This window comes from Actinomadura sp. DC4 (genome assembly GCF_030406325.1).
In the GTDB taxonomy this organism is placed as follows: domain Bacteria; phylum Actinomycetota; class Actinomycetes; order Streptosporangiales; family Streptosporangiaceae; genus Actinoallomurus.
The window spans coordinates 170,685-398,461 of record NZ_JAUEQY010000004.1; the positions used below are offsets into that span (position 1 = coordinate 170,685).

Below are 227,777 nucleotides of genomic sequence, written 5' to 3' on the forward strand. Positions count from 1 at the left end.
GATGCGGTGCAGCAGCTCCGCGGCCGGCACGAGCTCGCCGGAGTCGACCGTGGCACCGCGGTCGAAGCGGTCGAGCAAGCCGCTGAGGTCGGCCCCGCCCAGCGTGCGCCGCCAGGTGTCGGACGTCGCCCGGCGCAGGAGGTGGGCGAGCACCTCCTCCTCGCGTCCCTCCTCGCTGACCTCGAACTCCACCTTTCCGAGCAGGGTGGACACGACGGTCGGCAGGTCGCAGACGCGCGCCACCGGCAGGTCCTCGCCGGCGACGGCGCCGCGGCGCGTCGCCGAGGCCGCGACGGTCTCGGTGCCCGCGATCGCGAACCGCGCCGACACGCCCGAACGGGTGTCGATGGCCGGCGACTCGCGTACGAGGCGGGTGAACCGGGCGATGACCTCCATCAGGTGGGTCGGCACGGCGGCCGTGACCTGCGCCTCCTGGCCGATCAGCACCAGCTCGTCGTCGAGCTCGAGCGGGTAGTGCGTACGGATCTCGGCGCCGAAGCGGTCCTTCAGCGGCGTGATGATGCGGCCGCGGTTGGTGTAGTCCTCGGGGTTCGCGCTGGCCACGAGCAGGACGTCGAGCGGCAGCCGGAGGGCGTACCCGCGGATCTGGACGTCGCGCTCCTCCAGCACGTTGAGCAGCGACACCTGGATGCGCTCGGCCAGGTCGGGCAGCTCGTTGACGCAGAAGATCCCGCGGTTGGTGCGCGGCACCAGGCCGTAGTGCACGGTCTCGGGGTCGCCGAGCGTACGGCCCTCGGCCACCTTGATCGGGTCGATGTCGCCGATCAGGTCGCCGACGCTGGTGTCGGGCGTGGCGAGCTTCTCGCCGTACCGGTCGTCGCGGTGCTTCCAGCCGACCGGCAGGTCCTCGCCCTGCTCGGCGAGCAGCCGCCGGCAGCGCACGCACACCGGGGCGTACGGGTGGTCGTTGATCTCACAGCCCTCGACCACGGGCGTCCACTCGTCGAGCAGGCCGCCGAGTGTGCGGATCAGGCGGGACTTGCCCTGGCCGCGCTCGCCGAGGAGGACGAGGTCGTGGCCGGCGATCAGGGCGCGCTCCAGATGGGGCAGCACCGTCTCGTCGAATCCCACGATCCCCGGGAAACGGGGCTCACCGGAACGGAGCCGGGAGAGAAGGTTGTTGCGTATCTCGTCTTTGACGGGCCGGTGGACATGACCACTGGCGCGGAGGTCGCGAAGTGTCGTAGGTCGAGTGTTCACAGTCCTCTTATCGCTTCTCGTTCGTGGCCGGCCGAAGGAGCGTGATCGCCTGCCGCCGCGCCGGGCTCGCGTACGGGGCCGGTGATTAGTAAAGGTCCCTGGGGTCGCTCGTGTTCCGTTCGACACTATGCCCGGATTTTCATATCCGCATCCAACGGGGCCGAGCACGACCGGAGGCGCAGGCCGGGCCGGGGTTAGGGCGGGTACATCGGGTAGGTGCAACGTGTGCCGGCCGTCGCCGGACGATGGGGCGGGCGCCGCGGCTGAGAAGGGAATCCCCGACCTGCTGTGGTAGACCGTAAGGAATCGGGCGTGGTGGAGAGGGGACGAGGCAGTGGCACGATTCGGTGACGGCCTGGCCGTCGGCCCCGATCTCATCGCGGCCGCGGACTCCGCCATCGCGCAGGCGCGCCTGCCTCTCGACGGCCCGCCCGACCTCGTCTTCGTCTTCGTCTGCGCGCAGACCCCGGACGCCGTCGAGCGAGCCGCGCGGCGGGCCACGGAGGTCGCCGGCACGCCCAACGTGATCGGCTGCGGCGCCCCCGGCGTGATCGGCGGCAACCACGGCGTCGAGGACTCCAGCGCCGTCAGCGCTTGGGCCGCGCGCCTGCCGGAGGCGCGCATCGACCCGTTCCGGCTGGAGACCCTGAAGTTCCCCGGCGAGGACCCGGAGGCGGCCCAGCGGCTGGCCGTGGTCGGCATGCCGCAGACCAACGACGACGACGTGGTCGCGGTCCTGCTGGCCGACCCCTACACCTTTCCGGTCGACGCGTTCGTCGAGCGGTCCGGCGAGGTCCTGCCGGGCCTGCCGCTGGTCGGCGGCCTGGCCACCGGGCAGGGCGGGCGCGGCACGGCACGCATGTTCGTCGACGGCGAGATCGTCGACTCGGGCGCGGTCGGCGTGCTGCTCGGCGGCTCGGTCATGGCGACCACGCTGGTCAGCCAGGGCGCGCGGCCGGTCGGCCCGTCCATGGTGGTCACGAGGGCCGAGGACAACGTCCTGTACGAACTGGCCGGCTCCCCGGCGCTCACCAAGCTGGAGGAGGTCGTCGCCGACCTGCCCGAGAAGGAGCGCTCGCTGATCGAGAGCGGCCTGCTGATCGGCGTCGCGATGGATGAGTACGCCCATGAGCACGAGCGCGGCGACTTCCTGGTGCGCGGCGTGATCGGCGCCGACCCGGACGCCGGCGCGCTCGCCACCGGCGACGTCATCGAGGTCGGCCGTACGGTCCGGTTCCAGGTGCGCGACGCGGGCGCGGCCGACGAGGACCTCACCCTGATGCTCGGCGACCTCGGCCTCACCCCGGTCGAGGGCGCGCTGCTGTTCTCCTGTACGGGCCGGGGCCGCGCGATGTTCCCCAACTCCGACCACGACGTACGGTTGATGCGCAGCATGCTCGGCACGTCGGGGATCGGCGGGTTCTTCGCCGCCGGCGAGATCGGCCCGGTCGCGGGCCGCAACCACGTACACGGCTTCACCGCGTCGATCCTGGCCTTCGGGCCGGCCGCCGCCGAGAGGGAGGCCTCATGAGATGTGCCACCGGGCCTCCCACCCGTCCGTGATCTGAGGAGCGGCGACAAGCTCGGCGAGGAGAGCGGCAGGCATGGAAGACAACGGCGGTTCACACGGAAACGCCTCCGTCCTCGCGATCGACGTCGGCGGCACCAAGATGGCCGCCGCGCTGGTCGAACCGGGCGGCCGGGTCGGCGCGTACGAGCGCATCGCCACTCCGCCGCCGCCACACGTCGACGCGGACGGGCTGTGGCGCACGCTCCTGGCGTTGGTCGACAAGCTGCCGGTCCAGGAGCTGGCCGGCATCGGGGTGGGCTGCGGCGGCCCCATGTGGTGGCCGTCCGGCGAGGTCTCGCCCCTCAACATGCCGGCGTGGCGGGCGTTCCCGCTGCGGGACCGGCTCAGCGAGCGGTTCCCGGGCCTGCCGGTACGGGTGCACAACGACGCCGTCGCCGTCACGGTCGGCGAGCACTGGCGCGGCGCAGGCCGGGGGCAGCCGAACGTCCTGGGCATGGTCGTCTCGACCGGAGTGGGCGGCGGCCTGATCCTGGGCGACCGGATCATCGACGGGGCGAGCGGCAACGCCGGTCACATCGGGCACGTGATCGTCGACCCGGACGGGCCGCCGTGCGAGTGCGGCGGGCGCGGCTGCCTGGAGGCGATCGCCCGCGGCCCCGGACTGTCGGCCTGGGCCCGTGAGCAAGGGTGGACCGGAGAGACGGGCAAGGAGCTCGCCCATGACGCGGCGCGCGGGCACCCGGTGGCCGTACGCGCCATGAACCGCGCCGGCTGGGCCCTGGGCGTGGCGATCGCGTCCGCGACGCACCTGTGCGACCTCGACGTGGTGGCGGTCGGCGGCGGCCTCTCCCAGGCGGGTCCGCTGCTGTTCCGCCCGCTGGAGGACGCCTTCCGCCTTCACGCCCGGATGGACTTCGCCCGCGAGGTGCGCGTGGTCCCGGCGGCGCTCGGCCAGATGGCCGGCCTGGTCGGCGCGGCGGCCCTCATCTTCGGCGCCGATCGCTACTGGACCGGCGGCTGAGAAGGCCGCGCCCCCGGGCGTGGGAGACTCTCAATCATGAGTGGTCCTGTCGGCATCGATGACATTCGTGCGGCGCGTGAACTGCTGCGGGACGTCACCGTGACCACGCCGATCCTCGAGTCCCGCTCGCTCTCGGCCAAGATCGGCGGCCCTGTTCACCTCAAGTGCGAGAACCTCCAGCGCGCCGGGTCGTTCAAGTCGCGCGGGGCATATGTCCGGATCGCGCGGCTCAGTGACGAGGAGCGCGCCCGCGGCGTGGTCGCGGCCAGCGCCGGCAACCACGCGCAGGGCGTCGCGCTCGCCGCCAAACTGCTCGGCAGCAAGGCGGTCGTCTTCATGCCCGCCGGGGCCCCGCTGCCCAAGGTCGTGGCCACGCGCGCGTACGGCGCCGAGGTCGTGTTCGAGCCCTCCGGGGTGGACGCGTGCCTGGCCGCCGCGACCGCCTACGCGGAGAAGACCGGCGCGGTCTTCATCCACCCGTTCGACCACCCCGACGTGGTGGCGGGCCAGGGCACGGTCGGCCTGGAGATCATCGAGCAGTGCCCCGACGTCCGTACGATCGTGGTCGGGGTCGGCGGCGGCGGGCTGATCTCCGGGATCGCCGCCGCGGTCAAGGCGGTACGCCCGGACGTCCGCGTGGTCGGCGTCCAGGCCGAGCGCGCCGCGGCCTTCCCGCCCTCGCTCGCTGCGGGCCGCCCCATCCTGGTCGAGCCGAGCGCCACGATGGCCGACGGCATCTCCGTGGGCCGTCCGGGCGACCTGACCTTCGAGATGGTCTCCAAGCTGGTCGACTCCGTGGTGACGGTGTCGGAGGAGTCGCTGTCCGAGGCGATGGTCAACTGCCTAGAACGCTCCAAACAGGTCGTCGAGCCGGCCGGTGCGGTCGGCGTCGCGGCGCTGCTCGACCGCCCGCAGGAGTTCGAGGCGCCCGTCGTCACGGTCCTGTCCGGGGGCAACATCGACCCGCTGCTGCTGACCAAGGTTCTTCGGCACGGCCTGGCCCTGGCAGGGCGCTACCTGGTGTTCCGCGCCCGCCTGCGCGACCATCCGGGCGCCCTCGTTGACCTGCTCGGCGAGCTCGCCGAGATGGAGGTCAACGTCCTCGACGTCGTGCACGAGCGGGTCGCGGCCCGCCTCAACGTCGACGAGGCGGAGGTGCTCCTGCATCTGGAGACCCGTGGTCCGGCGCACTGCGACGAGGTGCTCGGCCGGCTGCGTCGTGAGGGTTACACGCTCAGCTTCAACTGACTGTCCGCATAAATGCCCTTATCGGCCGATTGGTCGTGTGGGAATACTCCCTTGAGCGGGGACCTGGCGTCCGGAAGACTTGCGCGATCCCGAGATGTCATAGCCACTTGGTAAACAAGCGGGATGTCGCAATCTTTCCACTGGGGGACGTCGTGTCGGACATGATCGTTGCCGAGGGGCTGGCAAAGCACTACGGAAAGGTCACCGCGCTCGATGGCATCGACCTCCGGGTGCCGGCCGGCACCGTGCTCGGCCTCCTCGGCCCCAACGGAGCCGGCAAGACCACCGCCGTCCGCATCCTCACCACACTGATGCGGCCCGACACGGGCCGCGCCACCGTCGCGGGACACGACGTGCTCGGCGACCCCGCCGCCGTCCGCAAGGTCATCGGACTGTCCGGCCAGTACGCCGCCGTCGACGAGCACCTCACCGGCCGGGAGAACCTCGACATGGTCGGGCGGCTCTACCACCTGGGCGCCAGGGCCGCGCGCGACCGCGCCGGCGCGCTGCTGGAGCAGTTCGACCTGGGCGACGCCGCCGACCGGGTCGCCAAGACCTACTCCGGCGGCATGCGCCGCCGCCTCGACCTCGCCGCCAGCCTCGTGGCGAGGCCGCAGGTCATCTTCCTGGACGAGCCGACCACCGGCCTGGACCCGCGCAGCCGCCTCGGCATGTGGGACATCATCCGCGAGCTGGTACGCGAGGGCACGACCCTGCTGCTGACCACCCAGTACCTCGAAGAGGCCGACGCGCTCGCCAACGAGATCGCCATCATCGACCACGGCAAGGTGATCGCGCAGGGCACGGCCGACGAGCTGAAGGCCCAGGTCGGCGGGGAGCGGGTGGAGCTGATCGTCGCCGACCGGTCCGAGGTGCCCAAGGCCGTCGCCGCGCTGGCCGCCCTCGCCACCGCCGAGCCGGTCGTGGACGAGGACACCCACATGGTGACCGTCCAGGTCGAGGGCGGCACCCGCGCCCTGGCCGACGTCGTACGCGAGCTCGACACCGCCGGCGTCGAGGCGCAGGACCTCGCGTTCCGCCGCCCCACCCTCGATGAAGTGTTCCTGTCCCTGACCGGCCACGCCGCCGAAGAGGAGTCCTCATGAGCCTTCCGTACGCCGTGAGCGACTCGGTGGTGATCACGAGACGCCACCTGAAGCACACCACGCGCATCCCGGAGCTGCTGTTCTTCTCGATCATGCAGCCGATCATCTTCATCCTGCTGTTCACGGTGGTGTTCGCGAACGCCATCAAGGTCCCGGGCATGGACTACAAGAACTTCATGATGCCCGCGATCTTCGTGCAGACCATGGCGTTCGCCACGGCGGGCACGGCCGCGGGGTTCGCCGACGATCTGCAGAAGGGCCTGATCGATCGCTTCAGGTCGCTGCCGATGGCTCGTTCGGCGGTGCTCATCGGGCGGCTGGTGGCCGAGGCCGCGCGCAACACGCTGACCCTCTTCATCATGATCGGCGCCGGTTATGCCGTCGGCTTCCGCTTCCAGGGCGGCTTCCTTCCGGCGGTGGGCGGCATCGTGCTGCTGGTCGCCTTCGCCTTCGCGTTCTCCTCGATCGGCACGGTGATCGGGCTGGGCGTCCGCACGGTCGAGGCGGCCCAGATGGCCGGCATGATCTGGATCTTCCCGCTGACGTTCCTGAGCAACGGTTTCGTGCCGATGGCGAGCCTGCCCGGCTGGCTGCAGAGCGTCGTCCGCTACAGCCCGGTGACGGAGATGAACAACGCGCTGCGCGCCATGTTCTACGGCCACGGGCAGGCGCTCGCCGGGCCCGCGCTGCGGTCCGTTATCTGGATCGCCGCCATCTCGCTGGTCTTCCTCGCCCTCGGCGTCCGCCAGTACAAGAAGGCCGGCGGCTGACCGGAGCTCACCGCGACGGCAGGCTCTCGGGGACCCACGCCGACAGCAGCCGCAGGGCGGTCTGCGAGGGCGAGCCCTCCTCGACGGTGTGAGCGATCAGGACCTGGTCCGGGTCGTCGGGGAGGCGAAGGGCCTCGAAGCCGAGGTCCAGCTCGCCGACCAGCGGGTGCAGGTAGACGTATCGCCCGTGCGTCTTGTCCTTGAGCCGGTGTTCGGCCCACACGTCGCGAAAGTCCGGGCTGCCGGAGGAGAGCTCGTCGACCAGGGCCGCCGTGCTCGGGTCACCGGGGTGGCGACCGGCGTCGAGCCGGAGGTACGCGGTCACGTCTCTGGCCTTGGCGCGCCAGTCGGCGTACAGGGCGCGCGTCCCCTCGTCGAAGAACACCAGGCGGGCCAGGTTCCGCCGCCGCGGCGGCAGCGCCCCGAAGTCGGTGATCAACGCCGTGGCGAGGCGGTTCCAGGCGAGCACGTCGGTGTTCCGGCCGACGATGTAGGCGGGCACGTCGGCCGCCGAGTCCAGCAGGCGGCGCAACCCGGCCCGTACCCGCTGCGGCTCGGGCGTGCCCTCCCCGCGCTCCTGCTCCGGCCGGGGGCGCGCCAGCCGGTAGAGGTGCTCGCGCTCCACGGGGTCCAGGCGCAGGGCGCGCGCGACCGCGTCCAGGACCGCCTCGGAGAAGTGCAGCGTACGGCCCTGCTCCAGCCGGACGTAGTGGTCGACGCTGACCCCGGCCAGCCGGGCGAGCTCCTCTCTGCGCAGCCCGGGAACCCTCCTGCGGCCCCCGTAGTCCGGCAGCCCCAGCTCGGCCGGGCGCAGCCGGGCGCGGCGGGACCGCAGGAAATCGCCCAGCTCCGCACGTCTGTCCAGTGCCATACGGCAAGTATGCCGATCGCCGTCCCCCGTGCCGCCGTCCCAGCCTGGTCATGCCGTGCCCAGGCACGGGCCGCCACTGGGCGGGCCGCCGACGGCGGCCGACAGTGGTGGATCACCGGCCTCCAGATCTCCCAGGGAGTACTCGTCATGACCGCCACGCACCTGCCCGCCGTTCCTCTCGGCGGCACGGGAATGGACATCACCCGCCTCGGCTTCGGTTCCTGGGCGGTGTCGGGAACGGGTTGGCGCTTCGGCTGGGGCGCCACCGACGACGCCGAGTCGATCGCCGCGATCCGGCACGCGGTCGCCTCCGGCGTCAACTGGATCGACACCGCCGCCGCCTATGGGCACGGTCACGCCGAGGAGCTGGTCGGCAAGGCCATCGCCGACCTGCCCGAGGCCGAGCGCCCGTACGTCTTCACCAAGGTCGGGCTGGTGTGGGACCCGGCCGACTCGCAGGTCCTGCCCCGCCGGATCATGAGACCCGCCAGCGTGCGCCGCGAGATCGAGGACTCTCTGCGGCGGCTCGGCGTCGGCCACATCGACCTGTACCAGGTGCACTGGCCGGACACCGGCGAGTCACTGGAGCACGTCGGTGAGGGCACCGGGGCCGTGTCGCCGAACGCCACGCCGCTGGAGGAGTACTGGCAGGTCATGGCCGAGCTGAAGGCCGAGGGGAAGGTCCGCGCGATCGGCCTGTCCAACCATTCGCCCGAGCGGCTCGACGCCGCCGAGCGAGTCGCCCGCGTCGACGTCATCCAGCCGCCGTTCTCGGCGATCAACCGCTCGGCCGCCGCCGAGGTCGCCTGGGCCCGCTCCCACGGCACCGGCGTGATCGTCTACTCCCCGCTGCAGTCCGGGCTGCTCACCGGTGCCTTCTCCGCCGAACGCGTCGCGAGTCTGCCCGCGGACGACTGGCGCTCCGCTCACGACGACTTCACCACGAGGCTGGCCGCCAACCTCGATCTCGCGGACGGCCTGCGGCCCGTCGCCGAGCGGCACGGCGTCACCGTCGCCGAGGTCGCCCTCGCGTGGGTCCTGGCCTGGCCCGGAATCACCGGGGCCATCGTCGGCGCCCGCACGTCCGCCCAGGTCGACGGCTGGATCGGCGCGGACGCCGTGTCCCTGGCCCAGGCCGACCTCGACGAGATCACCGCCGCGATCACCGCCTCGGGGGCGGGCGCCGGCCCCTCGCGGCCGTAGCCCCGCCCGCCGGGAAATCGGCCCGATATCCCGCGTCCGTATCGGCCCTCCAGAAGACCCGGTCCTCCTTCTAACGTGGGCGGATCACCTTGAGGGGGAGACCGATGGACACTGCCGCCGGGCCGACGGACACCGGGTCGCCCTGGCCGTCGGCGGCGGCATGCGCGGTACGGTCTCGGCGGGCATGGCGCCGGCCCTGCACGAGCTGGGTCTGCTGCCGCTCTTCGGCGCCGTGTACGGGGCCTCGGCAGGCGCGATATCGGCCGCCTGGCTGCTGAGCTCGCGCCCGGAGGGCCTGCACGGCTGGGCCGAACCCGCCTTCGCCCGCGCGATGATCCGCAGGCGCAACGTGCTGCTCGGCCGTCCCCTGGTGAACGTCCGGCGACTGGTCGAGGTGCTCTACCGCGGGGACTTCCCGCTCGACTACGCCTCCGTGCTGGCGAGCGCCGTGGAGTTCCACCCGCTCGCGACCGACGTCGTGACGGGCGCGGCGGTCGACCTGCGGAGCCGGGTGAGCGACGAGGCCACCCTGCGCCTCGCGCTGCGGGCCAGCGCGGCGCTGCCGCTGCCGGCCGGCGGCCCGGTCCGTCTCGGCGGGCGCGCCTACTACGACGCCGGGCTCGCCGAGTCGATCCCCTTCCGGCAGACGCTGCGGGACGGGGCGACCCACGTGCTCGTGCTGCGGTCGCGACGGCCGGCGGACCGGGCGCGCGCGGCCGCCCGGCCGTCGCGCGGCGACCGGCTGATCGCGGGTGTCGGCCTGCGCGCGTACTCCCCGGAGCTGAGAGCCACCTTCCTGAGCAGGGACGTCCGGCTGGACCGCGACGACCGCCTGCTGGCCGAGCACGACCTCGACGAGGCCGCCCTGGGCCCGGCGGTCATGTCGGTCCGGCCGTACGACTCCGCTCCCTACATCGGCCGGCTCGAAACGGACGGCGCCCTGCTGCGCGCGGCGTTCGAGGCCGGTCGCGCCGCCCTGACAGACAAAATGGCCGGGCTCGGCATCGCATGACGGCCCGGCCGGTCACCGGCTCCAGCCGCTGGAGCCGGTGACCGGCCGCGTCTCGTCGGCGGGCGCCTCGACCGCGTGGCCCTCGTACTGCGTCGACAGCACGATGTGGGAGTTCAGCTCGCCGTGCTCGCCGATGCGTTCGAGCAGCCCTTCCAGGTGCCGCATGGACGCCACGCGGACGCGGAGCATCGAGCAGGAGCCGCCGCTCAGCTTGTGCACCTCGGTGACCTCGGGAAAGTCTTCGGCGGTCGTGGTCTTGAGCAGGCACCTGCCGAGCGCGCACCGCAGCTGGACGAACGCCGTCAGCGGCAGCCCGGCCTTGGCGACGTCGATCCGCGCGCCGTATCCGGTGATGACGCCCGCCTCCTCCAGCCGCCGCACCCGTTCGGCGACCGCGGGGGAGGAGAGGTTCACGAGCCGGGCGAGCCGGTTGTACGACAGGCGCCCGTCGCGCTGCAGCTCGGTGAGGATGCGCCAGTCGGTCCGATCGAGCGGTCTGTCCATGTGGAAACCCTGGCACTCTTTTACATTCCACACGATAAGCAGCGGGGCGAATAGTCCGTCATTCGGCCATTTCACGGCATGAATCGGTTTTCTAGCGTTAAGGGGTGCATCGAACTTCTGTCTCTCGTGTCATGACCGCCTTGTTCTCGGGCGCGGCGTTGATGAACGCCGCGATGGCGGTGGCGAGTGCGGTCGGCACGATCGCCGCGGGGGACCGCCTCGGTGAGCGCTGGGGCGCCGTTCCGAACACCGCCGGCATCGTGGGCACCGGAATCGGTGCGCTCGTGCTGACCGCCGTGATGGGCCGCCATGGCCGGAAGGCCGGTCTGAACTGCGGATATTTGGCGTCGGCGGGTGGTGGGGCACTGGCGGCCGCAGCGGTCACTGACACGGCCGCCGGTGACATGGGCCTGCTGAGCGCCGGGATGCTGCTGCTCGGCCTTGGCAACGCCGGCGCCCAGCTGTCGCGGTACGCGGCCGCCGACCTGTATCCGGCGGAACGGCGCGGCTTCGCGATCGGCACGGTCGTGTGGGCCGGCGCGATCGGCGCGGTGGGCGGCCCGCTCCTGCTGGGCCCCTCGGGCACGGTCGCGGGCGCCCTCGGCGCGACGCCGCTCACCGGCCCGTACGTCCTTGCCACCGTGGCCGCCCTGGGCGCCGCGGCCGCCCTCGCCACCGTCCGCCGGGATCCGCCGGACTCCGCCGGGGCCGGCCGCACGCCGCGCGACGGGCCGGACGCGACCGCCGCGAGCGGCGGCGTGACCGGGACCGCCGTGCTCGACAGGGCGAGCGGAAAGACGCGGTTGCGGAGTGTGGCACGGGCCTCTGGGGCGCGTACGGCGCTGGCCGTCATGGTCGTCGCGCAGATGGTCATGGTCGCCGTCATGACCGCGGTGCCGCTGGACATGCACATGCACGGTCAGGGACTGGGGGCCGTGGGCACGACGCTCGCCGCGCACACGTTTGGCATGTTCGCGTTCTCGCCGGTCACCGGGTGGTTGCTCGACCGGGCCGGCGCCCGGCTCGTCATGTCCGGTGGGCTGCTCACCCTGGTGGCCGCGACCGCCCTCGCCGCGTCCGGAGGCGGCGCCCCGCTGCGGACCGGGGCGCTCTTCCTACTCGGCTACGGCTGGAACCTCTGCTTCGTCGGCGGCAGCGGTCAGCTCGCCCGCGGGCTTCCTTCCTCCGCGCGGGCGAGCGTCGAAGGCGCGGTGGACGCCGCCGTCTGGAGTATCGCGGCCGCCGCGAGCCTGGCCTCCACGCTGCTGCTGTCGGCAGGCGGGTACGCCGCGCTCGGCTGGGCCGCCTGCGCGCTGATAGCGGTGCCCGCCGTGCTGCTCCTCCGCGCCGGATGACGAGACGGTCTACGCGTGGTCGACGAGTTCCCGTACGCCCGACTCGCGGGCGCAGTGGGCGCAGCAGAAGAAACGGTCGCCCGCCTCGACGCCGTGGCCGACGATGCGGCACTGACAGTGCTCGCAGATCGGCGCCATGCGCTGGATCGCGCACTCGAAGGAGTCGAACACGTGCACGGCGCCCTGCGCGTGGACCTCGAACGACATGCCGTAGTCGTTACCGCAGACCTCGCACATAGCCATAATTCCCCCCAAGGCTCCCCATTAGCCGGTCACCATCAGTGTTCCCCCGGCGACACCGGCTGATGTCGCAGGCCAGGGCACTGAATAAACGAACGTCCCCGGCCGGGGCCGGGGACGTTCGCGGAAGGACCAGACCTCAGAGCTTCGGCTTGCCCTCGGTGTAGAGCCACGTCTGGAACAGGGGGCGCAGGTCCTTGTGGGTGTACCGCTGGGCGAAGGCGGTGAACTCCGCCGTCGTGTCGTTGCCGTAGCGGTGCTGGGCCGGCCACGCCTTGATCAGGTCGAAGAACGCCTTGTCGCCGATGGCCTTGCGCACCTGGTGCAGCGTCATCGCGGCCCGCGTGTAGACCAGGTCGTCGAAGATGTGGTCGCGGCCCGGGTCGGCCACCTTGCCGGTCCAGTCGGTGCCGGCCGAGGCGTACGCGGCGTCGAAGTGCTGCTGCGCGGTCTGGCCGCCGTGCTGCTCGCTGTAGAGCCACTCGGTGTAGGTCGCGAAGCCTTCGTTCAGCCAGATGTGACGCCAGATGTAGGGCGTCACCGAGTCGCCGAACCACTGGTGGCCGAGCTCGTGGGACAGCAGGGTCGCGGAGGGCAGCGCGCCCGCCGTGCGCCGCGCGTACACCGGGCGGGTCTGCGTCTCCAGCGAGTAGCCGACGTTGGGCGCGAGCACGTCGATGCCGCCGGTCGAGGAGAACGGGAAGCGGCCGTAGATGCCCTGCTCCCAGTCGATCACGTCGGCGGTGGCCTTGTTGAAGGCGTCGGCGTCGCCGGTGCCGGGCGCCATCGCCGCCGGGTCGAGCCCGGTGATGTTGCGCAGCCCGGTGGCCGTGTGCGTGTCGCGTACGTCGAAGTGGCCGATCGCCAGCAGGACGAGCTCACTCGCGGTCGGCTGCCGGTCGTCCCAGCGGAACGTCGTTTCGGCCCCGTGCGTGGCGGTCCCGGCGGGCTCTCCGTTGGCCAGCACCTGCAGGCCCTTCGGCACGGTGACGGTGAAGTCGTACGTCGCCTTGTCGTGGGTGGTGTCGTTCACGGGGTACCAGGTCGCCGACCCGAACGGCTGGGACAGCGCGACCGCGCCGTCGTGGGTCGGGATCCAGCCCGAGATGCCGAGCGACGGGTCGTTGATCAGCTGCGGAACGCCGGAGTAGGCGACGTCGACGGTGAACGTCCGGCCCTGTGGCAGGCCGTGTTCCGGCGTGATGACCAGCTCCTGGGCGCCGGTCCGGGTGTAGGCCGCCCGGTGCCCGTCGACGGTGAGCCTGCTGATCTTCAGCGGCCCGAGGAGGTCGAGGTCGAAGCGGGAGAGGTTCTGCGTGGCGCGGGCGGTGATCCTCGCGGTGGCGTCGATGGCCTTGGTGCCCGGGTCGTACTTCAGGCCGAGGGAGTAGTGCTGGGCGTCGTAGCCGCCGTTCCCCATGTCGGGGAAGTAGGGGTCGCCGGCGCCGGGCGCACCAGGGGTGAAGGCACGGTGACCGTTCGCGCTCGCGGTCGCCATGGGGGCGAGCAGACCGATCGCCGCCGCTGCGGCGGCGATCGAAAGGGCTCGCGAGGTGATCCTCGCCATCCGGAACCTTCCCGTCGTGTGAATCGCATGCACGCCTGTTCCGGGCTGAACGGCGCAGGGGAAAGCATGCTCGGCTGACTGCCTGTTTACAAGATCCGCGGCGGTGCGGCGGCGCGCGGACTACCAGTTCACCGGCCGCCCCCGGTCGTACAGCCACACCTGGAAGAGGTGGCGCAGGTCCATGCCGGAGATCCGCTGAGCGAGCGCGACGAACTGCGGTGTCGTCGCGTCGCCGTAGCGGTGCTCGGCCACCCAGGCGCGCAGGATCGCGAAGAAGTGCTGGTCACCGACCTTGCGGCGGAGCGCCTGCAGCGTCATCGCCCCGCGCTCGTACACGGAGCGGCCGAACAGCGCGGAGCGCCCCGGCGCGGCCGGCGCGATGTTCCACAGGTCGGCGCTGTGCTGCTGGGCGTAGCGGCCGTCGAACTCGCGCTGCGGCGTGTCGCCGGAGCCCTCCCGCTCGCCCCACAGCCACTCGGCGTACGTCGCGAACCCCTCGTTGAGCCAGATGTCGCCCCACTGGTGTACCGAGACGCTGTCGCCGAACCACTGGTGCGACAGCTCATGCGCGATCACGGTGGGGACGGCGGCCATGCTCGCGACGTACTCCGGTTTCGTCTGGGTCTCCAGGGCGAACTGCACCGGGGCGTCGTCGACCACTCCGCCGGTCGACTCGAAGGGATAGGGGCCGAACAGCTTGGCCCACGCGTCGGTGACCTTGGCCGTCGTGTCGTAGAAGGAGTTGAGCCCGGCCGGGTCCACGGCCGGGTCGACCGCGACGTAGATGGGGATGCCGCCCGGTGTACGCCCGCTGCGGACCTTGAACCGGCCCACGTCGACCATCGCGAGGTAGGTCGCCATCGGGTCGCGCGCCCGCCAGGTGTAGGTCGTCGTCCTTCCGGACGCGGCCGTGCCGGTCAACTGGCCGTTGGCCACGGCGGTCAGGCCCTTCGGCACCGTCACGCGGAAGCCGAAGGTGGCCTTGTCCTGCGGATGGTCGTTGCCCGGAAACCAGGTGTGCGCGGCGTCCGGCTCGGCGCCGACGAAGGTGCCGTCGCCCGTACGGATCCAGCCGTACCGGCCGAGCTGGCGGTCGTCGACCGCGGCGGGCGTGCCGGAGTAGACGACGGCCACGGTGAAGCGGCCCCTGGCGATCGGTCTCGCCGGGGTGACCACCAGTTTGTCCGGGACGCGGCTGTAGGCGGCGGGCGCGCCGTCGACGGTGACCTTGGACACGGTCAGCCCGGTCAGGTCGAGGTCGAAGCGGGACAGCGCCTGCGTGGCGTCGGCGGTGATCGTCGCGGTCGCGGCCAGCGAGGGCCGGCCGCGCGGGGTGACCCGCAGGTCGAGGTCGTAGTGCTGGACGTCGTAGCCGCCGTTGCCGTCGCCCGGAACGACCGGGTCGCCGAGACCGGCGGCGCCGGCCACCGGACGCTCGGCCGGGCGGGGCGCCGCCGCGGGCGCGCGGACGGACTCCGAGCAACCCGTCAGGGTGGCGAGGAGGAGGACGCTCGCGGCAATCCGGCGGGCACTCACCGGTCAAGAGTGGCTGGTCAGAGGCCCAAACACCAAATGGATCTCTAAAACCGGTGCTCTTTGACGTAGGGATCAGGCATTTCGGGCCTGGCCCGGACGACGATCGTACGGGCGACCTTGTCGTGCAGGGCCTGCCGCCGCTTGTCCCACAGGATCCACGCCACATCGACCAGCCCACCGACCCCACAGGTGGCGACGGTGACGAGGTACTCGAACAGGAGGCGCCAGGCGGCCTGGCCGTAGCTGATCGCGTCGGCGTCGTCGGCGCGTACGACCCGCAGGCTCATCACCCGCTTGCCGAGCGTCCGGCCCCATCGCCCGTGCTGCAGGACGTAGTAGGCGAAGGCCACGACGCCCGCGATGAGGTTGGCCGCGGTCCGGCGGGCGAACCCGCCCTCGTACATCGTGCCGAGGCCGAGAACGGGCGCGGTGAGCAGCCAGGTGACGAGGTAGACGATGAGACCGTCGACGAACGCGGCGATCAGGCGCCGCCAGCGCCCGCCGTACTCCAGGCCCGTCTCGTACCCCGCCGGATCGAGGGAGCGGCCGTACACGGGCCAGGGCCCTGGGCCGTACGGCGTGCCGTCGGCCGGCGCGACCGGGGGCGGCGCCGGCTCGGGACGGAGGCGGCCCGGATCAGGATCGGGAGGTTCGCTCATGCCGCAACGGTGCGCCCGGCGCGACCGGGAGGAGACGCGGCACGCGGCCGGGAGGGGCGTCCTTGGCAACCCGTTGGGACCCGGGTTGCCAAGGACCACGCGTCACAGGTTGCCGCGCAGCTCCTGCTCGCGCTCGATCGCCTCGAACAGGGCCTTGAAGTTCCCCTTGCCGAAGCCGAGCGAGCCGTGCCGCTCGATCAGCTCGAAGAAGACCGTCGGGCGGTCCTGCACCGGCTTGGTGAAGATCTGCAGGAGGTAGCCGTCCTCGTCGCGGTCGACCAGGATGCCGCGGCTCTGCAGCTCCTCGATCGGCACGCGCACCTCGCCGATCCGCTCCCGCAGCTCCGCGTCCTCGTAGTAGGACGCGGGGGTGTTCAGGAACTCCACGCCGGCGGCGCGCATCGCGTCGACGGAGTAGAGGATGTCGTTCGTGGCGAGGGCGATGTGCTGCATGCCGGGCCCGCCGTAGAACTCCAGGTACTCATCGATCTGAGACTTCTTCTTGGCGATCGCGGGCTCGTTCAGCGGGAACTTCACCTTGCCCCGGCCGTCGGCGACCACCTTGGACATGAGCGCGGAGTACTCCGTGGCGATGTCGTCGCCGATGAACTCCTTCATGTTCGTGAAGCCCATAACGCGCTTGTAGAAGTCCACCCACTCGTCCATCCGGCCGAGCTCGACGTTGCCGACACAGTGGTCGATCGCCTGGAAGTAGCGCTTCTTCGCGGGGGTGACGATCGGGTCCGCGGCGATGTATCCGGGCAGGTACGGGCCGGTGTAGGCGGTCCGCTCGACCAGCGAGTGCCGGGTCTCGCCGTACGTGGCGATCGCCGCGATCACGACCGTGCCGTGCTCGTCCTCGACGGCGTGCGGGGTCTCCAGGCCGATCGCGCCCTGGGCGACCGCGTGCTCGTACGCGGCCGTGGCGTCCGGCACCTCGATGGCCAGGTCGATCGCGCCGTCGCCGTGCTCGGCGACGTGGCGGCCGAGGTCGGTCCCGGCGTGCACCGCGCCCTTGAGGACGAACCGCGCGCCACCGGACTCCATGACGTACGCGGCCTCGTCCCGGCTGCCGGTCTCGGGGCCCTTGTACGCGACGCAGCGCATCCCGAAGGCGGTCGAGTAGTAGTGCGCGGCCTGCTTGGCATTGCCCACGGCGAAGACGACGGCGTCCATGCCCTTGACCGGGAAGTCGTCCGCTCCGCGCGGGTCCGCCGCGACGGCGTGCTCGTTGGCTGCGGTCGTCATGGTGCTCCTTGCGCGACAAGTGAATTGACTCCCACAATGTCGATCCTGGGCGCAGGTTGCGCAAGGGAGCTCCGAATGACTGGACAACTTGTACAGTCAGCGGTGGGGTCGTACCTGAAATCTGTACACCCTGCCTACGCCGATCGAGGGGGTCCGGTGATCGACGACATCGACGCTCGGCTGATCGAACTGCTCACCGCCGAGCCGCGGATCGGCGTGCTCGAGTGCTCACGCCGGCTCGGCGTCGCGCGCGGCACGGTGCAGGCACGGCTCGACCGGCTCCAGGAGCGCGGCGTGATCCGGGGGTTCGGCCCCGAGGTCGACCCGGCCGCCCTGGGATACCAGGTCACCGCGTTCGTGACACTGGAGATCCGGCAGGCGGGCGGGCACGACTCGGTGGCGGCACTCCTGGCCGCCGTCCCCGAGGTGATCGAAGTGCATACGATCACCGGCGGGGGCGACATGCTGTGCCGCATCGTCGGACGCGGCAACCAGGACCTGCAACGGGTCATCGACCTGATCGTCGATGTGGAAGGCGTGCGGCGGGCGTCCACCGTGATCGCGCTCGCGACCCCGGTGCACCAGCGGACCCTGCCGTTGGTGCGTGCCGCCGTACGGCAATGAGCGAGGTCAGGTGCCCGCGTAGGGCGTGGCGTCGATGATCTCCACGGCCATGCTCCGGCCGTTGGGCATCGTGTACTTGGCCTTCTCGCCGACCTTCTTGCCGTTGATCGCCGCACCCAGCGGCGACTTGGGGGAGTAGACGTCGATCGGGGCACCGCTCTCTTCGCGCGAGGCCAGGAGGAACGTGACCTCCTCGTCGTCACCGGCGAACTGGACGGTGACGGTCATTCCGGGACCGACCACTCCCTCGGTGCGCGGCGCCTCGCCGACGCGCGCGTTGAGCAGGATCTGCTGAAGTTGGAGGACTCTGCCCTCCTGCTTGCCCTGCTCTTCTTTCGCGGCGTGGTATCCGCCGTTCTCTTTCAGGTCACCTTCGTCGCGGGCGGCCTCGATCTTGGCGGCGATCTCGATCCGGCCATCGCCCGTGAGGTAATCCAGCTCCTGCTTGAGCCGGTCGTACGCCTCCTGCGTAAGCCAGGTGACGTTGGCGTCGCGGGTCTCGGTCACGGGTACTCCTCATCCACGTGAAGTGCGGCCGTAGAACTCTCAAGGCTACCGGCATTCAAACGTGAAGTAGCCAGTGCAAGAGAGCTTTGTGTCGTTATGACGCTCTTGTTTGTTCCCCATAGGAGAGCCGGTATTAACCTGCTCGACACTCCTGGACGTCGACGGCGGTGGGCCGCGCCGACGTCGGCACCTCCTGATGCCGGTCCACGTTCCCCGTTCCGGGCGGAACGACCACCTCGACACGTCCGACTTCCGCGTGAGCGGTGTCGTACGCGATGAGCGCGCAGCGTACGTCGTCGCCCTTGGACTTGGCGATCTCGTAGTGCACGCGCACCGACCGGTCGGCGGCCTGCCACGAGATGATCTGCGGGCTGATGGAGGGGTTGCCGTCCGTGTGCGCCATGATGATCGCCCAGCCGATGGCGCAGATGCCGACGAACACCCCGATGACCGTGTAGGCGAGCCAGTTCCGCCGGTTGCCGGTGGTCATCGTGGTCATGGGAATCTCCGTGCGGGGCGCGGTTGTTCTCAGGGAGAATCAAGTCATGCGGGCGCGGCCGCCGATTCTCTGGAGGCCCGTGCCGGACGAATACGACCTTACGCTCACGGGGAGCCAGAGTTGTCCGAGACCTCGACGTGTCGCGAACCACTGCGCCTGATGGCCGTGCACGCCCACCCGGACGACGAGTCCAGCAAGGGTGCGGCGACCATGGCGCGCTACGCCGCCGAGGGCGTCCAGGTCCTCGTCGTGACCTGCACCGGCGGTGAGCGCGGCGACATCCTCAACCCGGCGATGGACCGGCCGGAGATCAAGGCCGACCTGCCCGCGGTGCGCATGCAGGAGATGGCCGAGGCGCGGCGCATCCTCGGCGTCGACCAGCAGTGGCTCGGCTTCGTCGACTCGGGGCTGCCCGAGGGCGACCCGCTGCCGCCGCTGCCCGAGGGCTGCTTCGGCCTGCAGCCGCTCGAGGTCGCCAGCGAGCCGCTCGTCCGCGCCGTACGGGAGTTCCGCCCGCACGTCGTGCTGACCTACGACGAGAACGGCGGCTATCCGCACCCGGACCACATCATGACCCACAAGGTCTCGGTGGAGGCGTTCGAGGCGGCCGGCGACCCGGACCGCTACCCCGGCACGGGTGCGCCCTGGCAGCCGCTGAAGCTCTACTACCACATGACCTTCCACCACGACCGGTTCATCGCCGAGCACCAGGCCATGCTCGAGGCGGGCCTCGAGTCGCCGTACGTGGAGATGCTCAAGCGCTGGGACGAGCGCCCGGTCAAGTGGGAGATCACCACCAAGGTGCCGTGCGGTGACTACTTCGAGGTACGGGACCAGGCGCTGATCGCGCACGCCACGCAGATCGACCCGAACGGCCCCTTCTTCTCCTGCCCGACCGACCTCAAGCGCAAGGCATGGCCGACCGAGGACTACCATTTGGCTCGTTCGCTGGTCGACACCGAACTCCCGGAGGACGACCTGTTCGCCGGCGTCCACGAGGTCGAGGAGAAGGTGTGTCTGCCATAACGTTTCTCGCGGTCACCGAAGACGAGGTCACCCCTGGCGTCACCGCGTTCCTCGTCGTCGCCGCGCTCGGCGTCACGCTGTTCTTCCTCATCCGCTCGATGAACAAGCGGATCAGCCGCATCCAGGCGCCGCACGAGGAGGACCTGCGCCAGGCCGACTGGGAACGCCGTCAGGCCGAGGCCGTCAAGACCCCGGAGAAGCAGGGGCCCGACGCCGATCAGCGCGAGGGGTAGGCCCAGCGTCTCTCCCGTAGCCGGGCGATCGCCGCTCCGACGAGGATGACGGCGAGGCCCGCGACGGCGTCCGCGATGTAGTGGTTCGCGGTGCCGACCACGACGGTGACCATGAAGACCGGATAGAGGGCGCCGACCACCTGCAGCCAGCGCCAGCGGGCGTTGCGCGCGATCTGCCAGCCGCACCAGGCCGCCCAGCCGACGTGCAGCGACGGCATCGCGGCGAACTCGTTCGTCAGGCCGGCCAGGCCCTTGGGCGCGCTGGCCGCGGCGCCCCACCAACCCCACTCGTGATACTTCGCCAGCGTGTCCACGAAGCCGGGCATCATGCGCGGCGGGGCGGTCGGGAAGAGAGAGAAGCCGATCAGGCCGAGCAGCGTGGCGACCACCAGCGCCGTACGGGCACCGCGGTAGCGCCACGGCCGGGTCCGCCACAGCCAGACCAGCACCACCGGCGTGACGAGGTAGTGCAGCGCGGCGTACGCGTAGGACATGGGCACGCCGAGCGCCGGGCTGGCGGACACGGCGTGGTTGATCGGCACCTCTTCCGAGACGCCTAGAAAACGCTCCAGGCTGAGTACGCGGTGGGCGTTCGTGAACGCCTCGCCGTGCCCCGCCGAGACCAGCAGGCGCACGCCGTCGTACATGAGATACATCACCCCGAGCAGGATCACCTCGCGCCACCAGCGTGGCCGGATCCTGGCATCGGGGACAGGGATAGTCGGAGCTGGTGCGAGCCGGCTCATGCCGGATATGCCCTGGTCACCAATGCGGCCCTCCGCCGGGAGCCCCCCAAGGCCGGGGGGCCGTACCCCACTCGCATTATATATGTGCAATCTACATCTATCCCGACCGCAACAGGTCGGTGTAACCCCGTGGAGCGCGGCGTGTCGCCTTGGCCGAGGCCAGCTCCGATGGCTATGAACGCCCAGGTCTCGAAGTGTGTTCCTCCAGACCTTCGTCAGGGCACTTTCAGATAATCCTCAACTCCGCAGGCCAGGATGGGACCGTGACCGAAGCGCGACTACTCGTGGTCGAGGACGAACCCAACATCCTGGAGCTCCTGTCGGGCAGTCTCCGATACGCCGGATTCGAGGTCGTCACCGCGACCGGCGGCGGCGACGCCGTACAGGTGGCCCTGCAGCGCCGCCCGGACCTCATCGTGCTCGACGTGATGCTGCCCGACATGGACGGCTTCGACGTCATCCGCAGGCTGCGCGGGGGCGGGGCGCACATCCCGGTGCTGTTCCTGACCGCGCGCGACGCCACCCAGGACAAGATCCGCGGACTGACGCTCGGCGGCGACGACTACGTGACCAAGCCGTTCAGCCTGGAGGAGGTCATCGCCCGCATCCGCGCCGTGCTCCGCCGCGCGCAGGGCGGGCCGGCCGAGCCGCCGCCGCGGCTCAGCTTCGCCGACCTCGAGCTGGACGAGGAGAGCCACGAGGTCTGGAGGTCCGGCAAGCCGATCCAGCTCTCGCCCACCGAGTTCAAGCTGTTGCGCTACTTCATGACCAACGCCAACCGCGTGCTGTCCAAGGCGCAGATCCTCGACCACGTCTGGGACTACGACTTCCGCGGAGACACCGGGATCGTGGAGTCCTACGTCTCGGTGCTGCGCCGCAAGCTCGACAAGCTCGGCCCCCGCCTCATCCACACCCTGCGCGGGGTCGGCTACGTACTGCGCCTGCCGCCGGAGCAGTAAATGCCGACCTGGGTGACCCGCCTGTCCGCACGGACCCCGCTGCGGATCAAGCTCATCGCCGCCGTGCTGACGATGGTCGCCCTGGCACTCGTCGCGGTCAGCGTCGCGAGCGTCTCGGCGATGCGCGGCTACCTGCTGGACAAGACGGACCGGCAGCTCACCGGCGCGGCGCGCGTGACGGCCCGGGTGATCAACCAGCCCGGGCCGTTCCAGGCCAAGGTGCCGGTGGCCGGGCAGTACATCTTCCAGGTACGCGACTCGACCGGAAAGCTCGTGACCGGCACGCCGCCGTCGATCTGGCGTGACCCCGTACCCGAGCCCGCCATCCCGCAGGACCCGTCCTGGCTGGCCTCCCACACCGCCGAGGCGGTCACGGTCGACGCGGTGTCCGGCGACGTACGCTGGCGCGTCCACGTCGAGCCGATCGACGGCGGATACGTGATCGTGGGCACGGATCTGCGCGACGTCGCCCGTACGGCCGGCCGTCTCGTCGGCGTCGAGATCGTCGTCGGCAGCATCGTGCTGGTCCTCGTCGCCGGGCTGGGCGTGGCGATCGTCCGCGCCAGCCTGCGGCCCCTGGTCAACATCGAGCACACCGCCGAGGCCATCGCCGCCGGCGACCTGTCCCGCCGGGTGCCGGACGCCGGCGCGGGTACCGAGGTCGGCCGCCTGGGCAACGCGCTGAACGGAATGCTGTCCCAGATCGAGACGGCGTTCCGCGCCCAGTCGGCCTCGGAGGCGACCGCGCGGGAGTCGGAGGGGCGGATGCGGCGCTTCGTCGCCGACGCCAGCCACGAGCTGCGTACGCCGCTGGCGGTGATCCGCGGCTTCGCGGAGTACTACCGGCAGCGTTCGGACGTCCCGCCGGACGAGCTGGACCGGCTGATCGGCCGGGTCGAGGACGAGGCCGCCCGCATGGGGATCCTCGTCGATGACCTGCTGCTGCTGGCCCGGCTCGACCAGCAGCGCCCGCTCGCGCGGCGGCCGGTCGACCTGCTCGCGCTGGCCGCCGACGCCGTACAGGACGCGCGGGTCATGGACGGCGACCGGGACATCGCGCTGTCGGTGCGGAGCGGCTCGGCCTTCATCGTGACCGGCGACGAGGTGCGCCTCCGGCAGGTGATCGGCAACCTCGTGAACAACGCGCTCCGGCACACCCCGGCCGGCACCTCGATCGAGGTGATCGTACGGTCCGGGCTGCTCGGCGAGGCCCCGGCGGCCGTACTGGAGGTCGCGGACAGCGGTCCGGGCATGCCGGCCGAGCAGGCGGAGCGGGTGTTCGAGCGGTTCTACCGCGCGGACCCGGCACGCAGCCGCGGGGGTACGGGACTGGGGCTGGCGATCGTCGCCGGCCTGGTGGAGGCGCACGGCGGCTCGGTGGAGGTGGACACCGCGCCCGGCGAGGGCGCGACCTTCCGCGTCGTCCTGCCGCTGGACCCGGACGCCGTCGAGGCCGACGCCGTCGAGTCCACGCAGTCGTAGTGCCTGTCTGTCAGACACGTTCTAGGACTTGATCGCCTTTAACACAGGCCTTATTGCGGCAACCTTCAGGCGGGTCTCAGGGTGGATCCAGTCCCGCCCGCGATCCTCTGAGTATCACCAAATGAGGGATCTTGGGGAGTGAGCGATGGAGACCCATGACCAGCCAGTCGGCGGGCACTCGGAAGAGCCGCACGGCGAAGCGTCAGTGGAGTCCGAGCGGGGACCCGGCGCCTCCTCGGCGTCGGAGTCGCAGCAGCCGGGACCGCAGGGCCAGCCGGGGTATGTGCAGGCGTGGCCGCCTCCGCAGCCGCGGCAGCCGGTGGACGACGAGACCGGGCCGGGGCAGCACGCGTACGGCCAGCAGGCCTACGGCCAGCCCGGCTACGGGGACCAGCACGTGTACGGCCAGCCGGCCTCCACCGGTTACGGCACCCCGCCGGGACAGCCGTGGTGGACCGGACGGCGCAAGGCGGCCGCGGGCGGCCTGGCGCTGGCCCTGGTCCTCGGCGGCGGCCTGGCCGGCGGCGCCGTGGCCGCGGTGATCGGGAACGACGGCACCACGTACGCGAGCCCGACCGCGGTGAAGCCGGCGTCCAGCAAGTCCGCCACCGGCGTCGCGGCGATCGCCCAGGCCGTACAGCCGAGCACCGTGTCGATCACGGTGACGACCCAGCAGGGCGAGGACGAGGGCACCGGCGTCATCACCCGCTCCGACGGGATGATCCTCACCAACAACCACGTGGTCACGGACGCCTCCCAGGGCGGCCAGATCTCGGTGAAGTTCAACAACGGCAAGAAGGTCTCGGCCGACATCGTCGGCACGGACCCGGCGACCGACCTCGCCGTGATCAAGGCGGCCGGCGTGTCCGGGCTGAAGCCGGTGACGTTCGGCAACAGCGACCAGTTGCAGGTCGGCGACCCGGTGGTCGCGATCGGCAGCCCGCTCGGCCTGGAGGGTTCGGTGACCTCGGGCATCATCAGCGCCCTGCACCGCACGCTCAGCGAGAGCGGCGAGCAGCAACAGCAGCAGCCCGGCATCCCGGGCTTCGGCGGCGGCCAGCAGGGAGGCGGCTCCGGTAGCTCCGGCGGCACGGCCATCGGTGACGCGATCCAGACCGACGCGGCCATCAACCCGGGCAACTCGGGCGGCCCGCTCGTGAACGGCTCCGGCCAGGTGATCGGCATCAACACCGCGATCGCCACCTCGGGCGGCGGCAACGGCAACATCGGCGTCGGCTTCGCCATCCCGATCGACACGGCCAAGCAGGTGGCCGACCAGCTCATCAAGACCGGCAAGGCCACCCACGCCTACCTGGGCGTGACGCTCTCGGACGCGGCCGGCGGCCAGCAGGGCGCGCTGGTGGCGAGCGTGCAGAGCAACACGCCGGCGGCCTCGTCCGGGCTGAAGGAGGGCGACGTCGTGACGGCGGTGGACGGCAAGGCCATCGACGGCGCCGACGCGCTCTCGGCCGCGATCCGCGGCCACAGCCCGGGCGACAAGATCGCCCTGACGTACGTCCGCGGCGGGCAGAAGCACACGACCAACATCACGCTGACCTCGAGCTCAGGCACCTGACCGCCGAGCGAAGAGACGTGCGGCGCCCATGCCGCCCGCGGGGCACCGCCCAGACGGCCCGACCGGCACCCATCCGGCCGGGCCGTCCGCATTCCCGTACCGAACCGGGCCCCCGGCCATCCGTGAGATGCCCGCCCGAACGCCCCGCGGTGGTCACCGGCCCGGCCGCCGGGAGACGTCGAGTGACGTCATGGCCGTAGGCGTCGTGTTAGGCGCGCCGGGTGGCGTCGTAGACGAGTGAGGGCGCCTTCCCGACCCGGCAGCGAGCCGGTCCGGCCGGGCCACGCCGATCACCCCCGGCATGGTCCGACCCTGACCGCGGCCGCCATCCTCACTCCGGCGCGCACCCGGGTATGACAGATCTTCCAAGGCCCGTCCGGCGCGGCCGTCGGCTTCCGGGCGGGGTGTGTCGTCCTGTGGGGGATGCCCTCACCGTGCCCGGGCCAGGGTGAGGGCATCCCCCACAGGACCGAGGGAGTCCGGCGGCGGCACCTCCGCCGGCGCCGGACTCTCCGGATCGGCCCTCAGGTGCCTGGGAACGTGCTGCTCGGGAAGCCGTCCGGGCCGGTGCCCGTCGGCAGGACCACGTGGTCGCCGGCGGTCAGGCCCGAGGTGACGGCGACGTACCGGTCACCGCGTACGCCTATGTGCACCGTCCGGGCGGTCGTTCGGCTTCCGCTGCGGACCAGGACCGTCGCCAGGTCGCCGGAGGGTTTCGGGTGGACGGCGGCGGCCGGGACGTACAGCGTGTCCTCGGCCTGGGCGGTCGCCACCTCTACGGTCGCGCTCATGCCCGTGCGCAGGCCCGGCGGTGGTACGTCGTCCAGGGCGACCATCACGCCGAACAGGGCGCGGCTGCCGCTGGTCGTCGCGGCCGGGTCGACGCGGGCGACCGTGCCACGGTAGGTGTGGCCCGGCAGCATGCCCAGGCCGATCGTGGCGGCCTGGCCGAGTTTGAGCCGGTTCACCTCGCCGAGCGGGAACATCGCCTGGACCTGCAGGTCGTTCAGGTCGCCGAGGGTGACGAACGGGGTACGGCTCTGGCCCGCGACCTGGCCGCCGACCGTACCGTCCACGGCCAGGATCGTGCCGTCGATCGGCGCGGTCAGCTTCGTCGCGGCCAGGGTGCGCACGGCCTCGCGCTCCTTGACCTCGGCCGCGGTGACGCTCGCGGCGGCCAGTTCCACCGAGTTGGCCTTGCAGGCGTTGCCGCCGCCACCCCGGGAACCGCCGCCACCCCGGGAACCGTTACCACCGCCGAGGGCACCACCGCCACCGCCGCCCTGGCCGGGACGTCCCGAGGGACGGCCGGTCGGGGATCGCGTCGGCCGCGGGCTCGTACGCGTCGGCGTCGGGGTGGGCTTCGGCGTCGTCCGGGTGGGCGTCGGGGTGGGCCTCTTGGTCGGCCGCGACGTCGGCTTTGACGTCGGCCGCGACGTCGTGGGGGGCTTCCGCGTGGGGGACGGCGTCGTCCGCGTGGGCCTCGGCGTCGGAGTCCGGCTCGGCGTCGGCCGGGCGGTCGGCGTCCGGCCGTGCACCGCGTTCTCGCTGTATCCGGCCGCCTCGGCGCCGGCACCCCCCGAACCGCCAGAGCCCCCGCCACCGCCGCCCGTGCAGATCCCCTGCTCCGCCTTGTCGTAGGTGTCGTCGGCCGCGGCGACGCCCGCCTTGGCGACCTCGACCTGCGCCTTGGCGTCCGAGTCGTCGATGCGCGCGAGGACCGCGCCGGCGCTCACTTTGTCGCCCGGCGCCACCTCGATCTTCGTCACCGTGCCGGACGTGCCGAAGACCAGGTCGCGTGTGTCGGCGCTCTGTACGTTCCCGGCCGCGCCGGCGGTGGCGGTGACGTCTCCGCGCAGTACGGTCGCCTGCGACACTCCGCGCGCGGGCGAGTCGCCCACGGCGACCAGCCCGCTGGCGAGCACGACGACCGCGCCCGCGGCGAGCCAGGGGGGTTTGCGAACATCGCGCAGAGTCGGCCACTTCACGGGCAAGGATCCTGGTGTGCGAAAGTGACGGCGACCCGAGTCCAGCCTGAGAGTTTCCTGAAGGACGGCTGCCCGGCCGGCCGGGGGGCGTACGGCGGCCAAAGCACGCAGGAACCTTTCAGGGTTGCATCAGGTTCACCCCAGCCGCGTCCACAACGCTGTAGCGGGTGAAAGCCCTACTCCGTCGCCGGCGGCTGTTGATCAACGGCGGCCTGGCCCTCCTTCTCATCGTCGGTGTCGGCGTCGCGTACCTGTCATTGCACGACGACGCCGGTGCGTCCTCTCCCGGTCGCATCGGACGAGTGACCCGCGGCACCGTCGTGTCGTCGGTATCGGCGTCCGGTTCGGTCGCCAGCGCGAACTCCCGTGACCTCGCCTTCGGCACCAGCGGCACCGTGGACTCGATCAAGGTCCATGTCGGCGACAAGGTGAAGAAGGGCAAGGTCCTCGCCACGCTCGACGACGCGAGCGCGCAGGACGGCCTGAAGTCCGCCGAGGCCTCCCTCGCCGCGGCCGAGGCGGGTGACACCTCGACCCCCTCCGGCTACTCCAGCTACATCCAGGCCAAGACCTCCTACGACAGCGCGAAACGCTCGCTCGACGGCACCGTGCTCAAGGCGCCCTTCAGCGGCACGATCGTCGCGGTCAACGGCACGGTCGGCGGCTCCTCCGGCGGATCGAGCAGCAGCTCCGGCTCGTCCGGCAGCAGCGGCTCCAGCGGGGGTACGGGTGCGAGCGGAGGCTCGTCCTCCTCGTCTTCCTCCAGCAGCAGCAGCTCCTCGTCCAGCAGCTCCGGCAGCGGGTTCATCACGATGGCCGACACCGGGAAGCTCCAGATCGAGGGAGAGTTCACCGAGACCGACGTCGCGAAGGTCAAGAAGGGCCAGGCGGCCTCGGTCACCTTCGACGCGATGCAGGGCACCCGGGCGACGGGCAAGGTCACCGCGATCGACCAGACCTCGACGACCACCAACAACGTCGTGCAGTACGGCGTGACGGTGACGCTGACCGACCCGCCCGCGGGCCTGCGCATCGGCGCCACCGCCACCGTCCAGGTGACCACGGCGAGCGCGCAGAACGTCCTGTACGTGCCGACCGCCGCCGTACGCACGGCCGGCGGGCAGAGCACGGTGACCGTCCTGTCGAACGGCAAGCAGACCCCCAAGCAGGTGCAGATCGGCGTCCAGGGCGACCAGGGCACCGAGATCAAGTCCGGACTCAACGAGGGTGACCAGGTCGTGGTCGCCAGCACCGGGACCACGGGCGGCACCGGATTCCCCACCGGCCGGTTCCCCGGCGGCGGCATCGGCGGCGGGGGAATCGGCGGAGGCGGCGGCGGAGCCCGCGGCGGCGCGGGAGGCCGTGGATGACGGTCCTCGACGTTCGTGACGTGACCAAGGTGTACGGCGAGGGCGGTACCGCGGTGCAGGCGCTGCGCGGCGTGTCCATGGCCGTCGAACAGGGCGACTACGTCGCGATCATGGGGGCGTCCGGCTCCGGCAAGTCCACGCTGATGAACATCCTCGGCTGCCTCGACGTGCCCACCTCCGGCCGCTACCTGCTCGACGGCACCGACGTGGGCACGCTGGACGACCGCCGGCTGGCGATCGTGCGCAACCGGAAGATCGGTTTCGTGTTCCAGTCGTTCAACCTGATCCCGCGGATGACCGCGCTGGCCAACGTCGAGCTGCCGCTCGCGTACGGCGGCGTGAAGACCGCCGAACGGCGACGGCGCGCGCTCGCCGCCCTCGACCGGGTCGGGCTCAGCGACCGCGTGGAGCACGAGCCGAACGAGCTGTCCGGCGGTCAGCAGCAGCGCGTCGCCGTCGCACGCGCTCTCGTCACCGCGCCCGCGCTGCTCCTCGCCGACGAACCCACCGGCAACCTGGACACCCGGTCGACCGCCGACGTGCTGGACGTCCTCGACGGGCTCAGCGCGGCCGGCCGGACGATCGTGCTCATCACTCACGAGGACGACGTGGCACGGCACGCCAAACGCGTGGTCCGCCTGGTCGACGGCGACATCGTCGAGGACCGGCGTACGGCACACGTGAACGAGCCGCCGCCTGGGCTGGTGGGGCTGCGATGACCGGGAACGAATCCGACGTAGCGAGCGGAGTGGCGGGTGAGGTACGAGCCCTCCGCGCAGCGAGTGAGGAGCGGTGAGCGACCGATGACCGGGAACGAATCCGACGTAGCGAGCGGAGTGGCGGGTGAGGTACGAGCCCTCCGCGCAGCGAGTGAGGAGCGGTGAGCGACCGATGACACGCGAAGTGCTCAGGTTCGCGCTGCGTGGCCTTGCGGCGAACAAGCTGCGCAGCGGGCTCACGACGCTCGGCATCCTGATCGGCGTCGGCGCGGTGATCCTGCTGGTGGCGGTCGGCAACGGCTCGTCCAAGCAGGTGCAGAAGAACATCGAGCGGCTCGGCACCAACACGCTGACCGTGTCGCCGTCCACGTCGGGCGGCGGCGGGCGCGGCGGCGGTGGTTTCGCGCGGTTGTTGGGTGGCGGAGGCGGTGCGGCCCAGCAGAGCGGGCCGCGTACGCAGGCGCGCGACCTCACCGTCGACGACGCGCGCGCGATGTCCGACGCCTCGGCGGCGCCCTCGGTCAAGAGCGTCTCCCCGGTGGTGAACGCCTCGTCCGCGAACGCGACGTACGCCGGGACCAGCCACGCGATCCAGCAGTTCGTCGGCACGTACCCGGCCTACTTCGAGGCCTCCAACGATCCGGTCGAGCGCGGCACCTACTTCACCGCCGACGACGTGCTGAACGACCGGAAGGTCGTCGTGATCGGCCAGACCGTCGACCAGGACCTGTTCGGCACGGTGGACGCGATCGGCAAGCAGATCGCCGTCAGCGGCGTGAACTTCACCGTCGTCGGCGTGCTCAAGACGAAGGGGTCCTCGGGATTCCAGGACGCCGACGACGTCGCGATCGCGCCGCTGCCGGCCGTACAGGAGAGCCTGACCGGGTACGGGGCGCTCAACCAGATCGTGGTCCAGGCCAAGACGCCCAAGACCGTCGACGCCGCGCAGTCGGAGATCACCGACATTCTCGACCAGCGGCACGGCATCACCGGTACGAACACCGCGGACTTCCAGATCCTCAACCAGGCGACGCTGCAGTCGGCGATCAGCAGTAGCAGCAAGACGTTCACCGTCCTGCTCGGCGCGGTCGCCGCGATCAGCCTGCTGGTCGGTGGAATCGGGATCACCAACATCATGCTGGTGACCGTCACCGAGCGGACCCGCGAGATCGGCATCCGCAAGGCCATCGGCGCGCCGCGAGGCGCCATCCTCGGCCAGTTCCTGGTCGAGGCCACCGTGCTGAGCCTTCTGGGCGGGCTGCTCGGGGTGGCCGCGGGCGTCATCGGCAGTGAGTTCAAGGTCGTGGGCGTCCAGCCGGTCATCGTCCCCAGCTCGATCGCGCTGGCCCTCGGGGTCTCCGTCGCGATCGGCCTTTTCTTCGGCAGCTATCCGGCCAACCGCGCGGCCAAGCTCCGGCCCATCGAAGCCCTCCGCCACGAATAGGAGCAACCGTGACTGGAACCCGGCGCAAGACCACTGATGCGCCACGGGAGGATCTCAACACCTCCGACGTGCCAGAGGAGGACCTGCTGAACACCTCCCCGTTCGCGGGCGACCTGTCCGAGGAGCTCGCGGCCGAACCCCGGCCACGCCGCCGGCCGCCGTCCATCACCGTCATCCTCGGCACCGCGGTACTCCTCATCGCCGGTTTCGTCGGCGGTGTGCAGGCGGACAAGCACTGGGGTGCGAAGAAGTCGTCCGACCCCGCCGCCCTGCTCGGCCAGCTCGCCGCACGGCGAGGCGGCACGGGCGGGGCCGGCGGCCAGGGCGGAGGTTTCGGCGGCGGCCAGGCAGGACGGTTCCCGGGCGGCGCGGGTACGGGCTCGACCGGCCAGGGAGGCGCCGCCGGCGGCGGCACCACGGGCACCGTCAAGCTCGTCGACGGCGACACGATCTACGTGCAGACCCCGAACGGGATCGTCCGGGTGAAGACCGGCAAGTCCACCAAGGTGACGGTCTCGAAGAAGTCGACCGTCAAGTCCCTCAAGGCCGGTGCGCCGGTGGTCGTCCAGGGCACGCCAGGACAGGACGGGACCGTGACGGCCACGAGCGTCCAGGGCGGCTGAGCGCACGTACGGCCGAGCCGGGTGTGGGCACCGGCCCGGCCGTGAGCGGGGGCCGCGCGGGGGAGGGAGAGTCCCGCGCGGCCCCGGGGCCCGCGCGAGGAGAGGACCCGCGTGGGCACGCCGGCCACCGCTACCGTTCGCCGGCCTCCACGCGGGAGGTCAGGACGGCCGCGGCGGCCGAGGGGGTCAGCTCGGGGACGGGCGCGGCGTCATCGAGGGCAGGAGCGGCTTGCAGGTCTTGAGCGCCGCGGCCACCTTCGGGTCCGAGGTGTCGAAGCGGCCGAAGAGCCCGTTGCCCGGACTGCGGCGGGCGCCCGGAGAGCGCTGCGCGCCGGGGGTGCGCCGCGCGCCGGGAGTGGGCGTCGGGAGCTTCACGCCGTGGTCGGACAGGCAGCTGCGGTACGCCTGCAGCTCCTGCATCCCGCGGCCGCCGCCGAAGCCGCCGCTGGGCGCCAGCGACTGGCACGCCTGACGCGCCGCCTGGTTCGCGCCGCCGGCACCACCGCCGCCGAAGAAGCCTCCGCCTCCGGCACCGCCGGACGGGCGCCCGCTGGGCCGCGCGGTCGGGATGTTCACACCGTGCTGCCGCAGACAGTCGGCGTACGCGGCGAAGCCACCCGACGCGCCCGCCGAAGCGGACGGCGAGGCCGAGGCCTTACCGCCGGAGGACCCGCATGCCGCGGAGAAGAGCAGGGCACCGGCCGACGCCAGCAGCACTCCGCCTTGGATGAGTCGCATGCAGCCGGATCGTGCCGGACCATCCTGGAACACGCCTGCGGTGAAGCTGAAAGGTTCCGCAATGCCGGGCGGCGTCCTAGAAGGTGATGTTGCCGTGGATGTCGCGGGCCTGCAGGACGTTGCCGCGTACGTTGCCGGTGACGGTGTTGGTGACGTGCTCGTCCGCGGAGATGGTCTCCTCCGCGGAGGCGATCCAGTGGCGGAGCTGGGCGGCGGCCTGCGGGTCGCGGCCGGAGTCGTCCACCAGCGCCTGGGCCAGGGCTCTGATCGAGTCGGCGTCGCCGGGACGCTCGCCCAGACGCTTCGCGGCCTCGACGGAGGTGCTGCGCCGGCCGAACAGGCGCCGGACCACCGAGGTCAACGACTCCCACAGCTGTTCGCCGGCCTTCTCGCTGGAGCTGTTGAAGATTTTCGTCAGGAGCGAGACCAACGCTGAGACCGAAATCAGATCCACTATCCACACTCCGACCGTGATGAGCCTTCTGCATAGGTTAGTTCGCCCGCCCGGCCGTCGTGAGTGGAATCGCTCCGCGCAATTGCAGAGCGGCCGGGAACAGATCATGTCCCCCCGTCCGACTACGGTGGAAACCGCAAGGTCGCCGAACGGCCGATGACCCCGGAGAGCCGATGAACCGGTTGAAGGACGCCACCAGCCCCTACCTCCTCCAGCATGCCGGGAACCCGGTCCACTGGTTTCCCTGGGGTGACGACGCCTTCGAGGAGGCCAGGCGCCGGGACGTGCCGATTCTGCTGTCCGTCGGCTACAGCGCCTGCCACTGGTGCCACGTCATGGCGCACGAGTCCTTCGAGGACGAGCCCACTGCGGGCCTGATGAACGACCTGTTCGTCAGCGTCAAGGTGGACCGCGAGGAGCGCCCCGACGTCGACGCCGTCTACATGGAGGCCACCCAGGCGATGACCGGCCAGGGCGGCTGGCCGATGACGGTGTTCATGACCCCGTCCGGCGAGCCGTTCTACTGCGGCACCTACTTCCCCCGCGCGCAGTTCCGCCGGCTTCTGCAGGCGATCTCCCAGACCTGGCAGGAGAAGCGCGACGATGTCCTCGCCCAGGGGCAGAAGGTCGTCGGCGCGCTCGCCGGCACCACCTCGCTCCCCGGCGAGGCCGCCCCGTCCGCCGAGGTCCAGGCCGGTGCGGTGCGCACCCTCGCGCAGTCCTTCGACCAGGAGCGCGGCGGGTTCGGCACGGCGCCGAAGTTCCCGCCGTCGATGGCGCTGGAGTTCCTGCTCCGTCACGCCGCGCGCGGCGGCGAGGGGCTGGCGATGGCCGAGCGCACGCTGGAGGCGATGGCGCGCGGCGGCATGTACGACCAGCTCGGCGGCGGGTTCGCCCGCTATTCGGTGGACTCCGGCTGGGTCGTGCCGCACTTCGAGAAGATGCTCTACGACAACGCCCTGCTCGCGCGGGTCTACGCGCACTGGTGGCGGCTCACCGGCGCCCCGGAGGCCCGGCGGGTCGCGCTGGAGACCTGCGACTGGATGCTGCGCGACCTGCGGACGGCACAGGACGGGTTCGCCAGCGCGCTCGACGCCGACAGCGAGACGCCCGAGGGCCACCACGAAGAGGGCGCCTACTACGTCTGGACCCCGGAGCAGCTCGCGGAGGTTCTCGGCGAGGAGGACGGCGCGTGGGCCGCCGAGCGGTTCGAGGTCACCGGCACGTTCGAGCACGGCACCTCGGTGCTGCAGCTCCTGGGCGGGCCGGGCGACGAGGCGCGCTACGAGCGCGTGCGCGCGGCACTGCTGGAGGCGCGTACGCGGCGCGTCCCCCCGGGCCGTGACGACAAGGTGGTCGCCGCCTGGAACGGCCTGGCGATCGCCGCCCTCGCCGAGTGCGGCGCCTACTTCGACCGGCCCGACCTGACCGCCGCGGCCGTCGCCGCCGCGGGGCTGCTGCGCACCGTCCACTGGCGCGACGGGCGGCTGCTGCGCACTTCGCGCGAGGGCGCGGCGGGCGCCAACGCGGGAGTGCTGGAGGACTACGCCGACCTCGCCGAGGGGCTCATCGCGCTGTACGGCGTGACCGGCGACGCCGCGCACACGGATTTCGCCGGCGAGCTGCTCGACGTCGTGCTCGACCGGTTCGCCGACGGCCGGGGCGGGTTCTTCGACACCGCCGACGACGCCGAGCGCCTGTGGAAGCGCCCGCAGGACCCCACCGACAACGCCACGCCCTCCGGCCAGTTCGCCGCGGCGGGCGCCCTGCTGTCCTACGCCGCGCTCACCGGCTCGGCGCGGCACCGCGAGGCCGCCGTCGCCGCGCTCGGGCCCGTGGTCCCGCTCGCCGAGCGGCACGCGCGCTTCGCCGGCTGGGGTCTCGCGGTGGCCGAGGCGCACCTCGCCGGGCCGCTGGAGGTCGCCGTCGCCGGTCCGGCCGAGGACCCGCGCACCCGCGAGCTGCACCGTACGGCGCTGCTGAGCCCGGTGCCCGCCGTCGTCGCGGCCGGCCCGGGAGTCCCGCTCATGGAGGGACGCGTCCCGGTCGACGGCAGGCCGGCGGCGTACGTCTGCCGGGAGTTCGCCTGCCGGCTGCCGGTCACCGACCCCGAGGCGCTCAAGAACGAGCTGACCGGGCACTGACCCGCACTTCGGACAGCCGAACTCGCCATGGCGGTCCCCCCGAAAATGCGGCTCATTGGAATTTCTGTCAACATTGACGACGACCGGTCTTGATCTTTGAGTTACCGCAGTGTTACCTCAAGAGCGGGTGCCTGTACGCGAGACGCGGCCGGGCGGACACGAATGGCTTCTAGGGTGCACGGGTATCTGGACGACCACTGCCCCGTGGGTCATAGTCGTACGCAGCGGGATCGAGGAGGGGTGCTGTGCGCTGGCCGAGCCGCCGCCGCATGTTGCCGACGCTCATCGGCATATCACTGGTCACCACGATCGTCGCCGACGTCGCCGTCGTCGTCGCTCGTGACCAGGGCGGGCATACCGCCGGACCGAGCGCCGACAGCCTCGTCGCCGCCGCGGACACGACCGGCTACACGCCCGGTGCCGTCTCGCCGCTGCAAAAAGCGGTCGTCCCGCACGTCCTCGCGGCGTCCGGGCAGACCATCCCGGCGGCCGACGTCGAGGCCGTCCGCCATCTGAAGGGCGTCAAGTCGGCCGAGGTCGTCGACGCGGCACGCGCGCTCGTCGCCGGCAAGCGCGTCGGCGTGATGGGCGTCGAGCCCTCCACGTTCCGCGCGTACACCCCCGAGGCCAGCGCCAAGTCCGACGCGCTGTGGCGCAACATCTCCGGCGGCGACGTCGCCATCTCCTTCACGATGGGCAAGGACGGCGGCATCCCGCTCGCCTCCTGGACCCAGATCGGCGGCTCGGACCACAAGACGTCCGTACGCGTCGGCGCGTACGCCACGATGGGCATCGGCCAGGTCGACGCGGTCGTCTCGCACGCCACCGCGCAGACCATCGGCATGCCGTCGGGCAACGCACTGCTGGTCAGCGCACCGCACACCGACGTCACCAAGCTGCGCAAGTCGCTCGCCAAGGTGCTGCCGCGAGACGCCAAGACCGCGGCCCTCGAATCGCGCTACGACGGCACGTCCACCCCGGGCGGCACGCCCGCGGGCAACGGCAGGGTGATGACCGCGCCCGAGGTCAACACGGCCATCCGCGCCGCCGAGTCCAAGATCGGCATGCCGTACGTCTGGGGCGGCGAGTCCGACGCCGAGGGCGGCTACGACTGCTCCGGTCTCGTCCAGTGGGCCTTCGCCAAGGCCGGCATCCGCATGCCGCGCACCGCCGACATCCAGGCGTTCACCGGCTGGCGGCTGCCGTACAGCCAGGCCCAGCCGGGCGACCTGCTGACCTGGAAGAACGACCCGACCTTCAACGGCGTCTCGCACATCGCGATCTATCTGGGCAACAACAAGATGGTGGTCGCGCCGCACACCGGCACCGACGTGCAGATCCAGACGGTCTACATGCGCAACTTCTGGGGCGCGATCCGGGTCAACCCGCAGCTCGCCGCCCGCAAGGCCGGCGGCGCCTGAGCCGGCTCACAGCGGGCAGCCGGCGACCAGGAAGTCGATGCCCTCGTCGAGCAGCTCCAGCAGGTCGCCCTGCCCGCCGTCCTCCACCCACCGGGTGAGGGTCGTCTGCCAGACGCTCAGCACGGCGGCGGCGAACCACCGGGTCCGCAGGTCCTCGGGCGGGCGGCCCAGCCGTTCGGCGAAGACCTCGACGACGAGGTCCTGCGTCTCCCGCATGTGGTCGAACTGACGGGCCCGCAGCGCGCTCACCGACAGCATGAGCCGGCTGCGTTCGAGCATCCGCTGCCGCTCATTGGTGAGCATGCCGCCGATGATCTCGTGCAGCATGTTGTGCGCGGCGGCCGCCGGAGACAGCTCCGGCGGCTGCGCGCGCAGCGACGCCACGATGAACGGGTCGTACTCATCGGCGAGGACCGTGTCCTCTTTGGTGGGGTAGTAGCGGAAGAACGTGCTGGGGGAGACCTCCGCGGCCTCGGCGATCTGCTCGACCGTCGTGGCCTCGTACCCCTGCTCGCGGAAGAGCCGGAGCGCGTGCTCCTGGATGGACCGGCGCGTCTTCAGCTTCTTGCGTTCGCGAAGGCCCAGTTTCTCTTCCAGCGGGTGTTCAAGCGGAGGCGTACTCATGCTCTGATTGTCCGTCAGCCACGCCCTGCGCCGCACCCGGGCGCGGAAGCAGGAGCACCGCGATGACTGCGGCGAGCAGCATGATGCCCGCTCCCACGGCGAGCGTGAGGTCCATGCCGTGGACGAACGCCGAGCGCACCGACCGGAGCAGGCCGCCGTCGTGCAGCCGTCCCGCCACCGCGAGGCCGCCGCCGACCTTTTCGCGCGCCGCGCCGGCGGCGGCCGGCGGCAGGCCCGTGACGTCCACCCGGCCGCGGTAGCCCGAGGACAGCAGGCTGCCGAGGACGGCCGCGCCGAACGCCCCGCCGACGAGACGGATCGTCATGAGCACGGCGGAGCCCACGCCGGCGCGTTCGGCGGACAGCGCGCTCATCGCCGCGGTCATCGACGCGGGCAGCACGAACCCCATGCCGAGGCCGGTCACGGTCAGCCAGGCCGCGGCCGTGCCGTATCCGGTGCCGGCGTCGCTGAACGCGCCCCAGACCATGCCGGCGGCCATGACCGCGCTCCCGCCCGCGATGACGGCGGCGCCGCCGTACCTGGCGACGAGGCGCGGGCTCAGCCGCGAGGCGGCCATCAGCCCGCCGATGAGCGGGAGCAGCCGCAGGCCCGAACCGAGCGCGTCGGCACCGAGGACGCCCTGGAAGTACTGCGGGGTGACGAACAGGACGCCGAACAGGGCGAAGGTCAGCAGGGTCGCGGGCAGCGCCCCGCCGGTGAAGTTCCGGTCGCGGAAGAGGCCGAGGTCGATCAGCGGCCGCGCGGCCCGCCGGGTCCAGGCCACGAACGCGGCCAGGAGCACCGCGCCGGCCGCCAGGACGCCCCAGACGCGCGCGTCGCCCCATCCGTACTTGTCCTGCTGGATGGCGCCGTACACGAGCGCGACGAGCCCGGCGGTCGAGAGGAGCAGACCGGCGTAGTCCGGCCGCGGCGCGGTCGCCGAGCGGGACTCGGGGATCAGGACCATGCCGAGCACGAGCGCGAACGCCGAGACCGGGATGTTGATGAAGAAGATCGAGCCCCACCAGAAGTGGTCGAGCAGGTAGCCGCCGATGATGGGGCCGAGCGGCAGGCCGAGGAAGGACGCGGCGGCCCACGCGGCGAGCGCCTTGGCCTGCTCTTCCTTGGGGAAGACCACGAGCATCACCGACATCGCGAGCGGCGTGATGACCGCGGAGCCGATGCCCATGAGCGTGCGGGCCGCGATCAGCGCGCCGGGGCTCGACGCGTACGTGGCCAGTACCGAGGCCAGCAGGAAGACCGCGATGCCGCCGAGCAGCACCTTCTTGCGGCCGTAGCGGTCGCCGAGCAGCCCGCCGGGGATCAGCAGGGTGGCCGAGACGAGCGTGTACGAGGCGACGATCCACTGCAGGGCGCCGGTGCTCGCGTGCAGCTCGGAGGACAGGGTCGGCAGGGCCACGTTGAGCGCGGTCAGGTCGAGGCTGACCGCGAGCAGGATGACGACGAGGGCGCCCAGCACCCACCACCGCCGGGTCCCGAGGGATTCCATGACACTTTCTCCTTTTCGATGGTGGATGTCTTATGACAGTAACTACCAAAAAGGAGAGAGTGTCAACATAGGAGAGTGCTTGGTCCATACGTCGATAGTGTGTAATTATGATTACATGACTACGGATGAAGGACTGGACAAGCTGCGAGGCTGGTTCTCCGGCCGCCTGCCCGAGGACTGGTTCGAGGGAGCGCCCGAGGTCGTGCTCGACCGCGAGGAGATCAGCGTGGTCGGCCGGCTGGCCGAGCCCGAGGTGGCCGAGGGCGCCTCGCCGGCGGAGCGCTCCGGCGCGATCGCCGGGCATGTGCAGCGTTTCCGCGAGGAGACGCGCGAGCGGCGCATCGACATCGCCCGTGAGGCCGAGCACCGGTTCGGCCGCAAGGTCTCCTGGGGTGTCGAGTGCGGCGATGAGACGGCGATGTTCACTCAGCTCTCGGTGCCGGTGATGACACGGTTGCGGCAGTCGGAGCGCAGGGTGCTCGACACGCTGGTGGAGGCGGGTGTGGCGCGCAGCCGCAGCGACGCCCTGGCCTGGTGTGTACGGCTGGTCGGCAAGAACGCCGACGACTGGCTGGGCGAGCTGCGCGACGCGCTCCAGCACGTCGAGCGCGCGCGGGCCGCGGGGCCTCAGGTGTGACGGGGTACGGCCCGTGATCGCTAAAACCTGCCGGTAACGTACGCGAAACAACGCCGAATAATCGCAAGAGGTCTAAACAAAAGGTCTAATCCAAAGGTCTATACCAATGGTGGGAATGGACGTTCGCTAACGCGCCCCGGCCATGTTATAAATCGTTCCTCCGGGTACACTCGGAAAAACCCCTGGTTAATCCGCCGAGGGGGTGTCCCTGCTTGAAGGAGCGATCGTGGCGTACGAAGTGAAGGCCGGTTCCATCGAGTGGAACCCCGGCCCAGCGCGACTGCGTGAACTCACCGAGAAGATGCCGAACTCGTCGGTGACGGAGTTCGGCAACGTCGTCGTGAAGGCACGCGTCGACAGCCGGAGCGCCAAGTCGACCTACATCGTCGAGGACTCGACCAACACCACCAAGCAGACGATCACGCGAACCGAGTACGACCGGGTGGCCGCCGTCCAGGAGGATTACCTCGCCCACGAGGACGTGGTCGTGGTCGACGGCTACATCGGCAGCGACCCGGAGTTCCGCACCCGGGCGCGGCTCGTCATCGAGGCGTCCAACGCCAACGTGGCCGGGATGCAGCGGCAGCTCTACTACCCCGTCGGCGAGGACTACGACCCCGCCACGTGGGACCCGCACACCACGGTCATCTACACGCCGAACCTTCCGATGGAGGGTTACCCGAACGACCGCCTCATCGCCGTCGATCTCAATTCCAACATCACGCGCGTCTTCAATTCGGACTACTTCGGTGAGTCCAAAAAAGGCGGCCTGCGAATGTGGAACAACATCGTCTATGGCCGCGGCGGCCTTTCTTTGCACGCCGGATGCAAGGTGATTCCGACAGGCGGCGAGAACAAGACCGTCCTGATCGTCGGGCTGTCCGGCACGGGGAAGACCACCACCACGTTCACCACTCAGCTCGGCAGCAAACCCGTCCAGGACGACTTCATCGCGCTGATGCCGGAGGGCCGGGTCTACACGACCGAGAACGGCTGCTTCGCCAAGACCTTCGGGCTCGACCCGGAGTTCGAGCCGACGATCTACCGGGCCACGGTCAAGCCGGACGCCTACCTGGAGAACGTCTCCGTCGACGAGGACGGGAAGGTCGACTTCTTCGACACCTCCTACACCAAGAACGGCCGTACGACCTGGCCGTTCAAGTACGTCGACCCGTGGCCGGCCGACCAGGTCGACCCGGCGGAGTTCCTGCTCATCCTCAACCGCAACGAGAACATCGTTCCCGGTGTGGCACGGCTGGACCGCGAGCAGGCGGCGGCGTACTTCATGCTCGGTGAGACCACGGGCACCAGCGCCGGCGGCAAGGACGAGGAGGGCAAGTTCCTCCGCGTCCCCGGCACCAACCCCTTCTTCCCGCGCGACATGGCCGACATGGGCAACCGCATGCTCGAGCTGCTCGACGGCCACGAGATGAAGGTCTTCGTCCTCAACACCGGCCGCGTCGGCGGCGGGGACGGCGACGAGCGCAGCAAGAAGGTCAAGATCCCGCACTCCTCCGCGATCGTGCAGGCCATCGTCGAGGACACCATCGAGTGGGAGCAGGACCCCGACTTCGGTTACGACGTCGCCGCCTCCCTGCCCGGCATCGACGACCCGGAGATCCTGCAGCCCAAGCGCCTCTACGAGCGCCAGGGCCGGCTCTCCGAGTACAACGCGATGGTGGAGCGCATGAAGTCCGAGCGGCGTGAGTACCTCATGTCGTTCCGCGGGCTCGACGAGGCCATCGTCAAGTCCATCCGCTGATCGTCGGGCCTCCCGGCAGTGTCGCCGGGAGGCCGCGTCTGACGTCCGCTCCTCGGGCCCGTCCCCGACCCAGGCTGGTCGGCGCGGGCGCACCGGTCCGAGTCGGCAGCCCGGCGTCGACGCGAGTTCATCCGTAAGGACCCCGCATCGCCCGCCGAGCGCGATAATCGATTGCTGACATAGCGAAAGCGCCGAAATGGGAGAGGGTGCGGCACATGAGCTTGCGGGACCTGGTCTACAAGCTGTACGCACGACGGCTTGAGGCGAGGCTGAGTCCCGACGCGAACCCGCGCCACATCGGCGTCATCCTCGACGGCAACCGCCGGTGGGCGCGCTCGATGGGGATCGCCGACATCAACAAGGGCCACCAGCGCGGTGCCGACAAGATCTCCGAGCTGCTCCAGTGGTCGCAGGACGCGGGCGTCGAGGTCGTCACCCTGTGGCTGCTGTCCACCGACAACCTCACCCGGCCCGCCGCCGAGCTCGAGCCGCTCCTCACGATCATCGAGAACACCGTGGAGGACCTCGCCGAGCAGGGCTGGCAGGTCAAGCCCGTCGGAGCGCTCGACCTCCTGCCCGACAAGACCGCCCGCGTGCTGAAGCACGCCGGAGAAATCACATCTGACGCTCCTGGGCTGATTGTGAACGTCGCGGTTGGGTATGGAGGTAGGCGTGAGATCGCTGATGCGGTGCGCTCACTCCTGCACGAACAAGCGAGCAGGGGCACCAGCATCGAGGAACTCGCCGAGGTCCTCGACGTTGAGCACATTGCCGAGCATCTCTACACTCGCGGCCAGCCCGACCCGGATCTCGTCATCCGCACGTCGGGAGAGCAACGCCTCTCCGGCTTCATGCTCTGGCAGAGCGCCCACTCGGAGTACTACTTCTGCGAGGCCTTCTGGCCTGATTTCCGCAAGGTGGACTTCCTGCGGGCGATTCGCGCCTACGCCGCGAGAAATCGCCGCTACGGCTCCTGAACCCCCTGAGAGGCTTTGCCGAACGACCCGTTACGTCCGGGTTACTTATCGGCGTGCCTCTGTTCCCGGGTGGGTGGACGGCCGTAGCGTCGTACCAGGTCCCCCCGAGGAAAGGACGCCTTCTCAGGCGGTCCGCCTGGGCAGGCGCCCGAAGGAGAACGAGTGGCCAGATCAGCCGCCACCCGGCGCACGTACGTCCTCGACACAAGTGTCCTGCTGGCCGACCCGGGTGCGCTGACCCGGTTCGCCGAGCACGAGGTCGTACTCCCGATCGTCGTGATCACCGAGCTCGAGGCCAAGAGGCACCACCCCGAGCTGGGCTACTTCGCTCGCAACGCCTTGCGGACGCTCGATGACCTTCGGGTCACGCACGGTCGTCTCGACGAGCCACTGCCCATAGGCGAAGAGGGTGGAACGGTCCGGGTCGAGCTCAACCACAGTGACCCGTCGGTGTTGCCGGCCGGGTTCCGGCTCGGTGACAACGACACGCGGATCCTGTCCGTGGCGCTGTCGCTGTCCCAGGAGGGTCATGATGTCGTTCTCGTGTCCAAGGACCTGCCCCTACGGGTGAAGGCCGCCTCGGTCGGGCTGACCGCCGAGGAGTACCGCGCCGAGTCCGTCGTCGAGACCGGGCACACCGGAATGGCCGAGCTGGAGGTCTCGGCCGACCAGCTCGAACTCCTCTACGACGCGGGCCGCCTCGAACTCGAGGAGGCGCGCGACCTGCTGTGCCACACCGGGCTGCGGCTGCTCTCGTCCGGCGGATCGGCCCTGGGCAGGGTCATGCCCGACAAGTCCGTACGCCTCGTACGCGGCGACCGGGAGGTGTTCGGCCTCCACGGACGGTCGGCCGAGCAGCGCATCGCCCTGGACCTGCTCACGGACGAGGACGTCGGCATCATCTCCCTCGGCGGGCGCGCCGGCACCGGAAAGTCCGCGCTGGCCCTGTGCGCCGGTCTGGAGGCCGTGCTCGAACGCCGTCAGCACCGCAAGGTCGTCGTCTTCCGCCCGCTGTACGCCGTCGGCGGCCAGGAGCTGGGATACCTGCCCGGCACCGAGAACGAGAAGATGTCGCCGTGGGGCCAGGCCGTCTACGACACGCTGTCGGCACTCACGACCCCGGAGGTCATCGAGGAGGTCCTCGACCGCGGCATGCTCGAGGTGCTGCCGCTGACCCACATCCGCGGCCGTTCGCTGCACGACTCGTTCGTCATCGTCGACGAGGCCCAGTCCCTCGAACGCGGTGTGCTCCTCACCGTGCTGTCCCGCATCGGCGCGGGTTCACGGGTGGTGCTCACCCACGACATCGCGCAGCGCGACAACCTGCGGGTCGGACGGCACGACGGCGTGGTGGCGGTGGTCGAGAAGCTCAAGGGTCACCCGCTGTTCGCGCACGTGACGCTGACGAGGTCCGAACGCTCGCAGATCGCCGCCCTGGTGACGGACATGCTCGGCGACGTCGGCGCCTGACCCCGATCTCTCTTCGGCCCCCCGGTGCGTGACGCGCCGGGGGGCTCTCGTCACGCACCGGAGCGGCAGGCGATCTTCGTGAGGTCAGTGTGACGAAGCTCACAGTGTAGGCGCTCAACCTTAGAAATGCCTGTTAGCGGGGTGAATTCAACCCTCTGTTCCTAGTGTGGCGTGATTCGACGTGAGATCAGTCACGTCATTCCGGTTGCGGGGTACCCCCTGTCGTCGTGCAGTGTGGGGCGCCGTAAGCACTCCTGTGGGACAGCCCCCAGTCCCGGCGTTCGCCCCCTCGTACGCCGCATCCGGAGGGCCTTCCCACCCAGGGATTCGACCGGCCGCGTCATGCGGGGCTGTGTCGGCTCCGGGGTGAAGACATTCGTGCGTGTGCCCATGTGCGTACGACCTTCGGAAGGACCGCCTTGTACGGAGACCAATTCAGGTCACCCGGACGAGACGATCGACAGGACGGCCCGGACCCCCAGCGGGCACCGTGGGAGACCGGCCCCGCCGCGTCCGCAGGAGACGACGTCAAGGTCGCCGGCGCGCCGAACCCGGTGCCGCCCGGCTTCTACGACGCCGGTGTGTACGAGACCACGGCCTACGACCAGCCGGACCCGTACGAGACCACGGCCTACGACCAGCCCGGCGCGCCCGAGGGCGGCGCTGCGGCCGGCCACGGCATGGGCGGAGCCCCGTACGACACGGCGGCCCCGTACGAGGCCGGCGACCCCTATGAGGCCGGCGCGACGTCGGCCATGCCGCCCTACGGCGGCGGGGACCTGCCTCCGATGGACGCCGACTTCGAGGGCATGCGCCGCAAGCCGAACACCACGAACAAGCGGCTGATCCGGTTCGCCGCGGTCGCCGCGGCGGTCGCGGTCGTCGGTGGCGGAGGCGTCGCCTGGGCGGTCACCGGCGGCAGCTCCGACAGCAAGGCCGCGGCCGGTGCCGACGCCGGCGTGCAGGCCCAGGCCAAGATCCCGGCGCCCGCACCGCTCACCGACGCGCAGCGCAAGGACGCCGCCGACAAGCGGCGCAAGGAGCTCACGAAGCGGGCCTCGCGCGCCGCCCGCAACCAGGACTTGCGAGTGCGGCTCGTCGCCAAGGGCACGCCGCCCCCGACGAAGAAGCCCTCGACGGCCCCCGCCGGCGGTGCGGGCGACCCCGTTCCCTCGGGGACGGCACAGCAGATCGCGCGGTCGCTGCTGCCCAGCTACGGCTGGAGCCCCAGCTCGCAGTTCGGCTGCCTGGTCAACCTGTGGAACAGAGAGAGCGGCTGGAACACCCACGCGGCCAACCCCTCGGGCGCGTACGGGATCCCGCAGGCGAAGCCGGGCTCGAAGATGGCCAGCGCCGGCCCGGACTGGCAGAACAACGCCACCACGCAGATCAAGTGGGGTCTGGGCTACATCAAGGACCGCTACAGCACCCCCTGCGGAGCTTGGGCGCACTCCCAGTCCACGGGCTGGTACTAAGACTTCCCCGATCGATCGCCGCACGCCCTCCTGGGCGTGCGGCCGACGAGAAAGTTGACCGTGGGCGACCCCACCACTCGTAGTCTCTCCTGGCCCAAGGCGGCCGCCATCGTCGCCGGCGTCGGCGTCGCGGCCGGGCTCGCACTGGCCGCACCGGTCCGCGCGGCGTCACCGAGCACCGCCGCCTCGCGGATCGTCCACCACCAGAAGCCGGACGGCACACCGAAGAAGCACGAGCCCGTCAGGCGCCGCTGAACCACTCAGTACCAGCCGGACGTCGAGGCGTGGCCCAGGGCCGCGCACGCGCTGCCGTAGCGCCGTTCGATGTAACCCATGCCCCACCGGATCTGGGTGGCCGGGCTCGTACGCCAGTCCGCCCCCGCGCTGGACATCTTCGAGCCCGGCAGAGCCTGCGGGATGCCGTACGCGCCCGACCCGCGGTTGCGGGCGAGGTGGTGCCAGTTGCTCTCGTGCGTCCACAACCGGTCCAGGCAGTGCCACTGCCGCTCGGACCAGCCGCGCTCCATGAGCAGGGGTACGGCGAGGATCCGGTTCCGTTCGGTGAGCGAGGGCGCGCGTAAGTCGAGCAGCCCGGGATCGCGGTCGGCGTAGGCCCGCCCGGGCGACCACATGCTCAGCGCGACGGCGCAGCCGATGACTCCGCGGACGGCGATCCGGATCAGTTGTCGACGCACAACCGCTCTTCCCTCGGACGGCCGCCGGGCACCCGTGCGTACTCGCGGCTGCGGCGGGCCGCGCCCACCGGCACGACCCGCCGCCACGCCCTGACACGTTCCGTGCCGTACGCGGGCTGACACCGCTCCGGCGCGCTTCCGTACCCGGGCGTTAACGCCTCTTTGCCGCCTCAGAGGCGGGAGATCAGGAACCGGAGCGCGTCATGGCCAGAGTGTTCAGCGCCGCGTCGAGCTGCTCGACCGTCAGCTCGCCGCGTTCGACGAGGCCGCGCTCCAGCACGACCTGGCGGATGGTCTTGCGCTCGGCGAGCGCGTGTTTGGCCACGGCCGCCGCCTCCTCGTAGCCGATGTAGCGCGTGAGCGGCGTGACGATGGACGGGGAGGACTCGGCGTACTCCTCGCAGCGCCGTACGTCGGCCTCGATGCCGTCGACGCACCGGTCGGCGAAGACCCGCGAGACGCCTGCAAGCAGGCGCAGCGACTCCAGGAGGTTGCGCGCCATCATCGGCATCATCACGTTGAGCTCGAAGGTGCCGGCGGCGCCACCGAAGCCGATCGCGGCGTCGTTGCCGATGACCTGCGCGGCGACCTGGCACACCGCCTCGGGGATGACCGGGTTGACCTTGCCGGGCATGATCGAGGAGCCGGGCTGAAGCTCGGGCAGGCGGATCTCGCCGAGGCCGGCGCGCGGGCCGGAGTTCATCAGCCGGAAGTCGTTCGCGATCTTGACGAGGCTCGCCGCGATGGTCCGCAGCACACCGCTGGTCTCCACGAGGGCGTCGCGCGCGCCCTGGGCCTCGAAGTGGTTGCGCGCCTCCCTGAGCGGCAGGCCGGTCTCGCGCGCCAGCTCGGCGATGACACGCCCGGCGAAACCGGGAGGGGTGTTCAGGCCGGTCCCGACGGCGGTGCCGCCGAGCGGCAGCTCGGCCAGCCGGGGCACGGCCGCGTTGAGGCGCTCCACCGCGTACTTGACCTGCGTTGCGTACCCGCCGAACTCCTGGCCGAGCGTGACCGGGGTGGCGTCCATCAAGTGCGTACGGCCGGCCTTGACGACCGGGGCGAACTCGACCGCCTTGCGGTTCAGCGCGCCTTCGAGGTGGCGGAGCGCCGGGACCAGCTCATCGATCACCAGGCCCATGGCGGCGATGTGGATCGAGGTGGGGAACACGTCGTTGGACGACTGCGAGGCGTTGACGTGGTCGTTCGGGTGGACGGGCCGGCCGAGACGCTCCTCGGCCAGTGTCGAGATGACCTCGTTGGCGTTCATGTTGGAGGAGGTGCCGGAGCCGGTCTGGAAGACGTCGACCGGGAAGTGCTCGTCGTACTCTCCGTTCACGACGTCCAGCGCGGCCTTCTCGATCGCGTCCGCCACCGTCTTGTCGAGCACGCCGAGCTCGGCGTTGACGCGGGCGGCGATGGCCTTGACGCGGGCGAGGGCCGCGATCTGCGTGCGCTCCAGGCGCTGCCCGGAGATGGGGAAGTTCTCCACCGCGCGTTGTGTCTGCGCCTGCCACTTGGCCCAGGCGGGGAGGCGTACCTCTCCCATGGAGTCGTGCTCGACCCGGTGGCTCTGTTCGGACATCGGCGTGCCTCCCAGAAATAGCTGTGCGCGGTCATCTTCGACTGTAGGCGTCTGAAAGATCGTCGCCCTGCCGGGGTGTACCCGCGGACTCAGCCGTAGACGCCCGCGAACCAGGCGACCGGACCGCCGCCGGCCGTCGGGCCGGGGTGGACGCGGACGCGGACCCGCGCGGGGGAGGCGCTCGCCGGCAGCCGGAGCGGATGGGGCGTCGCGGCGTTCGCGACACACGTGCCGCGGATGAGCGAGGCCGGGTCGCCCAGCGCGTAGGCGGTGAAGGTCAGGCGGTGCGGCCCGGCCGGGCAGGTCACGACGACCGAGACCCGCGCGGAGCGGCCGTCGCCGCCGGTGAGACGGAGGGTCAGCGCCGAGGTGGCGGGCCAGGTGCCGCCGCCGCGTGCCAGCCGGCTGGCCGGCCGGGCCCCGGGCGTGCCGCCGATCGTCGCGGGCAGCGGGCCCGCCTGCGGCGGCGTGGTCCGCGGCGCGGCGCTGGCCGTGGGCGACGGCGTGTGCGGCGCCTGGTCGCCGGAGTAGCGCGCCGGCGCGCCCTTGACGCCCGTCAGCACGCCGAGGCCGATGGCCAGGGCCAGCACGCCGACCGTGACGACGGGCACCACCACGGCCCGCTCGGCGAGGCGGTCGGCGAGCGTACGGCGTGAACGCTGCCGCGCTTCGGGAGGCGCGGGCGGCCGGGCGAGGAGGGCGAGCAGCCCGGCGGCGCGCTCCGCGTCGAACCGGCGTGCCGGGTCCTTGGTCAGCAGGCCGCCGAGGACCGGGCGCAGCGGGCCGGCGCGTGACGGCTCGGCGGGCTCGCTGGTGACCAGCGCGCTCAGCGTGGCCATCGCGGTCTCGTAGTCGTACGGCGGGCGGCCCTCGACGGCGGCGTAGAGCGTCGCGCCGAGCGACCACAGGTCGGAGGAGGGGGAGGCGGGCTCGCCGCGCGCCACCTCGGGCGCGACGTACGCGGGGGAGCCCATGAACGTGCCCGTCTGGGTCAGCGTCGTGGCGCCCTCGTACGTCGCGATGCCGAAGTCGGTGAGGACCACACGGCCGGAGTCCTCCAGCAGCACGTTGCTCGGTTTCACGTCACGGTGGACGATGCCGGCATCGTGCGCGGCGCGGAGCGCGTCCAGCAACTGCACGCCGATCTCCGCGACGCGCCGCGGGGAGATCGGGCCGTCGTTGACGAAGACGTCCTCCAGCGACCGCGCCGCGACGTACTCCATGATCAGCCAGGGCCGGGAGTCCTCGACGACGACGTCGAAGATGGAGATCAGCCCGGGATGCCGCAGCCTGCCGGCGGCGAGCGCCTCGCGGTCGGTGCGGCGGAGGAGGTTCATCCGCTCGCGGTGGCCGAGGCTCGGCGGAAGGTGCATCTCCTTGACCGCGACCTCGCGGTCCTCGTGCTCGTCGTAGGCCCACCAGACCACTCCCATGCCGCCCCGGCCGATCTGTCTGATGAGCCGGTAGCGGCCGGAGAGCAAGCGATCCCGCAACTCGGCCACGATGCGCAAGATACCTGGGAGATGTTAACTCCGGTATCTCGATCTTTATCGTCCCTTGCATGGGGGATGACCTAATCGCAGGATCGGAGTTTGGGGACCAGAGTCGAAAGAGGTTTCCGGATGGCGACATCTCCGGCGTCCGCGGATGGGGTCCTGCCCTCCGGCGTACGGCCGTTGCGCTCGGGCGACCCCGCCCGTATCGGCGGCCACCGGCTCCTGGGCAGGCTCGGATCCGGCGGGATGGGCGTCGTCTACCTGGGCGAGGACCCGCTCGGCGGGTTCGTGGCGGTCAAGGCCGCGCACGCCGGGGACGAGGAGTCGCGCCTGCGCCTGGCGGCCGAGGCCGCCTGTATCGGCCGGGTGCCCACCGCCTTTACGGCCCGCCTCCTCGCCGACGGCACGGCGCGCACACCGCCGTACATCGTGACGGAGTACGTCGAGGGCCGGTCGCTGGCCGACATCGTTCGTAAGGACGGCCCGCTCCCGCCGGAGCAGCTCCTCGCACTCGCGGCGGGCGTCGCGCGGGCGCTGGCCGCGATCCACGAGGCCGGGGTCGTCCATCGCGACCTCAAGCCGCCGAACGTCCTGATGACCCCCACCGGCCCCCGCCTGATCGACTTCGGCATCGGGCAGGAGGTGGGCGCGGCGGGCGGCCCGACCGAGCCCGGCATGGTCGTCGGCAGCCCGGGATGGATCCCGCCGGAACGCCTCGGCCGGCGGCCCGCGACGCCCGCGTCCGACGTCTTCGGCTGGGGGTGCCTGGTCGCGTACGCCGCGACGGGCCGCAACGCGTTCGGCGAAGGGGACCCCGACGAACTCGCGCACCGGGTCATGCGAGAGCCGCCCGAGCTGGAGGGCGTCGGCGGTCCACTGCGCGACCTGATGGAGGAGTCGCTCGCCAAGGACCCGGCGGCCCGGCCGTCCGCCTCGGAGCTGCTCGGGCTGCTCGGCGTCGGCGGGCCCGCCGGTCCGCGCCGCTCGGGCACGCGGGAGATGCCGGCCGTACGCCGGCGGCGGTGGCCGCCGGCTCCGGCGGGCGCGCTGGCCGCCGCGGCGGTCGCGGTCGCCGCCGTGATCGTCGTCATCGTGGTCGTGGCGGCCGGGGGCCACCACGGCGCGCCCGCCGTCCCGCCTGCGGGCGTGACGCGAGCGACGCCGTCGGGCAATGAGGCCGCCACGCACCGCGCGCCCGTCGCCGCGCACCCGCGCACGGCGCGCTCGACCGTGACGCCGCGCCCGAGGACGGTCACGACGACCCCCGCGAACGGCAAGGGCAAGGGGAACGGCAAGGCCAAGGGGAAGGGAAAGAAGGGCAAGGGCCCCGGCTGAGCGGCCGGATGCCGGCCGTTAGAGCCTGGCAGAAAAGGGAGGCTGCAAAGCCTCGCGTCGGGCGGCCCGGTCCGGGCGTGCGAAGGCGGACACGATGGCGTCGCTGACGGCCTCCAGGTGGCGGGCGCCCCCGTGGCCGGGGATGAGACGGTCGGTCGGGTGAGTGACCACCCGGCCCTGTCTCGAATCCCCGTTCGCAGCGAGCGGCGTCTTGCAAGGCGGAGGAGGGAGTCGGTCTGGTTCGGCCGACGACAACGCGGCGAGGCGTCGTCGCGCAGCCGGATGGCCGGACTTCGAGACAGGCCCTGGCCGCCGGGCAGGGTCCATCCATCCATCCACCCAGACAGGCGTTGCCGCCGTTGTGACCGGACGTCTCCGGGGCACTGAGCCGGCCCATCGGGCGGCTCGCCGCGTCATCTCGGCCCGGGGCCGCCGAGCCGGAAGACCCGGGACCAGCGGATCGGCCGGCCGACGAGACGGTCGCGCTCGCCGTCGCCGGACGGCCGCGTGCTCCCGGTGACCGTGGCGGGCGCCAGGATCCGTACGCCGTCGAGTTCGCCGCCGCGCAGCGGCGTCAGGTAGAAGCGGGGGAGGTCGCGCGCCGTGGTCGAGGCCCCGGCGGCGGGGATGACGGCCGTGCCGGCCGACGGCCGGTCGAGGTACGCCTGGGAGAACCGCCCGGCCGGGCGGAGTCCGCGGATCGGGACGTGCCGGGGCCACCGGCCGCCCGGGAGGCTCAGGCCGAGCGGATCCAGGGACTCGGTGTGCGGCAGGTCGCGTACCCCCGGTGCCGGTGATCCTCCGCGTCGCGTGCCCAGGATGAACCGGTACGCGATCGGCCGGTACGCGGGAACCCGCCCAGGCGGCCGGCGGAGCAGGGTGCGGACCGAGCGGTCCCGGTCCGTCATGGCGAGGGAGTCGCCGAGCAGACCACGCGCCGTCGCCGGGCCGGACCGGTGCCGGAGGACCTGCCGGACGGTGATCTCGTCCTGGCAGGCCTGCCCGAACGCGGGCCAGTGCGCGGCGACGCGGTCGTCGAGGGCCGGCTCTCCCCGCTCGGCGAGCAGGTGCACCTCGTCCGCCATGACCTTCCCGTCCTGCGGCACGCGGAGCCGGGCGGCGGCTCCCCGCGCGCGGACGAGCTCCAGCGCCGGCGGTCACGCGGTCTCGATGGCCGAGGCGAGGAGGCCGACGGCCTCGGTGAGGCGGTGCTCGGTGAGGCGCGCGTAGCCGACGACGATCGCGGGCGGGCCCGGGTGCCGTACGCGCATGGGGGTGACGCCCTCGATCGCGACGCCGAGCTCGGCGGCTCGCGTGACCACACGCGTCTCCTCGCAGGCCTCCGGCAGCTCGGCGTACGCGTGCAGGCCGGCCGACACGCCGTGTATACGTACGGCGGGCAGCCGGGCGCGGAGGGCCGCCACGAAGGCGTCGCGCCGGGCCCGGTACTTGCGTCGCATCAGGCGCAGGTGCCGCGCGTGGTCGCCGCCGGCGATCAGGTGGGCCAGGACGTGCTGGTCGAGCACTGACGAGCCGAGGTCGTGCAGGGCACGCGCCGCGCGCAGGCGTACGGCCAGCCACGGCGGCGCGACCGCCCAGCCAAGCCGCAGCGCGGGGGACAGCGCCTTGCTCACCGACCCGGCGAGCACCACCCGCTCGGGCGCGAGTCCCTGCAGGCAGCCGACCGGATCGCGGTCGTAGCGGAACTCCCCGTCGTAGTCGTCCTCAATGATCAGCGCGTCGACCGCGCGCGCCCATTCGACGAGGGCGGCGCGGCGGCGGGGCGACAGCACCACCCCGGTCGGGAACTGGTGCGCCGGCGTGACCAGGACCGCCCGCGCCCCCGTACGGGCGAGCGCGCCGACGTCGATGCCCTCCTCGTCCACGGGCACGCCGGCCATCTCGACTCCGGTGGCCCGGATCATCGGGATCTGGTGATGGCCCAGCGGGTCCTCGACCGCGAGCACGCGGTGTCCCTCCTCGATGAGGATCCTGGGGACGACCGCGAGCATCTGGGCGACTCCCGCCGTGATCACGATCTCGTCCGGGTCGGTCACGGCGGCCCGTACGCGGGCCAGGTGGCCGGCCAGCGCGGTCCGCAGCGCCGGCACGCCGGCCGGGTCCGGGTAGTTCAGTGCGGAGTGGGGGAGTTCGCGCAGGACGTCGCGCACCGCAGCGGTCCAGCGTTCGCGGGGGAATGAGGCCAGGTCCGGCTTGCCGGGCCGCAGGTCGTAGACGATGCCGGGCGGGTCGGCCGGGCCCGCGTCCGTCCCCGCGGCGAACCGCAGCGCGCGCCGGTGGGCCTCGCTGGTCGGCTCCGGCGCCCGTACGGCGGGAAAGGGCGCGACGCGGGTGCCGTCGCCCTGCCGGGACAGGATGAACCCCTCGGCGACGAGCTGCTCGTACGCGGTGACGACCACGCCACGGGACACCTCGAGGTCACCGGCCAGGTCGCGGCTGGAGGGCAGCCGGTCGCCCGGTGAGAGGCGGCCGTCCCGTACGGCGGCGCGGAGCTCGTCGGCGAGCTGGCCGGCCAGCCGCCCGGCGGCGCGGTCCAGCGTCACGTGCAGATCCATGAGGAGTCCTCGGGTAATGGTCCTCTGTCTTCGGCCCGCAATGGTCTTCGTGCTAGGGCCATTGGCCTCATAGCGTCTCAGCCCATGGGGCAGACCACCAGTATCCGGGGCATCGTTCAGGCCGCCGTGACCATGACGATCGTCGGCACGCTCACCGCGGTGTCCGCCACGATCTCCGACTTCCCGGTGTACGGCGGGCAGGCCGTGCGGTACGCCGTGGCGGCGGTGATCCTGCTGACCGTGGTGCGCCTGCGGGCGAAGCCGCGGCGGGAGAAGACGGCGCGCTGGGAGTGGCCGCTCATCACGCTGCTCGCGGCGACGGGTCTCGCGGGGTTCAACGTCTGCATCGTCGAGGGCACCAGGTACACGAGCCCGGCCACGATCGGGACCGTCGTCGGCTCCGTGCCGATCGTGCTCGCGATCGCCGCGCCGCTGATGGCCGGCCGGCGGCCCGCGCCGCGCATCGTCGGGGCGGCGTTCGTCGTCACGGCCGGGGCGAGCGTGGCGAACGGCCTGGGCGGCGGGAGCCTGCCCGGGTTCCTGCTGGCGCTCGGCGCGCTGGCCGGCGAGGTGTGCTTCTCGCTGCTGGCCCTCCCGCTGCTGCCGCGGCTCGGCGCGATCCGGGTATCGGCCTACTCGGTCACGGCGTCGGTGCCGATGCTCCTCGTCACGGGCCTGTTCGTGGACGGCGGCGACGTGCTGCGCGTGCCCAGCCTCAGTGAGGCGGCCGGGCTCGCGTACCTCTCGCTCGTGGTCACGGCGGGTGCGTTCCTCTTCTGGTACGACGCGCTGGGCCGGATCGGCGCGGACCGTGCCGGGCTGTTCGCCGGGCTGATCCCGGTCAGCGCGGTGCTGACCACGATGGCGCTCGGCCTGCGTACGCCGGGCACGGCGGAACTCACCGGCGCCCTGCTGGTCGGGCTCGGTGTGGTCGTCGGGCTCACGCGGTCAGCGGATCGGCCACTCGCGGTTGCTGCCCCGGCGGACCATGACGATCCAGCCCACGACGAAGCCGGTGACGATCAGCACGCCGACCACGAGCATCACCACATAGATGGCCGCGGCGTTGCCAAAGACACCGCTGATCAGAACATTTGACGTAAACGGCATAATTCCCCCCGTTTCCGTCATACCCCTGCCATCTGTGCGGCAAGACCCCGGCCTGCGTGCGACCTGTCGCCGTTCTAGTCTGGTGATCGACCTGCACCGTGCCGCCAGCGAGGACCTCATGCCCGAATTCGCCTTCACCGAGCTGCTCCCCCAGGGCGCCGACGACACCGACTACCGTCTGCTCACCAGCGACGGGATCAGCGAGCTCGGCGCCGGAGACCGTACGTTCCTCCAGGTGGAGCCGGAGGTGCTGCGGCTGCTCACCGAGACGGCGATCCACGACATCTCCCACCTCCTGCGCCCCGCGCACCTCGCGCAGCTCCGGCGGATCCTCGACGACCCGGAGTCCTCGCCGAACGACCGCTTCGTCGCCCTCGACCTGCTCAAGAACGCCAACATCGCGGCGGCCGGCGTCCTGCCCATGTGCCAGGACACCGGCACCGCGATCGTCATGGGCAAGCGAGGGCAGCTCGTCCTCACCGACGGGGACGACGAGCGGCACATCGCCCACGGCGTCTACGACGCGTACACGCGGCTCAACCTGCGCTACTCCCAGCTCGCGCCGCTGAACATGTGGGAGGAGAAGAACACCGGCAGCAACCTGCCCGCCCAGATCGAGCTGTACGCCGCGCCCGGCGACGCGTACAAGTTGCTCTTCATGGCCAAGGGCGGCGGCAGCGCCAACAAGTCGTTCCTGTACCAGGAGACCAAGGCGGTCCTGAACCCGAAGCGGATGCTGACCTTCCTGGAGGAGAAGATCCGGTCGCTGGGCACCGCGGCCTGCCCGCCGTACCACCTGGCCATCGTCGTCGGCGGCACGAGCGCGGAGTTCGCGCTGAAGACGGCGAAGTACGCCTCGGCGCACTACCTGGACAACCTGCCCTCGTCCGGCTCGCCGGCCGGGCACGGCTTCCGCGACCTCGCGCTGGAGCAGGAGGTCTTCGAACTGACCCAGCAGCTCGGCATCGGCGCGCAGTTCGGCGGCAAGTACTTCTGCCACGACGTACGAGTGATCCGCCTGCCCCGGCACGGCGCGTCCTGTCCGGTGGCGATCGCGGTGTCGTGCAGCGCCGACCGGCAGGCCCTGGCGAAGATCACCCGGGACGGTGTCTTCCTGGAGCAGCTGGAGCCGGACCCGGCGCGCTATCTGCCCGAGACCACCGATGACGACCTCTCGGGGGACGTCGTACGGGTCGATCTCAACCAGCCGATGTCGGAGATCCGCGCTGCTCTCGGCCGCTATCCGGTCAAGACGCGGCTGTCGCTGTCGGGGCCGCTCGTCGTGGCTCGCGACATCGCCCACGCGAAGATCAAGGAGCGTCTGGACGCGGGGGAGGAGATGCCGTCCTACCTTCGCGACCACGCGGTGTACTACGCGGGACCGGCCAAGACGCCGGAAGGCTACGCGAGCGGGTCCTTCGGCCCGACGACGGCGGGGCGGATGGACTCCTACGTCGAGCAGTTCCAGGCGGCCGGTGGGTCGTTCGTGATGCTGGCGAAGGGGAACCGCAGCAAGCAGGTCACCGACGCGTGCAATGCGCACGGCGGCTTCTATCTCGGCTCGATCGGCGGCCCGGCGGCACGGCTGGCCCAGGACTGCATCAAGAAGGTCGACGTGCTGGAGTACGCCGAGCTCGGTATGGAGGCGGTCTGGAAGATCGAGGTCGAGGACTTCCCCGCCTTCATCGTGGTCGACGACAAGGGCAACGACTTCTTCGCCGACACGACCGGCCCTCTGCTGAGCATCGGCCGTCGCTAGGGGTCCTCGCTCAGCCGGTGGCGGCGACGCAGAACTCGTTGCCCTCGGGGTCGGCCATCACGATGTGGTGGCCGTCGTGCTCCGCCAGGACGCCGGCGCCCGCCTGCCGCAGGCGGTCGGACTCCGCTCTGATGCGGGCCCAGCGCTCCTCGGGACTGCCGTGGCCGGGTACGCGGATGTCGAGGTGCAGCCGGTTCTTCGCGGTCTTGGGCTCGGGGACCGTGAGGATCGAGAGCCGGGGACCGGCGCCGCCGGGGTCGCAGAGCCACGCGGCATCGTCCACGGAGTCGTCTTCTGGCAGGTCGAACTGGGCGAACCACTCCTCGCGGGTCGCGAACGGGGCGGGCGGGGGCTCGTCGACGTAGCCGAGCGCCGTTTTCCAGAACTCGGCGAGGAGACGCGGGTCCGCGCAGTCGAGGGTGAGATCGATGGTGGTTCGCATGCCCGGACCGTACACCGCGCCTCTGACATTCTCACGGGTTGAGGGTTCTGGCGTCTTTTCGCAGGTCTCGTCGATGAAAGTCTCACTGGGAGGTTCAATGAGACGCTTGAACGCATGACAGAAGACGAGATCATCGCTTTCGTACGGACTCTGCCCGGGGCCGCCGTCATCACCGCGGACGCCGGGAGCGGCGCGCCGGAGGTCGCCTGGGGCGACTCGTTCTTCTACTACGACCCGGACGGCGACTCCCCGCGCCGGATGCCGTTCGCCACGCTCGTGACCAAGGACTACGACGGCTTCGACGAGGACTCTCGGCTCGGCCGGCCCGGGGTGTTCCGGCTGAACGTGGGCGTCGGCCGTAAGCGCTTCGAGGAACTGATCGGCCATCCGCCCGCCGTCCCCGCGGGAGACGTGGACCACACCGCGCTCGACCGGCTGATCCCGCATCCGGCGTACGCGACGCAGGCCTGGGTCGCCATCCTCAACCCGGGAGAGCGGACCGCCGGGCTGGCCCGGTCACTGCTCGCGGAGGCAGGTACCCGAGCGGCCCGCACACGTCTCAGCGGAGAGGGTGGCGGCTGATGAGCTGGCGGACGATGACGCCCCGCTGGATCTCGTTGGTGCCCTCGCCGACGATCATCAGCGGGGCGTCGCGGAAGTAGCGCTCGACGTCGAACTCCGTCGAATAACCCGAGGCGCCGTGGATGCGGACGGCGTTCAGGGCGATGTCCATGGCCGCCTCCGAGGCGTACAGCTTGGCCATGCCGGCCTCCATGTCGCAGCGTTCGCCCGCGTCGAGGAGGTCGGCGGCGTCCAGGGTCAGCAGGCGGGCGGCGCGGAGCTTGGTGGCCATGTCGGCCAGGTAGTTGCCGATCGACTGGTGGCGCCAGATCGGCTCGCCGAACGCCTCGCGTTCCTGGGCATAGCGCAGGGAGTCCTCCAGCGCGGCGCGGCCCACGCCTAGCGCCCTCGCGGCCACCTGGATGCGGCCGACCTCCAGGCCGCGCATCATCTGGGCGAACCCGCGGCCCTCCTCCTCGCCCAGGGCCGAGCCCAGCGGCGTCTCATACCCGTCGAAGACGACCTCGCAGGTCTCGACGCCCTTGTAGCCGAGTTTGCCCAGGTCGCGCGAGACGGTCAGGCCGGGGCCGGGCTCGACGAGCAGGACGCTGATGCCCCGGTGCCGCGGGCTCGCCTGCGGATCGGTCTTGCACAGCAGGGCGATCAGACCGGCGCGACGCGCGTTGGTGATCCACATCTTGGCACCGGCGACGACGTAGCGGTCGCCGTCGCGGCGGGCCGTGGTGGTGATCGCCTGCAGGTCCGAGCCGCCGGCGGGTTCGGTGAGGGCCATCGCCGCGCGGAGTTCGCCGGTGGCCATGCGGGGGAGGTAGCGGTCCTTCTGCGCCTCGGTGCCGAACGTCGCGATCAGGTACGCCACGACGGAGTGGCCGCCCATCGCGCCGGCCAGGCTCATCCAGCCGCGCGCCAGTTCCTCGGTGACGAGGGCGTAGCAGCGTTTGGAGACGCTCACCTCGCCGTACGGTTCCGGGACGGCCAGGCCGAAGACGCCGAGCTCCTTCATGCGGTCGATGAGCTCTTCGGGGTAGGTGTTCGCGTGCTCCAGATCGCGTGCGGCCGGGCGGACCTCCCGGTCGACGAACTCCGCGACGACCTCGACGATCGCCTTTTCCTCATCGCTCAGCACGGTCATGGTGACCTCCCAGACTCCCAGTATGTTCGCGATCGTGGGTGCGGTCGTCCCGCGTCCGGGTCATCCGCGCGTAGTGCGTCGACTACGCTCCCGGATACTCCGTGCGTGACCGGCGTGCTGTCGCTGGGGCGTGTGGGTCGGTTGATCCCGGGTAATACGGCCACGACGATGGAGGAATGTAATGAGTCTGGATGAAGCAGCACGCCAGCTCGAGCTGGCCAAACACGATACTCAAGTCGCCTTCGACTGCATCGGTCTCGGTGAGATCGAGCGTGCTCATACCCACACGATCACGGCAAGGGCGGCGGCCGACGCGGCCGAGGTCGCCCTGCGAATCGCACTGAACGATCTTTCCCCCGAAGAGGCCGAAGTGGCGGGCGAGAAGGCCATGGCGCGTCTCGAGGAGGAAGAGGGCTCTCGCCACTGAGTGGCGAGGGGCCGCCCGCTCCCGGGCCCGGGTACCACCCGGACCGCGACCTCAGGCGACGGGCCGCTCGGCGACGGGCGTGTCCGGAGTCGCTCCGGCCACGGGGGCGGGCTCGAAGCCCTTGGCCGACCCGAGGATCACCAGTGTGAGCGCGGCGCCGGCCGCGTAGGCGATCCAGAGGTTCGAGGCGACGGCGCCGGCGATGACCGCGCCGAGCACGAAGCCGACATAGTTGAAGACGTTGACCCGGGCGACGGCGATCCCGAGCCCGGTCGGGTCGAGCTTCCCGGCCGCCGAGAACGACGTCGGCACCACGACGGCCAACCCCAGCCCCGCGACCGCGAACCCGGCGATCGCCACGGCCGGCCCGGGCGCGAACGCGGCGGCCAGCAGGCCGAGCCCGCCGATCACCGAGCCGACCGCGACGACCCGCGCCGCCCCGTACGCCCGTACGACCAAGTCGGCGCCGGTACGGCTGAGCATCATGCAGACCTGGTACGCGACGTAGGCCAGCGGCGCGATCGCCCCGGAGGCGTCCAAGTCGTCCTTCAGGTATTTGGCGCTGTAGCTCGACGTGGCCGAGTCCGCGATGTACATGCAGGTCACAGCCACACCGATGATGACGATCGGCCGCCAGGGCACCCGCTTGGCGGCCTCCTTGAGCTGCTCGCCGCTCGGCCCGGTGCTCTCCATCTCGCGGGGGTACAGCAGCCGCCCGGTCCACAGGGATACCGCGATGCCGAGCACGGCCGGGATCGCGAACCCGATGCCCAGGCCCATGTCGATCCGATTGGCCAGGGCGATCCAGAGACCGGCGATGATGCCCGCGGCGCTCCAGACGGCGTGGAACCCGGTCAGCAGGCTCTTGGAGTAGAGCGTCTCGGCCGTGACCGCCTGGGCGTTCATCGAGGCGTCCACCGCGCCGACGAACAGCCCGAACAGCGCCGTCGACGCGTACAGCGCCACGTTGCCCGGTGCGACGCCGATCGCGATGATCGACAACAGCACGAACGGCTGGGCGATCCGCAGCACGGGACCGCTCCCGTACCTCGGCATCAGCCCGCCGGAGAGCACACTGCCCACCCCGGCCACCACGGGCACGGCGAGCAGGACGAGGGCGAGCGTGCCGTCGGTGAGGTGGTGCGCCTTCTGGATCTCCGGAATCCGGGTCACCAGCGCGGCGAACGACAACCCCTGCACTCCGAACGCCGCATACGCCGACCGGCGCCCACGCCGCGTCCGTTCATCGATCCCTGCCGCCACGGCGTCCTCCGGAAACATGAAAGAGGTTCGCGTCAGCGTAGAGATCAGGTTGGCGCAGGTCAATAGGCGCGCGGCCGCGCGTGGAAGTGTGCCGACGCAAGCCTGTGGATGCCTCAGTCGATCAGGCGGCGGCGCATTCCGCGGAGGGCGAGCCACCACGCAAGGGCGATGAACAGCAGAAGCGCCCCCACATGGCCCAGGTCGGCCAGCGGGTGGAAGCCGAACACCGCATGTCGTACCAGCTGGACACAGTGGTACAGCGGATTGAGGTGCGCGAGCGTCTGGGCCCACCGGGGCAGGCCGTCGAGCGGGAAGAACGTGCCCGCGACCAGGAACAGCGGTGCCAGCACGCCGCTGATGATGTAGTCGAAGCTGTTGATCGAGGGCACCACCGTCGACGCCCACACCCCGAACAGCGCGAAGCCCGCGGCCGTGAGCACGGTGAACAGCGGCACGGCGAACACGCCCGGACCCGGCCGCAGGCCGAAGACCAGGGACACCAGGATCGGCGAGCAGGAGTAGGCGCCGCTCTTGACCGCGATCCAGGAGGTCTCGCCCGCCACCACCTCGTGCACGTCCACCGGCGCGGCCAGCACCGCGTCGTAGGAGTGCTGGTAGGTGCGCCGGATGAAGGTGTTGAACATCCCCGGGAAGATGGACGTGAACAGCGTCGCCGTGGCCACCACGCCCGTACCCACGAAGTCGACGTAGCGGTAGCCGGCGACGTGCCCGACCAGCGCGCCGAAGCCGAAGCCGAACGCCAGCAGGTAGATCGTCGGCTCGACCAGCGAGGCGAAGGACGACGACGCCCAGCAGCGGCGGAACAGTGCCAGCTCACGTCGCCACACCCCCCGTATGGGCGCCCACTCGAACGCGCGAAGACGGTCAGTCAACGGTCTCTCCGGTGAGGACGACGAAGACATCTTCGAGGTTGGCGGCCCGGCGCAGGACCCGGTCGCCGTCGGCGAGGTGGTCCGCGAGCGAGGGCGGGATGTGCTCGGCGCGCAGCACGGACACGGTCGGACCGGTGCGCCGCGTCGGCAGGCCCGCGCGGCGGGCCAGGTCCTCGACCTCGGCCAGGCGTTCGGGCGAGCCCTCGTGCTCCTCGACGCGGTCGCCCGCGTGGGAGGCGATCAGCTCGGTGGGACTGCCGTTCGCGATCACGCGGCCGCGCGACATCAGGGCGCACGTGTCGGCGAGCCGCTCGGCCTCCTCGATGTAGTGCGTGGACATCAGCACCGTCACCCCGGCCGTGCGCAGCCCGGCGATCAGTCCCCACAGGTCCGCGCGCACCTGCGGGTCCAGGCCGACCGTCGGCTCGTCCAGCAGCACGAGACGCGGGGAGTGCACGAGCCCCCGCGCGACCAGCAGCCGGCGCCGCATGCCGCCGGACAGGCCGTCGGTACGGGCGTTCGCCCGCCCGGTGAGGTGGGCGATCTCCAGGGCGCGGTCGACGGCGGCGCGCAGGCCGGCGCGCGGCACGCGGTAGAGGTGGGCGAAGACCTCGAGATTCTGCCGTACGGTCAGCTCCTCGTCGAGGTTGTCGGTCTGCGGGACGACGCCCATCAGTGCGCGTGCCTGCTTGGCCTCGCGGGGGATCTCGTGGCCGAGCACCGAGATCGTCCCCGAGTCGGCGCGGGACTGGGCGGTGAGCAGGCGCATCGTGGTGGACTTGCCCGCCCCGTTGGGGCCGAGCAGGCCGAGGCAGACGCCGTCGGGCACCTCCAGGTTCAGCCCGTCGACCGCCGCGATCGCCGTGCCGTCGCGGTCGGTGTACCGCTTGACGACGTCGCGCAACAGGATGGCCATGAGGTTCACGTTAGGGATGGACCACGACAGTCCGCCAACGAATATCGTCGTGGCGTGGACCTTCCGTGGAAAGCCGGCCGGGATCATCCGTCGCCGCATGAGCTGCGTGCCTCCGACGCCGACCGGGAGAACGTCGTCCGGCTGCTGCGCGACGCGCACGGCGACGGCCGGATCACCCTTGTGGAGCACGGGGAGCGGGTCGAGCAGGCGTACGCAGCCCGTACGCTGGGCGAGCTCGCCGGGCTGACCGGCGACCTGCTGCCGGCCGACGAGCAGCCGATCCGGCTCGATCCGGGGCCGTTGCACGCGCTGTTCGGGACCGTACGCCGCGACGGGCGGTGGGTGGTTCCCGCCCGGTTCCCGGTGGCGGCGGTGTTCGGCACGCTGGAGATCGACCTGCGCGAGGCGCTGCTCCAGCGGCGGCACGTGGTCGTCAACGCCAGCGTCCTCGGCGGCCGGCTCCGGCTTGTCGTCCCCGAGGGCGTACGGGTGGAGTTCACCGGGCGCTCGATGGCGGGCGCGCAGGCGCTGCGGCTGCGACAGGCGGCGGGCGCCGACGGACCGCTCATCGAGGTGCGCGGGACGGTCGTCCTGGGTTCGGTGAGCGCGCGCTCTCCGAAGCGCCCGCGCCGCCCACGGCTGCGCCGAGGCCGGGCCGGCTGAGCCCTCCCGATGACGGCCGTGTAAACGGAGCAGCAGGTCACGCGGCCGATTCAATAACGGTTGAGACTCCTCGTCGCGCATCCCCTTGAACTGGTACGGACCAGCTCCTATCGTTCAGTGCCATGCGCGAATCTGCTCGGTGAGCAGTCGAATCGTGCATAACCTTTCATGCCTTGAAAGGAGGCGACGGCGCGAGCCGCGCTACAGCTGTGCCTCGCCAAGCGGTCGCTCGGAGGTGTTGAGCCGAGGGTCGGGTCGGGGGGTTTGGCGAACCCTAATCAGACAAATGACCGGGGACGTCGCGCGCACCCGCGCGCCCCGAAGCCTCAGCAAAGAAGGCGGGGACAGGTGAAACGGCATCTCACCGGCGTCATCGCCGCGGGTCTCACGGTGACCCTCGGCATGACCGGATGCAGCAAGGGCAGTTCGTCCAGCGGTGGCGGCGACAACAAGACGATCAAGTTCGTCGCCGCGATCTACGACGACAACACCAAGGGTTACTGGGACGACCTGATCAAGAGCTTTGAAGCCGCGAACAAGGGCTACAAGGTCAACCTTGAGATGGTCGACTGGACCCAGATGGACGCCAAGGTCAAGACCTACGTCCAGACCAAGCAGACCCCGGACATCCTCAACTACAACGCCTTCTCCGACTTCGCTCGCGACGGCCTGACCTACCCGGCCTCCGAGGTCGTGTCGCCGCAGGTCCTCAGTGACTTCACGCCGACGTTCACGGAGCAGACGAAGTACAACGGCACGCAGTACGCCCTGCCGTTCATCGCCAGCGCCCGGCTCCTCTTCTTCAACAAGGACCTGTTCAAGAAGGCCGGCATCACCGACCCGCCCAGCACCTGGGCCGAGGTGAAGACCGACGCGCAGAAGATCAAGGCCAAGGGCGCCGTCGGGTACGGCCTGCCGCTGGGCCCGGAGGAATCGCAGGCGGAGTTCTACTCCTGGGCGATGAACGACGGCGGTGGCTGGGTCGACGCGTCCGGCAAGTGGGCGATCAACCAGCCGGCCAACATCGACACGCTCAACTTCCTGCGTGACCTGACCAAGTCGGGCCTGACCCAGCCGAACCCGGAGACCACCGACCGTAAGACGGTGTTCAACCAGTTCGCCCAGGGCAAGGTCGGCATGGGCATCAACGGCCCGTTCACCCGCGCCGGCTTCATCGACCCGGTGAACAAGAACCTGAACTACGGCATCGCGCCGCTGCCCAGCAAGGACGGCTCGGTCCACAACACGCTCGGCGTGGTCGACGTCCTCAACGCGTTCAAGAACGGCGGCAAGAACAAGGACGCCGTCACCAAGTTCATGAACTACTTCTACCAGCAGCAGAACTACGCCAAGTTCCTCAAGCTGGAGAACTTCCTGCCGACCACGAAGTCGGCCGGGAACGCGCTCAGCAGCGACCCGTACTACAAGCAGTTCGTGGACGCCCTGCCGCAGGCCAAGTTCGCGCCGACGAGCAACCCGGCGTGGTCGGCCGTGGCCGGCGCGGTGAAGCAGAGCATGGGCACCGCGGTCGCCGGATCGACCCCGAAGAAGGTCCTCGACGACATCCAGAAGACGGCCGAGAAGAACGGCTGACGTGCACGACGCCAAGATCAGGGAACGCGGTGCCGGGGCGGTCGCCCCGGCACCGCGGGCTCGCGGGCGCCGCCGCCGCGGCCGCGAACTCCTCCATGCCCTGCCCTGGATCGGCCCCGCGGTGGTACTCATCTCGGTCGTCGTGCTGTGGCCGGTCGTCGAGATGGTCCGGACGTCGTTCCTCAAGATCAGCTCGTCGGGGCTGACCCTCGGCAGCCAGGGCGGCAAGAACTACTCCGACCTGTTCGCCGAGGACGACCTCGTCGGCATCCTGATCCGTACGGTGCTCTGGGTGGCCGCGGTCGTCATCGTCACGATGGTGGTCTCGCTGGCGCTCGCCCAGCTCCTCAACGCCCGGTTCCCCGGGCGGCGCGTGGTGCGCTGGGCCGTGATCGTGCCGTGGGCCGCCTCGGTGCTGATGACCGCGCTGGTCTGGAAGTGGATGCTCGACAACTACTTCGGCGTGGTCAACCGGGTGCTCCTGGACCTGCACGTCCTGCACGAACCGGTGAACTGGCTCTCCCATCCGGACCAGGCGATGATGTGGATGATGTGGGTGGCGGTGTTCGTCTCGCTGCCGTTCGCCTCGTTCGTCATCCTGGCCGGGCTGCAGACGATCCCGGGCGAGGTGTACGAGGCGGCGCGCGTCGACGGCGCCGGCACCTTCCGCACCTACTTCCGGATCACGCTGCCGATGCTGCGGCCGGCCCTGCTGATCGCGTCGATCATCAACGTGATCAACGTCTTCAACTCCTTCCCGATCATCTGGGCGATGACCCAGGGCGGCCCGGGGCACGCGACCGACACGACCACGACCTTCATGTACAAGATCGCGTTCTTCGACCAGGACGTCGGTGAGTCGGCCGCCATGGCGGTGGTCAACTTCGTGCTGATCCTGGTCATGGTGCTGTTCTACCTGCGCGCCTCGCGCTGGCGGGAGGAAGTCCGATGACGGCGACCACGGTCCGGGCCAAGCCCGGAGCCCGGTCCAGGTCCGTGTCCTTCCGCAAGGTGATCCTGACCGGCGTGGGCTGGCTGGTCGGGCTGGCGTTCGTCGCGCCGTACCTCGAGATGCTCGTGACGGCGCTGAAGCCCGAGAACGAGCTGATGCGGTCCTCCTACCTGCCGACGAAGTGGGAGTGGTCCAACTTCGTCAACGTGTGGAAGGCCGCGCCGATCTGGCAGAACATGAAGGTGTCGCTGATCGTGGCCGGCGCGGCCACGCTGGTGACCCTCCTGTGCGCGCTGCCCGCGGCGTACTACAGCGCCCGCAACCGGTTCTGGGGCCGCAACGGGTTCCTGCTGCTCATCCTCGTCACGCAGATGTTCGCCCCGACCGCGCTGGTCATCGGCATCTACCGCGAGATGGTGGCGCTCAACCTGACCGACACGCTGCTGGCGCTGATCCTGGTCAACGCGGCGTTCAACCTGCCGTTCTGCGTCTGGATCCTGCACGGCTACTTCGCGAGCATCCCGAAGGAGCTGGAGGAGGCGGCGTTCCTCGACGGTGCGGGCAAGATCAAGGCGCTCACCCGGGTGACGCTGCCGATCTCGCTGCCCGGCCTGGTGACGGCGGTCGTCTACACGTTCATCGGCGCGTGGAACGAGTACATCGTGGCGCTCACCGTCACGTCCTCGCCGAACCGCCAGCCGCTGACCGTGGCGATCCCGTCGTTCGTCACGCAGTACCAGGAGCACTGGCAGTACCTCTTCGCGACGTCGCTGATCGCGATCGTGCCGGTCGTCATCCTGTTCGTCTTCATCGAGCGCTACCTCATCGGCGGCCTCACCGCCGGAGGCGTGAAGTAGCCGCCGGACAAGAGGCGCGCAAGCCCATGATTCGGTAGGTTTCCCGCCAGACGAGACGTGATCCTTCCGGCCGTTCAAGGCCGGAAGGGACGCGGGGAGCGACGGGGAGAGCGCGTGAACGCTCAGCCGGACAGACCGGACGGACCAGACGAGGGGCCGCACGACGACGTGCCGCCGGCGACGGAGACGTGGGTGCCGCCGGAGCCGCCGGCCGCCGGAGCGCACGCCGCCTGGCTGCCGCCGGGAGCGCGGCCCGGTGAGCCGTACGACCAGGCCCAGGGCTCCTACGGCCCGCCCCCGTACGGTCAGCCGTACGGGGCGCCGCCCGGTTGGCAGCAGCAGCCGCCGCCCGGATGGCAGCAGCCGTACGGGCCGCCGCCCCGCAGGCCGGGGATCTCGCGGCGGGCGAAGATCATCGTGGCCGGCGCCGTCGTCCTGTACATCCTGATCTTCATCGGCCAGATGGTGGTCGCGTACCTGCGCGTCCGTTAGCCGGCGGAGTCGAAGTTGATGGCGGAGTAGGCGCGCAGCTTCGAGAGCCGGTGCTCGCTGTCGATCTGCCGGATCGTGCCGCTGCGGGACCGCATGACGAGGGAGTTCGTGAACGCGATGCCCCGGTGGTAGCGCACGCCGCCGGTGAGCTCGCCGTCGGTGATGCCGGTCGCCGCGAAGAACACGTCGTCGGAGGTGACCAGGTCATCGGTGGTGAGAACGCGGGACAGGTCGTGGCCCGCGTCGATCGCCTTCTGCCGCTCCGCGTCGTCCTTCGGCCAGAGCCGTCCCTGCAGCATGCCGCCGAGCGACTTGATCGCGCACGCCGCGATGATGCCCTCGGGGGTGCCGCCGATGCCGAGCATCAGGTCGATGCCGGTGTTCTCCCGCGCGGCCATGATCGCGCCCGCCACGTCGCCGTCGGTGATGAACTTGATCCGCGCGCCCGCCTCGCGGACCTCTTTCACGATCTGCTCGTGCCGCGGCCGGTCGAGGATGACCACCGTGACGTCCTCGGCCGAGGAGCCCTTCGCCCGCGCCACGGCGCGGATGTTGTCGCCGACGGGCGCGTCGATGTTCACCACGCCGGCGGCCTCCGGCCCGGTGGCCAGCTTCTCCATGTAGAAGACGGCCGACGGGTCGTACATCGTGCCGCGCGGGCTCACCGCGATCACCGCGATCGCGTTGCTCATGCCCAGCGCGGCCAGCCGCGTGCCGTCGATGGGGTCGACCGCGACGTCGCAGTCGGCGCCCTGGCCATCGCCCACCTGCTCGCCGTTGAAGAGCATCGGGGCCTTGTCCTTCTCGCCCTCGCCGATCACGACGACGCCGTTCATCGACACCGTGTTGATGAGCTGGCGCATGGCGTTCACCGCCGCGCCGTCGGCGCCGTTCTTGTCCCCGCGCCCCACCCAGCGGGCCGCGGCCATCGCCGCCGCCTCGGTCACGCGTACGAGTTCGAGGGCGAGGTTGCGGTCCGGCGCGTCCGACTCGGTGGCCAGCGGGGTCGCTGCGGGGTTCTGTTCGGTCATCGGATGCGCGGCGGGCCGCCGGCCGGCGGGCCGGACACCACGCCGCTCCCTCCTCGTCGTGTCATCGTCAGGTCGATGGTGGTCGATGGCGCGCCCGCGGTCATAACCGCGGGCACTGCAGACATGCCCGTTTTGTAGGGAACCTTGCCTGCGAGAAACCCCACTTCGCCTGATCGGGGGGTCGGATCGTAGCGCAGCCGGGAAACGCCGATTCCCCGGTCCCAGGCGCGGTAGATGCGCACACTCGTAAATTCACAGCAGACAAGGCGTAATCTAGGGCCGTAATGAGCAGCGAAATCAAGCGGCGAGCGGAGTGCCCGGCGCCGCGCGACCGGCGGCCCGCGCGGCGAGTGCCGTGCGCGTCTCCGGCACGGCGAGGAGCCCGCAGTTGAGCATCGAACACCTCCAGCGCACCTCTGACCGGGGCGCCGCCACCCGCAGTGCGCTGCTGGCCGCGGCGCGCGAAGTCTTCTCGGTGTCCGGGTTCGCGCAGGCCGCGGTGACCGACATCGTGGCCAAGGCGGGTGCCAGCGTCGGCAGCCTCTACCACCACTTCAGCGGCAAGGCCGACCTCTACCTCACGCTCTTCGAGGAGTTCCAGACCCGCCAGCAGGAGCGCACCCGAGAGGCCGTCCACCTGGCCCGCGACCAGGGCGAGGCCGACCCGATGCGCCTGTTCATCGCGGGCGCCCGTGCCTACCTCGACGGATGCCTCGCCGAGCCCGACCTGGCCCGGCTGTTCCTGTCCGGCGACGGCCCGCCCGGGTTCGACCGAGCACTGCGCGACCGCCTCCGTACGTGGGCGCGGCGCAACGCCGCGCTCTTCCACACCGGCGAGGGCGGCGAGGTCGACGAGGCGCTCGTCGTCGTGCTGACCGGCGCGATGTCCGGCGCGGTCTCGGAGGTGTCGCTGTCCGAGGACGAGTCGGCCTCGCGACGGCTCGCCGACGACGTCCTGAGCATCATCTCCCGCATGGAGAGCGCACGTGAGCGACGCCCCTGACACGGCGACCGCCACCCGGGAGAAGGAAGGACCGTACGTCGTCTCGCCGTCGGTCTACAAGCGCCTCATGTCGGGCCTGCCCGGCTTCAGCATGGCCCTCCTGTCCTGCCTGGTGGTGGTCGGCCTGGTGATCCTGATCACCCCTCGCCGCAACGACAACGCCATGCCGCGCGTCGACTACCAGAGCGACCTCGCGGGCCTGCGCGCCGTCGCGCCGTACACCGCGCTGGCGCCCGAGGGCCTGTCCCCGCAGTGGTACCCCACGAGCACCCGGCTCGACGGCCACGCGGGCGGGCCGGTCTCCTGGCACCTCGGCTTCAACACGCCGCAGAAGGAGTACGCCGCGCTCGAGGAGAGCAACGAGACCCCCGAGGGCCCCGGCAACTTCGTCGACCGGATGACGAGCCAGGGCCACGCCGACGGCACCGCACAGATCGCCGGCGCCACCTGGGACCGGACGTTCCGCCCGGACAAGAAGCAGCGGTCGCTCGTCCGCCGGCTGCCCGGCCTGACCCTCGTGATCACCGGCACCGCCTCGTACGAGGAGCTCGCGGTCCTCGCGGGCGCCCTCAAGGCACAACCCAAGCCGGCGGCCACCCCCACCTAGATCGTTGATTGGTTCTTCAACGTTCAGATGATCGCTTCGATGCGCCGGCGTAGCCCGGGTTCGGCAGCCGTTCATGCCAGGTCGGGACCGCACGCGCCAGACCCCGCGCGACCTGGGACATGAGCTGTCCCTAGAAAGGCGCGCTTTCCGTGGTCTCGGCGGCGCCGGGCTCCGTGCGCTCGGCCATGGCCGCGGCGAGCTTGGCGCGGGCGCCTTCGAGCCATTCCTCGCAGATGCCGGCGAGCCGCTCGCCGCGCTGCCAGAGCGTGAGCGACTCCTCGAGCGTCAGACCGCCGCTCTCCAGCCGCCGTACGACGTCGGTCAGCTCGTCACGCGCCTGCTCGTAGGAAAGCTCAGGTTTCTCCTCCGTCACGCCCCCAACCCTACGGGCAGGCGGACGCCCACGCGCTCATCTGGACCGCCCTCAAGCCTTTCACGCGCCCTGCGGTCTCCCGGGCTCCTACGAGGGCGCGCGTTGCTCTTCGGCGATCTCAGCGCCGCGTGGGCGACCTCAGGAGCTGAGGTTGCCGATGATGATGAGGAACAACAGGAAAGTGACCAGGGCCGGGTAGACGTACGCGCCGGGGCGGTGGAACACCGGCGCTCCCGGGTCGAGCGGACGCTGCCCCCGGCCGTCCATGCGCGGCTGCGGGGCGGGCAGGTTCGCGACCTTGCCGCGGGCGGAGACGTTCATGAGGATGAAGAACGGGGTCAAGATGATCGCCCCGACGCTGCACCAGCCGCCGGTCAGGGTCTTGGTCGTCTGCCGGCGGAAGGTGTGCATGCCGCAGTCGCGGCAGTACGGGCCGGGCGCGGTCCAGATCGTGTGCATGATGACGGCGCCCACGACCGCGCGGAAGGTCGCCGGGGCGGCCGGGCCGTTCCCGCAGATGCGGCAGCTGACCTGGCCCTGCTGCGGCTGGTGGCCGGCCTGCTGCTGCGGAGCGTGGTACTGCTGCTGGTAGCCCTGCTGCGGCGCGCCCTGATACGGCTGCTGCTGATAGGGCTGTTGCTGGTAGGGCTGCTGGTACTGCTGCTGCGGGTACGGCTGCTGGTTCTGGTACGGCGGGTACGGCTGTTGCTGGTGGGGGCCGGGGTAGGGCTGCTGGTACTGCGGCTGAGTCACGGGGGAGTCCTTCGGCGGCCGGGGCGTCCGGCGGCTGCGGGCCGGCGGAGCAGGGTGCCGGAAAACCCTATCCATATCGACCGAAAAGCGATCGGCGTATCAAATTTTTGTGAAGTGAGGCGGCGCTCACACCGACGGTCAGACGGTGTCCACCCGCACCGTGATCCGGCCGTCCGGGAACCGGACCAGCAGCTCGTCGTCCTTCTTCACGTCGGCGGCGGCCCGTACGACGGACTCGTCGGGGCGCTGGATCACCGCGTAGCCGCGCTCCAGGGTCGCGGCGGGGGAGAGCGCCACGAGCCGCCCGCGGGTGTGCGCGAGGTTGTCGCCGGCCCGGTCGAGAGCCGAGGCCAGACACCGCCGGGCGCGGTCGCGCAGCGTGCCGACCGCCTCGGCCTGCCGCTCGATCTCGCGGACCGGATCGGCCAGCGCGGGCCGCGAGCGTGCCCCCGCCAGCCACTGCACCTCGCGCTCGACGCGGCCGGACAGGCAGCGCCGCCCCCGGTCGCGGAGCTGCCGGACGAGGGTGAGCTGCTCCCGTACGTCGGGCACGGTCTTCTTGGCGGCGTCGGTCGGCGTCGAGGCGCGTACGTCGGCGACGTAGTCGAGCAGAGGCGTGTCCTGCTCGTGGCCGATCGCGGAGACGACCGGCGTGCGCGCGGCGGCCACGGCGCGTACGAGGGCCTCGTCGGAGAAGGCCAGCAGGTCCTCCAGCGACCCACCGCCGCGGGCGATGATGATCACATCGACGTCGCGGTCGGCGTCGAGCCGGGAGAGCGCGTCGATGACCTCGCCCGCCGCGTAGGTGCCCTGTACGGCGGTGTTCTCGACCTTGAAGCGGACGGCGGGCCAGCGGCGGCGGGCGTTGTCCAGCACGTCGCGCTCGGCGGCGGAGTCGCGGCCGCAGATCAGCCCGATGGTGCCGGGCAGGAACGGCAGCGGCCGCTTGCGCTCGGCGTTGAACACCCCTTCGGAGGCGAGCAGCTGCTTGAGCCGCTCCAGCCGCGCCAGCAGCTCACCGACGCCGACCGGCCTGATCTCCAGCGCCGAGAGCGCGAACGAGCCCCGGTTGATGTAGAAGTCCGGCTTGGCGTGCACGACCACGCGCGCCCCGTCGATCACGGCGGGACCGCCGGCGTCGCACACCGCGCGCGGGCACACGACGCGTACGGAGACGTTGGCGACCGGGTCGCGCAGGGTGAAGTAGACCGTGCCCGCGCGGCGGTTCAGCTCGGTGATCTGCCCCTCGACCCAGATCCGGCCGAGCTTGGAGATCCAGCCGCCGATGAGCTGTAGAACCGTACGGACCGGAGTCGGCGACTCCGGCGAGGTCTCCAGGGCCATCCCCGCAGCCTAGGGGATGGGGCCACTGGGAAAACCCGGACGGCCTGTTCTGGCGAGCCGGACTGGACCGAGCGTGTGGTACACCCCACACTCCGTAGTTAGCCCAGCTAAAAGGGGGCTCTGTTAACGTGGAATGAGGAAAGGTCATGTCCGATCCCCGCGTGCTCGCCGAGCGTTTCAACCGGCAGATCCGCGACATCGTGCTCATGCTTCGTCGCGCGAGTGCCGCGCAGTCCATCACGACACAGCAGATGTTCGTGATGGGCTCACTTGAGGGCGGCTCGCGTCGGATGTCCGACCTGGCGGCCGAACACGGGGTCCGGCTGCCGACGATGACACGTCAGATCGGGCGCCTCGCGCGCGACGGTCTCGTCAAACGCGGACGCGACAGTGAAGACGCGCGAGTGGTCACCGCCGAGCTCACGGACGTAGGGCGCATACGCCTCCTCCGTGGCCGCGAACAGCGGATCACCTTCCTCGCGGGACGCATGGCGCTGCTGAACGACGCCGAGCGCGCCTCGATCGAGGCCGCGCTGCCCGCGCTGGAGAAGCTCTTCGCCGATTCGTGACCTTCCCAGGGCGATCTAACGAGGGGGACGGATTCGTGTGCGGAATTACGGGATGGGTGGACTACGAGCGTGACCTGACCGGCGAACGCCGTACGGCGCTGGACATGACGCGGACGATGCGGCTGCGCGGCCCGGACGACGAGGGCCTCTGGATCGACCCGCACGTCGCGCTGGGCCACCGGCGGCTGGCCGTCATCGATGTCGAGGGCGGCGTCCAGCCGATGAGCGAGGGCCCGGCGACCATCGTCTACAGCGGCGAGGTCTACAACTTCCGCGAGCTGCGTGAGGAACTGGTGTCCCACGGGCACCGGTTCCGTACGCGCAGCGACACCGAGGTGGTCCTGCAGGCCTACCTCCGCTGGGGCGCCGGCCTGGTGGACCGGCTCAACGGGATGTTCGCCTTCGCCGTCTGGGACCGGCGAACCGAGGAGCTCCTCCTGGCCCGCGACCGCATGGGCATCAAGCCCCTCTACTACGCGCCCATGCCACACGGCGTGCTGTTCGGCTCCGAGCCCAAGGCGATCCTCGCCAACCCCGGCTTCACCGCCCGCGTGGACGAGGACGGCCTGTGCGAGGTGCTGACCATGTCCAAGACGCCCGGCCACGCGATCTTCCTCGGCATGCGCGAGGTCGTGCCCGGTCACACCGTGCGCGTCTCCCGCGAGGGCATCACCGACCGGGAGTACTGGGCGCTGACCGCCCAGGAGCACACCGACGACGTCCAGACCACCGTCCGGCACGTACGCGAGCTGCTCGACGACATCGTGGAGCGCCAGCTGATCTCCGACGTGCCGCTGTGCACCCTGCTGTCCGGCGGGCTGGACTCCAGCGCGCTGACCGCCCTCGCCGACCTCGCCCTCGGGCCCGAGAGCGTACGGTCCTTCGCGGTCGACTTCGTGGACGAGACCGGCGGGTTCATCCCGGACGAGCTGCGGTCCACCTCGGACACCCCGTACGTCCACGACGTGGCCAAGCACGTCGGCTCGCTGCACACCGACGTCGTGCTGCGCACCGACCAGCTCGCCTCGCCGCGGATCATGGACAGCGTGCTGCGGGCCCGCGACCTGCCGGGGATGGGCGACATGGACGCCTCGCTGTACCTGTTGTTCGAGGAGATCAGAAGGCACTCCACCGTCGCGCTGTCGGGAGAGTCGGCCGACGAGGTCTTCGGCGGCTACCCGTGGTTCCATGACCCGGACATCGTGAACACCCCCACCTTCCCGTGGGCCATGACCTCGTTCGCCAACGGCCGCGACCTGCTCGACCCGGACCTGAACGCGCGGGTGGAGGCCTACCAGGACCGCCGGTACCACGAGGCCCTGGAGGAGGTGCCGTATCTGCCCGGCGTGAGCGCGCTGGAGCGGCGGATGCGGGAGATCTGTTACCTCCACCTCACCCGCATGGTCCGCGTCCTGCTGGACCGCAAGGACCGGCTGAGCATGGCCGTCGGCCTCGAGGTACGCGTGCCGTACTGCGACCACCGCCTCGTGGAGTACGTCTTCAACACGCCCTGGGCGTACAAGACCTACGACGGGCGGGAGAAGAGCCTCCTGCGCGGGGCCGTCGCCGACGCGCTACCGGGGTCGGTCGTCCAGCGCGTCAAGAGCCCGTACCCGGCGACGCAGAACGCCAGCTACGAGAAGGCGATCAGAGAGCGGCTCGGCGAGATCGTCGCCGACCCGGCAGCGCCGATCCGGCCCTACCTCGACCCGGCCGCGGTCGAGGTCGCGCTGCGGCGGCCGATCGGGCACGCCAGCCTCCAGCGCGACCGCATCGGGCTTGAACGCGCGGTGTCCCTCAACGACTGGCTGACGGCCTATCGACCGGCCTCTGTCTAGCCAGGGCCTGTCTCGAAGTCCCGCTGTCCTACTGCGCGACGCCCAGGCGGCGCCTCGCCGCGTTGTCGTCGGTCGCCGGCCAGCACCAGGCCGACTCCTCCTCCGCCTTGCGACGCGCCGCCTGGACACCGCTCGCCACGAACGGAGACCTCGAGACAGGCTTTAGCGCTCACTCCTCAGCTTGGCGATGCGGTTCTCGTACATGCGCAGGAAGTCGGCGCGTGCGGCGTGCGCGCGTTCGTAGTCGCGCAGCTCGCCGACCTGCCGGGCGTCGAGGCCGCGCAGCCGGGCGCGTACGGAGGCCAGGGTCGCCTCGTCGTATCCCGACACGGGCAGGTCCTTGGCGGACGGTGCCGCCGGGGCCTTCGCCGCGGCCGCCGGCTTGGGCTTGGCGGCGGGCTTCGGCTTGGCCGGCGCGGCCTCCTTGGCGGCGGGCTTCGGCTTCGGTTTCGGGGCCGGTTTCGGCTTCGGCGCCTTCGTGGTCGTCGTCGCGGTCGCGGCGGGCTTCGGCCGGGTCTCGGCGGAGGGCCGTGACGGCGGCGCGGTGGCCGGCTTGGGCGGCGAGGCGGGACGTGTCGTCGCGGCGGGCCTGGGCGCGGGCCTGCTCGCGGGCTTCGCCGCCGCGGGCTTGGGCTTGCCGACGGAGATCTCCGAGTCGGTGGTGGCGCGGCTCGCCGGGGGCTCCTCGGCCTTGCCGTTGCCCGCGACCTTTCCGACGACCATGCCGGTGAGGTTCTCGGCGTCGTCTTTCAGGCGGCCTAGGACGGGCCCCAGCCCGGACTCGCGCGCCTCGCGGTAGTCCTTGCGGACACGGTCGGTCAGCAGGAGAGCCCGCCCGACACCCATGACCGCCAGCCGGGCAGCATGGATGGGGAGCTCGCTGACGGTGTCCCTGACATGTTCTTTCAGGCGGCGTGGCGTTCGTGTCATCGTTTGTTTCTGCTCCCTCCAGCCCTTTACAAACGGACTGGTCGGTACCCTACGGTCCTGTCCACGAACACTCTGCCCTACCGTGGCGCGGCGTTCACGCCCCGTGGCCGGGTTTCACGCACGCGAATCGGCGGTGTCGTGAGCGCGCCTACGATGGGACCCATGACTCGTCGCGTTCTCCTGGCCAAGCCGCGTGGGTACTGCGCGGGTGTCGATCGAGCCGTACAGACGGTGGAGCTGGCGCTGGAACGCTATGGCGCCCCCATCTACGTGCGCAAACAGATCGTCCACAACGTCCATGTGGTCAAGACCCTCGAGGAGCGGGGCGCCGTCTTCGTCGACGAGACCGAAGAGGTGCCCGAGGGCGCCATCGTCGTCTTCTCCGCCCACGGTGTGGCCCCGGTCGTGCACGACGAGGCAAAGAGCCTCAGCCTGCGTACGATCGACGCCACCTGCCCGCTGGTCACCAAAGTGCACAAGGAGGCCAAGCGCTTCGCCTCCTCCGACTACGACATCCTCCTCATCGGCCACGAGGGCCACGAAGAGGTCGTCGGCACCAGCGGTGAGGCCCCCGAGCACGTCCAGCTCGTCGACGGGCCGGGCGACGTGGCGAACATCACGGTCCGCGACCCGGAGAAGGTCGTGTGGCTGTCCCAGACCACGCTGTCGGTGGACGAGACCACTGCCACGGTCGACGCGCTGCGCGCCCGCTTCCCCAAGCTGCTCGACCCGCCCTCGGACGACATCTGCTACGCCACCCAGAACCGCCAGGTCGCGGTGAAGGAGATCGCCGCGGAGTCGCAGCTCGTGATCGTGGTCGGCTCGCGCAACTCCTCCAACTCCGTACGCCTCGTCGAGGTCGCCAAGGACCACGGCGCCGACGCGTCGTACCTCATCGACTACGCCGAGCAGATCGAGCCGTCCTGGCTCGACGGCGTGACGACGGTCGGTGTGACGAGCGGTGCCTCGGTGCCGGAGGAGCTCGTCGCGGGCGTTCTGGCGCGCCTCGCCGAGCACGGGTTCGACGAGGTCGAGGAGGTCGAGTCGGTGCGCGAGCGCATGGTCTTCGCCCTGCCGCACGAGCTCCGCCGCGACCTGCGCGCCGTCTGACCTCTCAGTCGGCGGCGTGCCGGCCGGGTGTCTCGTCCCAGCGGACCGGGTCGTCGTCCTCGTCCTTGCGGCCGAGCAGGGACGTGCGGCCGCGGAACGGATGGTCGGCGGCGATCCCGGCGCTCAGCTCCCGGAGGTTGGCGGGCAGGCCGCGCGGCACCGCGATCACCACCACGAGCACCGCGCCGGCGAACAGCCACGGCATGCCGGAGGTCAGCGTCGTGACCAGGGTGAGCAGCACGCTCACCAGGAACGACCGCTCTCCGAACGAGCCCACGACCGCCGACAGCAGCGACACCCCGAAGAAGATCAGCGGCGGGCTGACCACGAGCGTCAGCAGGTCCGTACGGCGGGTCGCCAGCACCGCGAGCAGGCAGCCGAGGACGAACAGGAAGCCCTGGGCGGAGTGCAGGCCGAACAGGCCGCCGCCGATCGCGCCCACCAGCGTCGCGCTGAGCACGACGACAACGCCGCCCCGGCCGGTCAGAGTGACCGCCGGGCCGGCGGCGCGTGGGCGCCGTGACGCCCCCGTCGTGGAAGTGGACGCCGTCTTGGGGCCTCCACGCGTGTCCGTTGCCACCAGCCGTCCCAGAGTCGAGCGTGCCTGACCGTACGGTAACCCGCTCCAGGGGGTCACGTCCCGCGACACGACGTTACCGTCGTCAAGGAAGCAGGCGGATCTGGCGGTTCTCGTCGGCGTCGTCGGCGAGTTCGGCCGCCGAGAGCGAGCGGGCCGGCTCTCCCACCTGCTGCGGCGGGTCCAGCTCCGCGTCGGTGACCCCGAGCTCGTTCAGCCGCCGCGCGGTGACGAGGACGCGGCTCTCCAGAGAGCCGACCGTACGGTTGTAGGACACGACGGCGTTCGTGAGCGACTTGCCGAGCTGGTCGACGTGACGGCCCAGCGTGCCGAGGCGCTCGTACAGCTCGCGGCCGAGCTCGAACACCGCGCGGGCGTTCTCCGACAGCGCCTCCTGCTGCCAGGCGTAGTGCGCGGTGCGCAGCATCGTGATGAGCGTCGTGGGCGTGGCGATGTGCACGCGGCGGCGCATCGCGTACTCCAGGAGCTCCGGGTCGCGGTCGAGGGCGGGCGCCAGGAACGCCTCTCCCGGAACGAACAGCACCACGAACTCCGGGGTGGGGCTGAAGGAGCGCCAGTACGCCTTGGCGGCGAGCCGGTCGACGTGCTCGCGCAGGTGCCGGGCGTGCGCGTCGAGCCGTCCCTTCCACACGGCGGCCTCGTCGGTGCCGGCCGCCTCCAGGTACGCGGCGAGCGACACCTTGGAGTCCACGACGATGTTCTTGCCGCCCGCGAGGCGTACGACGAGGTCGGGGCGCTGGCCGCCCGGTGCCGTCGCCTGCTCGTCGAAGTCGCAGTGGCGGGTCATCCCGGAGATCTCCACCACGCGCCGGAGCTGCAGTTCGCCCCACCGGCCGCGCGCCTCGGGCCGCTGCAGGGCGCGTACGAGGGTGTGGGTCTCGTGGCGGAGCTGGTCGGAGCTCTGGCGGACGAACTCGACCTGCTTGGCGAGCATCGCGTGCGACTCGCGCCGGCCCGTCTCGACCTCGCGCAGCTGCTCCTCGACGCGCCCGAGAGTGTCCTTGAGCGGCGCGATGCGCTTGTCGAGCTCTCCGGCGGCCTCGGCGTTCGCGGTGGCCAGGCGGGTGCCGGCCAGCTCCAGGAAACGCTGGTTGCTGGCGTCGAGGGCCTGGGCGGACAGCGACTGGAAGCGCTCGGTGAGGCGTTCCTCGACGTAGGCGACCTTCTCCTCGGCCGCCTTCGCGCGCGCCGTGATCATCGCCGTACGGCTCCGCGCCCATGCCACCCCCGCGACGGCACCGACGACGAGACCGACGACCAAGCCGAGAAGAACGTCCATTACCGCATCGTGACAAAGCGAACGCGCCGATGCCGGGACGACGCGCGGGCCATGCCCGACGCGAATCGTTGGGGGACTCCTGCACACCCGAGAATTAGGGTGTCCCCATGCAGCGGCCGCGGCGTCCCGGGAAGCTCACCGCAGTGGCGCTCGTCGCGCTCGTGATCGTCGTCGCGGGCACCGGCGTGCTGGCGTACATCTCACGGACCGGCCCGGCGTACCGGACGCCGGTGGCGTGCTCGCTGCTCACTCAGGCGCAGGTCGACGCGTACGTGCCCGGTGCGGTGCCGGGCGACGACGGTGACGGGTACTACTGCCCGTGGGCCGCGACGGGCGGTACGGGCCGGCTGACGGTGGCGGTGGAGGTCCTCCCCGGCGAGCGGCCGCGCGTCGGGGCGGCGGAGAGCCGGTACGGCGTCCGGCGGCGGCAGGCCGGCACGACGGTCAGAAAACTGTCGCTCGGCGACGAGTCGTTCATGGCGTGCGTCTCGCAGGGCTGCCGGTCCTGCACGCGGGTGAGCAATGTCGTGTTCACCCTGGAGCTGCGGGGCGGCGCGCGTGACCCCGCCTCCTCGGTGCGGGCGCTCACGGCGCAGGCGGTCCGGCACATGCGCGGGCTCCGCGGATGACGGCCCGGGTGCTCCGGGGCCGTAGACTCGCCGTCCGTGAGCTTGTCCATCGGAATCGTCGGTCTGCCCAACGTCGGCAAGTCGACGCTCTTCAACGCGCTGACCAAGAACACCGCTCTCGCGGCGAACTACCCGTTCGCCACGATCGAGCCGAACGTCGGCGTGGTCGGATTGCCCGACCCGCGCCTCGACGAGCTCGCGCGGCTGTACGACTCCGCCAAGATCGTGCCGGCGACCATGCAGTTCGTCGACATCGCCGGCATCGTGAAGGGCGCCTCGGAGGGGCAGGGGCTGGGCAACCAGTTCCTCGCCAACATCCGGGAGACCGACGCGATCTGCCAGGTCATCCGAGTGTTCGACGACCCGGACGTGACGCACGTCGACGGTGACGTGGCGCCCCTGCGCGACATCGAGACGATCAACACCGAGCTGATCCTCGCCGACCTCCAGACGCTGGAGAAGGCCCTGCCGCGCCTCGACAAGGAGGCACGGACGACCAAGGACAAGGACCGGCTCGCGGTGGTCGAGGCCGCCCAGGCGGCGCAGAAGGTCCTCAACGAGGGCACGACGCTCTACGCCTCCGGCCACGACCTGGGCGTCCTGCGTGAGCTGCACCTGCTCACCGCCAAGCCGTTCCTCTACGTCTTCAACGTCGACGAGGACGAACTGGGCGATGAGGACCTGCGCGGGCGGATGCAGGCGCTCGTCGCGCCGGCCGAGGCGATCTTCCTGGACGCCAAGATCGAGTCGGAGCTGATCGAGCTGCCCGACGACGAGGCGCTGGAGCTGCTGCAGTCGACCGGCCAGCAGGAGCCCGGGCTCCTGCAGCTCGTACGGGTCGGGTTCGACACGCTGGGCCTGCAGACGTTCCTCACCGCGGGGCCGAAGGAGTCGCGGGCGTGGACGATCCCGAAGGGCGCGAGCGCTCCGGAGGCCGCCGGCGTCATCCACACCGACTTCCGCACCGGGTTCATCAAGGCCGAGATTGTTTCGTATGACGATCTCATCGCGGAACGCTCGGTAGCCGCCGCCCGATCCGCCGGGAAGGCCCGGATGGAGGGCAAAGAGTACGTCATGCAAGATGGCGACGTTGTGGAGTTCCGCTTCAACGTGTAGCGCGGAGAGATGAACCTCGCCTTCCGGTAATACCGCTCGTCACTCGGAGTTATCCACAGCCGCGTGCCGGGGCTGTGCATCCCCGTTGAACCCTGGAACAATTGACCGCCGTGGTTAGGGTGGTAAATCAAACACCAGTAGATGGATAACACGGCGCGCCGATCCGGCTGGGCAGGCGCGAGCGGAGGGACGATGGCTCGCAGGTCGTCCGGCGTCGTAGACGCCGGTACCCCCGGTTACCCGCCGGGCGGTTTCGGGCCCGCCGACCCCTGGGACGCACCAGAGGAGAAGGGGCGGCGCGGCAAGGGCCGCCGTGGGTCCGGCGGCGGTGGTCGTGGCGACCGCGGCGGCTGGGGAGGTTCCGGCGGACGGTGGTGGATCTACGTCGGCCGCGTCATCCTCTGGGCTTTCCTCATCGTCGTGCTGGTCAACGGCGTGCGGGCGCCGTTCGAGCGGTTCACCGAGAAGTCGGCGACGCCGACGACGCCGACCTCGGGAAAGCCGGCCTTTCCCGCGGAGCAGGCGTCCTCATATGCGCTTTCGTTCGCCGACGTCTACCTCAACTACGATCCGGCTGTGGCGGCGGACCGGGAGAAACAGCTCGCGCAATTCATCGCGCCCGGAGTCGACCCGCAGCTGGGCTGGGGCAACGCCGGAAAGTCGGTGCTGCGATCGGCCCAGGTCTTCTCGGTCGACGCGCAGGATGTCAACCGGGCCGTCGTGACGCTTCTGGTCCAGGCGAACGACCGGCTGTTCCAGTTGGCCGTGCCGGTCTACGCCAAGGACGGCGCGCTGGCGATATCGGGCCGGCCCGCGGCGCTCCCGGCGCCGCCGAGGGCGGCGCTGCCGTCCGCCAACCAGGACCGTGACTCGGCGCTCGAAACCGAGTTGCAGGAGCCCCTCACGGGCTTCTTCAAGGCCTACGGGAGCGGCGACACGTCCTCGCTCCAGCGCTACTCCGACCCGCCCGTGACGGGCCTCGGCAACGCCTACGCCCTGAGCGCGCTGAAGGAGATCAACGCGCCGCAGGGCAACGCGAACTCGCGGACGGTCAATGCGACCGTGGTCTGGCAGGTCTCGCCTGTTCAGAACAAAGCCTCGGGCGGCACGCTCGAGCAGACCTACCAGCTCACCATGGTCAAGAAAGATGGCAATTGGTACGTAACGGACATTCGAGGTTCAACGCTTCCGGCCGCGTCATGACGTGGCGCCGGCCTCATTCGAGCACTGAGATCCACTCCCTGACCGAGGAAGGCTAGGTCGATGATTCAGCATATGTTGGCGATGCTCCCGCAGCACGTGAGCGCGGAGCCCGCCAATGGCCTGAACACCGATGATCTCGCGAAATGGCTTCGACAGATCTTCGGACCGCTGTTCCTGGTCATCGTCTCGATTGTCGCGATCTTCTTTCTCTTCACGAGAGAGATCACGCGATTTGTGCAGTTCATTATTCTTGCTATCGGAATCGGAGTGATCTTCTACGTTCCGAATATCATCGAGACGACGGCCAAGGCCATTGCCAAGGCACTAGGAGTAAGCATTACCTGATTGGTCCGGGTGCCGTGCTGTTCTGAATATGGCCGGTCTCAGTTAGGGGAGTGGGGCCCGCGTGGATCTGCCCACGTACACCAATATCTGGCGCATCGAGAAGCGGCTCTACAAGCTTTATGATCTCAACTTGCCGATGCCGCTGCCGTTGGTACAGATCGGCGTCTTCGTCGGCATCTTCCTGCCCTGGATCATTCTGCTCCAGATAGCTCAGGTGCCGTTCCACGCGCCCTGGCACGTGGTCTACATCGTGCCGCCGGGCGTGCTGACGTGGCTGGCCACCCGGCCGGTCATCGAGGGCAAGCGGCTCACCGAGCTGATGATCTCCCAGATCCGCTACCTCACCGAGGCCAAGACCTGGGCGCGGCTGACGCCGATGCGCGAGCCGGACGAGGTCGCGATCGTCGGCCGCGTGTGGCTGCGCCGCCGCGGCGTGTCCGGGCGGGTGCACGCCGGGCGCAGGCGCTCGCGCGGGGCACAGCCGTCCGTGGCGGCCGCCACCCAGGCCGACCAGAGCGCACCGCCGCTGCACGGGGCCGAGGCTCCGGTCCGGCCCGCGGCGGCACAGCCGGTGCGTGAGCCGTCTTCGGCGCGCCGTCCGGCCGCTCAGCCGGCGCGCGCGCAGCAGCGGCCGAGCCTGCGGCCGACGCCGCACGAGGGCACGGCCACGGTGTCGCCGTCGTCCGCCGGTTCGCCGGCGCGGCGCCCCGGCGAGCGGCGGGCCGCGCCCCGGCCGGGCTCGGGCGACCCCTGGGCGGCACGCGCGGACGACCCGCGCGTGACCCGCACCGACCACCCGCGCGTCCCGCCTCCTGTGGAGGACCCGAAGCCGGCCCGGACCGGCTCCGAAGAGCCGCAGGTCACGCGTGCCGAGACCGACGACCCGCGCGTGACACGACCCGAGACGGTCCGCCGGGACACGTTCCCGCCCGCGCCGCAGCGCGTCCACGGCTTCCCGGTCCCGACGCCCCCGCCCGCCGAGGGCTCCCCGGACGCGGACGGCACGGACCAGCCGGAACGCCCTGCGGCACGCGCGCCGGAGACCGACCGCCCGGCGGCCGGCCCCGGCGCCCCGCACCGCCCGGTGCGCCCGCGCAGCGCGTCCCACGAACCCGAGCGCCCGGCCACACCGACCGGACCGCAGCGGGTGACCCCGTTCGTCACTCCGGCGCCGTCCGGCAGGACCGGCACGCCCCCGGCACCGGGACTGCCGGGCCGGCCGGGCACGCCGGAGAGCCCCGACCTGGAACGCTTCGACACCCCGCCCCGGGCCGACCGCCCGGGCGACACCTCCGAGCCCACGCCTACGGGCGAGCGCCCGGACCTCGGCCGCTCCGCCACCCCGGCGGGCTCGGGCGATGTCTCCGAGCCCGGCAGGCCCACACTCGAACCGTCCGGCACGCCTGCGGTGACGGCGCGCCCTGGCGAGACCTCCGAGTCCGGTTCGCCCACCTCACCTGGCGAGCGCCGTTCCGGCGCACCGGTGGGGCCGGGCGAGGTCTCCGGGTCCGGTACGTCCACGCCGTCCGGCGAACGTCCCGGAAGCGATGCCGAGCGCTCCGGCGCGTCGACGCGCTCGGGCGAGACGCCCGGGTCCGACGCCTCTACGCCGTCCGGCGAGCGTCTTGGAAGCGATGCCGAGCGGTCCGGCGCGGCGGCGCGCCCGAGTGAGACGTCCGGCTCGCCTGCGCCTTCTGGCGGGCGTCCCGAGTCGGGGCGTTCGGGCGGTCCTGTTGGAGCCGGCGAGGTTTCCGGCTCCGGCACGTCGTCCGGTGAACGTCCGGGAGGCCACGGGTCGAGGGCGGCCGCGGATTCCGAGCGGTCCGGCGCGCCCGCGCTGCCGGCGCGCTCGGGCGAGACGTCCGGGTCCGGTGCTTCTACGCCTTCTGGCGGGCGTCCAGAGCTGGGACGTTCCGGCGGGCCTGCGGGGTCGGACGAGGCTTCCGAGTCCGGCATGTCCGTGCCTGCCGGCGAGCGTACGGACGGTTCCGGATCGAGCGAGGTCTTCGGGTCTGGGCGGTCCGGTGCGCATGTGCCACCGGCCCGGCCGGGTGAGCCGGCGAGTTCGAGCCGGTCCGAGGACTCCGCCGAGTCGCCGGAGGAGTCTCCGGCCTCTTCGGACGAGTCGCCTACACCCTCGTCCGCACCGGGTGCTCCGGGTGGGCGGCACGCGGCGCCCGGCCGGCGTTCTCCGGACTCCTCCGCCGGGGACGAGCAGGCCACCCGCGGGACGGGCGAGAAGACCCCGGACGCCGAGCAGGAGGACGACCGGCCGAGCGCCCAGGTCATCCGGCTCGTGCCGGGAGGCAAGCACGCCAAGCCCGGCGGCCGTGGCCCGGTCCCGCTCGAGCCGTCCGGCCAGGACAAGGAGCCGTCGAGCGCCGACCAGAGCCGGGAGGAGTCGCGTACGGCGGCCCGGCCGGACTCCGGCGAGGAACACGAGGAACACGAGGAGCCGCGGACGGCGTCGGCGGAGAGCGCCGAGGGCACGCCGAGCGACGAGGACGTGATCGCCTCCGCCCGTACCGACCAGATCGTCTGGCCCTCCAGAGGACGCCGGGCGGCGGAGTCGCGCGACGCCGACGACGCGCGGGAGAAGCCCTCGCCACAGGGCCCGCCGCCGGGGCCGTTCGCCCGGCCCGGCGGTCAGGTGCGCGGCAGGTCGCACGGCGAGGCTCCGGCCCCGCGCGAGACGCGGCCGACGGCACCGCACCCGAGCGCGCCACGGCCGTCCGTACCGAAGCCGGGCCAGGAACCCGCCGCGCAGGAGACTCCGCAGCAGCCCCCGCAGAGTCCCGCCGCGGGCCCGGGGCAGCGCCTGGAGCCTCCGCAGCCCGGCACACCGCGGCCCGGCACGCCGCCGAAGGCGCCCATGCCCCGGCTCACGCCGCCCCCGCAGGTTCCCCTTCCGACGGCGGCCGCCGCGCCACCGCCGCCGGCGCCCGCACGGCCGGTCACGCCTCCCGCGCGGCCCGGAGCGCCGCGCGGATGGGACCCGAACGCCGCGCCGTCGGAGTCGCCCGCCCGCGGCGTCCGATCGGGGCCGGCCTCACCCGTACGGCCCGGTCCGCTGCCCCAGGCCGGCGACCAGGACGACCGCGACGACGACGGCCGCGGCCTCCGGCGGATCTTCTCCGGCGGCGGCAGCGGCGAGGGCGACTACGAGCAGCGGGTGCGCACGGCGTTCGACGGCGCGCGCCGGGTCGTCGTACTCGGCTGCACCGGCGGCGCCGGGCAGACGGTGACCGGGCTCATGCTGGGCCACACGTTCGCCCAGCACCGCGGGGACCGGATCGTGGCGGTCGACGTCAACCCCGGTCCCGGTGCCATGGCGCGGCGCACCCGCACCGAGACCCGCGAGACGCTCACCTCGCTCATCACGCACGCCGAGCAGGTGACCGGCTACCAGATGATGCGCCGCTACACCTCCGTCTCCAAGTCGGGGCTTGAGGTCGTCGCCGCGGGGAAGAACCCCGTCCAGGCTCTCGACGATCGCGACTACGCGCTCGCGATGCGCACGCTCGACCGCTTCTACGCCGTCACGCTGCTGGACGCCGCCGCCGCGGTCGTCGCGCGCGTGCTCCCGTACGCCGACCAGATCGTGCTGGTGGCGCCGGCGAGTTCTGACGCACCCCGGGCGGTGGCGATGACCTTCGAGTGGCTCGACGGACACGGCTACGAGGAGCTCCGCTCCAAAGCGGTCACTGTGATCAACGGGGTGAGCCGCCGCAGCATGGAGGACGTCGAACAGGCCGAGTCCGTGGCGCGAGGCCGCTGCCGCGCGCTCGTGCGCATTCCGTGGGATGACCACCTCAGCCTCGACCGGGCACCTCGCAACGAGCTGCGCACACTGCGCTCGTCCACTCGCAAGGCCTACATTGCGCTCGGCGGCGTCGTCGCCGGAGGCCTCGTCCAAATCCCCGACCGCTACGCACAGCAGGAGTTCTCCCGATGAGCCGACCCGTGGGCCGCGAGCGCGGTGGATCGCTTAGGTATGGGGCGGTCCCGTGTGCCCCCGGCACAATGATCGAGGAGCGGGGAGGCCACCGATGAGCAGGCCGTCCAAGGTTCGCAGCAGACTGGCCGTACGTTATTTCGACGACCGGATCCTGCTCACCGACAACGCGGCGTGGGCCTACTTCCGGCTGCCGACGGTGTCGTATGAGTTCACCACGGGCGAGGAGCGCGAGGCGCTCGCCACCAACATCACGATCGCGATGGCCGGCATCCGCATGCAGGACGCCGAGATCCACCTGCGGATCGCGCACCGCACCTACCCTGCGGCCGAGTGGGCGCTGGCCCTGGACCAGACCTCCGACGGCGGCCCGGGCTGGCGTGACTACCTCGAGGAGATGTACGCCCACGTCTGGTCGAAGGACTTTTGGACCAAGGAGGTCTACCTCGGCGTGCGCCTCGGCCCTCGTGGTGTCGGCGCGCAGCTGTCCGGGGGAGCCTTCCGCCAGATGTTCGGCCTGTACAAGCGCAGCGAGGAGGCGCTCGGGCTGCACGACGACGCGATCCCCGAGAAGGAGATCGCGCGCTGGACCGAGCAGGCCGAGCGGCTCGGCCGCGCGCTGACCGGCAGTGCCCTGTACGCCCGGCACGCCACCTCGACGGAGGTCGCGTGGCTGTTCCAGCACGCCGCGAGCGGGGCGCTCACCGACCCGCCGCCGTCGGCCACGCCACGCCGCACGTGGGGCGCCGGCGAGATCGAGACGCTGGTCGAGGGCTCGATCGTCAACGGCCGCTCGAACCTGCGCATGGAACAGCCCGACGGCGCCTCGTACGCCGCCTACCTGTCGTTCGCGCGGTTCCCGGACCTGATGCCGTTCCCGGACGGCGAGCCGTGGCTGCACTTCGCCGACGCGCTGCCGTTCCCGGTCGAGGTGTCGGCGCGGATGAAGCTCGTCCCGCCGGCCAAGGCGTCCAAGGACGTCTCGCGCAAGCTCGCGCACGCCCGCGACATGGACCAGCACATCCGCGAGGCCGGCGCGGAGGCCCCGATCGCGCTCGCCGAGCAGATCGACGCGGCGCGGATGCTCGAGCACGGCATCACCAAGGAGCGGCTGCCGTTCGTGTACGGCTGGCACCGGCTGATCGTGTCCGCGCCGACCGAGGAGCTGCTCCAGCAGCGCGTCGACGCCGTCGTCGAGCACTACCGCGACCTCGGCATCGACATCGTCTGCTCGACCGGCGACCAGTTCTCGCTGTTCTGCGAGTCGCTGCCCGGCGACCGGATCCGGGTCAACGCCTACGCCCAGCGCCAGCCGCTGCGGACGATCGCCGGCGGCATGCCCACCGCGACGGTCGACCTCGGCGACCGGCTCGACGAGACCTCCGCCGGCTGGGTCGGCCCGTACATCGGGGAGACCCTCGGGCGGGCCCGTTCGATCGTCCACTTCGACCCGCTCGTAGCCGCCGCGCGCAACCGCCCGACCGCGGTCGCGATCACCGGCGAGCCCGGCGGTGGCAAGACGACGCTGGCTCTGCTGCTGATCTACCAGATGGCGCTGCGCGGGGTCACGATCGCCGCGATCGACCCCAAGGGCGACGCCGAGTCCCTGGTCGAGCTGTTGCGCAGGCGCGGGCGGCGGGCCCGTGTCCTGCCGCTCGGCTCCGCGGCCCCGGGTCTGCTCGACCCGTTCAGCTTCGGCGACGACCTGGCGACCAAGAAGACGATGGCCACCGAGACGCTCCGGCTGCTCCTGCCGCGCATGTCGGAGGAGCGCGAGTCCGCGATGATCCAGGCCGTGGGCGCGGTGGCCAACCAGCCGCAGCCCTCCCTCGGCAAGGTCGTCGACTACCTGGAGGCCACGAGCGACCCGGCCTCGAAGAACCTCGGCGCCGTGCTGCGCTCGATGTCGGAGATGAGCCTCGCCCGGCTCTGCTTCGACCCCTCCGGCGGCGAGCGCATCGACACCGCGGGCTGGACCACGGTGTTCACCCTCGGCGGCCTGACCCTGCCCGACGTCGCGATCCCGCGTGAGGACTACTCCTACGAGCAGCGGTTGTCGGTCGCGCTGATGTACCTCGTGTCGCAGTTCGCGCGGCGGCTGATGCACGGGCTGGACCGGCACCTGCCGAAGGCCATCTTCCTGGACGAGGCCTGGGCGATCACGCAGACGCCGGAGGGCGCCAAGCTGATCCCCGAGGTGTCCCGTATGGGACGTTCGCGGAACACCGCCCTGATTCTGGTGTCACAGAATGCCGGCGACCTTTTGAATGAACAGGTGACGAACTGCCTGTCATCGGTCTGGTCGTTCCGTTCGACGGAACGAAACGAGGTCGGCAACGTGATGGCCCTGCTCGGGGTGGAGAACTCCGACGAGCACAAGGCCGTCCTCCGCAACCTCGGCAACGGCGAGTGCATCTTCCGCGACCTCGACGGCCGCGCCGGGCGCATCGGCGTCGACCTCGTCTCCGACGAGCTGCTTCGCTGGCTCGACACCAACCCGACCCGTGCCAAGCCCGGAGAGGCCGCCGCGGGGGCGGCCCCGAACGGCCGCGGCGACGACGGGCCCCCCGGCCCGCAGAACGCTTCGCACGACCCGGCGACCGAAGTCACCCAGGAGGTTCCGCGATGAGGGTGCCCCCCACCCGCCGTCGGCGAAAGGTCGCGGAACGAGGCAGACCGGGAGGGAAGCGCAGGTCGATAATCATCCTCCTGCTGATGGCGGTCTTCGTGCTCAGCCCCCTGGGCGTCGCGAGCGCCGATCCGCCTATCAACACCAACCCCAACGACGCCTGCTCGCCGGCCGACCATCCCTCCCCTGAGGAGTACGGCTCCGGCATCGACGGCATGGTCAAGCCCCCCGACTACCCGAGCGTGGAGCTGCAGAAGGCGAAGCCGGACAAGCTCACCTACTACGACCGCTACGGCACCGAGGGCCAGTCGTGGCACGCCGTCGACATGGGCTGCTCGGACGCCATGGCGATGGTGGGCAACTCGATCTCCAACGTGGTCTTCACGCTCGCCAAGGCGTTCGACCGTACGACGATCACCATCTACCAGGCGGCGGCCTCGGAGTCGCTGCTCGGCTGGTTGAAGAAGACCGTCGACGGGGTCATCCACGGCATGGGCAACACCTTCGGCGCGAAGTACTGGTCGTGGGTGGTCATCCTCGGTGCGCTGTGGCTCGCCTGGTGGGGCCTGATCCGGCGAAGAGCGAGCCGCGTGGCCGAGGGCACCATCTGGATGGTCCTCGCGATGGTCGCGCTCGTCTGGCTGATCGGCAGACCCAGCGACTTCACGACGCTCGGCACGAAAGTGTCCAACGGCGCGACGACGGCGTTCAACGCCGCGCTGCCGCAGAGCAACGCCAACGCCTCGGCGTGCATCCCGGGCGGGCCCGGCGCGCAACAGGCCGTGCAGGACGACTCGGTGACCCGCAACGCCAACGGCCTGTGGGTGACGCTCGTCTGCAAGCCGTGGCTGATGGGCGAGTTCGGCACCGACGACGCGAAGAGCAAGGTCGTCCAGGAGAACGGCGCCAAGCTGCTGTCGGCCCAGGCGGTCGACCTCACCGAGGCCTACTCCGGCGCGAAGCCGAACGTCGACCAGAAGGCGGACGACTACAAGGCCGTCACCAAGAACATCAAGAACAACTATCCCGGCGTCTATCCGCTGTTCCAGGGCAAGAACTGGACGTCACGGCTCGCGGTGTCCTTCGGGGCGTTGCTCGCCGCGCTCGTCGCCGGGCTGCTCGTCCTCATCATCGCGGTCATGCTGATGGTGTTGAAGATCTCGTTCCTGCTGCTCCTGGTGGCCGGGCCTATCTTCCTGGGCATCGGCATCCATCCGGGCATCGGCCGGGTCATCGCGGTGCGCTGGTTCGAGCTGTTGCTCTCCACACTGCTGAAACAGGCGGCCCTGATCGGGGTGCTCGCTCTACTGCTGTGGTGTTACGGCCTGGTGATGGCCGAGAGCCTGCCGTGGGGGCTGCAGATCCTGCTCATCTCACTGGTCACGCTCGCGGCGTTCATCTACCGCAAGCCGTTCCAGCACCTGTTCGCCGCCGTCGGCTACTCGGCCGTCGGTTCGCGGAAGAGCGAGGAACACGTCGAGCGCGCCGTCCGTGAGACGCGCAAGCGCAGCACGGCGGTGGCCGCGGCGGCGGTGCCGGGTACCGCCGGCTACCGGTTCGGCCGGTGGGCCAAGCGGGAGGCCGGTCCCACGGCGACCGCGCCGAGCCTCGTCATGGTCGACGACGCACGCGACGCCGACATCGGCCGCGACCAGGCCGGCGCCGGCGGTGCGGCGGTCGGGTCCGAGCGGCGCGGACGTGCCTCGCAGCTCGCGGCCAAGGCGGCCGGCACCCCACGCGGAAGCGCGCCGCCGCTCAACCTGTCCCCGCGCTCCCAGCCCCCGGCGACACCGTCCGGCGGCAAGGTGAACGGCGGGACCGCCGTCGGCCCGCGCTCCGGCCGGTCCGGATCCGCCCCACCGCGCGAACCCGCGGCGCCCAGCGGCGGCGGCAACCGGCCGCCCGCGGCGCCGGTCGGCCCGAGCTGGGGCACCGGCGGCCGAGGTGGCGGGCAGAGTTCCGGAGGCGGGACACCGCCACGCCGTCAGGGCGGCGAGAACGGCGGCCGCGGCTGGTTCGGCGGTGGCAACGGCAGGGACGGCGCGTCCTCCGGCGGCGGGTCCGGCGGCGGGCGGGGCTGGCTCGGCGGCGGGTCCGGCGGGCGTACGGCGCCGCGCGGCGACTCGGGCGGCCCGAGCACGCCCAAGAGCGCACCGGGCCGCGGCACTCCCAAACGAGATCCCGCGGCGGCCGGTTCGGGCCAGAGCGACACCGGCGGCGACGGAGGCGGCCGGCAGGCGCCGCCGTTGTGGTCCGGCAAGTCTCGCGAGGACGCCCCGGCGATGCCGTTCTGGCTGCGCCCGGTGAAGAGCGACGACGGCGAAGAGTGAGTGGTCGATGGATCTGACGGATCGCCAGCGCAAGCTCCTGTTCGCGGGGCTGGTCGTCGTGTTGGCCGCCGCCGGTGTCTTCCTCACGATCGGAAGTGGAAGCCACCGGCACACTCGGAGCGTACGCGCGAGCACGCCGACCTCGGCCGCGCCGGCGCCGACGAGCAGCGCTCCGGCGGTGAGCGGGCCGACGCCGTCGCCGGAGTCGTACGACATCTACTCGATGCTGCCCTTCTCCCAGAAGGACTTCACCACCGCGGCGGACGTCGCCCGGCGCTTCACCGTGGCGTACGGGACGTACCGGTTCGACGAGGACCCGAAGGCCTACGTCGACCGGATGCGCCCCATGGTCACGCCCGACCTCGCCACCCAGCTGGACCAGGGCGCGGCGGCGCCCGGCGTGCTGGCACAGCGGAAGCAGGACCAGGAGGTCTCCACGTCCGACGCCACGCTGGACTCGCTCCGCGACATGGCAAAGGACCAGCTCATCTTTCTCGCCACCGGAAAGCAGCACGTCACCAAAGGAGGCAAGACCAGCGAGACCAGCCAGCAGTACGCCGTCACCATGACGCGGTCCGGCGGCGGCTGGGTGGTGTTCGCGTTCGCACCGGCAGACGTAGGTGATAAGTGAGAGGCATCAGATGAAGCTTTGCCGGCATCGCGGCATCGACTTCGGGGGGCGTGGCGTTGGCCGTCGGATTATCTCCCTCAACCGTCTCGCAAGGACCGACCACGGCGCGGTCCGGCTACCGATCATCATCATCGCGGGAGCCGCTTCACTGTTCATGATGAGCCTGGTGGCGATCCCGCTGTTCTTCGGCGCGAACCAGCTCTACCAGGGCGCGGGCAGCGGCGGTGACTGCACGGACACCTCCAGTGCGGGCACGCAGCCGCAGCAGTCGGGCGAGGCCAGCGGCATCCCGTCCAACTACCTCGCGATCTACAAGAAGGCCGGTCAGCAGTACGGCATCCCCTGGAACGTCCTGGCCGGCATCGGATGGGTGGAGACCCACCACGGCCAGCTCAACGCGGCCGGAGTGACCAGCGGCGAGAACTTCGCGCACGCCGGCGGCCCCATGCAGTTCATCCCCGGCACCTGGGCGAGCTTCGGAGTGGACGGCAACAACGACGGGAAGAAGGACCGCTACGACCCCGCGGACGCCATTCCCGCCGCCGCCCGCTATCTGAAGCACAGCGGCGCGCCGACCCACATGCGCACCGCCATCTTCGCCTACAACCACCTGGTCTCGTACGTGAACAACGTCCTGTCGACGGCGCAGAAGTACGCGAGCGGCAGCTTCGACGTGGTGCAGGCCAACGGCCCGGCATGCGTCGACATGAACGGCGCCCCCGCCGCCCCGAACGCCGTCGTCGCGAAGGTCATCACGTTCGCGAAGGCACAGCTCGGCAAGCCGTACGTCTACGGAGCCGTCGGCCCGAACAGCTTCGACTGCTCCGGCCTGACCAGCGCGGCGTACCGCAGCGCCGGCGTCACCATCCCCCGGCTGTCCGATGCCCAGTACTGGTGGGGCGCGTCGGTGCCCAGGGGCAAGGAACTGCCCGGTGACCTGGTCTACTTCGACTACAAACACGGCCACAGCGGGCCTGGCCATGTCGGCATCGTCTACAACCCGCAGAAGGGCATGATGATCGTCGCGCCGCACACGGGCGACGTGGTGAAGCTGCAGAACTACAAGACCTATCCCGGCGGGGCGGTCGGCTTCACCCGGCCGACCGCGCACAACGGTCACAACGGCCCGACGAAGCGGCTCTGAGGATCGAGGCCGGCGCGGACGAGGGGTTCCCGCGCCGGCCCGATTCTTCCGCGGGCCTTCTCACCGGTTCGTCGTCTCGGCCGGCCGGCGGCGAAGCCGCCCGGTGTCGGGCGGCGGTGCGTTACGGTGCGGCGGACCGGGTCACCGGCTAGTGAGAGGGACGGTGTGCCATGCCCAGCCTTGTCGTAGGCGCGGCGATCATCGCCGACGGGCGGCTGCTGGCCGCGCAGCGGGCGATGCCGCCCGAGCTCGCGGGCGGCTGGGAGTTTCCCGGCGGCAAGGTCGAGCCCGGGGAGACCGACGAAGAGGCGCTCGCCCGTGAATGCAGAGAAGAGCTCGGGGTCGACGTCACCGTGGGCCGGCAGGTGGGCGAGGATTGGCCGCTCCACAACGGTTACGTCATGCACGTCTGGACCGCCACGATCGCGAACGGCGAGCCGGCCGCGCTCGAGCACTCCGACCTGCGCTGGCTGAGCGAGGGCGAGCTGCTCGACGTGCCCTGGCTGCCGGCCGACCTCCGCGTGATCGAGGCGCTCCGCGTCCACCTGAAGGAGTCCTGATGATCGTTGCCTTCTCCGTGACCCCGCTGGGCGTCGGCGAGTCGGTGGGGGAGTACGTCGCCGAGGCCGTACGCGTCGTACGGGAGAGCGGGCTGCCCAACCGTACCGACGCGATGTTCACCAGCGTCGAGGGCGAGTGGGACGAGGTGATGGACGTCGTACGCCGTGCCGTCGACGCGGTCGCGGCCCGGGCTCCGCGGGTCAGCCTGGTCCTCAAGGCCGACGTCCGCGCGGACGTCACGGACGGGCTGACCGGCAAGGTCGAGACGATCGAGCGCCACCTCGGCGCCTGAGGCCGGCAGGAGGTACGGCCGACGCGGCGGGCCGGGACTCAGCGGCCGGGACGGCGAACGCGGGGCGCCCCGGTGAATGCTCCGGCCAGGATCGGGACGCCCCGCACACTCGTTCGACGCTAGGCCGGGGCGATCGGTTGCCGTTGAAAGCCGGAAGATCGGGGCACTTGCCCCAGACCTGCCGCGAGGCGACCAAGGAGCCTTGGTTCGCCAAGTAGACTAGATAGCGCCGCGCGGATTCCGCGGCGACTCCCAGACCCACGAAGCGAGACCCGTACGCATGCCCACCGCCATTCGGGACGATCTCCGGAACGTCGCCATCGTCGCCCACGTCGACCACGGCAAGACGACCCTCGTCGACGCCATGCTCTGGCAGTCCGGTGCATTCCGCGAGAACCAGGACGTCAACGAGCGGGTCATGGACTCGGGTGACCTGGAGCGCGAGAAGGGCATCACGATTCTCGCGAAGAACACCGCCGTGCTGCACGGCGGTATGACCATCAACATCATCGACACGCCCGGCCACGCCGACTTCGGCGGCGAGGTCGAGCGCGGCCTGTCGATGGTCGACGGCGTCGTGCTGCTCGTCGACGCCTCCGAGGGGCCGCTGCCGCAGACGCGCTTCGTGCTCCGCAAGGCGCTCGCCGCGAAGCTGCCGGTCATCCTCGTCGTCAACAAGGTCGACCGGCCCGACGCGCGCATCGCCGAGGTGGTCGACGAGACGTACGAGCTGTTCCTCGACCTCGACGCCACCGAGGAGCAGATCGACTTCCCGATCGTGTTCGCCTCGGCCAGGGCCGGCCGGGCGAGCCTCAACAAGCCCGACAACGGCGGCCTGCCGGACAGCGAGGATCTCGAACCGCTGTTCCAGGTCATCCGGGAGACCATCCCCGCGCCGTCGTACGACCCGGACACGCCGCTTCAGGCGCACGTGACCAACCTGGACGCCAGCTCCTACCTCGGCCGGATCGCGCTCTGCCGCGTGCACTCCGGAGTGATCAAGAAGGGCCAGCAGGTCTCCTGGTGCAAGCACGACGGCACCATCGAACGGGTCAAGATCACTGAGCTGCTGATGACCGAGGCGCTGGAGCGCAAGCCCGCCGAGCAGGCAGGGCCGGGCGACATCATCGCCATCGCCGGCATCCCGGACATCATGATCGGCGACACCCTCGCCGACGCCGAGGACCCACGCCCGCTGCCGTTCATCACGGTCGACGAGCCGGCCATCGCGATGCTGCTCGGCACCAACACCGGGCCGCTCGCGGGCCGGGAGAAGGGCACCAAGGTCACCGCCCGTCTGGTCAAGGACCGGCTGGACCGCGAGCTGGTCGGCAACGTGTCGATCCGCGTGCTGCCCACCGAGCGGCCCGACTCCTGGGAGGTGCAGGGGCGTGGCGAGCTGGCGCTGGCCATTCTCGTGGAGACCATGCGCCGTGAGGGCTACGAGCTCACCATCGGCAAGCCCCGCGTTGTCACCAAGGAGATCGACGGCAAGGTGCACGAGCCGGTGGAGCGCCTCACCGTCGACGCGCCCGAGGAGTACCTCGGCGCGATCACCCAGCTCCTGGCCGTACGCAAGGGCCGGATGGAGCAGATGACCAACCACGGCACGGGATGGATCCGGATGGAGTTCCTGGTCCCGGCCCGCGGCTTGATCGGCTTCCGCACCGAGTTCCTGACCGAGACCCGCGGCACCGGCATCGCGCACCAGGTGTTCGAGGGGTACGAGCCGTGGTTCGGCGAGCTGCGCACCCGGCCGACCGGCTCCCTGATCTCCGACCGGGCCGGCGCCGCCACCGCGTACGCCATGTTCAACCTGCAGGAGCGCGGCACGATGTTCGTCGCGCCGACCACCGAGGTGTACGAAGGCATGATCATCGGCGAGAACTCCCGCGCCGACGACATGGACGTCAACATCACCAAGGAGAAGCAGAAGACCAACGTGCGGTCCTCCACCGCCGAGGCCTTCGAGCGGCTGACCCCGCCGCGCGCACTCAGCCTCGAGGCGGCATTGGAGTTCGTCGCCGACGACGAGTGCGTGGAGCTGACCCCGGGCGCGATCCGGCTGCGCAAGGTGGTCCTCAACTCCAAGGAGCGCGAGCGGTCCCGCGCCCGCGGCAAGCGCGACCAGGGCTGAGCCGTACGGCTCAGCGCCCACGCCGCACGAACGCCGCCGCCGCCGACTCCAGGCGCGACGGCTGAGGGGAACGGCTCGGCGCCCGCATCGGCGCGCTGCCGGAGGGTGTGCGCGAACCCTCCGCACAGCCGGGGGGAACGGCTCGGTGTCCGCGCCGGCGCGTAGGTCGCTGCCGGCGGGTGTGCGGAGCCGCTCCGGGCGCGATGCCGCCGCGCAGCTGAAGAGGAACGCCTCGGCGGTCGTTCCGGGCAGTCGAGGGGAGCGGCTCAGCGGTCGCGTTCGCGTCGGCGGGCGCGCGGTTGCTGGCGCGTACGGCGTGGCTGGGCGACCGGCAGGCGCTGCTCCCCCGGCTCGACGCGCCAGCGTACGTCGGCGTGGATGCCGGCGGCGTCCAGGCGGGCGCGTGCGGCCTCGAACGACGCGCACCACTGCTCCTCGCGTTCGACGTCGAGGCGGCGCTGGTCGGCGCTCTCACCGGGTTCGGTGCGCAGCAGCGCCATGCGTACCTGCCGTGCGTCCTCGACCCGTATCTTGATCGCGTGCTGGGTCCAGTCGCCCCTGGTCAGCACGGCCTCTCCGTCGTTGGCGGTGAGGGTCTCGAAGCCCTCGTCCACCTCATAACCCAGCTCCTCGAAGGCCTCCTGGATCGCCGCCGTGACGTAGCGGTGCTCGGCCTCGCGCTGCAGGTCGGCGACCAGCCGGACGGCCTCGGCGCGCAGGTCCGCGTCGAACGGCCGGGTGCCGTCGGCGATCTCGCCGAGCCGGGCGCGTACGGTCTCGGCGTCGGGGTGGGCGGCAAGCTCGCGGAGGAACCGCGCCGCAGCGGCCCGGTCGTCGCGTCCGCCGCGCGCCCGTTCGTTCGCCTTCTGGATGCGGATGCGCACCTCGGTGAGGCGGCTCTCGGCCTCGCCCTGCGTGGTCGCGGCGGCGGCCTGCTCGGCGGCCTCGGTGACGGCCCGCCGGTCGTCGTCGGTGATGTCGGGCAGCAGCCGGGCGAGGACCCGCGCCATCGTCGTCGCGAGCGCGGACGGCGGGGTGGCGGCCGGGTCCTGCGGGGTCGCCTGCAGCGACTCCGGCGCGGCGAAGATGCGATCCGTCGCGTCCGAGGCGATGACCGTGGCGAGCGACTCTTCGGCCGCGACGAGCGTCGTGTCGGTCTCGGTGCACCAGGCGACGAGCTCCTCGGCGGTCTGCTCGGTCGGCTCGAGGGGCGTGGGCAGCGCGAGCTCGGCGTGGTGACGCCGGGCGGAGGAGGCGAGCGCGGCGATGCGGGCGTTGCGGTCGAGCACCTCGGCGATCGCCTGCTCGTGCCGCTGGATCTCCTGGAGCCGCCGGGCGCGGATCTCGGCGCGTTCTTCGGCCAGCCCGGCGAGCACACCGGTGCCCGCGGCGGCCAGCCCGGCCGCGCCGCCGAGCACGCGGATGAGGCCCAGGCTCGCGATGACCGCCGCGTCCAGGGCGATGTCCGCTTCGACGCCGCTGCTCACAGTCGTCCCCCCATGGCCTGTTCTTTCGCGCGCGTGCGTTCGTGCCGCCAGCGCTGCATGCGTATCCCGGTCATCACGACGTGGGCGATCGACGCGGCGACAAGGATCGCCAGCCACAGCAGCCAGGCGATCGAGATCAGTGTGGCGACGACGACCAGCAGCAGGACCAGCGGGACGATCGCGACGATGAGCATGACGCCGCAGCCGGCCGGGCCGCGGCGCCGGGTGGTGCCGGAGAGCGTCCGGCCCATACCCGAGATGCCCTTCTTGGCGCCGCCGAGCCCCTTGGCGATCCAGGACCACGGGCCGAGCGGAAGGTAGTCGGCGCCCTGGCCGTACGCGAGGAACAGCTCGCACGCGACGCCGACGAGCCAGGCGACGACGGCGGCGACGACGAGCAGCGTCGTGGGGGCGCCGACCGCGCCGACCCCGCCGAGGCTGTCGCGCTGGGCGGCGTTGCGCAGCTGGGCGAGCAGCCAGCCGCCGCCGGTCCACACGAGCAGCAGCGGCAGCGTCCACAGCGCGGCGCGGATCATCGCCGCCGGGCGGCCGGCGAGCCGTCGCTTCTCCAGGTCGTTCCAGTGGCGCGTGCCCTCGGCCGCGCGGCGCTCGCTCTCCTGCCGGTGGCGGGCGGCGCCCTCGATCTCCAGCACCGCGTCGGGCACGGCCCGTACGAGGGCGAAACAGCGCAGCGGGTCGTCGCCCGCCTGGTCGGACAGCCAGCCGAACCACGACACCGGCTCGTGCACGCGCTCACGGGCCCGTACGGCGGCCGAGCGCAGCGCCTCCTCGGTCTCGGCCGGCCGGCCGGCCAGCGCGAGCAGGGTCGTGAGGACGATGGGAGGCTCGTCCAGGCCGGGCGCGCCCGCGTCGGGGAACCGGCCGGCGGTGCGGGGGAGCTGCCCGCGCAGCCAGTGGGCGAGGCGGTTCCAGGACGCGGCGAGTCCGTGCCAGCGGTCGTTGATCGCGGGGAGTTCGTCGCCGCCGGCGAAACCGGCGAACTCGGGGAGCAGGTGGAACTCCCACAGCTCTCGTACGGCGCGGGACGCCGTGATGCGGTCGGGGTGGCGCGGGTCGTCGACCGCGCCGGCGAGCGCCGGCAGGTCTTCGGGGAGCAGGCGGAGGCCGAGGTAGTACGGCTCGAGTGTGGGGTCGAGCCAGCGCAGCAGGTGGAGCAGCTTGATGTTGGGCGGCCGGTCGCCGGTCAGGGACTGGTCGATCAGCCGGATCCGGCCCTCGGAGTCGTCCTCGAAGCCGTTGAGCCACTCGCGCAGCGCCTGCCAGGCCTCGCTCGGCCCGACCGGCGTGAACATGGTGCCGAAGAAGTAGCGTGCGGCCTTTTCCCAGTCGGTGACCAGGGCGCGGGCGAACTGACCGCGGTCGGTGTAGCTCTGCCCGCCGAAAGCGAGCGCGCCGCGTGCCGCGCCGCCGGAGAACGCGGAGGTACGGGGCGGATCGGGCTCGGCGACCGCGGGGCTCTCCCCAGCGAGCCAGCGCTCGACCTCGCCGCCGGTCCAGCGCCGGCGCGGGTCACGGGTGAGCAGGCCGCGGCAGAGCAGCCGCATGCGCGGGTCGGCGATGTCGTCGCAGTCGATGGTGCGGGTGGCGAGGTGGTCGACGACGGCGGTCTCGCTCATGCCCGCGAAGGGCGTACGGCCGGTGAGCAGCTCGCGCACGATGATCCCGAGCGACCACCAGTCGCGCGCGGGGGAGACCTGGCCGGACAGCGACTCCGGCGCGGCGTACGCGAGCGTGCGCGAGGACGAGGCGAACACCACGCTCTGCTCGATCACCCGGCTCAGCCCGAAGTCGGTGATGGCCAGCCGGATCGGCGTCGTACCGCGGACGAGGACGTTCTCGGGCTTGAGGTCGCGGTGCACGATGCCCGCACGGTGCAGCCGCCCGAGGCCGGCGGCGAGCTGGCTCACGACCTCGGTGAGCAGCGCGGGCGCCAGCCGCGCCCCGAGGACGCGCAGGTTGCCGGCCTCGATGTACTCGATGACCTCGTAGTCGCGGCCCTCGGCGTGGCCGGTCTCCTGGATGCGTACGACGTGCGGCGAGGCGAGCGCCGGGAGCTTCTCCCAGACCGAGCGGTCCGCGGTGAAGCCGCGCCGGAAGATCTTGACGACGAGCTCGGCGCCGTCGGCGTCGCGTACGTGGAGGAGGTCGGACTCGGCGCCCTGGGTGGGCAGCTCGCCGAGCAGGGTGAAGCGGTCGGCGAGCTCGTCGGGGAGGCGTACGAGGGAGGGAGAGGGCGGGCCCTGGTCGCGCCGGGTGGCGTCCGGCGAGCCGTCGTCGCGGCGCGTCCCGAACTCGTCGCGCCGCGTCTCGGACGGCCGCTCGATGTCCGCCACTACCCGTCCCTCGCCACGTCCGCCGTTGCCTCCGCGAGCCTAACGCGCCCGCGCGCGCCCCGGACAGGGATCAGCGCTCCTCCCGCTCCCGCAGTGCCTTCAGATGCTCGGTAATCTTGAACTGGTTGATGATGAACTCGAGGAACATGCGGGTCGAGAGCAGACCGGACACCCAGACGATCGGCGTCGCGACGAGTGTGGCGAGCGCCAGGGGCTTGTTCCAGACCGAGAAGCTCCAGACGAAGAGCAACATGACGAGCGCGACCAGCGAATAGACCACGATCGCCATCATGTAGGACGCCTTGATCATCTTCGTCGTGACCATGTGGTCGAAGTTGACGTCGAGGAGCGCGCCGAAAAAGCCCGTTTTATCCTTCGGGCCGCGCGCGGGAGGCTGCTGCTGGGGCGTGTCGTAGCCGGGCGGCGGGCCCTGCCAGCCGCCGGGAGGCTGCTGCTGCGGCGGGCCTTGGTAGTAGTGCGGCTCACCTTGGTAGGGCGGTTCGCCCTGGTAGGGCGGCTCGCTCTGATAAGGCGGCGGACCGCCTGGGTACGACGTCGGGGGCTCGCCCTGCCGGGGTGGCGGGGGACGGCGCCCGGGATCGTCGTGGGGGTTGGACATCTCGGTCTCCTCGGCTGCCACTGTCAAAGGCTAGACCGATGAGGGCGTGAGTTCACCGGACCATGCCGATCGGGTTCGGTATCGGGGGCGAAAACCCTGGTCATCGTCGTTGGACACGGGTCCATCGGGCTCCCGGACGTTGCAAATCGCGATGAATGGTCATTTCGAAGGCGCCTGCCGGATATGGATGAACGGTAAATGCGGCGGCCATGGGACCGGATATCCGCCGAGGCTGACTTTGTCGGGGCGGTGTGACAACATCGTTGGCGTCTTACGGCAAGGGGAGGTTGTCGTGGCCGACGGGGACATCCGGTTATTGCGGCAGCGGTTGCAGGCTGCCGTCACCCGGATTCAACGGCTTTCCGACGATTACTGGCACACTCTGGACTCGACCTGCGGGGCGATGGAGGACGACGCCTGGATGGGCCCGGCCGGCCGGCGGTTCGGCTCCGCGGTGCGGGCGGACCGCGGTGAGCTGCAGGGCGAGCTCGCAAAGGCCGTACGCCTGGCGCGGGACGAGCTCGCCGGGCTGCCCAAGAGCCCATGAGCGGCGACCCGGCGTTCGTCGGCGTCCGGCAGCCCACCTTCGACGCGATGGTGGGCCGGCACACGCGGGCCGCGGCGCAGATCGACCAACTCGCCCAGGCCCTGTGGGCCGAGCTGAATAGGGTGCAACTCGACACTTCCCCGGCCATTCGCCTCCGCGCAATGGCGGGCCGCCTGCGCGCACAGGCCACCGACCTTCAGCGGCGGCAGCGCCTGGTGCACGAAATGGAACGCCAGAAGATCGATTTCACTTTTCGCGCGGGCGGCGGCACTTTCTGGGAGCTCCCCGACCGGCTGGGCGCGATCCAGGCCCGGGTCGACGGCGCCGAGGCCGCCGACCTGGCCGGAAAGGCCGCGGCGGGCGACCGTACGGCGCTCAGCCGGCTGATGGCCTTCGCCGCGGAGGCGGGCGATCCGCACTTCGCGAAGGCGTTGCTCCAGGGCCTGGGCCCGGACGGGATCATCACGCTGCCGGCCGCCCTCGCGCAGCGGCTGCGCCGGGACATGGACGGCCGCGACCCGTCGCTCGGCACCGACGAGGCGGGCGTCCAGAGTGCACTGAGGTTGCTGAGCAAGGCGCTGGCGGTGGGCACGGACCCGTCGGGCGAGGGATACCTCGGCGACGCGTACCTGGACCGGCTCAAGGCGCAGGGCCGGGCCGAGCATCGGCTCCCGGCCGACACCTACGCCGGCTACCAGTCCCTGGCGACCCTCCTCGACCTGAGCGAGGGCCACCCCCCGTTCTCCGCACGCTTCATGCGGGTCGTCGGCAGCGACATGATCGCCTACGACCGCGAGCACCGGCCGAGCCACCCGCCGCCGAGCACGCCTCCGCCGTTCGCACCCCCGTACGTCCCCGGCTTGCCGCGCGCACGCCCCGAAGACGGCTCGGCACCGATCCCCGACCTGACCGGCCTGCTGCACCTGGGCTGGGCGCTGACCCCGGCCGGAGACCGCGCGACCGCGGAGCCCCCGGCAAGGGGACGCACGGACTTCTTGAACGGACTGCTGCACGCGGCCGGGTTGAGCAAGGCGAGCGCCCAGGCCCTGCTGTCCCAAACGGCGGAGGGGCAGAAGAACTCCGACCTGGAATACCTGCTCCACGAACGCCGCGCCCGGTGGGCCTACACCGACCACGGCACACGCCTCGGCCAGACCATGAAGGCCGCTATGTCGGGCCACGACGCGACGTCGCAACACCTGTTCAAGGAGACGAGCGAACTCCTCGGCCGCGACACCCGCCGCTACTTCACCTATGACAAGGACCACCACCTCAAATTCACCAACACCGACGGCCACGCCGACGACCTCTCCGGCCTTCGCCCGAGCCTGGGAGACATCCTGTGCTCCCATCTCAAGGACGTGGCGGGCGCCCTATTCGGTGACGTGATCGGCGGCGGCGCACCCAGAGGACACCCGTCCCCTCGTGACATCGACGCGCTTCTGGCCGAGGCCGGTCAGAACGATGACGCGTTCACCGCCCTGGTGAAGAGCGGGATCGGTCGGGCTCGGGTGCAGCTCGATCAGCAATATTCCGGCGGCCAGGGCGTCGATGCCGTTTTGATCGCTCAGGGCGGCCTACTCGGTCATCTCCTGGCGATGAGGCGTGAGGTTCTCATCGCTCGCGGCGCCACGGTCGATACGGCGAATCAGCAGGTCAAGGAGTTGATAGGCAAAGGCATCGGATTGGTCCCGGTCCCTTACGCCAAGCTGTTCAGCGGGGTGCCTGCAAGCCTGTACAAGGAACTGGCCGACAATCAGTACGGCAAGGTAGGCGATTGGTTGTTCAGCCAGACGCGGCAGGACGGCGGGTCCGCGGACGAGGATGCTGCGGCGGCAACGGACGAGCAGGCAGTACGAAGACTCCTTCGGCAGATGTCCCTGTCCGCCGCCATCGACCACTTCAATGACTCTGGCGGCCGGGCGCTGGGCGAGCCCTTCGCCGACGAAAAGGGCCATATCCTTCCATGGGACCGGTGGGCCGACGACTCGCGCGCCCAATCTCGCTTCATCGACTGGTGCGAAGAAAACAACTTCGCTGCCCCGCGGATGAGCCAGACGCTTGAGACGGTCATAAGCAACAGCCACGATGACGCCGTCAACAGTTTCAATGGTGCGGGTAAGACGCCATGAAGCATGCTGCGATGGTGGCCACCGTCCTGGCGTTCGTGACGATGATGAGCGCCTGTGCATCCGGTGGCCATGAGAAACGACCGTCCGCTTCACCCTCGTTGCCCTCCCCGGCGCGCGGTGACCTGAGACCGGTAACCGACTCGGTGCCGTACTGGTGTGACCTGGTTCCCAGACGTGCACTGGCTCGGGTCGTCGGTGTTTCGTCGGGCTTATCCGAGATTCGCGATGCGGAGGCGAGCAAGGACAGCTCGTTGTGCGGGGTGAAGGACGGCGAGAGGTACGGCCCGCTGGGTGTCCAGTGGGACATCGAGGGCGGCCAGAACGAGATCGGGGAATGGGCGAAGGAGATCGCGCCCGATCACCCGGTTCGGCTGCCCGTGGAGCTCGGGTCCGGTTTCACCGTCTATACCCATCGTGAGACTCGGCTTCCGTATTTTGCCGCCTCGACATTCCGCTGTGGTTCTCGTGATGCCTGGATCGAAATCTTTCTGCGTGGGGTGTCTCCCGGCAGGAACGCCACCAAGGATCTGGTCGGCCTCATGCGGATCGCGCAGAAGAGGTTCGTCAAGGTTCATCGGTGCCGGCCGGATGGGTGATCACATGGCCAGGGCCTGGGTGGGGGTGAGGCGGGCGGCTCGGCGGGCCGGGTAGAGGCCGGCGGCGGCGCCTACCGCTACCGCGGCCAGGACTCCGCCCGTCAAGGCTTCCACCGGCAGGACCAGAGGCCAGCCTCGGTACGCGGCGTACGTCAGGCTTGCCGTCAAGCCCAGCAGCACTCCCGCCAGGCCGCCAAGCAGTGACAATGCCACCGATTCCGTGAGGAACTGCAGGCGGATCTGGCGTCTCGTCGCGCCCAGAGCCCGGCGTAGGCCGATCTCCTGGCGGCGTTCCAGGACCGAGATGACCATGATGTTGGCCACGCCCACGCCGCCGACCAGCAGGGCTACGGCGCCCAGGCCGAGGAACAGCGTGTTGAAAGCGGACTTGGCGGCCAGCTGGGCGGTCAGGGCGTCCGACGGGCGGCTGACCTTCACCTGGTCCGGGTTCTGCGGGTTGATCGTGGCGGCCAGGACGTCCGCCACCGAGGAGACGGTCGCGTCGGTCGAACGTTCGTAGAGGGTCGTCGGGTGGCCGTCGAAGCCCAGCTTCGCGGCGGCCTCCCAGCCGATCAGAGCCGAACGGTCGATCTCCGGGGCCAGGCGTAGCGAGTCCAGAATGCCCACGACCGTGAACCAGCGGCCCGCTATGTAGACGCCCTGGCCCGCCCGGTCGATCCCCAGGCGTTCGGCGGCGACCGCGCCCAGGACCACGGAGGGGTAGCGGGACGTCGCGGCGTCCAGGTACGCGCCGGAGCGTACCGTTCCGTCCAGCGTCTTGAGCAGGTCCGGCCTCGCAGCGGAGACCGCGAGGCCGCCGTTCTCCTCCTGGTCGATCTTGTCGGTGCGCCGTACGGTCGCGTTCGGTACGGTGCCGACGGCCGAGACCGAGGTGACGCCCGGGATTCTTCCGGCCATTCCGACCGCTTCGGTGGGCAGTTCGGAGTCGTCGCCGAACAGCGTCTGGCCTGGGCCCGCCGTCAGCAGGTTGGTGCCGAGCTGGTGGATCTCCGCCAGCAGGCCCGCGCGGCTCACCGCGCTGATGCCCAGGACCGCGACCATCGCCGCGATGCCGATCGCGATGCCCAGAGCGGACAGCGTGGCGCGCATCGGACGGGCTCGCAGGCCGCTCAGGCCCGCCTTGGCCAGGTCACCCGACCGCGACCGGGACGGTGTGGGCAACGCGGCGCCGGCCGTCATGTCTCCGCGAGAAACGATCGAAGTCATGGCCGTACCTCCGCGTTTTCGCAGGTGGACGGCGGGAGCGGTCGTACGTTGGCGGGGCGCGCGAAAGCGGGCGAAGTCAGCAGGTTCATGGCCGTACCTCCGTCTTCCCGGAGGTGGACGGCGAGAGCGGCCGCAGGTGGGCCGTGCGGGGGCAGGGCGGTCATGGGCGGGCCTCCGGAGTGCCGGTGTCGGAGCGGATCTGGCCGTCGAGGATCTCCACCTGTCTCGGCATGGCCGCGGCGAGCTCCGCGTTGTGGGTGATCATCGCGATGGTGCTGCCGTCGCGGTGGAGGTCGGTGAGGATCTCGACGATGCCCGCGCTCGACGCCGAGTCCAGGTTTCCCGTCGGCTCGTCGGCCAGCAGCAGCGCCGGCTCTCCCGCGATCGCGCGGGCGACCGCCACCCGCTGGCGTTCGCCGCCGGACAGTTCGTTCGGGCGGTGGGTCAGGCGGTGGCCCAGGCCGACGCGTTCCAGTGCCGTACGGGCGACCGCCCTTCGCCGGCGGGGCGGTGTTCCGTCGTACAGCAGCGCCGTCGCGACGTTGTCCAGTGCCGACAGGTGTTCGGTCAGGTAAAAGCGCTGGAACACGAAACCGATCCAGTGCGCGCGCACGGCCGACAGGCGCGCGTCCGGCAGGGACGCCACATCGTGGCCCAGTAGCCGTACGCGGCCCGAGCTCGGCCGGTCCAGTGTGCCCATCAGGTGCATCAGCGTCGACTTTCCCGAGCCGGACGGGCCGACGATGGCGACCATCTCGCCGCGGCGGATGGTCAGGGACACGCCGCGCAGCGCCCGTACGCCGCCCGGATACTCCTTCGACGCCGTCTCCAGCGCCACCACGGTCTCACCGCTCATGTGCGCGGCACCTCGACCTTCATCCCCGCCGCGAGGCCCGCGCCGGACACCTCGACCCTTCCGCCCGAGAAGACGCCGAGCTCGACGAAAACCTGATGGCGACCGGCGGCGGTCACGACCTCCACCACGTACTTCCCGGCAGGTGTGGCGAGCAGGGCCTGTACCGGGACCGCCAGGACGTTCTCACGCGTCTCGCTCGTGAAGCCGACCGTGACCGGAGCACCGTCGAGGCGGCCGGCGTCGGAGGCGCGGTTGAGCTTGACGGTGACGGGGATGGTCGCGCTGTCCGTGTCGTCGCCGGGCTGCGTGTCGTCGCCTGAGGAGCCGGCGCTCGCGACCGTGCCGATCGAGGTGATGTGGCCTGTCGCGGATCGGCCACCGGGCAGCTCCACGTGCACCTTGGCGCCCTTGACGGCCAGCTCCTGCTGGTCGACCGGCAGGTCCACGGTGACCTCACGTGTGGCGCCCGTGGCGCTCAGCAGCCGTCCGCCGGCCGGGGTGCCGAGGGTGCCGGACACCTTTGTGACCCGGATCGCGCCCGGCTGCATCACCACGTCGCCCGGCGCGACCACCCCCGTCTCGGACACGCCGAGGTCGTCCTGCCAGTCGCGTATCGCCGCGGCGGTGGCGGCGGTGAAGTCGGAGTCGACCGTCATGCCATCGCCGTAGCCGAGCGCGTGCAGGTTGCGCTCCAGCTCCCGTACGTCCGCGCCGGACGAGACGCCGGACCGCAGCGAGCGCCACAGCGGCGTCGACCCGTAGAACAGCGGCACACTGTGCCCGTCCACCCCGTACACGCGATGGCCGCGGCGGATCGTCGTGCCCTCATCCGGCAGCCAGGTGAGACGCCCGTGCCCGCCACCCGCGACCGTGTAGGTCCCGGAGTAGCCGAGCGTGCCGTCCACGTCGGTCTGGTCGGACAGGTCCGTACGGATGACGTCGGCGGTGGCGGTGGCCGGACCGGCCGGCGCCGACTCGCCCGAGCCGCCGGTCAGCGCGACCGCGGCCCCGGCCGCGACGATGGCGGCCACCGCCAGGCCGGCCACCACATAGCGGCGTACGGGCCGGCGCGACGGCGCGGCCGGGGCCTCGGCGACCCGGTCCTCCTCACGTACGCTCATCGCTCAGCCGCCGTTCGCGGGCGAGCGGACGGCGCCGCTGGGCTTGGGGACCAGCTTGTCGCACGCCTCGATGGCCTTCTGGACCTTCGTGTCGCCGCGGGTGACATGGAGCTGGATGCCCTTCCCCGGCTGGGGGTCGGCGACGTCGACGCCGTGCTGCCGCAGGCACTGCGCCGTCTTGAGCATCTGGTCGTGTGCCTTCGGGTCGTCGGGGTCGAGGGCGCCCTTCGGCCGGTACTGCTGGCACGCCTTCATCGCGGCGTTCATCTGGGTCTCGTTGAGCCTGGTCTTCATCCGGACGCCGGGGTCGCCCGGCTTGGGGTCGCTCACCTCGACGCCGTGCTGCCGCATGCACGCGGCGAACTTCACCGCCGTGTCCTGCGCGTTCGCCGAAGCCGAGGCCGATGCCGCCGCGCTCCCGCCGTGCGACCCGCCGCAGCCCGCCAGCGCGAACAGCGCGAGGACGGGCACGTACCTGAGTTTTCTCATGATGCTCCTTGCCGGTTCCGTTGCCGGCCATGTCTACGCATCCGGGGGTTTCGCGGCGGTGACCGCGATCGTTAACCACCCCCTTACGGGGCGTCCCGTAGCAAGGGGGTCATGCGGGTACTGGTCGCCGAAGACGAACGGGCGCTGGCGGAGCTGATCGCCGAGGGGCTGCGCCGCCACGCCATGGCGGTGGACGTCGCCTACGACGGCGCGGCGGCACTCGAACGCGTCGCCGTCAACGACTACGACGTGCTCGTCCTGGACCGCGACCTGCCGGAGGTGCACGGCGACGACGTGTGCCGGGCCCTCGCCGAGAGCGGCGCGGACGTGCGGATCCTCATGCTCACCGCGTCCGGCGCCGTGCACGAGCGGGTCCAGGGTCTCGACCTCGGCGCGGACGACTACCTGCCCAAGCCGTTCGAGTACGCCGAGCTGCTCGCCCGGGTGCGTGCCCTCGGACGCCGCAGCCGCCCGCCGCTGCCGCCCGTCCTGCGGCGGTCCGGCGTCGTGGTCGACGCGCCGCGCCGCCAGGCGTTCCGCGACGGCCGTTACCTGCCGCTGTCCCGGAAGGAGTACGCCGTGCTGGAGGTGCTCATGCGCGCGCAGGGCTCGATCGTCAGCACCGAGGAACTCCTGGAACGCGCCTGGGACGAGAACACCGACCCGTTCACCACCGTCGTCAAGGTCACCGTCAGCAAGCTGCGCGGCAAGCTCGGTGATCCGCCCGTCATCATGACCGTGCCCGGCAGCGGGTACCGGCTGTGAGGCGCCTGCGCCCGCCCGCGACCGTGCGCGTACGGCTGACGGCCCTGTACGGAGGGCTGTTCCTGGCCGCGACGACCGCCGTGCTCGTCACCGTGAACCTCCTCCTCAAGCGGGTGCTGGACCGCAAGGTGATGATGTACGCCATCTCGGTGAAGAACACTCCCGCGCAGCCCTGCGATCCTCCGCCGGACCCCGCCCTGCTGGTCCAGCGGCGGCTGAACGAACTACCGGAGGGTTCGCCCGCGCGTACCGCCGCGACCCTGCGCTCCTCGGTGCTGGACTACCAGTGGGGGGTGACCCTCATCGCGGTGGCGGTGCTCGCCTGTGTCGCCGTCTTCGCCGGATGGTGGCTGGCCGGACGGGTGCTGCGGCCGCTGCACCGCATCACCGCGACGGCACGGCGGCTGTCGCTGGCCAACCTGGACGAGCGGATCGCCCTCGCCGGCCCACGCGACGAGCTCAAGGAGCTCGCCGACACCTTCGACGCCATGCTCGAACGGCTGGAACGGGCGGTCGAGAGCCAGCGCAGGTTCGTCGCCAACGCCTCGCACGAGCTGCGCACCCCGCTGGCGATCCAGCGCGCGGCGATCCAGATCGGGCTCGCCGACACCTCCCCGGAGCAGGTCGAACGCATGCGCGCGGAGCTGCTGGAGGCGAACCGCCGGACCGAGCGGCTGATCGACGGACTGCTCACGCTGGCCCGCGGCGAGCGCGGCCTGGACGCGCGCGAGCCCGTACGGCTGGACGAGATCGCGGAGGAGGCCGTGGCGGCGTCGCGGCCGGAGGCCGAGCGGGCCGGCGTCATGATCCGGCCGGTGATCGAACCGCTCACCGTCGCCGGCGACGCCGTCCTGCTGACCCAGCTCACCACGAACCTGCTGCACAACGCGATCCGCTACAACCACGAGGGCGGCGTGGTGGACGTCGGCGTCTCACCGGAGCGGGGCCTGACCGTACGCAACAGCGGCCCGGCGGTCCCCGCCGCGAGCGTGCCGGAGCTGTTCGAGCCGTTCCGGCGCCTGCGGACGAGGACGGGACGGTCCGACGGCGCCGGGCTCGGCCTGTCGATCGTCGCCGCGATCGCCCACGCGCACGATGCGTCCGTCGTCGCCGTGCCCAACCCGGGAGGCGGCCTGGACGTCGCCGTACGGCTGCCGGCCCTCCTCCCGGCCCTGGTCGAATAAGCAGAACGCCCGGCGGGAGATCCCGCCGGGCGTTCTGGAGAAGAACCCTCAGGCCTTCGGGGTCTCCTGGCCTCGCTTCACCACGCCGATCTTGGAACCGAGCCAGACCAGCGGGTCGTAGCGGCGCCCGACCACGCGCTCCTTCATCGGGATCAGCGCGTTGTCAGTGATCTTGATGTGCTCCGGGCAGACCTCGGTGCAGCACTTGGTGATGTTGCAGTAGCCCAGGCCGAACTCCTCCTGGGCGATCTGCCGCCGGTCGGCCACGTCGGCGGGGTGCATCTCCAGCTCGGCCGTGCGCATGAGGAAGCGCGGGCCGGCGAAGTGCTCCTTGTTCTCCTCGTGGTCGCGGATGACGTGGCAGGTGTTGTTGCACAGGAAGCACTCGATGCACTTGCGGAACTCCTGGCTCCGCTCCACGTCGACCTGCTGCATGCGGAACTCGCCAGGCTTCACGTCGCCGCCGTCGAAGGACGGGACCTCACGCGCCTTCTCGTAGTTGTACGAGACGTCGGTGACCAGGTCGCGGATGACCGGGAAGGTGCGCATCGGCGTGACGGTGACCGTCTCGTCCTCTTCGAAGGTCGACATCCGCGTCATGCACATCAGCCGGGGCTTGCCGTTGACCTCGGCCGAACACGAGCCGCACTTGCCGGCCTTGCAGTTCCAGCGGACGGCCAGGTCCGGCGCCTCGGTCGCCTGCAGGCGGTGGATCGCGTCGAGGACGACCTCGCCCTCGTTGACCTCGACGTCGTAGTCCTTGAGCTCGCCCTCGCCGCCGTCGCCGCGCCAGACCTTGAACTTCGCCTTGTAGCCCATGTCAGTTCTCCTCAGAGGGGAGCTCGCCCTCGGTCAGGTACTTCTTCAGCTCGTCGAGTTCGAAGAGCCCGATGAGGTCCTCCCTCATCGGCTCCATGTCCTGCCGCTTGAGCTCGACGGAGCCGTCGCCCAGGTTGCAGACGAGGTTGAGCTTGCGCCACTCGGGCGACATCTGCGGGTAGTCGTCGCGGGTGTGGCCGCCACGGCTCTCCTGGCGCTCCAGCGCCGCCTTCGCGACGCACTCGGAGACGATCACCATGTTGCGCAGGTCCAGGGCGAGGTGCCAGCCCGGGTGGTAGCCCCGGCCGCCCTCGACCGAGACGTTGTTCACCCGCTCGCGCAGCTTGCCGAGCGCCTCGATGGCCTGCTCCAGCTCGCCCTCGCGGCGGATGATGCCGACGAGGTCGTTCATCGTCTGCTGGAGCTCCTGGTGGACCGCGTAGGGGTTCTCGCCGCCCTCGCGCCCGTACGGCTCCAGGGCCTCGGCCATCGCGGCCTCGACCTCGGCCTCGGGCACCTCGACGGTGACCGACGAGGAGTACTCCGAGGCGCCCAGGCCGGCCCGCCGCCCGAAGACGAGCAGGTCGGACAGGGAGTTGCCGCCGAGGCGGTTGGAGCCGTGCATGCCACCGGAGACCTCGCCGGCCGCGAACAGGCCGGGCACGAGCGCCGCGCCGGTGTCCGGGTCGACCTCGACGCCGCCCATGACGTAGTGGCAGGTCGGGCCGACCTCCATGGGCTCGGCCGTGATGTCGACGTCGGCCAGCTCCTTGAACTGGTGGTGCATCGACGGCAGCCGCTTGATGACCTGCTCGGGCTTGAGCCGGGAGGCGATGTCGAGGAAGACGCCGCCGTGCGGTGAGCCGCGGCCGGCCTTGACCTCGGAGTTGATCGCGCGGGCGACCTCGTCACGCGGCAGCAGCTCCGGCGGGCGCCGGTTGTTGTCCGCGTCCTCGTACCAGCGGTCGCCCTCTTCCTCGGTCGTCGCGTACTTGTCCTTGAAGACGTCCGGGATGTAGTCGAACATGAAGCGCTTGCCGTCGGAGTTCTTCAGCACGCCGCCGTCGCCGCGTACGGACTCGGTGACGAGGATGCCCTTGACCGACGGCGGCCAGACCATGCCGGTCGGGTGGAACTGCACGAACTCCATGTTGATCAGCGACGCGCCGGCGAGCAGCGCGAGGGCGTGCCCGTCGCCGGTGTACTCCCAGGAGTTGGAGGTCACCTTGAAGGACTTGCCGATGCCGCCGGTGGCGAGCACGATCGCCGGGGCCTCGAAGACCACGAACTTGCCGGTCTCGCGGATGTAGCCGAACGCGCCGCAGATCTTGCCCTCGGCGTCCTTCAGCAGGCGGGTCACGGTCGTCTCGGCGAAGACCCGCAGCCGCGCGTCGTAGTCGCCGAACTCCCGGTGGTCCTCCTGCTGAAGGGAGACGATCTTCTGCTGGCAGGTGCGGATCAGCTCCAGGCCGGTACGGTCGCCGACGTGCGCCAGGCGGGGGTACTCGTGCCCGCCGAAGTTGCGCTGGCTGATCTTGCCTTCCTTGGTGCGGTCGAACAGCGCGCCCCAGGCCTCCAGCTCCCAGATGCGCTCCGGGGCCTCCTTGGCGTGCAGCTCGGCCATGCGCCAGTTGTTCAGGAACTTGCCGCCGCGCATGGTGTCGCGGAAGTGGACCTGCCAGTTGTCGTTGGCGTTGACGTTGCCCATCGCGGCCGCGGCGCCGCCCTCGGCCATGACCGTGTGGGCCTTGCCGAACAGCGACTTGGAGATGATCGCGGTCTTCTTGCCCTGCAGCCGTGCCTCGATCGCCGCGCGCAGCCCGGCGCCGCCGGCGCCGATGACCACGACGTCGTACTGCAGCCTTTCGATTTCAGTCACTTGTGGTGGTCCTTAGTTGAAGATCCGCAGGTCGGAGAAGGCGTGGCCCGAGACGAGCGCGACGTACGCGTCGGTCAGCGCCAGCGTGCCGAGCGTGATGAGCGCGAACTGCCCGTGCCGGGTGTTGAGCTTGCTGACCTGCGTCCAGAGCCAGTAGCGGACCGGGTGCTTGGAGAAGTTCTTCATCCGCCCGCCCACGACGTGCCGGCAGGAGTGGCAGGACAGGGTGTAGCCCCACAGCAGGATGACGTTGACCCACAGGATGATCGTGCCGAGCCCGATGCCGAAGCCGCCGTCCGCGCCGTGGAACGCCTTGATCGCATCCCAGGTGTTGACGAGGGAGATCAGGCCGGCGATCACCCAGAAGTAGCGGTGCGCGTTCTGCAGGATCAGCGGGAAACGGGTCTCACCGGAGTAGGCGCCGGGCGTCTTGCGCGCCGGGCTCTTGTCCGGGACCGCGCAGGCCGACGGCGTCAGCCAGAACGCCCGGTAGTAGGACTTCCGGTAGTAGTAGCAGGTGAGCCGGAATCCCAGCAGGAACGGCAGCGAGATGAGCGCGTACGGGATGAAGAACGGCAGGTGGGCAGGTACGAACGTGCCGAAGTCCGCAGAACCGGGCTTGCACGCGTCGCTGACGCATGGAGAGTAGAACGGCGTCAGATAGTGGTATTTGTCCACCCAGTAGTAGTTGCCCATCATCGAGCGCACGGTCGCGTAGATGACCCAGGCCGCGAAGATGACGAACGTCACGAGCGGGCTGAGCCAGTAGCGGTCCTTGCGTAGGGTGCGCGCCGGGATCTGGGCCCGATCCTTGGACGGCGCGTCCACCGTTGTCTGCGTCATGCGGGAGTCTCCATCGAAGGCACACCACCTGGGAGGGCTGGCGGTGCTCGAGCCTCTCCTCTGATCAGGGGCGCTCATACGTTATTAGGGAGTTGTCACAGCCGCGATACGAGGCGCGATCAGCCTGTGTGAATCTCCCCACTTACTGGCCAGTAGCTCGGCCTGTATCCACTTTTGGGGCGAATGTCGGGCTGTAACCGTCAGTGTCCGTTCCCGAGGACGAGAGTGCAAGGCGATGGTCACTCCCTCGCCGCATCGCCCCACAGGCCGCTCGCGCCTCACTACGATTTCGCCTGCAACCGATACGTCTGTGACGGGAGTGCCGATGCGGGGCCGGAGTCACTTCGGGCCGGGGGCGTACGTCGTCCGCTACGCGTGGTGGGGACCGGCCGTGCCCGCCGTCCTCGGCGCCGCCATCATCACCGGGTTCGTGCTCGGCGTGACCGCCCATCCGCCGGCGCTGGACTGGCGTCCCGGCCACCACCTGAACCCCTGGGGCTGGACGAAGTACGGCGCGCAGTGGCTGATGCCGCTCGCCGGCCTCGGGCTGCTGGTGTTCGCCGGCGTCGGCCTGCGCCGTGTGGTCAAGCGGAGGGTGGCCTTCGCGGTCGCCCGCAGGGGCGTGTACTGGTGCCCGTCCGGCAAGCCCGCGAAGGCCGAGTGGTTCGCCTGGGACGAGGTCACCGCGATCGAGTTCCACTCGGCCGAGGGCGGCTCCGGGGGACGCGGCGCGGTCGCGCTGCGTGGGTACGCCCCGGACCCCGACGACCGCCCGCGCCTGGTCTCCACGCGCCTCGGCGGCTGGCGGATCGCCCCGCGCCGCCTCGGCCGCGCCCTGCGGGAGTTCGCGCCCGACGTGGAGGTCATCTCACGCTGAGCCGGTGCGGTGGACGCCCGGCGGGAGGTCGCCGCGGGCCTCCGCGTCAGTGAGGAAGCCGAGCAGTGTCTCGTGGAACGCCTGCGCGGCGTGCGTCGGATGGACGTCCTTGCGGTGGGCCAGCGCGACCGTACGCTGCAGGCCCGGCGGTGCGAGCGGGGTGCCGACCAGGCCCGGCCGCCCGGACAGCACCATCGAGGGCACCAGGGCCACGCCCAGCCCCGCCTCGACGAAGCGCAGCACCGCGTCCATCTCGCCGCCCTCCACCGCGAAGGTCGGCTCGAACCCCGCCTGCCGGCACGCCGCCAGCGTCGCCTCGCGCAGGTCGTACCCGCTGCGGAACATCACCAGCGGCTGGTGCCGCAGGTCCTCGATCCGCACGTACGGGCGTTTCGGCGGGTCCGCGCTCGGCGAGACGACGACGAGCTCCTCCCGCAGGATCGGCGCGGTCTCCAGCGCCGGGTCCGTGCTCTGCAGCGGCAGGATGATCAGAGCCAGGTCCAGGTGCCCGCGCGCCAGGTCGCGTACGAGGTCGCGTGAGCCGCCCTCCTCCACGCGCAGCTCGATGCCCGGATAGCGGCGGCGGAAGCGCGCCAGGGCGTCGGCGAGCAGGCCCGCGAACAGCGACGGGGTCGCGCCGAGCCGTACGCGGCCACGGCGCAGGCCGGTGAGGTCCTGCACCTCGCGCCGCGCGGTCTCCACGTCGGCGAGGATGCGCCGCGCGAGCGGCAGCAGCGCCTCGCCGGCCGGGGTCAGCGTGATGTTGCCGCGCGCCCGGCTGAACAGCGGCGCGCCGAGGTCGGACTCCAGCGTCTTGATCTGCTTGGACAGGGACGGCTGGGCGACACGCAGGGTCTCCGCGGCGCGTGTGAAGTGCCTCACCTCCGCGACGGCGACGAAGTACGAGAGTTGCTGTAGCTGCACTCTCCATAGCGTACGGCTATCGAAACGAGCGTCATCATGTCTTGGACGTACTAACGGAACCGGACATACGGTCCGCAATGTGTCGCCTCGCTCCAGCACTGTGACCGCGCCCCGCCCCGCAGCGGCGGCGCCACCCCGTCGCCTGTACGGCTCGTCGGTCGGTAAGAAGGCCGTCATGGCGGTGACCGGGGCGATCCTCGTCCTCTACCTCGTCGCCCACATGATCGGCAATCTCAAGATCTTCCTGGGCCGCGCCGACTTCGACCACTACGCGCACTGGCTGCGCACCATCGGCGAGCCCGCGCTCCCGCACCGGGTCTTCCTGACGATCACCGAGGCGGTGCTGACCGTCGCCGTCGTCCTGCACATGTGGTCGGCGGTCTCACTCGCCCGGCGGGCGCGCAAGGCGCGGCCGGTCCGGTACGCGGCGCGGCCGGCGGCGCACGAGAACCGGTACGCCACGCACGTCATGCGCTACGGCGGGGTCGTCATCCTGCTGTTCGTCATCTGGCACCTGCTGGACCTGACCTTCGGCGCGGTCAACCCCGAGGGCGGCGGCGCGGAGCCGTACGACAAGGTCGTCGCGGACTTCGCCCCCTCCCACTGGTACGTCACGGTGTTCTATGTCGTCGCCGTGGTCATGGTCGGGCTCCATCTGAGGCACGGGATCTGGAGCGCCTTCCAGACGCTCGGCTGGGGCCGGTCGCGCCGCTACCGCGCCCTGCGGCTGTTCGCCGACACGGTGGCCGCCCTCCTCGTACTCGGCTTCGTGTCGGTACCCGTTTTCGTGACGATCGGAGTGGTCTCGTGAGTGAGCCCGACGCAGTGAGCGGAGTGAACGGCCGACGGAGGAGGCCGTTCGCGGAGCGAATGAGGGGGGCGAGCGAACAGTGAACCCGCATCTGTTCACCGAGGGGGAGCCGATCCGCGATGAGCGGGCGCCGGACGGGCCGATCGCGGAACGCTGGGACGAGCGGCGCTTCGGCGGCCGGCTGGTCAACCCGGCGAACCGCCGCAAGCTGTCGGTCATCGTCGTCGGCACCGGCCTGGCCGGCGGTTCGGCCGCCGCGACGCTCGGCGAGCTCGGCTACCAGGTCAGGTCGTTCTGCTACCAGGACAGCCCACGCCGCGCGCACAGCATCGCCGCGCAGGGCGGCATCAACGCCGCCAAGAACTACCGGGGTGACGGCGACAGCGTCCACCGGCTCTTCTACGACACCGTCAAGGGCGGCGACTACCGCTCACGCGAGTCGAACGTCTACCGCCTCGCCCAGGTCAGCGTCGAGATCATCGACCAGTGCGTGGCCCAGGGCGTGCCGTTCGCCCGGGAGTACGGCGGCCTGCTCGACACGCGTTCGTTCGGCGGCGTCCAGGTCTCCCGTACGTTCTACGCGCGCGGCCAGACCGGGCAGCAGCTGCTGCTCGGCGCGTACCAGGCGCTGGAGCGGCAGGTCGCGGCCGGCACCGTGGAGATGTTCACCCGGCACGAGATGCTCGAACTGATCGTCGTCGACGGCGTCGCACGCGGCATCGTCGCCCGCGACATGGTCACCGGCGAGATCGAGACGCATACCGCCGACGCCGTCGTGCTGGCCTCCGGCGGGTACGGCAACGTCTACTTCCTGTCCACGAACGCCAAGGGCTGCAACGTCACGGCGACCTGGCGGGCGCACCGCAAGGGCGCGCTGTTCGCCAACCCCTGCTACACCCAGATCCACCCGACCTGCATCCCGCAGAGCGGCGAGCACCAGTCGAAGCTGACGTTGATGTCGGAGTCGCTGCGCAACGACGGGCGCGTGTGGGTGCCGGCGTCCCGCGGCGACGGCCGCGCGCCCGGCGAGATCCCCGAGGACGAGCGCGACTACTACCTGGAGCGTCTCTACCCCTCGTTCGGCAACCTCGTGCCGCGCGACATCGCCTCCCGCGCCGCCAAGAACGTCTGCGACGAGGGCCGCGGCGTGGGCCCCGGCGGGCTCGGCGTCTACCTCGACTTCGCCGACGCGATCGGGCGGCTCGGCCGCGGGGCCGTCGCGGACAAGTACGGGAACCTGTTCGAGATGTACGAGCGCATTACCGGCGAGGACCCCTTCGAGGTGCCGATGCGCATCTACCCGGCGGTGCACTACACGATGGGCGGCCTGTGGGTCGACTACGACCTGCGGTCCACGATCCCGGGCCTGTTCGTGATCGGCGAGGCGAACTTCTCCGACCACGGCGCCAACCGGCTGGGCGCGTCCGCGCTGATGCAGGGCCTGGCCGACGGCTACTTCGTACTGCCGAACACCATCAGCGACTACCTCGCCGACGGACCGTTCGAGAAGATCGGCGACGACCATGAGGCGGTCGTGGCGGCCCGTGCGGCGGTCGGGGAGCGCATCGAGCGGCTGCTGTCGATCGACGGCGACCGTACGCCGGACTCCTTCCACCGCGAGCTCGGCGCGCTCATGTGGGAGTACTGCGGCATGGAGCGTACGGACGAGGGCCTGCGCAAGGCGCTGGACCGCATCCGCGAGCTGCGCGCGGAGTTCTGGAGCGGCGTCAAGGTGCCGGGGGAGAACGAGGAGCTCAACCAGGCGCTGGAGAAGGCGGGCCGGATCGCGGACTTCTTCGAGCTGGCCGAGCTGATGTGCGTCGACGCGCTGCACCGCACGGAGTCCTGCGGCGGCCACTTCCGCGCCGAGTCCCAGACGCCCGAGGGTGAGGCGCTGCGCGACGACGAGAACTTCGCCTACGTCGCGGCCTGGGAGTACACCGGCACCGGCGAGGCCCCGGTCCTCCACAAGGAGAACCTGGAGTACGAGAACGTGAAGATGGTCCAGAGGTCCTACAAGTGAGCGAACCCCGACGCGGTGCGCGGAGCGAATGAGGAGGGTGAGCGAACCATGGGCATGAGACTGACACTGAAGATCTGGCGGCAGAGGGACGCGGGCGACAAGGGGCGGATGGTCCCGTACGAGCTGGACGACGTCTCGCCGGACATGTCCTTCCTCGAGATGCTCGACGTGCTCAACGAGCGGCTGATCCTGGAGGGTGAGGACCCGGTCGCGTTCGACCACGACTGCCGTGAGGGCATCTGCGGCATGTGCTCGCTCGTCATCGACGGCGCCCCGCACGGCCCGCAGCAGGCCACGACCACCTGTCAGCTGCACATGCGCCACTTCGAGGACGGCGACGTCATCACGATCGAGCCGTGGCGCGCCGCGGCGTTCCCGGTCATCCGGGACCTCGTCGTGGACCGCTCGGCGTTCGACCGGATCATCCAGGCCGGCGGCTACGTCAGCGCGCCGACCGGCTCGGCGCCCGACGCGGCCGCCGTCCTCGTGCCCCAGGCGGACGCGCACGACGCCTTCGACGCGGCCACCTGCATCGGCTGCGGCGCGTGCGTCGCGGCCTGCCCGAACGCCTCGGCGATGCTGTTCACCGCCGCGAAGGTCACCCACCTCGGCCTGCTGCCGCAGGGGCAACCCGAGCGGTCCGGCCGGGTGACCTCGATGGTCGCCCAGATGGACGCCGAGGGCTTCGGCGGCTGCACCAACACCGGAGAGTGCACCGCGGTGTGCCCCAAGGGCATCCCGCTCGAGACCATCTCCCGGCTCAACGCCGACCTGCTCAAGGCCGCCGCCAGGCGCTGAAGAACCTCACGGCCCGGGAGAAGGGAACGTCCCCCCCTTCTCCCGGGCCGTGATCTTTCACGTCCGGAGCGACCTGGATGACGTGCCGCCCACCCCGCGCCGGCCGAATCTTCGGTACCTTCTCCCCGCTGACACCGGGTGGTAGGAATGTTTCGATCTCGACACGTTTTCGGGAAACAACTACCGTCACTTGTCGCGCTTTGGCCAAGGTAGCTCCCATCTGTGCGGCTTATGGAGGCTTGATGAAGGTCAAGGGGATGCTCGCCGGCGTCGTCGCCGTCACGATGGCGGCGTCGGTCTCGGCATGTGGTGGCGGTGGCGGATCCGACAGCAAGACGAAGACCTTCACGTTCGCGAACATCGAGCCGGAACATCTGATCCCGGGCAACACGAACGACGCGTATGGTCTCAACGTCGAGAACGCCCTCTTCGACACGCTGATGACGCTCGACGCGAACGGCAAGCCGATACCCCAGGACGCGGCGTCGGTGGAGTCGGCCGACCAGCGGGTCTGGACGATCAAGGTCAAGCCGGGGCTGACGTTCCACAACGGCGAGCCGGTCACCGCGCAGAGCTTCGCCGACGCCTGGAACGCCACGGCCGACGCGACGAACGCCTGGGGCAACAACTACTACCTCGGCACGATCGACGGCTACGACGACCTCAACCCCGACAGCGGCAAGCCCAAGACGCACACGCTCAAGGGCCTGAAGGTCATCGACCAGCAGACCCTGCAGGTGACGCTGAAGCAGCCGTTCAGCCAGTTCCCGTACGTGCTGTCGTTCATCGGCACCGCCCCGATGCCCAAGGCCGCGTTCACCGACCTCAAGGCGTACGAGCAGAAGCCGATCGGCAACGGGCCGTTCATGATGGACGGCTCGTGGGAGCACAACCGGCAGATCAAGACGAAGGCCTACCCCGGCTACAAGGGTCCCCGCCCGGCCAAGTCGGCCGGCGTGGTGTTCAAGACCTACGCGAGCCGTGACGCCGCCTACACCGACCTGCGGGCCGGCAACGTCGACATCGACACGCAGATCCCGGCCGCCAAGGTGCCCGAGGCCAAGCGCCTGCTCGCCAAGCGCTTCCTGAGCGTGCCCAGCGGCACGATGGACTTCCTTGAGTTCCCGCTCTACGACCCGGCTTATCAGAACCCGGACCTGCGCAAGGCGATCTCGATGGCGATCGACCGGCAGGCCATCGTGAACGCGGTCTACAACGGGACCTTCAAGCCGACCGGCTCGCTGCTCGCGCCGATCGTGCCCGGCTACCGCGCCACCGCGTGCGGCGAGGCGTGCACCTACAACCCGCAGGCCGCCAAGCAGCTGTTCGACCAGGCCGGCGGCTTCAAGGGCACGATGCACCTGATGTTCTCCAACGCCGACCCGACGTACGAGCAGTGGATGACCGACGTCGCCAACCAGCTCAAGCAGAACCTCGGCATCGCGAACATCACGTTCGACAAGGTCCAGGCCTCGGACTACATCGGCAAGCTGATCGACCACAAGGGCACCGGGCCGTACCGCAGCAACTGGACGATGGACTACCCGAGCCCGGAGGACTACCTGACGCCGCGGTGCAGCAAGCCCAGCCGCAGCGGGTACGACGGCACGGCGTGCGAGGCTCTCATCATGAAGGCCAACGCCGCCAAGACCCCGCAGGAAGCCCAGCAGTACTACCAGCAGGCCGAGAACCTCGTGCTGAAGGACATGCCGACCACCCCGCTGTGGAACTGGCAGGACCAGGCCGGCTACTCCAGTCACATCGGCGGCGTGCACGCCGACCCGTACGTGACCACGCTCGTCCACCTCGACCAGGTGACGGTCAAATAGCGTGTGGCGCTATGTCGTACGGCGCCTGCTGCAGATGGTGCCGGTTCTGATCGGGACGACGCTCCTGATCTACCTCGCGGTGTTCGCGCTGCCCGGGGACCCGATCCGGGCCCTGGGCGGCGACAAGCCGATGCCGCCGGCCGTGTACGCGTCGCTGCGACACCACTACCACCTCGACGAGCCGCTCATCGTGCAGTACGGCCACTACCTCTGGGGCCTGGTGCACGGCGACTTCGGGGAGACGCTCAACGGCCAGTCCGTCGCGGACGTGATGAAGACGGACTGGTCGGTCACGGCGCGGCTCGCCATCACCGCGTGGGTCTTCGAACTGGTCGCCGGCATCACGCTCGGCGTCTGGGCGGGCCGCCGCAAGGGCGGCGTCGTCGACACGCTGGTGCTGAGCGGCACGACGCTCGTCATCGCGGTGCCGACCTTCGTCCTGGCCTACTGCGCGCAGCTGATCTTCGGGCTGAAGCTCGGATGGTTCCCGACGGCCGGCATCGACGACGGCTGGCCGTACAGCTATCTGCTGCCCGGCATCGTGCTGGGCTCGGCGAGCCTGGCCTACATCGCGCGGCTGACCCGTACGAGCCTCGTGGAGAACTTCCGCGCGGACTACGTGCGCACGGCGGTGGCCAAGGGCCTGCCTCGACGGCGCGTGCTCGTACGGCACACGCTGCGCAACTCCCTCATCCCGGTGATCACCTACCTGGGCGTCGACCTCGGCTCGCTGATGGCCGGGGCGATCGTGATCGAGGGCATCTTCAACCTGCCCGGCATCGGCGGGCAGATTTTCACCGCCATCCAGATCAAGGACGGCCCCACGGTGGTGGGCATCGCGACGCTGCTCGTGCTCGTCTACCTGTTCGCCAACCTCGTGGTGGACATCCTGTACGGCGTCCTCGACCCCAGGATTCGCTATGAGTGAGACGACCGAGGTCGCGGCGACGGCGCAGACCGGGGCGGTGGTCAGCGGCGGGTCCGCCTCGCTCTGGGGCGACGCGTGGCGCGACCTGTGCCGCCGCGTGACGTTCTGGGTCGCGGTGGTGATCCTGGCGTTCATGGGGCTGCTCGCGGCCTTCCCGTCGCTGTTCACGAGCGTCGGCCCGAACGGCGGCTGCGACGTACGGCAGGCCAAGCTGCGGCCGAAGTCGTGGAACCCGTTCGCGGGCGGCGACCACCCGTTCGGCACCGACACCCACGGCTGCGACTACTGGGCGCAGATCGTGCACGGCACCCGCGCGCCGATCATCGTCGGCTTCCTGGTGACCGGCATCGCGCTGGTCCTCGCCATCACGCTCGGCTCGCTGTCGGGTTACTACGGGCGGCTGCTGGACGCGTTCCTCTCGCGCCTCACCGACGTCTTCTTCGGCCTGCCGCTGCTGCTCGGCGCGCTCGTCATCTTGACCGCGTTCCCCTCGCACGGGGTGTTCACCGAGTCGTTCGTGCTCGGCCTGCTGTGGTGGCCGACGATGACCCGGCTCATGCGCGGCCAGGTGCTGTCCGTACGCGACGCCGACTACGTCCAGGCGGCGCGCCTGCTCGGCGCCCGCGACCTGCGGATCGTGGTCCGCCATATCCTGCCGAACGCGGTCGCGCCGGTGTTCGTCTACGCGATGCTCAACGTCGGCGTGGTGATCGGGTACGAGGCGACGCTCGACTATCTCGGCGTCGGCCTTCAGTACCCCACGGTCTCGTGGGGGCTGCAGCTCAGCCAGGCGCAGGAGATCTTCACCGACTACCCCTACCTGCTGATCTATCCGGCCGTGTTCCTGACCGCGACGGTGCTGAGCTTCCTGCTGCTCGGCGACGCCGTACGCGACGCCCTCGACCCCAAGCTCAGGTGAGCGAAGAGATGAGCCCTCTGCTCGAGGTCGAGGACCTGCACGTGGAGTTTCGCGCGCGCGGGTCGGCGGTCAAGGCCGTGAACGGGCTGTCGTACACGCTGGAGGAGGGCGAGACGCTCGCCATCCTCGGTGAGTCCGGGTCCGGCAAGAGCGTGGCCGCGCAGGCCGTCATGGGCATCCTCGACATGCCGCCGGCGCGGATCGCGGGCGGCTCGGTGCGCTTCCGCGGCACCGAGCTGCTCGGCCTGCCCGAGAAGAAGCGGCGGACCTACCGCGGCGCGAAGATCGCGATGATCTTCCAGGACGCGCTGTCCTCGCTGAACCCGGTCCACCGGGTCGGCGACCAGATCGCCGAGATGCTCATCGTGCACCGCGGGGCGTCGCGCCGCGAGGCACGCGCGCGGTCGGTCGAGCTGATGGACCGCGTGCGGATCCCGTCGGCGGCCGAGCGGGTGAACGACTTCCCGCACCAGTTCTCCGGCGGCATGCGGCAGCGCGTGATGATCGCCATGGCGCTGGCGCTCGAACCCGACGTGCTGATCGCCGACGAGCCCACCACGGCGCTCGACATCACCGTGCAGGCGCAGATCATGAAGCTCCTGGCGGAGCTGCAGGCCGAGATGGCGATGGGCCTCATCCTGATCACCCACGACCTCGGCGTGGTGGCCGACGTGGCCGACCGCATCGCGCTGATGTACGCCGGACGCGTCGTGGAGGAGGCCGCGGTCGAGGACCTGTACGCGCGGCCCGCGCACCCCTACGCCGAGGGGCTGCTCCTCTCGGTGCCGCGCATCGACGTACGCGGACGGGAGCTGACCCCGATCAAGGGCGCGCCGCCGAACCTCGCCGCCATCCCCGCAGGATGTCCCTTCCATCCCCGCTGCCCCCGTGCCAGGGACCGGTGTTCGACAGAGGTTCCCGAGCTACGGGCCGTCGAGGGTGCCTCCGACCGGTCCGGAGCCCGGTCCGAGGCACCCTCGACCGGGCACCGGAGCGCGTGCCACTACGCCGAGGAGGTCTCCGGTGGCCGATGAGATCCTCTCCGTACGGGATGTGACCAAGCACTTCCCGCTGACCCAGGGCGTGCTGTTCCGGCACGAGATCGGGCAGGTCAAGGCGGTCGACGGAGTGTCCTTCGAGCTGCGCAAGGGGGAGACGCTCGGCCTGGTCGGGGAGTCCGGCTGCGGCAAGAGCACCCTCGCCCGGATCCTCATGGGCGCCGAGCGGCCGACCTCCGGCAGCGTGCGCTTCGAGGACCGCGACGTGTTCGCCCTATCGCGGCCGGAGCTGCGCGCGCTGCGCCGCCGGATGCAGCTCGTCATGCAGGACCCGTACACCTCGCTCAACCCGCGGATGACCGTCGGCGACATCGTCGGTGAGCCGTTCGCGGTGCACGGCGACCCCGAGGGCGGACGCCGCAAGCGCGTACGGGAGCTGCTGGAGATCGTCGGGCTCGACCCGGACCACGTGAACCGCTACCCGCACCAGTTCTCCGGCGGCCAGCGGCAGCGGATCGGCATCGCGCGCGCCCTCGCGCTCCGGCCGGACGTGATCATCTGCGACGAGCCGGTCTCCGCGCTCGACGTCTCGGTCCAGGCCCAGGTCATGAACCTCCTCGCCGACCTGCAGCGGGAGTTCGGGCTGTCCTACGTCTTCATCGCCCACGACCTCGCCGTCGTACGCCACATCTCCGACCGCGTCGCGGTGATGTACCTCGGCAAGATCGTCGAGACCGGCGACGAGGAGCAGATCTACGACCACCCCACGCACCCGTACACGCAGGCGCTGCTGTCCGCGGTCCCGGTGCCGGACCCGACCAAGCGCACCGGGCAGATCGTCCTGGAGGGCGACGTGCCGAGCCCGACGAACCCGCCGTCCGGGTGCCGGTTCCGTACGCGCTGCTGGAAGGCCGAGGAGATCTGCGCCACCGAGGAGCCCGCGCTGGAGGCCCGGCCCGGCCGCTCGGCGCACCCGAGCGCGTGCCACTTCGCCGGCGAGTCGGATCGCTCCTGAGAAAAAGGGTTCGCGGCTGATCAAAGCGCATGGGTAACGTCGGGAGGTCCACTTCTTCCCGGTCCAGGGGATCCTCATGCGCTCGCTTCCCGTACCCGACCCTGGCACGCCCGATCGCCGCTCGCCGACGCGTTTCCTGCTGTGGGTGGCCCGTGTCCAGGCCGCCGGCATGGCCGGCGGCGCCGCGTGGGGCGTGCTCTGGATGGTCACCCAGGCCCTGATGCCGGCCACGATCGGCCGCGCCATCGACGCGGGCATCACGGTGAGGAACACCGACGCGCTGCTCCTCTGGTCCGGCGTGCTGCTGGGGCTCGGCGCGGTGCAGGCGGTCGCCGGCGTGATGCGGCACCGGTTCGCGGTCGCCAACTGGCTGGGCGCGGCCTTCCGCACCGTCCAGGTGACGACCCGCCACGCGGCGCACCTGGGCGCGACGCTGCCCAAACGCCTCGCGACCGGAGAGGTCGTCAGCGTGGGCATCGCGGACGTGTCCCAGATCGGCAACGCGATGGACATCACGGCGCGGGGCGCCGGCGCGGTCGTGGCGATCATCCTGGTCGGCGCGATCCTGCTGTTCACCTCGGTGCCGCTCGGCCTGGTCGTCCTGGTCGGCGTGCCGCTGATGGCGGCCATCGTGGCGCCGATGCTGCGGCCGCTGCACCGGAGCCAGAAGCACCAGCGCGACCTGCAGGGCGAGCTGACCACGCGGTCCACCGACATCGTGTCCGGGCTGCGCGTGCTGCGCGGCATCGGCGGCGAGCAGGTGTTCGCCGGCCGCTACCGCGAGGAGTCGCAGGCGGTGCGCGCCGCCGGGGTGCGGGTCGCCCGTAGCGACTCCCTCCTGGAGGGCGCCCAGGTGCTGCTGCCCGGCCTGCTGGTCGCGCTGGTCACCTGGATCGGCGCGCGGTTCGCGCTGTCCGGCCAGATCACGATCGGCCAGCTCGTGTCCTTCTACGGCTACTCGGTGTTCCTGGTCGAGCCGATGCGGACCCTCACCGAGGCCGCCGACAAGATCACCAAGGCGCACGTCGCGGCGCGCCGGGTCATCCGGATCCTGGCGACCGAGCCGGAGCTGCCCGACGAGGGCCGGCTCACCGAGGCCGCCGGCGACCTGGTGGACGAGGCCTCCGGCCTGACCGTGCGCCCGGGACGCCTCACCGCCGTGGCGGCGGCCTCGCCGGAGGACGCCCAGGCGATCGCCGACCGGCTGGGCCGGTTCGCCGACGGCGCGGTGACCTGGGGCGGTGTGCCCGTACGCGACCTGCGGCTGCCGGCGATGCGCGAGGCCGTCCTGGTCTCCGACCCCGGTGCGCGGCTGTTCTCCGGGCGGCTGCGCGAGGAGCTCGGCGAGGGCGGCTCGCTGGACGAGGCGCTGCACGCGGCGTGCGCCACCGACATCGTCGAGGAGCTGCCGGAGGGCCTGGACGCCGAGGTGGCCGAGGGCGGCCGGGAGTTCTCCGGCGGGCAGCAGCAGCGGCTCAAGCTCGCCCGCGCGCTGGTCGCCGACCCGCAGGTGCTGATCCTGGTCGAGCCGACCTCGGCAGTGGACGCGCACACCGAGGCGCGCATCGCGGGCCGGCTCGCCGGCTTCCGCCGCGGGCGTACGACGGTCGTGTGCACGACCAGCCCGCTGGTCCTGGACTGGGCCGATGAGGTGGCGTTCGTGGAGTCGGGGCGGGTGACGGCGGCGGGCTCGCACCGCGACCTGCTCGCCACCGCCCCACGCTACGCCGCGACCGTGACACGAGAGGAGGAGGCGTGAGCGATACACGCGAGACGCCGCCCGAACAGGCCGCGTCGGCGAACGAGGGGATCCTTCCCATCGCGACGCCCGCCCAGGTGCGGGAGTACGCACGGCGGCTGACCCTGGCCTACCCGCGTCAGCTCGGCCTCGCGCTGGGCCTGCACGCGCTCGCGGCCGTCGCCGGGCTGGCCGCGCCGTGGCTGCTCGGCGACCTCGTCGAGGACGTGCGCCGGGGGACCTCCCACTGGACGGTCGACCGGATCGCGCTCGCCATCGCGGTGTTCGTGATCGCGCAGGGCGTGCTGCTGAGGTTCGCCGTGTACGCCTCGGCGCGGCTGGGCGAGAAGGTCCTCGCCCGGCTGCGCGAGGAGTTCGTGGACCGGGTGCTGGAGCTGCCGCTGTCCACGGTCGAGCGGGCCGGGACCGGCGACCTGATCACCCGGACCTCGCGCGACGTCGACATCCTGTCGCGCAGCGTCCGGTACGCCGTGCCTGAGACGCTGATCGCCGTCGTGACCGGCGTCTTCGCGATCGGCGCGCTCGTGCTCGTCGGGCCGCTGACCGCGCTGCCCTGCCTGATCGGCGTGCCGCTGCTGTGGAGCGGCACGCGGTGGTACCTCCGGCGGGCCCGCGACGGCTACCTGTGGGAGAACGCGGCGTGGGGCTCGGTCACGGCCGGGCTCACCGAGACGGTCGAGGGCGCACGGACGATCGAGGCCCTGCGGCTGGAGGAGCGCCGCGTCGCGCGGACGGACGCCGACATCTCCGGCGCGTGGGCGGCCGAGCGCTACACGCTGGGCCTGAGGACGCTGTGGTTCCCGATGGTCGAGATCGGCTACGTCCTTCCGGTGGTGGCGACGCTGCTGCTGGGCGGCCTGTTCTACACCTGGGGGCTCGCCTCGCTGGCGCAGGTCACCGCCGCGACGCTCTACGTCCAGCAGCTCATCGACCCGCTCGACCGGCTGCTGTCGTGGATCGATGAGCTCCAGCTCGGCGGAGCGTCGCTGGCACGGCTGCTGGGCGTCTCCGAGGCGCGTCTGGACCGGGCGCCCGCGGTGGCGCGCCCGTCCGACGAGCGCATCACGGTGGACGGCGTCCGGTACGCCTACCGGCCGGGCCACGACGTGCTGCACGGCGTGGACCTGCGGCTTCGGCAGGGAGAGCGGCTCGCCATGGTCGGCCCCAGCGGCGCCGGCAAGTCCACGCTCGGCCGCCTCATCGCCGGGATCCTCCGGCCGCGTGCGGGCACGCTCGCGGTCGGCGGCGTTCCGGTGGCGGACCTGCCGCTGGAGGACCTGCGCGGGCATGTGGCGCTCGTCACCCAGGAGCACCACGTGTTCAAGGGAACGGTCCGCGACAACCTGGTGATGGCCAGCCCGGACGCGCCGCCCGCCGAGGTCGAGGCGGCGCTGGCGGCGGTCGAGGCCGGCTGGGTGTTCGAGCTGCCGGAGGGCCTGGACACCCAGGTCGGCACCGGCGGCCTGGCGCTGTCGCCGGCGCAGGCGCAGCAGCTCGCGCTGGCCCGGCTCGTGCTGGCCGACCCGCACACGCTGGTGCTGGACGAGGCGACCTCGCTGCTCGACCCGCGGGCGGCGCGGCATCTCGAACGCACGCTGTCGGCGGTTCTCGAAGGCCGTACGGTCGTGGCGATCGCGCACCGCCTGCACACGGCGCACGACGCGGACCGGGTCGCGGTGGTCGAGAACGGCCGGATCGCCGAGCTCGGCAGCCACGACGAGCTCATCGCCGAGGACGGCTCCTACGCCGCGCTCTGGCGGTCGTGGCACGGCGGGCCGACGGAGAAGAGCGTGGTCACGAACGAGTCGGGCTGAGCAGCGGGCGCAGCAAGGTGCCGACCTCGCGGAGGATGAGGGCGGCGCACGCGTGGTAGCCCTCACTCGGCCCGCCGTACGGGTCCGGGACGTCGTCCACGCCCACCCAGGGCAGGTCCGTACGCCGCCGGGCGGCCGACCGGACCAGCGCCCGCGCGCGAGCGGCGGCGTCCCCTGAGGGCGCCGCCGCCCCGCCGGCCGACCGGGCGAACTCCCGGAGCGCGAACGTCCGGTCCCGCGCCTCCGGGCTGCCCGTCAGGATCGCCTGGCGGTGCCCCTCCTCCATCGTGAGGACGAGGTCGGCGGCGGCGACGATCGCCGGGGTCAGCAGCCGCCCGCGGTGCCCGTCGTCCTCGATGCCCAGGGCCCGCAGCGCCGCCGCCGACCCCGGAGCGATCGGGCTGCCCTCGTGCCCGTACACCCCGGCGCTCTCGACCACGACGCCGTCCGCCCCGCCGGCCCGCAGGCCGTGCCGGAGCATCGCCTCGGCCATCGGCGACCGGCAGATGTTGGCCGTGCACACCACGACGATCCGGAAATCCCCCATACCGGGCAGCGTCTCCTAAAGGGCCTTCTTGAGGAAGTCGACCTGCAGGAGCATGAGGTTCTCCGCGACGACCTCCTGCGCCGCGATGTGCGTGACGCCCGACAGCGGCAGCACGCTGTGCGGAAGGCCGGCCGAGAGCAGCGCCGAGGAGAACCGCAGCGTGTGCGCCACCACGACGTTGTCGTCGGCCAGCCCGTGGATGACCATCAGCGGCCGCATCGCGCCCGGATCGACCTCGGCGGCGGCGCGGATCAGGCTCGCCCGGTCGTACGGCTCCGGGTCCTCGGACGGGTCGCCGAGGTAACGCTCGGTGTAGTGGGTGTCGTACAGCGTCCAGTCGGTGACCGGGGCGCCCGCCACCGCGGCGTGGAACACGTCGGGACGGCGCAGCACCGCCAGCGCCGCGAGGTAGCCGCCGAAGGACCAGCCGCGGATCGCCACGCGCGACAGGTCGAGCGGGAAGTGCTCGGCCGCGGCGTGCAGGGCGGCCACCTGGTCCTCCAGCACCGGACCGACCACGTCGCGGTGGATCGCGCGCTCCCAGGCCGGGCCGCGGGCCGGGGTGCCGCGCCCGTCGGCGACGACGACGGCGAAACCCTGGTCGGCGAGCCACTGCGACTCGGCGAAGGCGCGCCGTGTGGCGAGCACGCGCTGCGCGTGCGGGCCGCCGTACGGATCCATGAGGACGGGCAGCGGCTCGTCGCCGGTGTAGCCGGCGGGCAACAGCACGGCGGTGCGGATCTCCCGCTCGCCGGCCCGGATCAGGTTGACGTTCACCTCGACGGCGGGCGTCTCGGCGTGCGAGACGATCTCTCCGAGGGCCTTGCCGGCCCGCAGGACCGTCGTCCGGTTGCCGAACCGGTCGAGCCGGCCGCCGGTGATCACGGTCGTGCCGCCCCTGCGCCGCCCGCCGAACACGCCGCTGCCCTCGCTCAGCCGGGTGAGGCCGCTGCCGTCGTAGGCCCACACGTGGACCTCGGTGGGCTCGTCGGAGGCGGTGAACAGGACCGTGTCGCCGTCCACGTCGAGCACGGAGCGCACCTGGAGCCCGCCCGGGGTCACCGGCTCGCCGTCGACGAGCAGCCGCCGCGCCACGTCGTCCTCCGACACCCACACGAGGTCGCCGCTCGCGGTGCGGGCCGGGACGCCGGGGACGATGTCGAGCCAGACGTCGTCGGTGTCCTCACGGACGAGGTCGGTACGCCCGGTGGCCGGGTCGGCGGACAGGATCCGCATGATCTTCTGGTCGCGGGTCTGCACGACGAGCAGGACGCCGCCCGCGCCCCAGCTCACATCGACGAGGTACGGGAAGGTCTCGCGGTCCCACTCGATCGGCTGCCGTCCGCCGTCGAGGCGCAGCACGACCAGCGAGACGTCGGCGTTGGGCGTGCCCGCGGCGGGGTAGGCGACCTCCACCGGCGTCCGCTCCGGGTTGGCGGGGTCGGCGATGTGCCAGCGGCGTACCGGGGACTCGTCGACGCGGGCGGCGATCACCGCCTCGCCGTCCGGGGCCCACCAGAAGCCCCGCATGCGCTGCATCTCCTCCGCGGCGACGAACTCCGCCAGCCCGTAGGAGACCTGGTCATCCTCCGGCTCGGCCAGCGCGCGGTCCGCGCCGGACTCCACCTCGATCACGCGCAGGGCGCGGCCGGAGACGTACGCGACACGCCGTCCCGCAGGGTCCGGGCGCGGGCCGAAGACGGGCGTGGCGGCCTCCAGCGCCCGTGCGCCGGACTCGAGGTCGGTGACGAAGAGCCGCCCGGACAGCGCGAAGACGGCCATCGTCTGCTCGGCGTCGGTGGCGTACGCGGTGATGCCGCCGGCCTGCTCGCGGGCGCGCTCCCGCCGGGCCCTCTCCTCGGCCGGCAGGTCCTCCTCGCCCGGTACGTCGAGGGTGCGCGGGTCGACGACGAGACGTTCCTCGCCGGTCGAGCCGTCGCCGACGTCGAGCGTCCACAGGCACGTGACCGGATCGGTGCCGTGTCGTGACCGCAGGAAGACGACCCGGGCGCCGTCGGACGACACGAGGAAACCGCGTGGAGCGCCGAGGGTGAATCGCCGGGTTAGAGCGCTCTGCCGTGGGAAACTGATCGCCATGCCTCCGATCCTGCCAGCCGGACACGGCCGCCGTGTAGACGGCCGCCGCTTGGATCGAACGGCTACGGTTGCAGTTGCAGTGAACCGACGACTTCCCCCACAGGAGCATTGATGCCGGACGGCCGTCCGCTGAAGCCGGGCGACCCGGCTCGGCTGGGCTCGTACACCTTGATCGCACGACTGGGAGAAGGCGGCCAGGGGGTCGTCTACCTCGGCGAGTCCGAGTCGGGGGACCAGGTCGCGGTCAAGCTGCTCCGGGCCGACCTCGCCGACGACGACACCGCGCGGAGCCGCTTCCTGCGCGAGCTCGAGGCGGTCAAGCGGGTCGCGCGCTTCTGCACGGCGCAGGTGCTCGACGCCGACGTCGACGGCGACCGGCCCTACATCGTGAGCGAATACGTCCCCGGCCCGTCGCTGGCCCAGCTCGTCTCGTCCGAGTCACCGCGGTCCGGCGCCGACCTGGAGCGGCTGGCCATCGGCACGGTGACGGCGCTGGTCGCCATCCACCAGGCGGGCATCGTGCACCGCGACTTCAAGCCGCAGAACGTCCTGATCGGCCCGGACGGCCCGCGCGTGATCGACTTCGGCATCGCGCGGGCGCTCGACGCCGCCGCCACGATGACCAACTCGGCCATCGGGACGCCCGCCTACATGTCGCCCGAGCAGCTCACCGCCAAGGAGCTGACGCCCGCGGCGGACATCTTCTCCTGGGCCTCGACGATGGTCTACGCGGCCACCGGTCAGTCGCCGTTCGGGCAGGACACCGTCATGGCGGTGATCCACCGGATCATGAACGAGCCGCCGGACCTCGGCCCGATCGAGGAGCCGCTGCGCGGCATCGTCGCCGACTGCCTGGCCAAGGAGCCGGCGCAGCGCCCGCAGACCCAGGCGCTCCTGATGCGCCTGCTCGGCGAGGAGGGCCTCACGCCCGCCGGGCCGGCGAGCGCCGACCCGCAGACCGCGATCATGGATCAGGGCGCGGCGTTCGCCGGCACGGCGGCGGCGGCGTCCTCGGCGTCCTCGGCGTCCTCGGCGTCCTCGGCGTCGTCTGTGGTCCCGCCGACCGCGCCGGTCTCCTACGTCCCGCCGACCTCGCCGACGCTGCCGCCGGTCGCGACCCAGCCGGGCATCGGCGGATCCGGCCGTACGCTGTCGACCCGCGCGGCCGTGGCGGCCCTGGCCGGGCTGGTGGTCGCGGTCGGGGTGATCGCGATGGTCGTCTGGGCCGCGTCGAGCGGCAGCGGCCATAAGCCCGGGGGCACCGTGCAGACGCCCGGCCCCTCCAGCGCGCCCGCGACCTCCGTCGAGCCCAACCAGCCGCTCTCGCCGACCCATCGTCAGCAGGGCGGCTCGGCCCCGCCGGAGAGCGACGAGCCGGAGCCCTCGACGTCGCCGCCGGCCACCCACCCGACGGGGCACACCTCCGAACCGGATGATGAGACGACGCCGCCGGACGACGGCGACACCTCCGAGCCCGGCGACGGCGGAGCCAGCGTCAACCCGGGCAGTGGCGATGGCGGCGATGGCAGGACTCAGCCGGCCGCGCACGCGACCTGACAGGGAGATGAATGCCTGACCTGCGAATGCTGCTCGTGCACGCGCATCCGGACGACGAGTCGATCGAGACCGGCGCCACGATGGCCAAGTACGCGGCCGAGGGCGCGTACGTCTGCCTGGTGACGTGCACCCGCGGCGAGGAGGGTGAGGTGATCCCGCCGGATCTTCAGCACCTGACCGGAGACGCGCTGGGCGAGCACCGCACCGGCGAGCTGGCGCGGGCCTGCGCCGCCCTGGGCGTGGCGGACCAGCGCTATCTCGGCGGCGCGGGGCGCTGGCGCGACTCCGGGATGATGGGCGAGCCCGCCAACAACGACCCGCGCTGCTTCTGGCGGGCCGACCTCGACGAGGCGACCGCCGAGCTGGTGCGGATCGTCCGCGAGGTGCGCCCGCAGGTCATCGTGACCTACGACGACAACGGCTTCTACGGCCACCCCGACCACATCCAGGCCCACCGGGTGGCCCGGCGCGCCTTCGACCGGTCCGCCGACCCCTCCTACGGCGAGGGCGAGCCGTGGGCCCCGTCGCGGCTCTACGCCACCGCGATCCCGCTGTCCACGCTGGCGGCGGAGGTGGGCCGCGGCCCGTTCGAGCGGGTGCGGTCGGTACGGGAGTACGGCTTCGGGGTGCCGGACGAGCAGGTCACCACCCGCATCGACATCGCGCCCTACCTCCCGGCGAAGGTGGCCGCGATGCGCTCGCACGCCACCCAGATCACCATGGCGCCGCCCTACTACGCGCTCTCCAACGACGTGGGACTGCCGATCTTCGACGCCGAGTACTACACGCTCCTGGCGGGAGAGCCCGGCGTACCGGGGGATGACGGACGCGAGACCGGTCTCTTCCACCCGGTAGCCTGACCGGCTGTGGAACAGACGACGGGCCCGTACCCTCCCCAGCCCCCGCCCGAGCCCACCCCGGAGCCGGCCTTCCTGATCGGCCTCGCCTACGGGGTGCTCGCCGTGCTGGGCGTCGTGCTGGGCGTGATCGGGTCGTTCGAGTTCTCGTGGGGCTTCGGCGACGTCCCGGTGGCGGCGATCCTGCTGTCGGCGGTCAACCTCGCCGCCTTCCGCGCGGCCGGCTGGGCGATGGAGAGCAAGCTCGGCGCGGTCGTCCCGGCCCTGCTGTGGATGATCATCTTGGTCGTGCTGTCGAGCCGGCGGCCCGAGGGCGATCTCGTCGTCACCGGTACGGCGGCGGGCTATGTCTACATGTTCGGCGGGGCGGCCGCCGCCCTGGTCGCGATCGGCTGGACCCGATCCGCCCGCCCGTGGATGCTCAGCGGCGCGCCGAGGGCACCGGAGGCCCGATAACCGACCGGCCGGTAACATCCGGGTGACAGGCCCTTCGCCGGGCGCTTCGAGGCGGTCTGAGGGGGACGATCCGATGTCCGCGGGCGTCGACCCCGGCGAATACCGTCGCGTGGCCGGGCGATTCGCCACCGGCATCACCGTCGTGACGGCCGTCCTGGACGGCACCGCCCACGCGATGACGGTCAACGCCTTCACGTCCGTCTCGCTGGACCCGCTCCTCGTGCTCTTCTGCCCCGAGAAGATCGCGCGCTTCCATGACGTCGTGACCGGCGCCGGCGCCTGGGCCGTCTCGGTGCTCGGCGAGGAAGCCGAGGAGACCTCACGGTGGTTCGCGACGCGCGGGCGGGAGATCGACGGCCGGCTGAACGGCCGGCCGTCCCACCCGGGCCCCCGCACCGGAGCGCCCATCCTCGACGAGGCCATCGCGGCCCTCGAGTGCCGTACGCACGCGGTCCACGACGGCGGGGACCACAGCATCGTCGTCGGCGAGGTGCTCGGCGTCAGCAGCCCGGACCCCGATGGCAGCCCCCTGTTGTACTACGACGGGAGCTACCACCGGGTCCATCCGCGCTGAGGTGTCAGCCGGCGGTCGCCTCGACCGTCTCGGCGGGCCGCGGCTCGCCGGCCCGTACGTACTTCTTCATCACCAGGCACGACAGAGCGGCCACCACGACGACCACGATCGGCAGGGCCATGGTCGGCTTCATCGCGGTGACGAAACCGTGGTCGAACACCGCCTTGCCCGCCTTGGCGATCTGGGCGGCGGCGGACTCCGGCAGGTTCCCCGGCACGTTGCGGGGAGCGCCGCTCTGCCCGGCGCCGACCTCGATGCCGCTCTTGCCGGCGTTCTTGAAGCCCGCGATGAACGGCGCACGGGCCTGGGCCGGGAGCGCCCCGGACCGTACGGTCGCCTCGTGCCGGAGGGAGCTCGCGAGCTGATTCTGCAGGATGGCGCCCATCGCGGCGCTGCCGACGACCGAGCCGATCTGGCGGATCGTGTTGTAGACGCCGGAGGCGGCCCCGGCCATCCGCGGCTCGATGCCGCGCATCGCCTCCGTGGCCATCGGCGCGAACACGCAGCCGACGCCGACGCCGGCCACGATGAGGGCCGGCCAGAAGGCGGGCCAGTCGGTCGTCGGCTCGGCGATCAGGACGATCCAGGCCATGCCGATCGCGTACAGCGTCAGGCCGCCCATCAGGATGAACTTGCCGCCGATCCGGTCGGAGAGCCGGCCCGCGACCGGGGCGACGAACATCGAGATCACCGACATCGGCGCCATCACCAGACCGGCCTTGAGCGCGCTGTATCCAAGGACCGACTGCAGGTAGATGGTCAGCGGCAGGAACATGCCGATCATGCCGACCGAGACGGCGGCGGCGATGAAGTTGAGGATCGTGTAGTTGCGGTCGCGGAAGAGGGAGAAGGGCACGAGCGGCTCGTTGCCCTGCTGGGTGCGCTGCTGGAACAGGAAGATCACGAGGAGGACGATCGACGCGGCGCCCAGGGCCCAGATCCAGGCGTTCCACTCGTACCGCTGGCCCTCGGTGAGCGCGAAGCTGAGGCAGAACAGCGCGGCGGTGGCGATGAGCACCCCGCCCAGGTCGAGCCGGTGCTGCCGCTCCTGCTTCACGGACGGGATGACGGTGACAGCCGCGACGAGGACGATCACGCCGATCGGCAGGTTGACGAAGAAGATCCATCGCCAGTCGAAGGTGCTGACGAGGAAGCCGCCGAGCGTCGGCCCGGCGATCGTGGCCACGCCGGCGACCGCGCCCCAGATGCCGAGCGCCGTTCCGCGCCGCTGCGGCGGGAACGTCGCCACGATGATCGCCATGGTCTGCGGCATCAGCATCGCCGCGCCCAGGCCCTGGACGCACCGCGCCGCGATGAGCTCGGCGGCGTTCTGTGAGATGCCGCACAACAGGCTCGCGACCGTGAAGGCGGCGACGCCGAAGATGAAGATGTTGCGCTGGCCGCGTACGTCACCGAGGCGGCCGGCGGTGATGAGGAGCACGGCGAGGATGAGCACATAGGCGTTGATCACCCAGAGGATCTCGTCCAGCGACGCGTGCAGTTGGTCGATCATGCTGGGCATCGCGATGTTGACGATGGTCAGATCCAGCAGGGTCATGAAGAACCCGAGGCTGAGCGTGAGCAGGATCGCCCACTGATTGCCGTGCCACTTTCTCATTGCTTCTCCCCGTCTCCGCCGTAAGGCGGCCGCCAGTCGAGCCGGCGGTCTTTGATGTCCTCGCTCAGCGCTCGCACGAAATCCAGCTCCGAACGCAGGCGGGAGTTCAGGAATTCCACCTCGATGACCTGCACCCGCGGGAGTCCCTGCTTGATCAGGCTCTCCACGACCGTGTCGTGCGCGGCCAGCTTCGCCTCCAGGGCGACGGTGCGCCGGTCGAGCAGCGACGCGGCCTCCGCCGGGGGCAGCATCGCGACGAAGGACAGCGCCATGCCGAAGCAGGGGTACTCCTGGATCGGGCGCATCAGGAACTCCCGGAGCCGCGAGAGCGCCTCGTCCCGGCCGGTCTCGGTGATCGCGTAGACGGTGCGTTCGGGCCGTCGCCCCTCGCGGCTGGTCTCCACCGGCTCGATCAGTCCCTGCTCGGTGAGCCGGGCGACCGCGTGGTAGAGCGATCCGTGGGTGACCTTCACGACCTCGTCGATGGCGAACTCGCGGATCCGCTGCTGCATTTCGTACGGGTGCATCTGCTCGTCGGAGAGCAGGCGCAGCACCGCCATCTGCAGCGGGGTGAGTGGTCGTGACATAGGCGGTGTTCTCTAGTCGGTGCTCAATAGTCCACGTGGACTATAAGCCTCCGGGCCGGACACTCGCAATCCGATTGATCGCGCGGCCGAAGAAGGCCCGGACCGGTGGGGTCCGGGCCTTCCGCGTGCTTTTCTCAGAGCTCGGCGAGGACCGCCTCGAGGTGGTCGACCGCGTCGTCGAGGTCGGACTTGTCGATCACGAGCGGCGGCGCGAGCCGGAGCGTCGTCTCGTGGGTCTCCTTGGCGAGCACGCCGCGGTCCATCAGCTTCTCGCTGACCGGCCGCGCCTTGCCGTTGAGCTCGACCCCGGCCCACAGGCCGCGCCCGCGCACCTCGCGGACCTTCTCGGCCGGCAGCGCGCCGAGACGTGCGTGCAGATGGGCGCCGAGCGTACGGGACCGTTCCTGGAACTCCCCGGTCTTGAGGATCGCGATGACCTCACGCGCGATCGCGCACGCTAGCGGGTTGCCGCCGAACGTCGAGCCGTGCTGGCCCGGCTTGAAGACGCCGAGGACCTCCTGGTCCGCGACGACGGCGGAGATCGGCATGATGCCGCCGCCGAGCGCCTTGCCCAGGATGTAGACGTCCGGGACGACGTTCTCGTGCTCGACCGCGAACGTCGTGCCCGTACGGCCGAGCCCGGACTGGATCTCGTCGGCGAGCATCAGCGCGCCCGCCTCGGTGCAGATCTCGCGCACGGCCGTGAGGAACCCGCTCGGGGGCACGTTGACGCCCGCCTCGCCCTGGATCGGCTCGACCAGCACGCCCACCGTGTTCGCGTCCACGGCCGCGCGCAGCGCCTCCACGTCGCCGTACGGGACGGTGCGGAAGCCCGGCGTGAACGGCCCGTAGGAGTTACGGGCGTCCGGGTCGGTGGAGAAGCTGACGATCGTCGTCGTACGGCCGTGGAAGTTGCCCTCGAAGGTGACGATGTTCGCCTCGTCGGCGGGCACGCCCTTGACCTCGTAACCCCACTTGCGCGCGGTCTTGAGCGCCGTCTCGACGGCCTCGGCGCCGCTGTTCATCGGCAGGACCATGTCCTTGCCGGCGAGGTCGGCCAGCTCGGCGACGAACGGCCCGAACTGGTCGTGGTCGAACGCCCGGCTGACCAGGGTGACCCGGTCGAGCTGGCGCCTCGCCGCCTCGATCAGCCGCGGGTTCCGGTGCCCGAAGTTGACCGCGGAGTAGGCGGCGAGCATGTCGAGGTAACGGCGGCCTTCGACGTCGGTCACCCAGGCGCCTTCGGCCTCGGCGATGACGATCGGCAACGGATGGTAGTTGTGGGCACTGTGCAGCTCCGACAACGCGCGGAGATCGTTTGTGTTCAACGGCGGCTCCTTCGTCGACTCGCGGGGTCTCCGCGAGTGTCCGTTCATCCAGGTTAGAGGGTATTTACGGCCTGAGTTCAAGGGTGCAGCACTTGGGGCCGCCGCCCGCCTTGCGAAGCTCGGTCATCTCGACCGGCATGACGTCGTAGCCACGCTCCGTGAGCCTGTCCCGAAGATCCGTCGCGTCGTGCGGGATGACCACGTGGCGCCCGTCGCTGACCGCGTTGAGGCCGAAGGCGAGCGCGTCCCGCTCGGTGGCCTCGATCAGCTCGGGGAACAGCGTCTTGAGTTTGAGGAGCCCGTCCTCGTCGAAGGCGCCCGGATAGTAGGCCGCGGTGAAGGAGTCGATCACGCACAGCGCGGTGTCGAGGTGGTAGAAGCGCGGGTCGACCAGCGCGACGCTGACCACGGGCAGGCCGAAGGCGTCGTGGAGCTCGTTGTGGGCTCTCGGGTCGGTACGGAACCCGTGCCCGGCCACGATCGCCCGGTAGGCGTAGACATAGTCGCCCTCGCCCTCGTTGACGTGGGTCGGGGCCGTGTAACGGCGGTAGCCGTGGTCCTCGAACCAGTCGCGGTGGGCGTCGGTCTCCCGCGCGCGCTCGGGGTGCCGGAAGCGGGCGCCCATCACCATGCCGCCCACCACGGTCGCGCCGTTGGCGGCGAAGACCATGTCGGGCAGGTCGGCTCTCGGCTCCAGCAGGTGGACGGTGTGGCCGAGTGCGACGTACGTCGCGCGCAGCCGCTCCCACTCGGCCATGGCGCGGTCGCGGTCCACCGGCGTGGCCGGGTCCATCCACGTGTTGATCGCGTATGCGACGTCGAAATGGGTCGGCGGGCACATGAGGTAGGTGCGTGCCGGCCGGCCTGACGCGATGCCCGCGGTGTCGCGGGCAAGGGTCTGCATCGTCATTGACTCTCCTGGCAATGCGTCGTGCCTGTTGGGGTTCGTTGAGGCACCACGTGAAGCGTAGAGTCGGCACAGGCGGCGAACCAATGATGTTTTTGGACGCGAGAGGGGCTAATCGTTGCGTCTTGACGATCTGGATCGGCGAATCGTTGCGTGCCTCCTCGAAGACGCCCGTTTGTCGTTCTCGCAGATCGGCGGGCAGATCGGGCTTTCGGCCCCGGCGGTCAAACGGCGCGTCGACCGCATGCGCCAGGACGGCGTGATCACCGGGTACGCGGCCGTGGTCGACCCGGCGGCGCTGGGGTGGACCACGGAGGCGTTCGTGGAGCTGTTCTGCACCGGCCGTACGTCTCCGGACGAGATCTACGCGAGCATCCGGCGGCATCCGGAGGTCGTGGCCGCGTACACCGTGACGGGGGAGGCCAACGCCCTGGTCCACCTGCGGGCGCACGACATCAAGGGCCTGGAGGAGGCGCTGGAGCGGCTGCGCAACGAACCGAACATCGTGCAGACGAAGACCTCGATCGTCTTGTCCCGGCTCCTGGGCCGCCCGACCGACGGCCCGGACGCCTGACTAGAGTTTCGGCGTGAACTTCGCGACGGCTGACCTAGTGGACGAATTCGGCGGCGAACTGGTCGGATGCTCGACGCAGTTCCGCTCGTACGGGGGGCGTGAGCGTTTCTGCGGCCGGGTGGAGACGGTGCGGTGCCACGGGGACAACGCCCTCCTGCGGAGCGTGCTGGCGACGCCCGGCTCGGGCCGCGTCCTGGTCGTGGACGGCTCGGGCTCGCTGCGTACGGCGCTGATGGGCGACATGATCGCGGCCTCGGCGGTCGAGCAGGGCTGGTCGGGCGTGGTGATCAACGGCGCGGTGCGCGACGTGGCGGCGCTGCGGACCTTGGACCTCGGGGTCAAGGCGCTGGGCTCGAACCCGCGCCGGAGCGCCAAGGAGGGCGCCGGCGAGACGGGCGTGCCGGTGTCCTTCGGCGAGGCGGAGATCCGGCCGGGCATGTGGCTCTACAGCGACGAGGACGGCATCGTCCTCGCCGCCCGCGATCTTCTCTAGGTCCCGCGCGGGTTCTAGCCCGGCCGTGACTCGGTCTGCACCTCGCCGACGGCCAGGGTGGTGTTGGTGGTCATCGCCATGGTCGGGTCCGCGAATGTGCCCTGCGCGGCGTCGCAGTCACCGGCGCACGTCCAGTAGACGCTCCAGGTGACGGTGACCGAGATCGCGTACTTTCCGTCCGGCTGGCCGGCCGAGGAGCGCTTGTAGGTGTAGCCGCAGCCGTTTCCGGTGGCGCTGCCGGCGGTCCCGCACACGACCGTGCCCTCGCCCATGTTCCACGTGACGTCCTTCGGGGTGGCGACGGCGGTCACGACCTGGCCGGGCACTGTCGCCGCGGCCGTCTCGCGGGCGAAGTCCCCTGGAGCCACCCAGAGCCCCGTCCTCAGGTCGACGTAGGTCTTCCCGTCAGGCGAGGTGTGGACGTGCGGAGCGGGCAGCGCGAGCTGGTTCTCGGCGTTGTAGGCGACGTCGATCGTCGGGACCCGCTGAACCGGCGCGGCGGCGGCGCCGGCGCCGATCGCGTTGCAGTTGACGGCTCCGGGGCACGGCATGGGCGCGGCCTTGCCGCCGCCCCCACCACCACCCCCGCCGCCGCCCTTGGGCGCCGGGCGGCCGGGGATCGTCCGGCCGGTGGCCGCGCACACGTGGCCGGTAGGGCCGCAGGCCGAGGCGGATGTCGCGTCGAGTGCCAGGATCGCGCCGCCGGCGAGGACCACGGTCACGATGGCCGAAGAGAACCTGGTCAGCATTTTCCGCCCTCTGTCGCTTCGGAGATCTTCCAGATGCCGCTGGAGTAGCGCATGGTCGCCTGGTATTCGGAGTCGCCGCCGCGCCAGGTGCCCATGCGCCTGCCGGTCTTGGCGTCGAACTTGTACGAGCCGAGGGTTTTCAGGCAGTCGAGGATGACGACGGTCGCGCCGTCGGTCGACTTGCCCTGGACGTGCGGGTTGATGGCGTTGTGAAAGCGCCAGATCAGCCCGTCGGCGCGGACGGAGGCGATGTCCTTGGCCACTGTCGCCAGGAGCGGATCCATGGCGACCGGGTTGAGCACGCTCGCGTCGTTGGTGCGGTAGGCCTTCTCGTAGGCGAGCTGATAGGCGCGATAGGCGGCGAGCGCCGATTGCGGCGCCTTGGGCGCGGGGGTGCCGACGCCCGGGTTGCCGTCGACGGCGTCCACGCCGCCGGCCGAGGAGCCCGGGGGACCGGCTGACGAGCCGTCGGCCGGGGCCCTGCCGCTGGGGTGGAAGCCGCCACCCTCGGTGCGGCCGCCGCAGGCCGCCAGCAAGCCCATCAGCAGGAACGTGCCGACGCACTTACGGAATCGCATGGTCAATTCTCGCTGGCATCGGGGCAAAATTACCTGTTGAGCTTACTGAGACCGTAGGGGTAAGAAAAGACCTTTGGCAGAACCCGGAAAACGGTCCAAACCTATTTCGTATTAGAGGCGTCCGACGAGAGCGACCAGGTCAAGCCCGAGGATCATGTCGAGCATGATCATTGTTTCGAACCGGGCGCCGGGGGGAACATCGGCGTCCTCGGCGAGCCGGGAAAGCACGGGAAAGACGGCCGGGGTGTTCAGATCGTCGTCCAGGGCCTCGACGGCCTCTTTGACATAGTCCCGCCGCACCGGCCGGCCCGGCGCCTCCGCCCATCCGGCCGCCTGCCGGCGCAGCGCGGTCAGCGACGCGTCGGCCTCGGCAAGATCCTGTTCGCCGAGGCGCACGTCGGACCGGTAGTGCCGGCGCAGGAGCGCGAGCCGTACGGCCAGCGGGTCGATCCCGTCGGTCTCGGCCATCTCGAAGCGGCCGACCGTCTCTCCGACGTGCACGTCGGCCTCGCCGTCGGAGAGCTCGGCGGGCCGTACGTTGAGGGCCTCGGCACCCTCGACGGGCGTCCAGACGCCGATCGCGCGGAGCCGGTGGTGCCCGACGACCCGGCGGATCAGGTCGGCGACGAGCAGCGGCCGCAGCTCACCGGAGCACGAGATGCGCACGACACCGGCGCGCGTCGTGGGGATCTCCTCGACGCTCCGGGTCTTTCCGTCGTACAGCCTCAACACACCATGACCCTACCCAGACCGTTCAGCGTACGGCGGCGAAGCGGAGCCTTACATAGTCGGCCATCCAGCCCGACTCCCGGCGCAGGGCGGGGGCGGCGAGCTCGTTGACCTTGTCCAGGACCGGCCCGGCGACCTCGGGGAGCAGCTCGGCGATCAGCTCCGGCGCGTACAGGCGGACCCAGTCGGCGGCACCGTCGGGACACTCGGCGAGACGCGTCGGCCGGTCGAAGAACTCCATGAGCCGTACGGTGAAGCCCGCCTCCTCCAGCCGCGCGGCGTACTGGCCGGGGGTGGGGAAGTACCAGGGCAACTCGGGCTTGGGCAGGCCGAAGACGCGCCAGGCGGTCTGGACGGCCGTGATCAGGTCGGCGCAGTTGCCCGCGCCGCCCATCTCCGCGACGAACCGCCCTCCGGGCCGCAGTGCCTCCCGTACGCGGGAGATCACCGCGGAGGGGTCGCGCGTCATCCAGTGCAGGGCGGAGTTGGACACGACGGCGTCGTACTGGTCGCCGGTGGTGAAGTCGTGCGCGTCCCCGACGGCGAAGGACAGGTTCGGGTGCTCCGAGCGCGCGGTGTTCACCATCTCGACAGAGCCGTCGATCCCGAGCACGTCCGCGCCGCGCGCGGCGATCTCCACGGTCATCCCACCGGTGCCACAGCCGAGATCGATGATGCGCTCGTCCGGTTTGGGATCGAGCAGATCGATCAGCGGCGCACCGTGCGCGGACACGTAGCCGAACGCTGTGTCGTACGTCGCCACGGCCCATTGCATGGCGGAAACATATCCGACAAAGCCAGTAGGTGCCGTTACGTCTCGCATCGTGGATCGCCGAAAGTGACTCCTGTCACTGGTGTTTCGCCTGGTGGATCTTGGTCGGTGTGGGCCGCGCGACGTTATCCACAGCCTGCGCACGCGACCTTTCGCGCCCCACCCCCACCACGTCAGGCTGTCGTCAACACCGTCCCCCGGGAAGGCCTTCAGATGATCGACATCTCCGTGCCGGAGACCGTCACGACGCCCTTCGTCGTCGCCACCGCGCAGCCCCCGCACGACCCCGCTCAAGTGGCACGCGCCCGGACACGCCACCCGTTAGCCGCCGACCTCCTCCGCACGCCGCTGGTCCGCGTCCGCACGCTGCCGGCCGGCGAGTCGGGCTACGCCGACCTGATCGAGGGCGCGGCGTGGGCGCGGCCGGAGGACCGCCGCCTGCTGCCCAAGCTCACCCACCACGTCGTCGTCATGGGCCACATCCCGCCGGTCTCCCAGCCCGACCACGGCCAGGCGACCCGGGCGATCGCCCGGGTGGTCGCCGAGGCGTGCGAGGGCGTGGTCTACGACGCCTGGTCGCACCAGGTGCTGCCGCACGACTTCCGCTACGGCGCGGAGCACCCGGAGTTCTGCCTGGCCGACGAGTGGCTGGCCACCTTCATCTCCGGAGGAGACTCGACGGGCGGCCTGCACCTGACGACCGCGGGCCTGCATCGCTTCGCCCTGCCCGAGTTGGAGGCGCGAAAGGTCCCGCTCGGCAACGTCTTCGCCGCGGTGACGCTGCTGCGGTGCCTGGCGGTCACGCTCCTGCACGAGCACTGGGACTGGCTCGCCTGCAACCCGGGCGCCCGGTCGCGCCGGCTCCAGCGGCACGCGTGGGTCGAGGGCCGCGACGTCTGGCGCTACTGGGCGGCCGAGCCCCGAGAAACGTCCGGCGGGCGGGTGCGGGTCCGCCTCGTGCGCTCGCCCCAGGACGGCCCGCAGACGCTTCCGTACGTCGCCGTCGGCCCGCCGGCCGACTTCGCCGCCCCGGTCCGCGAATGGTGGAACGACGTCGTCGATCTCGCCATGCCCTACGTCCCGGAGGCCCCGCGGCGGACGGCCGCCTGAGCCGGCTCATCGATCTTTGAGGAGAGGGTCATGTCCCATCTCGTGCTGTCCGTCCCGGAGACGGTGACCTCGCACTACGTGATCGCCACCAACGATCCACTCGACGACCCGCGCGCGGCCGTGCCGTGGCGGGTGGCCGAGGAGTTCCGCCCCGCCGCCGTGGAGGCGCTGAAGACGCCGAGGCTGGGCGTCTTCACGATCGCCGCCGACGAGGCGACGTGGCGCCTGGACGGCCTGCTGGCCTCCGACGACGACCGCCGTCGCGTCCGGGAGTCCTCACACCAGATCCTGGTCGTCCACCGCGCCCCGACGGCGGCCCAGCCCCGGGGCGAGCAGACCGCCCGCGCGGTGGCCCGAGCCATCGCCGACGCCTGCGCCGGCACCCTGATCGACCCGCAGGCCCGCCAGGTCGTCCTGCGCGACGGCCTGGCCCGGCTGGAGCGCGGCTGGTTCCGGATGGGCGACCAGTGGTTCGGAACGCGGTACGAGTTCGAGGGCGGCACCGCCCGCCCACGCCACGACGGCGACCTGCGGGCGATGGAGACGTGCTCGTGCCTCCGCCTGACCTTGCTGGGCCTGCGCCGCTTCGGCCTGCCGGACCTGGTGATCGACCAGGTCGCCTGCGCCCACGACCTGGCCGCCCTCAACCTGCTGCGCTCCCTGGCCTGCCGCCTGCTCACCGACCAGTGGCAGTGGGCCCGCCACCACCCGGGCAAGGCGACCCGCCCGGTCCACGACCACCCGAAAATCGACCCGGAGGACTTCTGGAACTTCTGGGCCGCCACCCCGTTCGTCGACAGCCACCCGATAACGACCCGCCTGATCCCGATCTCCCGCACAACGCTGAAGGTCGCCCCACCGTCCGACTACCCGGGCACCCGAGCCACCTGGGCCCGCGAGGTCCTGGTCCCCTCGATGCCCCCACTGGTCGGCTGCCCGGCCGACGAAGACTCCCCACACCTCCACCCCGCCGAAAGCGAGGCCTGACCAAGCCCAACCGGAGCCCGCGCGGGGGAGCCCGGACTCCCGCGCCCAGCCGGAACCCGTGCCGGGGAAGCCCGGACAGCCCGGGCTCGGGCCGGGGAGAGAACGAGAGGGGCCGCTTAGGGAGGTGCGACAGCCCTGCTGGGGCAGCCGCGGCCGCCCGGGGTCCGGCCCGGGCGGGGAGAACGAGAGGGAGACGCTTAGGGAGGTGTGAGCCCTGCTGGAGGCCTGACCGCGCGGGTCCAGTCCGGACCTGGCCCGGAGGAGAGAACGAGAGCGGCCGTCTGAGGAGATGCGACAACGCACCGCCGCTGGACCACGTGGGGCGCTCCGGCCGCCCGGCAGACGCGCGTTGGTTTACGGGCGCTGCTGACCGGTCTGTGGACGCGGGCCGGTTTCCGGACGCGGGCGGGTTTGTGGACGCGGGCCGGTTTCCGGACGCCGGGCCGGCCTGCGGCGTAGGCCGGTTTCCGGGCGCCGTGTCAGGCGCATGACGCTCCTCCCGCCGCCGGGCCAGCTCCTCCACCGCGCTCGGTAGCGGTTGGAGGTCGGTGTATGCGGCACGCCGCCCCGCTGGTCTGGTCTGGTCTGGTCTGGTCTGGTCTGCGGACGCGGGGCGGGTTTCCGGGTGGGAGCTGGTCTGCGACGCGGGGCGGGTTTCCGGGCGGGCGCTGGCCCGCGGACGCCGGGTCGCTCTCCGGACGTCGACCAGTCCGCGGACACCGGGTCGGTCGGCGGCCTCCGGACGTAGATGCCGCCCCACCGTCCCACCACCGCGCCTGCCGGGCTGACCGCGCCTGAGGGGGCGGTGGGAAGAGCCGGCGAGCCTGCAGCCGGCCTTCCGCGAGGCTGAGGCGGCGAGGGCTGCCCCAGCGCTGCCGATGTCCCGGGGCCTCGCAGAGGACACACGCGCGCCCCGGGCCTGGCCGAGGGGAGACCGAGAGGAGACGCCTGGGGAGACGCGACAACACGCCACCGCTGGACCACGTGACCGGTCTGGTCGGTCTGCGGCGGCCGGGCTTGTCCTGAGGGTGGTATGCGCCGGTCAGTGCTGCGTCTGTCGGCCGTGAGCCGCCTGAGCGATGCTTCGCGGGCCATTCCGGCGCCCTCGTTGATGGCGCCTTCCCGGTGCGATGCGCGCGTTCCCGCGATCGTTGGAGCCCGCTCAGGAGGCGATTGGCCGGGTGCGTTCTAGAATTCGGTTCACCCACCTTCCCCGTCCGCAGGGAGCAGAAGTGTCGTTCACCGAGATCGAGTACTCCGTCGCCGACCGGATCGCCACGATCACGCTCGACCGTCCGGAACGGCTCAACGCGTTCACGCTCGTTATGCGCGGGGAGCTCATCGAGGCGTTCGACCGCGCCGACGCCGATGACGAGGTTCGGGCCGTCGTCGTCACCGGTCGGGGGCGGGCGTTCTGTGCCGGTGCCGATCTGGAGCGCGGGGCCGGGACGTTCGACCATGAGGCTTCCAAGCACGTGCTCGGCGATCGGGAGGTCTTCGAGGACGGTTCGCCCCGGGACGGGGGAGGTACGGTCGCGCTGCGGATCGCGCGGTCGCTCAAACCGGTCATCGGGGCGATCAACGGTCCCGCGGTCGGTGTCGGGATCACGATGACGCTGCCCATGGACGTCCGGCTGGCCGCCGACAGCGCGCGCTTCGGGTTCGTGTTCGCGCGGCGGGGGATCGTCACCGAGGCGGCCTCGAGCTGGTTCCTGCCTCGGCTGGTCGGCATCTCCCAGGCGATGGAATGGGCCGCGACCGGCCGGGTCTTCAACGCCGACGAGGCACTGCGCGGTCGTCTCGTATCCCGCCTCTATCCGGCGGAGGCCCTCCTAGACGCGGCATACGAACTCGCGGGCGAGATCGCGGCCAACACCTCCTCTGTGGCGGTCGCGGCGATCCGCCGCCTCATGTGGTCGGGGCTCGGCTCGCCCACGCCCTGGGACGCTCACCGGGCCGACTCGGCTCTGATGCGGATCCTCGGCGCGGCCCCGGACGCCGCCGAAGGAGTCACGGCTTTTCTGGAGAAGCGCCCAGCCGGCTTCCCGATGAAGATGAGCCAAGATCTTCCCGCCGAAGTACCCCTCTGGCCGGAAGACCAGGGCGGGATCATCTAACCTGCCCGGTGCCGTATCGGGCTCGGCCGTCACGCCCCTCGACGCCACCCAGGCCGGCCAAACGGCCTGTGGCCCACCCCATGGCCCTCGACGCCGCGGCGACGACACCGAAGTCGTACCCGCCAGGCGACAAGGCCCGGGCGCCGGCGAGCCTGCGGGGTTCTGCCGCACGCTCGGTCGAGGGTCCGCGGCGTACCGGCCTCGGCCGTCAGACACCCGGGCTTGGCAGACCGGGCCGACCCGACGGTGAGGCCATGTCTGCCCACCAGGGCGAAGAAGGCCCGTCAGCCCCGGATAGAGGGCTTCGGTCAGGTGTTCAGGCGCCCGAGTCGGGGGAGGATCTCCGGCGCGGTGGTGGGGGAGGTACGACCTTGCCCGCGACCAGGTCGGCTTCGGCGACCGCCACCACGGAGTCGTCCCGGCGACGTACCTTTAGCACCCCATCAGCCCATGCCTGTAGGTTTCCGACAACATCGCTGTACGCTCCGTTAGGCAGCCGTCGGCGGAGCGACACGCGTCGCCCGACGTCGGAGGGGGATACGGCTACGACGTACCGAGCGGAAAATTGCGGTGCGATGTGACGCCCCCCATGTCGAAACGTGTGACTGATAACGGCAATACTAGGCAAGGAACCGCTGCGAGCCGTGGCGACGGCCACAGACGTTGAGGAGTACGACGTGACCTACGTCATCGCGCAGCCTTGCGTGGACGTGCTCGACAAGGCATGCATCGAAGAGTGCCCCGTCGACTGCATCTACGAGGGCAAGCGCATGCTCTACATTCATCCGGACGAGTGCGTCGACTGTGGCGCATGTGAGCCGGTGTGCCCGGTCGAGGCGATCTTCTATGAAGATGACACGCCCGATCAGTGGAAGGACTTCTACAAGGCCAACGTGGAGTTCTTCGACGAACTGGGCTCACCGGGCGGGGCGTCCAAGGTCGGCAAGATCGACAAGGACCACCCGGTCGTGTCGGTGCTGCCGCCTCAGGGCGACGAGGCCTGAGGACCGGATGAACGAGCGCGCCGTCTGTCTCTCGTAGGCGGGCGGCGCGCGTCAGCTGGGAGACGCATGATCAAGACGTTGCCGGACTTCCCGTGGGACCTGCTGGCCCCGTACAAGACACAGGCACAGCACCACCCGGACGGCATCGTCGATCTGTCGATCGGCACGCCGGTCGACCCCACGCCCCAGCTCGTACGCAGGGCGCTGGCCGATGCCGCCGACGCGCCCGGCTATCCCGCGACGTACGGCACTCCCGAGGTCCGTGACGCCGCCGCCGGCTGGCTGAGCAGGCGACTCGGGGTCGTGGCCGATCCGGCGGCCGTCCTTCCGGTGATCGGCACCAAAGAGCTCGTCGCGTGGCTGCCGACGCTGCTCGGCGCCGGGCCCGGCGACACCGTCGCCATCCCCGGCCTCGCCTACCCGACGTACGACGTCGGCGCGCGTATCGCCGGTGCGACCTCCCAGGCCGTCGACGGCCTGCTGACGCTCGGCCCGCAGACGCCGAAGATCGTTTGGATCAACTCGCCGTCCAACCCGACCGGTCAGGTGCTGCCCGCCGAGCACCTGCGCAAGGTCGTCGACTGGGCTCGTGAGCGCGGCGTGATCCTCATCAGCGACGAGTGCTACGCCGAACTCGGCTGGGAGGCCCAGCCCGTCTCCGTACTCCACCCGGACGTGTGCGGCGAAGATCACACCGGTCTTCTCGCCGTGCATTCGCTGTCCAAGCGGTCGAACCTCGCCGGCTACCGCGCCGGTTTCGTCGCCGGGGACCCACGGCTGGTCAAAGAGCTGCTCGAGGTCCGCAAGCACGCCGGGATGATCGTGCCCGCGCCGATCCAGGCCGCGATGGCGGCGGCGCTCGGCGACGACGAGCACGTCGAGGAGCAGCGGGCCCGCTACGCTCGCCGCCGCGACGCCCTGCGCACCGCCTTCGAGGCCTGCGGTTTCCGCGTCGACCACTCCGAGGGCGGCCTCTACCTCTGGCTGACCCGCGACGAGCCGTGCTGGGACACCGTTAAGACCCTGGCCGAACTGGGCATCCTCGTAGCACCGGGGGAGTTCTACGGCACACGCGGCGCGCAGCACGTACGCGCGGCGTTCACCGCGACGGACGAACGGGTCGCCGCCGCCGCGGCGCGCCTCATGGCCTGACCGGCCGATCCGGCCGTACGCGGACTGTGCGGCTCCGCCGCCATGGTGTTACATGGAACCGAATAAGGTTCTACTTACACCCGTCCGAGGAGCCAGGCGATGCAGCGCGAGATCTTCAGCGAGGAACACGAGGCCTTCCGCGACACCGTGCGGTCCTTCATCGCCAAGGAGGTCGCGCCGTTCCACGAGCAGTGGGAGAAGGACGGTGTCGTCTCCCGCGACGTGTGGCTGGCCGCGGGGCGGCAGGGGCTGCTCGGCATCGACATCGACGAGGAGTACGGCGGCGGCGGGGAGACCGACTACCGCTACTACGTCGTCATGAACGAGGAACTCGCCCGCGCGGGCGTCCACGGCCCGGGCTTCGCGGTGCACAACGACATCAACGGCGGATACCTCGGCCGCCTCGCCACCGACGAGCAGAAGCGCCGCTGGCTGCCCGGCTACTGCTCCGGTGAGATCATCACGGCCATCGCGATGACCGAGCCGTCCGCAGGCTCCGACCTGCAGGGCATCAAGACCACCGCGGTCAAGGACGGCGACGACTACGTCCTCAACGGGCAGAAGACGTTCATCACCAACGGCATCCTGTCCGACCTCGTCATCGTCGTCGCCAAGACCGACCCGGAGGCCGGCCACAAGGGCATCAGCCTGCTGGTCGTCGAGCGCGGGATGATCGGCTTCGAGCGCGGCCGCAACCTGGACAAGATCGGCCTGCACGCGCAGGACACCGCCGAACTCTACTTCGACAACGTACGGGTCCCCAAGGAGAACCTCCTCGGTGAGGAGGGCGAGGGCTTCATCTACCTCATGCAGAACCTCCCGCGCGAGCGCGTGACCATCGGCGTCACCTCCCTGGCCGGCGCGGAGAAGGCGTTCGAGGAGACCGTGGAGTACTGCCGCAACCGCGAGGCGTTCGGCCGGGCGATCGGGCGGTTCCAGCACAACCGGTTCACCCTCGCGGAGATGAAGACCGAGCTCACGATCGCCCGGTCGTTCACGGACCGCTGCGTGTCGGAGCACGTCGAGAACCGCCTCGGCACCGAGGAGGCCTCGATGCTCAAGTGGTGGAACACCGAGCTGTGCAACCGCGTCATCGACCGCTGCCTGCAACTTCACGGCGGGTACGGCTACATGACGGAGTACCCGATCGCCAAGGCCTACCTCGACGCCCGCATCCAGACGATCTTCGGCGGTACGACCGAGATCATGAAGGAGATCATCGGCCGGAGCCTCGACGTCTGAGGCTCGTACGGCCGCTTGGTCGATCGACGTCAGAATCCGTACGGCGTCGTTTCCGGTGCTCTTCGGGCACCATGTCTCCGAATGGCTTGGCAGGGGTGTATCCGCTGGCCACGGCATCGGCGTACGGCATCGTGCGGTGGCGTGCCGGGTGGGCGCGTTTAGGGATGCATCCCCAGGGCATCGGGGGTCTCGACGTGAGATACAGAGCTGAGATGGCCGAGAGAAACGCGCCCGCCGGGTGCGGAGGCCGTGATGCGGGCGGTGCTTCTCCTACCCCGACGAAGTGGCCGCCCGATAGCAGGACGGAAACGACGATCGTCCGGAAAAGGAGCCATTGATGACCGCCAACGGAAACGACCTGCCACGGGACGCGGCCGCGCAGGCGCGTGAGGACGTCGCGAGCGGCACCGAGACGCTGTCGGGCAAGGCCGACGACGTCAAGGAGCGCGCGAAGGCCAAGGCGGCCCAGACCAAGGAGGCCGTGGCCGGGCAGACCGACCAGGCCGTGAAGGCCGCGCAGGACAAGGTCACGCAGGCCAAGGACAAGGTCACCGACCTGGCCTCCCGCGCGCGGGAGAGCGACGCGTCCGCCGCCGCCTCGAACCCGGCGGTCCGGACCGGGGCCGCCGCCACCGGGGTGGCCGCCGTCCTCGTCGCATGGATGCTCCGCCGCCGGGCCCGCCGGAACTCCAACCCCTGGCACGCCGCCGCGCGTACGGCCAAGTCCCAGATCAAGAGCACCCGCCGTCAGGCGAAGTCGGGCCTGAAGTCGGCGCGTAAGCAGTCGCGTGCCCAGGCCGCGGCCCAGATCGCCGCGGCGAAGGCCAAGGCGAGCAAGGCCAGGTCCAAGGCGAAGTCCTGGGGCTGATCGGCCTCCGTGACGCCACGGAACGACCCCAGCGAACGAGAACAGGCCCGTCCCGCCGACTCGGCGAGACGGGCCTCGTCCGTGCCGGCCCGCCCCGACCGGAGGACAGCGCCTCCACGGGCGACCGGCCCTGCTGTTAGGGCCCGGCTCTCCACGGCGGACGCCGATCGCACACGGACGGGGTCAGGCGGGGAGGAAGTCGTCCAGGGCGGCGGTGACCAGGTCGGGCGTCTCCAGGCTCTGCATGTGCGGGGCGCCGGGAAGCTCCCGGTAACGCGCGCCCGGGATGCGGGTGGCGATCTCGGACATGATCGCCGGCGTGGTCGAGGCGTCCTGGTCGCCGGCGAGGACGAGTACCGGCAGGTCCAGCCGGGCGAGGCCGTCCTGCACGTCGAAATTGCGGAACGCCCGCCACGCTCCGGACCAGTCCGCCGTATCCCCCCGCAGCACGCACTCGCGGGCGTAGCGGACTCCCCAGCCGTTCGAAGCCAGTGCCGCCGGCGTGAACCAGCGGGTCAGTGACGGCACCACCTGGGCGGCCATGCCCTCCTCCTCGGCGGCCACGGCCCGGCCCTCGAACCCGTCGGACGGACGGTCCGTCGTCGCCAGCAGTGACAGCGAGGCGAACCGCTCCGGGGCGCCGACCGCCGCGGCCTGCGCGATGCCGCCGCCGTACGACAGGCCCACCACGTGCGCCTGTTCCAGGCCGAGCGCGTCGAGTACGCCCAGCAGGTCGGCGCCGGTGTCGGTCATCGCCGCGGGGACGGGCGCGCCGGCCGCCGAGCCGTGGCCGCGGACGTCGTACGCGAACACACGTCGTCCCGCCGCCAGGCCCGGCAGGACCAGGTCCCACATCCGCCGGTCGAGGCCGAGGGCGTGGATCAGGACCACGGCGGGCCCGCTGTCGCCGTACCCCGCGACAGTCGTCGAGTGGTCACGGAGGTCGACCCGCTGCGTGGCGGCCGGCCTCGGCACGCCCGCGCCGGCGAGCACCTCGTCGACCACCGTCAGGGCGTTGAGCGCCCGGGGGAAACCCGCGTACCCCGCGACGTGCTCGCACAGGGCCCGCAGCTCCGACGGCGCGACGCCCGCCCGCAGCGCGGCCTTCGCGTGCACGGTCAGCTGGGGTTCGGCGCCGCCGAGGGCGGACAGCATGGCGACCGTGGCGACCTCGCGCGTCGCGCGGGCGAGGTCGCTCTCGGCGAGTGTTCCGCCGAAGCCTCCCTCGACCACGGCGTCGTACATCCCCGGCGAACGCAGGCGTACCTCGCGCAGGGCCTCTTCGGGCGGCGAGCCGATCAGCGCCTCGAACTCGCGCCGGCCACGTTCATGACGGTCCATGCCGTTTTCCCTCCAGAAAGCGATGCCGGACCGGGCGTCCCGGAGGAGAGGACGAGGGAGCGGCGCCCCAGAGCGCGCCTCCGGAGCTCCGCTCCAAGATCATTATCTGCGGCTCGTCTCCGGGGTGTCAACGCGCGTTGGCCCGCGCCCCGGTACGTCAGCGGACCGTGATGTGGTCCGCGGGAGCCTTCTTGTCCTTGGTCCAGCCGCTGTGCCCGTCACTGACCCGCCAGTGCCGCCCGGCGTAACGCACCTCGTGCAGGCCGTACGGCTGCGCGTGCGCGACGAGCCAGGCCGCCATCGTCCAGCCGGCGCGGGTGCTGGGCGCGGTCAGGTCGCCTGCGTCGGTGCGCTTGAGCGTCGTACGGAGCTCGGCCAGCGCCCCGCGCGGGTCTGAGTGCTTCTTGCGCTTGTTCGGCGGATACCAGCAGCGTACGGAGGCGACCGTACGGCCCGTGAACGCCTCGGCGAGCGTCTTGGCGTCCTGTTCGTGCTGGGCGTACGCACTGCCGTCCGCGCTGTGCTGGACCTTCTGCGCGGCCTCGTGCACCGGCAGGCCGGTGTAGTCCTTCACCTTGACGAGCGCGCCGAAGAATCGGGTGGTGGCGTACACCGGGTCCTTGAGCTTCTCGGCCGAGCCCCAGCCCTGCGAGGGCCGCTGCTGGAACAGGCCGACCGAGTCGCGGTCGCCGCTCTCCAGGTTGCGCAGGTGCGACTCCTGCAGCGCGGTGGCGTACGCGATGACCGTGGCGCGTTCGGGCAGCTTGCGGCGGAGCGCGACCGCGGCGATGGTCGAGGCGTTGGCGGCCTGGTCGAGGTCGAGCGGCATCACGTCGGTGCCCGAGCGCGCCTCGCAGCTGGTGCCGTGGAGGTAGGGACGGAAATGGAGATAGAGCGCGACGGCGCCACCCGCGATGACCAGCGCGGTGACCAACGCGACCGCGGCGAGCCGCAGCCGCCCTCCATCCTTACGACTCACGCGAACGACCGTACCGGCTCGGCGCGTCCGATGCGCAGCCGCCGAGGTCCGCGCGCCGCTCGCGCGGGGAGGCGGGGGGTCCCCCTCGGGGAGCGGGGGGTGAGGGGGACCCCTCACCTCTGGCGGGGGCCGGTGGGCTACGCCGGCGTCAGGGGTGCTCGTGGGCGCCGACGGCGGGACCGTGGTCGCCGCTGCGGCCGGGGCCGGGAAGGTCGGTCCGGACGTACGGGGTCGCGCGCTCGGCGGTGAGCGATGATCCGAGCGCGGTCGCGACGTCGTTGCGGAGCTGGGGCAGCTTCGCGTAGAGGGCGTCGCCGGGGCACTGGGTCGAGACGTAGTCGCGGTGGCCGACGATCGAGGCGTGCGGGTCGAGGCCGTAGTCGTCACAGAGCCAGGCGAGGGTCTTGACCAGCGCGTTCCACAGGGCCGTCGGCGGCAGGACGCTCGTGTACGTGCCCTCGTTCTCGATGCCGAGGGTGTGGCCGTTGTTGTTGGCGGTCTGGGCGCCCATGACGTTGGCGCCCTTGCCGATGGCCTCCAGCGAGCGGTTGCGGCCCTCCATCACGTAGCCGCCGCGGCTGATGGTGAGCTGCTGGCCGGTGTCGGACCAGCCGTTGGTGTCCATGTGCAGGTCCTGGCAGTCACGCGACAGCTGGAAGGCGTGGCTCAGGGAGTAGTCGGTGGAGTTGGGGAAGGCCATGTGGTGCACGACGAGATGGTCGGGCGCCGCGATGATCTCCGCCGTGGCCGTGGGAGGCCGGGCGCCCCACTCGGCCCGGGTGTAGACGTGCGGTGCGGAGGCGGCGCGCACCGGGCGTGAGCGGGTGAGATCGGCCGCTCCGATCAAGGCGGCACCACCCGCGACGGCGGCCGCGCGCGCCATGAAGGCACGGCGGTCGAAGGAGGACATGTCGGGCATGGCGGGGGACTCCCTGCGCTTGAGCTGTTTCCGCTCCCGACTAGGTAAATATCCTACGCAGTAACTTAGAGAAAGGTGGAAAAGTCTCCTAACAAAGCACCTTCCTGTTGGCACTTGGCGCAGTCAGTACAGGTCAGTGGTGTGGTCAAATGGCCATCCCCATAAGGGCGACTGGCCGGATGCGGGCACGGATCGGCGTAGGCTGAGGGCTCATGCGCCTTGATCTGACCCAGGACGTCGCGACCCTGACCCGGGCGATCGTCGACATCGAATCCGTGAGCGGAAACGAGAAGGCCCTCGCCGACGCGATCGAGGAGGCGCTGCGCGCGCTGCCCCACCTGACCGTCGAGCGCGACGGCGACACGGTGATCGCACGGACGTCGCAGGACCGGAGCGAGCGCGTCGTGATCGCCGGCCACATCGACACGGTCCCGGTCAACGACAACCTCCCCTCGCGGGTCGAGGGCGACCGGCTGTACGGCTGCGGCACCGGTGACATGAAGGCCGGCGTCGCCGTCCAGCTCAAGCTCGCCACGCTCCCGGAGACCAACCGCGACGTCACGTACTTCTTCTACGAGTGCGAGGAGATCGAGGAGTCGCGCAACGGGCTCAAGCGCATCGGTGAGACCCGGCCCGAGCTGCTCGAAGCCGACTTCGCGATCCTCATGGAGCCCTCGGGCGGCATCGTCGAGGGCGGCTGCCAGGGCACGATCCGGGTGGAGATCAGAGTGCCCGGCGAGCGGGCGCACAGCGCGCGGTCCTGGATGGGCTCGAACGCCATCCACAACGCCGGGGCGGTGCTCGACATCCTGCGCGCGTACGAGCCGCGGCGGCCCGTCGTGGACGGCCTGGAGTTCCACGAGGGCCTCAACGCGGTCTTCATCAGCGGTGGTGTGGCCGGCAACGTCATCCCGGACGAGTGCGTCGTGACCCTCAACCACCGGTTCGCGCCGGACCGGTCGATGGAGGACGCGGAGAAGCACCTGCGCGAGGTCTTCGACGGCTACGAGGTGACCGTGACCGACGGTGCCCCCGGGGCCCGGCCCGGCCTCACGCACCCGGCCGCCGCGGCTTTCGTGGCGGCGGTCGGCGGGGTGGCCGCCGCGCGGGCCAAGCTGGGCTGGACCGACGTCGCGCGGTTCTCCGCGCTCGGCATCCCCGCGGTCAACTTCGGGCCGGGCGAGCCGAGCCTGGCGCACACCCGCGAGGAGTACGTCGAGATCCCGAGGATCTACGCGGGCGAGGAGCGCATGCGCGCCTGGCTCACGGAGTGATTTGACTTCGAGCGCACTCTAAGGGCAAGAGTGGACCCATGACGCAGGCAGTGACCGAGGCATTCACGATCGCGGAGGCGGCCGAGCGTACGGGCGTCTCCACGCACACCCTCCGCTACTACGAGCGCATCGGCGCGCTGCGCGAGCCTCCCGGACGCGCGCCCAGCGGCCACCGCCGCTACACCGAACGCGACCTGGACTGGATCGGCATCCTGACCCGCCTGCGCTCCACGGGCATGCCGATCGCCACCCTGCTCCGCTACGCCGAGCTGGCCAGGGAGGGCACCACGTCCGCCGGCGAGCGCAAGGCGCTCCTGCTGAAGCACCGCGCCGAGGTGGCGGCCCGCGTCGAGCAGCTCCGCGAGGACCTCGCGGTGATCGACTACAAGATCAAGGTCTACGACGACCTCGAACGCGAGCGCCTGGGACTCTGAGTCTCCGGCGGGCGGGCGGGGCGGTGACCGTTCGTCCACCGGCGGATGGCGTACACATGGCGCGTTCGGGAGCGGAGGCAAACCGGTTGCGCCGCTGGTTACGGTATGGGCATGCAATCTGATCAGACAAAGCGTAGGAGGCGGCAGGGCCCGGTCACGCTTCGCGGCAAGGCGATCCCCTCGACCACGACCGATCAGCGGCTCCTCGACTCCCGTGGGCCGTCGGACTGGGTGCACACCGACCCCTGGCGTGTGCTGCGCATCCAGGCGGAGTTCGTCGAAGGGTTCGGGCTGCTGGCCGACCTGCCACACGCGGTGAGCATCTTCGGCTCCGCGCGTACCAAGCGGGACAACGAGGAGTACGCCCTGGCCGAGCGGATCGGCGCGTCGCTGACCGAGGCCGGATACACCGTGATCACGGGCGGCGGCCCGGGGATCATGGAGGCGGCGAACCGCGGGGCGGTCGACGCCGGAGGCGTCTCCGTCGGGCTCGGCATCGAGCTGCCCTTCGAGCAGAGCCTGAACGACTATGTCGACGTCGGCATCGAGTTCCGCTACTTCTTCGTCCGCAAGACCATGTTCGTGAAGTACTCCCAGGCCTTCGTCGTACTGCCGGGCGGTTTCGGCACCCTCGACGAGCTGTTCGAGGCGATCACGCTCGTCCAGACGAAGAAGATCACCAGGTTCCCGATCGTGCTGGTCGGCACCGAGTTCTGGGGCGGCCTGCTCGACTGGGTCAAGAACCAGATGCTGCCCGCCGGCAAGATCTCCAAGGAGGACCTCGACCTCGTCCACCTCACCGACGACCCGAACGAGGTCGTGGAGATCGTCAAGCGCGCTCACGAGACGCACGAACGTCTCCTGGAGGAGCACGCGGCCCAGCAGGAACTCGCCCGCGAGGGAGGGAACGGCTCCTGATGCGCATCTGCGTCTTCTGTTCCTCCAGCGGCCGGATCGACCGACGCTACCTCGACCTCGCCGAGGAGGCCGGCACCGAGCTCGCCCGCCGCGGGCACACTCTCGTCAGCGGCGGCGCCACCGTCTCGTGCATGGGCGCCGTCGCACGCGCCGCACGCGAGGGCGGCGCGCAGACCGTCGGGGTCATCCCCAGGGCACTGGTCGACATCGAGATCGCGGACGACGACGCCGAACTGATCGTCACCGACGACATGCGCTCGCGCAAAGCCGAGATGGATCGCCGGTCCGACGCGTTCCTCGTGCTGCCGGGCGGCCTCGGCACGCTGGAAGAACTCTTCGAGATCTGGACCTCACGCGTCCTCGGCATGCACGAGAAGCCGATCGCGATCCTCGACCCGTACGGCCTGTACGAGCCCTTGGGCGGCCTGATGAAGCACCTCCTGGAGGAGGGCTTCGCCCGGCCGCACATCTTCGACGCGGTCGGCTGGACCGGCTCGGTCACGGAGGCCTTCGACCACCTGGAGCGGTCCCCGGTCCGCATGGAGCCTACGCCGGAGGACTACCTCGAGTCCGAGCCCTAAGCCCCGGGTACAGGGCCCGGTGGGTGCGCGGGAGGGCTGTTCCGGTGGGCTTTTGCCCGGCCGCGTGTTCTGGACGCGGCCGGCCGGACCCGCGGGGCTGCTGCGGGTCTGAGTGCCAAGGCGAGTGGCGCCCGGCGGACGCGGGGGCCGGCGGAGCCGGGCGCTACGGCCGTGGCGGGCCGTTCAGGCGGGGTTTGAGGTGACGGTGTCGCGGACGGTGTGGAGGATGGGGGCGCGGGATCGGTTGTGACGGCCGGTTCTGGTGTGTTTCGTCCGTCCGCGCGTTCTGGGCGGGGTCGGTGAGGGTCGCTGTGGGTCACGGGCCTGCGGCGGGCTCAGGCGAGGCCGCGGCGTGCGACGGCAGGGGTGCGGGAGCCGTTGATCGAAGCGACCATGTCGAGTACCTGGCGGGTGCCGTGGACGTCGTGGGTGCGGAAGACGCGGGCACCGAGCCAGGCGTGTACCGCCATGACCGCCTGTTCCGGCTCGTCGGTCAGAGCCGCCAGGCCCGCGTCGGCGAGGCGTGCGGTCCCGACGAGGTCGGCGGAGGCGACGAGGAGGCCGTCCGGTCGTACGCCCGTCGCCCGCTCGGGCGACGAGCACGCCAGCGCCGCGCCGGTGGAGGCGGCGACCTCGGCGAACGCGTCGCCCACGATGAGGTCCGCCCCCGCCCGTACACAGGCCCCGGCCTGTGCGGCGGTGTCCGGTTCGACGGCGATCGGCGTTCCCGGGTGCCCGGCGCGGACCCGGAGCACCGTCGCCGGGTCGGATGCGACGAGTGCGATGTCGGCGCCGTCGTCCACCCCGTCCGCCATGATGGCGAACGCGCCGGGGCCGAACGTGCGGGTGGCCAGACGCAGCTCCATACCGCCGATCGTGACACACCCCCGTCCGGCGACCCCGACACCCCCTCTGACGCGCGGTCCGCGATCTCCGGTGCGCAGTTGTGGCACGATCGGAGTGGTACAGAGGGGAGCTCGACCTTGCTCGTCACCATCACCGTGGCCCTGGCCGCCGTGGCCGTGCTGGCCGCGATCGTCGTCGTGGCCGTTGGCGGAGGCGGGGAGCTCTCCGCCGAGCACCCCGACCACCCGCCGCTGGCCCTGCCCGGGCGGCGCGCCGTCGGTGGTACCGACGCCGCGCTGCTCCGCCTGCCGCTCGGCCTGTGGGGCTACCACAAGCAGATCACCGACGAGGCGCTCGAACGCTTCGCGTACGAGCTGACCGAGCGCGACACCCGCATCGCCGTCCTCGAGCAGGCGCTCGCCGAGGCGCGCCAGGGCGGGCCCGCGCAGACCGATCCGCGCGCGCTGCCGCGGGGCCGTTACGACGGGCCCGTCACGCGCGAGGACGCGATCGTCACCCGTACGGACCGGACCGGCCCGCGGGCCGCCGCGGATCCGGCGGCGAGGCAGGCGAGCGCCTGGTCGGAGCCCGGGTTCGCCCCGCTGGACGACCCCTGGAAGACGATCACCGACGAACCCCAGGACGACCGCGCGGAGGACGCCCCGGAACCAGCCGCCGGCGAGTGGGCCACCGCCCGTCAGGACGATGAGCGGGCCACCGCCCGTAGCACCGACGACGGGCGGGGCCTGGACCACGCCGACGACGAGTGGGCCACCGCCGGTAACACCGACGACGGGCGGGCCGCCGAGCGTAACGATGGCGGCGAGTGGGCCACCGCCCGTCAGGACGATGAGCGGGCCACCGCCCGTGACAGCGACGACGAGCGGGCCACGGCCCGTGACGCCGACGACGAGCGGGCCGCCGAGCGCAAGGACGACGGCGCGTGAGCCGCGTGGCCGTGCACGCCGCGGTCGACGTCGACGCGACCGCCCAGCAGGTCTGGGACGTGCTCGTCGACTGGCCCAGGCACGGCGAGTGGGTGCCGTTCACCACCGCCGAGGGCGGCGCGGCCGAGGGCGAGCGCGTCGAGGCGTGGACCGGCATCGGCCCGGCGGTCTTCCTCGACACGATGGTCATCGAGGACTGGCGGCCGCCGACACGCGTCACCGTCCGCCACACCGGATGGCCCATCCGCGGCGAGGGCCGGTTCGACCTGCTCGACCTGCCCGGCGGGCGCTGCCGGGTGACCTGGTCCGAGCTCGTCGAACTCCCGCTCGGTGTGGCCGGCCGCCTCGGCTGGATCGGGGCCGGCCCGTTCGTACGTCTCATGCTCCACACGGCGCTCAGGCGTCTCGCTAAACTGTTCGAATGACCGTGACCGGCGCCGACGGGCTGGTGCGCTGCCCGTGGGGCGCGTCAGCGCCCGACTACATCGCCTACCACGACGAGGAGTGGGGGCGGCCCGTACGCGACGACCGCGGCCTCTACGAGCGTCTGTGCCTGGAGGCCTTCCAGTCCGGGCTGTCATGGCTGACGATCCTGCGCAAGCGCCCGGGGTTCCGCCGGGCCTTCGCCGACTTCGACCCGGAGAAGGTCGCCGCGTACGGCCCGGCCGACGTCGAGCGGCTGCTCGCCGACGCCGCCATCGTGCGCAACCGCCGCAAGATCGACGCGACGATCGCGAACGCCCAGGCGGCGCTCGACCTGCCCGGCGGCCTCGCCGCCCTCGTCTGGCGCTACGCCGACCCCGGCGCTCCGGCGCCCAAGACGGCCGCTGACGTGCCCGCCACGACCCCCGGCTCCAAGGCGCTGGCCAAGGAACTCAAGGGCCATGGCTTCCGGCACGTCGGCCCTACGACCGTCTATGCCCTGATGCAGGCGTGCGGCCTGGTCGATGACCATCTGCAGGGATGCCATCGCCGCGGCGCCTACTGATCGGTCACCGCTGAGAGACCGTCCAGGCGCTCGCCCGGCTCAGCGGCCGCTGTCCCGTTCTCCTGTGATTCCGTGGTGGAAGCGCCGCGCCTGAATTGGCGTTGCGGTCCATACTCAGAGCGATTTCGACGCAGTTCTCGCCCGCGTGACCGCTGTGGCTGCTCTTACGCCAGCGGGCGTTCACCTCGTGAACCGTAGTGTCGTATCGGTTTCGGACTTCTTGCCGCAGTCGCCATTTTCATGGCCGCCGTCGTCGCCGTGACGACGGGTCGCGGAGTGGGTCGTGCTCACGTTTCCTCTCCCCAATCGGCTCGATGCGTCTCATCGGCCTCACGACATGGTTTTTGGGCAGCCCGAAAACGCGAACTGGTGTTCGCGCCTCACTTGTGCCGCCCGTTCGCGTGTTTCTCCGCCCGCGCGGTATTCGCGGAGGCCATGTCTTACCTTCGGCGAAGCGTCCGGCGGAGAATTCCCAACGTGCAGCGTACGCATCACTCGATGAAAGGACGAATTATCCTCATTGGTATCGAAAATGCGCTGCGTCCTAAAAGGTGTGCGAGCCGTTTCCACTATTACGTTTGATCGCGGGCTCGCCTACTGATCACCGCCTCGTTCGAGAACGGACGCGGATGGAGTTCCGCGCGGTGCGGCATCGGTACGCGGGCGGCTGCAGACCGACCGCGGACCGGTCCGGCACGAGCGCCGGAATCCTCCGGTGCTCGTGCCGGCCTTACCTATAACGGTCGCCGCAGGCGCTCTCCGAATTGGCCGCAAGCGGCCGGACGCATGGTCTAGGCGAGCCTTCGTAGAGTGCCGGGCGTAATGGGGTGGACCTGTTCGGGTATGTCGTTGAAGCGGACGTGCGCCTTCCCGTGGCCGACCTTGACGACCACGCCCCGGCCGAAGCCGAGTTCCATCGGCCCGTCGAAGCCGGCTCCGGCCCGTACGGTGTCGCCGATGCGCAGGCTTTCTCCGGTGCAGTCAACGATACTCTCGGCGCGCCGTCCCCTGATGGCGCCGGTCGCCGGTCCGCGGGTGAGCCCGACGCCGGCGCCGGCGGCGATTGCCAGCACGAGGAGGACCACCACTCCGGCGGGCGGGCCGTCCACCGCCGAGAGGGCCGCGATGGCGGCGGCGAGTGCGCCGGCGGCCATCACCGCAGTTCGTGCTGCCATGGGTGGGAAGGGTAATCGGGGTCGGGCCGCGGACACTTTGATGTGTCCGATTGAGGCCGCCGTGACAACCTCTCGCCGTCTCGCGCATCGCCTAGCCGCAAATGCGAGCAAACGGCGGCAAAGTGGTCGCCTTACCTGCCTTCGAAGACAGGTTGCTCCTTCTGCAGGAACGCCTTGGTGGCGTTCGCATGGTCCGCGGTGTCCGCGCAGGCCTTCTGCAGCTCCGCTTCCTTGGCCAGCGCGCCGGCCAGGTCGGCCGCCGCCGCGTGCTCCAGGGCCGCCTTGACCGCCCCGTACGCCTGGGTCGGGCCCGCGGCGAGCCGTACGGCCAGCTCCCGCGCCGTCGCGTCGAGCTCCTCCGGGGGCACCACGCGGTTCACGAGGCCGAGCTCCAGCGCCTCGGCCGCGCGTACGGGCTCGGCGAGCAGCAGGAGCTCCAGCGCCTTGGCGCGGCCGACCAGACGCTGCAGCGTCCACGACATGCCGCTGTCCGGCGCGAGTGCGATCTTGGTGAAGGCGGTGGCGAATGACGCCTTCTCCGAGGCGATCCGCAGGTCACAGGCCAGGGCGAACGCGAAGCCCGCGCCCGCCGCCGTGCCGTTGACCGCCGCGACGACCGGCTTGGGCATGCGGGTCAGGCCCAGCACGATCGGGCCGTAGTGGTCCTCCAGCGTGCCGGCGAGGCCGAGGCCCCGCTCCAGGTTGGCGGCGTGCTCGCGCAGGTCCTGCCCGACGCAGAACGCGCGGCCGGAGCCGGTCAGGACCACGGCGCGTACGGCGGCGTCGTCGCGCGCCCGCTCCACCGCCTCGCGCAGCTCCGTCTTCGTCGCGGCGGTCAGCGGGTTCATCGCGTCCGGGCGGGCGAATGTGATCGTTGCCACACCGTTCGCCACGTCGTACTGCACGCTCGTCGGCACCGTCAGGCTCCTAAGGTCGGTCACTGTGCGTCGGCGGTTGACCATCGAGGCAACGATCGACGAACCGGGAGGCCGCAGGCAAGAGCCGCGTCGCCTCCGCGTCGAAGAAACGGGCGGCCTTGGCCCCCGGCCAGTCGTCCGGCAGCAGCATCGCGGGCAGCCCGGGGTCGCGGAACAGGAACTTGCGCCACTCGTGCACCAGGTGGCTCCGCACGGCGAACGCCTGCTCGTCGGCGGGTTCGCGGCAGGTGGCCAGGAGCTCCTCGGCCTCGCCGAGCCAGCGTTCGTACGCCCTGGCCAGCCCGTCCAGGTCCCACGCCCGCGCCACCAGGCCGCGCGCGTCGCCGTCGTAGCTGGAGGAGAACCGCTCCGCGCGTACGCCCTCGGCCTCGAACAGGGCCTCCAGCTCACCGGAGGCCCGCGGGCTGATCCACGTCGTGTCGTCGAGCGCGGCGTACCCGAGGTAGCCGAGCCCGGCCCGCAGCCGCTCGCGCCGCGCCCGGTCGGGAATATGCTGGATAACGAGCAGATGCCAGTGTCCGTCCCATGCGTCAGGAGCGTCCCGGTAGATCCGCCGTCCGGCCTCGTCGAGGCGCCGTACGGCCTTGGTGGTCAACGCGTACCCGCGGCCCTGAGGCAGCCGCACCGGTGACAGCCAACCCTGCCGGACCATGCGCGACACCGCCGTACGGGCGGCCGGAGCGGCGATGTCCAGGGCGGCCAGCAACCGTACGAGAGAGGCGATCGGTGCGCTTCTCCCACGCGTCCGGAGGTGGTCGCCGTAGAGGTCGAAGAGGGCGGAGCGGGCATTCATAGAACTCCAGTCTGACGATCACCGAGCTGATCGTTACCACTTAGCGTCCCGAAAACGGGATAATGGTCCACCACAGTTGACGTTGATGCGGCAGGCGGGTCAGCGGCCAAGGAAGCCCGGCGGCCCCACGCGGCCCTAGGCAGGAAGGGGATGCACGCATGGCGGCGATGAAGCCGCGGACAGGCGATGGTCCGCTCGAAGTTACCAAGGAGGGGCGCGGAATCGTCATGCGTGTCCCGCTCGAAGGTGGCGGGCGGCTCGTTGTCGAACTGTCGGCAGATGAGGCAGGCGAGCTCGGGGACGCTTTGAAGGGTGTCGTCGGCTAGGACGCCGCGCCCGCCATCGGCGGGACCGTTCCGGCCGACGTGAATATCGAGCGAGGCCCCGGCGGATGCCGGGGCCTCGCTGCTCATTGAGAGAGGGAACGTGCCACTACAGACGCAGCTCCGCGCGTTCGACGAGACGATCCGGAACGCGGCGGGGTCGGCCGAGGCGGTCGCGGTCCCCGTACGGCCCGGCCCCGAGGTGGACCCCGCGTACGCGGACGGCCTCGCGGGCATGTTCGCGCTCGGCGCGGCGGACCTCCTCGCGCACGAGGAGGCCAAGGGAGAGCCGGGAGAGGTCGTACGCGCGCCGTTCCGCATGGGCGACGGCATCACCGAGCTGTTGCTGTTCGGCGTGGGCGACGGCTCACCGGCCGCGCTCCGCAAGGCGGGCGCCACCCTCGCACGGCAGGTCAGAGGCCGGGGCGCGGTCGTCGTCGGCGGCCCGTCCTCCTCCGATGACGAGGCTCTCGCGGCCTTCGCGGAGGGACTGCTGCTCGCCTCCTACGACTTCCGCGTCGGCGGACCGGCCAAGCGGCCCGGCGCCGAGTCGATCAGCGTCGTCAACGTGTCCTCCGCCGCGCTCGATCGCGGCGCCGCGATCGCCCGCGCGGTGACCCTGGCGCGCGACCTCACCAACACGACGTCGCTGGACAAGACCCCGCAGTGGCTGGCCGACCGGGCGTCGGACCTCGCCGGCGAGGCGGGCCTGAGCGTCCGCGTACGCGACGAGGGCGTGCTGGCCACCGAGGGCTTCGGCGGGCTCGTCGCCGTCGGCTCCGGCTCCGCGCGGCCGCCCCGGCTGATCGAGCTGACCTACGCGCCGGACGGCGCCGACCGGCACATCGTGCTCGTCGGCAAGGGCATCACGTTCGACTCCGGCGGGTTGTCGCTGAAGTCCAACGAGGGCATGAAGACGATGAAGACCGACATGGCGGGCGGCGCCGTCGTGATCGCGGTTCTGGGCGCCCTGCGCGCGCTCGGCGTGTCGGCCAAGGTCACCGGGCTGGTCGCGGCGGCGGAGAACATGCCGTCGGGCTCGGCGATGCGCCCCGGCGACGTCATCCGCCACTACGGCGGCACGACCTCGGAGGTCCTCAACACCGACGCCGAGGGGCGGCTGGTCCTCGCCGACGCGCTCGCGTACGCCGACGCGGAGCTCGACGCGAGCGCGGTGGTCGACATCGCGACGCTCACCGGCGCGGCCAAGGTGGCGCTCGGCACGCGCCACGGCGCGCTGTACGCCACGGACGAGACGCTCGCCGGGGATCTGATCGGCGCGGGGAAGTCGAGCGGCGAGGCCCTCTGGCGGATGCCGCTGGTCGACGACTACCGCGCCGCCATCGACTCCGACATCGCGGACGTCGCCAACGCGGGCCGCGGCGGCTTCGGCGCGGGGTCGATCACGGCCGCGCTGTTCCTGCGGGAGTTCGCGGGCGAGCGCCCGTGGGCCCACCTCGACGTGGCCGGCCCGGCGCGCGCAGCCTCCGACGACGGCGAGATCACCAAGGGAGCCACGGGCTTCGGCGTACGCCTCCTGCTCCGCTGGCTCACCTCCGCCTAGGGCGCTCGCGCAGGTCCGTGGCGGGCAGGGCGCGGCGGCGGATCTCGGCGAGGATCTCCTCCACGCCGGGGTCCCAGCCGGGCGAGATCGGAATCGACCAGTGGGCCGTCGGCACGCCCGGCAGGTCACCGGAGGACAACGCCAGCAGCTCCGCGCTCGGCGGCGGGCCCAGCCGATCGGCGCCGTCGCTCGTGGGCAGGAACGCCAGGTGGTCCTCCAGCGCCCGGCGGCCGCGCGGGACCGGAGTGCTCCACAGCACCACCGCGGCCAGGTCCGTCCAGCCCAGCGAACGGTCGCGGGCACGAGGCCACGGCCACGGCGCCGGCAGGCGTACGCCCCGGTCGTCGAGTTCGAGCACCGGCCGGCGTGCCAGCAGGCGCCCGGCCGTCGCGGTCAGTCCGGCGGCGCACAGCACGATCCCGGCCACGCCGACCAGCAGGTAGAGGACCGCGCCGATGCCCGGCAGGGCCGGCACGGCGGTCGCCGCGAAGACGGCCGAGAAGACGAGCAGCACGAAGGCGCACCCCACCGGCCGTACGTCACCCGCGACGGGCCGCCGGAGTACTCTCATTCACCCTTGACCGCGGCGAGGAGCCCGTCCCCGACCGGCAGGAGCATCGGCGTCAGCCGGTCGTCGTCGCGTACGAGGCGGCCGAGCTCGCGCACCGCGACGGTGTCGGGCGTGCGGTTGGTGGGGTCGGCGACCGTGTCGCCGCACAGCGCGTTGTCGAAGGCCACCACGCCGCCGGGCCGCAGCAGCCGCAACGCCTCGGCGAGGTAGTCGGGGTACTCCTGCTTGAGCGCGTCGCAGAACACCAGGTCGTACGCGCCGTCGGTGAGCCGCGGCAGCACGTCGAGCGCGCGGCCCGTGATGAGCCGGGCGCGCGAGGTCGGGAAGCCGGCCTCGGCGTACGCCTCGCGGGCCAGCCGCTGGTTCTCCGGCTCGACGTCGACGCTCGTCAGCACGCCGCCCTTCTGCATGCCGCGCAGCAGCCAGATGCCCGACACGCCGCACCCGGAGCCGACCTCGACGACCGTGCGGGCGCTGATGGCGGTCGCGAGGAACCGAAGAGCGGCACCGGCGCCCGGCCCGATGGGCATGGCTCCGACGTCCTCTCCCCGCTGCCGGGCGTCGCGCAGCGCCTCGTCCTCAGGGAGGTATTGCTCAACGTAGGCCAGAGTGGCCTTCACCGCGTCGATGACTCCTCCTTGGGGCCGCATGAGCCTGCGAGGTCAAAGACTACTGCGGTGGGGGAACTCCACCGCCTACCGTCACGTTCTTCAGTGGGGCCACGGCAGCCGGTAGGCGGAAAGGAAGAAACGGGGCAGTATGGCGGTGGCAGAACTCTTGCGTGAGAGGGGAGAGACGGTGCGGGACGCCGGCATCGCCTGGACACCCCCGACGTGGGACGAGATCGTCCGCGAACACTCCACCCGCGTCTACCGCCTGGCCTTCCGTCTCACGGGCAACCCGCACGACGCCGAGGACCTCACGCAGGAGGTCTTCGTCCGCGTGTTCCGGTCGCTGGCCAACTACCAGCCCGGCACCTTCGAGGGCTGGCTGCACCGCATCACCACCAACCTCTTCCTCGACCAGGCGCGCCGCCGTCAGCGCATCCGGTTCGAGGGCCTGGCCGACGACGCCGCCGAGCGGCTCCATGGCCACGAGCCCACGCCCGCGCAGGCCTACGACGACAAGAAGCTCGACGCCGACGTGCAGGCGGCGCTCGACGGCCTGGCGCCGGACTACCGCGCGGTCGTCGTGCTCTGCGACATCGAGGGCCTGTCCTATGAGGAGATCGCGGCGACCGTCGGGGTGAAGCTCGGCACCGTCCGCAGCCGCATCCACCGCGGCAGGGCGCAACTGCGCGCCGCGCTCGAACACCGCGGCCCCCGCCGGCGCACCGCGGCAGGTCCCACAGAGGCCACGGGGGAGGCCGTATGACCGAAGCGAGCGACACCGCGGCGAAGAAGGCCATGACCGAGCGGAGCAAGCGATCCGGCGAGTACGGCATGGGGTCGACGAAGGAGGTTCCATGACCCATCTCGGAGAACGTCTCACCGCCCTCGTCGACGGCGAGCTGGGTCACGACGAGCGCGACCGCGCCCTCAACCACCTCGCCGCCTGCGACGAGTGCCGGGCCGAAGCCGACGCGCTGCGCACGCTCAAGCGGCGCCTTCGCGCCATGGGCGACGCGCTGCCGGCCGAGAGCCTCCTCGAACGCCTTACGGCGATGGGAGAGCCGGGCGGCCCGCTGCCCCCGGTCGTCCGCCGCCTGCCCGGCCACACCCGCGTACCGGCCGCCACACGACCGCGCGACACCCGTCCCGCACGGCGTGCCGCCACGTCACGCCGCCGCATGCCGCGCGGCCGTTATCTGCTCGCCGGGGCCGCGACCCTGGCCGTACTCGGCGTCGGCTCCGCCGCCTTCGCCGCGGGCTCGGAGCCGCGCTCACTGCCGCGTGTGGCGCCGTCGATCGAGCAGTTCGCCGTCGAGCACGCGCTGACCTCGGGCGACGTCCCCCTCACCGACCCCAAGCCGGCAGAGAAGACCAGCGATAGCCCGTGACGGAACGGACCTCACGCAACTCGTGGATGGCGGGCGGCATCGCCGCCGCGCTCCTCATGCTCTGGTTCGTGACGACGGGCGACACGGCGAGCGGCGCGCGGCTGCGGTCCGACCCCGAGGCGCTGCGGCTGCTCCGCAACGCCGAGAGCGCCGCCCGCACGACCTCCTACGAGGGCACGCAGTTCATCACCGCGTGGAGCCGCAGCGGGATGGCGACCACGTCGCTGGTCAAGGTGGAGCACGTCCCCGGCGACGGCACCCGCATGCGGGTGCAGAGCACGACCGCGGACCAGGGCGGCCAGATGTTCGAGGCCGACGACTCCCAGCACACCGGCGGGCTCACCGGCTACACGCCGAAGATGCTCGACCTCCTCGCGCGCAACTACGCGGTGGTCCGCGCCGGGCAGGGCGAGGTGTCCGGCCGTCCCACCTCGGTGATCGAGGCGCGGCGCGCCGACGGCACCGCGGCCGGCCGGTTCCACATCGACCGGGAGACCGGGCTGATGCTCCGGCGCGAGCTGCTCGACCAGCAGGGCCGCGAGGTCAACCTCACGTTCTTCACCGAGATCCGGCCGTCGGTGCCCAAGGCGCGGGTCGTGGCCGCGGTGGCGCCGCGTACGGTCGAGATGCCCTGGGCGCACCAGCTCGCCGGCGCCGACCTCGGCTCGCTGCGCTATCACGGCTGGCCCGTGCAGTCCGGCCTGCCCGACCGGCTCAGCCTGTACGACGCCCGGCAGCTCGACGGCGACGGCCCGGTCGTGCACCTCAGCTACTCCGACGGCCTGTCGGTGGTGTCGGTCTTCGTGCAGCGCGGCACGCTCGACGCGAGCAGCGTCGCGCACTGGCGCAAGGCGACCCGCGGCGGCCGTACGGTCTACCTCCGCGACACGGTGCAGCAGCGCGCGATGTGGGCCAGCCGGGGCTATGTCTTCACGGTTCTGGCCGACGCCCCGCCGCCCGTGGTGGACAACGCGGTGGCCGCGCTGCCCCACGGCGGCACCGGATTCTGGGAACGTCTGGGACGGGGGATGAATCGTCTTACGTCCTGGGCCAACCCATTTGACTGATCTGCAAAGATCCCGTTGGCTGGGATGCTCAGATCGACTCGTCCATGGGGGATGGAGCGTGAACCGACGGTTTTCACCGTCAAGGTCGCTTATGCTCGCCACATACCTGGTGCGCCATTGTGGGGGCGACGACGACAGGTTCATGCGCGGTCCGCAAGGAGTCAGGCAATGACGGAAGACAGCCGCGCGCCCGGGGGTCCACCGCAGGACGACCGGCGCACGCGAGAGCCGGAGACGGGCTACGCCGGGGCGTCTCAGGACCAGCCCTTCGCCTCCGGTCCGCCGCCGGGCATGGCGCCGCCTGACAACGGCTCGTCATCGCCGTACGCCACGCCGCCCGACAACGGGTCGGCCTCGCCGTACGGCCCCCGATCCGACGCGCCGCCGCGGCCCGCCTTCACGCCGCACCAGCACTACGAGCAGCAGTACGGCCAGCGGCAGCAGCAACCGCAGCAGCGTCCCGCGTACACGGGCTGGAACACCCAGCCGCCCCCGCACCAGCAGACGGCCGCCGGCGGCTATCCCGGAGGACCGGGCCCCAACTGGGCGCCCGTGCCCTCTCCGGAGCCGAGACAGCGCCGTGGCCCCTCCACCGGCGTGTTCCTCATCGTCGCCGTCGTGGTCGCCCTGCTGGCCGGCGCGCTCGGCGCGGGCATCGGCGTCATGGCGAGTGGTGACAAGACCGGCAGCGTCGACCTCGGCGGCGGCGCCAACTCCACGGGCAGCAAGAACCGCGACCCGGGCTCCATCGCCGGCATCGCCCAGCGCCTGGTTCCCAGCGTTGTGATGATCAAGGTCTCGAACGGCACCGAGGGCGGCGCCGGCACCGGCTTCATCGTGCACGGCGGCTACATCGTGACCAACAACCACGTGGTCGCCCCGGCCGTCAACGGCGGCAACATGCAGGTCGTCTTCAACGACGGCAAGACCACCACCGCCACCATCGTCGGGCACGACCCGACCTCCGACATCGCGGTGATCAAGCCCGGCACCCTCGGCGGCCGCAAGTCGCTCACGCTCGGCAACTCCGACGACCTCGCGGTCGGCGACCCCGTGATCGCCATCGGCTCGCCGCTCGGCCTGGCCGGCACCGTCACGACGGGCATCGTCAGCGCGCTCAACCGGCCGGTCAGCACCAGCGGGGAGGGCGGCGAGTCCGCCTTCATCAACGCGGTGCAGACCGACGCGGCGATCAACCCCGGCAACTCCGGAGGCCCGCTCGTCGACGCCAAGGGCCAGGTCATCGGGGTCAACTCCGCGATCGCCACGCTCGGCAGCCAGACGCTCGGCAGCGACAAGCAGCAGAGCGGCAGCATCGGCCTCGGCTTCGCGATCCCGAGCAACCAGGTCAAGCGGGTCGCCGAACAGCTGATCAGCGGCGGCAAGGCCACCCACCCGATCATCGGCGCCTGCCTCGACATGTCCTACCAGGGCGGCGGCGCCCGGATCGCCACGGACGGCTCCCAGTCGACCTGCAAGGGCGGCACGATCGTGGCGGGCGGCCCGGCGCAGAAGGCCGGCCTGAAGGCCGGCGACATCATCACCTCCTTCGACGGCAAGACGATCACCGGGTCGGACGAGCTGATCATGGCCATCCGCGCCAAGGCCCCGGGCCAGCGCGTGCAGATCGCCTACACGCGGGGCGCGCAGCACGCGACGACCGTGCTCACACTGGGCGCGGGCAACTGACGCGCCCGCCTCCCCGGCGACGGGTGAGGCGGAGCGCGGTTAAGCTGGCATCGGCGGCCTCGGTGAACGGGGCCGCGGGCCACCAGTGGAGGATCGGGTGTTCGACGTAGGACTCGGTGAGGCACTGCTCCTCGTCGTGCTTGCCCTGGTCATCTTCGGTCCCGACCAGTTGCCGAAGGTCGCCTCCCAGGCGGGGCGGGCGCTGCGGCAGCTACGGACGATGGCCAACAGCGCCAAGGAGGATCTGCGCGACGGCCTGGGCCCGGAGTTCGCCGACTTCGACGTCGCCGACCTCAATCCGCGCCGGTTCGTCCGCAAGCACCTGCTCGACGACATGGACGACTTCGACGAGCCGTCGGTCATGACGGAGGATCCGCTGCTGCCCTTCGGCGAGCGCCCGCCGTACGATACCGAGGCGACCTGAGCCTCACCGGCTCGTCGCGGGCGGGCGGTACACCCGGATCCAGTCGACCTGCATCGTGATCTTGTCCGGCGTGTGCGACGTGCGGCGGAAACCGCTGCGCATCTCGTTGCGCAGATAGAGCTGCATCTGGGACCGCCTCGGGACGAAGGACCCCTTGTACGTCCAGGTCTTCTTGCCGTCGGTCCAGAACGTCACGTGGTCCGGAAGCCAGTCGACGGCCACGGTGTGCCACTTGGTGAAGTCGGTGTGGATGGTGCGCTGGACCTGCCGGTCGTCCGGTCCGTGGTGGATGAACAGGCCCCCGCTGCGGCGGTCGGCGCCGAGGATCTCGGCGAAGTCGATCTCGGCGTACTCCGGGTGGCCCATGGTCAGCGGCCACAGGAACGCGGTGGCGGAGTAGCCGGCGCCCGGGTCGGACCGCAGGCGGGCCTCCCAGCGTCCGTAGGTCTGGGCGAGGTCGGAGATGACGCCCGCGCCCTGGTCCTTGCCGTCGTACAGGCCGCCCACGAGGGTGAGCTGCCCGCCGGAGACGTGGGTGCCGGCGGCGACGCCGCGGTGGGAGGACGCGTCCGGGGCCTGGTAGACCTGCCACTTGCGCGTGTCGAGCCGGGTGCCGCCGAAGTCGTCCGACAGCACGGGCGCGCCCCAGATCTTGGAGTATCCGGCCGGCTTGCCACCCCCGTGACCGCCGTTTCCGCTCTGCGTTACGTGTGAAGAATGACCGCTACATCCGCCTGTGCCGGCCGCGACCGCCAGCGTCACCGCGGCCGCGGCCCCCCGTATGACCCCGTCGAATGCCATACGTCCACGTAATCATGCCGTTGCTCCGCGTCAAGCGGAAACACGCCCTCGCGTTGGTCAACCGCGATTCGGGCTGAGCCCAAGCTGCCGGCCGCGCAGGCTCTTGGCCCGCCCGGAGATCTTGTCGGCGATGCCGCGGAGCTCCTTGGAGGCGGGCGCGTCCGGGTCGTCCAGCACGATCGGGCGGCCCTCGTCGCCGCCCTCGCGCAGGCGTACGTCGATCGGCACCTGACCGAGCAGCGGGACGGAGGTGCCGAGCGTACGGGTGAGCGCGTCGGCCACGGCCTGGCCGCCGCCGGAGCCGAACACGTCGACCGGCTCGCCGCAGTGCGGGCACGGGAAGTAGGACATGTTCTCGATCACGCCGGCGACCGTCTGGTGGGTCTGCGCCGAGATCGCGCCCGCCCGCTCGGCCACCTCGGCGGCGGCCTGCTGCGGCGTGGTCACCACCAGGATCTCCGCCGACGGGAGCAGCTGGGCCACCGAGATGGCGATGTCGCCGGTGCCCGGGGGCAGGTCCATGAGGAGAACGTCGAGGTCGCCCCAGTAGACGTCGGCCAGGAACTGCTGCAGCGCCCGGTGCAGCATGGGCCCGCGCCACACGACCGGGGAGTTGCCCTCGGTGAACATGCCGATCGAGATGACCTTCACGCCGTGAGCGTTGGGCGGCATGATCATCTGCTCGACCTGGGTCGGCCGGCCGGTCACGCCGAGCATGCGCGGCACCGAGTGGCCGTAGATGTCGGCGTCGACCACGCCGACCTTGCGGCCCTGGGCGGCCAGCGCCGCGGCCAGGTTGACCGTCACCGAGGACTTGCCGACGCCGCCCTTGCCGCTCGCCACGGCGTACACGCGGGTCGTGGAGCTGGGCTTGGCGAAGGGGATCTCCTTCGCCGCCTGGCCGCCGCGGAGCTTGGTCTGCAGCGCCTGGCGCTGCTCCTCGCTCATGACGTCGAGGTCCACCTGCACACCCGCGACGCCGGGCAGGCGGGAGACGGCGGCGGTGACGTCACGCGTGATCGTGTCGCGCATCGGGCATCCCGCGACCGTCAGGAACACCCCTACGGTCACGCTGCCCTCGGGCGACACGTCGACGCCCTTGATCATGTCCAGCTCGGTGATGGGACGCCGGATCTCCGGGTCGTTCACCGTAGCGAGCGCCGCGTTCACCTGCTCGATCGTGGGGGAGGCCATGTGCCCATGGTATTGAGCCGACAAGCGCCCGGCGAACTCATGTGCGCCGAGAACGCGGATGTCGCCAAGGTCACCCTTCCCGGCGGCGGTTCTCGAGCTCTTTCAGCAGGTGCTGGAGCTCGTCCCGGATCCAGTCACGGGTGGCGACGTCGGCCATCGCCATGCGCAGGCCGGCCACCTCCCGGGTGAGGTACTCGGTGTCGGAGACGCTGCGCTCGTCCCGCGCGCGGTCGCCCTCGTACTGCACGCGGTCCCGGTCGTCCTGGCGGTTCTGGGCCAGCAGGATCAGCGGGGCCGCGTACGAGGCCTGCAGCGACAGCATGAGGGTCAAGAATATGAAGGGGTACGGGTCGAACCGCCAGCTCACGGGCGCGAGGATGTTCCAGGCGAACCACAGCAGGACGAACACCGTCATGTAGACGAGGAAACGGGCGGTGCCGAGGAAACGCGCGATGCGCTCGGAGAACTGCCCGAACGCCTCGGGGTCGTAGTACAGCCGGGGGACCAGTGCACGACGGATCTCCCGGGGCTGGTCGAGACGCCCCATGCGGCGGTCCCGCACCCGATCGAGGCCGGTGCTCATATCGCCACTTCCTTCTACTGGAGCGGGTCGCCGTTCTCGGCCGCGCGGGCCGCCTCGGCGTCGCGCAGGGCCTCTTCCTCTTCGTCGATCTCCGCGTCGGTCTCCATGACGCTCTCGCGCCAGTCGTCGGGCAGCAGGTGGTCGAGGACGTCGTCGACGGTCACCGCGCCGAGCAGGCGGCCGTTGACGTCCACGATCGGCACGGACACCAGGTTGTAGGTGGCCAGGTAGTTGGAGACCGCCTCGAGGGGGAGCCCGGGCCGCAGCGGGTCGAGCTCGGTGTCGCAGATCGCGCTGACGAGCGTGGGCGGCGGCTCGCGGAGCAACCGCTGGAAGTGGACCGTGCCGAGGTAGCGGCCGGTCGGCGTCTCGTTCGGCGCCCGGCAGACGTACACCTGCGCGGCCAGCGCGGGGTTCAGGTCGGGGTTGCGGATCTGCGCGAGGGCCTCGGCCACGGTCGCGTCCGGCGGGACGATCACCGGTTCGCTGGTCATCATGCCGCCCGCGGTGTTGTCGGCGTAGCTGAGCAGCCGGCGCAGCGGCGCGGCGTCCTCGGGCTGCATCAGCGCCAGCAGCCGCTCCCGCTGCTCCGACGGCAGCTCGCCGAGCAGGTCGGCCGCGTCGTCGGGGCCCATCTCCTCCAGGACGTCCGCGGCGCGGTCCAGCTCGAGCTTGCCGAGGATCTCCACCTGGTCGTCCTCGGGCAGCTCCTCCAGGACGTCGGCCAGGCGCCGGTCGTCGAGGGCCGCGGCCACCTCGGCGCGCCGCTTGGCCGACAGCTCGTGCACGACGTTGGCCAGGTCGGGCGCGCGCATCCGCTCGAACGCCGCGATCAGGCTGGCCGCTCCCTGCCCCTCCTCGGGCATGCCGAGACCGCTGATCGCGGCCCACTCGACCACGAAGGTCTCGCCGCGCCGCCTCCGGAGGCTCAGCCGGGCGCCCGTGCCGCGTCCTCCGCCCGCCCACCGGTGCCCGTGCCCGGACAGGCCGCCGCCCGAACGGTGCACGGCCACCTTGGTGATCAGCCAGTCACGGCTGCGGGTCTGCTCCATGCCGAGGTCGATCACCACGACGTGGTCCCCCGAATCGGCCAGCTCGACCCGGCGGTCGAGCATCTCGCCGAGGGCGAGGGTCTCGGAGCCGCGCTTCTCGAACCGGCGCATGTTGATGCGGCCGTCGAAGATCACGGCGCCGGCGTCGATGTTGGTCACCCGGGTGATCGGCAGGAAGACGAGGCGGTGCGGGGGCACCTCGACCACGAGGCCGAGCACTCTTGGCGGTCGCGGCGGTGGCCGGAGTACGACGACGACGTCGCGCACGCGGCCGATCTGGTCCCCGGCGGGGTCGAACACCGCGATTCCGGCCAAGCGCGCAACGAACACCCGCGATGGCGTTGCGGTCATGCTCGAAGGCTACCGATGCGCGTGCGGTCTCCCGGTCAAGCGTGATCTATACCGCCCCCGCCGGAGGATGACACGATGGAAACAGACCGACGGGGGAGCGCGTGGACGAGCCGAACGACGACACCGGCACGAAGACGTTCGAGGACTGCCGGGGCCTGCTCTTCTCGGTGGCGTACCGCATGCTGGGCACGGTCGCCGACGCCGAGGACGTCGTCCAGGACACCTGGCTGCGCTGGTCCGGCGCCGACCGCGCGATGGTGAAGGACCCCAAGGCCTACCTGGTGCGCATCGTCACCAACACCGCGATCGACCGCCTGCGCTCGGCCCAGGTCCGGCGCGAGTCCTACGTCGGGCCGTGGCTGCCCGAACCGGTCCTCACCGCGCCCGACGTCGCCGAGGACGTCGAGCTGACCGAGTCGGTCTCGCTGGCGATGCTGGTCGTGCTGGAGACGCTGTCGCCGCTCGAACGCGCGGTGTTCGTGCTGCGCGAGGTGTTCGACTTCTCCCACGCCGAGATCGCCACCACCCTCGACCGCTCCGAGGCGAGCGTGCGGCAGGTCGCGCACCGGGCCCGGCAGCACGTCGCGGAGCGGCGGTCGCGCTTCACGGCGGGCCGCGCCGAGCAGCGCCGCGTGACGGAGGAGCTCCTGTCCGCCATGGTCGGCGGCGACCTGGACCGCCTGCTCGCGGTGCTCGCCCCCGACGTCGTGCTGGTCTCGGACGGCGGCGGCAAGCGCACGGCGGCGCGCCGCCCGATCGTGGGCGCGACGCAGGTGGGCCGCTTCATGGCCGGCATTGCGCAGCGCCCCTACGACGGCGTGGAGCAGGAGGACATGACGGTCGAGTTCGTCGACGTCAACGGCGTGCCCGGCGTGGTCATCCGCGGCGGCGGGACGGTGCTCAGCGCGATGGCGGCGGAGGTCTCCGAGGGCCGGATCCACGCGATCCACCTGATCGCCAACCCGGACAAGCTGCAGACCGTCGCCGAGCGCCGTGAGGTGCCGCTCGAACGCTGACGTCAGCGGTCGGAGCGCCGCCGCCGGGCACCGATCATGAAGGGGCCGCGGCCCGTGGTCGTGGCCGGTCCGCCGCCTGGGCGCACGGCAGCGTAGTCGGCGGGCATGCCGCCCGGCGACTCGGGCACCTCGCCGCTCGGCGTGAGGCGGATGATGTACGCCTCCTCCGCCCACCGCTCGATCTGGTGTTCGCCGTCCGGGGCGTTGAGCCGGGCCTTGGCGAGCAGCGGGGCGATCGCGTCCCACTCCTCCGAGCCGGGCTCGACCTGGGCGACGTCGGCGACCCAGGAGACCAGCCGGCCGCCCTTGTCCTTGCTGCGGACCGTCACGGTGACCCGCTCGGCCTCCGGCAGCCCCGGCAGCGGCTGCTCGATGCCGCCGGTGACGACGTAGGCCGCGCCCTCGCCGTCCGGGCCGGTGTGCCAGATGTGCCAGGCCGTACGGGGCTGGGGCAGGCCGGGCAGCGCCAGCCACAGCAAACCCGACTTCTTGGTGGCCTCCTCGACCAGTGCCGCGATGTCCACGCCCGCAGTCTCCCACGCGCACGCGATGGATAGCATCCGGTGCATGCCGATGCGTTCCCGCCGCACCACTCTCGCGGTGCCCGCCAGCAACCCGCGTTTCATCGAGAAGGCGCGCGGGCTGGACAGCGACGAGTTCTTCCTCGACCTGGAGGACGCGGTCGCGCCGCAGGCCAAGGACGAGGCGCGCGCCAACGTCGTGGCCGCGCTCAACGACGGCGACTGGGGCGAGAGGGTCCGCGTCGTGCGGATCAACGACGTGACGACCCCGTTCGCCTACCGCGACGTCATCGAGGTGGTCGAGAACGCCGGCGCGAACCTCGACTGCCTCCTGCTGCCCAAGGTCTCCTCCCCGGACCACGTCGTCTGGCTGGACCTCCTGCTGACCCAGGTCGAGCGCGCGGCCGGCCTGCCGGTCGGCCGCATCGGCGTCGAGGCGCAGATCGAGGACGCGCCGGGCCTCACCCGCGTCGACGAGATCGCGGCCGCCTCACCGCGCCTGGAGGCCCTGGTGTTCGGGCCCGGCGACCTCATGGCCTCGATCAACATGAAGACGCTCGTGGTGGGGGAGCAGCCGCCCGGATACACCGAGGGCGACGCGTACCACTACATCCTCATGCGCATCCTCCTCGCCGCCCGCGCGCACGACCTGCAGGCGATCGACGGGCCCTACTTCAACGTGCGTGACGTGCCCGCCTTCCGCCGGGCCGCCGAGCGTTCCGCGGCGCTCGGCTTCGACGGAAAGTGGGTGCTCCACCCCGCCCAGATCGAGGCGGGCAACGAGGTCTACTCCCCGGCGCAGGACGACTACGACCACGCCGAGTTGATCCTCGACGCCTACGACCACGCCACGCGGGTGCAGGGCCGGGGCGCGGCGATGCTGGGCGAGGAGATGATCGACGAGGCCTCGCGCAAGATGGCGCTGGTCATCGCGGCCAAGGGCCGCGCGGCGGGTCTGCGGCGCACGAAGACCTTCGAGCCGTGACGGTGCCGGTCACCGGGCCCCTTGACGTCTGACCTCGGAAGGGCGACCGTGAGTAACCATGAGTACCGCGCCCACGTGCCCGCGGTGCCGCGGGCCGCTCCAACCGCCCAGCGTCTGGTCGAGCGCGTGGATCTGCAGCGTGCACGGTGAGGTGCCTCCGTTCACGCCCTCCCGCAGGCCCTGCAGAGAGGCCCTGGAGGCCGTACGCTCGCGGGCCCGGGTGCCGGTCTGGGTCCCGTGGCCGTTGCCGCCCGGCTGGCTCGTGACCGGCTTCGCCGAGGCCGGCGACGAGCGGTCCGGGGCGCTGGCCACCGCTGTGGCGCTGTCCGGCCCGTCGCCGGTCGGCGGCCCGGCCGACCTCGTGCTCGTCGCCGAGGAGCCCGGGGTCGGCCTCGGCTCCTCCTACGCCGGCCTGCCCGGACCCGACCCGGGCGACGGGTTCGGCGTCTCGGCGCCCAACGCCAAGGTCGAGATCGACGGCCACCCTGTGTCGATGTGGGCGGCGGACACCCGCACCGCCGCCGCGTACGCGGGCGAGGCGCTCGCGAACTGGCTGTGGGCGATCCTGTGGCCCGACACGGCCGGGCTCCTCATGCTGGAGGGGCTCAGCCTCCGCGACCTGCGGGAGACCGACCCCGATCTGCCGTACGGCGCGCTCTGCCCCCGTCTCGAGGAATGATCGATGCGCATCGACCTGCACGCCCACAGCTCCGTCTCCGACGGCACGCAGCCGCCCGCCGACGTCGTACGCCGGGCCCACGCCGCCGGCGTCGGCGTGCTCGGCCTGACCGACCACGACACGGTCGGCGGGCACGAGGAGGCCGTACGCGCGCTTCCGCCGGGCATGACGCTCGTACGGGGCATGGAGCTCTCGTGCCGGCTGCAGGACCACAGCCTCCACCTGCTGGCCTACCTGTTCGACCCGGATGAGCCGGAGCTGGCGGCCGAGCGCGAGCGCATCCGCGACGACCGCGTGCACCGGGCGCGCGGCATGGTCGAGCGGCTGGGCGAGCTGGGCACCCCGGTCACCTGGGACCTGGTCCGGCGGATCACCGGCGAGTCGGTTCCCGGACGGCCGCACATCGCCCGCGCCATGGTCGAGGCGGGCGTCGTGGCGACCGTGGGAGAGGCGTTCACGCCGGAGTGGATCGGACCGGGCGGGCGCGCGTACGTCGACCGCTACGCCCTGGACCCGGAGCGTGCGGTCCGGCTCGTACGCGGGGCGGGCGGCGTGCCGGTGCTGGCCCATCCGCGTCCGGAGCAGCGCGGCTACACCGTCACCGACGAGGAGATCGCGACCCTCGTACGGGCCGGGCTCGGCGGGATCGAGGTCGACCATCCGGACCATCCCGCCGCCGACCGCGCCGCGCTGCTGGGGCTGGCGGGTGAGCTGGGGCTGTTCGTCACGGGATCGAGCGATGACCACGGCGAGCTGACCGGGCACCGGCTGGGCGTGGAGAGCACGGCGCCGGAGGCGTACGACGCGCTGCGGTCCCAGGCCACGGGCGCGGCTCCGGACGCCGGCCGGTGACGTCACGGACCGGCCGTACGGCCGTGGCCGGGGAAGAAATCCCAGCGTGGCACGATGCTAGGAAGACGGACCGGCGGGGCCGGTCGACAGCGGACGAAAGGGTGGGCGGATGAGCGCGGAACTCTGGACCGCGGTGGACGACTACTTCGACAGGGCGCTCGTGCCCTCCGACCCCGCGCTGGACGCCGCGCTGGAGGCCAGCGCGGAGGCCGGCCTGCCGCGGATCGGCGTCGCGCCCAACCAGGGCAAGATGCTGCAGCTCCTGGCCCGCCTGCAGGGTGCGCGCCGCATCCTGGAGGTCGGCACGCTCGGCGGCTACAGCACGATCTGGCTGGCGCGGGCGCTGCCGCCCGGAGGGCGCCTGATCACGCTGGAGGTCGACCCGAAGCACGCCGAGGTCGCCCGCGCCAACGTCGCGCGCGCCGGCCTCGCCGACGTGGTCGACCTGCGGCTCGGCCCGGCCCTGGAGACGCTGCCCAAGCTCGCCACCGAGGGCGGCGGGCCGTTCGACATGATCTTCATCGACGCCGACAAGCCCAACAACCGCGAGTACTTCGGATGGGCGATCGAGCTGGCCCGGCCCGGCACGCTGATCGTCGTCGACAACGTGGTCCGCTACGGGCAGGTCGTCGACCCGGACGACACCGACCCCGACACCCAGGGCGTGCACCGGCTCAACGAGCTGATCGCCTCCGAGCCCCGCGTCAGCGCCATGGCGATGCAGACCGTGGGACGCAAGGGACACGACGGGTTCGTGATGGCGCTGGTGAACGACGACGTGTGAGCGGGGGCGGACGGGCGGGAAAGGGGCAAACTCCCGGCGCCCGGGTGACGTCCAACGGGTGTGAGCGTCGCCGATCGCCGGTCGCTCTTCCACCGGAGGTCCTGATGCCCGACACTGAGCCCCTGCGGCCGGACGACCCGGCTCGCCTGGGGCCGTACACCCTGACCGGCCGGCTGGGCCGCGGCGGATACGGCGTCGTCTATCTCGCCGAGCCGCCGCACGGCGAGCGGGTGGCGATCAAGCTCCTGCAGACCGCGCTCGCCGAGACGGGCGGCGAGCGCGAGCGGTTCGCCCGCGAGGCGGCGGCGGCCAAGCAGGTGGCGCGGTTCTGCACCGCTCAGGTGCTCGACGCCGACTTCGCCGGCGACCGCCCCTACATCGTCAGCGAGTACGTCCCCGGGCCCTCTCTGCAGGATCTCGTGGCCGAGCGGGGGCCGCTGGAGGGCGGGGCGCTGGACCGGCTCGCCATCGGCACGGCCACGGCGCTGGTCGCCATCCACCAGGCCGGCGTCGTGCACCGCGACTTCAAGCCGCCGAACGTCCTGATGGGACCCGACGGCCCCCGCGTGATCGACTTCGGCATCGCCCGGATGATGGACCGCTCGGCCACGCTCACCGGCCACATGCTCGGCACGCCCGCGTACATGGCGCCGGAGCAGGTCTCCGGCGGGCGGGTCACCCCGGCGGTCGACGTGTTCGCCTGGGGCGCGACGCTGGTCTTCGCGGCGAACGGGATGCCGCCGTTCGGCCGCGACTCGATCGCCGTGCTCGCCCACCGCATCATCCACGAGCCGCCCGAGCTCGGCGCCCTGACCGGGAGCCTGCGCGCGCTGGTCGCCGAGTGCCTGGACAAGGACCCGGCCCGGCGGCCGGACGCGAGCATGCTCCTGATGCGCCTGCTCGGTCACACCACGGTGCCCGTGGAGCGCCAGGCGCAGACGGCGATCCTGGCCGAGGGCGTCACGGCGGCCGTGCCGTCCGGGCGTACGGGGCCGCCGACGCGCCCGGTCACGCCCGCCGGGCTCGCGGAGACGCGCGCCGTCGACGCCCCGCTCACCGCCGCAACGGTCCCGCCGCCGAAGAAGAGCCGGAACGTGTTCTTGGCCGTGGCCGGCCTGGCCGCGGCGCTCGCCCTGGCCGGCACCGTGATCGCGCTGGCGGCGCTCCGTGACGACAAGAAGCAGAACCCCGTACCGGGACCGACCACGACCGTCTACACGAGCGGCACCACCGCGGCGAGCCAGGCGGTCCCGCCGCGGGGCTCGTCGCCCAGGACCGAGCACCAGGCGCCACAGCCGACTCTCACCGTCACGGCGAGCGACTGCGACCTCGGCACCACCGGGACCACCTGCACCGTGACGCTCACAGGCGGCGGCGCGCCGCTCCACTGGACCGCCTCGGTCGGGGAACCCCTCTCCCTCAGCGTGACGAGCGGCTCCCTCGACCCCGGTGAAACGGTCACCGTCACGGTCACCCTTCACCCGGCCACGCCCCGGGCCGACGGCGCCGTGACCGTGACTTTCACCGGTGGAGGCCGCACCCACACGGTGCGGGTGACGTGGGAGGGCGAGCCCGCCGTCGACCCGTCGTCGAGCTGATGTACGCGGTGCCGCGCGCAACGGAGGCCAGGAGTCGGTAGGGTCTGAACCGTGGACGCGCGCATCGACAAAGTGGTGACATCGGGCAAGGTCGCCATCGACGACAACGAGTACGACATCGAGAGCAACACCTACGTCGTAGGTGACGACGACTCGGTGATCGTCATCGACCCCTCTCACGACGCCGAGCCGATCCTCAAGGCGGTCGGCGAACGCGAGGTGATGGCCGTCATCTGCACGGACGGCCGGGCGGGTCACCTGAGCGCCGTTCTCGAGGTGGCCGAGGCCGACGCGGACGACCCGGCGCCGATCGCGCTGCACACCCGTGACCGGCTGCTCTGGCGCCAATACTTCCGTGCCCTCGCGAGCGAGAGCGAGGACGCGGAGTTCATGAAGGACCTCACGCCCGACCTCGACATCGAGGACGGCGGGGTCTTCGAGATCGGCGGCGCGCAGCTCGAGGTCATGCACACGCCCGGCCACACGCCGGGCAGCATCTGCCTCTACAGCGAGCAGCTCGGTGTGCTGTTCTCCGGCGACACCCTGCACAAGGGACGGCCGGGCCGGATCGGGCCGGACTACCCGGAGCTGCAGGAACAGCTCAACTCCATCGGCGCGCTGCTCGGCCCGCTGCCCGCCGAGACCCGGGTCCTGCCTGGTCAGGGCGAGGAGACCACGATCGGCGACGAGGACTCCCAGTGGGAGAGCTGGTCCGTCCTCGCCCAGGAGCCCGACTCCGAGTCCTGAGACGATGGCCGCCGAGCAGCTCGGCTTCGAGGGAATGCCGAAACGGCTCTATCCCTGCACGCCCTCACGGCTCAACACCTGGCTCGACTGCCCGCGCCGCTACCGCATGACCTACCTCGACCGGCCCAAGCCGGAGCGAGGCCCGCCGTGGGCCCACAACAGCGTCGGCGCGAGCGTCCACAACGCGCTCGCCGGCTGGTGGCGGCTGCCGCTCGAGGAGCGTACGGCCGAGACCGCGGGCCGGCTGCTGGAGCGCGGCTGGCTGACCGACGGTTTCCGTGACGCGGCGCAGTCCGCCGAGTGGCGGCGGCGCTCACGCGCGATGGTGGAGACCTACGTCGCGGGCATCGACCCGGCCGACGAGCCGGTCGGCGTCGAGCGCACGGTCTCGATGAAGACCCACCTGATCACCGTGCAGGGCCGCATCGACCGGCTGGACCGCCGCGGCGCCGAGCTGGTCGTGGTGGACTACAAGACCGGCCGCAGGCCCCTCACATCGGACGACGCGCGTTCGTCGCTGGCGCTCGCGCTCTACGCCGCGGCGGCGGGGCGGATGATGCGCGCCGAGTGCCACCTGGTCGAGCTGCACCACCTGCCGACCGGCGAGGTCGCGGTCTGGGAGCACACCGACGAGTCCCTCGACCGCCACCTGCGGAGGGCCGAGCAGATCGCCGAAGAGTGCGGCGACGCCGACGAGTGGTACCGCGAGAAGATCCCGCGCGGCAGCGTCAACGACCGGCCGCATGCGGAGTTCGACGCGAAGTTCCCGCCACGCCCGGGCGTGCTGTGCGCGTGGTGCGACTACTCCCGGCACTGCCCGGAGGGGCGGCAGACCGCTCCCCCCAAGGACCCCTGGGCCTCACTGCCCGACGAGGCCTGACCGCTACACGCCGGCGGGCCAGCGGCGGGGGTCGCGCAGGCCGTACAGGCCCTTGCTCATGTCATAGCCGCCTTCGGCCAGCCGGTGGCGGGCGCCCTCCAGCATGTCCTTCGTCGCCTGCTGGAACGACAGGTCGTGCACGACCTCGGGCAGGGAGTTCATCGTCAGCCGGAACGACCGGAGCGCCGCGGTCACCACGGGCTGCGGCACCTCGGGCAGGATGCCGTACATCCGCCGGGCCCACCTGGGCATCGAGTAGTAACAGAGCGCGCCGAACGGGACGTACGCCGGTTTGCCCGGGCGCAGGAAGCGCATCTCACGCGGCAGCTTCGGCCAGAGCAGGAACCGTACGGCCGAGCGCGCCTCCGGGGTGACCTTCAGCCGCGGGCGCGCCTCGGCGAAGTAGGCCTCCATCTCGGCGACGCTGCCGGGTACGTCCTCCTCGTGCAGCCCGACGTAGGCGGCGCTGCGGCGCTGTTCGGCGAAGTAGCGGTCGGCCTGGCCGTCGGTGAGACGCAGGCCGGCGCGGCGGGCGACCTCCAGGTAGGAGGAGACCTCGGCGCAGTGCACCCACAGCAGGAGTTCGGGGTCGTCGACGTGGTGGACGCGCCCGGTGTCGGGGTCCTTGATGCGCAGGGCCTTGTGGATGCCGCGCACCTTGCGGCCGATCCGGTCGGCCTCCTCGGCGGTGCCCCAGGTCACGACGCCCACGAAGTCGGCGGTGCGCTGCAGCCGGCCGATCGGGTCCTCCTGGAAGGTGGAGTTCTGCCAGACGCCGCGCATCGCGATCGGGTGCAGGGCCTGGAGCATCAGACCGCGTACGCCGCCGATCCACATCGACCGGTCGATGTGGACCTGCCAGGTGACACTCTGGGGGGACTGCACGGTCAGGTCCATGGCGACCATCGTAAGTGCTTCCTTACATGAGACGCGATGTGTCTCTCGTCTCATGTCCGCTCAGGCGCGCTCCGCCTCGTTCCAGAGGGTCGTGAGCGCGCTCGCCGTGGTCTCCGGAGCCTCGACCGCGGGTGAGTGCGACGCGCCCGGGATTACGACTCTCCGCGCGTCCAGGCGCTGGGCCATGAGGGCCTGTTCCGCGGGGGCCCAGGCGTCGTCGTTCTCGCCGTACAGGACGAGTACGGGCAGGCCCACGCCGCCGGCCACCTTGGCGAGCTGGTCGACGCGGTCGGGGCAGGACAGCACCTCGTTGGCCATGCCCATCAGGCCGGCGCCGGAGTTGGCGAACATCCGGCGGCGCAGGAACGCCACGATCTCCGGCGGAACGCCCTTGGCGATCGCGTCCGGCTCCATCCGCGTGGACCACAGGTGTTCGAGGCCGACCTTCGGCAGCGCGGCGAGCATCACGCGCCCCTCGACCTCACGCCCGCCGGTGATCGCCCCGGGGCCAGAGCTCATCAGCGTGAACGACTCGGTCAGCGACGGGTCGGTGATCACGGTCTCGCGGGTCACGAGGCCGCCGAAGGAGTGCCCGACCAGGTGGACGGGGTCGCCGATCGCCTCGATCACCGCGGCGATGTCGGCGCCGAGCTCGGCACAGCTGTAGGCGGAGGCCTCATCCGGCCCTGGAGTCTCGTACTGGCCGCGCATGTCGAGTGCGATCACACGGCGTCCGGCGCCCGCGAGGGTCTGCAGGACGGCGATGAAGTCTTCCTTGCTCCCGGTGAAGCCGGGAACCAGGAGCGCGGGGCCGCGTTCGCAGACCCGGGAGCCCGGCAGCGCCTCCAACGCGGCGAAAGCACCACGCGAAGTCTCGATGTCCGTCCGGCGAACACCGGGGGGCAGAGTAAGAAACCGGGGCGTACTCACTGGCAGGAGCTTACTTGCCGATGGCGAACCGACACCAGCTTAATGATTTTGCCGGTTAAGGCCCCTAGTGAGCCGACGTACGCTTTGGATATGGGAGTCGCCGTGTCAGCGCACAAGGGCGGGTCGGAAGACGCGCCACCGGCCTCATGGGAAGCGTACGAGACCGCCCTCACGACAGGGGCGGAGTACGTCGAGTTCGACATCCGGCGTACCCGCGACGGTGATCTGGTGGTGTTCCACGATCCTCAGGTCGCCGGCCACCCGATCGCGAAACTGACCTACGAAGAGTTGTGCGGCGCGGCCGGGCACCGGGTGCCGATGGTCCGCGACGTGATGAAGCTGATCGCCGGCCGGGCCATCGGCCACCTCGACCTCAAGGAGATCGGGGACGAGCACGAGGTGATCCTCATGGCGCTCGATCTCCTGGGCCCGGGAAACTTCGTCGCCACCACGCTGGAGGACTCCTCCATCCGGCGGATCAAGAAGAGCTTCCCGGAGGTCACGACGGCGCTGTCGCTGGGCCGGGACCTCCGCGAGGTCGGCCGCCTGCTGCGGCTCCCGGCCAGGGCACGCGAGGTGTACCCGCTCGGGAGGATGCGCGCCTGCGGCGCCGACTGGGTGGCCGTCCACCGAAGACTGGCCCGCGCGAACGTCCTGCGCCTGTGCGGACGCTTCGGCATCCCGGCGATGGTGTGGACGGTGAACGGGGAGCCACAGCTGCGCCGGTTCCTGGCCGATCCGAGGGTCACCGTCCTGATCACCGACCGCCCGCGCTACGCCCTCAGCCTGAGAACGTCCCCCGGCCCCGCCTGAGAGGGGTGCCGCCGGGCGCCCTTGGCGTCGCACCGGCGATCGATCTCCGGTTGCGTCGGGACGGTGATGTACGACGTGGCGGCGGGCCCGGGTGTTCGCCGTGGTGGCCGGGGCTGTGGTCTGCGCGATCTGTCGGGTGGGTGGCTGCCGGGCGCTCTACGGGGTGCGTGGGCGTGGCGGTGAGCTGGCGTTCACGCGATGGGTGGAGCCCCGCCTGGGGCGCCGGTCCGCGTGTCAGCCGGCGGTGCCGCAGCTCGTGGGCGCCGCGCCCGGGTGCCTGGGGTGTGGCGGTGGAACTGGCCACCACCTTCACGCGGACCGCTCCGCCCCGCCCGCTCGTCCCGAAGAGCGTCACCCACGGCGCGGGGCCGCGAAACGCCCGTTTCTCACTCTGTTGGGTGCGAGGGGGAAACATGATCGTGGCGGGTCATGGGAGACCTCGTGGTGACGCTGGTGCCTGGTGCCTGGTGCCTGGTGCCTGGTGCCTGGTGCCCGGTGCCCAGTGGCCGGTGCCCGGTGCCCGATGGCCGTTGTCGGTGGCCGTGCCCGGTTCCTGTGCCTGGTGGCCGGTGCCCGGCGTTCGCCTGTCGCCGTACGTGTCGATCTCGCCCTCAGGCGGTCCGCCTCGCCTTACCCCTACCTGGCGTCCCCGCCTAGTGGCTTGGGAGGGCGCGGGCGGTGGTCGTGGGTCTCAGGGCCGCTGGCAGGGGTCGCAGGCGGGTTGCGGGCATGAGTAAGGGGCGCGGTTCGTTACCACGCCCCTTGTCACGTCCGTCAGGCTACCTGCGTGCTCCGCCGCTTCGGGTGCGGCGCCTGCGCCTGGGCTGGGACTGTGCCTGCTCGGCAGGGTGGGTCGGCAACTCGGCGGCTGCCGGGTCGACCGGTGGTGCCATGAACTCAACTACCGGAATGCCGGCCGGGGTCACGGAGGTCGGTGCCTCGCGCCGGGCCGGGGGTACCACCGGTGTCTCGGTGGCCGTAACGACAGCGACGGCGGTCTTGGTCTCGACCGCGTTCTCGGTCTCGACGACGGCGTCGGTCTCGACCGCGCTCTCGGTCTCGACGGCGGAGTCGGTCTCGACGGCGGCGTCGGCCGCACGAGGTGTGCGGCGACGGGCCGGGCGCTTTCGCTCGGCCTTCTCGGGAACATCCTCGGCGGGAACGGCCGGCTCCGGGGCCTCGGCGGCCTCGGTGACGGTCGTGCCGGTCTCGTCCTCGAGTGGCTGCCCGCCACGGGTGCGCTGCCGCGTGCGGCTGCGCGTACGCGGCTTGCGGGCCGGTGGCTCGCTGCGCTGCTGTGAGCGGTTGCGGCCGGTCTCACCGATGTCCTCGACCTCTTCTGCCTCCAGCCCGGCGCGGTCGCGCTGAGCCCTCGGCAGAGTGCCCGTGATGCCCGTCGGGATGTCGAGCGCCTCGTAGAGGTGCTCGGAGGTGGAGTACGTCTCCGCCGGCTCGGCGAAGTCCATGCCGAGCGCCGCGTTGACGAGCTTCCAGCGCTGGAGGTCCTTCCAGTCGACGAGCGTCACCGAGATGCCCTCTTTGCCCGCCCGGCCCGTACGGCCGATGCGGTGCACGTAGGTGTCGGCGGCGTCGGGGCACTCGTAGTTGATGACGTGGGTCACGTCATCGACGTCGAGGCCGCGGGCCGCCACATCCGTGGCGACGAGAACGTCGATCTTTCCGGCGCGGAACGCCCGCAGGGCGCGCTCACGCTGGCCCTGGCCGAGGTCGCCGTGGACGGCCGCAGCGGCGAAACCGCGTTTGACCAGGTCTTCGGCGACACGGTCGCAGGCGCGCTTGGTCTGGCAGAACACCATGGTCAGGCCACGGCCGCGTGCCTGCAGGACGCGGGCGAGCAGCTCGGGCTTGTCCATCTGGTGTGCCTGGAAGACGTGCTGCACGACCTGCGGAGTCGTCTCGGACTCCTCGTGCGACTCGGCCCGTACGTTGGTCGGCCGGGTGAGGTACTTGCGGGACAGCGCGACGATCTCGCCCGGCATGGTCGCCGAGAACAACATCGTCTGCCGCTTCGCGGGCACCCGGTCGACGAGACGCTCGATGTCGGGCAGGAAGCCCAGGTCGAGCATCCGGTCGGCCTCGTCCAGGACGAGCACCGACACCTGCGACAGGTCGAGGTACTTCTGCTTGACCAGGTCCAGCAGACGGCCCGGCGTGCCGACCACGGCCTCCACGCCCTCTTTGAGGGCCTGGATCTGCGGCTCGTACGCACGGCCGCCGTAGACGGCCAGCACGCGGCTGCCGAGTTTGCCGCCGGCGACCACGAGGTCGGCGGTGACCTGGATGGCCAGCTCACGTGTCGGGACGATGACCAGGGCCAGCGGCTTCTTCTTGCCGTGCTCGATGCGCTGCAGCAGCGGGATGCCGAAGGCGAGGGTCTTGCCGGTGCCCGTACGGGCCTGGCCGATGATGTCATGGCCGCTCAGCCCGATGGGCACGGCCAGTGACTGGATCGGGAACGGTTCGATGATGCCCTCGATTTCGAGCGCATCTGCGATTTCGGGGATTACTCCCAGATCATGAAAGGTCGTCAGGGCCTTCAGCCTCCAGAGTGCGGGGTCCGCTCGGCGCCGCGCATGCACCAGGTCGGTGGCGCGGCTGCCCATCTCACGGTCGCAATCTCATGCGCCGTCCGCGACAGGGCCTTGTTGCACCTGCCGGTCGTCGCACACGGTCGCGCACTCGCGCGGGAGGGACCAGCCGTCAAATTGTTCCTACATCAGGAAAGGCGTGACCGGGGGTCGCGCTGCGCAGCGCGCGGTCACATTTCGCCACGCAGTGTAGCGGGGCGGATCGGAAACAGAAAGTCCCCGACGTAAAGCTTCAACACACGTCCGTCCCTTTTCATTCCGGGTGTCCAGTCTGCCGTCGCGAGGGTGATCGTCGGGCATCCGGCCTGGTGGGGCGCGTGCCGGGCCGCCGGGGACCGCTCGTACGGGCGCTCAGAGCCCGGAGACGGCCCTTACGGGCCGTCCGCGCTGGTGAAACAGGCTGTGACATCGCGTTGGCACGTCAATGCTCACAGAGTGATCAGATGGCCGGTTCCGGCCAGGAAATCGGTTCGGTGTGTCGTGCGATGGGCCGGGCGCACCGGCCCGGCCCACGACGACGTGGCGCGCTAGAACACGCGGCGACGGCGTCCGCCGCCGCTGAGGAACGCGACCAGGATCGCGGCGATGACGACCGAGAAGACGAACGCGAGTACGCTCCCGGCGCCGACGGCGCCTGCGATCATTCCGCCCACGACCGCTCCGACGATCCCGACCAGGATCGTCAGAAGCGTCCCGATCGAGTTGCGCCCCGGGATGAGCAGACGGGCGAGGACGCCGATCACGGCGCCGATGAGGATGAACCAGACCACTGTCATCAGCATCTTTGTGACACCTCCTGCCGGCCGCCATCCTTGGACGGCTCGGTTCAGCGGTCGGTATGCCCTCTCATCAACGACCCATTCTTGATCCGGACTAGAAGGTGCCGAAACCCACAGAGGGAACGTCCGTCTCGGCGACCTCCACGTACGCGAGCTTCGAGGAGGGGACGACGACCCGGCCGTTCTTGCTCTTGAGCGTGAAGATGCCGTCCGGGTCGCCCAGCGCGTCCGAGACGGCCTGTTCCACCTCTTCGGCGGACAGGGAGGTCTCCACGACCAGCTCCTTGGGCACGGACTGCACACCGATCCTGACCTGCACGTCATTCCTCCGTGATCAAGTGATGTCCGCCGTACGCGGCTACCGGCGTGACCCAGGCACTATGGCATGACCGCCGGCACGGCGATCAGGTGGTGCGCGGGAAGCCACCGATGCCGCGCCAGGACAGGCGGGCGATGAGGTGCTGGGCCTGGTCCTGGGGGATCGTGCCGCGCTGGGACAGCCAGTAGCGCGCGCTGACCTCGGCCATGCCGACCAGCCCCATGCCCAGCAGGTGCGCCTCGTCACTCGAGACGCCGGTGTCCTCCTGGATGACCAGGGCGATCATCTCGGCGCACTGCTGGTTGGTCTGCTCGACCCGGGCGCGTACGGGGGCGACGTTGCGCAGGTCGGACTCGAAGACCAGGCGGAACGCCTCGCCCTCGCCGGCCACGAAGTCATAGAAGGCCGCCATGGTCCGCTCGACCCGCAGCTTGTTGTCGTCAGTGGAGGCCAGCGCGTCGCGCACCCGCTGCACGAGGCCCTCGGCGTGCTCGTCCAGCAGCGCCAGGTAGAGCTCCAGCTTGCCGGGGAAGTGCTGATAGAGCACCGGCTTGCTGACGCCCGCGCGCTCGGCGATCTCGTCCATCGCCGCGGCGTGGTAGCCCTGTGCGACGAACACCTCCTGCGCCGCGCCCAGCAGCTGACGGCGGCGTGCCATCCTCGGGAGCCTGGTGCCTCGCGGGCGGGCGTCCGGAGTTGCGGTCACGTGGGTTCTCCGATCAGCTGCAGAGCGGCGCGGAACGCGAAAGCGCCTGGTGCCATCATCCTACGGCCGGGTAACACCGGCCCGCGAGCAGTGCTTACCGGTAGTCGTCGTCCTCGTCCAACTGCTCATCGCGTACGGGGGCGTGCTGTTCGACGGTGTCGGCCTCGTTCGCCTCGACCGGCAGGGTCTCGGGCCAGCGGTCGCGGGCGCGGCCGTACTCCTCGGCGACGTCGGCGGCGTCCGCCTCGTCGGGCACCGCCGGCGGCTCGCCGCCGCGTACGGGGCCACGCTGCTCGACCGCGTCGGCCTCCGGGGTCTCGAGCCCCAGCTCGATCTCCTCTTCGGACATGCTCTTCCCTTTCGGCTTTCTCAGAGACGCTCGGCCAGCTCGCGCAGGGCCGGTTCGACGGCCTCGCCGTACGTCGGGAACGCGTGGACCACGTCGGTCAGGATGCTCAGCGGCGTCTCGGCGCGTATCGCCAGCGTCATCTCGCTCATCCACTCCTCAGCGTAGAGCCCGACCGCCGCGGCCCCCACCAGGACACCCCGGGCGCGGTCGGCGTACAGCTCGACCCGGCCGCGGTCGTCGTTCTCGACCGTCGCCCGCGGAAGGTTGGACAGGTCATAGCCCGCCGCGACGAGATCCAGACCGGTCGCCGACACCGGGGAGACGCCGACGGCGTACACCGTGGGCGTCGTGTAGACGGCGCGCGGCACGGCGCGGTAGTCGGCCTCGCGGCGCTTGCCGAGGACGTTGGAGACGACCAGGCGCGACTGGTAGTTGGCCGCGTGCGTGTAGGGCGCCACACCGGTGACGTCGCCGGCCGCCCACACGGTCGTACCGTCCGAGCCGCCGGCCTTGCAGGTGACGTCGACCGCGATGCCGCGCCCGGGGTCGACGTCGATGCCGAGCTGCTCCAGCCCGATGTCGGCGAGGCGCGGCCGGCGGCCGGCCGCGATGAGGATCCGGTCGGCGTCGATTTGGCCGCCGTCGGACAGCTGCAGGCGCAGCCCGGCCTCGGTGCGCTCGGCGCTGGTCGCGCCCACGCCGAGGCGCAGGTCGGCGCCCATACGGCGGAGCGCGTCGGCGAGCATGTCGCCGACGAACGGGGCCTCGGAGGACAGCAGGCGGTCGGCCGACTCGACGAGCGTCACCTGGGAGCCGAACGCGGCGTAGATCTGGCTGAGCTCGCAGCCGACCGGGCCGCCGCCGAGCACGATCAGCCGGCGCGGCAGGTCGGGGCGGGTCAGCGCCTCGTCGCTGGTCCAGGTGGGGACGTCGCCGATGCCCTCGACGTCGGGGGTGACCGGCTCGCTGCCGGTGGAGATCACAAGGTCGGTGTAGCCGTACTCGGTGCCCTCGACCTCCACCGTGCCGGGCCGCGCGACGCGCCCGTGCCCGCGGACGACCGTGACGCCGGCCTCGGCCATCGCGGCGGCCGTGGGCGCGTCGTCCAGATGGCGGGTGACCTCGTCGCGGCGCGCGACGGCGTGTTCCCAGGTCTCGCCCCTGCGGGCCGAGTGCAGCAGCGACTTCGAGGGCATGCACGCGAGGTAGGGGCACTCTCCGCCGACCAGGCGGCGCTCCACGAGCGCGACCGAGCGACCCGCACGCGCCAGGTCGGCGGCGATGTTCTTCCCGGCGCCGCCCCCGAGCACGAGGACGTCGTAGCGCCTGTCCTGTGCGTCCGTCACCTGATCATCCTCCATATCCGCGCGCATCGGCCGCGCGTCAGCCCCATGGGTGCTGTCGGTGATTCCCCAGTCCACATTCGTGGCGCGTGGGATTGTCTCCCACGGACCAATGGTCGCGCACCAGAATGCCGACCTGTGCGTGAGCTGGAAGGTTCATCGAAGTTTCTGGCGCAGCTCCAGCATCGGCGCGAGCAGGTCTCCGTCCCGGTCGACACGGCCGCGGACGTCGTCGGGGCCGAATCGAAGATCGTCGTCTCTCTCGATCTCCTCCCACGTGACCGGCGTGGAGACGTACGGCTCGGCCGCCGCCCGCAGGGAGTAGGGCGCGACCGTGGTCTTGTGCCGGTTGTTCTGGCTCCAGTCGACGAAGACCTTGCCCTTGCGCAGCCGTTTGTCCATGCGGCTGACGACGAGGTCCCGGTGGTCCTTCTCCAGCCGCTGCGCCGCCTCCTTGGCGTACGCGGAGGTGCGTTCGCCGGAGGTCTCCTCGATCGGGACGTACAGGTGCAGGCCCTTGCGGCCGCTCGTCTTGGGAAAGGACTCCAGGCCGTCGCCGTCCAGCAGCTCGCGGAGCAGCGTGGCGACCTCGCGCGCCTCGCCCATGCCGGCGGGCGCGCCGGGGTCGAGGTCGAAGACCATCAGGTCGGGGTCGTGCACCCCGCCGCGCGGCCCGGTACGCCACTGCGGCACGTGGAGTTCGAGGGCGGCCAGATTGGCCGTCCACACGAGAGTGCGCAGGTCGTCGACGATGACGAAGTCGAGCGAGTCGCGGCTGCCGCCGGGCGTGGGCAGGCGCGCGGTGCGTACCCAATCGGGCGTGTGCGAGGGGGCGTTCTTCTCGAAGAAGGACTGCCCGTCGACGCCGTCGGGGTAGCGAAGGCGCGTGGCCGGGCGGCCCCTGAGGTGGGGGAGCAGCGCAGGCGCGATCCGGGCGTAGTAGTCGATGACCTCGCCCTTGGTGAAGCCGTGCCCGGGATAGAGGACCTTGTCGAGGTTGGACAGCGCGAGCCGTGTCCCGTCGACCTCGACCCTCGTCTTGTCGCTCACGTGGCCCACCTCCCCGGCGATGCCGGGTTCAACCCTGTTCGGCCGCGCCTGGCGGTATGCGTGACGCCGGGCGAGCAGGGGCGTCGCCGGATCAACCTGACGGCTCCCGGCGTACCTCCTGCGGGGGGATCTCCGGGCGCAGGCCGCGCCAGGACGCGTGGAGCAGCATGCCGTCCCGCGTCCACCGGGAGAACTCCACCTCGCCGGCGAGCGAGGGGTCCACCCAGGACGCGTGGCGGGCGTGCTCGCGCGGGACCTCGCCCTCGTACGGGCTGTCCGGGCGTTCGAGCGCGACCAGCCGCTTGTGCAGGTCGTCGAGGTCGACGTCGGTGAAGCCGGTGCCGACGTGGCCGACGAAGCGCAGCGACCCGCGGTCGTCGTAGACGCCGAGCAGCAGCGAGCCGACGCCGCCCTCACGCCGCCCCTTGCCGGCCTTCCAGCCGCCGATGACGACGTCCTGCGTACGGAAGTTCTTCACCTTGCGCCAGAAGTCGACCCTGCGGCCCGGCCGGTACGGGGAGTCCAGCCGTTTGGCGATGAGCCCTTCGAGCCCCTGCTCGCGCGTGTAGTCCTGGAGTTCGCGCACCTGCTCGACCTCCCCGCCGTGCAGGTACGGCGGCGCCTCGATGGGGCCGGCCGCCAGCTCCAGCCCGTCGAGCAGCGCGCGCCGCTCCTGGTAGGGCAGGTCGTAGAGCGCGTGGCCGCTCAGGTGGGGGAGGTCGAAGGCGACGTAGTGCACCGGCACCTGGCGGATGAGCCGGGTGTCCGGATGGCTCATGTGCATGCGGTGCTGGAGGCGCTCGAAGCTGGGGCGGCCCTCGCTGTCGAAGGCGACGATCTCCCCGTCGATGACGGCGCTCTGGTCGGGCAGAAGGTCGGCGAGGGCCTGGAGTTCGGGGTAGCGGCTGGTCGCGTCGATGCCGCGCCGGCCGACGGCCCGTACGCGTCCGCCCGCGACGTAGACGAGTGCGCGCACGCCGTCCCACTTGACCTCGAGGGCCCAGCGGGCGACGTCGTCCGGGAGCTCGCCCGTCGTGGCGAGCATCGGCTGGATGTTCTCGGGCATTGGGTCACCCATACGGCGTTTCTGCCCATCTCGCTCGCGGCTGACGCCAGTCGATCGATAGTACGCGGGCCTGCGGTTCCGGATCCGCCAAGCGGGTACTGGCCGTGACGGAGCGGCAACCGTATATTCGAACATACTTCGCAAATCGGAAAGAACTAGCTCGATGGCGCGACGGGTAGGGGAACCTCATGCGCAGCATCTGGAAAGGCGCGATCTCCTTCGGCCTCGTCACGATCCCGGTGAAGCTGTACTCGGCCACCGAGCAGGGTGACGTGGCGTTCCACCAGGTCCATCGCGAAGACGGCGGCCGTATCAAGTTCAAGCGGGTCTGCACGAAGGACGGCGAGGAGGTGCCCTACTCCGACATCGCCAAGGGCTACGAACTCCCGAGCGGGGAGATGGTCGTCCTCACCGACGAGGACTTCGCCAACCTCCCGCTGTCCACGAGCCGCCGCATCGACGTGCTGCTGTTCGCGCCGATGGAGCAGGTCGACCCGATCTACTTCAACAAGACCTACTACCTCGAACCCGAGGCGCAGGGCACCAAGCCGTACGTCCTGCTGCGCGACGCGCTGGAGAGCTCCGGCAAGGTCGCGGTCGTCAAGATCGCGCTGCGGCAGCGAGAGTCGCTCGCCACTCTCCGCGTACGGGACGGCGTGTTCGTGCTCGAGACGATGCTGTGGCCCGACGAGATCCGCGAGCCGGAGTTCACGTTCCTCGACGAGGACGTCGACCTCCGGCCGCAGGAGCTCCAGATGGCCTCCTCGCTGATCGACTCGATGGAGGGCGACTTCGACCCGACGGAGTACAAAGACGCCTACCGCGAGGCCGTACAGGAGATCATCGACGCCAAGGTGGAGGGCAAGGAGATCGTCGCACCGGAGCTCGAAGAAGCCGCTCCGGCAGCGTCCGACCTGCTCAGCGCCTTGCGGGCCAGCGTCGAGGCGGCGAAGAAGGGCCGCTCGGGCGGAGGGTCCGGCGCCAAGCCGAAGAAGGCCCCCACCGGCAAGCCCGCGAAGCCGAGGGCCAAGTCCGGCGGCAAGGCGGGCGACGCCAAGTCCAAGCCGAAGAGCGGCAGCGGCACACGCAAGTCGGCCTGAGGGGACGCATCCCGCCGAAAGAGATCCACCTCACGCGGAATAGACCGCACCCCGTGCCGGTTGTGACGCCCTGTAGGCTTTGTGTTTCGTGTTCAGGCGCATTCCCGCGCCGACGGCCGGCTACGAGTCCGCGATCCCCCGACTTTGCGGATACCTCTCGAGGCGGGCCCTTTCTGAGAGGTTCTTTCTTGACATCAGCTTCATCGACCTTGCCCTCCTTCGCCGAACTCGGCCTTCCGGAGAAGCTGGTCTCCGCACTGGAGCGTCGCGGCATCAGTACGCCGTTCCCGATCCAGGCGGCCTGTCTGCCGGACACCCTCGCCGGGCGCGACGTGCTCGGGCGTGGGCAGACCGGTTCAGGCAAGACACTCGCCTTCGGGCTTCCACTGCTCGCCAGGCTCGCCGGCCGTTCGGCCGCGCCGAAGCGCCCCGCGGCGCTCATCCTGGTCCCCACCCGTGAACTCGCCGCGCAGGTCCAGGACGCTCTGGCCGCTCTCGGCCGCAGTGTCGGCCTGCACGCCAAGACCGTCGTCGGCGGAATGTCGATGACCAAGCAGATCCAGGCACTGCGCCGCGGCGTCGACCTTCTGGTCGCCACGCCGGGCCGGCTCACCGACCTCATCGAGCGCGGCGCCTGCTCGCTCGAGGACGTGCAGATCACCGTCCTCGACGAGGCCGACCACATGTGCGACCTCGGCTTCATGCCGGCCGTGTCCGCACTGCTCGACCAGATCCCCTCCAACGGGCAGCGGATGCTGTTCTCGGCCACGCTCGACGGCGACGTCGACAAGCTGGTCCGCCGCTACCTCCACGACCCGGTGACCCACTCGGTCTCGCCGGCCGCCGCGCCGGTGGAGACCATGGACCACCACCTTTTCGTCGTCGACCGCGCGCAGAAGCACGACGTCATCGCCGAGGTCGCCGGCCGCGAGGGCCGGACGATCATGTTCGTACGGACCAAGCACGGTGTGGACGCGCTGACGAAGCGGCTGGCGCGTGTCGGCGTCCGCGCCGGCGCCCTGCACGGCGGCAAGACCCAGTCGGCCCGCACCCGCACGCTCGCGGACTTCCGTGAGGGCAAGGTCGCGGTGCTGATCGCCACCGACGTGGCGGCACGTGGCATCCATGTCGACGACGTCACCCTCGTGGTGCACGTCGACCCCGCGGCCGACCACAAGGACTACCTCCACCGTGCGGGCCGCACCGCGCGGGCCGGCGAGCGCGGCACCGTCGCGACGCTCGTCGCGCACAACGAGGTCCGCAACGCCGAGCGCATGATGCGCCGGGCCGGCGTACGCGCCCTGCGCTCGCGAGTGACGGTCGGCGACGACACGCTGATCCGCATCACCGGCGCGCAGGCGCCGAGCGGCATCCCGGTCGAGGTCGAGCCCGAGCCGCGTCCCCAGCGCCGCGGCCACCGGCCGGGCGCGGGCCGCGACCGGCGCCCGGGCGGCCAGCGCGGCGAGCGCTACGGCGAGCGCCGTGAGGGCGGCCGTGCGCGCTTCGGCGAGCGGCACGAGGGGCGTCCGGGCGAGGGCCACGACGGCACTCCCCGCCAGCGTCCCGAGGGCCGCTCCGGCGGCCCGCGGCACGACGACCGGCCGAACCGCCGTCCCGAGGGCCGCCGCCCGCGCCGCGAGACCGCGCAGTAACCGATCTTCGCAGGTCAACGTCAGGGCCGCCCACTCTGTGGTGGGCGGCCCTGACTATGTCCAAGATCGGGTCAAGACGGGCGAGGGCACAGATTCGACCCGCGTATTGTTTCCCTCGACATGAGCGCTCCGATTCCGGCCTGGCCTGGCGAACTCATCTCGCTCGGTGACCTCCAGGTCTTCACGCGGACGGCGCCCGCGCGCGAAGCAGGCGCGGAGTCGGCCGTCTTCGTACACGGGCTCGCGGGCTCGGCGGTCAACTGGACCGACCTGATGGGCCTGCTGTCCGGCGAGTTCGCGAGCGACGCACTCGATCTGCCCGGTTTCGGCTACTCACCCCCGCCCCCGGCCCGCGACTACTCGATCGACGCGCACACCCACGCGGTCGTACGGCTGATCGAAAAACGCGCGAACGGCCCCGTGCACCTGTTCGGCAACTCACTCGGCGGCGCGATCGCCACGCGCCTGGCCGGCACCCGCCCGGACCTCGTCCGTACGCTCACGCTCATCTCGCCGGCGCTGCCGGACCTGCGGCCGAGGTACGGCCCGGCGCGCATCCTGGCCGCCACGATGCCCGGCTTCGGGCCGTGGGCGGTGCGCAGGTTCACCCTGCTGTCGGCGGAGCAGCGCGTACAGGGCACGCTCGACATGTGCTTCGCCGACCCGACCTGCGTGCATCCGGACCGGCTCATGGAGTTCGTGGAGGACGTACGCCGCCGCGACGGCCTATCACACAACGCGGAGGCGCTGATCGCCTCCTCCCGCGCCATCGTCAACGCCTACGTACGGCGCTCACTGTGGCGGTACGCCGCGCGGGTCGCCGCGCCGACGCTGCTGATCTACGGCAGGCACGACCGGCTGGTGGACCCGCGGATGGCCTCACGCGCGGCCCGGGTCTTCAAGCACGCACGCGTCCTCGTCCTGCCGGACGTGGGCCACGTCGCGCAGATGGAACGCCCGGAGGTCGTGGCCCGGGAGTTTCGCGCGATGCTCGATGACATCGCGAGGTCCGGAGACACGACCTCCGCGCCGGCCGACCGCCGGCTTACTTCTTGAAGCTTTTCCTGATGTCCTTGCCCATGTCCTTGAGGTGCTCGCCGACCTGCTTGGCGCCACCCTGGACACGGTCGCCACGGCCACGGGCCTCGAGGTCGCGGTCACGGGTCGTCCGGCCTGCCTCTTCCTTCGTACGGCCCTTGGCCATCTGCAGCTTGTTCCTGACCTTGTCTATGAGACTCATCTTGTGCATCTCCTCGCAGAGGTGTATGGGTGCGATGTGCCCGCTATTTAGCGATCTATGCCGATGGAGACCTAGACCACTCGGCGACACCCGCTCCGGCCGGCCCCCGGGAATGACATGCCCTATGGGAGAGTTGTCGCCTGGATAGGACACTGGCTTGGGAGCAAGAGTGTCCGTCCGGAGAATCCCGAGCACGCACAGGAGACACAGTGTCGTTGCCACCCCTGGTCGAGCCCGCGGAGGCGCTGACCGTCGACGAGGTCCGGCGTTATTCGCGCCACCTGATCATCCCGGACGTCGGGATGGCGGGGCAGAAGCGCCTCAAGAACGCCAAGGTGCTGTGCGTGGGCGCCGGCGGTCTGGGCTCGCCCGCCCTGCTGTACCTCGCCGCCGCCGGCGTGGGCACTCTCGGCGTCATCGACTTCGACGTCGTCGACGAGTCGAACCTCCAGCGCCAGGTCATCCACGGCCAGTCCGACATCGGCCGGCCGAAGGCCGAGTCCGCGGCGGCCTCCATTAAGGAGATCAACCCGCTCGTCAAGGTGATCGTCCACAACGAGCCGCTGTCCAATGACAACGTCATGGACATCTTCGCCGGCTACGACCTGATCGTGGACGGCACCGACAACTTCGCCACCCGCTACATGGTGAACGACGCCGCGGTGCTGCTCGGCAAGCCGTACGTCTGGGGCTCGATCTACCGCTTCGACGGCCAGGCGTCGGTCTTCTGGGCCGAGCACGGCCCGTGCTACCGCTGCCTGTACCCCGAGCCGCCGCCGCCCGGGATGGTGCCGTCGTGCGCCGAGGGCGGCGTCCTGGGCGTGCTGTGCGCCTCGATCGGCTCCATCCAGGTCAACGAGGCGATCAAGCTGCTCACCGGCATCGGCGAGCCGCTCGTCGGCCGGCTCATGATCTACGACGCCCTTGAGATGACGTACCGCAGTGTCAAGGTCCGCAAGGACCCCGAGTGCCCGCTGTGCGGCAAGAACCCCACGATCACCGAGCTGGTCGAGGACTACGAGGCCTTCTGCGGCGCGATCTCGGAGGAGGCGGCCGACGCGGCCAAGGACTCCACGATCTCGGCCACCGAGCTGAAGACCCTGCTGGACACGGGCGACATCTTCCTGGTCGACGTCCGCGAGCCCAACGAGTACGAGATCGTCAACATCCCGGGCGCCACGCTCATCCCGAAGGGCGAGTTCCTGTCGGGCGACGCGCTGGAAAAGCTCCCGCAGGACAAGAAGGTCGTGCTCCACTGCAAGTCGGGCGCCCGAAGCGCGGAGTGCCTGGCGATCGTCAAGGACGCGGGCTTCTCCGACGCCGTCCACCTGGGCGGCGGCGTACTGGCCTGGGTCAACCAGATCGACCCGTCCCTCCCGTCTTACTGACCCGACCTCCGCGGCCCGCGCCGGGACGCTGTTCCCGGCGCGGCCCGACCGGACATCGCCGTCGCCAAGCGCAAGCGGTCACCTCGTTATGCCGCTGCGTTGTGGTCGTTGCTGCGCTGTCCGGTGACGGTGCCGTGCGTGTGTCCAGAGCGCGATCCCTCGCGCGTGAGCACTACGGACACGGCGTCACCGACCTGTTCGACTGACCGGCGATCCCGGCCCGGCCGGGGACGGAGGCCACGCCGCGCCAGGACGATCAGTTTCGGGCCAAGATCATCAGGATCGCCAAGTAACCTAGTCGGATATGGCGCAAAGCTCCGGGCCGGGCTGGCCCGCCCTCGGCCCGGCCTCATCCGGGTCGTGGCGAGGACCCGGCGCGGAGCCGCCGGAACCCCCCGAACCCACCCCCTGGCACGCCCGGCGAACCCTGTGGCTCGTCATCGCGATCTGCACCGCGGTCGGCTACCTGGCCGTGGGGGCTCTCGCCACCGGGCGCGTCTACTGGGAGTTCCACCGCAAGCCGACGGCCGGTGAGCTCTACCGTGCCGCCACCGCCGAGGTGCGTGACCGCTGGCGCACCTGGGCGGCCGAGCGGATCTTCCCCACCTCCGTCCCGTACACCTCCGAGCAGGGCGGCGTCGAGCAGGCTCAGCGTGTCGGGATCGCGTCCGGGACCGGCTGCGCGGACGGCGTGGAAGCCGCGTCCGCGGCGATCCTCAAGCGGCACGGCTGCCGTGCTCTGCTGCGCGCCACCTACGTCGACCAGCTCCAGGGCATCGTGATGACCGTCGGCGTCGCCGCGGTGACCGACGAGCGCACCGCGCTGGCCGCCAAGGACGCCCTCATGCCCCCCGCCCCGACCGAGGTGGCCGGCACGCTGCGCGCCCTGGCCTTCCCGCAGACCGTCGCCGGTCGCTTCGACGACGCCGCGCGGCAGTACGCGTCCGCCGGCCAGGCCGGGCCGTACGTCGTGCTCACCGTCGCCGGGCAGACAGACGGGCGGCCCGCGGCGGCCGTACGCAAGAAGCACACCAGCGCCCTCCTGCTCGCCGCCGAGGTCGGCGGCAACATCGCCGACGCGCTCGCGCTGCGCGCCCAGCCCGACTGTTCGCAGAAACGGCAGTGGAAGTGCTGAGAAAGGCCGCCGCGCTGGTCGTGGCGCTCGCGGCGGTGACCGCCCCGGCGGCGATGACGACCACGACCGCCCACGCGGACGACATCCGCGACCGTGAGCAGTGGGTGCTGGACGCCGTCTCGGCGGAGAAGGCCTGGCACGTCACCAAGGGCAAGGGCGTCACGGTGGCCGTCCTGGACACCGGCGTGGACGCCACGCACCCCGACCTGGCCGGCGCGGTCACCACCGGCCCCGACCTCATCCACTCGGTGGCCCCGCACCCCGGCCGTATCCACGGCACCTGGATGTCCTCGTTGATCGCCGGCCGCGGGCACGGCTCGGGCGCCGGGATCATCGGGGTCGCGCCCGAGTCGCACATCCTGTCCGTACGGACCATCGCGGACCCGGACGAGCCCGGTTATCACACGTTCCGTGACCGCCCGGAGTACGAGCGCGGCCTGCCCAAGGCGATCCGGTACGCGGCCGACCACGGCGCCGACGTGATCAACATGTCGCTCGGTGGCCCCAACGCCTCGATGAACGAGCGGGCCGCGGTCGCGTACGCGATCGCGAAGGGGGTCGTCGTGGTGGCCTCGGCCGGCAACGACGGTGACTCCAAGAGCTCCAAGAAGGTGGACCGCAACGGTCTCGTACGGCTGTCCTACCCGGCGGCCTTCCCCGGCGTGATCGGCGTGGCGGCCGTGGCGAAGAACGGCAAGCCGGCCAAGTTCTCCGACCGCAACTCCAGCGTGCTCGTCGCCGCGCCGGGCGCCGGCGTGGTCGGCGCGGGCCCGGGTGACAGCTACTGGGTCGGCGAGGGCACGAGCCAGGCCGGCGCGATCGTGTCCGGCGTGGCCGCCCTCGTACGAGCGAAGTACCCCGACATGTCGCCCGCCCTGGTGGCGCAGGCGATCAGCCGCGGCACCGACCACCGGCCGGCCGACGGGTACGACGAGCTCGTCGGTTTCGGCGAGGTGGACGCCGCCGCCGCGCTGACCGAGGCGGCAAAGCTGCGCGGCTACCAGGACGTCACGGCGGGCAGGGCCGGGCGGTTCGACGACGGCCCGGTCCAGCCGGTGCAGGTCGAACGGCACCCGCCGGGCCTGGTCATCCTGGGAGGCTGGGTCGGCGTCGCGGCGCTGTTCGGCCTCGCCGGCGCGCTGATCTGCACGGCGCTCTTCGTGCGACGGATCCGAGCCCAGCAGGAGACCGGATATGACGGGTGAGCCCACGGAGTTCGCCGAGCGCGTGCTGGAGATCGTCGAGCGCATCCCGCCCGGGCGGGTCATGGCCTACGGCGACATCGCCGAATACCTCGGCGAGGGCGGTCCACGGCAGGTCGGCCGCGTGATGGCGCTGTGGGGCGGCGCGGTGCCGTGGTGGCGGGTGATCCGCTCCGACGGGTCGCTGCCGGTGAGCCACGTCGCCGGCGCGCGCCCGCACTACGCCGCCGAGGGCACCCCGCTGCGCGGCGAGCGCGTCGACATGCGCCGGGCGCGCTGGGACGGCGACCTCACATGACCTCGTGGCCGTACATCTCGCCGAGCGGGTCGGCGAGGAGCTCCAGGCGGGCGCCGTCGGGGTCGCGCAGGTAGATCGAGGAGCCGCTCTCGGTCTGGTACTCCACTCCGGCCGCCTCGAGCCTGCCTCGCAGCCGCTCCCACGTCGCCGGGTCGACGGAGATGGCGACGTGGTGCAGCCCGCCGAGCACCTCCGCGTACGGGCCGAGGTCCAGCCCGGGGAAGTCGAAGAACGCCAGCAGGTTGCCGTTGCCGATGTCGAAGAAGAAGTGGTTCGAGCCCGCGTAGTCGCGGTTCTCGACGATCTCGGTGAGCGGGAACTCCAGCAGGTCCTGGTAGAAGCGGATGGTCCGCTCGACGTCGGAGGACAGTAGCGCCATGTGGTGCAGCCCGCGCGCCGAGCTGGCCGGCCGTACGTCCCGCAGGTGCGCCGTCCGCAGCCGCTCACGTTCCGCCTCGATCACGGTCAGGTCGATCATGGGTCACCTCGTCCCGGAGTTAGTTGAAAACTAAATCATCTCTCCCGCTCAGGTGCAAGGAGTGCCCGTACCTGGGGGATCGAGGCCCGATTCGATGAAGAATCAATCGCAACATTCGTGACATGCGTGCGTCTTGGCCAGCGCAGCCCCGATGATCTGCTGGAATCGTCTGTTGTGTCAGCAGCGTCCTACCGACTCGTGCGGCGCGCCGGACCGGCGCAAGCGCCCCCGCCTGTGCTCGACGAGCACCAGGCGCGGGTCGTCGCGCACGCAGGCGGCCCGCTGCTCGTGCTCGCCGGGCCCGGCACGGGCAAGACCACCACGATCGTCGAGACCGTGGTCGACCGCATCGAGAACCGCGGCGTCGACCCCGAGCGCGTCCTGGTCCTCACCTTCGGCCGCAAGGCGGCCGGCGAGCTGCGGGAGCGCATCACCGGCCGGCTGCACCGCACCACCCGCACGCCGCTGGCGCTCACGTTCCACTCCTACGCGTACGCCCTGCTGAACCGCGAGGCGGCGCTGGGCGGCGAGGAGCCCCCGCGGCTGCTGTCCGGGCCCGAGCACCTGCTGGAGGTACGCCGGCTGCTCCAGGGCGAGGTCGCCGACGGCGCCCGCACCTGGCCTCGGCGCCTGCACGAGACGCTCAGGACGCGCGGGTTCGCCGAGGAGCTGCGCGACTTCGTCCTCCGCGCCGGCGAGCGCGGCCTCGGCCCCGCGGAGCTGGTCAGCCTCGGGCGGGCGGGCGGCCGTGACGACTGGCAGGCCGCCGGACACTTCATGCACCGCTACGACGAGCGCTTCGACATCGACCCGGTCATGGCCTACGACTACGCGGAGCTGATCCGCGCGGCGGCCGGGCTGCTGACCCTGGAGGACGTACGCCGGCGGGAGCACGCGGCGTACGACGTCATCCTCGTCGACGAGTACCAGGACACCGACCCGGCCCAGGAACACCTCCTGCGGGAGCTCGCCGGCGGCGGCGCCGACCTGATCGTGGTCGGCGACCCCGACCAGTCGATCTACGGGTTCCGCGGCGCCGACGTGAGCGGCATCCTGGAGTTCCCGCGCCGGTTCCGCACTCTCACCGGCGACGAGGCCCCGGTCGTCTCGCTACGCACCTGCCGGCGCATGACGCCGGTGCTCCTGGAGGCCTCCCGCCGGGTGGCCGAGCGGCTGCCGATCGGCGGACTGACGAGCGAGCACCGCGACCTGCGTCCCGCCTCCGACGACCACGAGGAGGCCGCGGACGCCGTACGCGTGATCGTGGCCGACAGCGCCAGCCAGGAGTCGGCCCTCGTCGCCGACGAGCTGCGCCGGGCCCACCTGCTGGACAACGTCCCCTGGTCGCGGATGGCCGTGCTGGTCCGCTCGGCCGTGCGCCAGGTGCCGCCGCTGCGCCGCGCTCTGGCCGCCGCGGGCGTGCCCGTGGTCGTGGCCGGCGACGAGGTGCCGCTGGTCAACGAGCCGGGCGCCCGTCCGTTCATCGTGTTGCTGCGCGGCGCGCTGCGGCCCGAGCTGCTCGATGAGGAGGCGGCCGAGGAGCTCGTCCTGGGGCCGGTCGGCGGCGCCGACGCCCTCGGCCTGCGGCGGCTGCGGCGGGCGCTGCGCGACCTCAACTCCCTGCGTGAGGGCGAGCCGGCCGACCGATTGCTCGTACGCGCGCTGAACGACCCGCGCGAGCTGCTCCTGATCCACCCGAAGGTACGCGCGCCGGCCGAGCGGGTGGCCCGGCTCATCGGGCTCGCCCGCGAGGTCACCGAGCGCGGCGGCGACGCCGAGGCCGTCTTGTGGACGGTCTGGCAGGAGAGCGGCCTGGCCGACCGGCTGCTGGAGCAGAGCATCAGAGGCGGGGCGCGCGGCGCGGCGGCCGACCGCGACCTCGACGCGGTCGTCGCGATGTTCGACATGGCCGCGCGGTTCACCGACCGGCTGCCGCAGGCCGGCCCGCAGCTCTTCCTCGACGACCTGGCCTCCCAGGAGATCCCCGGCGACAGCCTGGCCGAGCGGTCGCCCGACGGCGAGGCGGTGCGCATCCTGACCGCGCACCGCTCCAAGGGCCTCGAATGGGACGTCGTCATCGTCTCGGGCGTCCAGGAGGGCGTCTGGCCCGACCTGCGGCTGCGCGGGTCCCTGCTGGGCGGCGAAGAGCTGATCGAGTCGGCGACGGCCACGTCCGGGTCCGACGGGGCGCAGGCGGCGTCGCTGGCGGCCAAGCTGCTGGAGGAGGAGCGGCGGCTGTTCTACGTCGCGGCGACCCGCGCCCGCAGCCGGCTCATCGTCACCGCGGTCGGCGGCGAGGACGCCGAGGAGCGCCCCTCGCGCTTCCTGCGCGAGCTGCGGCCCGACGCCGAACACTCCCAGCTCGACGAGCGCACCCGCTGGCTCTCACTGCGCGCGCTGGTCGCCGACCTGCGCTCGGTGGTGACCGACCCCGAGACGGCGCCGCAGCTGCGGCGCACCGCCGCCGGGCACCTGGCCCGCCTGGCCCGCAGCGGCGTGCAGGGCGCGGACCCGGGGAGCTGGTACGCCCTGACCGCGCTGTCGCAGGAAGGGCCGGCGTTCGCCGAGGACGAGCAGCTGGTCCTGTCGCCCTCGCAGGTGGAGACGTTCTCAAAGTGCGGGTTGCGCTGGCTGCTCGCGGCCAACGTCGGCGCCGAGGACGGCGGCGCGGGCGAGTACGCCACGATGGGCAAGGTGATCCACGCCGTCGCCGAGCTGGTCGGCGGCGACGAGAGCGCGACCGACGCCGACATCGCCAAGCGGCTCGACGAGATCTGGGACGACCTGGACTTCCGCAGCGTCTGGTATTCGGAGAAGCAGCGCGAGCAGGCCGAGAAGATGGTCGCCAAGTTCATGGAGTGGCACAACCGGTCCGAGGCGCGCGAGGTCGTCTCCATCGAGGACTCCTTCGACATCGAGCTCGACCGGGTCCGGATCCGCGGCCGGATCGACCGCGCCGAGCGCGACGACGACGGGCGGGCCTGGATCGTCGACATCAAGACCTCCAGCACCCACGTACGCGACGAGGACCTCGCCCGGCACCCGCAGCTCGGGGTGTACCAGCTCGCCGTCATGCTCGGCGCGTTCGCCGACAAGGGCCTGATCGAGCCCGGGGGAGCGGAGCTGGTCCAGGTCGGCAAGGGCGCCTACACCGCGCGGGTCCGCGTCCAGACCCAGGCCCCGCCGTCGGCCGACGAGGACCCCCAGTGGCCGCGCAGGCTCGTCGACCGCGTCGCCGAGGGCATGTCCAGCCCGCTCTTCGAGGCCAAGCGCGACGACCACTGCCGTACGTGCCCGGTGCAGAGCTGCTGCCCGGCGCACGAGAACGGCGGCCAGGTCACATGACCCACCGGATACGGGCGTGATCGGGCCGCAGGAGCTCGCCCAGCGGCTGGGGGTCCCCGAGCCGACGCCGGACCAGGCCGCGGTCATCCAGGCGCCGCTCGCACCGATGGCGGTGATCGCCGGGGCGGGGTCCGGCAAGAGCGAGACGATGGCCGCCCGCGTCGTCTGGCTCGTCGCGAACGGCTTCGTCCGGCCCGAGCGCGTGCTCGGCCTCACCTTCACCCGCAAGGCCGCGGCCGAGCTGTCGGACCGCGTGCGCCGCCGGCTCGGGCAGCTTCGCGAGCACGAAGACCTCATCGACCCCGCGATCCTCGACGGCGAGCCGACGGTCTCGACCTACCACGCGTACGCCGCGCGTCTGTTCGGCGACCACGCGCTGCGTGCCGCGCTCGAACCCACCATGCGGCTCATCACCCCGGCCGTGGCCTGGCAGATCGCGGCGCGCGTCGTGGACGCCTACGACGGGCCGATGAGCGCCGTCGAGTGGGCGCCCGACACGGTCACCAAGGCGGTCGTCGGCGCGGCCGGCGAGCTGTCCGAGCACCTGCGCACCCCCGACGACGTCCGCCGGATCGGCGCCTGGCTCGACGAGCGCTTCGCCGAGGTGAAGAAGCCGACCAAGACGCACCAGGGCCGGATCATGTCCGCCCAGGCCGTACGCGAGCAGCTCCTGCCGATCGTGGAGGCCTACCAGCGGGCCAAGGCCAAGCGCGAGGTGTTCGACCACGGCGACCAGCTCGCGCTCGCCGCCCGCATCGCCCACGAGCACCGCGAGGTGGGCACGATCGAGCGGTCGCGGTACGGCGTCGTGCTGCTCGACGAATACCAGGACACCAGCCACGCGCAGCTCGTCCTGCTCAAGTCGCTGTTCGGCGGCGGCCACCCGGTGACCGCGGTCGGCGACCCGTGCCAGTCCATCTACGGCTGGCGCGGCGCGAGCGCCGGCAACCTCCTCGGCTTCGCCCGCGACTTCCCCGACGGCGACCGGCCCGCGCCGATGCGGCAGCTCTCGACCAGCTTCCGCAACGGCGAGCGGATCCTCGACGCCGCCGCCCGCATCCAGACCGAGCTGCGGGAGGAGGCCAAGGACGTGCCGCGCCTGTGGCCCGGCGCCGCCCAGCAGGCGCGGGGCCGCATCGAGTGCGCGATGCTGGAGACCGTGGAGGACGAGGCGGAGCGGCTGGCCGCCCGCCTGGCCGCGCTGCTGCGCCAGCCGCGCGAGATCGCCCCCGACGGTGTGGCCTGGGACCACGTCAGCCGGCACGGGCCGGGCGTACAGGCCTCCGACATCGCGATCCTGGCCCGCAAACGCTCGCAGTTCCCGCTGCTCCGGGCCGCGCTGGAGGCCCGCGGCATCCCGGTGGAGGTCGTCGGGCTCGGCGGCCTGCTCACCGTGCCGGAGGTCCAGGACGTCGTCGCCACGCTCAAGGTCGTGCACGACCCCACCGCGGGCGCGTCGCTGGCCCGGCTGCTCACGGGGCCGCGCTGGCGGCTCGGCCCCCGCGACCTCGTGGCGCTCGGCCGCCGGGCCCGGGACCTGGCGCGCGAGGCCGCCCGCGACGTCCACCCCGACGCCGGCGCGCCGCCGGAGCGTACCGACGCCGACCCGCTGCGGCAGGTGGTCGAGGAGCTGCACGACGAGAGCGGCAGCCTCGTCGACGCCCTCGACGACCTCGGCCCCGGGGAGGCCTACAGCGGGGAGGGCCGCGCCCGCCTGGAGCGGCTGCGCGACGAGCTTCGCGTCCTGCGCCGTCACGTCGGCCTCGCGCTACCCGACCTGGTCACCGAGGTGGAGCGCACGCTCGGGCTGGACATCGAGGTCGCGGCCCGTACGGGCCTGGACCCGGTCACGGCCCGCGCCGACCTCGACGCGTTCGTGGACGCGGCGGCGTCCTTCGCCGGAGACGCCGAGGACCCGACGCTGGGCGCCTTCCTCGCCTACCTCAAGGCCGCGGAGTCAGAGGAGTTCGGCCTGGAGGCCGGGCGGGTCGGTGAGACCAACAGCGTGAAGCTGCTGACCGTGCACGCGGCCAAGGGCCTCGAGTGGGAGGTCGTCGCCATCCCGGGGCTGGTCTACCTTCCGACCAGGGACGGCGCGCCCGGCAAGGGCTCGGTGTTCCCGACGAGCCCGCAGAGCTCCTCCCGGTGGACCACCAACGCCCGCACCCTCCCGTACCCCCTGCGCGGCGACCGGGCCGACCTGCCGGAGCTGCCCGGGCTCCAGAAACCGGACATCGAGGCCTTCAACGCCGCGACCGCCGAGCGTGACGTACGCGAGGAGCGCCGCCTGGCGTACGTCGCCGTGACGCGGGCCAAGCACCTGCTCATCACCACCGGCTACCGCTGGGGCATGGGCAGCCGGCCACTCCGGCCGTCGCCGTTCCTGGAGGAGATCCGCGAGGCGTGCGAGGCCGGCGCGGGCGAGGTCGGCTACTGGGCGGAGGAGCCCATCGGCGAGGAGAACCCCCTGCTCGCCGACCAGGAGAGCGCCACCTGGCCGGTGGAGGCGCCCGACGACGAACGGCACGCGGCGCTCGCCGAGGGCGCCCGGATGGTGACCGACGCGATGAGCGGGCGCACCCGCCCGGGCACCGCCTACTCGGCCGTACCCCCCGCCGAGCGCGGGCGCGTGTCCGCCTGGGCCCGCGACGTCGAGCTCCTCCTCGCCGAACGCGACCGCTCGCGCGGCAACGACGGCCTCGCGGTAGAGCTGCCGGCCCACCTGTCGGTGTCCTCGCTCGTCTCCCTGGCCCGCGACCCGGCCGCGCTGGCCCGCCAGATCCGCCGCCCGCTGCCCCGCCCGCCGGCCCCGTACGCGCGGCGCGGCACCGCCTTCCACCGCTGGCTGGAGTCCCGCTGGGGCCAGCAGCGCCTGCTCGACCTGGACGACCTGCCGGGCGCGTCCGACGACGGAGCCGCGTCCGACGGGCAGCTGGAGGCGCTGCAGGAGGCGTTCGAGCGGAGCGCCTGGGCCGACCGGGAGCCGCTGGACGTCGAGGTGCCGTTCGAGACGCTGATCGGCGACCGCCTCATCCGCGGCCGGATGGACGCGGTGTTCCGCAGCGGCGAGGGCTATGAGGTGGTCGACTGGAAGACGGGCCGGCCGCCGTCGGGCGAGGAGGCGCGCGCGGCCGGGGTCCAGCTCGCCGCCTACCGCCTCGCCTGGGCACAGCTCGCGGGCGTCGAGGTCGACCGGGTGAGCGCCGCGTTCCACTATGTCGCGGCCGACGTGACCGTACGCCCGGCCGACCTGCTGGACGAGGCCGGCCTCACCGAACTGCTGAACCTCGTCCCGCAGGCCTGAGGACCGTCCGATCGACGGGCGGGCCGCGATGATGTCTCCCATGGGCGCGAACGGCCGGGGGCGATATCGCCGGTCGCGGTCGCCGGGATACCGATCGCCATCGGGCTGGTGGGGAACCCGGCGACCAGCACCGTGCAGGTGAGGGCGGGATGGTGGGTGCCGCTGACAGGGACGGCGACCGGCCTGCTCGTCGTGGCCGCGGTGCTGAGCCAGGCCCGTCAGCATCGCGCCGCCGATGGCGAGAGGCAGGGAGGGAGCTTCCCGGCCGGGGCGACCCCCTCACCGCCACCGTGGACGGCGGTCGACCAAGGTGACCGTGCCGCAGGCAACCTCCTGGCCGTCCTGCTGCAGCGTTCCGGCAGGCCGGCCGAGGCCGTGCGGATCAGACGCCGTCTCGCCGTCTCGCCGTCGAGCCGGCTCCACTCCCCACACGCAGGCAGAGCGGCAGGTCCGTCGCCCGGCTGCTCGCCGCGCTGGACATCCACGGCGCCGAAGCCGAGTACCTGCCGGCGACGGCGTACCGCGAGCTCGGAGACATCGAGACGACCGATCGGCTGCCGCGGTCGGTGGCGACGCTGCTGGAACGGATGGGACGCGTCGAGGAGGCGGTGGCCGCCATCGACGCGTCCGTGGTGTCCGGTCGCTTCAGGATCTGGCGGCGTTCCAGGCCGGGTTCTGGAGGAAGTAGGTGTCGTAGAGCTCCTGGACCTCCAGCAGGCTCTCGGGTGGCGTCTTTCCGTAGGCGATGCGCTCCAGGTGGCGGAAGTACTCGAACCGCTCGACGCCCGGGGTGATGACGATGAGGATGTCGGCGTCCTCGCCCGGTGCGGCGGCGAAGGCGTGTGCGAGCCCGGGCGGCACGATGACCAGGTCGCCGCGTTCGGCGGTCACGACCTGGTCGCCCGACAGCAGCTGGGCGGTGCCGTCCAGCAGGTAGAACAGCTCGGTGGACTGGGCGTGGTGGTGCGGCTTGGCGCCGTCCGCGCCGTCGGTCAGGCTGACCCGCTGGGTGGACAGCGCGCCGCCGGTGGAGCTGCTGTCGGCCAGCAGGCGGATGGTGGTGGCGGCTCGGCCGATCACTTCCGCGTCGGCGGACCGGACGATGACGGACTCGTCGAACTCAGGCGTGAAGAGGGACATCCGGACTCCTTGAGGGGATCAGAGGGCGAACAGCAGCGCGGCGCTGATGAGCACGACCACGGCGGTGGCGAAGTGGATGCCGAACGCGACCGCCTTCGTGCCGCCGTGGCGCAGGACGATGACGGTGTCGCCGAGGGGCACGAGCGCGACGACGAGCATGTACCAGCCGACGGCGTGGGCGCTCGCGAACGCCAGCAGGGCGAGGCCGAGGACTCCGTAGGTGAGGTCGCGCACGCCCTTGACGCTCAGGTAGGCGGCGTCCCCGTTCTCCTTGGCCGGGACGCCGTAGCCCGCGGCCGCCGAGGAGGGCGCCAGCAGGAACCGGAGGCCGATGACGAGGACGAAGACGACGAGGACGATCGCGAGCCCGTAGGCGATGGGGGTGAGCATGGCCCTCTCCGAGATATCTAGCAGCGCTAGGAACGAGATCGACGTTAGCAGAAGCATCGACACGAACGCTAGCGTTGCTAGGATGAAGGTCATGTCGATCCAACAGCGCCGAGAGCGCGAGCGGGCGGAACGAGAGCGGCTGATCGTCACCGCGGCACGGGAGCTGGCCGAGTCGGAGGGCTGGGACGCGGTGACCACGCGACGGCTGGCCGCCGAGATCGAGTACAGCCAGCCGGTCCTCTACAGCCACTTCACGGGCAAGGACGCCATCATGGCGGCGGTCGCGGTGGAGGGCTTCGCCGACCTCGCCGCCGAGCTGCACGCGGCCCGTACGTCGGAGACCGGCGCGCGGCAGGCCCTCGCCGCCGTCGGCAGGGCCTACTGCGCGTTCGCCGAGCGGCGGCCGGCGCTGTACGACGCGATGTTCACGCTCACCGTCGACCTGCCGTTCGCCACTCCCGAGGCGCCGCCCGCCCTGTGGAAGGCCTTCGGCGAGCTGCTCGAGACCGTTCGGCCGCTCGCGGGAGACGACGACCCGGAGATGCTCACCGAGACCCTGTGGAGCGGGCTGCACGGGCTCCTCACGCTCATGCGCAACGGCAGGCTCCGGCGCGAGCACCACGAGGGGCGGCTCGCGCTGCTGCTCAGCCGGATCTGACCCCGACGTAGTGCACGGACGGCTTCGGGTGCATGAGGAAGTCGTGGTGGGAGATGTTCCAGGCGTACGCCCCGGCCATCGCGAACGCCACCACGTCACCCGTCGCGAGGCGTTCGACCGGCACCTGCCGGGCCAGGACGTCCTTCGGCGTGCAGAGCTGGCCCACCAGCGTCACCGGGCCCGACAGCGACGGCCCCGCGCCCGCGGGGAGCACCGTGAACGGCTGGTCGTGACCCTTGGCCACCGGCGTGCGCAGGTGGTGTGTTCCGCCGCGCAGGACGGCGTAGGACTCCCCGTGGGTCCGTTTCACGTCGAGCACGTCGGTGACGTACCAGCCGCAGTACGCGGTGACCGCACGGCCCGGCTCGATCCGCAGGACCTCGTCCGGCCGCCGCAGCGCCGCCAGCCCGGCGCCGTACGCGGCCCAGTCGAAGCGACGCCCCGGGTCGCGGTAGTCGACGGCCATGCCGCCGCCCAGGTTGACCTCCAGCGGGCCCTCGGACCAGGACCGCGCCCAGCCGAGCACCTGCGCCGCGACCTCCAGCAGCGCCCCCGCCTCCAGGCCGGACGCCAGGTGCGCGTGCATGCCGCGCGGCCGTAGCCACGGCGCCTCCGCGAGCAGGTCCAGGCAGGTCCCGAGGGACTCGGCGTCCATCCCGAACGGCCCGCTCATCCGCAGCGACGCCCCGGCCGCCGCCACCGGCAGGTTGACGCGCAGCAGCACGTCCGCCTCGCGGCGCAGCGCGGCGAGACGCCGCAGCTCGCCCGGCGACTCGACGTGGATCCGGTGCACCGGGGGGCCGGCCGCCGCGGCCAGCTCCTCCTCGGTCTTGCCCGGCCCGCCGAAGGCCACGCGCGCCTTCGGCAGGACCTGCCGTACGTGCGCGAGCTCGCCGCCGGAGGAGACCTCGAATCCGTCGACGTGCGGCGCGAGGGCGGTAAGGATCGGCACCTCGGGGTTGGCCTTGGCCGCGTAGAACAGCTCGGCCGGGACCGCGGCGCGGATCGCCGCGGCGTGCGCGCCGAGCCCGTCCAGGTCATAGACGTACGCGGGGAGCGCGGCGGACAGGGCACGCTCACGTACGGCCTCGGGCGGCGTCACGGCGCAGCCTCCAGGTCGCCGAGCGGGTTGGGCACCGATACGTAGACGGCGTCGCGGTCGGCGTCACGGGCCCAGCGGGTGCGTAGATTGGCCTTTGCCGGCATCGGCACCCCGGCCAGCAGTGCGCGCAGCCGTGCCGCGCCCTCCGGCCCGGACGGCGTCTCCTCGGCGCAGCGGGCGACGTGGTGGCGGGTGAGCCGCCACAGCTCGCGCTCCAGCGGCGGGCACAGGTCGGCGACGGCCGCGGCGACCTCGGCCAGGTGGTTGACGAACAGGCAGTAGACGACGCGGTTCCAGCCCCGCTCCGGCTCGTACGTCATGGCGCGGGCCACCGGCCCGGGCAGGCCGTCCAGGAATGACGCCCAGTGCCCGGACAGCAGTTTGGTCCCCTCCAGGTCGCGGAAGGTCGCCCGGACCGGCATCCCGTCCTCGTCCATCGAGACGAGGACGTTCTGCAGGTGGGGTTCGAGGACGACGCCGTGCTCGAGGTAGGCCCGCAGCACCGGCGGCGCGACGTGCCGGACGTAGGCGTCCCACCAGGCCAGCAGGTGCTCGGGGGAGGAGCCGTGGAGCAGCCGGGCGACCGCGGCGCCGCTGCGGGCGTACGGGTCGGCGATGGCGGCGGAGAGCAGGGGCGTGCCGGGAAGGCCGCGTACGCCGTCGCGCACGATGACCCCGAGCCCCTCGTGCAGCCGCGGGTCCGCCGAGACGGTCCGGTATCCCGGCTCGCCCAGCAGTCCCGCCGACAGCCCGGCGAAGACCGGCCGCAGGGCGCCGGTCAGCGCCACCGCGCCGGGCATCTCGTACCAGGCGTTCTTACGCACGCAGTTGGTGATGCGCACGTCGAGGCTGAACTTCAGGAACCCGTCGGGGACGTACACCGTGCGCACCGAGGACGTCGGCACGGCCTCCGGCCCGTACGGCCCGAGGTCGATGATCGCCTCGGACTCGGGCCGCACCAGGGAGAGCTGCCAGGGATGGGCGGGCAGCACGCGGTAACCGTCGCGCACCGGCGGGCCCAGCCGGTCGAGGAGCGAGACGTCGCCCGCCTCGGCGATCGCGTCCTCGCGTACGGCGAGCCAGTGCAGCGGGAAGCGCCGGCCGGTCTCGGGCGCGTAGCGCGGCCAGTCGGCGCCTTGCCGGGCCTTGGGCGAGGGGTGGAACCGGTGCCCGGCCAGCAGGGCCTGCTCGGAGTCCAGGAAGCGATCGCCGACCGGCTGCCGCCCTTCGCCGATCATGGCCGCGACGACGTCGTGGCTGGCCGTGACCTGCTCGGCGAACTCCGGGTTGGCCTCGCCGGTCGTCAGCTCCAGCTCACCGGCGACCAGCTCGGTCAGCCGCCGCCAGCCGGCCGGGCTCCAGCCGTCGCGCAGCTCCTCCACCGGCGCGGCCAGGCGCGGGGTCATGAGCTGCGGGCGCAGCAGTCGCGCCCGCAGCATCACGCCCGACCGGGGGAGCCGGATGACGAGGTACGGCTCGGCCGGCCAGACCTGCCGTCCCGGCGCGCACAGCTCCCGCACCGCGCAGTTGAGCAGGGCCAGCGCGGTGATCTCACCCGCGTCGGCCCGTGGCCGTGTCTCCGCGGGGGCGAGCGTGGGCGCGGCTTGGGCGAGCGACGTCAATGCGCAGACCTCTTCAGATAGTTCGGCCCCGGCGGGCCGTAGTGCTTGTTGATGTCCTCGGCGCGGGTGCGGTCCTTGCCGACGAGCGTGCCGGCGGTGACCATCGCCTTGGCCGGCAGCCGGTCCGCGTCGAGGGTGCGGGTACGGAGGAAGCCCGAGTCGCCGTGGGCGTCGAGGGCCGCGCCGAGATGGTCGCGGACCAGGCCCAGACCCGTGGCGAGGGGGAGCAGGCCGCGCTCGGCGAGGCCGAAGGCGAGCGCCCCCGCGCACAGGTGCACGGTGATCGTGACGAAGACCCGGGCCAGCGCCTCGGGGTCGCCGGTCAGGAGGCGCCGGTCGGCGAACTCCTCCGGCGCCGGCGCGTGGCCCAGCGCGTCGCCGAGGCGCCGCAGGTCCAGGAGCGCGCCGTCGTTGTCCTTGATCATCAGCCGCAGCGGGTCGCCCGGCACGATGGAGACGTTCTGCTGGTGGGCCTCCAGGGCGATGCCGTACCTCGTGAACAGCGCGACGTTCCAGCCGAACAGCGCGCGAAGGTAGGTCCCGAAGAAGGCGGCCACGTCATCGGTCAGCTCCTCGATGACGTGGTGGCCCGACGGCGTACGGGCCAGCAGGGCGGCGACCGGCACGCCCTCGGCCGGCATCCGGCGCAGGAGGTAGCCGCGGAGCGGGTCGTCGGCGTGGCCCCAGGTCTGCTCGTCGGCCAGGAGCACCGGCGCGCCCTCGCGGTCACGTACGGCACGCAGGACGCGTTCGACCAAGGCGCCGTCGGAGAGTGTGCCGGGCATGATCACGCGGCGGTTGTGCAGGCCCAGGGTGCTGGTGGGCAGCGGCAGCTTGAGGTGTTCGCGCGGGCTCACGGCCACCGTGCGCATGGACAGCGTCGGCCGCACCGTGACGGGCGGCCCGGTCACCGTGGGCAGCAGCCGCGCCGTCAGCGGGTGCACAGGGAAGACGTCGAGCTCGCCTGGCAGGCCCAGGTCGGCGGCCGAGGGCCACCAGCCCGGCCGCTCGCCCTGGATCGTGGAGTGCGGCACCGCGGTCCAGCACAGCCGGAACGACGGGCCGAACTCCGGTGCGTACGCGAGCAGGTCGCGCTCGTCCAGTCCCAGCCGGCACCGGGAGGTCGGGTAGACGGGATGGTCCACGGCCGCGGCGAGCGCCTCGTAGCGCAGGGCGCCCTTGGGCCGCGGCCGTACGGCGTCGTGCAGCCGGAGCGCGCGCAGCGCCTCGCGGCACTCGCGCTCGAAGGCGGCGACGTCGTCGCGCGGGTCGGCCACCGCGCGCACCGCCGCGAGCACCTCGTCCAGGCCGATCTCATCATCCACCGCGAGGTCCTGCAGGAACCCTGCGGCGCTCAGCGCGAGCGTACGCCCGCCGGGCAGCGTGAGCCGGTCGCCGGAGACGCGGCCGGACAGCCCGCCGTAGTCCTCGCGCAGCAGCGCGTCCAGCACGCGTGCGGCGAGGTAGGTCTCGCGTTCCGCGCGCCGTCCGTCCCGTACGGGCGCGGTCACGGCACGATCTCCCACGTGTGCCGGGCGCGGAAGCCGCGGATCGCCGCCTCGACGCCGGCAGCGTCGGAGCCGACCGCCCGGATCATGCCGACGTAGTCGCGGTTCGTCCGGGTCAGCTCGATCGTGTCGCCGGCCGCGCGGACCGGCCAGTAGGCGAGGCGCACACCGCCGGACTCGTACTCCTGGCGCGCGGGCGCGGCGGTCAGCGTGCCGGACCGGTCGGCGATCACCGAGTCGACCGCGGCGTGCCCCGAGGCGGCCGGTACGGGCGGCACCGGCTCGCCGAGGTGGGCGCGCAGCACCCATTCGAAGATCGGCACGCCGAGCAGGTCGGCGAGCAGGAAGTCGCAGTGGTCGCCGATGATCCGGTAGTTGACCTCGATGATCCGGGCGCGGCCCTCGTGCACGACGTACTCGGTGTGGCAGGCGCCGAAGCCGACGCCGAGCGCCGCCAGCCCGGCCAGCACCTCGCCGGCGCAGGGCGGATCCGCCCAGTCCAGGCGCTCCTCGACGAAGTGCGGGGGCACCGAGACCGTGGTGCGGAACCCGCCGAGGACCCGGCCGTCCAGCGTCTCCAGGGTGTGCAGCGTGCCGGGGAGGTACTCCTCGGCGACCAGCGGCTCGGGTCGGCGGGCCCAGATCTCACCGCAGCGGGCGGCCAGCTCGGCCGCGTCGGCCACGAGGAAGACGTCCTCACTGGCCACGCCCTCCCGCGGTTTCACGACCAGAGGGTAGGGCGCGTCCGCGGGCGGCTCCCCGCCGCCGGGCCGGAGTTCGGCGGCGTACACCCCGCCGAGCGCCCGGCGCATGAGCGCCTTGTTCTTGGTGCGCAGCGCCGCCCGCCAGTCCTTGCCGGGCAGGCCGAAGAACTCGGCGGCCAGCGCGGCCGGTGCCTGGAGGTGGTCGCTGTTGGAGAAGATCGCCGCCGGGGCCGGCCCGCGGGCGACGGCCGCGATGATCGACCGGAAGTCGGTGACGTCGCACCGGACGGTCTCCACCGGCCAGGCGCGGTCGGTCAGCAGCGTGACGTCGAGGCCGAGCGCGGCGGCGGCCGGGAGGAACCCGTGCGTCACCGAGTCGGTCTCCTTGCCCGCCACGATGTAGAGCCGCACGAGTCCCCCGCCGATAGGTAAGCCTTACCTAAGCTCTGGCGGGGACAATAGTGGCCCGCCCCACAGGCCTACGCAACCACGGGCGCCGCGCGTGTCTTCGATAACCTGCCAGGCGATGACCAGTGACCTGCCGACCGTGCTGCACGCCGAAGACGTCCGGTTCGTACGCGACCGCCGCGCGTTGCTCGACGAAGTCTCGCTCACCGTCCACGAGGGCGAGCACTGGGCCCTGCTCGGCGCCAACGGCGCGGGCAAGTCCACCCTGCTCAGCCTGCTCGGGGCCTACCAGCACCCGACGACCGGGCGGGTCGAGATCCTCGGCCACCGCCTCGGCCGGGTGGACGTCCGCGAGCTGCGCGCCTGGATCGGGCACGTGAACCCGCACCACCCGCTGCGGTCCGCCCGCACCGTGCACGAGGTCGTGCTCACCGGCGCCACCGGCAGCATCGAGCTGGTGCCGCACTGGAAGCCCGAGCCGGAGGTGACGGACCGCGCCGAGGAGCTCATCGAGCTGCTCGGGCTGGCCTCACACCGCGACGCCCGCTGGCCGACGCTGTCGCACGGCGAGCGCGGCCGTACGCTCATCGCCCGCGCCCTCATGCCGCAGCCGCGCCTGCTGCTCCTCGACGAGCCCGCCACCGGCCTGGACGTCGCGGCCCGTGAGCGGCTGCTGACCTCCATCGACCTGCTGCGGAACGCCCGGCCCGGGCTGACCAGCGTGCTCGTCACCCATCACCTGGAGGAGCTGCCGGCCAGCACCACCCACGCGATCCTGCTCCGGGACGGCCGGGTGCTCGCCTCGGGCGCCGCCGACGACGTCCTCACCACCGAGCTGATCAGCGCGTGCTTCGACCACCCGATCACCATCGAGAAGTCCGGCGGCCGCTGGGCCGCCCGGGCCTCCTGATGGACCTGCGGGCCCGCTGGCCGGGGCCGGAGCCGGTCGGCGCCGACCTCCTGCGCCGCTACGCCGAGCCCCACCGCCGCTACCACACGCTCGACCACCTGGCCGCGGTGCTCGACGGCGTGGACGCGCTGGCGGCGGAGGCCGACGACGTCGAGGCCGTACGGCTGGCGGCCTGGTTCCACGACGCGGTCTATGACCCCGCGCGCGGCGACAACGAGGAGCGCAGCGCCGTGCTCGCCGAGCAGGCGCTCGCCGGCACCGGCCTGCCGGTCGCCGAGGTGGCCCGGCTGGTACGGCTGACCACGACGCACGACCCGCAGGAGGGCGACCGCAACGGCGCCGTCCTGTCGGACGCGGACCTGGCGATCCTGGCCGCCGGCCCCGAGCGCTACGCCGCGTACGCCGCCGCGGTCCGCGAGGAGTACGCCGCGGTGCCGGACGAGGCGTTCCGCGCGGGCCGCGCGGACGTGCTGCGGAGCCTGCTCGGCCTGCCCGCGCTGTTCCGTACGCCGGCCGGCCACGAGCGGTGGGAGGCCGCGGCCCGGCACAACCTCCGGACCGAGCTCATGCTCCTGGAGCGTGCTTCCGGCGGCGCAGCCCCGCCCTGATGAGCCGGGCCACCAGCTCCTGAGAGCCGATGGCCTGCGCTCCCAGAAGCAGGGCGGGTTCGTACAGATCGGCGGGGATGTCGTAGTGGTCGCGTTCGAAGGCGCGCGGCGGCACGCCGAGGCGTTCGGCGAAGTCGTGCAGCTCGGCGAATGAGGTGTCGCTTACCAGATGCGACCACAGCCGTCCGCGGGCGGGCCAGAGGGGGCGGTCGATGAGGATGGTCACCGCATTAGAGTGCCAGAGGTAGTTCCGCCTGCGAGGAAGCGGTTCAATGGACGTACGCGAATACATCGAGGCAGGCGCGAGCGGGTTCTTCGCCGCGCTGAAGGACTGGCTCGCCATCCCGTCGATCTCCGGCGATCCCGATCGCCGCGGCGACGTGCGGCGGTCCGCCGAGTGGCTCCAGGGCCATCTCCGCGAGACCGGGTTCCCGGTCGTGGAGATCTGGGAGACCGGCACCACCGACGACCCGGGGCTGCCCGCGGTGTTCGCCGAGTGGCCCGCCGCCGACCCGGCCGCGCCGACCATCGTCGTCTACGGCCACCACGACGTGCAGCCGGTCGAGCCGCTCGCCGAATGGGAGACCGCGCCGTTCGAGCCGGTGGAGCGGGGCGACCAGCTGATCGGCCGGGGCTCATCCGATGACAAGGGGCAGATCTTCTTCCACACCCTCGGCCTGCGGGCCGGCATGGCGGCGAGCGGCGCCACCGCGCCGCCCGTGACGATCAAGATGCTGGTCGAGGGCGAGGAGGAGTCGGGCTCGCCGCACTTCGCGCGGCTCCTGCGGGACCGCCGGGACCGGCTGACCTGCGACGCCATCGTGATCAGCGACACGACCATGTGGGCCGCGGACGTGCCGTCCATGTGCACCGGCATGCGGGGCCTCACCGAGGCGTCGGTCTCGCTGTACGGCCCGTCGATGGACCTGCACTCCGGCTCCTTCGGCGGCGCGGTGCCCAACCCGCTGCACGCCATGGCCGGGCTCCTGGCCGGCCTGCACGACGGGCGGAACCGCGTCACCCTCAAGGGCTTCTACGACGGGGTCGTGGAGCTGACCGAGGAGGAGCGCGACTCGTTCGCGCGGCTGCCGTTCGACGAGGCGGAGTGGCTGGCGACGGCGGGCGGGAGCCGCGCCGCGTTCGGCGAGGAGGGCTTCACCACCCTCGAACGCGTCTGGGCGCGGCCGACCGCCGAGATCAACGGCATGTGGGGCGGCCACACCGGCCCCGGCGGCAAGACGATCGTGCCGCGCGAGGCGCACGCCAAGGTGTCCTTCCGGCTGGTCGCCGGGCAGGACCCGCGGGCCGTACAGGAGGCGTTCGCCGCCTACGTCGCCGAGAACGCCCCGCCCGGTGTCAAGGCCGAGGTCGCCTTCCCCTCGGGGGACGGCGTACGCCCGTGCTTCTCCCCGATCGACTCGCCCGGGGTGCTGGCCGCCCGGCGCGCGATGGAGCGCGCGTTCGGCAAGGAGGTGCTGTTCACCCGCGAGGGCGGCAGCGGCCCCGAGGCCGATCTCGCCGACATCCTGGAGGCGCCGCTGGTGTTCGTGGCGGTCGGGCTGGACGAGGACCGCATCCACGCGCCGAACGAGAAGGTCGAGAAACCGCTGCTGCTCAAGGGTGCCGAGGTCGCGGCCTACCTCTGGGACGAGTTCGCCGGACAGGGGCGGGCGGAGGCGGGCTCGTGACCGAGACGGCGCTCGGCTGGCTGGCACTCGCCCGCGGCGCGCTCGACCGCGTCGGCGAGCGCCGCCGCGACGACGCCTGGCTTGCCGGGAGGTGGGCCGATCCGCGCAGCCGCGTGCTCGTGATCGATCGGGGAAAGGTGCCGATCCGGCCGGAACCCGCGCTGGTGCTGATCGCCCCGGAGCAGGCGCCCGAGGGTGAGCGCTACCTTCTGGGCGTCGACACCGACGACGTCGCGTACTTCGCGGTCTCGGCTCCGCTGCCCGCGATCGAGGGGACCGAACCGTCGAGTCTGCGGGCGGCCGGCGCGCTGCTCAGCGACCGTGACGCCGGCCTGCTGACCCAGGCGGTGGCCCTGCAGAACTGGCACGACACCCACACGCACTGCCCGCGCTGCGGCGCCCTGACCACTCCGGCCTCCGCCGGCCACACGCGGATCTGCACGGTGGACGGCTCGGAGCACTTTCCCCGTACGGACCCGGCAGTGATCATGCTCGTGCACGACTCGGAGCGGATCCTGCTGGCGCGGAGCGCGAACTGGCCGCCGCGGCGAGTCTCGATCCTCGCCGGGTTCGTCGAGGCGGGTGAGTCCCTGGAGCAGGCCGTCGCCCGTGAGGTCCGCGAGGAGGTCGGGATCGCCGTGGGCGACTGCCGCTACCTCGGCAGCCAGCCGTGGCCGCTGCCGCGCAGCCTCATGCTGGGGTTCTTCGCCCACGCCGAGGACGGCCAGGAGCTGAAGGTGGACGGGGAGGAGATCAAGAGCGCCCGCTGGTACTCCCGCGAGGAGCTGCGCGCCGCCACGGAGACCGGGGAGGTCCTGCTGCCGGGCCGGGTCTCGATCGCGCGCCAGCTCATCGAACGCTGGTACGGCGGCGAGCTGCCCGGTGACTGGTGATGGGCAGCCCGCCGCCGCTGTCGGGGGCAGGGGAGGGGGACTGGCCGTACGGCCTGGACGACGGGGGCCAACGTCGCCAGACCGTACGGCGTTCCTTCGGCCGGGGGCGATCTCCGGTTCTACGGTCCGGGGACCGACCAAAGCGGTTTCGGCTCAGTAGGGCAGGGGCCGGCCTGACGGGGAACGCAGGTCGAGCTCGGGCAGCGTGGTCTCGCGCGGCCGGCCTGCCTTGATACGAATGCGGCGCATAGGATCGGTCCTTACGCTCTTCATGAAGATCTAGGCGGCGAGCGTCAGCGGGCGGGCTCGGTGCGGTGAGACCGCGTGTCCGTCCGGGAACAGCTCACCGGTGTCATCGAAGACCACGACACCGTTGCAGAGCAGGCTCCATCCCTGCTCCGGGTGCGCGGAGATGACGCGTGCGGCGATGTGGTCATCCGCGGTCGCTGTCGGACACTGCGGCCAGTGCTGGCACATGACGTCTTCTCCTCTCACAGCTGGTAATGGGGTTATGCCTTCACACTCGCGCCTACGGCGCTCGGTGTCTGCGCGGCCAGCACCCATCCTGCTGTCCTGCCAGCCGCAGTGCCGACCCCCCAGCTAGCCGGTACGCTCCCGTGCCCGCCGCGTACGGCGCGTCCCTGACCTGCGTTCTTGCGCGGCACCCCGTTACCGCCCGGCCAGCGGGAAAGCTTATATTCCGGTTAGCGGCAATGCGTATCAGCTTTGCGATTCGCCAGACTGGGGCAATGGACATGCGCTGTCTGATCGTCGATGACAATGCCCGTTTTCTCGTGACCGCACGCGGTGTGCTGGAGCGGGACGGGATCACCGTCGTAGGCGTGGCGTCGGACAGTGCGTCGGCTTTCGACCTGGTCGACCGGCTCCGGCCGGATCTCGTGCTCGTCGACGTGTGCCTGGGGGATGAGTCCGGTGTGGACCTCGCCGACCGTCTCACCGAGGCGTCGCTGTCGAAGCCGACCGTGATCTTGATCTCGACCTATCCCGAAGACGACTTCGCGGACATCGTCGCCGGGTGCACGGCCCTCGGCTTCCTGCCGAAGTCCGAGCTCTCCGGCCCGGCGGTCCGCAGGGTCCTCGGGTTCTCCGACGACCGGGCCCCCGTCCGTAATGACCGTATTTGATCACTGATCGTGTCGATCAGCGGTTGTCCAGGAAGGTGATCACGGCGAGGACCCGCCGGTGGTCGTCCTCGGTCTCCGGAAGCTGCATCCGCGCGAGAATGCTGCGCACGTGCTTCTCGACGGTCCCCTCGGTGATCCACAGGCGGTTGGCGATGCCGGCGTTCGAGCGCCCCTCGGCCATCAGGGCGAGCACCTCGCGCTCGCGTTCGGTCAGGCTCTCCAGCGGGTCGTCCTTGTGCCGGGCCGTGAGCAGCTCCTGGACGAGCCCCGGGTCGACGACGGAGCCGCCCTGGGCGATCCGCTCGACCGTCTCGATGAACTCACTCACCTCGGTCACCCGGCTCTTCAGCAGGTAGCCGACGCGCTGGCCGGCGGCGAGCAGCTCCGTGGCCTGGTCGACCTCGACGTGCGCGGACAGCAGGAGGATCCCGATCGAGGGGAACTCCCGGCGTATCACCTGGGCCGCGTCCAGCCCCTCGGTCTCGTAGGCGGGCGGCATCCGGATATCGACGATCGCCACGTCGGGCTGGTGCTCGCGTACGGCGGCGATCAGCTCCTCGCCGTCGCCCGCCTGCCCGACGATCTGAAACCCCGACCGCTCCAGCAGGCTGGCGAGCCCTGCCCGGAGCAGGACGTCGTCCTCCGCCAGGGTGATCCGCGCTCTTCGCTCGACCATCACTCTCCTCCGCACGTAGAGTGATTCCACACCAACCCTAATCTCATTATCGGCCAGTCTCTGCTGGTCGGGGGGGCGAGTAGTGACCGGATGGCTGTCACGCCGCTCGCAACTGAGGGTCGATGCTCCAGGGGGACTGAGCCGGCGGCTGGTCATCGCGAGCGCACTGCTCGCGCTCCTGATGGCCGCGACGTTCTTGATCCTCTTCGGGGCGATCGCCGGGCTGCGCAACGCGGCGGCGCTCACGGGCCGGTCGGAGGAGGTGCTCTCCTCCGCGAACCGGCTCGAACGGCTGATCGTCGATCTTGAAACGGGCGAGCGCGGATACATCATCACCCACGACGAGTCGTTCCTGACGCCCTGGGAGACGGCCCGCGCGATCCTTCCCGACGAGGCGGCGGACTTCCGGCGGCTCGGCGCGGAGATCAACCGTTACCAGGGCCGGCGCGCCGCCCTGATCTCCGAGTCCGTGATGTCCTACCTCCAGGACTACTCGGTACCGCTCGTGGCGAAGGTCCGGGCCCAGAACCCGGGCGTGAAGACCACTCCGGCGGTCGCCGACGGCCAGCGGCGCCTCAACCGCATCCGGGTGGACTTCGACCAGTTCGTGGACGTCCAGCGCCGGCTCGCCTCCGGCTACGAGCAGCGCTCGCTGGAGGCCTCCCGGCGGGCCATGGCGATGGCCGGCGCGGCGGCGATCGGCTCGTTCGTCCTGGTCTTCCTCTTCACCTCCTACCTCACCCGTGCCCTCGTACGCCCGGTGCGCCGGGCGTCGATCATGGCCGGTGACCTGGCCCGAGGCGAGCTGGGCGTCTGCATGCCCGAGACCTCGCTGGGCGAGATCGGCGTGCTCGAACGGGCGTTCAACACCATGGCGCGCTCCCTGCAGCTGAGCCATGCCAAGCTCCGCAGGGTCGCCGACGAGCAGGCGGCGCTCCGGCGCGTGGCCACCCTCGTGGCCCGCGCCGTCTCGCCGCACGAGGTCTTCGAGGCGGTCGCCACCGAGCTCGGCCGGATCCTGGGCGCCGACTTCATCGTGATCATCAGGTTCGAGCCCGACCGGATGGAGACCGTGGTCGGCTCCTGGAAGCCCGAGGAGAACCCCGAGCCCGCGCCGCCCGTCGGCTCCTGCTGGTCGCTGGAGGGCCGGAGCCTGGAGTCCGTGGTGGAGCGGACCGGCCGCCCGGCGCGGATGACCGACTACCAGCACGCCACCAGCGGCATCGGGGTGTGGGCGCGGACGCGGGGTATCCAGTCCGGGGCCGGCAGCCCGGTCGTGGTCGAGGGCCGTCTGTGGGGCGTGATGATCGCCTTCTCCGCGACCGGCGAGCCGCAGCCGGAGGGCATCGAGTCCCGCATGATCGAGTACACCGAGCTCGTCGGCACCGCGATCGCCAACGCCGAGAGCCGGGCCAAGCTCACCGCCGCCCGCGCCCGCCTGGTCGCGGCCTCGGACGAGACCCGCCGACGGATCGAGCGCGATCTTCACGACGGCGCGCAGCAGCGCCTCGTCTCGCTCGGGCTGGAGCTGCGGGCCGCCGAGGCGTCCGTGCCCGACGGGCACGAGGTCGTCCGTGACCGCATCGGCCGTACGGTGACGGGCCTGGCCGGCGTGCTGGAGGACCTGCAGGACATCTCCCGCGGCCTGCACCCGGCGATCCTGTCCAAGGGGGGCCTGCAGCCGGCGATCAAGGCGTTCGCCCGGCGGGCCGCGGTCCCGGTCGAGCTGAACCTGCACGCCGAGCGGCGGCTGGAGGAGCGGCTCGAGGTGGCCGTCTACTACATCGTCGCGGAGGCCGTGACGAACGCGATCAGGCACGCGGACGCCTCGGTCGTACGGATCCGGCTGGACCTCGAGGACGACGGGATCCGCCTGCTGGTCGAGGACGACGGCGTCGGCGGGGCCGCGATCGGCGGCGGCTCGGGGCTCATCGGCCTGAAGGACCGCGTCGAGGCGCTCGGCGGCGTCATCGAGGTCGAGAGTCCCAGCGGCAAAGGCACCTCGATCCACGTGCGGATTCCCCTCTGGGACCGCTGAGCCAGGGGTAGGAGACCGTACGGGGGGACGCGAATGGCCAGGCAGAGCATCGGTGAGCAGTTCGTCGACATCCTCGTGCGCGCGGGGGTCGAGCGGATCTACGGCGTGGTGGGCGACAGCCTCAACCCGGTCACGGACGCGGTCCGCCGTACGCCGGGCATCGACTGGGTCCAGGTGCGCCACGAGGAGTCCGCCGCCTTCGCCGCGGGCGCCGAGGCCCAGGTCACCGGCCGCCTGGCGGCGTGCGCGGGCTCCTGCGGCCCCGGGCACCTCCACCTGATCAACGGCCTGTACGACGCGCACCGCAGCATGGCGCCGGTCATCGCCCTGGCCGCCCACATCCCGAGCAGCGAGATCGGCACCGGGTACTTCCAGGAGACCCACCCCGACCGGCTGTTCGCCGAGTGCAGCCACTACTCGGAGCTCATCTCCAACCCGGAGCAGATGCCCCGGGTGCTGCAGACGGCGATCCAGCACGCGGTCGGCCGGTCCGGCGTCGCCGTGGTCAGCCTGCCCGGCGACGTGGCCGGGCTGGACGCACCCCAGGGCGCCGCCCAGCTGGCGCTGGTCACCCGCCGCCCGGCGATCCGCCCGGCCGATGAGGAGATCGCCTCGCTCACCCGGATGATCGACGACGCGGAGCGGGTCACGCTGTTCTGCGGCAGCGGCACGGCGGGCGCGCACGACGAGGTCATGGCCCTGGCCGAGCGGATCAAGGCCCCGGTCGCCCACGCGCTGCGCGGCAAGGAGTGGATCCAGTACGACAACCCCTTCGACGTCGGCATGTCGGGGCTGCTGGGCTACGGGGCGGCGTACGAGGCGATGCACGAGGCCGACCTGCTCGTGCTGCTGGGCACGGACTTCCCCTACAACAAGTTCCTCCCCGACCGCGTGCCGATCGTCCAGGTCGACGTGCGGCCCGAGCACCTGGGCCGGCGCTGCCGGCTGGACCTGGCCGTGTGGGGCGACGCGCGGGAGACGCTGCAGGCGGTGATCCCGCTCGTACGGGAGAAGACCGGCCGCCGCTTCCTCGACCGCATGCTGAAGAAGCACGCGGACGCGCTGGAGGGCGCGGTGGCCGCCTACACGCGCGACGTCGACCGGCACACGCCGATCCACCCCGAGTACGTCGCCTCGGTGCTGGACGAGGAGGCCGCGGCGGACGCCGTCTTCACCGTCGACACCGGCATGTGCAACGTCTGGGCGGCGCGTTACCTCACGCCGAACGGCCGCCGGCGGGTGATCGGCTCCTTCAGCCACGGCTCGATGGCCAACGCCCTGCCGCAGGCGTTCGGCGCGCAGTTCGCCGGCCGCGGCCGCCAGGTGGTCTCGATGTCCGGCGACGGCGGGTTCTCGATGCTGATGGGCGACCTGCTGTCGGTGGTCCAGTACGACCTGCCGGTGAAGATCGTGGTGTTCGACAACTCCTCGCTCGCCCTGGTGGAGCTGGAGATGATGGTCGAGGGCATGCCGCCGCACGCCACGGGCTACCCCCGCACCGACTACGCCGCCATCGCCCGCGCGGCGGGCGCCTTCGGGGTCCGCGTGGAGGACCCGAAGGACGTGCGCACCGCACTGCGTGACGCGTTCCGGCACGACGGCCCGGCCCTGGTCGACGTGGTGACGGACCCCAACGCCCTGTCCATCCCGCCGCGCATCACCGGCGAGCAGCTCACCGGGTTCGCGCTGTCGGCCAGCAAGATGGTGATCAACGGCGGCGTGGGGCGCATGGTGCAACTGGCCCGCTCGAATCTCCGCAACATCCCCCGCCCCTGATTTCCGGTCCGCCCTTCGTTGCCGGAGTGGTTTCCGTTACTCCTGTGACCGAGCATGGCCAGAAGCCGCCGACTTCCCTGGTTCGTGCGATCGCTGGGTACTTTTCCCTTGACGTCCGGACTCATATGGGCGTAAACAAATGGAAACCAAAGCGAAACGGCGGTGAAAGCAACACGATGTGCGCCGGGGAGAGGAAGCGGGTGAATCCGCTCGGGGTCGGCGTCGCACGAGGTCAAGCCACCGGAGTCGCGGCACGACGTACGGACCGACGGTCCCGGGTCATACGGACGGCACGGACGGTAAGGACGGACAACGCATGATCGTCACGTTGACGCTCAACCCGAGCCTCGACCGGACCATCGAGGTCGACCGCCTCGTACGCGGCACGATGACCCGTGCCACGTCCGCGCGGCTCGACCCGGGCGGCAAGGGAGTGAACGTCTCTCGCGCCCTGCTGGCCAACCAGGTGCCCTCGGTCGCGGTCGTGCCCGTCGGCGGCGCCGACGGCGAGCAGCTCGTACGGCTGCTGGAGGCCGACGGGATCCCGCTCCGCGCGGTCCGCGTCGTCGGCCGCACGCGCTCGAACGTGACCATCGCCGAGCCCGACGGCGTGGTCACCAAGCTGAACGAGCCGGGAGAACCGCTCTCCCGCAAGGAGCTGGACGCGGTCGCCGACGCGGTGCTCGGGGAGACCGAGTCCGCGAGCTGGGTGGTGACCTGCGGCAGCCTTCCGCCCGGTGTACCGGACGGGATCTATGCCCAGATGTGTGAGTTCTTCACCCAGGCGGGCGTCCAGGTCGCGGTCGACGCGAGCGGCCCGGCGCTGCTGGCCGCGGTCGACGCCGCCCCGGTGCTGATCAAGCCCAACCGGGACGAGCTCGCCGAGGCCGTCGGACGGCCGGTCGACAGCGTCGGTGACGCCGTCGAGGCGGCACAGCAGTTGCGTGAACGAGGCGCCGGAAGCGTGCTCGCCAGCCTCGGCGCCGACGGCGCCGTACTGGTCGAGGACGGCGGCGTCACCATCGGTGAGGCGCCGGTCGCCGGGGCGAGGAGCACGGTCGGAGCGGGCGACGCCCTGCTCGCCGGGTTCCTGGCCGCCGGCGCGCGGGGGAGCGAGGCGCTCGCCGAAGGTCTGGCCTGGGGGGCGGCGGCGGTCCGTCTGCCCGCCAGCCGGATGCCGCGGCCGCAGGACATCCGCCGCGACATCGTCCACATCCATTCGCGTCCGGACCTGGGCCGGTCGCTGATCGCCTGATCTGTCCCGGCAGATTCCCAACCCCCAAGGGAGGCCCTTCATGGCCACTCCGTACACGCCAGAAGTCACCGGTGGTGGTGTCAAGGCCACCATCCAGCGAGTCGGCGGTTATCTCGCCGGGATGGTGATGCCCAACATCGGTGCGTTCATCGCCTGGGGTCTCATCACCGCCCTGTTCATCCCGACCGGGTGGCTGCCGAACAAGGAGTTCGGCGCGCTGGTCGACCCGACGATCAATATGTTGCTGCCGATCCTGATCGGTTACACCGGCGGGCGTATGGTGCACGGCCAGCGCGGTGCGGTCGTCGGGGCGGTCGCCACGATCGGGGTCGTGGTCGGCGCGGGGATCCCGATGTTCCTGGGCGCGATGATCATGGGCCCGGCCGCGGCGTACGTGCTCAAGCTGGTCGACGGCTTCATCCAGGAGCGGACCAAGGCCGGCTTCGAGATGCTGGTCGACAACTTCAGCGCCGGCATCATCGGCGCGGCGGCCGCGATCTTCGGCAACTGGGCGATCAAGCCGATCGTCAAGCACGTGACCAGCTGGGCCGGCAGCGGGGTCGAGTGGCTGATCCATCACCACCTGCTCCCGCTGGCGTCGGTGCTGATCGAACCGGCCAAGGTGCTGTTCCTCAACAACGCCGTCAACCACGGCGTGCTGGGCCCGCTGGGCGTGGCCGAGGCGGCCAAGCACGGCAAGTCGATCCTGTTCATGCTGGAGTCCAACCCCGGGCCCGGCCTCGGTGTGCTGGTCGCCTACCTGCTGTTCGGCCCCAAGCGCCTGCGGCCCAGCGTTCCCGCCGCGATCGTGATCCAGTTCCTGGGCGGGATCCACGAGATCTACTTCCCCTACATCCTGATGAAGCCGCGCCTCATCCTCGCGGCGATGGCCGGCGGCGCCGCGGGCATCGGAACGTTCATGATCACCGGTGCGGGCCTGGTCGCCACCCCGGCGCCCGGCAGCATCTTCGCGTACGCCGCAGAAACCCCCCGGGGCGGTTACTTCGGGGTGTTCCTGGGGGTCCTGATCGCCGCCGGAGTCTCCTTCGCGGTCGGCTCGGTCCTGCTCGGCTTCGGCAAGCTGGCCGGTGACGAGGAGGACGAGGCCGAGCTCGAAGCCGAGGCGGCGGCGGCCGGCGAGGAACCGGCCGTGGTGACGGCCGGGGAGGAGCCGGCGGCGACGACGACCCGGACCGACGAGGCGCCGGCCACCGAAACAGCACCCCATGGAGCGTGACCGATGAACGGCAAGGACGTAAAGAAGATCGTCGTGGCCTGTGACGCCGGAATGGGCAGCAGCGTCATGCTGGCCAGTCAGCTGCGCAAGGAGCTCAAGAAGTTCTCGGTCGTGGTGGAGCACACCCCGGTCAACACCATCCCCGAGGACGCGGACATCGTCGTCTGCCACCAGGGCCTCGCCGCGCGCGCCGCGGTCGGCGCGGGCGGCAAGCCGATCGTCAAGTTCCAGGTCTTCATCGGCGACCCCGCCGTGAAGAGCCTCGTCTCCGCGATCAAGAACGGCGGCGAAATCAGTGCCTGAACTCCTTCACCGCGGCGCCGTACGCCTCGACGCGACCGCGACCGGCCGCGACGACGCCATCCGCCAGTGTGGCGAGGCGCTCGTACGGACCGGCGCGGTGGACCCGGCGTACGTCGACACCATGCTCGAACGTGAGCAGTCCGTGTCGACGTACGTCGGGGAGGGCGTCGCGATCCCGCACGGCACGCTTTCCGGCAAGGAATCGGTGCGCCACGACGCGGTCTCCTTCGTCCGTTTCCCCGACGGCGTGAACTGGGGCGACGACCAGCAGGTGGTCCTGTGCATCGGCATCGCCGCGGTCGGCGACGGCCACGTACGGCTGCTGTCCGAGCTCGCCCAGATCCTGCTCGACCCGGAACGCGCCCGCGCTCTCCGCGAGACGACCGACATCGACGAAGTGGTACGGCTGCTGCAGCCGGCCGGAGAAGAGGAACCAGCGTGAAGGTCGCCCGTTTCTACTCACCCGGAGACATCCGTGTCGAGGATGCCCCGGAGCCCTCGCCCGGCCCCGGAGACGTGAAGATCCGGGTGCGCAACTGCTCCACCTGCGGCACGGACGTGAAGATCTCCAAGTTCGGCCACCACCACATCCGGCCGCCCCGGGTGATGGGACACGAGATCGCCGGGGAGGTGGTCGAGCTCGGCGAGGGCGTGACCGGCTGGCAGCCGGGCGACCGCGTGCAGGTCATCGCGGCCATTCCCGACGGCACGTGCGAGGAGTGCCGGCGCGGCCGGATGACCGTGTGCCCGAACCAGGAGTCGATGGGCTACCACTACGACGGCGGCTTCGCCGAGTACACGATCGTGCCGGCCAAGGTGCTCGCCGTCGACGGCCTCAACCGCGTCCCCGACGGGATCGGCTTCGCCGAGGCCTCGGTGGCCGAGCCGCTCGCGTGCGTGCTCAACGGTCAGGAGCTGGCCCGCATCGGCGAGGGCGACGACGTCGTCATCGTCGGCGCCGGCCCGATCGGCTGCCTGCACGTACGCCTGGCGCGCGCCCGCGGCGCGGCCCGCGTCTTCCTGGCCGACCTGAACCCCGACCGGCTGGCCATGTCCGCCGACCGGGTGGAGCCGGACGCCGCGATCCACGGCGCCGACCTGGTCGACCAGGTCATGAAGCTGACCGACGGACGGGGCGCGGACGCGATCGTGACCGCCGCCGCCTCCGGCGCCGCGCAGGAGTCGGCGCTGCAGATGGCGGCCCGCCAGGGCCGGATCAGCTTCTTCGGCGGGCTGCCGAAGGACAACCCGGTGATCGCCTGCGACTCCAACCTCGTGCACTACCGCGAGCTGACGATCGTGGGCGCCAACGGCTCCAGTCCGCAGCACAACAAGCGGGCGCTCGAGCTCATCGCCTCCGGCGCGGTCCCGGTGTCGGACCTGATCACCGAACGCCTGCCGCTGTCCGACGTACTCGACGGCATCGCCATCGTGGCGGCCGGTACCGCGATCAAGGTCACCATCGAACCCTGATGAGGGAGCAAGCATGTCCGAGCGAACAGTAAAGATCGCCTCTCGTACGGGCCTGCACGCCCGGCCCGCGGCGCTGTTCGTCAAGGCCGCCGCCGACCAGGGCGTTCCGGTGAAGATCCGGGTCGGCGACGGCAAGCCCGTACCGGCGGCGAGCATGCTCGCCGTGCTGTCGCTGGGCGCGAAACAGGGCACCGAGGTCGTCCTGGAGGCCGAGGGCCCGGGTTCGGAGGAGGCCCTGGACGCGCTCGCGGAGGTGCTCGCCCGCGATCTGGACGCGGAGGAGTCCAGCGATGCCTGACGTGCTGCGGGGCATCGGGGTCAGCCCCGGCCTCGCGGCCGGCCCCGTCGCGCGGATGAGCCCGCCACCGCCGCTGCCGGACGCGCGCACCGTGACCGATCCCGAGCGGGAGACGGCCACGGCGGCGCACGCCCTGGAGGCGACCGAGGCACGGCTGCGCGAGCGTGCCGCCGCGGCGGCCGGCGAGGCGCACGACATCCTCGACGCGCAGTCGATGATCGCCGGCGACCCCACCCTCCGGGACGGGGTCATCGCCCGGATCAAGGACGGCGCCGACGCCCCGCACGCGCTGCGCGACACCTTCGACGAGCACCGCCGGACGCTCGAAGGGCTGGGCGGAT

General features: G+C 71.4%; 219 protein-coding genes (2 of these 219 cut by a window edge). 129 read left to right on the plus strand and 90 right to left on the minus strand.

The genetic code is table 11. From position 1 onward, the window contains the following. A protein-coding gene (locus tag QWU11_RS08100; protein WP_290104423.1) for a sigma 54-interacting transcriptional regulator crosses the window boundary here: on the minus strand, positions 1–1,221 show its 5' portion. It extends 162 nt beyond the left edge of the window; 1,221 of the gene's 1,383 nt are visible here — the first part of the coding sequence; its start codon is at positions 1,219–1,221; its stop codon lies off the left edge, out of view. A gap of 334 nt (positions 1,222–1,555) precedes the next feature. Here QWU11_RS08100 and QWU11_RS08105 point away from each other — a divergent pair, with 334 nt between their 5' ends. The 5 genes from QWU11_RS08105 to QWU11_RS08125 all read left to right on the plus strand — a co-directional run bounded on the left by QWU11_RS08105 (position 1,556) and on the right by QWU11_RS08125 (position 6,897). Beyond that, positions 1,556–2,752: an FIST N-terminal domain-containing protein gene (locus QWU11_RS08105; protein ID WP_290104424.1), complete on the plus strand. Its 1,197-nt coding sequence runs from the start codon at positions 1,556–1,558 to the stop codon at positions 2,750–2,752. A 73-nt stretch (positions 2,753–2,825) separates the two neighbouring features. Next, a complete protein-coding gene (locus tag QWU11_RS08110; RefSeq protein ID WP_290104425.1) occupies positions 2,826–3,773 on the plus strand; it encodes an ROK family protein in 948 nt (315 codons plus the stop codon). Between the two features lie 36 nt (positions 3,774–3,809). Beyond that, positions 3,810–5,021: a threonine ammonia-lyase gene (gene ilvA, locus QWU11_RS08115; RefSeq protein ID WP_290104426.1), complete on the plus strand. Its 1,212-nt coding sequence runs from the start codon at positions 3,810–3,812 to the stop codon at positions 5,019–5,021. Positions 5,022–5,182: 161 nt separating this feature from the next. Then, positions 5,183–6,127, plus strand: a complete 945-nt coding sequence (locus QWU11_RS08120; protein WP_290104427.1) for an ATP-binding cassette domain-containing protein — start codon at positions 5,183–5,185, stop codon at positions 6,125–6,127. Then, positions 6,124–6,897, plus strand: coding sequence for an ABC transporter permease (locus QWU11_RS08125; RefSeq protein ID WP_290104428.1), 774 nt, complete (start codon positions 6,124–6,126; stop codon positions 6,895–6,897). The genes QWU11_RS08120 and QWU11_RS08125 overlap by 4 nt, the downstream gene beginning before the upstream one ends. Before the next feature lie 7 nt (positions 6,898–6,904). Here QWU11_RS08125 and QWU11_RS08130 read toward each other — a convergent pair whose 3' ends face one another. Beyond that, entirely contained in the window at positions 6,905–7,768 is an 864-nt protein-coding gene (locus QWU11_RS08130; RefSeq protein ID WP_354670815.1) for a helix-turn-helix transcriptional regulator, read from the minus strand. Positions 7,769–7,915: 147 nt separating this feature from the next. Here QWU11_RS08130 and QWU11_RS08135 point away from each other — a divergent pair, with 147 nt between their 5' ends. Together QWU11_RS08135 and QWU11_RS08140 are read left to right on the plus strand one after the other, a co-directional pair. Beyond that, positions 7,916–8,971, plus strand: a complete 1,056-nt coding sequence (locus QWU11_RS08135; protein ID WP_290104429.1) for an aldo/keto reductase — start codon at positions 7,916–7,918, stop codon at positions 8,969–8,971. 160 nt (positions 8,972–9,131) lie between these two features. Then, a complete protein-coding gene (locus QWU11_RS08140) occupies positions 9,132–9,983 on the plus strand; it encodes a patatin-like phospholipase family protein (RefSeq protein ID WP_290104430.1) in 852 nt (283 codons plus the stop codon). 12 nt (positions 9,984–9,995) lie between these two features. Here the strand turns inward: QWU11_RS08140 and QWU11_RS08145 are convergent, their stop codons facing one another. Next, a complete protein-coding gene (locus QWU11_RS08145; protein WP_290104431.1) occupies positions 9,996–10,487 on the minus strand; it encodes an Lrp/AsnC family transcriptional regulator in 492 nt (163 codons plus the stop codon). Positions 10,488–10,618: 131 nt separating this feature from the next. Here QWU11_RS08145 and QWU11_RS08150 point away from each other — a divergent pair, with 131 nt between their 5' ends. Then, positions 10,619–11,842 (plus strand): MFS transporter, encoded by a 1,224-nt coding sequence (locus QWU11_RS08150; RefSeq protein ID WP_290104432.1) that lies wholly within the window; start codon positions 10,619–10,621, stop codon positions 11,840–11,842. Between the two features lie 9 nt (positions 11,843–11,851). On the opposite strand, the gene QWU11_RS08155 is transcribed toward QWU11_RS08150, so the two are convergent. The 5 genes from QWU11_RS08155 to hppD form a co-directional block, all read right to left on the minus strand. After that, positions 11,852–12,085 (minus strand): hypothetical protein, encoded by a 234-nt coding sequence (locus tag QWU11_RS08155; protein ID WP_290104433.1) that lies wholly within the window; start codon positions 12,083–12,085, stop codon positions 11,852–11,854. A 136-nt stretch (positions 12,086–12,221) separates the two neighbouring features. Beyond that, a complete protein-coding gene (locus QWU11_RS08160) occupies positions 12,222–13,649 on the minus strand; it encodes a M1 family metallopeptidase (RefSeq protein ID WP_290104434.1) in 1,428 nt (475 codons plus the stop codon). A 120-nt stretch (positions 13,650–13,769) separates the two neighbouring features. Then, positions 13,770–15,185, minus strand: coding sequence for a M1 family metallopeptidase (locus QWU11_RS08165; protein ID WP_290104435.1), 1,416 nt, complete (start codon positions 15,183–15,185; stop codon positions 13,770–13,772). A gap of 44 nt (positions 15,186–15,229) precedes the next feature. After that, positions 15,230–15,844, minus strand: a complete 615-nt coding sequence (locus tag QWU11_RS08170) for an RDD family protein (RefSeq protein WP_290104436.1) — start codon at positions 15,842–15,844, stop codon at positions 15,230–15,232. Positions 15,845–15,946: 102 nt separating this feature from the next. Next, entirely contained in the window at positions 15,947–17,092 is a 1,146-nt protein-coding gene (gene hppD / locus QWU11_RS08175; RefSeq protein ID WP_290104437.1) for a 4-hydroxyphenylpyruvate dioxygenase, read from the minus strand. Positions 17,093–17,248: 156 nt separating this feature from the next. On the opposite strand from hppD, the gene QWU11_RS08180 reads away from it, so the two are divergent. Then, the gene (locus QWU11_RS08180; protein WP_290104438.1) at positions 17,249–17,716 is read left to right on the plus strand and encodes an Lrp/AsnC family transcriptional regulator; all 468 of its coding nucleotides are present in this window, start codon (positions 17,249–17,251) and stop codon (positions 17,714–17,716) included. A 6-nt stretch (positions 17,717–17,722) separates the two neighbouring features. Here the strand turns inward: QWU11_RS08180 and greA are convergent, their stop codons facing one another. Continuing rightward, on the minus strand, positions 17,723–18,223 hold the full coding sequence (gene greA / locus QWU11_RS08185; RefSeq protein ID WP_290104439.1) for a transcription elongation factor GreA: 501 nt from the start codon (positions 18,221–18,223) through the stop codon (positions 17,723–17,725). Positions 18,224–18,356: 133 nt separating this feature from the next. Beyond that, entirely contained in the window at positions 18,357–18,722 is a 366-nt protein-coding gene (locus QWU11_RS08190) for a DUF4307 domain-containing protein (RefSeq protein WP_290104440.1), read from the minus strand. Between the two features lie 159 nt (positions 18,723–18,881). Here QWU11_RS08190 and mca point away from each other — a divergent pair, with 159 nt between their 5' ends. Continuing rightward, positions 18,882–19,748: a mycothiol conjugate amidase Mca gene (gene mca, locus QWU11_RS08195; protein WP_290104686.1), complete on the plus strand. Its 867-nt coding sequence runs from the start codon at positions 18,882–18,884 to the stop codon at positions 19,746–19,748. Next, on the plus strand, positions 19,736–19,981 hold the full coding sequence (locus tag QWU11_RS08200; RefSeq protein ID WP_290104441.1) for a hypothetical protein: 246 nt from the start codon (positions 19,736–19,738) through the stop codon (positions 19,979–19,981). Before mca ends, QWU11_RS08200 begins: the two co-directional genes overlap by 13 nt. On the opposite strand, the gene QWU11_RS08205 is transcribed toward QWU11_RS08200, so the two are convergent. Next, complete coding sequence (locus QWU11_RS08205) at positions 19,966–20,655, minus strand: phosphatase PAP2 family protein (protein WP_290104442.1); 690 nt, start codon at positions 20,653–20,655, stop codon at positions 19,966–19,968. The genes QWU11_RS08200 and QWU11_RS08205 overlap by 16 nt on opposite strands. Before the next feature lie 335 nt (positions 20,656–20,990). Here QWU11_RS08205 and QWU11_RS08210 point away from each other — a divergent pair, with 335 nt between their 5' ends. The 3 genes from QWU11_RS08210 (at position 20,991) to QWU11_RS08220 (ending at position 24,744) form a co-directional block, all read left to right on the plus strand. Then, a complete protein-coding gene (locus QWU11_RS08210; protein ID WP_290104443.1) occupies positions 20,991–21,686 on the plus strand; it encodes a response regulator transcription factor in 696 nt (231 codons plus the stop codon). Further along, a complete protein-coding gene (locus QWU11_RS08215) occupies positions 21,687–23,168 on the plus strand; it encodes a HAMP domain-containing sensor histidine kinase (RefSeq protein WP_290104444.1) in 1,482 nt (493 codons plus the stop codon). It begins immediately after the preceding gene. 145 nt (positions 23,169–23,313) lie between these two features. Then, positions 23,314–24,744: a trypsin-like peptidase domain-containing protein gene (locus QWU11_RS08220; RefSeq protein ID WP_290104445.1), complete on the plus strand. Its 1,431-nt coding sequence runs from the start codon at positions 23,314–23,316 to the stop codon at positions 24,742–24,744. A 524-nt stretch (positions 24,745–25,268) separates the two neighbouring features. Here QWU11_RS08220 and QWU11_RS08225 read toward each other — a convergent pair. Further along, positions 25,269–26,732, minus strand: coding sequence for an efflux RND transporter periplasmic adaptor subunit (locus QWU11_RS08225; protein WP_290104446.1), 1,464 nt, complete (start codon positions 26,730–26,732; stop codon positions 25,269–25,271). Positions 26,733–26,899: 167 nt separating this feature from the next. Between QWU11_RS08225 and QWU11_RS08230 the strand changes: the two genes are divergently transcribed. The 4 genes from QWU11_RS08230 (at position 26,900) to QWU11_RS08245 (ending at position 30,888) form a co-directional block, all read left to right on the plus strand. Then, entirely contained in the window at positions 26,900–28,102 is a 1,203-nt protein-coding gene (locus tag QWU11_RS08230; RefSeq protein WP_290104447.1) for an HlyD family efflux transporter periplasmic adaptor subunit, read from the plus strand. Next, positions 28,099–28,821, plus strand: a complete 723-nt coding sequence (locus QWU11_RS08235) for an ABC transporter ATP-binding protein (RefSeq protein WP_290104448.1) — start codon at positions 28,099–28,101, stop codon at positions 28,819–28,821. The genes QWU11_RS08230 and QWU11_RS08235 overlap by 4 nt, the downstream gene beginning before the upstream one ends. 172 nt (positions 28,822–28,993) lie before the next feature. Beyond that, positions 28,994–30,265, plus strand: a complete 1,272-nt coding sequence (locus QWU11_RS08240; protein WP_290104449.1) for an ABC transporter permease — start codon at positions 28,994–28,996, stop codon at positions 30,263–30,265. Positions 30,266–30,273: 8 nt separating this feature from the next. Further along, positions 30,274–30,888 carry a hypothetical protein gene (locus tag QWU11_RS08245; protein ID WP_290104450.1) on the plus strand — a complete coding sequence of 205 codons (615 nt, stop codon included), beginning with the start codon at positions 30,274–30,276 and terminating at the stop codon, positions 30,886–30,888. A gap of 186 nt (positions 30,889–31,074) precedes the next feature. Here the strand turns inward: QWU11_RS08245 and QWU11_RS08250 are convergent, their stop codons facing one another. Both QWU11_RS08250 and QWU11_RS08255 read right to left on the minus strand, forming a co-directional pair. Beyond that, complete coding sequence (locus QWU11_RS08250) at positions 31,075–31,626, minus strand: hypothetical protein (protein WP_290104451.1); 552 nt, start codon at positions 31,624–31,626, stop codon at positions 31,075–31,077. A gap of 76 nt (positions 31,627–31,702) precedes the next feature. Continuing rightward, on the minus strand, positions 31,703–32,056 hold the full coding sequence (locus tag QWU11_RS08255; protein ID WP_290104452.1) for a hypothetical protein: 354 nt from the start codon (positions 32,054–32,056) through the stop codon (positions 31,703–31,705). A 197-nt stretch (positions 32,057–32,253) separates the two neighbouring features. On the opposite strand from QWU11_RS08255, the gene QWU11_RS08260 reads away from it, so the two are divergent. Together QWU11_RS08260 and QWU11_RS08265 are read left to right on the plus strand one after the other, a co-directional pair. Beyond that, positions 32,254–34,224 (plus strand): thioredoxin domain-containing protein, encoded by a 1,971-nt coding sequence (locus QWU11_RS08260; RefSeq protein ID WP_290104453.1) that lies wholly within the window; start codon positions 32,254–32,256, stop codon positions 34,222–34,224. A 245-nt stretch (positions 34,225–34,469) separates the two neighbouring features. Further along, entirely contained in the window at positions 34,470–35,645 is a 1,176-nt protein-coding gene (locus QWU11_RS08265; protein ID WP_290104454.1) for a C40 family peptidase, read from the plus strand. A gap of 6 nt (positions 35,646–35,651) precedes the next feature. Here the strand turns inward: QWU11_RS08265 and QWU11_RS08270 are convergent, their stop codons facing one another. Both QWU11_RS08270 and QWU11_RS08275 read right to left on the minus strand, forming a co-directional pair. Then, complete coding sequence (locus QWU11_RS08270) at positions 35,652–36,269, minus strand: TetR family transcriptional regulator (protein ID WP_290104455.1); 618 nt, start codon at positions 36,267–36,269, stop codon at positions 35,652–35,654. Beyond that, positions 36,250–37,779, minus strand: coding sequence for an MFS transporter (locus QWU11_RS08275; RefSeq protein ID WP_290104456.1), 1,530 nt, complete (start codon positions 37,777–37,779; stop codon positions 36,250–36,252). The genes QWU11_RS08270 and QWU11_RS08275 overlap by 20 nt, the downstream gene beginning before the upstream one ends. A 115-nt stretch (positions 37,780–37,894) precedes the next feature. Between QWU11_RS08275 and QWU11_RS08280 the strand changes: the two genes are divergently transcribed. From QWU11_RS08280 to QWU11_RS08305, 6 genes are all read left to right on the plus strand, one after another. Next, positions 37,895–38,416: a hypothetical protein gene (locus tag QWU11_RS08280; RefSeq protein ID WP_290104457.1), complete on the plus strand. Its 522-nt coding sequence runs from the start codon at positions 37,895–37,897 to the stop codon at positions 38,414–38,416. A 226-nt stretch (positions 38,417–38,642) separates the two neighbouring features. Continuing rightward, positions 38,643–40,178, plus strand: a complete 1,536-nt coding sequence (locus QWU11_RS08285) for a phosphoenolpyruvate carboxykinase (protein WP_290104458.1) — start codon at positions 38,643–38,645, stop codon at positions 40,176–40,178. A gap of 215 nt (positions 40,179–40,393) precedes the next feature. Next, entirely contained in the window at positions 40,394–41,155 is a 762-nt protein-coding gene (locus QWU11_RS08290) for an isoprenyl transferase (protein ID WP_290104459.1), read from the plus strand. Between the two features lie 162 nt (positions 41,156–41,317). Beyond that, entirely contained in the window at positions 41,318–42,625 is a 1,308-nt protein-coding gene (locus QWU11_RS08295) for a PhoH family protein (protein ID WP_290104460.1), read from the plus strand. Positions 42,626–43,044: 419 nt separating this feature from the next. Then, positions 43,045–44,100 carry a lytic transglycosylase domain-containing protein gene (locus QWU11_RS08300; RefSeq protein WP_290104461.1) on the plus strand — a complete coding sequence of 352 codons (1,056 nt, stop codon included), beginning with the start codon at positions 43,045–43,047 and terminating at the stop codon, positions 44,098–44,100. A 60-nt stretch (positions 44,101–44,160) separates the two neighbouring features. Continuing rightward, positions 44,161–44,355, plus strand: coding sequence for a hypothetical protein (locus QWU11_RS08305; RefSeq protein ID WP_290104462.1), 195 nt, complete (start codon positions 44,161–44,163; stop codon positions 44,353–44,355). Positions 44,356–44,360: 5 nt separating this feature from the next. On the opposite strand, the gene QWU11_RS47260 is transcribed toward QWU11_RS08305, so the two are convergent. From QWU11_RS47260 to QWU11_RS08320, 3 genes are all read right to left on the minus strand, one after another. Beyond that, the gene (locus QWU11_RS47260; RefSeq protein ID WP_354670816.1) at positions 44,361–44,795 is read right to left on the minus strand and encodes a lytic transglycosylase domain-containing protein; all 435 of its coding nucleotides are present in this window, start codon (positions 44,793–44,795) and stop codon (positions 44,361–44,363) included. Between the two features lie 184 nt (positions 44,796–44,979). Further along, positions 44,980–46,377: a class II fumarate hydratase gene (locus QWU11_RS08315; RefSeq protein ID WP_290104463.1), complete on the minus strand. Its 1,398-nt coding sequence runs from the start codon at positions 46,375–46,377 to the stop codon at positions 44,980–44,982. Positions 46,378–46,466: 89 nt separating this feature from the next. Further along, complete coding sequence (locus QWU11_RS08320) at positions 46,467–47,879, minus strand: serine/threonine-protein kinase (RefSeq protein WP_290104464.1); 1,413 nt, start codon at positions 47,877–47,879, stop codon at positions 46,467–46,469. Positions 47,880–47,999: 120 nt separating this feature from the next. On the opposite strand from QWU11_RS08320, the gene QWU11_RS08325 reads away from it, so the two are divergent. After that, positions 48,000–49,208, plus strand: a complete 1,209-nt coding sequence (locus QWU11_RS08325) for a serine/threonine-protein kinase (protein ID WP_290104465.1) — start codon at positions 48,000–48,002, stop codon at positions 49,206–49,208. Positions 49,209–49,621: 413 nt separating this feature from the next. Here the strand turns inward: QWU11_RS08325 and QWU11_RS08330 are convergent, their stop codons facing one another. Both QWU11_RS08330 and QWU11_RS08335 read right to left on the minus strand, forming a co-directional pair. Then, positions 49,622–50,293, minus strand: coding sequence for a serine hydrolase domain-containing protein (locus QWU11_RS08330; RefSeq protein WP_290104466.1), 672 nt, complete (start codon positions 50,291–50,293; stop codon positions 49,622–49,624). A 72-nt stretch (positions 50,294–50,365) separates the two neighbouring features. After that, positions 50,366–51,784 (minus strand): PLP-dependent aminotransferase family protein, encoded by a 1,419-nt coding sequence (locus QWU11_RS08335; RefSeq protein ID WP_290104467.1) that lies wholly within the window; start codon positions 51,782–51,784, stop codon positions 50,366–50,368. An 84-nt stretch (positions 51,785–51,868) separates the two neighbouring features. Between QWU11_RS08335 and QWU11_RS08340 the strand changes: the two genes are divergently transcribed. Continuing rightward, the gene (locus tag QWU11_RS08340; RefSeq protein WP_290104468.1) at positions 51,869–52,882 is read left to right on the plus strand and encodes a DMT family transporter; all 1,014 of its coding nucleotides are present in this window, start codon (positions 51,869–51,871) and stop codon (positions 52,880–52,882) included. A 130-nt stretch (positions 52,883–53,012) separates the two neighbouring features. Continuing rightward, entirely contained in the window at positions 53,013–54,653 is a 1,641-nt protein-coding gene (locus QWU11_RS08345) for a fumarate hydratase (RefSeq protein ID WP_290104687.1), read from the plus strand. A gap of 10 nt (positions 54,654–54,663) precedes the next feature. On the opposite strand, the gene QWU11_RS08350 is transcribed toward QWU11_RS08345, so the two are convergent. Further along, positions 54,664–55,095: a VOC family protein gene (locus tag QWU11_RS08350; protein WP_290104470.1), complete on the minus strand. Its 432-nt coding sequence runs from the start codon at positions 55,093–55,095 to the stop codon at positions 54,664–54,666. Positions 55,096–55,209: 114 nt separating this feature from the next. On the opposite strand from QWU11_RS08350, the gene QWU11_RS08355 reads away from it, so the two are divergent. Further along, positions 55,210–55,677, plus strand: a complete 468-nt coding sequence (locus QWU11_RS08355) for a DUF6194 family protein (protein WP_290104471.1) — start codon at positions 55,210–55,212, stop codon at positions 55,675–55,677. On the opposite strand, the gene QWU11_RS08360 is transcribed toward QWU11_RS08355, so the two are convergent. Beyond that, positions 55,655–56,809 (minus strand): acyl-CoA dehydrogenase family protein, encoded by a 1,155-nt coding sequence (locus QWU11_RS08360; protein WP_290104472.1) that lies wholly within the window; start codon positions 56,807–56,809, stop codon positions 55,655–55,657. The genes QWU11_RS08355 and QWU11_RS08360 overlap by 23 nt on opposite strands. A gap of 181 nt (positions 56,810–56,990) precedes the next feature. On the opposite strand from QWU11_RS08360, the gene QWU11_RS08365 reads away from it, so the two are divergent. Continuing rightward, positions 56,991–57,236: a hypothetical protein gene (locus QWU11_RS08365; protein ID WP_290104473.1), complete on the plus strand. Its 246-nt coding sequence runs from the start codon at positions 56,991–56,993 to the stop codon at positions 57,234–57,236. A gap of 51 nt (positions 57,237–57,287) precedes the next feature. Here the strand turns inward: QWU11_RS08365 and QWU11_RS08370 are convergent, their stop codons facing one another. The 3 genes from QWU11_RS08370 to QWU11_RS08380 all read right to left on the minus strand — a co-directional run bounded on the left by QWU11_RS08370 (position 57,288) and on the right by QWU11_RS08380 (position 60,308). Further along, positions 57,288–58,436: an MFS transporter gene (locus tag QWU11_RS08370; protein ID WP_290104474.1), complete on the minus strand. Its 1,149-nt coding sequence runs from the start codon at positions 58,434–58,436 to the stop codon at positions 57,288–57,290. Positions 58,437–58,612: 176 nt separating this feature from the next. After that, positions 58,613–59,392, minus strand: a complete 780-nt coding sequence (locus QWU11_RS08375) for an ABC transporter permease (RefSeq protein ID WP_290104475.1) — start codon at positions 59,390–59,392, stop codon at positions 58,613–58,615. Then, on the minus strand, positions 59,385–60,308 hold the full coding sequence (locus QWU11_RS08380; protein ID WP_290104476.1) for an ABC transporter ATP-binding protein: 924 nt from the start codon (positions 60,306–60,308) through the stop codon (positions 59,385–59,387). The genes QWU11_RS08375 and QWU11_RS08380 overlap by 8 nt, the downstream gene beginning before the upstream one ends. 54 nt (positions 60,309–60,362) lie before the next feature. Between QWU11_RS08380 and QWU11_RS08385 the strand changes: the two genes are divergently transcribed. The 5 genes from QWU11_RS08385 to QWU11_RS08405 all read left to right on the plus strand — a co-directional run bounded on the left by QWU11_RS08385 (position 60,363) and on the right by QWU11_RS08405 (position 64,865). Continuing rightward, positions 60,363–60,971: a DUF1707 domain-containing protein gene (locus QWU11_RS08385; RefSeq protein ID WP_290104477.1), complete on the plus strand. Its 609-nt coding sequence runs from the start codon at positions 60,363–60,365 to the stop codon at positions 60,969–60,971. Positions 60,972–61,319: 348 nt separating this feature from the next. Next, complete coding sequence (locus QWU11_RS08390) at positions 61,320–62,564, plus strand: extracellular solute-binding protein (protein WP_290104478.1); 1,245 nt, start codon at positions 61,320–61,322, stop codon at positions 62,562–62,564. 1 nt (position 62,565) lies between these two features. Next, positions 62,566–63,516 (plus strand): sugar ABC transporter permease, encoded by a 951-nt coding sequence (locus tag QWU11_RS08395; RefSeq protein WP_290104479.1) that lies wholly within the window; start codon positions 62,566–62,568, stop codon positions 63,514–63,516. Beyond that, a complete protein-coding gene (locus QWU11_RS08400; RefSeq protein ID WP_290104480.1) occupies positions 63,513–64,373 on the plus strand; it encodes a carbohydrate ABC transporter permease in 861 nt (286 codons plus the stop codon). Before QWU11_RS08395 ends, QWU11_RS08400 begins: the two co-directional genes overlap by 4 nt. 114 nt (positions 64,374–64,487) lie before the next feature. Further along, entirely contained in the window at positions 64,488–64,865 is a 378-nt protein-coding gene (locus tag QWU11_RS08405) for a hypothetical protein (protein WP_290104481.1), read from the plus strand. Here the strand turns inward: QWU11_RS08405 and glpX are convergent. Further along, positions 64,862–65,896 (minus strand): class II fructose-bisphosphatase, encoded by a 1,035-nt coding sequence (gene glpX, locus QWU11_RS08410; protein ID WP_290104482.1) that lies wholly within the window; start codon positions 65,894–65,896, stop codon positions 64,862–64,864. The two genes, QWU11_RS08405 and glpX, sit on opposite strands and share 4 nt — an antisense overlap. A gap of 388 nt (positions 65,897–66,284) precedes the next feature. On the opposite strand from glpX, the gene QWU11_RS08415 reads away from it, so the two are divergent. Next, positions 66,285–66,899: a TetR/AcrR family transcriptional regulator gene (locus QWU11_RS08415; RefSeq protein WP_290104483.1), complete on the plus strand. Its 615-nt coding sequence runs from the start codon at positions 66,285–66,287 to the stop codon at positions 66,897–66,899. After that, positions 66,883–67,506, plus strand: a complete 624-nt coding sequence (locus QWU11_RS08420; protein WP_290104484.1) for a DUF4245 domain-containing protein — start codon at positions 66,883–66,885, stop codon at positions 67,504–67,506. The genes QWU11_RS08415 and QWU11_RS08420 overlap by 17 nt, the downstream gene beginning before the upstream one ends. Before the next feature lie 130 nt (positions 67,507–67,636). On the opposite strand, the gene QWU11_RS08425 is transcribed toward QWU11_RS08420, so the two are convergent. The 3 genes from QWU11_RS08425 to xseA all read right to left on the minus strand — a co-directional run bounded on the left by QWU11_RS08425 (position 67,637) and on the right by xseA (position 69,976). Next, on the minus strand, positions 67,637–67,879 hold the full coding sequence (locus QWU11_RS08425; protein ID WP_290104485.1) for an exodeoxyribonuclease VII small subunit: 243 nt from the start codon (positions 67,877–67,879) through the stop codon (positions 67,637–67,639). A gap of 138 nt (positions 67,880–68,017) precedes the next feature. Then, positions 68,018–68,632, minus strand: a complete 615-nt coding sequence (locus tag QWU11_RS08430; protein WP_290104486.1) for a hypothetical protein — start codon at positions 68,630–68,632, stop codon at positions 68,018–68,020. A gap of 138 nt (positions 68,633–68,770) precedes the next feature. Continuing rightward, complete coding sequence (gene xseA / locus QWU11_RS08435) at positions 68,771–69,976, minus strand: exodeoxyribonuclease VII large subunit (protein WP_290104487.1); 1,206 nt, start codon at positions 69,974–69,976, stop codon at positions 68,771–68,773. A gap of 161 nt (positions 69,977–70,137) precedes the next feature. On the opposite strand from xseA, the gene QWU11_RS08440 reads away from it, so the two are divergent. Continuing rightward, positions 70,138–70,545, plus strand: a complete 408-nt coding sequence (locus QWU11_RS08440; protein ID WP_290104488.1) for a MarR family transcriptional regulator — start codon at positions 70,138–70,140, stop codon at positions 70,543–70,545. 35 nt (positions 70,546–70,580) lie between these two features. Next, positions 70,581–72,383 (plus strand): asparagine synthase (glutamine-hydrolyzing), encoded by a 1,803-nt coding sequence (asnB, locus tag QWU11_RS08445; protein ID WP_290104489.1) that lies wholly within the window; start codon positions 70,581–70,583, stop codon positions 72,381–72,383. A gap of 162 nt (positions 72,384–72,545) precedes the next feature. Here asnB and QWU11_RS08450 read toward each other — a convergent pair whose 3' ends face one another. Beyond that, the gene (locus QWU11_RS08450; protein WP_290104490.1) at positions 72,546–73,313 is read right to left on the minus strand and encodes a hypothetical protein; all 768 of its coding nucleotides are present in this window, start codon (positions 73,311–73,313) and stop codon (positions 72,546–72,548) included. A 162-nt stretch (positions 73,314–73,475) separates the two neighbouring features. Here QWU11_RS08450 and QWU11_RS08455 point away from each other — a divergent pair, with 162 nt between their 5' ends. Next, entirely contained in the window at positions 73,476–74,423 is a 948-nt protein-coding gene (locus QWU11_RS08455) for a 4-hydroxy-3-methylbut-2-enyl diphosphate reductase (RefSeq protein ID WP_290104491.1), read from the plus strand. Between the two features lie 4 nt (positions 74,424–74,427). Here the strand turns inward: QWU11_RS08455 and QWU11_RS08460 are convergent, their stop codons facing one another. Both QWU11_RS08460 and QWU11_RS08465 read right to left on the minus strand, forming a co-directional pair. Beyond that, on the minus strand, positions 74,428–75,072 hold the full coding sequence (locus QWU11_RS08460) for a DUF6542 domain-containing protein (protein ID WP_354670817.1): 645 nt from the start codon (positions 75,070–75,072) through the stop codon (positions 74,428–74,430). A gap of 13 nt (positions 75,073–75,085) precedes the next feature. Beyond that, complete coding sequence (locus QWU11_RS08465; RefSeq protein WP_290104493.1) at positions 75,086–76,300, minus strand: DNA recombination protein RmuC; 1,215 nt, start codon at positions 76,298–76,300, stop codon at positions 75,086–75,088. 107 nt (positions 76,301–76,407) lie between these two features. Between QWU11_RS08465 and QWU11_RS08470 the strand changes: the two genes are divergently transcribed. From QWU11_RS08470 to typA, 12 genes are all read left to right on the plus strand, one after another. Further along, positions 76,408–76,929: a hypothetical protein gene (locus QWU11_RS08470; protein WP_290104494.1), complete on the plus strand. Its 522-nt coding sequence runs from the start codon at positions 76,408–76,410 to the stop codon at positions 76,927–76,929. Between the two features lie 36 nt (positions 76,930–76,965). Next, the gene (ychF, locus tag QWU11_RS08475; RefSeq protein ID WP_290104495.1) at positions 76,966–78,045 is read left to right on the plus strand and encodes a redox-regulated ATPase YchF; all 1,080 of its coding nucleotides are present in this window, start codon (positions 76,966–76,968) and stop codon (positions 78,043–78,045) included. A 420-nt stretch (positions 78,046–78,465) separates the two neighbouring features. After that, positions 78,466–79,248, plus strand: a complete 783-nt coding sequence (locus tag QWU11_RS08480) for a conjugal transfer protein (protein WP_290104496.1) — start codon at positions 78,466–78,468, stop codon at positions 79,246–79,248. Between the two features lie 81 nt (positions 79,249–79,329). After that, positions 79,330–79,593, plus strand: coding sequence for a hypothetical protein (locus QWU11_RS08485; protein ID WP_290104688.1), 264 nt, complete (start codon positions 79,330–79,332; stop codon positions 79,591–79,593). A 61-nt stretch (positions 79,594–79,654) separates the two neighbouring features. After that, a complete protein-coding gene (locus QWU11_RS08490; RefSeq protein WP_290104497.1) occupies positions 79,655–83,548 on the plus strand; it encodes a TcpE family conjugal transfer membrane protein in 3,894 nt (1,297 codons plus the stop codon). A 94-nt stretch (positions 83,549–83,642) separates the two neighbouring features. Beyond that, positions 83,643–86,177, plus strand: a complete 2,535-nt coding sequence (locus tag QWU11_RS08495) for an ATP-binding protein (protein WP_290104498.1) — start codon at positions 83,643–83,645, stop codon at positions 86,175–86,177. Positions 86,178–86,263: 86 nt separating this feature from the next. Then, positions 86,264–88,507, plus strand: a complete 2,244-nt coding sequence (locus QWU11_RS08500) for a type IV secretion system protein (RefSeq protein WP_290104499.1) — start codon at positions 86,264–86,266, stop codon at positions 88,505–88,507. 7 nt (positions 88,508–88,514) lie between these two features. Further along, positions 88,515–89,138, plus strand: coding sequence for a hypothetical protein (locus QWU11_RS08505; RefSeq protein WP_290104500.1), 624 nt, complete (start codon positions 88,515–88,517; stop codon positions 89,136–89,138). A 166-nt stretch (positions 89,139–89,304) separates the two neighbouring features. Next, entirely contained in the window at positions 89,305–90,282 is a 978-nt protein-coding gene (locus QWU11_RS08510; RefSeq protein WP_290104501.1) for an NlpC/P60 family protein, read from the plus strand. Between the two features lie 170 nt (positions 90,283–90,452). Continuing rightward, a complete protein-coding gene (locus QWU11_RS08515; protein ID WP_290104502.1) occupies positions 90,453–90,842 on the plus strand; it encodes a (deoxy)nucleoside triphosphate pyrophosphohydrolase in 390 nt (129 codons plus the stop codon). Continuing rightward, positions 90,842–91,135, plus strand: coding sequence for an MTH1187 family thiamine-binding protein (locus QWU11_RS08520; protein WP_290104503.1), 294 nt, complete (start codon positions 90,842–90,844; stop codon positions 91,133–91,135). Before QWU11_RS08515 ends, QWU11_RS08520 begins: the two co-directional genes overlap by 1 nt. Positions 91,136–91,415: 280 nt before the next feature. Further along, complete coding sequence (typA, locus tag QWU11_RS08525) at positions 91,416–93,272, plus strand: translational GTPase TypA (RefSeq protein WP_290104504.1); 1,857 nt, start codon at positions 91,416–91,418, stop codon at positions 93,270–93,272. Positions 93,273–93,538: 266 nt separating this feature from the next. Here typA and QWU11_RS08530 read toward each other — a convergent pair whose 3' ends face one another. The 3 genes from QWU11_RS08530 to QWU11_RS08540 all read right to left on the minus strand — a co-directional run bounded on the left by QWU11_RS08530 (position 93,539) and on the right by QWU11_RS08540 (position 97,753). Further along, positions 93,539–94,759 (minus strand): response regulator receiver protein, encoded by a 1,221-nt coding sequence (locus tag QWU11_RS08530; RefSeq protein WP_290104505.1) that lies wholly within the window; start codon positions 94,757–94,759, stop codon positions 93,539–93,541. Beyond that, positions 94,756–97,113: a serine/threonine-protein kinase gene (locus QWU11_RS08535; RefSeq protein WP_290104506.1), complete on the minus strand. Its 2,358-nt coding sequence runs from the start codon at positions 97,111–97,113 to the stop codon at positions 94,756–94,758. The genes QWU11_RS08530 and QWU11_RS08535 overlap by 4 nt, the downstream gene beginning before the upstream one ends. A 70-nt stretch (positions 97,114–97,183) precedes the next feature. Next, positions 97,184–97,753, minus strand: coding sequence for a DUF4282 domain-containing protein (locus tag QWU11_RS08540; protein WP_290104507.1), 570 nt, complete (start codon positions 97,751–97,753; stop codon positions 97,184–97,186). 271 nt (positions 97,754–98,024) lie between these two features. Between QWU11_RS08540 and QWU11_RS08545 the strand changes: the two genes are divergently transcribed. The 3 genes from QWU11_RS08545 to QWU11_RS08555 are packed head-to-tail and all read left to right on the plus strand — an operon-like array spanning position 98,025 to position 101,007. After that, the gene (locus QWU11_RS08545; RefSeq protein ID WP_290104508.1) at positions 98,025–98,279 is read left to right on the plus strand and encodes a hypothetical protein; all 255 of its coding nucleotides are present in this window, start codon (positions 98,025–98,027) and stop codon (positions 98,277–98,279) included. Then, positions 98,276–100,411 (plus strand): hypothetical protein, encoded by a 2,136-nt coding sequence (locus QWU11_RS08550; protein WP_290104509.1) that lies wholly within the window; start codon positions 98,276–98,278, stop codon positions 100,409–100,411. The genes QWU11_RS08545 and QWU11_RS08550 overlap by 4 nt, the downstream gene beginning before the upstream one ends. Positions 100,412–100,422: 11 nt before the next feature. Further along, on the plus strand, positions 100,423–101,007 hold the full coding sequence (locus QWU11_RS08555) for a hypothetical protein (protein WP_290104510.1): 585 nt from the start codon (positions 100,423–100,425) through the stop codon (positions 101,005–101,007). Here the strand turns inward: QWU11_RS08555 and QWU11_RS08560 are convergent, their stop codons facing one another. From QWU11_RS08560 to QWU11_RS08575, 4 genes are all read right to left on the minus strand, one after another. Continuing rightward, complete coding sequence (locus tag QWU11_RS08560; protein ID WP_290104511.1) at positions 101,008–102,234, minus strand: ABC transporter permease; 1,227 nt, start codon at positions 102,232–102,234, stop codon at positions 101,008–101,010. It abuts the gene before it with no gap. Between the two features lie 160 nt (positions 102,235–102,394). Continuing rightward, positions 102,395–103,090 carry an ABC transporter ATP-binding protein gene (locus tag QWU11_RS08565; protein ID WP_290104512.1) on the minus strand — a complete coding sequence of 232 codons (696 nt, stop codon included), beginning with the start codon at positions 103,088–103,090 and terminating at the stop codon, positions 102,395–102,397. After that, positions 103,087–104,211 (minus strand): peptidoglycan-binding protein, encoded by a 1,125-nt coding sequence (locus QWU11_RS08570; RefSeq protein WP_290104513.1) that lies wholly within the window; start codon positions 104,209–104,211, stop codon positions 103,087–103,089. Before QWU11_RS08570 ends, QWU11_RS08565 begins: the two co-directional genes overlap by 4 nt. Positions 104,212–104,214: 3 nt before the next feature. Continuing rightward, positions 104,215–104,700: a hypothetical protein gene (locus QWU11_RS08575; protein WP_290104514.1), complete on the minus strand. Its 486-nt coding sequence runs from the start codon at positions 104,698–104,700 to the stop codon at positions 104,215–104,217. 111 nt (positions 104,701–104,811) lie between these two features. Between QWU11_RS08575 and QWU11_RS08580 the strand changes: the two genes are divergently transcribed. Both QWU11_RS08580 and QWU11_RS08585 read left to right on the plus strand, forming a co-directional pair. Then, a complete protein-coding gene (locus QWU11_RS08580; RefSeq protein WP_290104515.1) occupies positions 104,812–105,465 on the plus strand; it encodes a response regulator transcription factor in 654 nt (217 codons plus the stop codon). Beyond that, entirely contained in the window at positions 105,462–106,649 is a 1,188-nt protein-coding gene (locus QWU11_RS08585; RefSeq protein ID WP_290104516.1) for a HAMP domain-containing sensor histidine kinase, read from the plus strand. Before QWU11_RS08580 ends, QWU11_RS08585 begins: the two co-directional genes overlap by 4 nt. 48 nt (positions 106,650–106,697) lie before the next feature. Here the strand turns inward: QWU11_RS08585 and QWU11_RS08590 are convergent, their stop codons facing one another. The 3 genes from QWU11_RS08590 to QWU11_RS08600 are packed head-to-tail and all read right to left on the minus strand — an operon-like array spanning position 106,698 to position 110,190. Beyond that, a complete protein-coding gene (locus QWU11_RS08590) occupies positions 106,698–107,468 on the minus strand; it encodes a succinate dehydrogenase/fumarate reductase iron-sulfur subunit (RefSeq protein ID WP_290104517.1) in 771 nt (256 codons plus the stop codon). 1 nt (position 107,469) lies between these two features. Next, entirely contained in the window at positions 107,470–109,347 is a 1,878-nt protein-coding gene (locus QWU11_RS08595) for a fumarate reductase/succinate dehydrogenase flavoprotein subunit (RefSeq protein WP_290104518.1), read from the minus strand. Positions 109,348–109,359: 12 nt separating this feature from the next. Continuing rightward, entirely contained in the window at positions 109,360–110,190 is an 831-nt protein-coding gene (locus QWU11_RS08600; RefSeq protein ID WP_290104519.1) for a hypothetical protein, read from the minus strand. 325 nt (positions 110,191–110,515) lie between these two features. Between QWU11_RS08600 and QWU11_RS08605 the strand changes: the two genes are divergently transcribed. Next, positions 110,516–111,067: a hypothetical protein gene (locus QWU11_RS08605; protein ID WP_290104520.1), complete on the plus strand. Its 552-nt coding sequence runs from the start codon at positions 110,516–110,518 to the stop codon at positions 111,065–111,067. On the opposite strand, the gene QWU11_RS08610 is transcribed toward QWU11_RS08605, so the two are convergent. Continuing rightward, positions 111,059–111,991, minus strand: coding sequence for a LysR substrate-binding domain-containing protein (locus tag QWU11_RS08610; RefSeq protein WP_290104521.1), 933 nt, complete (start codon positions 111,989–111,991; stop codon positions 111,059–111,061). The genes QWU11_RS08605 and QWU11_RS08610 overlap by 9 nt on opposite strands. Positions 111,992–112,091: 100 nt before the next feature. Here QWU11_RS08610 and QWU11_RS08615 point away from each other — a divergent pair, with 100 nt between their 5' ends. The 10 genes from QWU11_RS08615 (at position 112,092) to QWU11_RS08660 (ending at position 124,885) form a co-directional block, all read left to right on the plus strand. Beyond that, positions 112,092–112,802 (plus strand): succinate dehydrogenase cytochrome b subunit, encoded by a 711-nt coding sequence (locus tag QWU11_RS08615; RefSeq protein ID WP_354670823.1) that lies wholly within the window; start codon positions 112,092–112,094, stop codon positions 112,800–112,802. A 79-nt stretch (positions 112,803–112,881) separates the two neighbouring features. Continuing rightward, positions 112,882–114,825 (plus strand): fumarate reductase/succinate dehydrogenase flavoprotein subunit, encoded by a 1,944-nt coding sequence (locus QWU11_RS08620; protein ID WP_290104522.1) that lies wholly within the window; start codon positions 112,882–112,884, stop codon positions 114,823–114,825. A 54-nt stretch (positions 114,826–114,879) separates the two neighbouring features. Further along, on the plus strand, positions 114,880–115,623 hold the full coding sequence (locus QWU11_RS08625) for a succinate dehydrogenase/fumarate reductase iron-sulfur subunit (protein ID WP_290104523.1): 744 nt from the start codon (positions 114,880–114,882) through the stop codon (positions 115,621–115,623). A 242-nt stretch (positions 115,624–115,865) separates the two neighbouring features. Continuing rightward, a complete protein-coding gene (locus QWU11_RS08630; RefSeq protein ID WP_290104524.1) occupies positions 115,866–117,452 on the plus strand; it encodes an ABC transporter substrate-binding protein in 1,587 nt (528 codons plus the stop codon). Position 117,453: 1 nt separating this feature from the next. After that, a complete protein-coding gene (locus QWU11_RS08635; protein ID WP_290104525.1) occupies positions 117,454–118,380 on the plus strand; it encodes an ABC transporter permease in 927 nt (308 codons plus the stop codon). Continuing rightward, positions 118,373–119,299 (plus strand): ABC transporter permease, encoded by a 927-nt coding sequence (locus QWU11_RS08640; RefSeq protein WP_290104526.1) that lies wholly within the window; start codon positions 118,373–118,375, stop codon positions 119,297–119,299. The genes QWU11_RS08635 and QWU11_RS08640 overlap by 8 nt, the downstream gene beginning before the upstream one ends. An 8-nt stretch (positions 119,300–119,307) precedes the next feature. Beyond that, a complete protein-coding gene (locus tag QWU11_RS08645) occupies positions 119,308–120,333 on the plus strand; it encodes an ABC transporter ATP-binding protein (RefSeq protein WP_290104527.1) in 1,026 nt (341 codons plus the stop codon). Beyond that, the gene (locus tag QWU11_RS08650) at positions 120,323–121,312 is read left to right on the plus strand and encodes a dipeptide ABC transporter ATP-binding protein (RefSeq protein ID WP_290104528.1); all 990 of its coding nucleotides are present in this window, start codon (positions 120,323–120,325) and stop codon (positions 121,310–121,312) included. Before QWU11_RS08645 ends, QWU11_RS08650 begins: the two co-directional genes overlap by 11 nt. Before the next feature lie 76 nt (positions 121,313–121,388). Continuing rightward, a complete protein-coding gene (locus QWU11_RS08655; protein WP_290104529.1) occupies positions 121,389–123,071 on the plus strand; it encodes an ABC transporter ATP-binding protein in 1,683 nt (560 codons plus the stop codon). After that, positions 123,068–124,885: an ABC transporter ATP-binding protein gene (locus tag QWU11_RS08660; protein ID WP_290104530.1), complete on the plus strand. Its 1,818-nt coding sequence runs from the start codon at positions 123,068–123,070 to the stop codon at positions 124,883–124,885. The genes QWU11_RS08655 and QWU11_RS08660 overlap by 4 nt, the downstream gene beginning before the upstream one ends. On the opposite strand, the gene QWU11_RS08665 is transcribed toward QWU11_RS08660, so the two are convergent. Then, a complete protein-coding gene (locus QWU11_RS08665) occupies positions 124,866–125,432 on the minus strand; it encodes a hypothetical protein (RefSeq protein WP_290104531.1) in 567 nt (188 codons plus the stop codon). The genes QWU11_RS08660 and QWU11_RS08665 overlap by 20 nt on opposite strands. A 15-nt stretch (positions 125,433–125,447) precedes the next feature. Then, entirely contained in the window at positions 125,448–127,529 is a 2,082-nt protein-coding gene (locus QWU11_RS08670; protein WP_290104532.1) for a S9 family peptidase, read from the minus strand. A 111-nt stretch (positions 127,530–127,640) separates the two neighbouring features. On the opposite strand from QWU11_RS08670, the gene QWU11_RS08675 reads away from it, so the two are divergent. The 4 genes from QWU11_RS08675 to QWU11_RS08690 all read left to right on the plus strand — a co-directional run bounded on the left by QWU11_RS08675 (position 127,641) and on the right by QWU11_RS08690 (position 130,973). Beyond that, the gene (locus QWU11_RS08675) at positions 127,641–129,086 is read left to right on the plus strand and encodes a serine/threonine protein kinase (protein ID WP_290104533.1); all 1,446 of its coding nucleotides are present in this window, start codon (positions 127,641–127,643) and stop codon (positions 129,084–129,086) included. 11 nt (positions 129,087–129,097) lie between these two features. Further along, entirely contained in the window at positions 129,098–129,946 is an 849-nt protein-coding gene (gene mshB / locus QWU11_RS08680) for an N-acetyl-1-D-myo-inositol-2-amino-2-deoxy-alpha-D-glucopyranoside deacetylase (RefSeq protein ID WP_290104534.1), read from the plus strand. Between the two features lie 6 nt (positions 129,947–129,952). Beyond that, complete coding sequence (locus QWU11_RS08685) at positions 129,953–130,399, plus strand: DUF6113 family protein (RefSeq protein WP_290104535.1); 447 nt, start codon at positions 129,953–129,955, stop codon at positions 130,397–130,399. 73 nt (positions 130,400–130,472) lie between these two features. Then, on the plus strand, positions 130,473–130,973 hold the full coding sequence (locus tag QWU11_RS08690; protein ID WP_290104536.1) for a flavin reductase family protein: 501 nt from the start codon (positions 130,473–130,475) through the stop codon (positions 130,971–130,973). Positions 130,974–130,977: 4 nt separating this feature from the next. Here QWU11_RS08690 and QWU11_RS08695 read toward each other — a convergent pair whose 3' ends face one another. The 4 genes from QWU11_RS08695 to ddaH all read right to left on the minus strand — a co-directional run bounded on the left by QWU11_RS08695 (position 130,978) and on the right by ddaH (position 135,416). Beyond that, positions 130,978–132,591: a DHA2 family efflux MFS transporter permease subunit gene (locus QWU11_RS08695; RefSeq protein ID WP_290104537.1), complete on the minus strand. Its 1,614-nt coding sequence runs from the start codon at positions 132,589–132,591 to the stop codon at positions 130,978–130,980. Further along, positions 132,588–133,178 (minus strand): PadR family transcriptional regulator, encoded by a 591-nt coding sequence (locus QWU11_RS08700; protein ID WP_290104538.1) that lies wholly within the window; start codon positions 133,176–133,178, stop codon positions 132,588–132,590. Before QWU11_RS08700 ends, QWU11_RS08695 begins: the two co-directional genes overlap by 4 nt. Positions 133,179–133,312: 134 nt before the next feature. Then, the gene (gene rocD, locus QWU11_RS08705; RefSeq protein WP_290104539.1) at positions 133,313–134,554 is read right to left on the minus strand and encodes an ornithine--oxo-acid transaminase; all 1,242 of its coding nucleotides are present in this window, start codon (positions 134,552–134,554) and stop codon (positions 133,313–133,315) included. A gap of 16 nt (positions 134,555–134,570) precedes the next feature. Then, a complete protein-coding gene (gene ddaH / locus QWU11_RS08710) occupies positions 134,571–135,416 on the minus strand; it encodes a dimethylargininase (protein ID WP_290104540.1) in 846 nt (281 codons plus the stop codon). Between the two features lie 115 nt (positions 135,417–135,531). On the opposite strand from ddaH, the gene QWU11_RS08715 reads away from it, so the two are divergent. Further along, a complete protein-coding gene (locus QWU11_RS08715; protein WP_290104541.1) occupies positions 135,532–135,987 on the plus strand; it encodes an Lrp/AsnC family transcriptional regulator in 456 nt (151 codons plus the stop codon). 13 nt (positions 135,988–136,000) lie between these two features. Then, on the plus strand, positions 136,001–136,480 hold the full coding sequence (gene rraA, locus QWU11_RS08720; protein ID WP_290104542.1) for a ribonuclease E activity regulator RraA: 480 nt from the start codon (positions 136,001–136,003) through the stop codon (positions 136,478–136,480). Positions 136,481–136,494: 14 nt separating this feature from the next. On the opposite strand, the gene QWU11_RS08725 is transcribed toward rraA, so the two are convergent. From QWU11_RS08725 to QWU11_RS08740, 4 genes are all read right to left on the minus strand, one after another. Beyond that, positions 136,495–137,229, minus strand: coding sequence for a hypothetical protein (locus tag QWU11_RS08725; RefSeq protein ID WP_290104543.1), 735 nt, complete (start codon positions 137,227–137,229; stop codon positions 136,495–136,497). Next, entirely contained in the window at positions 137,223–137,807 is a 585-nt protein-coding gene (locus QWU11_RS08730; protein ID WP_290104544.1) for a hypothetical protein, read from the minus strand. The genes QWU11_RS08725 and QWU11_RS08730 overlap by 7 nt, the downstream gene beginning before the upstream one ends. Before the next feature lie 111 nt (positions 137,808–137,918). Continuing rightward, positions 137,919–138,539, minus strand: a complete 621-nt coding sequence (locus tag QWU11_RS08735; protein WP_290104545.1) for a hypothetical protein — start codon at positions 138,537–138,539, stop codon at positions 137,919–137,921. Between the two features lie 22 nt (positions 138,540–138,561). After that, on the minus strand, positions 138,562–139,311 hold the full coding sequence (locus tag QWU11_RS08740; RefSeq protein ID WP_290104546.1) for a class I SAM-dependent methyltransferase: 750 nt from the start codon (positions 139,309–139,311) through the stop codon (positions 138,562–138,564). 210 nt (positions 139,312–139,521) lie between these two features. On the opposite strand from QWU11_RS08740, the gene QWU11_RS08745 reads away from it, so the two are divergent. The 7 genes from QWU11_RS08745 (at position 139,522) to QWU11_RS08780 (ending at position 147,788) form a co-directional block, all read left to right on the plus strand. Next, positions 139,522–140,418, plus strand: coding sequence for a hypothetical protein (locus QWU11_RS08745; RefSeq protein ID WP_290104547.1), 897 nt, complete (start codon positions 139,522–139,524; stop codon positions 140,416–140,418). Between the two features lie 30 nt (positions 140,419–140,448). Beyond that, complete coding sequence (locus QWU11_RS08750) at positions 140,449–141,405, plus strand: hypothetical protein (RefSeq protein ID WP_290104548.1); 957 nt, start codon at positions 140,449–140,451, stop codon at positions 141,403–141,405. Between the two features lie 1,232 nt (positions 141,406–142,637). Then, complete coding sequence (locus tag QWU11_RS08755) at positions 142,638–143,522, plus strand: enoyl-CoA hydratase-related protein (protein WP_290104549.1); 885 nt, start codon at positions 142,638–142,640, stop codon at positions 143,520–143,522. A 677-nt stretch (positions 143,523–144,199) separates the two neighbouring features. Continuing rightward, positions 144,200–144,526 carry a ferredoxin gene (gene fdxA / locus QWU11_RS08765; RefSeq protein ID WP_290104550.1) on the plus strand — a complete coding sequence of 109 codons (327 nt, stop codon included), beginning with the start codon at positions 144,200–144,202 and terminating at the stop codon, positions 144,524–144,526. Between the two features lie 69 nt (positions 144,527–144,595). Then, on the plus strand, positions 144,596–145,678 hold the full coding sequence (gene dapC, locus QWU11_RS08770; protein ID WP_290104691.1) for a succinyldiaminopimelate transaminase: 1,083 nt from the start codon (positions 144,596–144,598) through the stop codon (positions 145,676–145,678). Positions 145,679–145,777: 99 nt separating this feature from the next. Next, on the plus strand, positions 145,778–146,920 hold the full coding sequence (locus QWU11_RS08775; RefSeq protein WP_290104551.1) for an acyl-CoA dehydrogenase family protein: 1,143 nt from the start codon (positions 145,778–145,780) through the stop codon (positions 146,918–146,920). 337 nt (positions 146,921–147,257) lie between these two features. Further along, on the plus strand, positions 147,258–147,788 hold the full coding sequence (locus QWU11_RS08780; RefSeq protein WP_290104552.1) for a hypothetical protein: 531 nt from the start codon (positions 147,258–147,260) through the stop codon (positions 147,786–147,788). Positions 147,789–147,971: 183 nt separating this feature from the next. On the opposite strand, the gene QWU11_RS08785 is transcribed toward QWU11_RS08780, so the two are convergent. The 3 genes from QWU11_RS08785 to QWU11_RS08795 all read right to left on the minus strand — a co-directional run bounded on the left by QWU11_RS08785 (position 147,972) and on the right by QWU11_RS08795 (position 151,027). After that, positions 147,972–149,129 (minus strand): alpha/beta fold hydrolase, encoded by a 1,158-nt coding sequence (locus QWU11_RS08785; protein ID WP_290104553.1) that lies wholly within the window; start codon positions 149,127–149,129, stop codon positions 147,972–147,974. Between the two features lie 157 nt (positions 149,130–149,286). After that, positions 149,287–150,108: a hypothetical protein gene (locus tag QWU11_RS08790; protein WP_290104554.1), complete on the minus strand. Its 822-nt coding sequence runs from the start codon at positions 150,106–150,108 to the stop codon at positions 149,287–149,289. A 148-nt stretch (positions 150,109–150,256) separates the two neighbouring features. After that, the gene (locus tag QWU11_RS08795) at positions 150,257–151,027 is read right to left on the minus strand and encodes a peptidoglycan recognition family protein (protein ID WP_290104555.1); all 771 of its coding nucleotides are present in this window, start codon (positions 151,025–151,027) and stop codon (positions 150,257–150,259) included. A gap of 212 nt (positions 151,028–151,239) precedes the next feature. Here QWU11_RS08795 and dapE point away from each other — a divergent pair, with 212 nt between their 5' ends. From dapE to QWU11_RS08815, 4 genes are all read left to right on the plus strand, one after another. After that, the gene (gene dapE / locus QWU11_RS08800; protein WP_290104556.1) at positions 151,240–152,301 is read left to right on the plus strand and encodes a succinyl-diaminopimelate desuccinylase; all 1,062 of its coding nucleotides are present in this window, start codon (positions 151,240–151,242) and stop codon (positions 152,299–152,301) included. A gap of 38 nt (positions 152,302–152,339) precedes the next feature. Then, positions 152,340–152,735, plus strand: coding sequence for a MerR family transcriptional regulator (locus QWU11_RS08805; RefSeq protein WP_290104557.1), 396 nt, complete (start codon positions 152,340–152,342; stop codon positions 152,733–152,735). A gap of 111 nt (positions 152,736–152,846) precedes the next feature. Continuing rightward, complete coding sequence (locus QWU11_RS08810; RefSeq protein WP_290104558.1) at positions 152,847–153,653, plus strand: TIGR00730 family Rossman fold protein; 807 nt, start codon at positions 152,847–152,849, stop codon at positions 153,651–153,653. Further along, on the plus strand, positions 153,653–154,234 hold the full coding sequence (locus QWU11_RS08815; protein WP_290104559.1) for a TIGR00730 family Rossman fold protein: 582 nt from the start codon (positions 153,653–153,655) through the stop codon (positions 154,232–154,234). The genes QWU11_RS08810 and QWU11_RS08815 overlap by 1 nt, the downstream gene beginning before the upstream one ends. Positions 154,235–154,569: 335 nt before the next feature. Here QWU11_RS08815 and QWU11_RS08820 read toward each other — a convergent pair whose 3' ends face one another. Then, positions 154,570–155,100, minus strand: a complete 531-nt coding sequence (locus QWU11_RS08820) for a hypothetical protein (protein WP_290104560.1) — start codon at positions 155,098–155,100, stop codon at positions 154,570–154,572. Between the two features lie 117 nt (positions 155,101–155,217). Here QWU11_RS08820 and QWU11_RS08825 point away from each other — a divergent pair, with 117 nt between their 5' ends. From QWU11_RS08825 to QWU11_RS08835, 3 genes are read left to right on the plus strand one after another with little or no spacing between them, the layout of a single operon-like run. Next, positions 155,218–156,027 (plus strand): hypothetical protein, encoded by an 810-nt coding sequence (locus QWU11_RS08825; protein ID WP_290104561.1) that lies wholly within the window; start codon positions 155,218–155,220, stop codon positions 156,025–156,027. Next, on the plus strand, positions 156,024–156,452 hold the full coding sequence (locus tag QWU11_RS08830; RefSeq protein ID WP_290104562.1) for an SRPBCC family protein: 429 nt from the start codon (positions 156,024–156,026) through the stop codon (positions 156,450–156,452). Before QWU11_RS08825 ends, QWU11_RS08830 begins: the two co-directional genes overlap by 4 nt. After that, complete coding sequence (locus tag QWU11_RS08835) at positions 156,449–157,015, plus strand: DNA-3-methyladenine glycosylase I (RefSeq protein ID WP_290104563.1); 567 nt, start codon at positions 156,449–156,451, stop codon at positions 157,013–157,015. The genes QWU11_RS08830 and QWU11_RS08835 overlap by 4 nt, the downstream gene beginning before the upstream one ends. 4 nt (positions 157,016–157,019) lie before the next feature. Here QWU11_RS08835 and QWU11_RS47265 read toward each other — a convergent pair whose 3' ends face one another. The 4 genes from QWU11_RS47265 to QWU11_RS08850 all read right to left on the minus strand — a co-directional run bounded on the left by QWU11_RS47265 (position 157,020) and on the right by QWU11_RS08850 (position 159,921). Beyond that, positions 157,020–157,199, minus strand: coding sequence for a DUF397 domain-containing protein (locus tag QWU11_RS47265; RefSeq protein ID WP_354670818.1), 180 nt, complete (start codon positions 157,197–157,199; stop codon positions 157,020–157,022). 607 nt (positions 157,200–157,806) lie between these two features. Next, positions 157,807–158,190, minus strand: coding sequence for a hypothetical protein (locus QWU11_RS08840; protein WP_290104564.1), 384 nt, complete (start codon positions 158,188–158,190; stop codon positions 157,807–157,809). Between the two features lie 131 nt (positions 158,191–158,321). Continuing rightward, complete coding sequence (locus QWU11_RS08845; RefSeq protein WP_290104565.1) at positions 158,322–159,152, minus strand: enoyl-CoA hydratase-related protein; 831 nt, start codon at positions 159,150–159,152, stop codon at positions 158,322–158,324. After that, on the minus strand, positions 159,118–159,921 hold the full coding sequence (locus tag QWU11_RS08850; RefSeq protein WP_290104566.1) for a PaaX family transcriptional regulator C-terminal domain-containing protein: 804 nt from the start codon (positions 159,919–159,921) through the stop codon (positions 159,118–159,120). Before QWU11_RS08850 ends, QWU11_RS08845 begins: the two co-directional genes overlap by 35 nt. 158 nt (positions 159,922–160,079) lie before the next feature. On the opposite strand from QWU11_RS08850, the gene QWU11_RS08855 reads away from it, so the two are divergent. Together QWU11_RS08855 and QWU11_RS08860 are read left to right on the plus strand one after the other, a co-directional pair. Further along, positions 160,080–160,247 (plus strand): DUF3117 domain-containing protein, encoded by a 168-nt coding sequence (locus QWU11_RS08855; protein WP_141954058.1) that lies wholly within the window; start codon positions 160,080–160,082, stop codon positions 160,245–160,247. Between the two features lie 100 nt (positions 160,248–160,347). Next, positions 160,348–161,808, plus strand: a complete 1,461-nt coding sequence (locus QWU11_RS08860; protein ID WP_290104567.1) for a leucyl aminopeptidase — start codon at positions 160,348–160,350, stop codon at positions 161,806–161,808. Here QWU11_RS08860 and QWU11_RS08865 read toward each other — a convergent pair. After that, positions 161,795–162,379: a hypothetical protein gene (locus QWU11_RS08865; protein ID WP_290104568.1), complete on the minus strand. Its 585-nt coding sequence runs from the start codon at positions 162,377–162,379 to the stop codon at positions 161,795–161,797. The two genes, QWU11_RS08860 and QWU11_RS08865, sit on opposite strands and share 14 nt — an antisense overlap. After that, entirely contained in the window at positions 162,376–163,029 is a 654-nt protein-coding gene (locus QWU11_RS08870; protein ID WP_290104569.1) for an O-methyltransferase, read from the minus strand. Before QWU11_RS08870 ends, QWU11_RS08865 begins: the two co-directional genes overlap by 4 nt. A 109-nt stretch (positions 163,030–163,138) precedes the next feature. Between QWU11_RS08870 and sigE the strand changes: the two genes are divergently transcribed. From sigE to QWU11_RS08895, 5 genes are all read left to right on the plus strand, one after another. Then, a complete protein-coding gene (gene sigE / locus QWU11_RS08875; protein WP_290104570.1) occupies positions 163,139–163,753 on the plus strand; it encodes an RNA polymerase sigma factor SigE in 615 nt (204 codons plus the stop codon). A gap of 91 nt (positions 163,754–163,844) precedes the next feature. Then, complete coding sequence (locus QWU11_RS08880) at positions 163,845–164,378, plus strand: zf-HC2 domain-containing protein (protein ID WP_290104571.1); 534 nt, start codon at positions 163,845–163,847, stop codon at positions 164,376–164,378. After that, the gene (locus QWU11_RS08885) at positions 164,375–165,445 is read left to right on the plus strand and encodes a sigma-E factor regulatory protein RseB domain-containing protein (protein ID WP_290104572.1); all 1,071 of its coding nucleotides are present in this window, start codon (positions 164,375–164,377) and stop codon (positions 165,443–165,445) included. Before QWU11_RS08880 ends, QWU11_RS08885 begins: the two co-directional genes overlap by 4 nt. Positions 165,446–165,613: 168 nt before the next feature. Next, on the plus strand, positions 165,614–167,134 hold the full coding sequence (locus tag QWU11_RS08890) for a trypsin-like peptidase domain-containing protein (protein WP_290104573.1): 1,521 nt from the start codon (positions 165,614–165,616) through the stop codon (positions 167,132–167,134). Between the two features lie 97 nt (positions 167,135–167,231). Next, positions 167,232–167,558 (plus strand): sec-independent translocase, encoded by a 327-nt coding sequence (locus tag QWU11_RS08895; RefSeq protein ID WP_290104574.1) that lies wholly within the window; start codon positions 167,232–167,234, stop codon positions 167,556–167,558. Between the two features lie 3 nt (positions 167,559–167,561). Here QWU11_RS08895 and QWU11_RS08900 read toward each other — a convergent pair whose 3' ends face one another. The 4 genes from QWU11_RS08900 to QWU11_RS08915 all read right to left on the minus strand — a co-directional run bounded on the left by QWU11_RS08900 (position 167,562) and on the right by QWU11_RS08915 (position 171,539). Then, entirely contained in the window at positions 167,562–168,359 is a 798-nt protein-coding gene (locus QWU11_RS08900) for a glycoside hydrolase family 16 protein (protein WP_290104575.1), read from the minus strand. Positions 168,360–168,416: 57 nt separating this feature from the next. Beyond that, a complete protein-coding gene (locus QWU11_RS08905; protein ID WP_290104576.1) occupies positions 168,417–169,553 on the minus strand; it encodes an Mrp/NBP35 family ATP-binding protein in 1,137 nt (378 codons plus the stop codon). A 70-nt stretch (positions 169,554–169,623) separates the two neighbouring features. Next, a complete protein-coding gene (locus QWU11_RS08910) occupies positions 169,624–170,136 on the minus strand; it encodes a DUF1003 domain-containing protein (RefSeq protein WP_290104577.1) in 513 nt (170 codons plus the stop codon). 14 nt (positions 170,137–170,150) lie between these two features. After that, entirely contained in the window at positions 170,151–171,539 is a 1,389-nt protein-coding gene (locus tag QWU11_RS08915) for a CBS domain-containing protein (RefSeq protein ID WP_290104578.1), read from the minus strand. A gap of 101 nt (positions 171,540–171,640) precedes the next feature. Here QWU11_RS08915 and QWU11_RS08920 point away from each other — a divergent pair, with 101 nt between their 5' ends. Then, positions 171,641–172,555: an RNA polymerase sigma-70 factor gene (locus tag QWU11_RS08920; protein ID WP_290104579.1), complete on the plus strand. Its 915-nt coding sequence runs from the start codon at positions 171,641–171,643 to the stop codon at positions 172,553–172,555. A 2-nt stretch (positions 172,556–172,557) separates the two neighbouring features. Here QWU11_RS08920 and QWU11_RS08925 read toward each other — a convergent pair whose 3' ends face one another. After that, entirely contained in the window at positions 172,558–173,079 is a 522-nt protein-coding gene (locus QWU11_RS08925; RefSeq protein ID WP_290104580.1) for a hypothetical protein, read from the minus strand. A 49-nt stretch (positions 173,080–173,128) separates the two neighbouring features. Between QWU11_RS08925 and QWU11_RS08930 the strand changes: the two genes are divergently transcribed. The 7 genes from QWU11_RS08930 to QWU11_RS08960 all read left to right on the plus strand — a co-directional run bounded on the left by QWU11_RS08930 (position 173,129) and on the right by QWU11_RS08960 (position 179,601). Next, positions 173,129–174,061: a CoA ester lyase gene (locus QWU11_RS08930; RefSeq protein WP_290104692.1), complete on the plus strand. Its 933-nt coding sequence runs from the start codon at positions 173,129–173,131 to the stop codon at positions 174,059–174,061. Positions 174,062–174,119: 58 nt separating this feature from the next. Then, positions 174,120–174,740, plus strand: a complete 621-nt coding sequence (locus QWU11_RS08935) for a DUF6758 family protein (protein ID WP_290104581.1) — start codon at positions 174,120–174,122, stop codon at positions 174,738–174,740. Between the two features lie 3 nt (positions 174,741–174,743). Continuing rightward, the gene (locus tag QWU11_RS08940) at positions 174,744–175,592 is read left to right on the plus strand and encodes a PHP domain-containing protein (protein ID WP_290104582.1); all 849 of its coding nucleotides are present in this window, start codon (positions 174,744–174,746) and stop codon (positions 175,590–175,592) included. A 109-nt stretch (positions 175,593–175,701) separates the two neighbouring features. Beyond that, entirely contained in the window at positions 175,702–176,376 is a 675-nt protein-coding gene (locus QWU11_RS08945; RefSeq protein WP_290104583.1) for an O-methyltransferase, read from the plus strand. Between the two features lie 104 nt (positions 176,377–176,480). Next, positions 176,481–177,974, plus strand: coding sequence for a protein kinase (locus tag QWU11_RS08950; RefSeq protein ID WP_290104584.1), 1,494 nt, complete (start codon positions 176,481–176,483; stop codon positions 177,972–177,974). Between the two features lie 51 nt (positions 177,975–178,025). Next, complete coding sequence (locus QWU11_RS08955; RefSeq protein ID WP_290104585.1) at positions 178,026–178,721, plus strand: MBL fold metallo-hydrolase; 696 nt, start codon at positions 178,026–178,028, stop codon at positions 178,719–178,721. Positions 178,722–178,725: 4 nt separating this feature from the next. Beyond that, positions 178,726–179,601 (plus strand): PD-(D/E)XK nuclease family protein, encoded by an 876-nt coding sequence (locus QWU11_RS08960; protein ID WP_290104586.1) that lies wholly within the window; start codon positions 178,726–178,728, stop codon positions 179,599–179,601. 3 nt (positions 179,602–179,604) lie between these two features. Here QWU11_RS08960 and QWU11_RS08965 read toward each other — a convergent pair whose 3' ends face one another. Next, entirely contained in the window at positions 179,605–180,498 is an 894-nt protein-coding gene (locus QWU11_RS08965; RefSeq protein WP_290104587.1) for an oxygenase MpaB family protein, read from the minus strand. A 60-nt stretch (positions 180,499–180,558) separates the two neighbouring features. Then, entirely contained in the window at positions 180,559–181,428 is an 870-nt protein-coding gene (locus tag QWU11_RS08970) for an alpha/beta hydrolase (protein ID WP_290104588.1), read from the minus strand. 90 nt (positions 181,429–181,518) lie between these two features. Between QWU11_RS08970 and QWU11_RS08975 the strand changes: the two genes are divergently transcribed. Next, complete coding sequence (locus QWU11_RS08975) at positions 181,519–182,241, plus strand: glycerophosphodiester phosphodiesterase family protein (protein ID WP_290104589.1); 723 nt, start codon at positions 181,519–181,521, stop codon at positions 182,239–182,241. Positions 182,242–183,020: 779 nt separating this feature from the next. Here QWU11_RS08975 and QWU11_RS08980 read toward each other — a convergent pair. The 8 genes from QWU11_RS08980 to ligD (QWU11_RS09015) form a co-directional block, all read right to left on the minus strand. Then, positions 183,021–184,727 carry a DEAD/DEAH box helicase gene (locus QWU11_RS08980; RefSeq protein WP_290104693.1) on the minus strand — a complete coding sequence of 569 codons (1,707 nt, stop codon included), beginning with the start codon at positions 184,725–184,727 and terminating at the stop codon, positions 183,021–183,023. 650 nt (positions 184,728–185,377) lie between these two features. After that, positions 185,378–185,632: a hypothetical protein gene (locus tag QWU11_RS08985; RefSeq protein WP_290104590.1), complete on the minus strand. Its 255-nt coding sequence runs from the start codon at positions 185,630–185,632 to the stop codon at positions 185,378–185,380. A gap of 91 nt (positions 185,633–185,723) precedes the next feature. Further along, positions 185,724–185,948, minus strand: coding sequence for a DUF3107 domain-containing protein (locus QWU11_RS08990; RefSeq protein ID WP_290104591.1), 225 nt, complete (start codon positions 185,946–185,948; stop codon positions 185,724–185,726). Positions 185,949–186,033: 85 nt separating this feature from the next. Continuing rightward, on the minus strand, positions 186,034–186,654 hold the full coding sequence (locus tag QWU11_RS08995; protein WP_290104592.1) for a TetR/AcrR family transcriptional regulator: 621 nt from the start codon (positions 186,652–186,654) through the stop codon (positions 186,034–186,036). 94 nt (positions 186,655–186,748) lie between these two features. Then, positions 186,749–187,003, minus strand: a complete 255-nt coding sequence (locus QWU11_RS09000; RefSeq protein ID WP_290104593.1) for a hypothetical protein — start codon at positions 187,001–187,003, stop codon at positions 186,749–186,751. A gap of 20 nt (positions 187,004–187,023) precedes the next feature. Beyond that, positions 187,024–188,349 carry an NAD(P)/FAD-dependent oxidoreductase gene (locus QWU11_RS09005; RefSeq protein WP_290104594.1) on the minus strand — a complete coding sequence of 442 codons (1,326 nt, stop codon included), beginning with the start codon at positions 188,347–188,349 and terminating at the stop codon, positions 187,024–187,026. A 153-nt stretch (positions 188,350–188,502) separates the two neighbouring features. Next, positions 188,503–189,396, minus strand: coding sequence for a non-homologous end-joining DNA ligase (gene ligD / locus QWU11_RS09010; RefSeq protein ID WP_290104595.1), 894 nt, complete (start codon positions 189,394–189,396; stop codon positions 188,503–188,505). A gap of 91 nt (positions 189,397–189,487) precedes the next feature. Further along, on the minus strand, positions 189,488–190,462 hold the full coding sequence (gene ligD / locus QWU11_RS09015) for a non-homologous end-joining DNA ligase (RefSeq protein WP_290104596.1): 975 nt from the start codon (positions 190,460–190,462) through the stop codon (positions 189,488–189,490). Positions 190,463–190,650: 188 nt separating this feature from the next. Between ligD (QWU11_RS09015) and QWU11_RS09020 the strand changes: the two genes are divergently transcribed. The 3 genes from QWU11_RS09020 to QWU11_RS09030 all read left to right on the plus strand — a co-directional run bounded on the left by QWU11_RS09020 (position 190,651) and on the right by QWU11_RS09030 (position 194,270). Next, positions 190,651–191,562, plus strand: a complete 912-nt coding sequence (locus QWU11_RS09020) for a Ku protein (protein ID WP_290104597.1) — start codon at positions 190,651–190,653, stop codon at positions 191,560–191,562. Positions 191,563–191,750: 188 nt separating this feature from the next. Continuing rightward, a complete protein-coding gene (locus tag QWU11_RS09025) occupies positions 191,751–193,214 on the plus strand; it encodes a DEAD/DEAH box helicase (RefSeq protein ID WP_290104598.1) in 1,464 nt (487 codons plus the stop codon). Between the two features lie 120 nt (positions 193,215–193,334). Beyond that, positions 193,335–194,270, plus strand: a complete 936-nt coding sequence (locus QWU11_RS09030) for an alpha/beta hydrolase (RefSeq protein ID WP_290104599.1) — start codon at positions 193,335–193,337, stop codon at positions 194,268–194,270. Here the strand turns inward: QWU11_RS09030 and QWU11_RS09035 are convergent. Continuing rightward, complete coding sequence (locus QWU11_RS09035) at positions 194,260–194,454, minus strand: CsbD family protein (RefSeq protein ID WP_290104600.1); 195 nt, start codon at positions 194,452–194,454, stop codon at positions 194,260–194,262. The two genes, QWU11_RS09030 and QWU11_RS09035, sit on opposite strands and share 11 nt — an antisense overlap. 209 nt (positions 194,455–194,663) lie before the next feature. Here QWU11_RS09035 and moeZ point away from each other — a divergent pair, with 209 nt between their 5' ends. The 4 genes from moeZ to QWU11_RS09055 all read left to right on the plus strand — a co-directional run bounded on the left by moeZ (position 194,664) and on the right by QWU11_RS09055 (position 198,477). Then, a complete protein-coding gene (gene moeZ, locus QWU11_RS09040; RefSeq protein WP_290104601.1) occupies positions 194,664–195,842 on the plus strand; it encodes an adenylyltransferase/sulfurtransferase MoeZ in 1,179 nt (392 codons plus the stop codon). A gap of 304 nt (positions 195,843–196,146) precedes the next feature. After that, on the plus strand, positions 196,147–196,977 hold the full coding sequence (locus QWU11_RS09045; RefSeq protein WP_290104602.1) for a hypothetical protein: 831 nt from the start codon (positions 196,147–196,149) through the stop codon (positions 196,975–196,977). Then, positions 196,965–198,182 (plus strand): S8 family serine peptidase, encoded by a 1,218-nt coding sequence (locus tag QWU11_RS09050; RefSeq protein WP_290104603.1) that lies wholly within the window; start codon positions 196,965–196,967, stop codon positions 198,180–198,182. Before QWU11_RS09045 ends, QWU11_RS09050 begins: the two co-directional genes overlap by 13 nt. Beyond that, positions 198,172–198,477 (plus strand): MGMT family protein, encoded by a 306-nt coding sequence (locus QWU11_RS09055; protein WP_290104604.1) that lies wholly within the window; start codon positions 198,172–198,174, stop codon positions 198,475–198,477. The genes QWU11_RS09050 and QWU11_RS09055 overlap by 11 nt, the downstream gene beginning before the upstream one ends. Here the strand turns inward: QWU11_RS09055 and QWU11_RS09060 are convergent. Further along, entirely contained in the window at positions 198,470–198,955 is a 486-nt protein-coding gene (locus QWU11_RS09060; RefSeq protein ID WP_290104605.1) for a VOC family protein, read from the minus strand. The two genes, QWU11_RS09055 and QWU11_RS09060, sit on opposite strands and share 8 nt — an antisense overlap. Positions 198,956–199,189: 234 nt before the next feature. On the opposite strand from QWU11_RS09060, the gene QWU11_RS09065 reads away from it, so the two are divergent. Then, positions 199,190–202,300, plus strand: a complete 3,111-nt coding sequence (locus QWU11_RS09065) for an ATP-dependent DNA helicase (protein WP_290104606.1) — start codon at positions 199,190–199,192, stop codon at positions 202,298–202,300. A 16-nt stretch (positions 202,301–202,316) separates the two neighbouring features. Next, positions 202,317–205,604 carry an ATP-dependent DNA helicase gene (locus tag QWU11_RS09070; protein WP_290104607.1) on the plus strand — a complete coding sequence of 1,096 codons (3,288 nt, stop codon included), beginning with the start codon at positions 202,317–202,319 and terminating at the stop codon, positions 205,602–205,604. 645 nt (positions 205,605–206,249) lie between these two features. Here the strand turns inward: QWU11_RS09070 and QWU11_RS09075 are convergent. Continuing rightward, complete coding sequence (locus tag QWU11_RS09075) at positions 206,250–206,744, minus strand: cupin domain-containing protein (RefSeq protein ID WP_290104608.1); 495 nt, start codon at positions 206,742–206,744, stop codon at positions 206,250–206,252. Positions 206,745–206,762: 18 nt separating this feature from the next. Then, positions 206,763–207,134: a DUF4267 domain-containing protein gene (locus QWU11_RS09080; RefSeq protein WP_290104609.1), complete on the minus strand. Its 372-nt coding sequence runs from the start codon at positions 207,132–207,134 to the stop codon at positions 206,763–206,765. 91 nt (positions 207,135–207,225) lie between these two features. Here QWU11_RS09080 and QWU11_RS09085 point away from each other — a divergent pair, with 91 nt between their 5' ends. Continuing rightward, the gene (locus QWU11_RS09085) at positions 207,226–207,792 is read left to right on the plus strand and encodes a TetR/AcrR family transcriptional regulator (RefSeq protein WP_290104610.1); all 567 of its coding nucleotides are present in this window, start codon (positions 207,226–207,228) and stop codon (positions 207,790–207,792) included. Here QWU11_RS09085 and QWU11_RS09090 read toward each other — a convergent pair. The 4 genes from QWU11_RS09090 to QWU11_RS09105 are packed head-to-tail and all read right to left on the minus strand — an operon-like array spanning position 207,779 to position 213,139. Continuing rightward, positions 207,779–208,894, minus strand: a complete 1,116-nt coding sequence (locus QWU11_RS09090; RefSeq protein WP_290104611.1) for an alanine racemase — start codon at positions 208,892–208,894, stop codon at positions 207,779–207,781. The genes QWU11_RS09085 and QWU11_RS09090 overlap by 14 nt on opposite strands. After that, a complete protein-coding gene (locus tag QWU11_RS09095; RefSeq protein ID WP_290104612.1) occupies positions 208,891–210,516 on the minus strand; it encodes an IucA/IucC family protein in 1,626 nt (541 codons plus the stop codon). The genes QWU11_RS09090 and QWU11_RS09095 overlap by 4 nt, the downstream gene beginning before the upstream one ends. Further along, positions 210,513–212,027 (minus strand): IucA/IucC family protein, encoded by a 1,515-nt coding sequence (locus QWU11_RS09100; protein ID WP_290104613.1) that lies wholly within the window; start codon positions 212,025–212,027, stop codon positions 210,513–210,515. Before QWU11_RS09100 ends, QWU11_RS09095 begins: the two co-directional genes overlap by 4 nt. Continuing rightward, positions 212,024–213,139: a siderophore biosynthesis protein gene (locus tag QWU11_RS09105; protein WP_290104614.1), complete on the minus strand. Its 1,116-nt coding sequence runs from the start codon at positions 213,137–213,139 to the stop codon at positions 212,024–212,026. Before QWU11_RS09105 ends, QWU11_RS09100 begins: the two co-directional genes overlap by 4 nt. A gap of 115 nt (positions 213,140–213,254) precedes the next feature. Here QWU11_RS09105 and QWU11_RS09110 point away from each other — a divergent pair, with 115 nt between their 5' ends. Together QWU11_RS09110 and QWU11_RS09115 are read left to right on the plus strand one after the other, a co-directional pair. Further along, positions 213,255–214,046: an ATP-binding cassette domain-containing protein gene (locus tag QWU11_RS09110; RefSeq protein ID WP_290104615.1), complete on the plus strand. Its 792-nt coding sequence runs from the start codon at positions 213,255–213,257 to the stop codon at positions 214,044–214,046. After that, the gene (locus tag QWU11_RS09115; RefSeq protein ID WP_290104616.1) at positions 214,046–214,654 is read left to right on the plus strand and encodes a metal-dependent phosphohydrolase; all 609 of its coding nucleotides are present in this window, start codon (positions 214,046–214,048) and stop codon (positions 214,652–214,654) included. Before QWU11_RS09110 ends, QWU11_RS09115 begins: the two co-directional genes overlap by 1 nt. On the opposite strand, the gene QWU11_RS09120 is transcribed toward QWU11_RS09115, so the two are convergent. Continuing rightward, a complete protein-coding gene (locus QWU11_RS09120) occupies positions 214,611–214,880 on the minus strand; it encodes a DUF4031 domain-containing protein (protein ID WP_290104617.1) in 270 nt (89 codons plus the stop codon). The genes QWU11_RS09115 and QWU11_RS09120 overlap by 44 nt on opposite strands. A 46-nt stretch (positions 214,881–214,926) precedes the next feature. On the opposite strand from QWU11_RS09120, the gene QWU11_RS09125 reads away from it, so the two are divergent. Next, positions 214,927–216,342, plus strand: coding sequence for a dipeptidase (locus QWU11_RS09125; protein WP_290104618.1), 1,416 nt, complete (start codon positions 214,927–214,929; stop codon positions 216,340–216,342). Continuing rightward, complete coding sequence (gene nudC, locus QWU11_RS09130) at positions 216,339–217,235, plus strand: NAD(+) diphosphatase (protein WP_290104619.1); 897 nt, start codon at positions 216,339–216,341, stop codon at positions 217,233–217,235. Before QWU11_RS09125 ends, nudC begins: the two co-directional genes overlap by 4 nt. Before the next feature lie 279 nt (positions 217,236–217,514). Here the strand turns inward: nudC and QWU11_RS09135 are convergent, their stop codons facing one another. Further along, the gene (locus QWU11_RS09135; protein WP_290104620.1) at positions 217,515–217,712 is read right to left on the minus strand and encodes a DUF5999 family protein; all 198 of its coding nucleotides are present in this window, start codon (positions 217,710–217,712) and stop codon (positions 217,515–217,517) included. A 272-nt stretch (positions 217,713–217,984) separates the two neighbouring features. On the opposite strand from QWU11_RS09135, the gene QWU11_RS09140 reads away from it, so the two are divergent. Then, positions 217,985–218,380 (plus strand): response regulator, encoded by a 396-nt coding sequence (locus tag QWU11_RS09140; protein ID WP_290104621.1) that lies wholly within the window; start codon positions 217,985–217,987, stop codon positions 218,378–218,380. A gap of 16 nt (positions 218,381–218,396) precedes the next feature. Here QWU11_RS09140 and QWU11_RS09145 read toward each other — a convergent pair whose 3' ends face one another. Next, complete coding sequence (locus QWU11_RS09145; RefSeq protein ID WP_290104622.1) at positions 218,397–219,056, minus strand: response regulator transcription factor; 660 nt, start codon at positions 219,054–219,056, stop codon at positions 218,397–218,399. 82 nt (positions 219,057–219,138) lie between these two features. On the opposite strand from QWU11_RS09145, the gene QWU11_RS09150 reads away from it, so the two are divergent. From QWU11_RS09150 to ptsP, 9 genes are all read left to right on the plus strand, one after another. Continuing rightward, positions 219,139–221,094 (plus strand): CHASE3 domain-containing protein, encoded by a 1,956-nt coding sequence (locus QWU11_RS09150; RefSeq protein WP_290104623.1) that lies wholly within the window; start codon positions 219,139–219,141, stop codon positions 221,092–221,094. Between the two features lie 33 nt (positions 221,095–221,127). Then, positions 221,128–222,870, plus strand: a complete 1,743-nt coding sequence (locus QWU11_RS09155) for a pyruvate dehydrogenase (RefSeq protein WP_290104624.1) — start codon at positions 221,128–221,130, stop codon at positions 222,868–222,870. 316 nt (positions 222,871–223,186) lie between these two features. Next, positions 223,187–224,125 carry a 1-phosphofructokinase gene (pfkB, locus tag QWU11_RS09160; RefSeq protein WP_290104625.1) on the plus strand — a complete coding sequence of 313 codons (939 nt, stop codon included), beginning with the start codon at positions 223,187–223,189 and terminating at the stop codon, positions 224,123–224,125. A gap of 40 nt (positions 224,126–224,165) precedes the next feature. Continuing rightward, entirely contained in the window at positions 224,166–225,362 is a 1,197-nt protein-coding gene (locus QWU11_RS09165; RefSeq protein WP_290104626.1) for a PTS mannitol transporter subunit IICB, read from the plus strand. A gap of 3 nt (positions 225,363–225,365) precedes the next feature. Beyond that, positions 225,366–225,665: a PTS lactose transporter subunit IIB gene (locus QWU11_RS09170; RefSeq protein ID WP_290104627.1), complete on the plus strand. Its 300-nt coding sequence runs from the start codon at positions 225,366–225,368 to the stop codon at positions 225,663–225,665. Continuing rightward, positions 225,658–226,107 carry a PTS sugar transporter subunit IIA gene (locus QWU11_RS09175; protein ID WP_290104628.1) on the plus strand — a complete coding sequence of 150 codons (450 nt, stop codon included), beginning with the start codon at positions 225,658–225,660 and terminating at the stop codon, positions 226,105–226,107. The genes QWU11_RS09170 and QWU11_RS09175 overlap by 8 nt, the downstream gene beginning before the upstream one ends. Further along, complete coding sequence (locus tag QWU11_RS09180) at positions 226,104–227,138, plus strand: zinc-dependent dehydrogenase (protein ID WP_290104629.1); 1,035 nt, start codon at positions 226,104–226,106, stop codon at positions 227,136–227,138. Before QWU11_RS09175 ends, QWU11_RS09180 begins: the two co-directional genes overlap by 4 nt. Positions 227,139–227,151: 13 nt before the next feature. Then, positions 227,152–227,436: an HPr family phosphocarrier protein gene (locus QWU11_RS09185; protein ID WP_290104630.1), complete on the plus strand. Its 285-nt coding sequence runs from the start codon at positions 227,152–227,154 to the stop codon at positions 227,434–227,436. Continuing rightward, positions 227,429–227,777: the 5' portion of a phosphoenolpyruvate--protein phosphotransferase gene (gene ptsP / locus QWU11_RS09190; RefSeq protein ID WP_290104631.1), read on the plus strand. The gene runs 1,304 nt beyond the window's last position; 349 of the gene's 1,653 nt are visible here — the first part of the coding sequence; its start codon is at positions 227,429–227,431; its stop codon lies off the right edge, out of view. The genes QWU11_RS09185 and ptsP overlap by 8 nt, the downstream gene beginning before the upstream one ends.

Excerpts from the sequence above, each read along its gene's own strand:
- QWU11_RS08110 (WP_290104425.1), top strand. The coding sequence starts at position 2,826 with ATGGAAGACAACGGCGGTTCACACGGAAACGCCTCCGTCCTCGCGATC.
- ilvA (WP_290104426.1), top strand. The coding sequence starts at position 3,810 with ATGAGTGGTCCTGTCGGCATCGATGACATTCGTGCGGCGCGTGAACTG.
- QWU11_RS08120 (WP_290104427.1), top strand. The coding sequence starts at position 5,183 with ATGATCGTTGCCGAGGGGCTGGCAAAGCACTACGGAAAGGTCACCGCG.
- QWU11_RS08125 (WP_290104428.1), top strand. The coding sequence starts at position 6,124 with ATGAGCCTTCCGTACGCCGTGAGCGACTCGGTGGTGATCACGAGACGC.
- QWU11_RS08130 (WP_354670815.1), bottom strand. The coding sequence starts at position 7,768 with ATGGCACTGGACAGACGTGCGGAGCTGGGCGATTTCCTGCGGTCCCGC.
- QWU11_RS08135 (WP_290104429.1), top strand. The coding sequence starts at position 7,916 with ATGACCGCCACGCACCTGCCCGCCGTTCCTCTCGGCGGCACGGGAATG.
- QWU11_RS08140 (WP_290104430.1), top strand. The coding sequence starts at position 9,132 with ATGCGCGGTACGGTCTCGGCGGGCATGGCGCCGGCCCTGCACGAGCTG.
- QWU11_RS08145 (WP_290104431.1), bottom strand. The coding sequence starts at position 10,487 with ATGGACAGACCGCTCGATCGGACCGACTGGCGCATCCTCACCGAGCTG.
- QWU11_RS08150 (WP_290104432.1), top strand. The coding sequence starts at position 10,619 with ATGACCGCCTTGTTCTCGGGCGCGGCGTTGATGAACGCCGCGATGGCG.
- QWU11_RS08155 (WP_290104433.1), bottom strand. The coding sequence starts at position 12,085 with ATGGCTATGTGCGAGGTCTGCGGTAACGACTACGGCATGTCGTTCGAG.
- QWU11_RS08160 (WP_290104434.1), bottom strand. The coding sequence starts at position 13,649 with ATGGCGAGGATCACCTCGCGAGCCCTTTCGATCGCCGCCGCAGCGGCG.
- QWU11_RS08170 (WP_290104436.1), bottom strand. The coding sequence starts at position 15,844 with ATGAGCGAACCTCCCGATCCTGATCCGGGCCGCCTCCGTCCCGAGCCG.
- hppD (WP_290104437.1), bottom strand. The coding sequence starts at position 17,092 with ATGACGACCGCAGCCAACGAGCACGCCGTCGCGGCGGACCCGCGCGGA.
- QWU11_RS08190 (WP_290104440.1), bottom strand. The coding sequence starts at position 18,722 with ATGACCACGATGACCACCGGCAACCGGCGGAACTGGCTCGCCTACACG.
- mca (WP_290104686.1), top strand. The coding sequence starts at position 18,882 with ATGGCCGTGCACGCCCACCCGGACGACGAGTCCAGCAAGGGTGCGGCG.
- QWU11_RS08215 (WP_290104444.1), top strand. The coding sequence starts at position 21,687 with ATGCCGACCTGGGTGACCCGCCTGTCCGCACGGACCCCGCTGCGGATC.
- QWU11_RS08220 (WP_290104445.1), top strand. The coding sequence starts at position 23,314 with ATGGAGACCCATGACCAGCCAGTCGGCGGGCACTCGGAAGAGCCGCAC.
- QWU11_RS08235 (WP_290104448.1), top strand. The coding sequence starts at position 28,099 with ATGACGGTCCTCGACGTTCGTGACGTGACCAAGGTGTACGGCGAGGGC.
- QWU11_RS08240 (WP_290104449.1), top strand. The coding sequence starts at position 28,994 with ATGACACGCGAAGTGCTCAGGTTCGCGCTGCGTGGCCTTGCGGCGAAC.
- QWU11_RS08250 (WP_290104451.1), bottom strand. The coding sequence starts at position 31,626 with ATGCGACTCATCCAAGGCGGAGTGCTGCTGGCGTCGGCCGGTGCCCTG.
- QWU11_RS08260 (WP_290104453.1), top strand. The coding sequence starts at position 32,254 with ATGAACCGGTTGAAGGACGCCACCAGCCCCTACCTCCTCCAGCATGCC.
- QWU11_RS08270 (WP_290104455.1), bottom strand. The coding sequence starts at position 36,269 with ATGAGTACGCCTCCGCTTGAACACCCGCTGGAAGAGAAACTGGGCCTT.
- QWU11_RS08275 (WP_290104456.1), bottom strand. The coding sequence starts at position 37,779 with ATGGAATCCCTCGGGACCCGGCGGTGGTGGGTGCTGGGCGCCCTCGTC.
- QWU11_RS08280 (WP_290104457.1), top strand. The coding sequence starts at position 37,895 with ATGACTACGGATGAAGGACTGGACAAGCTGCGAGGCTGGTTCTCCGGC.
- QWU11_RS08290 (WP_290104459.1), top strand. The coding sequence starts at position 40,394 with ATGAGCTTGCGGGACCTGGTCTACAAGCTGTACGCACGACGGCTTGAG.
- QWU11_RS08315 (WP_290104463.1), bottom strand. The coding sequence starts at position 46,377 with ATGTCCGAACAGAGCCACCGGGTCGAGCACGACTCCATGGGAGAGGTA.
- QWU11_RS08325 (WP_290104465.1), top strand. The coding sequence starts at position 48,000 with ATGGCGACATCTCCGGCGTCCGCGGATGGGGTCCTGCCCTCCGGCGTA.
- QWU11_RS08330 (WP_290104466.1), bottom strand. The coding sequence starts at position 50,293 with ATGGCGGACGAGGTGCACCTGCTCGCCGAGCGGGGAGAGCCGGCCCTC.
- QWU11_RS08335 (WP_290104467.1), bottom strand. The coding sequence starts at position 51,784 with ATGGATCTGCACGTGACGCTGGACCGCGCCGCCGGGCGGCTGGCCGGC.
- QWU11_RS08340 (WP_290104468.1), top strand. The coding sequence starts at position 51,869 with ATGGGGCAGACCACCAGTATCCGGGGCATCGTTCAGGCCGCCGTGACC.
- QWU11_RS08345 (WP_290104687.1), top strand. The coding sequence starts at position 53,013 with ATGCCCGAATTCGCCTTCACCGAGCTGCTCCCCCAGGGCGCCGACGAC.
- QWU11_RS08350 (WP_290104470.1), bottom strand. The coding sequence starts at position 55,095 with ATGCGAACCACCATCGATCTCACCCTCGACTGCGCGGACCCGCGTCTC.
- QWU11_RS08355 (WP_290104471.1), top strand. The coding sequence starts at position 55,210 with ATGACAGAAGACGAGATCATCGCTTTCGTACGGACTCTGCCCGGGGCC.
- QWU11_RS08360 (WP_290104472.1), bottom strand. The coding sequence starts at position 56,809 with ATGACCGTGCTGAGCGATGAGGAAAAGGCGATCGTCGAGGTCGTCGCG.
- QWU11_RS08365 (WP_290104473.1), top strand. The coding sequence starts at position 56,991 with ATGAGTCTGGATGAAGCAGCACGCCAGCTCGAGCTGGCCAAACACGAT.
- QWU11_RS08380 (WP_290104476.1), bottom strand. The coding sequence starts at position 60,308 with ATGGCCATCCTGTTGCGCGACGTCGTCAAGCGGTACACCGACCGCGAC.
- QWU11_RS08400 (WP_290104480.1), top strand. The coding sequence starts at position 63,513 with ATGACGGCGACCACGGTCCGGGCCAAGCCCGGAGCCCGGTCCAGGTCC.
- glpX (WP_290104482.1), bottom strand. The coding sequence starts at position 65,896 with ATGACCGAACAGAACCCCGCAGCGACCCCGCTGGCCACCGAGTCGGAC.
- xseA (WP_290104487.1), bottom strand. The coding sequence starts at position 69,976 with ATGGCCCTGGAGACCTCGCCGGAGTCGCCGACTCCGGTCCGTACGGTT.
- QWU11_RS08450 (WP_290104490.1), bottom strand. The coding sequence starts at position 73,313 with ATGACACGAACGCCACGCCGCCTGAAAGAACATGTCAGGGACACCGTC.
- QWU11_RS08455 (WP_290104491.1), top strand. The coding sequence starts at position 73,476 with ATGACTCGTCGCGTTCTCCTGGCCAAGCCGCGTGGGTACTGCGCGGGT.
- QWU11_RS08465 (WP_290104493.1), bottom strand. The coding sequence starts at position 76,300 with ATGGACGTTCTTCTCGGCTTGGTCGTCGGTCTCGTCGTCGGTGCCGTC.
- QWU11_RS08470 (WP_290104494.1), top strand. The coding sequence starts at position 76,408 with ATGCAGCGGCCGCGGCGTCCCGGGAAGCTCACCGCAGTGGCGCTCGTC.
- QWU11_RS08485 (WP_290104688.1), top strand. The coding sequence starts at position 79,330 with ATGCTCCCGCAGCACGTGAGCGCGGAGCCCGCCAATGGCCTGAACACC.
- QWU11_RS08495 (WP_290104498.1), top strand. The coding sequence starts at position 83,643 with ATGAGCAGGCCGTCCAAGGTTCGCAGCAGACTGGCCGTACGTTATTTC.
- QWU11_RS08500 (WP_290104499.1), top strand. The coding sequence starts at position 86,264 with ATGGCGGTCTTCGTGCTCAGCCCCCTGGGCGTCGCGAGCGCCGATCCG.
- QWU11_RS08505 (WP_290104500.1), top strand. The coding sequence starts at position 88,515 with ATGGATCTGACGGATCGCCAGCGCAAGCTCCTGTTCGCGGGGCTGGTC.
- QWU11_RS08515 (WP_290104502.1), top strand. The coding sequence starts at position 90,453 with ATGCCCAGCCTTGTCGTAGGCGCGGCGATCATCGCCGACGGGCGGCTG.
- QWU11_RS08520 (WP_290104503.1), top strand. The coding sequence starts at position 90,842 with ATGATCGTTGCCTTCTCCGTGACCCCGCTGGGCGTCGGCGAGTCGGTG.
- typA (WP_290104504.1), top strand. The coding sequence starts at position 91,416 with ATGCCCACCGCCATTCGGGACGATCTCCGGAACGTCGCCATCGTCGCC.
- QWU11_RS08550 (WP_290104509.1), top strand. The coding sequence starts at position 98,276 with ATGAGCGGCGACCCGGCGTTCGTCGGCGTCCGGCAGCCCACCTTCGAC.
- QWU11_RS08555 (WP_290104510.1), top strand. The coding sequence starts at position 100,423 with ATGGTGGCCACCGTCCTGGCGTTCGTGACGATGATGAGCGCCTGTGCA.
- QWU11_RS08560 (WP_290104511.1), bottom strand. The coding sequence starts at position 102,234 with ATGACTTCGATCGTTTCTCGCGGAGACATGACGGCCGGCGCCGCGTTG.
- QWU11_RS08565 (WP_290104512.1), bottom strand. The coding sequence starts at position 103,090 with ATGAGCGGTGAGACCGTGGTGGCGCTGGAGACGGCGTCGAAGGAGTAT.
- QWU11_RS08570 (WP_290104513.1), bottom strand. The coding sequence starts at position 104,211 with ATGAGCGTACGTGAGGAGGACCGGGTCGCCGAGGCCCCGGCCGCGCCG.
- QWU11_RS08575 (WP_290104514.1), bottom strand. The coding sequence starts at position 104,700 with ATGAGAAAACTCAGGTACGTGCCCGTCCTCGCGCTGTTCGCGCTGGCG.
- QWU11_RS08580 (WP_290104515.1), top strand. The coding sequence starts at position 104,812 with ATGCGGGTACTGGTCGCCGAAGACGAACGGGCGCTGGCGGAGCTGATC.
- QWU11_RS08590 (WP_290104517.1), bottom strand. The coding sequence starts at position 107,468 with ATGGGCTACAAGGCGAAGTTCAAGGTCTGGCGCGGCGACGGCGGCGAG.
- QWU11_RS08600 (WP_290104519.1), bottom strand. The coding sequence starts at position 110,190 with ATGACGCAGACAACGGTGGACGCGCCGTCCAAGGATCGGGCCCAGATC.
- QWU11_RS08605 (WP_290104520.1), top strand. The coding sequence starts at position 110,516 with ATGCGGGGCCGGAGTCACTTCGGGCCGGGGGCGTACGTCGTCCGCTAC.
- QWU11_RS08625 (WP_290104523.1), top strand. The coding sequence starts at position 114,880 with ATGAGACTGACACTGAAGATCTGGCGGCAGAGGGACGCGGGCGACAAG.
- QWU11_RS08630 (WP_290104524.1), top strand. The coding sequence starts at position 115,866 with ATGAAGGTCAAGGGGATGCTCGCCGGCGTCGTCGCCGTCACGATGGCG.
- QWU11_RS08640 (WP_290104526.1), top strand. The coding sequence starts at position 118,373 with ATGAGTGAGACGACCGAGGTCGCGGCGACGGCGCAGACCGGGGCGGTG.
- QWU11_RS08645 (WP_290104527.1), top strand. The coding sequence starts at position 119,308 with ATGAGCCCTCTGCTCGAGGTCGAGGACCTGCACGTGGAGTTTCGCGCG.
- QWU11_RS08655 (WP_290104529.1), top strand. The coding sequence starts at position 121,389 with ATGCGCTCGCTTCCCGTACCCGACCCTGGCACGCCCGATCGCCGCTCG.
- QWU11_RS08665 (WP_290104531.1), bottom strand. The coding sequence starts at position 125,432 with ATGGGGGATTTCCGGATCGTCGTGGTGTGCACGGCCAACATCTGCCGG.
- QWU11_RS08670 (WP_290104532.1), bottom strand. The coding sequence starts at position 127,529 with ATGGCGATCAGTTTCCCACGGCAGAGCGCTCTAACCCGGCGATTCACC.
- QWU11_RS08675 (WP_290104533.1), top strand. The coding sequence starts at position 127,641 with ATGCCGGACGGCCGTCCGCTGAAGCCGGGCGACCCGGCTCGGCTGGGC.
- mshB (WP_290104534.1), top strand. The coding sequence starts at position 129,098 with ATGCCTGACCTGCGAATGCTGCTCGTGCACGCGCATCCGGACGACGAG.
- QWU11_RS08690 (WP_290104536.1), top strand. The coding sequence starts at position 130,473 with ATGTCCGCGGGCGTCGACCCCGGCGAATACCGTCGCGTGGCCGGGCGA.
- QWU11_RS08695 (WP_290104537.1), bottom strand. The coding sequence starts at position 132,591 with ATGAGAAAGTGGCACGGCAATCAGTGGGCGATCCTGCTCACGCTCAGC.
- QWU11_RS08700 (WP_290104538.1), bottom strand. The coding sequence starts at position 133,178 with ATGTCACGACCACTCACCCCGCTGCAGATGGCGGTGCTGCGCCTGCTC.
- rocD (WP_290104539.1), bottom strand. The coding sequence starts at position 134,554 with ATGAACGGACACTCGCGGAGACCCCGCGAGTCGACGAAGGAGCCGCCG.
- ddaH (WP_290104540.1), bottom strand. The coding sequence starts at position 135,416 with ATGACGATGCAGACCCTTGCCCGCGACACCGCGGGCATCGCGTCAGGC.
- QWU11_RS08725 (WP_290104543.1), bottom strand. The coding sequence starts at position 137,229 with ATGCTGACCAGGTTCTCTTCGGCCATCGTGACCGTGGTCCTCGCCGGC.
- QWU11_RS08730 (WP_290104544.1), bottom strand. The coding sequence starts at position 137,807 with ATGCGATTCCGTAAGTGCGTCGGCACGTTCCTGCTGATGGGCTTGCTG.
- QWU11_RS08740 (WP_290104546.1), bottom strand. The coding sequence starts at position 139,311 with ATGCAATGGGCCGTGGCGACGTACGACACAGCGTTCGGCTACGTGTCC.
- QWU11_RS08745 (WP_290104547.1), top strand. The coding sequence starts at position 139,522 with ATGATCGACATCTCCGTGCCGGAGACCGTCACGACGCCCTTCGTCGTC.
- QWU11_RS08750 (WP_290104548.1), top strand. The coding sequence starts at position 140,449 with ATGTCCCATCTCGTGCTGTCCGTCCCGGAGACGGTGACCTCGCACTAC.
- QWU11_RS08775 (WP_290104551.1), top strand. The coding sequence starts at position 145,778 with ATGCAGCGCGAGATCTTCAGCGAGGAACACGAGGCCTTCCGCGACACC.
- QWU11_RS08780 (WP_290104552.1), top strand. The coding sequence starts at position 147,258 with ATGACCGCCAACGGAAACGACCTGCCACGGGACGCGGCCGCGCAGGCG.
- QWU11_RS08785 (WP_290104553.1), bottom strand. The coding sequence starts at position 149,129 with ATGGACCGTCATGAACGTGGCCGGCGCGAGTTCGAGGCGCTGATCGGC.
- QWU11_RS08795 (WP_290104555.1), bottom strand. The coding sequence starts at position 151,027 with ATGCCCGACATGTCCTCCTTCGACCGCCGTGCCTTCATGGCGCGCGCG.
- dapE (WP_290104556.1), top strand. The coding sequence starts at position 151,240 with ATGCGCCTTGATCTGACCCAGGACGTCGCGACCCTGACCCGGGCGATC.
- QWU11_RS08805 (WP_290104557.1), top strand. The coding sequence starts at position 152,340 with ATGACGCAGGCAGTGACCGAGGCATTCACGATCGCGGAGGCGGCCGAG.
- QWU11_RS08810 (WP_290104558.1), top strand. The coding sequence starts at position 152,847 with ATGCAATCTGATCAGACAAAGCGTAGGAGGCGGCAGGGCCCGGTCACG.
- QWU11_RS08815 (WP_290104559.1), top strand. The coding sequence starts at position 153,653 with ATGCGCATCTGCGTCTTCTGTTCCTCCAGCGGCCGGATCGACCGACGC.
- QWU11_RS08820 (WP_290104560.1), bottom strand. The coding sequence starts at position 155,100 with ATGGAGCTGCGTCTGGCCACCCGCACGTTCGGCCCCGGCGCGTTCGCC.
- QWU11_RS08835 (WP_290104563.1), top strand. The coding sequence starts at position 156,449 with ATGACCGTGACCGGCGCCGACGGGCTGGTGCGCTGCCCGTGGGGCGCG.
- QWU11_RS08840 (WP_290104564.1), bottom strand. The coding sequence starts at position 158,190 with ATGGCAGCACGAACTGCGGTGATGGCCGCCGGCGCACTCGCCGCCGCC.
- QWU11_RS08845 (WP_290104565.1), bottom strand. The coding sequence starts at position 159,152 with ATGGTCAACCGCCGACGCACAGTGACCGACCTTAGGAGCCTGACGGTG.
- QWU11_RS08850 (WP_290104566.1), bottom strand. The coding sequence starts at position 159,921 with ATGAATGCCCGCTCCGCCCTCTTCGACCTCTACGGCGACCACCTCCGG.
- QWU11_RS08855 (WP_141954058.1), top strand. The coding sequence starts at position 160,080 with ATGGCGGCGATGAAGCCGCGGACAGGCGATGGTCCGCTCGAAGTTACC.
- QWU11_RS08865 (WP_290104568.1), bottom strand. The coding sequence starts at position 162,379 with ATGAGAGTACTCCGGCGGCCCGTCGCGGGTGACGTACGGCCGGTGGGG.
- QWU11_RS08870 (WP_290104569.1), bottom strand. The coding sequence starts at position 163,029 with ATGCGGCCCCAAGGAGGAGTCATCGACGCGGTGAAGGCCACTCTGGCC.
- sigE (WP_290104570.1), top strand. The coding sequence starts at position 163,139 with ATGGCGGTGGCAGAACTCTTGCGTGAGAGGGGAGAGACGGTGCGGGAC.
- QWU11_RS08880 (WP_290104571.1), top strand. The coding sequence starts at position 163,845 with ATGACCCATCTCGGAGAACGTCTCACCGCCCTCGTCGACGGCGAGCTG.
- QWU11_RS08890 (WP_290104573.1), top strand. The coding sequence starts at position 165,614 with ATGACGGAAGACAGCCGCGCGCCCGGGGGTCCACCGCAGGACGACCGG.
- QWU11_RS08900 (WP_290104575.1), bottom strand. The coding sequence starts at position 168,359 with ATGGCATTCGACGGGGTCATACGGGGGGCCGCGGCCGCGGTGACGCTG.
- QWU11_RS08905 (WP_290104576.1), bottom strand. The coding sequence starts at position 169,553 with ATGGCCTCCCCCACGATCGAGCAGGTGAACGCGGCGCTCGCTACGGTG.
- QWU11_RS08910 (WP_290104577.1), bottom strand. The coding sequence starts at position 170,136 with ATGAGCACCGGCCTCGATCGGGTGCGGGACCGCCGCATGGGGCGTCTC.
- QWU11_RS08915 (WP_290104578.1), bottom strand. The coding sequence starts at position 171,539 with ATGACCGCAACGCCATCGCGGGTGTTCGTTGCGCGCTTGGCCGGAATC.
- QWU11_RS08930 (WP_290104692.1), top strand. The coding sequence starts at position 173,129 with ATGCGTTCCCGCCGCACCACTCTCGCGGTGCCCGCCAGCAACCCGCGT.
- QWU11_RS08935 (WP_290104581.1), top strand. The coding sequence starts at position 174,120 with ATGAGTACCGCGCCCACGTGCCCGCGGTGCCGCGGGCCGCTCCAACCG.
- QWU11_RS08940 (WP_290104582.1), top strand. The coding sequence starts at position 174,744 with ATGCGCATCGACCTGCACGCCCACAGCTCCGTCTCCGACGGCACGCAG.
- QWU11_RS08945 (WP_290104583.1), top strand. The coding sequence starts at position 175,702 with ATGAGCGCGGAACTCTGGACCGCGGTGGACGACTACTTCGACAGGGCG.
- QWU11_RS08950 (WP_290104584.1), top strand. The coding sequence starts at position 176,481 with ATGCCCGACACTGAGCCCCTGCGGCCGGACGACCCGGCTCGCCTGGGG.
- QWU11_RS08960 (WP_290104586.1), top strand. The coding sequence starts at position 178,726 with ATGGCCGCCGAGCAGCTCGGCTTCGAGGGAATGCCGAAACGGCTCTAT.
- QWU11_RS08965 (WP_290104587.1), bottom strand. The coding sequence starts at position 180,498 with ATGGACCTGACCGTGCAGTCCCCCCAGAGTGTCACCTGGCAGGTCCAC.
- QWU11_RS08975 (WP_290104589.1), top strand. The coding sequence starts at position 181,519 with ATGGGAGTCGCCGTGTCAGCGCACAAGGGCGGGTCGGAAGACGCGCCA.
- QWU11_RS08985 (WP_290104590.1), bottom strand. The coding sequence starts at position 185,632 with ATGCTGATGACAGTGGTCTGGTTCATCCTCATCGGCGCCGTGATCGGC.
- QWU11_RS09000 (WP_290104593.1), bottom strand. The coding sequence starts at position 187,003 with ATGTCCGAAGAGGAGATCGAGCTGGGGCTCGAGACCCCGGAGGCCGAC.
- ligD (WP_290104596.1), bottom strand. The coding sequence starts at position 190,462 with ATGCCCGAGAACATCCAGCCGATGCTCGCCACGACGGGCGAGCTCCCG.
- QWU11_RS09020 (WP_290104597.1), top strand. The coding sequence starts at position 190,651 with ATGCGCAGCATCTGGAAAGGCGCGATCTCCTTCGGCCTCGTCACGATC.
- QWU11_RS09030 (WP_290104599.1), top strand. The coding sequence starts at position 193,335 with ATGAGCGCTCCGATTCCGGCCTGGCCTGGCGAACTCATCTCGCTCGGT.
- QWU11_RS09035 (WP_290104600.1), bottom strand. The coding sequence starts at position 194,454 with ATGAGTCTCATAGACAAGGTCAGGAACAAGCTGCAGATGGCCAAGGGC.
- QWU11_RS09045 (WP_290104602.1), top strand. The coding sequence starts at position 196,147 with ATGGCGCAAAGCTCCGGGCCGGGCTGGCCCGCCCTCGGCCCGGCCTCA.
- QWU11_RS09055 (WP_290104604.1), top strand. The coding sequence starts at position 198,172 with ATGACGGGTGAGCCCACGGAGTTCGCCGAGCGCGTGCTGGAGATCGTC.
- QWU11_RS09060 (WP_290104605.1), bottom strand. The coding sequence starts at position 198,955 with ATGATCGACCTGACCGTGATCGAGGCGGAACGTGAGCGGCTGCGGACG.
- QWU11_RS09075 (WP_290104608.1), bottom strand. The coding sequence starts at position 206,744 with ATGTCCCTCTTCACGCCTGAGTTCGACGAGTCCGTCATCGTCCGGTCC.
- QWU11_RS09080 (WP_290104609.1), bottom strand. The coding sequence starts at position 207,134 with ATGCTCACCCCCATCGCCTACGGGCTCGCGATCGTCCTCGTCGTCTTC.
- QWU11_RS09085 (WP_290104610.1), top strand. The coding sequence starts at position 207,226 with ATGTCGATCCAACAGCGCCGAGAGCGCGAGCGGGCGGAACGAGAGCGG.
- QWU11_RS09110 (WP_290104615.1), top strand. The coding sequence starts at position 213,255 with ATGACCAGTGACCTGCCGACCGTGCTGCACGCCGAAGACGTCCGGTTC.
- QWU11_RS09115 (WP_290104616.1), top strand. The coding sequence starts at position 214,046 with ATGGACCTGCGGGCCCGCTGGCCGGGGCCGGAGCCGGTCGGCGCCGAC.
- QWU11_RS09125 (WP_290104618.1), top strand. The coding sequence starts at position 214,927 with ATGGACGTACGCGAATACATCGAGGCAGGCGCGAGCGGGTTCTTCGCC.
- QWU11_RS09135 (WP_290104620.1), bottom strand. The coding sequence starts at position 217,712 with ATGTGCCAGCACTGGCCGCAGTGTCCGACAGCGACCGCGGATGACCAC.
- QWU11_RS09140 (WP_290104621.1), top strand. The coding sequence starts at position 217,985 with ATGGACATGCGCTGTCTGATCGTCGATGACAATGCCCGTTTTCTCGTG.
- QWU11_RS09145 (WP_290104622.1), bottom strand. The coding sequence starts at position 219,056 with ATGGTCGAGCGAAGAGCGCGGATCACCCTGGCGGAGGACGACGTCCTG.
- QWU11_RS09155 (WP_290104624.1), top strand. The coding sequence starts at position 221,128 with ATGGCCAGGCAGAGCATCGGTGAGCAGTTCGTCGACATCCTCGTGCGC.
- pfkB (WP_290104625.1), top strand. The coding sequence starts at position 223,187 with ATGATCGTCACGTTGACGCTCAACCCGAGCCTCGACCGGACCATCGAG.
- QWU11_RS09165 (WP_290104626.1), top strand. The coding sequence starts at position 224,166 with ATGGCCACTCCGTACACGCCAGAAGTCACCGGTGGTGGTGTCAAGGCC.
- QWU11_RS09170 (WP_290104627.1), top strand. The coding sequence starts at position 225,366 with ATGAACGGCAAGGACGTAAAGAAGATCGTCGTGGCCTGTGACGCCGGA.
- QWU11_RS09185 (WP_290104630.1), top strand. The coding sequence starts at position 227,152 with ATGTCCGAGCGAACAGTAAAGATCGCCTCTCGTACGGGCCTGCACGCC.